The 230,686-nt window shown below is 58.6% G+C and carries 191 protein-coding genes and 2 pseudogenes (2 of these 193 running past the window's edge); 105 read left to right on the forward strand and 88 right to left on the reverse strand.

Features of this window, described 5'->3' with window-relative positions:
• The 5 genes in view from JSY17_RS01500 to glgA are tightly spaced (at most 17 nt apart) and all read right to left on the reverse strand, a layout consistent with a single transcriptional unit that may run on beyond the window.
• Positions 1 to 311, reverse strand: the 5' portion of a protein-coding gene (locus tag JSY17_RS01500; RefSeq protein ID WP_117187123.1) for a DUF2934 domain-containing protein. 46 nt of this gene lie to the left of the window's left edge; only the first 311 of its 357 coding nucleotides appear in the window; the start codon lies at positions 309 to 311; the stop codon falls past the left edge of the window.
• Between the two features lie 17 nt (positions 312 to 328).
• Complete coding sequence (locus JSY17_RS01505; RefSeq protein ID WP_206401186.1) at positions 329 to 3,112, reverse strand: malto-oligosyltrehalose synthase; 2,784 nt, start codon at positions 3,110 to 3,112, stop codon at positions 329 to 331.
• Positions 3,109 to 5,187: a 4-alpha-glucanotransferase gene (gene malQ, locus JSY17_RS01510; protein ID WP_206401187.1), complete on the reverse strand. Its 2,079-nt coding sequence runs from the start codon at positions 5,185 to 5,187 to the stop codon at positions 3,109 to 3,111. The genes JSY17_RS01505 and malQ overlap by 4 nt, the downstream gene beginning before the upstream one ends.
• Entirely contained in the window at positions 5,177 to 6,994 is a 1,818-nt protein-coding gene (treZ, locus tag JSY17_RS01515) for a malto-oligosyltrehalose trehalohydrolase (protein WP_206401189.1), read from the reverse strand. The genes malQ and treZ overlap by 11 nt, the downstream gene beginning before the upstream one ends.
• Before the next feature lie 17 nt (positions 6,995 to 7,011).
• Positions 7,012 to 8,604 carry a glycogen synthase GlgA gene (glgA, locus tag JSY17_RS01520; protein WP_117180872.1) on the reverse strand — a complete coding sequence of 531 codons (1,593 nt, stop codon included), beginning with the start codon at positions 8,602 to 8,604 and terminating at the stop codon, positions 7,012 to 7,014.
• 601 nt (positions 8,605 to 9,205) lie between these two features.
• Here glgA and JSY17_RS01525 point away from each other — a divergent pair.
• Positions 9,206 to 9,697, forward strand: coding sequence for a GNAT family N-acetyltransferase (locus tag JSY17_RS01525; RefSeq protein WP_117180871.1), 492 nt, complete (start codon positions 9,206 to 9,208; stop codon positions 9,695 to 9,697).
• Positions 9,698 to 9,763: 66 nt separating this feature from the next.
• Here JSY17_RS01525 and JSY17_RS01530 read toward each other — a convergent pair whose 3' ends face one another.
• Positions 9,764 to 9,937 carry a DUF6026 family protein gene (locus JSY17_RS01530; protein ID WP_038399824.1) on the reverse strand — a complete coding sequence of 58 codons (174 nt, stop codon included), beginning with the start codon at positions 9,935 to 9,937 and terminating at the stop codon, positions 9,764 to 9,766.
• A 318-nt stretch (positions 9,938 to 10,255) separates the two neighbouring features.
• Here JSY17_RS01530 and gnd point away from each other — a divergent pair, with 318 nt between their 5' ends.
• The 4 genes from gnd to JSY17_RS01550 are packed head-to-tail and all read left to right on the forward strand — an operon-like array spanning position 10,256 to position 15,445.
• Entirely contained in the window at positions 10,256 to 11,230 is a 975-nt protein-coding gene (gnd, locus tag JSY17_RS01535) for a phosphogluconate dehydrogenase (NAD(+)-dependent, decarboxylating) (RefSeq protein ID WP_206401191.1), read from the forward strand.
• Entirely contained in the window at positions 11,230 to 12,762 is a 1,533-nt protein-coding gene (gene zwf / locus JSY17_RS01540; RefSeq protein ID WP_206401193.1) for a glucose-6-phosphate dehydrogenase, read from the forward strand. Before gnd ends, zwf begins: the two co-directional genes overlap by 1 nt.
• Positions 12,755 to 13,573, forward strand: a complete 819-nt coding sequence (locus JSY17_RS01545) for an HAD family hydrolase (protein ID WP_206401200.1) — start codon at positions 12,755 to 12,757, stop codon at positions 13,571 to 13,573. The genes zwf and JSY17_RS01545 overlap by 8 nt, the downstream gene beginning before the upstream one ends.
• A gap of 48 nt (positions 13,574 to 13,621) precedes the next feature.
• Positions 13,622 to 15,445: a glycoside hydrolase family 15 protein gene (locus JSY17_RS01550; RefSeq protein ID WP_206401201.1), complete on the forward strand. Its 1,824-nt coding sequence runs from the start codon at positions 13,622 to 13,624 to the stop codon at positions 15,443 to 15,445.
• A 357-nt stretch (positions 15,446 to 15,802) separates the two neighbouring features.
• Here JSY17_RS01550 and JSY17_RS01555 read toward each other — a convergent pair whose 3' ends face one another.
• Together JSY17_RS01555 and JSY17_RS01560 are read right to left on the reverse strand one after the other, a co-directional pair.
• A complete protein-coding gene (locus JSY17_RS01555; protein ID WP_117165149.1) occupies positions 15,803 to 15,982 on the reverse strand; it encodes a hypothetical protein in 180 nt (59 codons plus the stop codon).
• A 15-nt stretch (positions 15,983 to 15,997) separates the two neighbouring features.
• Positions 15,998 to 16,303, reverse strand: coding sequence for a DUF1883 domain-containing protein (locus JSY17_RS01560; RefSeq protein WP_117165192.1), 306 nt, complete (start codon positions 16,301 to 16,303; stop codon positions 15,998 to 16,000).
• Positions 16,304 to 16,475: 172 nt separating this feature from the next.
• Between JSY17_RS01560 and JSY17_RS01565 the strand changes: the two genes are divergently transcribed.
• Positions 16,476 to 16,826 (forward strand): hypothetical protein, encoded by a 351-nt coding sequence (locus JSY17_RS01565; RefSeq protein ID WP_117180866.1) that lies wholly within the window; start codon positions 16,476 to 16,478, stop codon positions 16,824 to 16,826.
• A gap of 7 nt (positions 16,827 to 16,833) precedes the next feature.
• Here the strand turns inward: JSY17_RS01565 and JSY17_RS01570 are convergent, their stop codons facing one another.
• Positions 16,834 to 17,115, reverse strand: a complete 282-nt coding sequence (locus tag JSY17_RS01570) for a hypothetical protein (protein ID WP_025259914.1) — start codon at positions 17,113 to 17,115, stop codon at positions 16,834 to 16,836.
• A 185-nt stretch (positions 17,116 to 17,300) separates the two neighbouring features.
• On the opposite strand from JSY17_RS01570, the gene JSY17_RS01575 reads away from it, so the two are divergent.
• The 6 genes from JSY17_RS01575 to JSY17_RS01600 all read left to right on the forward strand — a co-directional run bounded on the left by JSY17_RS01575 (position 17,301) and on the right by JSY17_RS01600 (position 24,157).
• Positions 17,301 to 18,662 (forward strand): UDP-glucose dehydrogenase family protein, encoded by a 1,362-nt coding sequence (locus JSY17_RS01575; protein ID WP_206401202.1) that lies wholly within the window; start codon positions 17,301 to 17,303, stop codon positions 18,660 to 18,662.
• A gap of 44 nt (positions 18,663 to 18,706) precedes the next feature.
• Entirely contained in the window at positions 18,707 to 19,546 is an 840-nt protein-coding gene (galU, locus tag JSY17_RS01580; protein WP_025259916.1) for a UTP--glucose-1-phosphate uridylyltransferase GalU, read from the forward strand.
• A gap of 102 nt (positions 19,547 to 19,648) precedes the next feature.
• On the forward strand, positions 19,649 to 21,013 hold the full coding sequence (gene gorA, locus JSY17_RS01585) for a glutathione-disulfide reductase (protein ID WP_117165146.1): 1,365 nt from the start codon (positions 19,649 to 19,651) through the stop codon (positions 21,011 to 21,013).
• 190 nt (positions 21,014 to 21,203) lie between these two features.
• Positions 21,204 to 22,022, forward strand: a complete 819-nt coding sequence (locus JSY17_RS01590; RefSeq protein ID WP_117180863.1) for a class II aldolase/adducin family protein — start codon at positions 21,204 to 21,206, stop codon at positions 22,020 to 22,022.
• Between the two features lie 101 nt (positions 22,023 to 22,123).
• Positions 22,124 to 23,032, forward strand: a complete 909-nt coding sequence (glsB, locus tag JSY17_RS01595) for a glutaminase B (protein ID WP_117165144.1) — start codon at positions 22,124 to 22,126, stop codon at positions 23,030 to 23,032.
• Positions 23,033 to 23,083: 51 nt separating this feature from the next.
• Positions 23,084 to 24,157, forward strand: coding sequence for a DUF1615 domain-containing protein (locus tag JSY17_RS01600; RefSeq protein ID WP_117180862.1), 1,074 nt, complete (start codon positions 23,084 to 23,086; stop codon positions 24,155 to 24,157).
• A gap of 5 nt (positions 24,158 to 24,162) precedes the next feature.
• On the opposite strand, the gene JSY17_RS01605 is transcribed toward JSY17_RS01600, so the two are convergent.
• Positions 24,163 to 24,594, reverse strand: a complete 432-nt coding sequence (locus tag JSY17_RS01605) for a DUF1810 domain-containing protein (protein ID WP_206401403.1) — start codon at positions 24,592 to 24,594, stop codon at positions 24,163 to 24,165.
• An 89-nt stretch (positions 24,595 to 24,683) separates the two neighbouring features.
• Between JSY17_RS01605 and JSY17_RS01610 the strand changes: the two genes are divergently transcribed.
• The 3 genes from JSY17_RS01610 to JSY17_RS01620 all read left to right on the forward strand — a co-directional run bounded on the left by JSY17_RS01610 (position 24,684) and on the right by JSY17_RS01620 (position 30,391).
• On the forward strand, positions 24,684 to 26,495 hold the full coding sequence (locus tag JSY17_RS01610; RefSeq protein WP_206401203.1) for an ABC transporter ATP-binding protein: 1,812 nt from the start codon (positions 24,684 to 24,686) through the stop codon (positions 26,493 to 26,495).
• Between the two features lie 135 nt (positions 26,496 to 26,630).
• On the forward strand, positions 26,631 to 27,668 hold the full coding sequence (locus JSY17_RS01615) for an NADP(H)-dependent aldo-keto reductase (RefSeq protein WP_206401205.1): 1,038 nt from the start codon (positions 26,631 to 26,633) through the stop codon (positions 27,666 to 27,668).
• Positions 27,669 to 28,003: 335 nt separating this feature from the next.
• On the forward strand, positions 28,004 to 30,391 hold the full coding sequence (locus tag JSY17_RS01620) for a TonB-dependent receptor plug domain-containing protein (protein WP_206401206.1): 2,388 nt from the start codon (positions 28,004 to 28,006) through the stop codon (positions 30,389 to 30,391).
• Between the two features lie 95 nt (positions 30,392 to 30,486).
• Here JSY17_RS01620 and JSY17_RS01625 read toward each other — a convergent pair whose 3' ends face one another.
• Positions 30,487 to 31,515 (reverse strand): ABC transporter substrate-binding protein, encoded by a 1,029-nt coding sequence (locus JSY17_RS01625; protein ID WP_117180857.1) that lies wholly within the window; start codon positions 31,513 to 31,515, stop codon positions 30,487 to 30,489.
• Between the two features lie 145 nt (positions 31,516 to 31,660).
• Complete coding sequence (locus JSY17_RS01630; RefSeq protein ID WP_206401210.1) at positions 31,661 to 32,668, reverse strand: DNA-binding protein; 1,008 nt, start codon at positions 32,666 to 32,668, stop codon at positions 31,661 to 31,663.
• 176 nt (positions 32,669 to 32,844) lie between these two features.
• Between JSY17_RS01630 and JSY17_RS01635 the strand changes: the two genes are divergently transcribed.
• From JSY17_RS01635 to ahpF, 3 genes are all read left to right on the forward strand, one after another.
• The gene (locus JSY17_RS01635) at positions 32,845 to 33,804 is read left to right on the forward strand and encodes a site-specific integrase (RefSeq protein WP_206401211.1); all 960 of its coding nucleotides are present in this window, start codon (positions 32,845 to 32,847) and stop codon (positions 33,802 to 33,804) included.
• Between the two features lie 101 nt (positions 33,805 to 33,905).
• Positions 33,906 to 34,469 carry an alkyl hydroperoxide reductase subunit C gene (gene ahpC, locus JSY17_RS01640; protein WP_025259928.1) on the forward strand — a complete coding sequence of 188 codons (564 nt, stop codon included), beginning with the start codon at positions 33,906 to 33,908 and terminating at the stop codon, positions 34,467 to 34,469.
• Between the two features lie 124 nt (positions 34,470 to 34,593).
• The gene (gene ahpF / locus JSY17_RS01645) at positions 34,594 to 36,156 is read left to right on the forward strand and encodes an alkyl hydroperoxide reductase subunit F (RefSeq protein ID WP_206401212.1); all 1,563 of its coding nucleotides are present in this window, start codon (positions 34,594 to 34,596) and stop codon (positions 36,154 to 36,156) included.
• Between the two features lie 80 nt (positions 36,157 to 36,236).
• On the opposite strand, the gene gloA is transcribed toward ahpF, so the two are convergent.
• Positions 36,237 to 36,758, reverse strand: coding sequence for a lactoylglutathione lyase (gloA, locus tag JSY17_RS01650; protein WP_117180853.1), 522 nt, complete (start codon positions 36,756 to 36,758; stop codon positions 36,237 to 36,239).
• A 155-nt stretch (positions 36,759 to 36,913) separates the two neighbouring features.
• On the opposite strand from gloA, the gene JSY17_RS01655 reads away from it, so the two are divergent.
• Positions 36,914 to 37,456, forward strand: a complete 543-nt coding sequence (locus JSY17_RS01655; RefSeq protein WP_117165133.1) for a DUF4946 domain-containing protein — start codon at positions 36,914 to 36,916, stop codon at positions 37,454 to 37,456.
• 582 nt (positions 37,457 to 38,038) lie between these two features.
• Here the strand turns inward: JSY17_RS01655 and JSY17_RS01660 are convergent.
• The 15 genes and pseudogenes from JSY17_RS01660 to JSY17_RS01725 all read right to left on the reverse strand — a co-directional run bounded on the left by JSY17_RS01660 (position 38,039) and on the right by JSY17_RS01725 (position 56,730).
• Positions 38,039 to 38,404, reverse strand: a complete 366-nt coding sequence (locus tag JSY17_RS01660; RefSeq protein WP_117180852.1) for a histone-like nucleoid-structuring protein, MvaT/MvaU family — start codon at positions 38,402 to 38,404, stop codon at positions 38,039 to 38,041.
• 407 nt (positions 38,405 to 38,811) lie between these two features.
• Positions 38,812 to 39,912, reverse strand: a complete 1,101-nt coding sequence (locus tag JSY17_RS01665; RefSeq protein WP_200998242.1) for a tetratricopeptide repeat protein — start codon at positions 39,910 to 39,912, stop codon at positions 38,812 to 38,814.
• A gap of 142 nt (positions 39,913 to 40,054) precedes the next feature.
• The gene (locus JSY17_RS01670) at positions 40,055 to 41,452 is read right to left on the reverse strand and encodes an efflux transporter outer membrane subunit (RefSeq protein WP_122371281.1); all 1,398 of its coding nucleotides are present in this window, start codon (positions 41,450 to 41,452) and stop codon (positions 40,055 to 40,057) included.
• Positions 41,452 to 44,643: an efflux RND transporter permease subunit gene (locus JSY17_RS01675; RefSeq protein WP_117187137.1), complete on the reverse strand. Its 3,192-nt coding sequence runs from the start codon at positions 44,641 to 44,643 to the stop codon at positions 41,452 to 41,454. Before JSY17_RS01675 ends, JSY17_RS01670 begins: the two co-directional genes overlap by 1 nt.
• Before the next feature lie 12 nt (positions 44,644 to 44,655).
• Positions 44,656 to 45,897: a multidrug efflux RND transporter periplasmic adaptor subunit MexE gene (gene mexE / locus JSY17_RS01680; protein ID WP_117165128.1), complete on the reverse strand. Its 1,242-nt coding sequence runs from the start codon at positions 45,895 to 45,897 to the stop codon at positions 44,656 to 44,658.
• A 300-nt stretch (positions 45,898 to 46,197) separates the two neighbouring features.
• Positions 46,198 to 46,965, reverse strand: coding sequence for a methyl-accepting chemotaxis protein (locus JSY17_RS25940; protein ID WP_404823282.1), 768 nt, complete (start codon positions 46,963 to 46,965; stop codon positions 46,198 to 46,200).
• 90 nt (positions 46,966 to 47,055) lie between these two features.
• Positions 47,056 to 48,138, reverse strand: a pseudogene (locus JSY17_RS25945) (HAMP domain-containing protein); the annotation flags it as partial.
• 151 nt (positions 48,139 to 48,289) lie between these two features.
• Positions 48,290 to 49,084, reverse strand: coding sequence for an IclR family transcriptional regulator (locus JSY17_RS01690; protein ID WP_206401213.1), 795 nt, complete (start codon positions 49,082 to 49,084; stop codon positions 48,290 to 48,292).
• A 6-nt stretch (positions 49,085 to 49,090) separates the two neighbouring features.
• Positions 49,091 to 49,642, reverse strand: a complete 552-nt coding sequence (locus JSY17_RS01695) for a sarcosine oxidase subunit gamma (protein WP_206401214.1) — start codon at positions 49,640 to 49,642, stop codon at positions 49,091 to 49,093.
• A 2-nt stretch (positions 49,643 to 49,644) separates the two neighbouring features.
• Entirely contained in the window at positions 49,645 to 52,551 is a 2,907-nt protein-coding gene (locus tag JSY17_RS01700; RefSeq protein WP_206401215.1) for a 2Fe-2S iron-sulfur cluster-binding protein, read from the reverse strand.
• Positions 52,548 to 52,853 (reverse strand): sarcosine oxidase subunit delta, encoded by a 306-nt coding sequence (locus tag JSY17_RS01705; protein WP_117180845.1) that lies wholly within the window; start codon positions 52,851 to 52,853, stop codon positions 52,548 to 52,550. Before JSY17_RS01705 ends, JSY17_RS01700 begins: the two co-directional genes overlap by 4 nt.
• A 13-nt stretch (positions 52,854 to 52,866) precedes the next feature.
• Positions 52,867 to 54,108: an FAD-dependent oxidoreductase gene (locus JSY17_RS01710; protein ID WP_206401216.1), complete on the reverse strand. Its 1,242-nt coding sequence runs from the start codon at positions 54,106 to 54,108 to the stop codon at positions 52,867 to 52,869.
• Positions 54,090 to 54,995 (reverse strand): bifunctional methylenetetrahydrofolate dehydrogenase/methenyltetrahydrofolate cyclohydrolase FolD, encoded by a 906-nt coding sequence (gene folD / locus JSY17_RS01715; RefSeq protein ID WP_206401217.1) that lies wholly within the window; start codon positions 54,993 to 54,995, stop codon positions 54,090 to 54,092. The genes JSY17_RS01710 and folD overlap by 19 nt, the downstream gene beginning before the upstream one ends.
• Positions 54,992 to 55,858, reverse strand: coding sequence for a formyltetrahydrofolate deformylase (purU, locus tag JSY17_RS01720; RefSeq protein ID WP_206401221.1), 867 nt, complete (start codon positions 55,856 to 55,858; stop codon positions 54,992 to 54,994). Before purU ends, folD begins: the two co-directional genes overlap by 4 nt.
• Before the next feature lie 266 nt (positions 55,859 to 56,124).
• Positions 56,125 to 56,730 (reverse strand): helix-turn-helix domain-containing protein, encoded by a 606-nt coding sequence (locus JSY17_RS01725; protein WP_025259943.1) that lies wholly within the window; start codon positions 56,728 to 56,730, stop codon positions 56,125 to 56,127.
• A 287-nt stretch (positions 56,731 to 57,017) separates the two neighbouring features.
• Here JSY17_RS01725 and glnT point away from each other — a divergent pair, with 287 nt between their 5' ends.
• The 5 genes from glnT (at position 57,018) to JSY17_RS01750 (ending at position 62,899) form a co-directional block, all read left to right on the forward strand.
• Positions 57,018 to 58,352, forward strand: coding sequence for a type III glutamate--ammonia ligase (gene glnT, locus JSY17_RS01730; RefSeq protein WP_122371291.1), 1,335 nt, complete (start codon positions 57,018 to 57,020; stop codon positions 58,350 to 58,352).
• 135 nt (positions 58,353 to 58,487) lie between these two features.
• Positions 58,488 to 59,393, forward strand: a complete 906-nt coding sequence (locus JSY17_RS01735) for a class II glutamine amidotransferase (RefSeq protein WP_206401223.1) — start codon at positions 58,488 to 58,490, stop codon at positions 59,391 to 59,393.
• Positions 59,394 to 59,404: 11 nt separating this feature from the next.
• The gene (locus JSY17_RS01740; protein ID WP_117165116.1) at positions 59,405 to 60,088 is read left to right on the forward strand and encodes a GltB/FmdC/FwdC-like GXGXG domain-containing protein; all 684 of its coding nucleotides are present in this window, start codon (positions 59,405 to 59,407) and stop codon (positions 60,086 to 60,088) included.
• 15 nt (positions 60,089 to 60,103) lie between these two features.
• Positions 60,104 to 61,426, forward strand: coding sequence for an FMN-binding glutamate synthase family protein (locus JSY17_RS01745; protein ID WP_117165115.1), 1,323 nt, complete (start codon positions 60,104 to 60,106; stop codon positions 61,424 to 61,426).
• Positions 61,427 to 61,573: 147 nt separating this feature from the next.
• Positions 61,574 to 62,899, forward strand: coding sequence for an ammonium transporter (locus JSY17_RS01750; protein WP_206401224.1), 1,326 nt, complete (start codon positions 61,574 to 61,576; stop codon positions 62,897 to 62,899).
• Positions 62,900 to 63,026: 127 nt separating this feature from the next.
• Here the strand turns inward: JSY17_RS01750 and JSY17_RS01755 are convergent, their stop codons facing one another.
• On the reverse strand, positions 63,027 to 64,064 hold the full coding sequence (locus JSY17_RS01755; RefSeq protein ID WP_117180838.1) for an LLM class flavin-dependent oxidoreductase: 1,038 nt from the start codon (positions 64,062 to 64,064) through the stop codon (positions 63,027 to 63,029).
• Between the two features lie 668 nt (positions 64,065 to 64,732).
• On the opposite strand from JSY17_RS01755, the gene norR reads away from it, so the two are divergent.
• The 3 genes from norR to JSY17_RS01770 all read left to right on the forward strand — a co-directional run bounded on the left by norR (position 64,733) and on the right by JSY17_RS01770 (position 68,202).
• Complete coding sequence (gene norR / locus JSY17_RS01760; RefSeq protein WP_206401226.1) at positions 64,733 to 66,283, forward strand: nitric oxide reductase transcriptional regulator NorR; 1,551 nt, start codon at positions 64,733 to 64,735, stop codon at positions 66,281 to 66,283.
• A 125-nt stretch (positions 66,284 to 66,408) separates the two neighbouring features.
• Entirely contained in the window at positions 66,409 to 66,633 is a 225-nt protein-coding gene (locus tag JSY17_RS01765) for a DUF6555 family protein (protein WP_117180836.1), read from the forward strand.
• A gap of 96 nt (positions 66,634 to 66,729) precedes the next feature.
• The gene (locus JSY17_RS01770; RefSeq protein ID WP_206401227.1) at positions 66,730 to 68,202 is read left to right on the forward strand and encodes an MFS transporter; all 1,473 of its coding nucleotides are present in this window, start codon (positions 66,730 to 66,732) and stop codon (positions 68,200 to 68,202) included.
• On the opposite strand, the gene JSY17_RS01775 is transcribed toward JSY17_RS01770, so the two are convergent.
• The 6 genes from JSY17_RS01775 to JSY17_RS01800 form a co-directional block, all read right to left on the reverse strand.
• Positions 68,174 to 68,392, reverse strand: a complete 219-nt coding sequence (locus JSY17_RS01775) for a hypothetical protein (RefSeq protein ID WP_117165110.1) — start codon at positions 68,390 to 68,392, stop codon at positions 68,174 to 68,176. The two genes, JSY17_RS01770 and JSY17_RS01775, sit on opposite strands and share 29 nt — an antisense overlap.
• 112 nt (positions 68,393 to 68,504) lie before the next feature.
• Positions 68,505 to 68,699, reverse strand: a complete 195-nt coding sequence (locus tag JSY17_RS01780; protein ID WP_206401228.1) for a hypothetical protein — start codon at positions 68,697 to 68,699, stop codon at positions 68,505 to 68,507.
• A 70-nt stretch (positions 68,700 to 68,769) separates the two neighbouring features.
• Complete coding sequence (locus JSY17_RS01785; RefSeq protein WP_122371304.1) at positions 68,770 to 69,243, reverse strand: DUF3828 domain-containing protein; 474 nt, start codon at positions 69,241 to 69,243, stop codon at positions 68,770 to 68,772.
• A 189-nt stretch (positions 69,244 to 69,432) separates the two neighbouring features.
• On the reverse strand, positions 69,433 to 69,729 hold the full coding sequence (locus JSY17_RS01790; RefSeq protein ID WP_206401230.1) for an RcnB family protein: 297 nt from the start codon (positions 69,727 to 69,729) through the stop codon (positions 69,433 to 69,435).
• Positions 69,730 to 69,800: 71 nt separating this feature from the next.
• Entirely contained in the window at positions 69,801 to 70,100 is a 300-nt protein-coding gene (locus tag JSY17_RS01795; RefSeq protein WP_117180832.1) for an RcnB family protein, read from the reverse strand.
• 97 nt (positions 70,101 to 70,197) lie between these two features.
• Positions 70,198 to 71,055 carry an SDR family oxidoreductase gene (locus JSY17_RS01800; RefSeq protein ID WP_206401231.1) on the reverse strand — a complete coding sequence of 286 codons (858 nt, stop codon included), beginning with the start codon at positions 71,053 to 71,055 and terminating at the stop codon, positions 70,198 to 70,200.
• Between the two features lie 96 nt (positions 71,056 to 71,151).
• Here JSY17_RS01800 and JSY17_RS01805 point away from each other — a divergent pair, with 96 nt between their 5' ends.
• On the forward strand, positions 71,152 to 71,574 hold the full coding sequence (locus JSY17_RS01805; RefSeq protein WP_117180830.1) for a winged helix-turn-helix transcriptional regulator: 423 nt from the start codon (positions 71,152 to 71,154) through the stop codon (positions 71,572 to 71,574).
• A 134-nt stretch (positions 71,575 to 71,708) separates the two neighbouring features.
• Complete coding sequence (mrdA, locus tag JSY17_RS01810; protein WP_117180829.1) at positions 71,709 to 73,598, forward strand: penicillin-binding protein 2; 1,890 nt, start codon at positions 71,709 to 71,711, stop codon at positions 73,596 to 73,598.
• Positions 73,599 to 73,603: 5 nt separating this feature from the next.
• On the opposite strand, the gene JSY17_RS01815 is transcribed toward mrdA, so the two are convergent.
• A complete protein-coding gene (locus JSY17_RS01815) occupies positions 73,604 to 74,866 on the reverse strand; it encodes an MFS transporter (RefSeq protein WP_206401232.1) in 1,263 nt (420 codons plus the stop codon).
• 204 nt (positions 74,867 to 75,070) lie between these two features.
• On the opposite strand from JSY17_RS01815, the gene JSY17_RS01820 reads away from it, so the two are divergent.
• The 9 genes and pseudogenes from JSY17_RS01820 (at position 75,071) to JSY17_RS01855 (ending at position 95,659) form a co-directional block, all read left to right on the forward strand.
• Positions 75,071 to 75,991, forward strand: coding sequence for a LysR substrate-binding domain-containing protein (locus tag JSY17_RS01820; RefSeq protein ID WP_117165101.1), 921 nt, complete (start codon positions 75,071 to 75,073; stop codon positions 75,989 to 75,991).
• A gap of 117 nt (positions 75,992 to 76,108) precedes the next feature.
• Entirely contained in the window at positions 76,109 to 76,723 is a 615-nt protein-coding gene (locus JSY17_RS01825) for an antibiotic biosynthesis monooxygenase (RefSeq protein WP_206401234.1), read from the forward strand.
• A 145-nt stretch (positions 76,724 to 76,868) separates the two neighbouring features.
• On the forward strand, positions 76,869 to 78,707 hold the full coding sequence (locus JSY17_RS01830) for an amidohydrolase (RefSeq protein ID WP_117181018.1): 1,839 nt from the start codon (positions 76,869 to 76,871) through the stop codon (positions 78,705 to 78,707).
• Between the two features lie 45 nt (positions 78,708 to 78,752).
• The gene (gene ycaC / locus JSY17_RS01835; protein ID WP_200998258.1) at positions 78,753 to 79,376 is read left to right on the forward strand and encodes an isochorismate family cysteine hydrolase YcaC; all 624 of its coding nucleotides are present in this window, start codon (positions 78,753 to 78,755) and stop codon (positions 79,374 to 79,376) included.
• A gap of 517 nt (positions 79,377 to 79,893) precedes the next feature.
• Positions 79,894 to 80,214, forward strand: a complete 321-nt coding sequence (locus tag JSY17_RS01840; RefSeq protein WP_122371302.1) for a hypothetical protein — start codon at positions 79,894 to 79,896, stop codon at positions 80,212 to 80,214.
• 459 nt (positions 80,215 to 80,673) lie between these two features.
• Complete coding sequence (locus tag JSY17_RS01845; RefSeq protein ID WP_206401236.1) at positions 80,674 to 94,332, forward strand: two-partner secretion domain-containing protein; 13,659 nt, start codon at positions 80,674 to 80,676, stop codon at positions 94,330 to 94,332.
• Positions 94,319 to 94,561 carry a hypothetical protein gene (locus tag JSY17_RS01850; RefSeq protein ID WP_206401238.1) on the forward strand — a complete coding sequence of 81 codons (243 nt, stop codon included), beginning with the start codon at positions 94,319 to 94,321 and terminating at the stop codon, positions 94,559 to 94,561. The genes JSY17_RS01845 and JSY17_RS01850 overlap by 14 nt, the downstream gene beginning before the upstream one ends.
• A gap of 423 nt (positions 94,562 to 94,984) precedes the next feature.
• A pseudogene (locus JSY17_RS25560) lies at positions 94,985 to 95,336 on the forward strand (IS5 family transposase); the annotation flags it as partial.
• A gap of 113 nt (positions 95,337 to 95,449) precedes the next feature.
• On the forward strand, positions 95,450 to 95,659 hold the full coding sequence (locus JSY17_RS01855; protein WP_206401240.1) for a hypothetical protein: 210 nt from the start codon (positions 95,450 to 95,452) through the stop codon (positions 95,657 to 95,659).
• Positions 95,660 to 95,802: 143 nt separating this feature from the next.
• Here JSY17_RS01855 and JSY17_RS01860 read toward each other — a convergent pair whose 3' ends face one another.
• On the reverse strand, positions 95,803 to 96,372 hold the full coding sequence (locus tag JSY17_RS01860) for a GNAT family N-acetyltransferase (protein WP_206401246.1): 570 nt from the start codon (positions 96,370 to 96,372) through the stop codon (positions 95,803 to 95,805).
• Positions 96,373 to 96,560: 188 nt separating this feature from the next.
• On the opposite strand from JSY17_RS01860, the gene JSY17_RS01865 reads away from it, so the two are divergent.
• From JSY17_RS01865 to JSY17_RS01910, 10 genes are all read left to right on the forward strand, one after another.
• Positions 96,561 to 97,511, forward strand: a complete 951-nt coding sequence (locus JSY17_RS01865) for a LysR family transcriptional regulator (protein ID WP_117181017.1) — start codon at positions 96,561 to 96,563, stop codon at positions 97,509 to 97,511.
• 212 nt (positions 97,512 to 97,723) lie between these two features.
• Entirely contained in the window at positions 97,724 to 99,184 is a 1,461-nt protein-coding gene (locus JSY17_RS01870; protein ID WP_206401247.1) for an FAD-dependent oxidoreductase, read from the forward strand.
• Positions 99,181 to 100,155 (forward strand): ABC transporter permease, encoded by a 975-nt coding sequence (locus tag JSY17_RS01875; protein ID WP_206401248.1) that lies wholly within the window; start codon positions 99,181 to 99,183, stop codon positions 100,153 to 100,155. The genes JSY17_RS01870 and JSY17_RS01875 overlap by 4 nt, the downstream gene beginning before the upstream one ends.
• Positions 100,152 to 101,057: an ABC transporter permease gene (locus JSY17_RS01880; RefSeq protein ID WP_206401249.1), complete on the forward strand. Its 906-nt coding sequence runs from the start codon at positions 100,152 to 100,154 to the stop codon at positions 101,055 to 101,057. Before JSY17_RS01875 ends, JSY17_RS01880 begins: the two co-directional genes overlap by 4 nt.
• Positions 101,054 to 102,052, forward strand: a complete 999-nt coding sequence (locus JSY17_RS01885; RefSeq protein ID WP_206401250.1) for an ABC transporter ATP-binding protein — start codon at positions 101,054 to 101,056, stop codon at positions 102,050 to 102,052. Before JSY17_RS01880 ends, JSY17_RS01885 begins: the two co-directional genes overlap by 4 nt.
• The gene (locus tag JSY17_RS01890; RefSeq protein ID WP_206401252.1) at positions 102,042 to 103,049 is read left to right on the forward strand and encodes an ABC transporter ATP-binding protein; all 1,008 of its coding nucleotides are present in this window, start codon (positions 102,042 to 102,044) and stop codon (positions 103,047 to 103,049) included. Before JSY17_RS01885 ends, JSY17_RS01890 begins: the two co-directional genes overlap by 11 nt.
• Before the next feature lie 58 nt (positions 103,050 to 103,107).
• Complete coding sequence (locus JSY17_RS01895; protein ID WP_206401255.1) at positions 103,108 to 104,673, forward strand: ABC transporter substrate-binding protein; 1,566 nt, start codon at positions 103,108 to 103,110, stop codon at positions 104,671 to 104,673.
• Positions 104,674 to 104,795: 122 nt separating this feature from the next.
• Positions 104,796 to 105,320, forward strand: coding sequence for a CMD domain-containing protein (locus JSY17_RS01900; protein WP_206401257.1), 525 nt, complete (start codon positions 104,796 to 104,798; stop codon positions 105,318 to 105,320).
• Complete coding sequence (locus tag JSY17_RS01905) at positions 105,317 to 105,904, forward strand: peroxidase-related enzyme (RefSeq protein WP_117180817.1); 588 nt, start codon at positions 105,317 to 105,319, stop codon at positions 105,902 to 105,904. Before JSY17_RS01900 ends, JSY17_RS01905 begins: the two co-directional genes overlap by 4 nt.
• Before the next feature lie 189 nt (positions 105,905 to 106,093).
• Positions 106,094 to 106,603, forward strand: a complete 510-nt coding sequence (locus JSY17_RS01910) for a chalcone isomerase family protein (RefSeq protein WP_122371189.1) — start codon at positions 106,094 to 106,096, stop codon at positions 106,601 to 106,603.
• Between the two features lie 4 nt (positions 106,604 to 106,607).
• Here JSY17_RS01910 and JSY17_RS01915 read toward each other — a convergent pair whose 3' ends face one another.
• The 11 genes from JSY17_RS01915 to JSY17_RS01965 form a co-directional block, all read right to left on the reverse strand.
• Positions 106,608 to 108,152 (reverse strand): diflavin oxidoreductase, encoded by a 1,545-nt coding sequence (locus JSY17_RS01915; RefSeq protein WP_206401258.1) that lies wholly within the window; start codon positions 108,150 to 108,152, stop codon positions 106,608 to 106,610.
• 6 nt (positions 108,153 to 108,158) lie between these two features.
• Entirely contained in the window at positions 108,159 to 108,581 is a 423-nt protein-coding gene (locus tag JSY17_RS01920) for a PAS domain-containing protein (protein WP_117167697.1), read from the reverse strand.
• Positions 108,582 to 108,735: 154 nt separating this feature from the next.
• Entirely contained in the window at positions 108,736 to 109,734 is a 999-nt protein-coding gene (moaA, locus tag JSY17_RS01925; protein ID WP_206401259.1) for a GTP 3',8-cyclase MoaA, read from the reverse strand.
• Between the two features lie 89 nt (positions 109,735 to 109,823).
• Complete coding sequence (locus tag JSY17_RS01930; RefSeq protein ID WP_122371185.1) at positions 109,824 to 111,176, reverse strand: cation:proton antiporter; 1,353 nt, start codon at positions 111,174 to 111,176, stop codon at positions 109,824 to 109,826.
• 146 nt (positions 111,177 to 111,322) lie between these two features.
• Complete coding sequence (locus JSY17_RS01935; RefSeq protein WP_117180812.1) at positions 111,323 to 112,375, reverse strand: ABC transporter substrate-binding protein; 1,053 nt, start codon at positions 112,373 to 112,375, stop codon at positions 111,323 to 111,325.
• Entirely contained in the window at positions 112,372 to 113,556 is a 1,185-nt protein-coding gene (locus JSY17_RS01940; protein WP_206401260.1) for an NAD(P)/FAD-dependent oxidoreductase, read from the reverse strand. The genes JSY17_RS01935 and JSY17_RS01940 overlap by 4 nt, the downstream gene beginning before the upstream one ends.
• Complete coding sequence (locus JSY17_RS01945; RefSeq protein WP_206401261.1) at positions 113,553 to 114,932, reverse strand: FAD/NAD(P)-dependent oxidoreductase; 1,380 nt, start codon at positions 114,930 to 114,932, stop codon at positions 113,553 to 113,555. Before JSY17_RS01945 ends, JSY17_RS01940 begins: the two co-directional genes overlap by 4 nt.
• Positions 114,929 to 115,219, reverse strand: coding sequence for a (2Fe-2S)-binding protein (locus tag JSY17_RS01950; RefSeq protein WP_206401262.1), 291 nt, complete (start codon positions 115,217 to 115,219; stop codon positions 114,929 to 114,931). The genes JSY17_RS01945 and JSY17_RS01950 overlap by 4 nt, the downstream gene beginning before the upstream one ends.
• Before the next feature lie 24 nt (positions 115,220 to 115,243).
• On the reverse strand, positions 115,244 to 116,038 hold the full coding sequence (locus JSY17_RS01955; RefSeq protein ID WP_117167690.1) for an ABC transporter permease: 795 nt from the start codon (positions 116,036 to 116,038) through the stop codon (positions 115,244 to 115,246).
• Positions 116,039 to 116,041: 3 nt separating this feature from the next.
• Positions 116,042 to 116,914: an ABC transporter permease gene (locus JSY17_RS01960; protein WP_206401263.1), complete on the reverse strand. Its 873-nt coding sequence runs from the start codon at positions 116,912 to 116,914 to the stop codon at positions 116,042 to 116,044.
• The gene (locus JSY17_RS01965) at positions 116,911 to 117,939 is read right to left on the reverse strand and encodes an ABC transporter ATP-binding protein (RefSeq protein WP_206401264.1); all 1,029 of its coding nucleotides are present in this window, start codon (positions 117,937 to 117,939) and stop codon (positions 116,911 to 116,913) included. Before JSY17_RS01965 ends, JSY17_RS01960 begins: the two co-directional genes overlap by 4 nt.
• Before the next feature lie 245 nt (positions 117,940 to 118,184).
• Between JSY17_RS01965 and JSY17_RS01970 the strand changes: the two genes are divergently transcribed.
• A complete protein-coding gene (locus tag JSY17_RS01970; RefSeq protein WP_117180805.1) occupies positions 118,185 to 119,018 on the forward strand; it encodes an IclR family transcriptional regulator in 834 nt (277 codons plus the stop codon).
• A 92-nt stretch (positions 119,019 to 119,110) separates the two neighbouring features.
• The gene (locus JSY17_RS01975) at positions 119,111 to 119,491 is read left to right on the forward strand and encodes a RidA family protein (RefSeq protein ID WP_206401265.1); all 381 of its coding nucleotides are present in this window, start codon (positions 119,111 to 119,113) and stop codon (positions 119,489 to 119,491) included.
• An 80-nt stretch (positions 119,492 to 119,571) separates the two neighbouring features.
• Here JSY17_RS01975 and JSY17_RS01980 read toward each other — a convergent pair whose 3' ends face one another.
• From JSY17_RS01980 to JSY17_RS01995, 4 genes are all read right to left on the reverse strand, one after another.
• Positions 119,572 to 120,765, reverse strand: a complete 1,194-nt coding sequence (locus JSY17_RS01980) for an HD-GYP domain-containing protein (RefSeq protein WP_206401266.1) — start codon at positions 120,763 to 120,765, stop codon at positions 119,572 to 119,574.
• A 70-nt stretch (positions 120,766 to 120,835) separates the two neighbouring features.
• Positions 120,836 to 122,509, reverse strand: a complete 1,674-nt coding sequence (locus JSY17_RS01985) for a methyl-accepting chemotaxis protein (RefSeq protein ID WP_408636073.1) — start codon at positions 122,507 to 122,509, stop codon at positions 120,836 to 120,838.
• A 237-nt stretch (positions 122,510 to 122,746) separates the two neighbouring features.
• Positions 122,747 to 124,114, reverse strand: a complete 1,368-nt coding sequence (locus JSY17_RS01990) for a heavy metal sensor histidine kinase (protein ID WP_206401269.1) — start codon at positions 124,112 to 124,114, stop codon at positions 122,747 to 122,749.
• The gene (locus JSY17_RS01995; RefSeq protein ID WP_206401270.1) at positions 124,111 to 124,785 is read right to left on the reverse strand and encodes a heavy metal response regulator transcription factor; all 675 of its coding nucleotides are present in this window, start codon (positions 124,783 to 124,785) and stop codon (positions 124,111 to 124,113) included. Before JSY17_RS01995 ends, JSY17_RS01990 begins: the two co-directional genes overlap by 4 nt.
• A 315-nt stretch (positions 124,786 to 125,100) precedes the next feature.
• Between JSY17_RS01995 and JSY17_RS02000 the strand changes: the two genes are divergently transcribed.
• The 5 genes from JSY17_RS02000 (at position 125,101) to JSY17_RS02020 (ending at position 131,821) form a co-directional block, all read left to right on the forward strand.
• A complete protein-coding gene (locus JSY17_RS02000) occupies positions 125,101 to 126,336 on the forward strand; it encodes a TolC family protein (protein ID WP_206401271.1) in 1,236 nt (411 codons plus the stop codon).
• A gap of 39 nt (positions 126,337 to 126,375) precedes the next feature.
• Positions 126,376 to 127,704 carry an efflux RND transporter periplasmic adaptor subunit gene (locus tag JSY17_RS02005; protein WP_206401272.1) on the forward strand — a complete coding sequence of 443 codons (1,329 nt, stop codon included), beginning with the start codon at positions 126,376 to 126,378 and terminating at the stop codon, positions 127,702 to 127,704.
• A gap of 24 nt (positions 127,705 to 127,728) precedes the next feature.
• Complete coding sequence (locus JSY17_RS02010; protein ID WP_206401273.1) at positions 127,729 to 130,863, forward strand: CusA/CzcA family heavy metal efflux RND transporter; 3,135 nt, start codon at positions 127,729 to 127,731, stop codon at positions 130,861 to 130,863.
• A gap of 153 nt (positions 130,864 to 131,016) precedes the next feature.
• Positions 131,017 to 131,346 (forward strand): DUF2790 domain-containing protein, encoded by a 330-nt coding sequence (locus tag JSY17_RS02015; protein WP_206401274.1) that lies wholly within the window; start codon positions 131,017 to 131,019, stop codon positions 131,344 to 131,346.
• A gap of 142 nt (positions 131,347 to 131,488) precedes the next feature.
• A complete protein-coding gene (locus JSY17_RS02020) occupies positions 131,489 to 131,821 on the forward strand; it encodes a DUF2790 domain-containing protein (protein WP_117187152.1) in 333 nt (110 codons plus the stop codon).
• Positions 131,822 to 131,882: 61 nt separating this feature from the next.
• Here the strand turns inward: JSY17_RS02020 and JSY17_RS02025 are convergent, their stop codons facing one another.
• From JSY17_RS02025 to JSY17_RS02045, 5 genes are all read right to left on the reverse strand, one after another.
• A complete protein-coding gene (locus tag JSY17_RS02025) occupies positions 131,883 to 132,845 on the reverse strand; it encodes a class I SAM-dependent methyltransferase (RefSeq protein ID WP_122371765.1) in 963 nt (320 codons plus the stop codon).
• 79 nt (positions 132,846 to 132,924) lie between these two features.
• Positions 132,925 to 133,629: a YoaK family protein gene (locus tag JSY17_RS02030; RefSeq protein WP_200998582.1), complete on the reverse strand. Its 705-nt coding sequence runs from the start codon at positions 133,627 to 133,629 to the stop codon at positions 132,925 to 132,927.
• Positions 133,630 to 133,671: 42 nt separating this feature from the next.
• Positions 133,672 to 133,899: a hypothetical protein gene (locus JSY17_RS02035; RefSeq protein WP_117180793.1), complete on the reverse strand. Its 228-nt coding sequence runs from the start codon at positions 133,897 to 133,899 to the stop codon at positions 133,672 to 133,674.
• Positions 133,900 to 134,024: 125 nt separating this feature from the next.
• Positions 134,025 to 134,366 (reverse strand): FKBP-type peptidyl-prolyl cis-trans isomerase, encoded by a 342-nt coding sequence (locus JSY17_RS02040; protein WP_117180792.1) that lies wholly within the window; start codon positions 134,364 to 134,366, stop codon positions 134,025 to 134,027.
• 121 nt (positions 134,367 to 134,487) lie between these two features.
• Positions 134,488 to 134,769 carry a hypothetical protein gene (locus JSY17_RS02045; RefSeq protein ID WP_117167672.1) on the reverse strand — a complete coding sequence of 94 codons (282 nt, stop codon included), beginning with the start codon at positions 134,767 to 134,769 and terminating at the stop codon, positions 134,488 to 134,490.
• Between the two features lie 643 nt (positions 134,770 to 135,412).
• Here JSY17_RS02045 and JSY17_RS02050 point away from each other — a divergent pair.
• Together JSY17_RS02050 and JSY17_RS02055 are read left to right on the forward strand one after the other, a co-directional pair.
• Positions 135,413 to 136,978 (forward strand): TerC family protein, encoded by a 1,566-nt coding sequence (locus tag JSY17_RS02050; protein ID WP_117167671.1) that lies wholly within the window; start codon positions 135,413 to 135,415, stop codon positions 136,976 to 136,978.
• Between the two features lie 161 nt (positions 136,979 to 137,139).
• Entirely contained in the window at positions 137,140 to 137,412 is a 273-nt protein-coding gene (locus tag JSY17_RS02055; RefSeq protein ID WP_117167670.1) for a hypothetical protein, read from the forward strand.
• A 5-nt stretch (positions 137,413 to 137,417) separates the two neighbouring features.
• Here the strand turns inward: JSY17_RS02055 and JSY17_RS02060 are convergent, their stop codons facing one another.
• The 3 genes from JSY17_RS02060 to JSY17_RS02070 all read right to left on the reverse strand — a co-directional run bounded on the left by JSY17_RS02060 (position 137,418) and on the right by JSY17_RS02070 (position 140,688).
• A complete protein-coding gene (locus JSY17_RS02060) occupies positions 137,418 to 137,993 on the reverse strand; it encodes a GNAT family N-acetyltransferase (RefSeq protein ID WP_122370695.1) in 576 nt (191 codons plus the stop codon).
• A gap of 85 nt (positions 137,994 to 138,078) precedes the next feature.
• On the reverse strand, positions 138,079 to 140,091 hold the full coding sequence (tssI, locus tag JSY17_RS02065; RefSeq protein WP_206401404.1) for a type VI secretion system Vgr family protein: 2,013 nt from the start codon (positions 140,089 to 140,091) through the stop codon (positions 138,079 to 138,081).
• 81 nt (positions 140,092 to 140,172) lie between these two features.
• Entirely contained in the window at positions 140,173 to 140,688 is a 516-nt protein-coding gene (locus JSY17_RS02070) for an Hcp family type VI secretion system effector (protein ID WP_122370710.1), read from the reverse strand.
• A gap of 546 nt (positions 140,689 to 141,234) precedes the next feature.
• On the opposite strand from JSY17_RS02070, the gene tssA reads away from it, so the two are divergent.
• The 13 genes from tssA to tssM all read left to right on the forward strand — a co-directional run bounded on the left by tssA (position 141,235) and on the right by tssM (position 159,345).
• Complete coding sequence (gene tssA, locus JSY17_RS02075; RefSeq protein ID WP_206401275.1) at positions 141,235 to 142,782, forward strand: type VI secretion system protein TssA; 1,548 nt, start codon at positions 141,235 to 141,237, stop codon at positions 142,780 to 142,782.
• Positions 142,783 to 142,815: 33 nt separating this feature from the next.
• Positions 142,816 to 143,322 (forward strand): type VI secretion system contractile sheath small subunit, encoded by a 507-nt coding sequence (gene tssB / locus JSY17_RS02080; RefSeq protein WP_117187157.1) that lies wholly within the window; start codon positions 142,816 to 142,818, stop codon positions 143,320 to 143,322.
• A gap of 26 nt (positions 143,323 to 143,348) precedes the next feature.
• Positions 143,349 to 144,824, forward strand: coding sequence for a type VI secretion system contractile sheath large subunit (gene tssC / locus JSY17_RS02085; protein WP_117180787.1), 1,476 nt, complete (start codon positions 143,349 to 143,351; stop codon positions 144,822 to 144,824).
• A gap of 27 nt (positions 144,825 to 144,851) precedes the next feature.
• On the forward strand, positions 144,852 to 145,259 hold the full coding sequence (gene tssE / locus JSY17_RS02090; RefSeq protein ID WP_206401278.1) for a type VI secretion system baseplate subunit TssE: 408 nt from the start codon (positions 144,852 to 144,854) through the stop codon (positions 145,257 to 145,259).
• Between the two features lie 126 nt (positions 145,260 to 145,385).
• A complete protein-coding gene (gene tssF, locus JSY17_RS02095) occupies positions 145,386 to 147,173 on the forward strand; it encodes a type VI secretion system baseplate subunit TssF (RefSeq protein ID WP_206401284.1) in 1,788 nt (595 codons plus the stop codon).
• The gene (tssG, locus tag JSY17_RS02100; RefSeq protein WP_206401291.1) at positions 147,137 to 148,138 is read left to right on the forward strand and encodes a type VI secretion system baseplate subunit TssG; all 1,002 of its coding nucleotides are present in this window, start codon (positions 147,137 to 147,139) and stop codon (positions 148,136 to 148,138) included. The genes tssF and tssG overlap by 37 nt, the downstream gene beginning before the upstream one ends.
• A 6-nt stretch (positions 148,139 to 148,144) precedes the next feature.
• Complete coding sequence (tssH, locus tag JSY17_RS02105; RefSeq protein WP_206401406.1) at positions 148,145 to 150,724, forward strand: type VI secretion system ATPase TssH; 2,580 nt, start codon at positions 148,145 to 148,147, stop codon at positions 150,722 to 150,724.
• On the forward strand, positions 150,724 to 152,229 hold the full coding sequence (locus JSY17_RS02110; RefSeq protein ID WP_206401409.1) for a sigma-54 interaction domain-containing protein: 1,506 nt from the start codon (positions 150,724 to 150,726) through the stop codon (positions 152,227 to 152,229). Before tssH ends, JSY17_RS02110 begins: the two co-directional genes overlap by 1 nt.
• A gap of 206 nt (positions 152,230 to 152,435) precedes the next feature.
• A complete protein-coding gene (locus tag JSY17_RS02115) occupies positions 152,436 to 153,146 on the forward strand; it encodes a type VI secretion system-associated FHA domain protein (RefSeq protein WP_206401292.1) in 711 nt (236 codons plus the stop codon).
• Positions 153,146 to 153,646: a type VI secretion system lipoprotein TssJ gene (tssJ, locus tag JSY17_RS02120; protein WP_206401412.1), complete on the forward strand. Its 501-nt coding sequence runs from the start codon at positions 153,146 to 153,148 to the stop codon at positions 153,644 to 153,646. Before JSY17_RS02115 ends, tssJ begins: the two co-directional genes overlap by 1 nt.
• On the forward strand, positions 153,639 to 154,973 hold the full coding sequence (gene tssK / locus JSY17_RS02125) for a type VI secretion system baseplate subunit TssK (protein WP_206401296.1): 1,335 nt from the start codon (positions 153,639 to 153,641) through the stop codon (positions 154,971 to 154,973). The genes tssJ and tssK overlap by 8 nt, the downstream gene beginning before the upstream one ends.
• Positions 154,974 to 154,975: 2 nt before the next feature.
• Positions 154,976 to 155,848: a type IVB secretion system protein IcmH/DotU gene (gene icmH / locus JSY17_RS02130; RefSeq protein ID WP_206401299.1), complete on the forward strand. Its 873-nt coding sequence runs from the start codon at positions 154,976 to 154,978 to the stop codon at positions 155,846 to 155,848.
• A complete protein-coding gene (gene tssM, locus JSY17_RS02135; protein WP_206401304.1) occupies positions 155,848 to 159,345 on the forward strand; it encodes a type VI secretion system membrane subunit TssM in 3,498 nt (1,165 codons plus the stop codon). The genes icmH and tssM overlap by 1 nt, the downstream gene beginning before the upstream one ends.
• Here tssM and JSY17_RS02140 read toward each other — a convergent pair.
• The gene (locus tag JSY17_RS02140) at positions 159,313 to 160,272 is read right to left on the reverse strand and encodes a LysR family transcriptional regulator (RefSeq protein WP_117180777.1); all 960 of its coding nucleotides are present in this window, start codon (positions 160,270 to 160,272) and stop codon (positions 159,313 to 159,315) included. The two genes, tssM and JSY17_RS02140, sit on opposite strands and share 33 nt — an antisense overlap.
• Positions 160,273 to 160,375: 103 nt before the next feature.
• Here JSY17_RS02140 and JSY17_RS02145 point away from each other — a divergent pair, with 103 nt between their 5' ends.
• The gene (locus tag JSY17_RS02145; protein ID WP_117187167.1) at positions 160,376 to 161,578 is read left to right on the forward strand and encodes an aspartate aminotransferase family protein; all 1,203 of its coding nucleotides are present in this window, start codon (positions 160,376 to 160,378) and stop codon (positions 161,576 to 161,578) included.
• A 127-nt stretch (positions 161,579 to 161,705) separates the two neighbouring features.
• Positions 161,706 to 162,236 (forward strand): DUF4174 domain-containing protein, encoded by a 531-nt coding sequence (locus JSY17_RS02150; protein ID WP_117167653.1) that lies wholly within the window; start codon positions 161,706 to 161,708, stop codon positions 162,234 to 162,236.
• Between the two features lie 58 nt (positions 162,237 to 162,294).
• Here the strand turns inward: JSY17_RS02150 and JSY17_RS02155 are convergent, their stop codons facing one another.
• Positions 162,295 to 162,735, reverse strand: coding sequence for a CBS domain-containing protein (locus JSY17_RS02155; RefSeq protein WP_117167652.1), 441 nt, complete (start codon positions 162,733 to 162,735; stop codon positions 162,295 to 162,297).
• Between the two features lie 222 nt (positions 162,736 to 162,957).
• Between JSY17_RS02155 and JSY17_RS02160 the strand changes: the two genes are divergently transcribed.
• Positions 162,958 to 165,321, forward strand: a complete 2,364-nt coding sequence (locus tag JSY17_RS02160) for a DNA polymerase II (RefSeq protein ID WP_201014450.1) — start codon at positions 162,958 to 162,960, stop codon at positions 165,319 to 165,321.
• On the opposite strand, the gene JSY17_RS02165 is transcribed toward JSY17_RS02160, so the two are convergent.
• From JSY17_RS02165 to JSY17_RS02180, 4 genes are all read right to left on the reverse strand, one after another.
• Positions 165,318 to 166,145 carry an NAD-dependent protein deacetylase gene (locus tag JSY17_RS02165; RefSeq protein ID WP_206401305.1) on the reverse strand — a complete coding sequence of 276 codons (828 nt, stop codon included), beginning with the start codon at positions 166,143 to 166,145 and terminating at the stop codon, positions 165,318 to 165,320. The two genes, JSY17_RS02160 and JSY17_RS02165, sit on opposite strands and share 4 nt — an antisense overlap.
• Positions 166,146 to 166,258: 113 nt before the next feature.
• A complete protein-coding gene (locus JSY17_RS02170; protein ID WP_117187170.1) occupies positions 166,259 to 167,092 on the reverse strand; it encodes a TIGR03915 family putative DNA repair protein in 834 nt (277 codons plus the stop codon).
• On the reverse strand, positions 167,089 to 168,309 hold the full coding sequence (locus JSY17_RS02175; RefSeq protein WP_117167648.1) for a putative DNA modification/repair radical SAM protein: 1,221 nt from the start codon (positions 168,307 to 168,309) through the stop codon (positions 167,089 to 167,091). The genes JSY17_RS02170 and JSY17_RS02175 overlap by 4 nt, the downstream gene beginning before the upstream one ends.
• Before the next feature lie 69 nt (positions 168,310 to 168,378).
• Entirely contained in the window at positions 168,379 to 169,251 is an 873-nt protein-coding gene (locus JSY17_RS02180; RefSeq protein WP_117181013.1) for a LysR substrate-binding domain-containing protein, read from the reverse strand.
• Between the two features lie 247 nt (positions 169,252 to 169,498).
• Between JSY17_RS02180 and JSY17_RS02185 the strand changes: the two genes are divergently transcribed.
• The 13 genes from JSY17_RS02185 to JSY17_RS02240 all read left to right on the forward strand — a co-directional run bounded on the left by JSY17_RS02185 (position 169,499) and on the right by JSY17_RS02240 (position 182,506).
• A complete protein-coding gene (locus tag JSY17_RS02185) occupies positions 169,499 to 170,338 on the forward strand; it encodes a transporter substrate-binding domain-containing protein (protein WP_408636076.1) in 840 nt (279 codons plus the stop codon).
• 56 nt (positions 170,339 to 170,394) lie between these two features.
• On the forward strand, positions 170,395 to 171,234 hold the full coding sequence (locus JSY17_RS02190; RefSeq protein WP_117180770.1) for a transporter substrate-binding domain-containing protein: 840 nt from the start codon (positions 170,395 to 170,397) through the stop codon (positions 171,232 to 171,234).
• The gene (locus JSY17_RS02195) at positions 171,231 to 172,652 is read left to right on the forward strand and encodes an FAD-binding oxidoreductase (protein WP_206401306.1); all 1,422 of its coding nucleotides are present in this window, start codon (positions 171,231 to 171,233) and stop codon (positions 172,650 to 172,652) included. Before JSY17_RS02190 ends, JSY17_RS02195 begins: the two co-directional genes overlap by 4 nt.
• Positions 172,649 to 173,866 (forward strand): aminotransferase class I/II-fold pyridoxal phosphate-dependent enzyme, encoded by a 1,218-nt coding sequence (locus JSY17_RS02200; RefSeq protein WP_206401308.1) that lies wholly within the window; start codon positions 172,649 to 172,651, stop codon positions 173,864 to 173,866. The genes JSY17_RS02195 and JSY17_RS02200 overlap by 4 nt, the downstream gene beginning before the upstream one ends.
• Positions 173,863 to 174,597, forward strand: a complete 735-nt coding sequence (locus tag JSY17_RS02205; RefSeq protein WP_117167642.1) for an amino acid ABC transporter permease — start codon at positions 173,863 to 173,865, stop codon at positions 174,595 to 174,597. The genes JSY17_RS02200 and JSY17_RS02205 overlap by 4 nt, the downstream gene beginning before the upstream one ends.
• The gene (locus JSY17_RS02210; RefSeq protein ID WP_206401309.1) at positions 174,587 to 175,375 is read left to right on the forward strand and encodes an amino acid ABC transporter permease; all 789 of its coding nucleotides are present in this window, start codon (positions 174,587 to 174,589) and stop codon (positions 175,373 to 175,375) included. Before JSY17_RS02205 ends, JSY17_RS02210 begins: the two co-directional genes overlap by 11 nt.
• Positions 175,362 to 176,198 carry an amino acid ABC transporter ATP-binding protein gene (locus JSY17_RS02215; RefSeq protein ID WP_200978782.1) on the forward strand — a complete coding sequence of 279 codons (837 nt, stop codon included), beginning with the start codon at positions 175,362 to 175,364 and terminating at the stop codon, positions 176,196 to 176,198. The genes JSY17_RS02210 and JSY17_RS02215 overlap by 14 nt, the downstream gene beginning before the upstream one ends.
• Before the next feature lie 140 nt (positions 176,199 to 176,338).
• The gene (locus JSY17_RS02220) at positions 176,339 to 176,932 is read left to right on the forward strand and encodes a cysteine dioxygenase family protein (RefSeq protein WP_117180764.1); all 594 of its coding nucleotides are present in this window, start codon (positions 176,339 to 176,341) and stop codon (positions 176,930 to 176,932) included.
• Positions 176,933 to 176,974: 42 nt separating this feature from the next.
• Entirely contained in the window at positions 176,975 to 179,734 is a 2,760-nt protein-coding gene (gene metC, locus JSY17_RS02225; RefSeq protein ID WP_206401313.1) for a cystathionine beta-lyase, read from the forward strand.
• A gap of 122 nt (positions 179,735 to 179,856) precedes the next feature.
• A complete protein-coding gene (locus JSY17_RS25825; protein WP_260409093.1) occupies positions 179,857 to 179,988 on the forward strand; it encodes a hypothetical protein in 132 nt (43 codons plus the stop codon).
• Positions 179,985 to 180,734 carry a zinc ABC transporter ATP-binding protein AztA gene (gene aztA / locus JSY17_RS02230; RefSeq protein WP_206401315.1) on the forward strand — a complete coding sequence of 250 codons (750 nt, stop codon included), beginning with the start codon at positions 179,985 to 179,987 and terminating at the stop codon, positions 180,732 to 180,734. The genes JSY17_RS25825 and aztA overlap by 4 nt, the downstream gene beginning before the upstream one ends.
• On the forward strand, positions 180,731 to 181,600 hold the full coding sequence (locus tag JSY17_RS02235) for a metal ABC transporter permease (RefSeq protein ID WP_206401317.1): 870 nt from the start codon (positions 180,731 to 180,733) through the stop codon (positions 181,598 to 181,600). Before aztA ends, JSY17_RS02235 begins: the two co-directional genes overlap by 4 nt.
• Before the next feature lie 12 nt (positions 181,601 to 181,612).
• Positions 181,613 to 182,506, forward strand: coding sequence for a metal ABC transporter substrate-binding protein (locus tag JSY17_RS02240; protein WP_117180760.1), 894 nt, complete (start codon positions 181,613 to 181,615; stop codon positions 182,504 to 182,506).
• A 48-nt stretch (positions 182,507 to 182,554) separates the two neighbouring features.
• Here the strand turns inward: JSY17_RS02240 and JSY17_RS02245 are convergent, their stop codons facing one another.
• Positions 182,555 to 183,703, reverse strand: a complete 1,149-nt coding sequence (locus JSY17_RS02245; RefSeq protein WP_200998601.1) for an aldose epimerase family protein — start codon at positions 183,701 to 183,703, stop codon at positions 182,555 to 182,557.
• A gap of 210 nt (positions 183,704 to 183,913) precedes the next feature.
• On the opposite strand from JSY17_RS02245, the gene JSY17_RS02250 reads away from it, so the two are divergent.
• From JSY17_RS02250 to JSY17_RS02285, 8 genes are all read left to right on the forward strand, one after another.
• On the forward strand, positions 183,914 to 184,786 hold the full coding sequence (locus JSY17_RS02250; RefSeq protein WP_117180758.1) for an SMP-30/gluconolactonase/LRE family protein: 873 nt from the start codon (positions 183,914 to 183,916) through the stop codon (positions 184,784 to 184,786).
• A 29-nt stretch (positions 184,787 to 184,815) separates the two neighbouring features.
• Entirely contained in the window at positions 184,816 to 185,634 is an 819-nt protein-coding gene (locus JSY17_RS02255) for an SDR family oxidoreductase (RefSeq protein WP_201014459.1), read from the forward strand.
• A gap of 123 nt (positions 185,635 to 185,757) precedes the next feature.
• Positions 185,758 to 186,762 (forward strand): substrate-binding domain-containing protein, encoded by a 1,005-nt coding sequence (locus JSY17_RS02260; RefSeq protein ID WP_117167631.1) that lies wholly within the window; start codon positions 185,758 to 185,760, stop codon positions 186,760 to 186,762.
• A gap of 51 nt (positions 186,763 to 186,813) precedes the next feature.
• Positions 186,814 to 188,340 carry an L-arabinose ABC transporter ATP-binding protein AraG gene (gene araG / locus JSY17_RS02265; protein WP_206401319.1) on the forward strand — a complete coding sequence of 509 codons (1,527 nt, stop codon included), beginning with the start codon at positions 186,814 to 186,816 and terminating at the stop codon, positions 188,338 to 188,340.
• 41 nt (positions 188,341 to 188,381) lie between these two features.
• Positions 188,382 to 189,347 carry an L-arabinose ABC transporter permease AraH gene (araH, locus tag JSY17_RS02270; RefSeq protein ID WP_162880495.1) on the forward strand — a complete coding sequence of 322 codons (966 nt, stop codon included), beginning with the start codon at positions 188,382 to 188,384 and terminating at the stop codon, positions 189,345 to 189,347.
• Positions 189,348 to 189,529: 182 nt separating this feature from the next.
• A complete protein-coding gene (locus JSY17_RS02275; protein ID WP_206401321.1) occupies positions 189,530 to 190,051 on the forward strand; it encodes a sigma-70 family RNA polymerase sigma factor in 522 nt (173 codons plus the stop codon).
• Positions 190,048 to 191,022, forward strand: a complete 975-nt coding sequence (locus tag JSY17_RS02280; protein WP_206401323.1) for a FecR domain-containing protein — start codon at positions 190,048 to 190,050, stop codon at positions 191,020 to 191,022. The genes JSY17_RS02275 and JSY17_RS02280 overlap by 4 nt, the downstream gene beginning before the upstream one ends.
• 65 nt (positions 191,023 to 191,087) lie before the next feature.
• Positions 191,088 to 193,523, forward strand: coding sequence for a TonB-dependent receptor (locus JSY17_RS02285; RefSeq protein ID WP_117180752.1), 2,436 nt, complete (start codon positions 191,088 to 191,090; stop codon positions 193,521 to 193,523).
• Positions 193,524 to 193,576: 53 nt separating this feature from the next.
• Here JSY17_RS02285 and JSY17_RS02290 read toward each other — a convergent pair whose 3' ends face one another.
• The 5 genes from JSY17_RS02290 to JSY17_RS02310 all read right to left on the reverse strand — a co-directional run bounded on the left by JSY17_RS02290 (position 193,577) and on the right by JSY17_RS02310 (position 197,827).
• A complete protein-coding gene (locus JSY17_RS02290) occupies positions 193,577 to 194,014 on the reverse strand; it encodes a helix-turn-helix domain-containing protein (protein WP_117180751.1) in 438 nt (145 codons plus the stop codon).
• A 301-nt stretch (positions 194,015 to 194,315) separates the two neighbouring features.
• On the reverse strand, positions 194,316 to 194,939 hold the full coding sequence (locus JSY17_RS02295) for a PqiC family protein (protein WP_206401324.1): 624 nt from the start codon (positions 194,937 to 194,939) through the stop codon (positions 194,316 to 194,318).
• Positions 194,936 to 196,612, reverse strand: a complete 1,677-nt coding sequence (locus tag JSY17_RS02300; RefSeq protein ID WP_117181012.1) for a PqiB family protein — start codon at positions 196,610 to 196,612, stop codon at positions 194,936 to 194,938. The genes JSY17_RS02295 and JSY17_RS02300 overlap by 4 nt, the downstream gene beginning before the upstream one ends.
• Positions 196,605 to 197,219 carry a paraquat-inducible protein A gene (locus JSY17_RS02305; protein ID WP_206401326.1) on the reverse strand — a complete coding sequence of 205 codons (615 nt, stop codon included), beginning with the start codon at positions 197,217 to 197,219 and terminating at the stop codon, positions 196,605 to 196,607. The genes JSY17_RS02300 and JSY17_RS02305 overlap by 8 nt, the downstream gene beginning before the upstream one ends.
• The gene (locus JSY17_RS02310; protein ID WP_404823071.1) at positions 197,216 to 197,827 is read right to left on the reverse strand and encodes a paraquat-inducible protein A; all 612 of its coding nucleotides are present in this window, start codon (positions 197,825 to 197,827) and stop codon (positions 197,216 to 197,218) included. Before JSY17_RS02310 ends, JSY17_RS02305 begins: the two co-directional genes overlap by 4 nt.
• A gap of 401 nt (positions 197,828 to 198,228) precedes the next feature.
• Here JSY17_RS02310 and JSY17_RS02315 point away from each other — a divergent pair, with 401 nt between their 5' ends.
• Positions 198,229 to 198,585 (forward strand): hypothetical protein, encoded by a 357-nt coding sequence (locus tag JSY17_RS02315; protein WP_117187182.1) that lies wholly within the window; start codon positions 198,229 to 198,231, stop codon positions 198,583 to 198,585.
• 47 nt (positions 198,586 to 198,632) lie between these two features.
• On the opposite strand, the gene JSY17_RS02320 is transcribed toward JSY17_RS02315, so the two are convergent.
• Positions 198,633 to 198,950, reverse strand: a complete 318-nt coding sequence (locus JSY17_RS02320; RefSeq protein ID WP_025260067.1) for a DUF883 family protein — start codon at positions 198,948 to 198,950, stop codon at positions 198,633 to 198,635.
• Between the two features lie 226 nt (positions 198,951 to 199,176).
• Between JSY17_RS02320 and JSY17_RS02325 the strand changes: the two genes are divergently transcribed.
• Positions 199,177 to 199,431 carry a hypothetical protein gene (locus JSY17_RS02325; protein WP_095068040.1) on the forward strand — a complete coding sequence of 85 codons (255 nt, stop codon included), beginning with the start codon at positions 199,177 to 199,179 and terminating at the stop codon, positions 199,429 to 199,431.
• A 2-nt stretch (positions 199,432 to 199,433) separates the two neighbouring features.
• Here JSY17_RS02325 and JSY17_RS02330 read toward each other — a convergent pair whose 3' ends face one another.
• Entirely contained in the window at positions 199,434 to 200,339 is a 906-nt protein-coding gene (locus JSY17_RS02330; RefSeq protein WP_117180748.1) for a LysR family transcriptional regulator, read from the reverse strand.
• Positions 200,340 to 200,422: 83 nt separating this feature from the next.
• Here JSY17_RS02330 and JSY17_RS02335 point away from each other — a divergent pair, with 83 nt between their 5' ends.
• Complete coding sequence (locus JSY17_RS02335; protein ID WP_117180747.1) at positions 200,423 to 201,349, forward strand: carbon-nitrogen hydrolase family protein; 927 nt, start codon at positions 200,423 to 200,425, stop codon at positions 201,347 to 201,349.
• Between the two features lie 3 nt (positions 201,350 to 201,352).
• Here JSY17_RS02335 and JSY17_RS02340 read toward each other — a convergent pair whose 3' ends face one another.
• The gene (locus tag JSY17_RS02340) at positions 201,353 to 201,832 is read right to left on the reverse strand and encodes an LEA type 2 family protein (protein WP_206401328.1); all 480 of its coding nucleotides are present in this window, start codon (positions 201,830 to 201,832) and stop codon (positions 201,353 to 201,355) included.
• Between the two features lie 151 nt (positions 201,833 to 201,983).
• Here JSY17_RS02340 and JSY17_RS02345 point away from each other — a divergent pair, with 151 nt between their 5' ends.
• Both JSY17_RS02345 and JSY17_RS02350 read left to right on the forward strand, forming a co-directional pair.
• On the forward strand, positions 201,984 to 203,189 hold the full coding sequence (locus tag JSY17_RS02345; protein ID WP_206401331.1) for an acetyl-CoA C-acyltransferase: 1,206 nt from the start codon (positions 201,984 to 201,986) through the stop codon (positions 203,187 to 203,189).
• Between the two features lie 52 nt (positions 203,190 to 203,241).
• A complete protein-coding gene (locus JSY17_RS02350) occupies positions 203,242 to 204,015 on the forward strand; it encodes an enoyl-CoA hydratase (protein ID WP_201012423.1) in 774 nt (257 codons plus the stop codon).
• Here the strand turns inward: JSY17_RS02350 and JSY17_RS02355 are convergent.
• Positions 204,002 to 205,930, reverse strand: coding sequence for a type VI secretion system Vgr family protein (locus JSY17_RS02355; protein WP_232849226.1), 1,929 nt, complete (start codon positions 205,928 to 205,930; stop codon positions 204,002 to 204,004). The two genes, JSY17_RS02350 and JSY17_RS02355, sit on opposite strands and share 14 nt — an antisense overlap.
• A 332-nt stretch (positions 205,931 to 206,262) precedes the next feature.
• On the opposite strand from JSY17_RS02355, the gene JSY17_RS02360 reads away from it, so the two are divergent.
• Positions 206,263 to 206,967 (forward strand): YebC/PmpR family DNA-binding transcriptional regulator, encoded by a 705-nt coding sequence (locus tag JSY17_RS02360; RefSeq protein WP_117167612.1) that lies wholly within the window; start codon positions 206,263 to 206,265, stop codon positions 206,965 to 206,967.
• A 19-nt stretch (positions 206,968 to 206,986) separates the two neighbouring features.
• Here JSY17_RS02360 and JSY17_RS02365 read toward each other — a convergent pair whose 3' ends face one another.
• From JSY17_RS02365 to JSY17_RS02410, 10 genes are all read right to left on the reverse strand, one after another.
• Positions 206,987 to 208,291 (reverse strand): leucine-rich repeat-containing protein kinase family protein, encoded by a 1,305-nt coding sequence (locus tag JSY17_RS02365; RefSeq protein WP_206401335.1) that lies wholly within the window; start codon positions 208,289 to 208,291, stop codon positions 206,987 to 206,989.
• Between the two features lie 49 nt (positions 208,292 to 208,340).
• A complete protein-coding gene (locus JSY17_RS02370) occupies positions 208,341 to 209,477 on the reverse strand; it encodes a M14 family metallopeptidase (protein WP_206401337.1) in 1,137 nt (378 codons plus the stop codon).
• Between the two features lie 77 nt (positions 209,478 to 209,554).
• A complete protein-coding gene (locus JSY17_RS02375; protein ID WP_206401339.1) occupies positions 209,555 to 210,100 on the reverse strand; it encodes a DUF4880 domain-containing protein in 546 nt (181 codons plus the stop codon).
• A gap of 456 nt (positions 210,101 to 210,556) precedes the next feature.
• Positions 210,557 to 212,521, reverse strand: a complete 1,965-nt coding sequence (locus JSY17_RS02380) for an acetyl/propionyl/methylcrotonyl-CoA carboxylase subunit alpha (RefSeq protein ID WP_206401341.1) — start codon at positions 212,519 to 212,521, stop codon at positions 210,557 to 210,559.
• Positions 212,518 to 213,339 carry a gamma-carboxygeranoyl-CoA hydratase gene (locus JSY17_RS02385; RefSeq protein WP_206401343.1) on the reverse strand — a complete coding sequence of 274 codons (822 nt, stop codon included), beginning with the start codon at positions 213,337 to 213,339 and terminating at the stop codon, positions 212,518 to 212,520. Before JSY17_RS02385 ends, JSY17_RS02380 begins: the two co-directional genes overlap by 4 nt.
• Positions 213,340 to 213,353: 14 nt before the next feature.
• Positions 213,354 to 214,961 (reverse strand): carboxyl transferase domain-containing protein, encoded by a 1,608-nt coding sequence (locus JSY17_RS02390; protein ID WP_206401345.1) that lies wholly within the window; start codon positions 214,959 to 214,961, stop codon positions 213,354 to 213,356.
• 15 nt (positions 214,962 to 214,976) lie between these two features.
• Positions 214,977 to 216,140 (reverse strand): isovaleryl-CoA dehydrogenase, encoded by a 1,164-nt coding sequence (locus tag JSY17_RS02395; RefSeq protein WP_117180737.1) that lies wholly within the window; start codon positions 216,138 to 216,140, stop codon positions 214,977 to 214,979.
• Positions 216,141 to 216,850: 710 nt separating this feature from the next.
• Positions 216,851 to 217,750, reverse strand: a complete 900-nt coding sequence (locus JSY17_RS02400; protein ID WP_201012430.1) for a hydroxymethylglutaryl-CoA lyase — start codon at positions 217,748 to 217,750, stop codon at positions 216,851 to 216,853.
• A 41-nt stretch (positions 217,751 to 217,791) separates the two neighbouring features.
• Complete coding sequence (locus JSY17_RS02405) at positions 217,792 to 218,181, reverse strand: MerR family transcriptional regulator (protein ID WP_201012431.1); 390 nt, start codon at positions 218,179 to 218,181, stop codon at positions 217,792 to 217,794.
• A 145-nt stretch (positions 218,182 to 218,326) separates the two neighbouring features.
• Positions 218,327 to 219,265, reverse strand: a complete 939-nt coding sequence (locus tag JSY17_RS02410) for a LysR family transcriptional regulator (RefSeq protein WP_117187191.1) — start codon at positions 219,263 to 219,265, stop codon at positions 218,327 to 218,329.
• Positions 219,266 to 219,433: 168 nt separating this feature from the next.
• Between JSY17_RS02410 and JSY17_RS02415 the strand changes: the two genes are divergently transcribed.
• The gene (locus JSY17_RS02415) at positions 219,434 to 220,645 is read left to right on the forward strand and encodes an acyl-CoA dehydrogenase (protein WP_201012432.1); all 1,212 of its coding nucleotides are present in this window, start codon (positions 219,434 to 219,436) and stop codon (positions 220,643 to 220,645) included.
• Positions 220,646 to 220,663: 18 nt separating this feature from the next.
• Here JSY17_RS02415 and JSY17_RS02420 read toward each other — a convergent pair whose 3' ends face one another.
• Together JSY17_RS02420 and xthA are read right to left on the reverse strand one after the other, a co-directional pair.
• Complete coding sequence (locus JSY17_RS02420; RefSeq protein ID WP_206401347.1) at positions 220,664 to 222,007, reverse strand: substrate-binding domain-containing protein; 1,344 nt, start codon at positions 222,005 to 222,007, stop codon at positions 220,664 to 220,666.
• Positions 222,008 to 222,137: 130 nt separating this feature from the next.
• Positions 222,138 to 222,950 (reverse strand): exodeoxyribonuclease III, encoded by an 813-nt coding sequence (xthA, locus tag JSY17_RS02425; RefSeq protein ID WP_206401349.1) that lies wholly within the window; start codon positions 222,948 to 222,950, stop codon positions 222,138 to 222,140.
• A 279-nt stretch (positions 222,951 to 223,229) separates the two neighbouring features.
• On the opposite strand from xthA, the gene JSY17_RS02430 reads away from it, so the two are divergent.
• The 4 genes from JSY17_RS02430 to JSY17_RS02445 form a co-directional block, all read left to right on the forward strand.
• Positions 223,230 to 224,954, forward strand: coding sequence for an autotransporter assembly complex protein TamA (locus tag JSY17_RS02430; RefSeq protein ID WP_122372550.1), 1,725 nt, complete (start codon positions 223,230 to 223,232; stop codon positions 224,952 to 224,954).
• A gap of 5 nt (positions 224,955 to 224,959) precedes the next feature.
• A complete protein-coding gene (locus tag JSY17_RS02435) occupies positions 224,960 to 228,640 on the forward strand; it encodes a translocation/assembly module TamB domain-containing protein (RefSeq protein WP_206401414.1) in 3,681 nt (1,226 codons plus the stop codon).
• Between the two features lie 109 nt (positions 228,641 to 228,749).
• Positions 228,750 to 229,250 (forward strand): thiol peroxidase, encoded by a 501-nt coding sequence (tpx, locus tag JSY17_RS02440; RefSeq protein WP_117180729.1) that lies wholly within the window; start codon positions 228,750 to 228,752, stop codon positions 229,248 to 229,250.
• Positions 229,251 to 229,400: 150 nt separating this feature from the next.
• Positions 229,401 to 230,686: the 5' portion of an MdtA/MuxA family multidrug efflux RND transporter periplasmic adaptor subunit gene (locus JSY17_RS02445; protein ID WP_206401351.1), read on the forward strand. 31 nt of this gene lie beyond the right edge of the window; the window shows 1,286 of its 1,317 coding nt (coding positions 1-1,286); its start codon is at positions 229,401 to 229,403; its stop codon lies off the right edge, out of view.

Raw genomic sequence — 230,686 nt, forward strand, 5'->3', positions numbered from 1 at the left:
GGCTGTTCTGCCTGGGTAGGGGTGGATTTGGGTTTGGCAGCGGGCTTTGGCTTGGGCGCTGCTGCCGGTTTGGCTGCCGGGGCTGCCTTGGGGGCCGGTTTGGAAGGCGCAGTCTTTGGTGTGGCTGCATCTACCTTTGGCAGTTTGGGCTTGTTGGCCTTGCTGGCACTGGTTTTATCCGGCGCCAGTGCTTCGGCTTCAGCCAGTTTGCGGGCCATTTCCCAATGGCGGTGCTCATGCCCAACAGGCTTCCCTTCCGATTCCCATATCTGATATGCAAATTCGCGGATTCTTTTTTCGTCGGCACTCATCTCGACACTCCCAGGTATTACATAGTTTGAATAAGCAGGTTTACAGAAAATTCCTTGAGCGCTGCACTGAGCTGTATTTCCCTGTCATTTATAACTACGACGTCAGAAAAGAGGCCCTTCCAGTCTGGATGTGAATCAGCGAACGGCAGAATGATTCGTGTATCGCCCCAATTGGCAGCATTAATGAATGGAGTTTGCGCAGTGCCCAATAGTTCACTGCATGTGCGTGGAACAACAACGATGGCGCGCTCGCCCTCCCATACACGAGCGAAAGCCACTACATGCTCTGCATGACTGCCCGTCACTTCCAGGGGCAAGTACTCCCCGTGACTGAACAGCTCTGAATGTCCGGCGCGCAGATTCAGCACCTGCGCGATCAGCGCCTGCTTGACTCTGCCGTCCTGCCAGGTGTCCAGCAATTCACAGGCCTGCATGGACTCGGCCAGGGCCCGCTCGCGGGCCTTGTAGTCCACCGGGCGACGGTTGTCCGGGTCCACCAGACTGAAGTCCCAGAACTCGGTGCCCTGATACAGATCCGGCACGCCGGGGGCGGTCAGGCGCAGCAGAGTCTGTGCCAGGCTGTTGAGTGCCCCGGCGACTGCAATACGGTTGGCGGTGGCCCCCAGGGACTGACGCAACGCCTGAGCTTCGGGGGCCAGCAGCAGGCGTTGCAGGAATTCCCGGCAGGCACTTTCGTAGGCCTGATTGGGCGCGCCCCAGCTACTTTGCAGCTTGGCTTCGCGCAAGGCTTTTTCCTGCCAGTGAACCATGCGCCGTGCATAAGTTTCGTGGGCTTCTTCGCCTTCAAGATCCAGCGGCCAACTGCCCAGCAGAGCCTGATAGAGCATCAGCTCATCACCTGCGCTGATGGCCGGTTCTTCGCCCTTGAGCGGTACCGCCAATTGCCGCCAGCGTTCCACCTGCTCGGCATACCAGCCTGCGCATTCACTGAGCACGGCCAGTCGTGTACGGGTGTCTTCGCCACGTTTGTGGTCGTGGGTCGCGGTCGCCAGCAGGTTGTCGGGGAATTTTTCACGACGCTGCTGACAGGCCTGATGGAAGGCTTCCACCGGCGCACTGAAGTGCTGAGGATGAAATCCCACGTCGTTGCGCGACAGCAGCACCGCTGAGCGGTAGAACGCAGTGTCTTCCACGGACTTGGCGGCCACGGGGGAGGTGAGTTGCTGAAAGCGCACGCAGGCCTTGCGCTGCAGATCACGCCGAGGTCCGCGTGGCAGCTTGCGCCAGGGTTCGCCACCCAGCCAGCGTTGCAGGTAATCCAGCACCGGCCAGTCGCCTTCGTTGAGGCTGGTGCGTGCGCCCTGCATGGCCTGCTGGAAGAAGCGATCGTCTTCTACCGAGCGTCCGCACGCGCTGATGTAGGTGCGGTAGATCGGGAAATTCACCACCAGCGCCAGTAACGCACGGCGAATGGCACCCAGCGTCAGGTCGCGACTCATCAGGTCGCTGCGTGCCACCTGTAGCAGCGCCTGGGCAAGATTCTCGAAATCCCCGGCCAGAGTGCCATGCAGCACCAGATCACGGGCCTGCAGGACTTCCTGATCGAAGTCGGCAGTGCGCTCCGTCAGCCGGTTCCAGAGCTCGGCCAAGGGTGCCTGACCCTTGGGGTCGTGCTGTAGCAGAGACACCTGATTCATGAACTCGTAACCGGTGGTGCCGTCCACGCTCCAGTCGTCGCGCAGCGGCTCATCGGGGCCGAGGATTTTCTCGACGAAAATCGGCAGGTGTTCCAGTTGCGCATGGGCCGGGCGCTGTTTGAGCAGCCCTTGCACCCGGCGATGGAGTTTGCGGCCATAGCCGCGCGGGTCGGCAAGCCCGTCGATATGGTCGATGCGCAGGCCGTCTACCAGACCCTCTTCGATCAACTGGAAAATCTTGCCGTGGGTGGCCTCGAAAACCACGGGCCGCTCGACCCGCAGGCCGCCCAGTTCATTGATGTCGAAAAAGCGCCGCCAGTTGATGTCATCGGCAGCGGTTCGCCAGCTTGCCAGCCGGTAATGTTGACGCTCCAGCAAGTGATGCAAGCGCTCGAAGCCTGCGCTTTCTCTTGAATCGAACAGGGCGATGCCTTGCTCGATGGCTGCAAGAATTTCCGGAGTCCTGGCCAGTTCCGCCAGCTCGGCCTTGGCCTGCCGGGCGCGTTCGTAGGCCTGAGGATACTGATTCAGTGCGCCGAAGCGCTGGCCCAATTCGGTCAGTTGCGGATGCCCGCTGGCCTGCAGCAATGGGCCGTAGCTGGTAGGCGTGACGGGAAAGTGATGCTGGTAGTGTTCGATATGAAACGAGCCGTGCTGCGCATCGAAACGCAACGGGATCTCACCGGCCTGCAACACCGCACCATAGTCACTGCTCAGGAAAGGCAGCAGCAACTGGCCTTCCAGCAGCGGGTCGGGGGAATTCCACTGAATATCGAAGAAGCTGGCATAAGGGCTGCCGCGTCCCCATTCCAGCAGATCGAGCCACCAGGGATTGTCCGCGCCCCCGACGGCCATGTGATTGGAAACGATATCGAGGATCAGACCCATGCCATGGGCGCGCAGGGCTGTCATCAGACGACGCAGCGCCGGTTCGCCCCCTAGTTGCGGATTGATGATCGTCGGGTCGACCACGTCGTAGCCATGCATGGAATCGGCACGAGCCTTGAGCAGTGGTGAGGCGTAGATATGGCTGATACCCAGACTGGCAAAGTAGGGCACCAATGGCACGGCGTCGTCGAGGGTGAAGTCCTTGTGGAACTGCAGGCGCTGGGTAGCGCGCAAGGGTTGCAGGGTTATGCTCATCGGTCACGCTCCGCAGCTTGCAGCCGGGATTGGGACAGCAGTTCCAGTCGTCGTGCAGCGTCTTCGTTGTCGAGCAGGGTGGCGCTTTCTGCATTGAAGCGCCGCCGCCAGTTAGGATGGCTGTCGATGGTGCCGGGCAGGTTGGCCTGTTCATGAACGCCCAGTGCATCTTCCATCGGCAGGAGTACCAGGGGGGCACGGGTGTGGCCCAGATAACGGATGCTGGCATCGATGATCCGGGTGAAGTCCTCGGTATCGGAGGGCAGGTTGTCGTTGTTCTGGCTCAGGGCACGGCGCAGGCCATCGTATTCGCGAGTACGTTCCTCACGCCAGTGGCGCTCGCTCTGTTCGTCGAGATGACCCAGGCGCGAATGCCATTCGATGTCCAGTTCGCTCAGCCAGCCGGTCAGGGTGGGCAGGTCATGGGTGCTGGTGGTCGCCAGTGCTTCGTCCGACCAGTCGAGGATAGGTTTGAAATGGCCGTTGTTCTGCTCGAACAGCAAGACGCGCATGCCCAGAATCGCCCGGGCCGACAGTTTTTCATGCAGCCCTTCGGGCACCGTACCCAGATCCTCTCCGAGCACGATTGCCTTGTGCCGCCAGGACTCCAGACTTAGCAGGCGCAGCATGTCGTCCAGCGGATAGTTGAGGTAGGCACCTTCGCTGGGTGGCGAGCCCAATGGCACGACCCACAGGCGTTGCAGGCCCATCACGTGGTCGATCCGCAGGCCGCCGGCATGGGCGAAGTTGGCTCGCAGCATCTCGATGAAGGCCCGGAAACCATTGCGTTTCAGCCCTTCGGGAGAGAAGGCCGAGATGCCCCAGCTCTGTCCCGAGCGATTGAGAATATCCGGTGGCGCGCCAACGGTCAGGGCCGACAGCAGCTCGTCCTGGCGACTCCAGGCCTGACTGCCGGCCCCGTCGGCACCCACTGCCAGGTCTGCAATCAGACCGACGCGCATGCCGCTGCTGCGCGCTGCAACCTGCGCACGTTCCAGGCTGCGTGCGATCAGCCACTGCGCAAAGGCATGAAAGCTGATCAGCGGGCCATGGGCGGCGGCGAACAGGGCAATGGCTTCACTGCGCGGCTCTTTCAGTTCGTCCGGCCATTCATGCCAGTTGTCACTGATGCCCATGTTCTGGCTCTCGGCGCGCAGCGCTTCGAAGCGGCAATGGTTTTCCAGTGCTTCGCCGCCGGCATGGCGGAAGCTGTTGAAGTCCTCGTAGAGAGGATGCGCCCCGGTACTGAAGGCCTCATAGAGTTTATGAAGGGCTTTCCACTTGACGCTGGCGGCAGCGGGCCAGTCGATCAGTGGCATATCTTCCAGACGCTTGAATTCATCGCTGACACCGGCGTCTTCAATGGCCTGACGCCAGGCGCGTTCGCCAAGGATCATGCCCGGCGAAGCGTAAAGGCTGTTGAGGAACAGGCGGCTGGAGGGCGAATACGGGCTGTAGCGCTGCGGGTCGCTGGCGAACATGGCGTGGATTGGGCTGATCGCCAGGGCATCGGCACCCCTTTCGCCAGCCGAACGCACCAGTGCTTCAAGCGCCTGGGTGTCGCCGAATCCGCCATCGCCTTCACGACGCAGACTGTAAAGCTGAACAGTCAGGCCCCAGGTGCGGGGTTTCCGGGCATCGGTGGCCATGGCCATGCTGAAACAGGTCTGTGGTGCGACAGCGATGGTCAGGTGCTGTCCGGCTATATCCAGTTGCTGATAGCCGACCGTTGCCAGGGCTGGCAGTTCGGCGTTGGAGGTGAGCCTGGCGGCCAGTCGCGAGCCGTCTTCCAGATGCAGGACGAACGGTGTCTCGGGCTCGAACCACTCCGACAGGTCCAGATTGCTGCCATGATCCACTGTCAGCAGTGGCGGGGCACTGGCACCGTGGCGGGCGGTCTGCAACTGCAACAGACTGGCATCGATGGCTTCGCTGCTGTCGGTGCGATAGCCGAGTGCTTCAAGAACCTTTCGCAAGACCTGGGGGCTGACTGTCTGCGGGCGTGCGTTGGCATCGACCCAGTGCACCGACAAGCCTGCTTCACTGGCAAGTCTCTCCAATTGCTCATTGCTCATCCTGTTCCTCCAGAACATCACTTGCTGTCAGGCTGACAATGGCCGTGTAAGGATTGAGGGTGCCCTGTGGGGAAAGTTCTACAGGATGTGACTGAGTGGTAAAGAGAATCGTAGCGCGGTCCTGCCCGGGCGCCACTACCGGGTGCTTGCCGAGATTCAGATCGATGCGCAGGACATTGCCGTCGCCCATGCGCCAGCGTGCACTCACGGCACCATCGCCTAGCACTTCGCAGCCCAATGGGCGTGTGCCCGGCAGGCGCGGAACGATCTCGCGATGACGGATGCCCAGCAACTGTTTATAGAGCAGCAGCCAGCTTCGGTGCTCGTTGCCCTGATCGTCTTTGGCCTCGATGGCATTCAGGTCGGGACGTGAGGCTGTAAAGGTCTGCGGGTCGTTGGGGTCGGGGATGTGCTTGCGGCGTTCTTCATCGGCAAAGGCTGCAAAAGCGGCGAACTCTTTGCGTCGGCCTTCGCGAACGGCGTCGGCCAGTTCGCCATGGTGGCTGGTGAAAAACAGAAAAGGCTCTTTCGCTCCCCATTCATCGCCCATGAACATCAGCGGGATCATCGGTGACAACAGCAGCAGCGCGGTCGCCGCCTTGAGCGCAGGGGCAGGGCAGAGCCGGTTCAGCCGCTCGCCCAGAGCGCGATTGCCGATCTGGTCGTGATTCTGCAGGAAGAGGACGAAAGCGCCGGGCTCAAGGTGTCCGCTGGGCTCGCCCCGGTTATGGCCATGCTGGGTCGCTTCGCCCTGGTAGACGAAACCTTCGCTCAGCAGGCGCGCCAGCTTCTGGGTCGGCTGCTGGGCGAAATCCGCATAATAGGCATCGGTTTCTCCGGTCAGCAGAACATGCAGCGTGTTATGCCCGTCATCGTTCCATTGGGCATCGAAGCCTTGTTCCAGCAGTCTTGCCTGATTGAATTCGTTTTCCAGGTTCAGCCAGACGTGCCGATCCTTGCCGATCTGCTGGCGCACTCGCCGGGCAAACTCTGGCAGAAAGGTGTCGTCCTTGATGGCGTGCACGGCATCCAGACGCAACCCGTCGAAACGATAGTCGAGCAGCCACATCAAGGCATTATTGATGAAGAAGTCGCGAACCTGCTGGCGACGAAAATCGATGGCATCGCCCCAGGGCGTTTTCACATCGCTGCGAAAGAAACTTTTGGCGTAGCTGCCCAGATAATTGCCGTCCGGGCCGAAATGGTTGTAGACCACATCGAGAATCACCATCAGGCCATGACCATGGGCCGTGTCTATCAGGTGCTTGAGTTGATCCGGGGTGCCGTAGGATGACTGGGGAGCATAAGGCAGTACGCCGTCGTATCCCCAGTTGCGATCACCGGGGAACTGCGCAAGCGGCATCAACTCGATGGCGGTGATACCCAGTTCTGCAAGGCGTGCCAGGTGAGTCTCTACTTCGGCATAGCCGCCCAGTGCGCCCACATGAATTTCCTGGATGACGGCTTCATGCCAGGGGCGGCCCTGCCAGTGGCTGTGTTGCCACTGATAGGCCTGATGGTCGATCACGATGCTCCGGGAGTGAACATCATCGACCTGAGCGCGGGAGGCCGGGTCCGGCACCTCCAGATCCCTGTCGATTCTGTAGCGGTAGCGGGTGCCCGCCGAGCAGCGAGCCTCCACGGCAAACCAGCCATCCTGTTGTGCTTCCATGTCCAGCGAGCGGCCATCATCCAGTTCGACACTTACATCCTGAGCATCCGGTGCCCAAAGGGTGAACCGGGTATGTTCGGGGTTCAACAAAACGGCGCCGTGGCACCCGCTATCCTCTGTTGTCCGCACAGGCATCCAGTAACCCCTTCTCCTCAATAGTAAGTCGACACACCTGCATTCTTTTTCAACAGGTCCTGATAGAGCTCGGCATAGGGTTCCACCGCCTGTTGCCAGTTGAACGGTGCCGCCATGGCCCGGCAGCGCATGGCATTGAGCAGCGCAGTGTTGTCGAACACCTTGAAGGCACGATTCAGGGCTTCGGTGTAGCTCTCTATGGTGGAGTCATTGAACAGAAAACCGGTCACGCCGTCTTCAATCGTGTCCGCCAGGCCACCGGTATTGCGGGCAACCGGCAGTGAGCCGAAACGCTGGGCGTACATCTGGCTCAGACCGCAAGGCTCGTAGCGGGACGGCATCAACAGAAAGTCGCTTCCGGCGAACATGCGACGGGCATCGGTTTCATTGAAGCCGATACGTACACTGATGCGGCCCGGGAAACGTGCTGCCAGGACGCGCATGGCTTCCTCTTCTTCCGGCTCGCCACGACCGATGATCGCGATCTGTCCGCCTTTATTGACGATGTGCTCGGCCACGCCAATGGTCAGGTCCAGACCCTTCTGATACACCAGCCGGGAAACCACGGCGAACAGCGGGCCGGTGGAAGGTTCAAGTTCGAACAGTTCACGAACGTAGTCGGCGTTGATTTCCTTGCGCAGCCATTCGTTGGGGGCGAAATGACAGATCAGGTGCTCGTCGGTGCTGGCATCCCAGCTGGCATCGATCCCGTTGGGAATACCGCTGAGCTGGCCTTTGTCTGCCTTGCTTTGCAGAAAACCCTCCAGGCCGCAGCCGAAGTCGGCAGTGGTGATTTCTTTTGCATAGGTCGCGCTGACGGTCGTGATATGGCTGGCGTAGGCCATGCCGGCCTTGATGAACGACAGCTTGCCGTAGAACTCCATGCCGTCGCTGCTCAAGGCTTCGTCCGGAATGCCCAGCTCACGACTCGAACCTGTACTGACGGTGCCTTGATAGGCCAGGTTGTGAATGGTGAAAATGCTTGGCGTAGTCTGCCCGCGCCAGCGCATATAGGCTGGAGCCAGACCGGCAGGCCAGTCGTGGGCATGCACCAGCTCCGGGCTCCACTGGCTTTTTACTGCGCCAGCGGCGAAATCGGCTGCTGCCAGACCCAGTCGGGCGAAGCGGATGTGGTTGTCGGACCAGTCGCGACCGTTGGCATCCCCATAAGGCGTGCCTTCACGTTCGTACAGTTCGGGGCAGATCAGTACATAAATGACCAGCCCGTCCTTCATGTCCATGCGACCGATCTTGCAGGCTGGCAGGGCGGCATAGCCTCCCAGCTCACTGATCACATGGATCGGATTGCCGCTGTTGAGCACTTGTGGGTAGCCGGGGATCAGTACGCGCACATCATGCAGGTGACGCATGGCACGCGGCAGGGCAGCAGAGACGTCGCCCAGGCCGCCGGTTTTTACCAGATCGGCCAGTTCCGAGGTCACGAACAGCACTTTGCGTCTGTTGACCGGGGAGATCATGGGCTGTGCGGTTGAAGTGGGTAACTGAAGCTGAGGAACAGTGGTTGTAGCAAATGATGGTAGATGAGTCAGCTCGTTGGCCAGCTGATTAAAACTCTCTCCCTTCTGGGTTTTGACCGCGGCGCTAATCATCGTTTTCTCCCATTCAACACAGTGTTGGTGCGGCATTGGCGTTTTATGAGCCATTTCCTATGGCTGGCGTTATTGCACTACGCAAGATCAGTACCTGTTTCATCTCTTGCGCGGTGATGGGGCATTGCAAGAAGGGCCAATGCTTATTGGTCAGCCAATAGCATAGGCGCTCTAAGCAGATGACCCGGGCGTTTTGGAGAAGTTTCGACTTTTTTACGGGGAAATGTCTGGCATGGGCGTCAGGCGTAGATAACGCACAGGCTTTGGGAGCCCGCAGAGGCAGGGGTGCGTCTTTATGGTGCGGATTGCAGAGGGAAAAAAACCCTGATGACCGGTCGTCGGATAGCTGAGTTGAGGGTGCAGAGTCGGAAGAATTCCGTTACAGGTACCATTGTTTTGCGCGTTTTTCCTGCAGTGAACAGGTTGTATGCCTCTTCTGAGTGCATCAGGCGTTTTATCTTTGGGCGTCCGAGGAAATTTCCTACGTTTGGGCTGGAACATTTAGGGGGTATGCACGATAGAATCTGCCCCTCTTTGGCTTGCCTTTCTGCGTGCTCGCCTGATGGAATCAAATTGTGTTGTCGTATTGAAGAGGTTGGAAATGGAAGCCCCAGAGGTGTTGGTACTACAAGCGAGCTATACCAATCCGGTGCATGCCGAAGCGATTGGGTTCGTCTTGAATCACTATGCCGAGGATGTCATGGGCGGTGGCGAGTCATTGTCGGTCGATACACGTCAGCAACTGGCCATTGAGCTGGCCAAGCGGCCTCATGCCTTCAGTGTGCTGGCTTTTATCGCCGGTGAGCCGGTAGGGCTGGTCAACTGCTTCGAAGGGTTTTCGACTTTCGCCTGTCGCCCGCTGGTCAATATTCACGATGTAGTCGTGCTTGCCCAATACCGGGGACGGGGCATCTGCCAGAAAATGCTCGCCAAGGTCGAAGAGATCGCCCGTCAGCGTGGTTGCTGCAAGCTGACGCTCGAAGTGCTGGAAGGTAATGCGGCGGCGCAGGCCGTCTATGCAAGGCAGGGATTCGGCAGCTATGAGCTGGATCCGCAAATGGGACGTGCGATGTTCTGGCAGAAAACGCTTTAAGCTACGCTCATTGCGGGCAAGCCGGATATCAGGCTTGCCACTGAGCGTTGAGGCGGGGTGTGCAGATCAGGCTTGCAGGGCTGTGCCAGGAGCGGCCAGCTGTGCTTGCTGCAGAAGCAGGCTCAAGTGAGCTACCTTGCTGAGCAACTGTTCACGTTCTTCTTTGAGCGCGCGCAGTTCGTCGCGACGGATAGTGACGTACAGGGTTTGTGGTGCAAGTGCTGGTAGTACAGTGCCCATTGCTCACCTCGCAAATGGCGGATTCAACGTCGGAAAGACCTCTGCATTGACAATCGTTCCCTGAATCGCCACTGCTTGTCTCTCTATCGGCTCCGATTTTGATTTCTTTTGCGGAAAATTGGAACTTTTTTATTTTTAATTGTCGCGAACCTTTCGCGTTAACGACAAAATGCAGTATCGGGTGGATGAAAATGCCGCTGCCCCCACCTTGGGGAACCGATGCCAGAGCTTTCTTGACTAACCAGCACGTATCACTGAATCACGTGCTGTAATCGAGAATGCAAGGCACCTTTTTACAGATTTGAGGAGCACCTTTTCATGCAACTTGGGATTGTTGGACTGGGCCGCATGGGCGGCAATATTGCACGGCGACTGATGCTCGATGGCCACAGCACTGTGGTCTATGACCGCGATGAAGCCTCTCGCAATGCCCTGGCCAACGAAGGTTCGACGGCTGCCGATGATCTCGCGTCACTGGTGGCGGCGCTCGAAAAACCACGTGCTGTGTGGGTAATGCTCCCGGCCGGTGCTCCGACCGAAGACACCATCCAGGTGCTGAGCGAATTGCTCGAAGCCGATGACGTCATCATCGATGGCGGCAACACCTTCTACAAGGACGACATTCGCCGTGCCAAGGAACTGAGCGAAAAAGGTCTGCACTACATCGATGTCGGCACCTCCGGCGGTGTCTGGGGGCTGGAGCGGGGCTACTGCATGATGATCGGTGGCGAAAGCGCCATCGTCGAGCGCCTGGACCCGCTGTTCGCCACCCTGGCTCCGGGCTATGGCTCCATCGAGCGCACCAGGGACCGCAAATCCAGCGATGACCGTGCCGAGCGTGGCTACATCCACTCGGGCCCGGCCGGTTCCGGTCATTTCGTGAAGATGATCCATAACGGCATCGAGTACGGGATGATGCAGGCCTTTGCCGAGGGCTTCGATCTGCTCAAGCAGAAGAATTCCGAGCATCTGCCGTCCGAGCAGCGTTTCGACCTCAATACTGCCGACATCGCCGAAGTCTGGCGTCGTGGCAGCGTGGTTTCGTCCTGGCTGCTGGATCTGACCGCCGATGCCCTGGCCACTGACCCGAATCTGGATGCGTTCTCCGGTTCCGTAGCCGACAGTGGCGAAGGCCGCTGGACCATCGAGGCAGCCATCGAGCAGGCGGTACCGGTTCCGGTATTGTCCAGCGCGCTCTTTGCCCGTTTCCGTTCGCGTCAGACCAGTTCTTACGCAGACAAGATGCTTTCCGCCATGCGCTTCGGGTTCGGTGGTCACAAGGAGCCCAAGTAATGGGCCTGTCACGCGGCAAGGCCGCACACAAGGCTGAGGTTGCTCCTGCTACGACACTGTTTCTGTTCGGTGCTCACGGTGACCTGGTAAAGCGTTTGTTGATGCCGGCGCTCTACAACCTGGCGCGTGACGGACTGTTGGACGAGGGGCTGCATATTGTCGGTGTGGATCACAATGCGGTCAGTGACACCGACTTCGCCCTCAAGCTGGAAAACTTCATTCGCCAGGAGGCCGCCAGCAAGGTCTCCGAGGCGGGTGGAGAAGCCCTGGACCCTGAGCTCTGGGGCAGGCTGGCCAAGCGCATCAGCTATGTGCAAGGCGACTTTCTCGATGATTCGACCTATCAGGACATCGCCAGCAAGATCGAAGGCAGCGGCACGGCCAATGCCGTTTTCTATCTTGCCACGGCACCGCGCTTCTTCAGTGAAGTGGTTTCACGACTCGGTTCCTCGGGCCTGCTGACGGAAGCCGAAGGCAGTTTCCGCCGGGTGGTGATTGAAAAACCGTTCGGTTCGGATCTGGCCAGTGCGGTTGAACTCAATGCCTGTCTGCTCAAGGTCATGAGCGAAAAGCAGATTTATCGCATCGACCATTATCTGGGCAAGGAAACGGTACAGAACATTCTGGTCACCCGTTTCTCCAACGCCTTTTTCGAATCGTTCTGGAACAACCATTACATCGATCACATACAGATAACGGCGGCCGAAACCGTGGGTGTCGAGACTCGCGGCAGCTTTTATGAAAACACCGGGGCGCTGCGCGACATGGTGCCCAATCACCTGTTCCAGTTGCTGGCCATGGTTGCCATGGAGCCTCCGGCTGCGTTCGGCGCCGATGCGGTGCGGGGCGAGAAGGCCAAGGTCATCGGTGCAATCCGCCCATGGAGCAGGGAAGAGGCGCTGAGCAACTCGGTACGCGGCCAGTATACCAAGGGCCGCTCGGGTGATCGCGAGGTTGTCGGTTATCGCGAGGAGGAGCGTGTCGCTGCCGACAGCACGACCGAAACCTATGTGGCCCTCAAGGTGCTGGTGGATAACTGGCGTTGGGTCGGGGTGCCGTTCTATCTGCGCACCGGCAAACGCATGAGCTCCCGTGATACCGAAATCGCCATCTGCTTCAAGCCGGCGCCCTATGCCCAGTTCCGGGATACTGAGGTCGATCGGCTCAAGCCCAATTATCTGCGGATCCAGATTCAGCCCAATGAGGGCGTCTGGTTCGATCTGTTTGCCAAGCGTCCGGGGCCGACCCTGGACATGGAAGACATCGAACTGGGTTTTGCTTACAAGGACTTTTTCGAGATGCAGCCATCGACCGGCTACGAAACCCTGATCTACGACTGCCTTACGGGCGATCAGACGCTGTTCCAGCGTGCCGACAATATCGAGAATGGCTGGCGCGCCGTGCAGCCGTTTCTGGATGCCTGGGCCGACAAGCCCGAGGTGCAGTTTTACAAGGCCGGTGAAGACGGTCCCGAAGCTGCGAAAGATCTGCTGGCCCGTGACGGTCGCGAGTGGCGCCAGATTGATGACTGATCGTTCGCAGTCACTTATCCGTTTCCTGTTGTCCGATATCGATGGCACCTTGTTGCGCCCCGATCACAGCCTCACTCCGGCCACTGTCGATGCAGTGGGGCGGTTACGCGATGCCGGAATTCACTTCACCCTGGCCAGCAGTCGTCCGCCGCGGGCCATGGTGCAGATCATCGAAGCCTTGGGTGTCGACCTGCCGACAGTCTCTTTCAACGGCGGCACCATTACTCATCCCGATGGCAGCCTGCTGGCGGCCTATCGGATCGAGCCGGCCGCTGCGCGCACGTGCCTGGAGCTGTTTGCCACTGAAGAGGTTGCGATCTGGGTCTTTGCCGACAACCAATGGTTGTTGCTCGACCCCGATAGCGCCTATGTCGATCATGAGCGTCATGCGCTGGGTTATGAACCGTTGCTGGTGGACAGCTTCGAGCCTTATCTGGATCGTATCGACAAGATCGTGGCCTCCAGCACTGACTTCAACTTGCTCGAAACCCTGGAAAACCGGCTCAATCCCTTGATTGAGGGGCAGGCCCTGGCCGCGCGTTCGCAATCTTATTATCTCGATGTCACGGCTTTGGCAGCCAACAAGGGCACGGCTCTGGCGACGCTTGCCGAGTATCTGGGTGTCGAGCTTGTGAACACCGCCGCCATTGGCGATGGGGGCAACGATGTCGCCATGTTCCAGTTGGCCGGGCTCTCCATTGCCATGGGCCAGGCAGATCCCGCTGTACAGGGGCAGGCCTATGTCGTTACCGAAAGCAATCTTCAGGACGGCGTGGCGCAAGCTATCGACCGTTACATCCTGCCGCGCTGAGGTCTGCTGTTCCCGGCGCGGTTTCACGATAGGGACGGACATTCTCGAATGGCTGCACTGATTGAAGACTACGCATTGCTGGGTAATTGCCGGACCGCCGCTCTGGTTGCCCGGAACGGTTCACTGGACTGGCTGTGTTTTCCGCGTTTCGATGCGCCGGCCTGTTTCGCGGCCTTGCTGGGCGACAGCGATAATGGCCGCTGGAAGATCGCTCCGGCAGAGGAGGTCACCTCTGTCGAGCGCAGTTATCGCGACGGGACCCTGATTCTGGAAACCCTGTTCCGGACCGCCAACGGCAGTGCGCTGCTGATCGATTTCATGCCCATGGGGGCTGACAACCAGGTGGTGCGGATCGTGGTCGGCCTCGAAGGACGTGTCGGGTTCAGCATGGACCTCGCCATTCGCTTCGATTACGGCAGTTCGGTGCCCTGGGTCGAGAAAAAAGACCCGCACACCCTGACGGCGGTTGCCGGACCCGAGATGCTGGTATTGCGCAGCCCGGTTCCTCTGCAGCCCCATGACCACCATACCGGCAGTGACTTCCATGTGGCGGCTGGGGAGCGCAAGGTCTTTACCTTGTCTCATCAGCCTTCATATGAACCGATCCTTCCCGAAACCGATGCCGGGCAGGCGATGCTTCGCACGGAGGCTTTCTGGCGAGCATTTTCCGATCGCTGTCCTGATGTCGGGCCATGGACCGCTCAGGTCAAGCGTTCGCTGATTACCCTCAAGGCCATGACCTACCAGCCTACGGGCGGTATCGTCGCCGCAGTGACGACTTCGCTGCCCGAGCAGTTGGGTGGCGAACGTAATTGGGATTACCGGTATTGCTGGTTGCGCGATGCGACCATGACGTTGCTGGCATTCATGAACCTGGGCTATTTCGAGGAAGCGACGGAGTGGCGTGACTGGCTGTTGCGCTCGGTGGCGGGTAATCCCGAGCAGATACAGATCATGTATGGGCTGGGCGGTGAGCGGCGGCTGCAGGAGTATGAACTGCCCTGGCTGAGCGGTTACAAGGGGTCGCAACCCGTGCGCATCGGCAACGGTGCCGCAACCCAGATGCAACTGGATGTCTACGGCGAAGTGGCCGACGCCATGATCCAGGCCCTCAAGGGCGGAATGCCGCGACATCCGCGCAGCATTGCCATTTCCAAGGTGGTGATGCCGTTTCTGGAAACGGTCTGGCATTTGCCGGATGCGGGCATCTGGGAGATTCGTTCCGAGCCCCGACACTTTACTCATTCCAAGGTCATGGCCTGGGTGGCTTTCGACCGCAATGCCACACAGATTGCCCATGCGGCGATCAATGACGAAGACCGGGCGCTGGCGCAGCACTATCGGGACGTGGCGGATCGCATTCACGCCGATGTCTGCCTCAATGGCTTCAATGAGCAACTGGGCTGTTTCGTACAGACTTATGGCGCTACCGAGATGGATGCCAGTCTGCTACAGATTGCCCTGACCGGGTTTCTGCCTGCCACCGACCCTCGGGTGGTCGCCACGGTGGACAGGATCGAGCGCACACTGATGCAGGACGGTCTGCTGCTGCGTTATGACAATGAGCGCAGCGTCGACGGCCTGTCGGGAACCGAAGGGACTTTCCTGGTGTGTTCGTTCTGGCTTGCCGATGTCTATGTCCTGCAGGGACGCAAGCGCGAAGCCCGGGAGCTGTTCGACCGCTTGTGCGGTCTGTGCAATGACGTGGGATTGCTGGCCGAGCAATACGAGCCCAAAGGCAGGCATATGCTGGGTAATTTCCCCCAGGCATTCAGCCATATCGGCATCATCAATACCGCGCTGAACCTGCATCGTGCGGAGTGTCCGCTCAAGTCGCGTGCTTCGGCTGGCTTTGAAAGCCTTCCGGGGTAGTTGCTGGTTCGCGAATGAATTCGCTCTGTCCTAGGCTTTGTACGAAATGTATCTGCGCTCGATGATGCTGCGTTAAAAACAGGCTCGGAATGCTCATTTACACCAGTAAAGTCGGGCGCGACTCCGACCGTTCCTCGCCTGTTTTTGCCTTGCCTCACCTTCGCTCGAAAACATTTCGTACAGAGCCTGGCCAAGTATTGTGGTGTCTCTGGTGCAGCGCTGGTAAATGAAGTCGCCAGCAAGCTGCCTCCCACAATCCTCTGACGGACTTGTAAATAGAGCCAATTCATTCGTGAAAATGCAGTGAAAGATGAATCTGGTCGGCTGGCAATCGATCCCGCAGGCAGACTGCTAGGGTTAAAGAGCCTTGCTGACTTTCACGTCGGTGATCTGGTCATCGCTCTGACTGTGCATCTTTTCCAGTGCAGCCCTGGCTTCTTCTACCGAAGCCGATTGCAGTTGGGCGAATTCGAAGCGGCGTTCGCCATTGAGCTTGTAGCTGACGGCGTATTTGGTCGTGCTGGCAGGGTTGTTCACATTGGCTCCTTGGGATCAGCTCAGGCGAGAGGTCGAGCGACGGACGATCTTGATCGAGTGGGTAAATTGCGGCTTGCGACCGGGATTCGCACTCGGTTTGCGGCCAGTGGTATCGATGGTGATATTCCAGTAGCCGGTACTGGGCGCTGCGATCTTGGCCGGGAATTTGTCGAAGGCGCCGCCATGGTAGGTATGGCGTCCGCCGTTCTTGAAGCTGCGAAAGTTGGCATCGTTCATCAGGCGAATATTGCACGTCTGCGAGCATTCGATGACTACCAGATCGTCCTCGTTCAAGTGCTCACGCTGGTGTACGAATTTCATGGGTGTCTCCGAAATCAGTGGCTTTTTCTGAAAAAATCAAAACGATAGCATGCGAGGCGTGCCATTTGCCGTTGTTTGGGCGTCAATTGCGCTCTTTCTGGTAAAAAGTGTCCCGGTCGGGATCTAATTGCGCCAGTGCTTGTCGTAGCACCTTTAAATTGGAGGGGATTGTATGAAACTGGCCGTTGTAGTCATGGCTTTGGCGATAAGCGGATGTGCGACCGTTGCCGATATCGAGCATTCGCCTGCGACCCTGAACGTGATTTCCGGCAAGACGCCTCAGCAATATGCCGACTGTTTCGCCGGCAAGATCAGCGAGAGTCGCAAGCCCCCGGTCATCGAACCTCATCGTGACGGCCTGCGCCTGATCGTTGCGCAAAGTTTCAGCAATGACCCGGCAGCAGTGATTTACGTCGAGAACCGCTCCGGTGGCAGCACGATCAAGGTCCATGAACGTCTTTCCAATCTGCCTTTGCGTTTCAAGGATGTGCGCAACGCTGCCGAGGCCTGCATTTCAGGCTGATCGCCGTTTATTTGCACACCACCAGTACGCTGCGGCTCTTGTAGTTGCCCACGTCCAGGCCCAGGGTTTTCTCGCTTTCGGCCGGGCGGGGAGTGCCATCGGTGCCGACGATCTCGTAGCCGGTGCCCGCGCAGGATGCATCGGCCTTTTCATAGCAACTGGCCCATGACATCGCTTCACCCGAGCAATCGATGCTCAGGCCTTGCTTGCCATTCTTCAGGTAGGTGTTGGAGGCGGTGGCGCAGCCAGTCAGGCCCAGTACAGCAATAATGGACAGAACTCTGATCATGTTTTTCGCTTCAAGGTAAGGCCGGGGGGAAGGTTTGCAATACGAGGGTTGGACTGATCGGCGGTGCCATCGTTCCGCCATGTGAGCCATGATAATTCTTCTGTCATGTGTCTGTCGTCATGTCATCACGGTGCTGCAATCGGTTTGCGTTGCAATCGTCGCAAATCCGAATGGAGAGGCGACTCATGCGACTGTGCATAATCGGTGCCGGGTACGTGGGGCTGGTAACGGCAGCCTGCTTTGCCGAAATGGGCAATCAGGTGCTGTGTGTCGAAACCCGTCTGCAGAGAATTGCCGCCTTGCGGCGCGGTGAGTGCCCGATTTACGAGCCGGGTCTCGAGCTCATGCTCAAGGAGCATCAGGCCAGTGGGTTGCTCAGGTTTACTTCGAGCCTGGAAGAGGGCGTACGGCAGGCCGATATCATTTTCATTGCCGTGGGTACGCCCGGTAACGAAGACGGCGCGGTGGATCTGTCCCATGTGCTGAAAGTCGCCGATCAGTTGGGCCAATGCCTGAATCGGGCTTGTCTGGTGGTCAACAAGTCAACCGTGCCGGTGGGCACTGCCGAAACGTTGCTTCTGCGCATCAACGGACATCTGTCGCGACGTGGCCTGACCGCTCGCGTGAGGGTGGCGAGCAACCCCGAGTTTCTCAAGGAAGGTGCTGCCATCGAGGATTTCATGAGGCCCGACCGGGTGATTCTGGGATGTGCCGAACCTGAGTCCGCGCAACTGCTGCAACGCTTGTACGGACCGTTTCTGCGCAACCGCGAGCGCGCTCTGGTCATGGACATACGTGCCGCCGAGTTCAGCAAATACGCCGCCAATGCATTCCTGGCGACCAGGATTTCCTTCATCAACGAAATGGCTGGCCTGTGTGCTCATCTGGATGTCGACATCGAACAGGTGCGGCGCGGTATCGGCAGTGACAGACGAATCGGTACGCATTTCATCTACGCCGGTTGCGGCTATGGTGGTTCGTGCTTTCCCAAGGATGTGCAGGCCCTGATTCGCACAGCCGAGCAGCAGGGTTTCGAGCCACAGATCCTGCGTGCCGTACAGCAGCGCAATGCTATCCAGAAAACCGTGTTGTTCCAGGCCTTGCTCCAGCATTTCGGCGGTTACCTGCAGGGGCGGGTGGTTGCCTTGTGGGGTCTGGCCTTCAAGCCCGGCACCGATGACATCCGGGAAGCGCCAAGCCTGGTGCTGATCGATGCCTTGCTGGCGGCCGGTGCCAAAGTCCAGGCCACGGACCCGGCGGCCATGGGACCGGTGGCCGAATATTATTGCGGCGCAGTGCAAAGTGGTCAGCTACGCTTGAGCGAGTCGCTGTACAGCTGTGTCGAAGGCGCAGATGCAGTGGTTCTGCTGACCGAATGGAAGCAGTTTCGTCAGCCGGATTTCATCCGCGTACGGGGCCTGATGCGCATGCCCGTGCTTTTCGATGGGCGCAATATCTATGATTTTGCGGAACTATCTGCGCATGGATTCCTCTACCATGGCATCGGACGGCCAGTGGCGGGGCATTGTAAGGTGACCGCCGCCTGATTAGACTGCGCCGCTAACACCAACAGCCCTTACCAAGGACTTTTATGATCAAGAAATGCTTGTTCCCAGCAGCCGGTTACGGCACTCGCTTTTTGCCAGCGACCAAGGCCATGCCCAAGGAAATGCTGCCGGTGGTCAACAAGCCACTGATCCAATACGGTGTGGAAGAAGCGCTCGCCGCTGGTTTGAATGAGATCTCCATCGTCACCGGTCGCGGTAAACGTGCGCTGGAAGACCATTTCGATATCAGCTACGAGCTGGAACACCAGATCAAGGGTACGGATAAAGAGAAGTACCTGGTCGGTATTCGCAAACTGATCGACGAGTGCAGCTTCTCCTACACTCGCCAGACCGAAATGAAAGGCCTGGGTCACGCGATCCTCAGCGGTCGTCCTCTGATCGGCAAGGAAGCGTTCGCCGTTGTTCTGGCGGACGACCTGTGTGTGAACCTCGATGGCGACGGCGTGCTGGCCCAGATGGTCAAGTTGCACAACCATTACGGCTGCTCGATCATCGCGATCCAGGAAGTCGATCCTCAGGAAACCAACAAGTACGGTGTGATTGCCGGTGACGAAATCAAGCCGGGCCTGTTCCGTGTCACCGACATGGTCGAGAAGCCAAAGCCTGAAGATGCTCCATCGAACATGGCGATCATCGGCCGTTACATTCTGACGCCGGACATTTTCGAGAAGATCGAACAGACTGCTCCAGGCAAAGGTGGCGAGATCCAGATCACCGACGCCCTGATGAAGCAGGCTGCCGAAGGCAACGTGCTGGCCTACAAGTTCAAGGGCCAGCGTTTCGACTGCGGTGGTGCTGAAGGCTATATCGAAGCAACCAATTTCTGCTTCGAGCACTTCTACAAAACGGGCAAGGCTTACTGAGTCACGCTCGCACGCTTCAAGACAAGGCCACCTTCGGGTGGCCTTGTCGTTTTCTGACTGACCGTTTAGCGGTTATGCTGGCCCATCGCTAAGGAGACAGTAATGGCTTACGACTTCGATCTTTTTGTAATTGGTGCCGGTTCCGGCGGTGTAAGGGCGGCGCGTTTTGCCGCCGGTTTCGGCGCGCGAGTGGCCGTTGCCGAGAGTCGCTATCTGGGAGGCACCTGCGTCAATGTGGGCTGTGTGCCCAAGAAGCTTCTGGTGTACGGCGCGCATTACTCCGAAGACTTCGAGCAGGCCAAAGGCTTTGGCTGGTCGCTTGGCGAGGCACAATTCGACTGGGCTACGCTGATTGCCAACAAGGACCGCGAAATCAACCGTCTCAATGGCATCTACCGCAATCTGCTGGTCAACAGCGGCGTTACGCTGCTGGAAGGCCATGCCCGGATCACAGGGCCGCAGCGCGTCGAGATCAACGGCCAGAGTTACAGTGCCGAACGCATTCTGATTGCAACCGGTGGCTGGCCTCAGGTACCTGACGTGCCGGGCCGCGAGCATGCCATCACTTCCAATGAGGCCTTTTATCTCAAGGAACTGCCCAAGCGCGTGACGGTGGTCGGCGGTGGCTATATTGCCGTCGAGTTCGCCTCGATCTTCAACGGTCTGGGGGCCGACACTACGCTGCTCTATCGCGGCGACCTGTTCCTGCGCGGCTTCGATGGCGGTGTGCGCACTCACTTGCATGAAGAGCTGGTCAAGCGAGACATGAATATCCGCTTCAACAGCGATATCCAGCGCATCGAAAAGCAGGCCGATGGCAGCCTGTTGCTGACCCTCAAGGATGGCAGCACTCAGGAGACGGACTGCGTGTTCTATGCCACGGGGCGTCGTCCGATGCTCGACAACCTCGGGCTGGAAAGTGTCGACATCAAGCTGGACGAGCGGGGCTACATTGAAGTCGATGAGCATTATCAGAGCAGCGAGCCTTCGATCCTCGCCATTGGCGATGTGATCGGAGGTGTGCAATTGACGCCGGTGGCACTGGCCGAAGGCATGGCCGTTGCCCGCCGCCTGTTCAAGCCGGAACAATACCGTCCGGTGGATTACAACCATATTCCGACGGCGGTCTTCAGCCTGCCGAATATTGGTACTGTCGGCCTGACCGAAGAAGACGCCATCAAGGCCGGACATCAGGTGCAGATTTTCGAGAGCCGTTTCCGTCCGATGAAACTGACCCTGACGGATGTGCAGGAGAAGACCTTCATGAAACTGGTGGTCGATGCCCAGACCGACCGCGTATTGGGTTGCCACATGGTAGGGCCGGATGCCGGCGAGATCGTCCAGAGCCTGGCAATCGCTTTGAAGGCTGGCGCGACCAAACAGATCTTCGACGACACCATTGGCGTACACCCCACTGCCGCGGAAGAGTTTGTGACGATGAGGGCGCCGGTAGCGCGGGCGCTGTAGCTCCTCTTGCAGCTTGAAGCTTGTAGCTTGACGCCCGCTACAAGCCGCAAGCTTTAAGTTGCAAGCTATGTCACGGCGGCCTTAATATTTGTTTTTTTCATAATTAGCTTATAAGAAAATGTAATTTTTAATGGTTTTGTTATGCGCTTAGTCTTGTCTGACAGGTTTCAAGTCATTCAGGAGCAATACCATGAGCAACGTCAGCGCTTTGCCAGTCCAGCAGGGGACTCCAGGCCCGGAAAAGTCAGGAAGTGTTCGGGATCGGGTTTCGCCTGAGGAGTGGGAAGTGCGGGTCAAGCTGGCGGCGGCTTATCGTCTGGCAGCCCTCAAGCGCTGGACCGATCATATCTACACCCATTTCTCCGCCCGGGTTCCAGGCCCGGACGAGCATTTTCTGATCAACGCCTTCGGCCTGTTGTTCGATGAAATCACGGCCTCGAATCTGGTCAAGGTCGATCTCAATGGCACCATCGTCGACGACCCGACAGGGCTCGGCATCAACTACGCCGGTTATGTGATTCACAGCGCAATCCATGGCGCACGCCCCGATCTTCAGGCAGTGCTGCATACCCATACCCGCGACGGCATTGCGGTGTCTGCGCAGAAGGACGGGCTGTTGCTGATTTCCCAGCACTCGCTGGCTTTCTCGGGGCGAGTGGCTTATCACGGTTATGAAGGGATTGCCTTGAACCTGGACGAGCGTGAGCGGCTGGTGGCTGACCTGGGTGACAAGAGTGTGATGATCCTGCGCAACCATGGCTTGCTGACGGCCGGGGTGAGTGTCGAGCATGCCTTCCAGCAACTGCACTCCCTGGAGTACGCCTGCAATATCCAGATCGCTGCCCAGGCTGCGGGCAATGCGCAACTGATCTTCCCGCCTGCCGAGGTGATTGCCACCGTCGAGAATCAGGCCAAGGCCATCAAGGATGGTAACGGGCCGGGTGTGGCCAGGCACTGGAATGCGCTTATCCGTCAGCTTGAGCGCACCGATACCGACTACAAGACCTGATTTCTTGTGCTGACTGCAAATCACGGGACATTGCCCTTGTTGGGTGATGCTCGTTTTCAATTGTTGGTGTAGTGTGCGCACCCAAAACAAGGGGCGCATGCATGCAAAACCTGCTGAACGAAATTCTTGATGAAGTCAGACCCTTGCTCGGCCAGGGCAAGGTCGCCAATTACATTCCAGCGCTGGGTGAAGTTCGCCCCGATCAATTGGGTATCGCGGTCTATAGCAACAGCGGCGAAGTGTTTCATGCCGGTGATGCAGCCACGCCGTTTTCGATCCAGAGTATTTCCAAGGTCTTCAGTCTGGTTCAGGCCATCGGACATTCCGGCGAGGATATCTGGAAGCGTCTTGGGCACGAGCCTTCCGGTCAGCCCTTCAACTCTCTGGTCCAGCTGGAGTTCGAGCGGGGCAGGCCGCGCAACCCGTTCATCAATGCCGGGGCGCTGGTGATCTGCGATATCAATCAGTCGCGCTTCGCTGCTCCTGCGCTGTCGATGCGGGACTTCGTGCGACGTCTGTGCGGCAACCCGACCATCATCTCCGATACCAAGGTTGCGGAATCCGAATATCAGCACCGTTCCCGCAATGCTGCGGCGGCCTATCTGATGAAGTCCTTCGACAACTTCAATGGCGACGTCGAAGACGTTCTGCGCAGTTATTTCCACCATTGTGCCCTGAGCATGAACTGCATCGATCTGGCGCGGGCCTTCGGTTTTCTGGCCAATCAGGGTTTCTGCACCCACAGTGGCGAGCAGATTCTGACGGCACGCCAGGCCACGCAACTCAACTCGATCATGGCCACCAGCGGTCTTTACGACGAGGCCGGCAACTTTGCCTACCGGGTCGGCCTGCCGGGCAAGAGTGGCGTGGGCGGCGGTATTGTTGCGGTGGTGCCGGGACGTTTTTCTGTCTGTGTCTGGTCCCCGGAATTGAACGCGGCGGGCAATTCGCTGGTCGGTATGGCTGCGCTGGAAAAACTGAGTGCGAGGATTGAGTGGTCTGTGTTCTAGACCTGTATCGAGAGAGGTAAGCCATTGAAGGGAATGAAGTCTGGAACGCTCATGATGAGCCTTGCACTGGCGCTTGCCGGATGCAGCAGCCAGCGGGTTCAAGAACCGGAATTGAGCCCCGATCAGGCGCGGGCGAAGATCGTGCGCCTGATGCCGCCCAAGACTCCGGATCGTCAGGCATGGGCTGGCGATATCTATGCCGCGTTCGTGGCACAGAGAATCGATCTGACTACCGAGAATCTGTGTTCCGTGCTGGCGGTGACCGAGCAGGAGTCCACTTATCAGGTCGATCCGACCGTGCCGGGAATGGCGAAGATCGCCCGTGCCGAGATCGACCGACGTGCCTCGCGGCTGCATATCCCTGCTGCGCTGGTCAACGCTGCCCTGCGGATCCGCTCGCCCAGTGGCAAATCCTATGGAGCGCGGCTGGAGGCGGCTCGTACCGAGAAGGAACTGAGCGCCATTTTCGATGACTTCATCGGCATGGTGCCGCTGGGGCAGACCCTGTTCGGCAATTTCAATCCGGTGCGTACCGGCGGGCCGATGCAGGTCAGCATTGCCTTTGCCGAAAAACAGGCGGCCAATTATCCCTATCCGGTCGATGGTTCGATCCGCCGTGAGGTCTTTACCCGTCGCGGTGGCATGTATTTCGGTATCGCCCATCTGCTCGGCTATCCAGCGAGCTACACGCAGTCGATCTATCGTTTCGCGGATTTCAATGCCGGCTGGTATGCCAGCCGCAATGCGGCTTTCCAGAATGCGGTCAGCCTTGCCACCGGGATCGAGCTGGCACTGGATGGCGACCTGATTCGCTACGATTCGACGTCGCCGGGCTCGACGGAACTGGCAGTCCGCACCCTGGGCGCTCGTCTGGACATGAGCAATTCGGCCATCTGGAATCAGCTCAAGCAGGGTGACACGTTCGAGTTCGAGGAAACCCGGCTTTACACCCGAGTCTTCGAACTGGCGCAAAAAACTCAGGGCAAGCCGCTGCCGCGTGCCGTACTGCCCGGCATTGTCCTGAAAAGTCCGAAGATTACCCGCAAACTGACAACGGCCTGGTTTGCCGAGCGTGTCGATGAGCGACGCGAGCGCTGTATCCAGCGCTCTTCGACAGGCATTTGAAGATTTCAGGGAAAGGCTTGCAGTTTCTCCAGAGTGATGGCGTCCGGTTCACCATCGAAGAAGGTGTCCAGCACTTCCTTGAACAATGGGTGTTCCGGGGCTGCGGCTGCAAACAGGGTCATGCTCGAATGCAGCTTGAGATCATCCGGGGAGCCGAAAATCTGTCGAGCCGACCGCTGCACCTGAGGTGCGATGGTTTTTGCACACAGCTCCAGACGCGGCCCCAGCAGTGGGTGTCGCAAATAAGCCCGGGCTTCATCGAGGCCGCTGATGGCATAGCGCTGCGCCATGGCGCTACGTCCCAGGCCCTTGATCTGCGGAAATACAAACCACATCCAGTGGCTGCGCTTTCTGCCGGCTTCCAGTTCGGCCAGTGCCTGGCGGAAAACCGGCTCCTGAGCGTTGACGAAGCGTTGCAGGTCGTAAGCGTCGTCCATCATGTGCCTCTTTTTCACGTGGGGCCGGGGTCGTTTTGTTATATCAGGCCTGCTCTCAATTCATTGCTGTTTCAAGAGTTCCTGCGCGCATGTCCTTTGTCCCTCGTTTGACTTCCTTCCTGCAGCAGGCAATCCGCGCCATGCAGCTAGTCTGGACCACTTCACGAATCTTGTCCCTCGGGTTGGTGCTGGCGACCCTGATTGCCGGTCTGCTGCCTGCGCTGGCCGCCTGGCTGGGGCAGCGCATCGTCGATTCGGTACTGGCTGCCATCGAACTCAATACGGCCACCGGCGATGCGCCGCTGTGGCCGGTCTTGCGTTATGTCTTGCTTGAGGCGGGCGTGCTGGCGTTATTGGCCGCCGCTCAACGGGCGTTATCGGTTCAGCAGGCCTTGTTGCGGGTACAGCTCGGGCAGAAGGTCAACACCCTGATTCTGGAGAAGGCCCAGACTCTTTCGCTGCTGCAGTTCGAGGATTCGGAGTTCTACGACAAGCTGGTGCGGGTCCGGCGTGAGGCGTCGGTGAGGCCGCTGGCGTTGGTCACCAAATCCCTGGGGCTGATGCAGAACCTGATTGCCCTGATGGGTTTCGCTGTGCTGCTGGTGCATTTTTCACCCTGGGCGCTGTTGATTCTGGTGCTGGGTGCATTGCCGGTGTTCTTTGCCGAAGCGCATTTTTCGGGCAATGCCTTTCGGCTGTTTGCCCGTCGCGCTCCGGAAACACGCCAGCAGAATTACATCGAGGCGCTGCTCTCCAACGAGGTTCATATCAAGGAGGTCAAGCTGTTCGGTTTTGCGCCGCTGCTGCTCAAGCGCTACCGGGATACTTTCGAGCGTCTGTATGCCGAAGACCGACAATTGACCATACGCCGCGATGGCTGGGGTTTCCTGCTGGGATTACTGGGTACTGCGGCCTTTTACCTGACGTATGCCTGGGTGATTGTCGATGCCGTACACGGGCGTATCACGCTTGGGCAAATGACCATGTATCTGGTGCTGTTCAAACAGGGGCAGAGCGCAGTGAGCAGCAGCCTGATGGCCATCAGCGGTTTGTACGAGGATGGCCTGTATCTGGCGGATCTTTATGAATATCTGGGACAGCCGGTTCAGGCACGGTCCGGCAGGCTGACCCAAGGCGTTGCACCCGGCGATGGCCTGCGTTTCGAAGCGGTGAGCTTCAGCTATCCAGGTTCCAGCCAGCCGGCACTGGAAAATATCGATCTGCATCTGGCACCCGGTCGCAGCGTGGCTCTGGTGGGGGCCAATGGTTCGGGCAAGACTACGCTGATCAAGCTGCTGACTCGTCTTTATCGGCCGGATCGCGGGCGCATCCTGCTCGATGGCAGCGATCTGCAGGAGTGGGACGAAGACGCCTTGCGTACCCGTATCGGAGTGATCTTTCAGGATTTCATCCGCTATCAGTTCCTGGTGGGTGAGAACCTTGGCGTAGGGGATATCACGGCCTTCGATGACGAGAGCCGCTGGAAGGAGGCGGCTGCCCAGGGCATGGCGGCATCTTTCATTGCACAGCTCGACAAGGGCTATGCCACCCAGTTGGGTCGCTGGTTCAAGGGTGGCCAGGAGCTGTCCGGCGGGCAATGGCAGAAGATTGCCTTGTCCCGCGCCTACATGCGGCGCGATGCCGATATCCTGATTCTCGATGAGCCGACGGCTGCGCTGGATGCGGCAGCGGAAGCCGCGGTATTCGACCGTTTTCGCGAGTACGCCAAAGGGCGCATGACGCTGTTGATCTCCCATCGTTTTTCCAGCGTGCGCAACGCTGAACATATCGTGGTACTCGAGCATGGGCGGGTGCTGGAGCGTGGCGATCACGACAGCTTGATGGCTGCCGGTGGCCACTACGCAAGGCTGTTCGATCTGCAGGCCCAGGGTTATCGCTAAGCGCTCTGGCACGCAGGTGTTGACTGGCGGACACCAACAAAACACTTGCAGCTGTTGGCTTGAGGGCGTTTTATAGGGCCTCTTTGCCAAGCGCAGGAACGCGCTCGTTTTTATCTGAACCAGACGGAGACATCGATGCAATTTCGTTCATTGGGCAAGACCGATATTTCGGTCAGCGCCATCGCGCTGGGCACCATGACCTGGGGCGAGCAAAACACCCAGGCCCAGGCTTTCGAGCAGATCCAGCTGGCCAAGAAGGCTGGCGTCAACTTCATCGACACCGCCGAAATGTACCCGGTGCCGCCACGCGGGGAAACCTATACCAAGACCGAAAGCATCATCGGCGAATACTTCAAGAAGTACGGTGATCGCAAGGATTGGGTACTGGCCAGCAAGGTGGCAGGCCCTGGCCGCATGGAGCATATCCGCAATGGCAACCCGCGCCTGGATCGCGCCAATATCACCGCCGCGCTGGAGGCCAGCCTCAAGCGTCTGAACACCGACTATCTGGATCTGTACCAACTGCACTGGCCGGACCGCAAGACCAATTTCTTCGGTGTGCTGGGTTATCAGCATGACCCGGACGACTCGGCGGTCGAGATCGGGGAAACCCTGGCGGTGCTGAACGATCTGGTCAAGGCCGGCAAGATCCGTCATTTCGGTCTGTCCAACGAAACCCCGTGGGGCACTCAGCGTTTCCTGCACCTGGCCGAAACCCATGGCCTGCCGCGTGCCGTTTCCATCCAGAACCCGTACAACCTGCTTAACCGCAGCTTCGAAATCGGCCTGGCGGAAATCGCCATTCGCGAGCAGATCGGTCTGCTGGCCTATTCGCCACTGGCGTTCGGTGTGCTTGCTGGCAAATACCTCGACGGCGCACGTCCGGCCGATGGTCGTCTGACCTTGTTCGAGCGTTTCCAGCGTTACAACAATCCGCAGGCCGAGCGCGCTACCGCGCAATACGTGGCACTGGCTCGCCAGCACGGTCTGGACCCGGCACAAATGGCCCTGGCCTATGTGACCAGCCGTCCGTTCGTGACCAGCAACATCATTGGTGCCACCACGCTTGAGCAACTGGCCGTCAATCTGGCGAGCATCGATGTCTCGCTGTCCGATGAGGTCGTTGCCGGTATCGAAGCGATTCATGTCGGCCAGCCCAACCCGGCTCCATAAAATACAGCCCCCCTCCCAATCTTTGGCAGGGGGGGCTTGCCCGCGACTGGCGGCTGAAATCGACGCCGATCAAGTCGCGGAAATCTCCCCGTTTTGGTGCGCAAATCCCTGTTCGCGAATGAGTTCGCTCCTGTCTTGTGCGTGTGCAAACGCATTTGTAGCTTCTTATGCATTAATGGTATTTAAAAACTTACCATTAATGGCATTAAGCTATAAGCCATCGGACAACCGGAGAACCTAATTACATATCGATGAACGCTACCGTCCGCCGCACGGATCGCTCGTTGTTACCCGGGTAGAGAGGCCTGGGGTCAGGGATTTAAAAGGGGAGCGGTATGGGGAGTTTCAAACGACACTTGCTGGGGACGGCCATTTTGTCAGCCAATTTGCTGACTGCCGGAACCTGGAGCGCCGCAGCACTGGCCGAGGAGGCCAAGGAAGAGAGCAAGACGCTCGATACCGTCATCGTGACCGGTACCCGGGCTCAGGAGCGCACCGCCAGCGCTTCGTTGTCACCCATTGATGTCATTTCCGGCGACAGCCTGCGCAATTCCGGCTCTGGAGAGCTGGGTGCGGTACTGGCCCGTCTGATTCCTTCGATCAACTTTCCGCGCCCCAGTCTGGTGGATGGCGCTGAACTGACACGTCCTGCGCAATTGCGTGGCCTGTCGCCCGATCAGGTGCTGGTGCTGGTCAATGGCAAGCGCCGTCACACTTCGGCCTTCGTCAATCTCGGGGGCGCGGTCGGACGTGGTTCGGCACCAGCGGACCTGAACGCCATTCCGCTGTCGGCCATCGATCATATCGAAGTGCTGCGCGACGGTGCGTCGGCGCGTTATGGCTCGGATGCTATCGCCGGGGTCATCAACGTCATTCTCAAGGAAGGCGACCATGGCGGTTCGATTTCCACACAGTACGGTCAGTACAAGAAGGGCGATGGCATCAAGCGCAATATTTCGGGTAACACCGGTTTTGCCCTGGGCAGCAATGGTTTCCTCAACCTTTCCGGTGAGGGGGCAAACAACGACTACACCGACCGTGCCGGTAATGACTTTCGCGCTGCAAGCATCGGTTCTGCCACTTATGGCCAGCATGTATTCCGTCAGGGTGAACCGGAAACCGAGGAAGGCAAGATCCAGTTCAACGGTGGCTACAGCTTCAGCGATGCTGCCGAGTTCTACAGCTTTGGTGGCTACAGCAAGCGTCGCGGCGAAACGGCGGCGTTCTATCGGGCCAGCAACGCCTCGAACAACATCCCGGCCATTTATCCCAATGGTTACCTGCCGCTGATTCACGGCACTCTGGAAGATACTTCTCTGGTCGCGGGCTTGCGTGGCGAGCTTGCCAATAACTGGCATTACGATCTGTCTGCCAACTATGGCAAGAACTCCTACGAGTTGCGCACCAAGACCATCAACACTTCTCTGGGGCTGGCCACTCCGCGCTCGTTCTACAACGGCACGCTGACCAACGACCAGAAGCAGCTCAGCCTGGACCTGTCCCGTGAGTTCAGTGCGGCGTGGTTGCCGTATCCGGTGTCGGTGGCGTTCGGTGCCGAGTATCTGCATCAGGGCTACCAGATCGAGGCGGGCCAGGCCGAGTCCTACTTCCAGACCGGCAGCTCGGGGCTTGGCGGTTTCCGTGCGGCGGATGCGGGCAGCTATTCGCGACACAACTTTGCCCAGTATCTGGACCTGGAAACCAACATCACCGAGAAACTCGGCGTTTCGGCTGCCGTACGTCGCGAGGATTACAGCGACTTCGGTTCCAATACCAGCGGTTCGGTTTCGGCGCGTTATGATTTCACGCCGCAGATCGCCTTGCGCGGCAGTGTTTCGACAGGGTTCCGCGCGCCGTCGTTGGCTCAGCAGAACTTTACCTATACCTCGTCGCAACTGATCGGCAACACCATCCAGGAGGCGGGGACGTTCCCGGCCAGCAGCAATGTGGCGCAACTTCTGGGTGCCGAGGATCTCAAGGCCGAGAAGTCCCGCAACTACAGCCTGGGTCTGGTGCTCAAGCCGCTGGACAACCTGACCGTGACGGCGGATGTCTACCGTATCGATATCCGTGACCGTATCTCGCTGTCATCCAACCTGGTGCTCAACAACGCTGCAACCAGCTATCTGCAGGCCAATGGCATCACTGACATCAACTACACCAGTGTCCGTTACTTCACCAATGCCACCGACACCAGCACCGATGGCGTCGATCTGGTTGCCAACTACCGCTATCAGTTCGATAACGGTGTGGATTGGAACAGCACCCTGGGCTACAACTACAACCACACCAAGGTTACCAGCGTAAAAGCCAACCCGGCGGTGCTGGATCAGTTGGGTGTCAACCTGGTGCGTGTAGATCGTCGCGAGCGCATCGGCCTGCTGGGTGATACCACGCCGGAGCACAAGCTCACCCTGGCCAACGATTTCACGATCGGCAACTGGACGCTGCACTCCAACCTGGTGCGTTACGGCGAGTTCACCAGCTATCAGGCTGCTGAAGTCAACGACCAGACGTTCAAGGCGGCCTGGCTGCTGGATCTGGCCGTGGATTACAAACTCAAGAACTGGGTCTTCACCGTGGGCGGCGACAACGTTACCGATGAATACCCCGAGAAGCTGAACGAGTTCGCGTCCAGTGGCGGCAACCTGGCTTACAGCACGTTTTCACCTTATGGGTATAGCGGCGCGTTTTACTACGCACGTGCCACCTACAACTGGTAATGCTTGGGTTGTAAAAAAACGCTCCCGCTTATGGCGGGAGCGTTTTTTTGTAAGGGGGTTACCCCTGTCGGGCGACAGGGGTGAGGTGATGGCTTTCAGCTACCCTGCAGCGGTTTGGCATCCTGGAAGAAGTAGTCTTTCCAGGATTCTGGCTTGTTCTTGATCGCACCGACGCGGTACAGGAACTCGGCCAGCGGATAGGTATTTTTCGGGGTGATGGTGAACTGGAATTCCGGTTTGTCGATGATCTGCAGCAGTTCGGCACGATCGATCTTTGCCTTGGTGACGCGGATGTAGGTGTCTGCCGCAGCGCCGATGTCCTTGCGCACGAACTCTTCGGCTTCCGACAGGGCTTCAATGAATGCCTTGTAGGTCTTCGGGTTTTCCTTACGGAATTTCTCGGTGGCGAACAGCACGGTCGGTGAGTTTGGTCCCAGCAGGTCGTAGGTGTTGAGCACAACATGCACGCCAGGATTTTTCAGCTCCTGTTCCTGAAAGGGCGGATTGGAGAAATGCCCGGTCAGCTCGGTGCCACCGGCGATCAGACTGGCAGCAGCGTCCGGATGCGGCAGGCTGACGGTGTATTTGTCGAGGCGGGCGTATTCCTTGTCACCCCATTGTTTGGCGGCTGCATATTGCAGGTAGCGCGACTGTACGGAAACGCTCACGGCCGGCACGGCAATGCGGTCCTTCTCCGTGAAGTCGGCGATGGTCTTGACCTTGGGATTGTTGCTGACCAGGTAATACGGGAAGTTGCCCAGCGAAGCGACGGCCTTGACGTTCTGTCTGTCTTTTGTGCGGTCCCAGATGGTCAGCAGCGGGCCGACACCGGCACCTGCGATATCGATGGAGCCTGACAGCAAGGCATCGTTCACTGCCGAGCCGCCCGAGAGCTGGGTCCAGTCGACCTTGATTTCCAGGCCTTCTTCCTTGCCATGTTTCTCGATCAGGTTCTGGTCGCGGACAACATTGAGCAGCAGATAGACGATACCGAACTGTTCGGCAATCCGTATTTCACCTTCGGCCTGCGCGGTGGCAGGCATGATCAGTGCGCCGGACATCAGTGCAGCACCCAGGCCGATGGCGGTTGCCAGGCGAGACAGGCGTTTCGTGGGTTTTTGCATACAGGGCTCCAGCTTCCAGGGATCTATTCGGATGTGGAGTGAGCTTATCTGCATAAAAAATCTTAATTAAATAACATTTAAGAATAATTATATGATGAATAAATAGTGGCTATTTATAATCGCCACTCAGGTCGGGCGCCGCTTTTCATTGGTCCGGCTGGGCCTTGCCCGAAGCCTTTTTCGGCTTTGGTTTTTCGGTGGGCTCGCGCAGGTGTTCCAGTGCCGCTTCCTTCTTTATCAGCAGCAATTCCAGCATGCGATTCTGTTGGCGAGTGTCCGTCAGGTTCTGCTTGAGTTCGATGTTTTCGTCCTGGGCGGTGCGCAGGCGTTCTTCGAGCAGGGCGCATTGTGTCTGGGAATGCTGGTGCTGTTCGCTGGTGCTGGCAGCTTGTTGAGTGGCCCGGCTCAGCAGGTCCTTGTGATCGTTCAGCTCTCTTGCCACGTTGCGACTTTCTGTCAGCAGTCTTTCGTTGTCACGGTTCAAGCGAGTGATTTCCTCCTGACGCATGGTCAGGCTTTGCTGAGCCTGGCGCAGTTCCATCTGGACCTGTTGAAGCTGGCCTTCATGGCGTTGTTGCTCGCGGGTGCGCTGCTCCATGATCGAGTTGCGATAGTGCTCCAGTGCTTCCCGGGCGTGCCGGTGTTTTTCTTCCAGTGAATGAATCTGCCCGTCCTTGTCTTGCAGGCGTGCTTCCAGGTCGCTGTTGGCCTGCAGCAGTCTGGCATTTTCCGTCTGCTCGGTTTGCAGTGTCTGTTGAGTGTGGAGCAGGGCGGCGCTCTGTTGCTCGAAAGCATCGGTCTGGCGCATCAGTCTCTCTTGCAGTTCGTCGATTCGTTGCTGTGCGGTCGTGATGTCCTGCTGCAGGGCTTTGCGGCTGGCGTCGTGCTCGTCGCGGGCCAGGTCGATACGTTCTTGAGCCTGTTCCTGCAGGCGCTGGGCAAGCCTGCTTACCAGATCCGTCAGTTCATCGTTGATGGCAGGAGGCGTGGTGTCGGTTTCATCCAGCTCTCTGAGATAGCGATGGATAGTGGTTTTCGAGCCGGTATTGCCCATTTCGACCCGTACAGCATCGATGCTGGGGTTTTCCCCGCGAGAGAGCAGGGCAAGCCGTGCCTTGTTCACCAGCGCCTTGTTTACACCGCCGCGGGCCATACTGCCTCCTACGATTTCGTACTGTGGTATGTATCCTGTAATTACATACTATATGAGATTGCCTTGAGGCGTTGAATTTGTAATCAATTAACCCGTGATATTGGCGTATTATCCCGTGTCATAAGCCTGTCTGGCCTGCAAGGGCGACATGCGCAGTACACAAGGGGAGAAGGGCCATGAATGACGTTGATCGCTATATCGAAGCTGCGACCCGGGATAACACCCGGCGCAGCTACCGAGCGGCCATCGAGCATTTCGAGGTGACCTGGGGCGGGTTTCTGCCCGCCACCAGCGAGAGTGTGGCTCGCTATCTGGCGGCCTATGCCGCGACGCTGTCGGTCAATACCCTGAAGCTGCGCATGTCGGCATTGGCGCAGTGGCATAACAGCCAGGGTTTTGCCGACCCGACCAAGTCCGCGATGGTGCGCAAGGTGCTCAAGGGCATACGTGCGCTGCATCCCGCTCAGGAGAAACAGGCCGAGCCTTTGCAATTGCAGGATCTGGAGCGCGTAGTCGCCTGGCTTGAGGCAGAGGCGAGGGAAGCGCTGATGCGACACGATCAGGCGCACCTGTTGCGCTGTCGTCGCGATGCGGCGCTGATCCTGCTGGGTTTCTGGCGAGGGTTTCGCAGTGACGAGCTGTGTCGCCTGCAAGTCGAGGATATCAAGGCGGTTCCCGAATCGGGGATCAGTCTCTATCTGCCGCGCAGTAAAGGGGATCGGGATAATATCGGCAAGACCTACCAGACCCCGGCCCTGCAACGGCTGTGTCCTGTGCAGGCTTACATCGAATGGGTCAATTGCTCGGCGCTTGCAAGCGGCCCGGTATTCCGTGCCATCGACCGCTGGGGCAATCTGAGCGAGGAGGGCCTGCATGCCAACAGTGTCATTCCCTTGCTGCGTCAGGCCTTCGAACGCGCAGGAATCACCGCCGATCAATACACCAGCCACTCGTTGCGCCGCGGGTTTGCCACCTGGGCACATCGCAGCGGATGGGACCTCAAGTCGCTCATGGCTTACGTGGGGTGGCGGGACATGAAGTCTGCGATGCGTTACATTGAGCCGGTTCCGTTCAGCGGTCCTTCCGGGGACGTGAACGACTTGAAGGTTTCTTCTATTAATAAGCTTCGCCGATAGGCAAAACTAATAAGCGACATCAGGTTTGCCAATGAGCCTTTGTCATCAATCGTGCGTAAGCTTCACTCCATCGAATTCACAACCCATCAGGAGATTCACCGATGCCTATTATCAACAGCCAAGTAAAACCGTTCAAAGCCACCGCATTCAAGAACGGTGCTTTCGTCGACGTTTCGGAAGCTGACTTCAAAGGTAAATGGTCTGTCGTATTCTTCTACCCAGCCGACTTCACCTTTGTCTGCCCAACCGAGCTGGAAGACCTGGCTGACAACTACGCTGAGTTCCAGAAACTGGGCGTTGAGATCTACAGCGTTTCCACCGACACCCACTTTGCCCACGCTGCATGGCACAACACTTCGCCAGCAATCGGCAAAATCCAGTACACCATGATCGGCGACCCTACTCTGCAGATCTCCCGCAACTTCGACGTGCTGATCGAAGAAGCCGGTCTGGCTGACCGCGGTACTTTCGTGGTCAACCCTGAAGGCCAGATCAAGATCGTTGAGCTGAACGATGGCGGCGTTGGCCGTGACGCTTCCGAGCTGCTGCGCAAGATCAAGGCTGCTCAGTACGTTGCTGCTCACCCGGGCGAAGTCTGCCCTGCCAAGTGGAAAGAAGGCGAGGCCACTCTGGCTCCGTCCCTGGACCTGGTCGGCAAGATCTGAGTCGTATGAAACGGCTAGGGGCTTTGAGCTCTTGAGCAAGTAAACCGCATCGCCCCAAAAAACGCCCGGGCGGTCATCGCCTGGGCGTTGTTTTTTCTACCTTCGTAAAATAGGAAGTCGCCACATGTTGGACGCCAATCTTAAAGCCCAGTTGAAATCCTACCTGGAGCGGGTTACTCGCCCCATCGAGATCGTTGCGTCCCTTGATGACGGCGCCAAATCCCAGGAAATGCTGGCTCTGCTGAACGATGTGCTCAGTGTTTCCAAAGACATTACTCTGCAAGACAACGGCACCGATGCACGCAAGCCATCGTTCTCGTTGAACAGCCCTGGCCAGAATATCAGCCTGAGTTTTGCCGGTATTCCCATGGGACACGAATTCACCTCGCTGGTCCTGGCGTTGCTGCAAACCGGCGGCTACCCACCCAAGGTCAGCGCGGAAACCATCGAACAGGTTCGCGCCCTGCAAGGCGAGTTCCATTTCGAGACTTATTTCTCGCAGTCTTGCCAGAACTGCCCGGACGTCGTTCAGGCCCTGAACCTGATGGCAGTCCTCAATCCGAGCATCAAGCATGTCGCCATCGACGGTGCGCTGTTCCAGGATGAAGTGACCGAACGCAAGATCATGTCGGTGCCGAGCATCTACCTCAATGGCGAACTGTTCGGCCAGGGCCGCATGGGCCTGGAAGAAATCCTCGCCAAGATCGACACCGGTGCCAGTGCCCGCCAGGCTGAAAAGCTCAATGCCAAGGACGCTTTCGACGTTCTGGTCGTCGGCGGTGGTCCTGCCGGCTCGGCAGCTGCCGTTTATGCCGCACGCAAAGGCATTCGTACCGGTGTGGCGGCCGAGCGCTTCGGCGGTCAGGTGCTGGACACCATGGCCATCGAGAACTTCATCTCGGTCCAGCATACCGAAGGCCCGAAACTGGCCGTTGCGCTCGAAGAGCACGTCAAGCAATACAACGTCGACATCATGAACCTGCAACGTGCCGACAAACTGATCCCCGGCAAGGCCGGCGAGTTGCATGAAGTGAAGTTCGCCAGTGGTGCGAGCCTCAAGGCCAAGACCGTGATTCTGGCCACCGGTGCCCGCTGGAGGGAGATGAATGTCCCAGGCGAGCAGCAATACCGCAACAAGGGCGTTGCCTACTGCCCGCACTGCGACGGCCCGCTGTTCAAAGGCAAGCGTGTTGCGGTAATCGGTGGTGGCAACTCGGGTGTGGAAGCAGCCATTGACCTGGCGGGTATCGTGTCCCACGTGACCCTGCTGGAATTCGATGTACAGTTGCGTGCCGACGCAGTCCTGCAGCGCAAGCTGAACAGCCTGCCGAACGTCACTGTGATTACCAGCGCCCAGACCACTGAAGTGACCGGCGACGAGCAGAAGGTCAACGGCCTGCGCTACAAGAACCGTGTGAACGGTGAAGAAGTGACCATCGAACTGGAAGGTATCTTCGTGCAGATCGGCCTGCTGCCTAACAGTGAATGGCTCAAGGGTACCGTCGAGTTGTCGCCACGTGGCGAGATCGTGGTCGATGCACGGGGCGAGACTTCGGTTCCGGGTATCTTCGGTGCCGGTGACGTAACGGTTGCTCCTTACAAGCAGATCATCATCGCCCTGGGCGAGGGTGCCAAGGCTTCCCTGAGCGCCTTCGATCACCTGATCCGTACGTCTGCTCCGGCCTGATTGAAGCTGGCAGAACAAAAAGCCCCATGAGCGATCATGGGGCTTTTCAGTATCTGCCGTGCTATCGGTGCAGGAGGGATTTACAGCGGCGTTGGCTGGATGATTTCCACCCAGTAGCCATCCGGGTCCTTGATGAAGGCCAGGTTGTTCATGCGCCCATCGGCCAGGCGTTTCTGGAAGTCCACGCCAAGCTTTTCAAAGCGTTCGCAGGCGGCATGCACGTCCGGCACGGATACGCAGATATGCCCGAAGCCGCGCGGGTCGCTGTTGCCGCTGTGGTAGGAGAAAGCCGGATCGTTTTCGGTGCCGTGGTTGTGCGTCAGTTCCAGGATGCCCGGGATGGATTTCATCCACTCGTGGCGAGCCTTGTCGTCGGCAGGGATCTGGGACTTGTCGACCAGTGCCAGGAAGTACAGGCTGAACTCGGCTTCCGGGAAGTCGCGCTTTTCTACCAGGCTGAAACCCAGTACGCGGGTGTAGAAATCCAGCGAGGCAGTCACGTCCTTGACGCGCAGCATGGTGTGGTTGAACACGAAGCGCTGGGTGGCCGCTTCGGGTTCGGCGGTCACGCCAGGGAAGGTGTTGAGTTCTTGCAGGCTCATGGGGATCTCCAACAGAGTGTTCAAAAAAATTGCCAGATGATACGGGGCAGGGCGGCCGCTGCCAAACCTTGCGCGGATCAAAAGTGCTTCGCCCCTTGCTCGTGGCGGGCGACAGGCTCAGAATTTCCAGTTTCCTGTACTGAGTAGCTTCGATCATGACTTTCTTGCCATGCAGAGCCTTGTTCATCAGCCTGTGCCTGTCTGCGGCAGGTGCGCATGCCGCCGATGCAATGATCATCTGGCCGGCGGGTTGGGAGGTGGAATCGCTGCCGGCAGCAGACCCCGCCACTCAACCGTCCGTGCAAGTCAGACAACGTGCAGTGAAAAACGATCAGGCCGGTAATCCGAGTATGGTGATGGAGCTGACCCAGTCACGTCTGGTGCCTGGCCATGAGGTCAATGTTCAGGCTGTTTTGCTGGAAATGCGCAAGTCGATCCAGATCAATTTTGCCCGCAGCGGCATGCAGAGCGTTTGCACCCATGTGCGTGAAGGGCAGCTCAGTGTGATTCCTTCGATGGAAACCACCTGCACCGTCACTCAGAACGGCGTGCATGTGCTGACCCAGACCCTGGTGGCGGCGGCGAACAAGGAGATGGCGTGGTCGCTGTCCTATGCCGGATCGGTCGATGGCTATGCGGCCAACAAGGATGAAGTCCTGCGTATCAGGGAGAGTCTGAAGCTGGATTCGGCCCCTTAGGCCATGGGATTTTCCTGCAGGCAAAAAGAAGCCCGCCGAAGCGGGCATGGGGCGCTATTCCTTTAGCGGTCTTCATCTTGTAAGAAGACGTGTGAAAAAAATGTGAAGTCCTGACTTGATGTTTATTGCTCCTGGGTACGAGGGAGGCAAATCATCCGGGCAGGTCCTGTGACTTTGTCGGACGTTTTTACCGCTCGTCAAAAAGTTAGCGTCTTCGTATAGCGGCTACTGAAAAAATATTGACGATGACTCTTCGGTGAAGCGGATGTGTTGTCATGCTAGCAATGTGCTTTACATCGAGTAACAAATCTTCACCAGGCTGTCGGGATGCTGAATGAGGCGACGTATGTTCAAGTTGCAGCAGTGAGCATTATGTTGGATAGCAGGGAAATTTTATTGGCGTCATTATTTTTGCGTGAAGACGGTATGCGGTATGTCGGTGGCGTTATATGCACTTCATGCTGAAGTGTGAGGTGTCTATATGAATCATGCATACTCGTGCATTCATATATATGAGTTCTGTTGAGAGAGGGCAATAAAAAGCCCTGCAGATGCAGGGCCTGGTTTGACGAGAAAGTACGATCAGGCACGCAGCCAGGAATCGACAGTCTCGACGCCGTATTGCTCTTTCCAGGCTTTGAGGCCGCGATGGTTGCCGCCTTTGGTTTCAATCAGCTCGCCTGTGTGCGGGTTCTGATAGACCTTTACAACCCGTGCACGGCGGCGTTTTGGGCCGGGAGCCGGGGTAACCAGGGAAGTGGAACTGACAGGATCGAGAATGGCAATGATGTCGCGCAGGCTTTTGCCGTAGCTGCTCATCAGATCCTGAAGTTTCTGTTCGAATTCAATCTCCTTTTTCAGTCCGGCGTCATTCTTCAGGGATTCCAGCTGTGCAAGCTGTTCTTGAAGGGCTTTCTCTGCTGCGCGGAACTCGGCAAGTCTGGACAAATAAAATACTCCAACGGTGTAGTGGCTGTTGATAGCCCGATAAAGCGATATGACAAAAACGTTAGGCCGACTCGCTCGTTTGGTTCCTACCCGGCTCCGGCATTTTTCAATGATGAAACTAAGCGTTCCGCCATGCATGCCGGTGGAGTGGGTAGTTATAATCAGTTGCCTGTAAATAATGCACGTTTTTTACGAGTTAGAAAATAGTATTCTTGAAAATGATTAAATGAAATTGCTTTCATCAGTTGGCGGTTTCTATCACTGCTTGTGTTATCGGGCGAAGCACGTTGTAAGTTATTTCCGATATTAGGTTTGGAGTGAGAGATGTCTGAAACATGTCGGATCAGGTTAAAAAAAGACGCGAAATGCTTACTTTCGGGCAGGTGCAGCGCCTGTCTGTCAGGCGCCTAGAGTCCCTGCTGCAATGCCGGATCATCAGGATTCTGCTGTTCCAGCTCCGCCAGCAAGACCTGCACGTTCTGCAGTTGGCCGTTTTCTTTCCAGTACTGGATCAACAGGATTCGAGCCCGTCGGTTGGCAGGCTGGTTCTGGAGTATCTGTACCAGCTGCTTCTGTGCGGCTTCCAGTTGGTCAAGGTCATGCAAGGCTACCGCCAGGTCATAGCGGTAATCATTGTTCCCCGGTTCAAGTTCTGCCGCTTTTGCCAGGCTGAGCAGTGCGTACTCGCTCTGTCCATGATGCAGCAGCCACATACCCAGTGCGTGTTGCAGCAGGGAAGACTCCGGGTTGCGTTCCAGTAACTTCGCAAACAGGCTGCGGGCCTGATCTGCCTGACCTTTCCTGTCCAGAAGTTCGATATGTGCCAGGGCGGCTTCGATGTTGTCCGGGTCCAGGGCAATGGCACTCTTGAGAGCTGAAAGCGCAGGCTCCAGATCTCCGGTCTGCAGATAGAGCTTTGCCAGTTGCAACTGGTTCTGTGCACTCTGGGGCTGGTTTTTCAAGGCTTCCTGGTAGGTTTCGGCGCTTTGTTGCAGAACGGCGAAATACAGGCCCAGATCATCCGCAGACAATCCCAGCAAGGCGCGGGTGGCGCTGAATCTCACGGATTGTTCGGCATCTTCCAGCAATGGGCCGAGCAACAGGCTGCGCTTGTTATCAGGGATCAGCTGCACACTGGCTTCGATGGCCGCCTGACGTACTTCGGGCGACGGGTCCTTGAGGCCGTTATTAAGTAACTTGAGTGCCTGAGGGCTGGGATAATTGCCCAGTTCGGCCAGCAGGGCCATACGGTGGGTGGGGGAAAGGTCCGTACGCGCCAGTTGCTGATAAAGCATGCGCGCTGCGCCAGGTTTGCCATCGTGGGCCTGTTGCATGGCTTGGGCGTAGGTGTGATTCAGTTTGGCGGCGGGTTGGGCAGGGGGGCTGCGCCATGACCACACGACCAATGACAGCACCAGCAGTATTATCAGTGCAGCCGCGATACCGACCAGCTTGCGGCGTCGGGTGCCAGGGTGAGGCGATGAGCCCTGTAAAGGCATTTTGGGCATACCGGGTTCCAGTTCCAGACGGCATGAAGCTTCGGGCAGTGACTGGCTGCTGTCAAACCTCAATCGTGTATAGCCTGCAAATACGGGACGGAAAAAAGCCCCGCGTTCAGGGAACGCAGGGCTTTCATGGCTTGCCAGGCGATCAGGCCTGGGGTTGCCAGCCACCACCCAACGCCTTGTAGATGGCCACGATTCCTCGATAGGTCTCGATTTCTGCCTGAGCCTGGGAGTCTTCGGCTGCCAGACGTTCCCGCTCGGCATCCAGCAGAACCAGGAAGTCTGCCGTGCCTTCGCGATACTGAATGGATGCCAGCCTCGCTGCGGCACGACTCGATTCACTCTGGCGAATCAGCGCCAGCAGGCGTTGCTGGCGTTTGTCGTAGTCGCTGAAAGCGTTTTCCGATTCTTCGAGGGCCAGCAGGACTTGCTGTTCATAGTTGGCCAGCGCGCCTTCGGCATCGGCATCGGCGCTGCGGATCCGGGCGCGGACGCTACCCAGATCGAAAGCCGCCCAGGTGATGTTGGGCCCCAGGGCCCAGGCCCTGGCAGCCGACGAGCCTATCTGCGAGCCGCGTCCGGCAGTAAAGCCCAGAAAGCCGCTCAGGCTGACCCGTGGAAACAGATCGGCAGTGGCCACTCCGATACGCGCGGTGGAGGCAGCCAATTGCCGTTCGGCGGCACGGATATCGGGGCGTTGACGCAAGACCTGCGCCGGATCGCCAATCGGCAAGGCCTTGGCGATAGCGGGCAGTTTTGCCGGGCTCAGATCCACGCTGAGACTTTCAGGCCGTTCGCCCAGCAAGGTCGCGATGCGGTTGCGCTGACGCACCTGCTCGGCCTGCAATTGCGGCACGCTGGCTTCGACAGCGGCGAGGCGGGCGTCGGCGCGTACCACGTCCAGTTCGTTGCCGACGCCGGCATCGCGCAGCTGGGTGGTCACGCCTCGGGAGTCCTGCTGGTTCTTCAGGTTGTCCCGGGCGATGGCCTCACGCAGTTGAGCGCCGCGCAATTGGCCGTAGGCATCGACCACTTCGGCAATCAGTGTGACCTGAAGCTGATAGAGATCGGCTTCGGCGGCTTGCTGATCGGCTTCGCTGGCTTCCAGTTGCCGTTGAATGCGCCCGAACAGGTCCAGCTCCCAGGCCATGTCCAGACCCAGATCGTAGCGCTCGGTATTGACCCGGCGCTCGGTGGTGCCCGGTTGCTGACCTTTGCCCAGATCGCTGCTGGCACGGCTGGTGATCACCGGCATGGCATCATTGCTGACGTCATCGCGAATCGCCCGTGCCGATTTCAGGCGGGCAAAGGCGACGCGCAGGTCACGGTTGCCTTCCAGGGAGCGGCTGACCAGCGTGTTCAGGGTCGGGTCTTCGAACTGCTGCCACCACAGGGTATCCACTTTGCTGCGGTCATGGTTGACCAGGGCTGCCGAGGCGATTTTTGCCGGAGCCGTCTCGGGTACCTTGTAGTCCGGGCCGACGGCGCAAGCCGTCAGCGCCAGAACCAGCAGGCTCGGAGCGAAGAGTTTAAGCGCGCTCATCAATGCATCTCCGCAGACAAGGTGTTCAGTTTCTGTGCCCTGGCTGCCTTGCGGGCATCCTGGCGTTCGACATGGTTACGGATCAGCACATAGAAGACCGGCGTCAACAGCAGGCCGAAGAAGGTCACCCCGAGCATCCCGGAGAACACCGCCACGCCCATGGCATGACGCATCTCGGCACCGGCACCGCTGGACAGCACCAGTGGCACCACACCCATGATGAAGGCGAAGGACGTCATCAGGATCGGACGCAGACGCAGGCGGCAGGCTTCCAGTACCGCATCCAGAGGGCTCAGGCCTTCTTCCTGCTTATCCTTGGCGAACTCGACGATCAGAATCGCGTTCTTGCACGCCAGGCCTACCAGCACGATCAGTCCGATCTGGGTAAAGATGTTGTTGTCGCTACCGGCAAGGATGACCCCGGCAATGGCCGACAGCAGTGTCATCGGTACGATCAGGATCACGGCCAGCGGCAGGCTCCAGCTTTCGTATTGAGCCGCCAGTACCAGGAAGGCCAGCAGCACACAGAGCGGGAAGACAAAGAGCGCGGTATTGCCCGAAAGAATCTGCTGGTACGTCAGGTCAGTCCACTCGTAGACCATGCCGTTGGGCAGTTCTTCCTTGAGCAGTTTCTCGATGGCCGCCTGGGCTTGTCCGGAGCTGTAGCCAGGGGCTGCGGCACCGTTGATTTCCGCGGTGATGAAGCCGTTGTAGTGCATCACACGGTCGGGTCCTGCGGTGTCGCTGATCTTGACGAAAGTCGCCAGCGGGATCATTTCACCCAGATTGTTGCGCACCTTGAGTTGCCCGATCTGGTCCGACTCCTGACGGAACTGCTGTTCGGCCTGAACGTTGACCTGATAGGTACGGCCAAAACGGTTGAAGTCGTTGGCGTACAGCGAGCCGAGATAAACCTGCAGGGTGTCGAAGATATCGCTGATGGCAACGCCGTGTGTCTTGGCTTTTTCGCGGTCGATGGCGGCATCGACCTGCGGCACGTTCACGGTGTAGCTGGTGAACAGACCTGCCAGTTCCGGCACGCTGCGGCTTTTGGCGATGACGTTCTGGGTTTCCTTGTACAGCTCGTCATAACCCAGGTTGCCACGGTCTTCGACCTGCAGACGGAAGCCGCCGATGGTGCCCAGTCCTTGTACCGGCGGTGGCGGGAAGATCGCCATGTAAGCATCCTGAATGGAGGCGAACTTGCCGTTCAGCGCGCCCGCGATGGCATTGGCCGACTGGCTCGGGTCCTTGCGCTGGTCGAAGTCCTTGAGGGCAACGAACACCACGCCGTTGTTGGGGCTGTTGGTGAAGCCGTTGATCGACAGGCCCGGGAAGGCGATGGCGTTTTCCACGCCTGGCTGTTGCAGCGCCAGATCGGACATGCGCTTGATGACATCTTCGGTGCGATCCAGGCTGGCAGCGTCCGGCAACTGAGCGAAGGCGACCAGATACTGTTTGTCCTGGCTTGGTACGAAACCGGTCGGCGTGCTGGAAAAGCCCATCCAGGTCATGACCATCAGGCCAGCGTAAACCAGCAGTGCGATGCCGCTGCTGCGGATGACACGGGCGACTGTGCCGACATAGCCATGGCTGGCCTTCTCGAAGAAACGGTTGAAGGGACGGAACAGCCAGCCACCGAGTATCCGGTCCAGAAACAGCGAGAATCGGTCTTTTGGCGCACCATGAGCCTTGAGCAGTACCGCGGCCAGAGCCGGCGACAGGGTCAGGGAGTTGAAGGCCGAGATCACGGTCGAGATGGCAATGGTCAGAGCGAACTGCTTGTAGAACTGACCTGTCAGCCCGGAAATGAACGCCGCCGGTACGAAGACCGCACACAGCACCAGTGCCGTGGCGATGATCGGCCCCGTCACTTCACCCATGGCCTTGTGGGTTGCCTCCATGGGCGACAGTCCCAGTTCGATATTACGCTCGACGTTTTCCACCACGACGATGGCGTCATCGACCACGATCCCGATGGCCAGTACCAACCCGAACAACGACAGGGCGTTGAGGGAGAAACCGAACATGTGCATGACCGCGAATGTACCGATCAGCGAAACCGGAACGGCAACCAGCGGGATGATCGAGGCGCGCCAGGTCTGCAGGAACAGGATCACCACCAGAACGACCAGGATAAGGGCTTCGAACAGGGTGTGGATCACCGCCTCGATGGAGCCGCGCACGAAAATGGTCGGGTCATAGACGATGCTGTAGTCCATGCCTTCGGGGAAGCCCTTTTTCAGCTCGGCCATTTTGCTGCGCACGTCATTCGAGATATCGATGGCGTTGGAGCCCGGGCGCTGGAAGATCGGCAGGGCTACCGCCGGCTTGTTGTTGAGCAGCGAGCGCAGTGCGTACTGATTGGAGCCCAGTTCCACGCGGGCGACATCCCTGAGGCGAGTGATTTCACCATCGGCGCCTGCGCGAATGACGACGTTCTCGAATTCCTCTTCAGTGACCAGACGGCCCTGAGTGTTGATCGACATCTGGAAGCTGGTCGCGCTCGGGGAGGGCGGCGCACCCAGCTGGCCTGCCGCAACCTGGCGGTTCTGTTCGCGAATGGCGTTGACCACATCGGTGGCGGTCAGATTGCGTGAAGCGGTCTTGTTCGGGTCCAGCCAGACACGCAGCGAGTAGTCGCCCATGCCGAACAGTTGCACGTCACCGACGCCGCCCAGTCGTGCCAGTTCATCCTTGATGTTGAGCACGGCATAGTTGGACAGATACAGCATGTCGTAGCGGTTGTCCGGGGAGGTCAAGTGCACGACCATGGTCAGGTCGGGAGACGCCTTGTCCACAGTAATACCGATACGGGTCACTTCCTCGGGCAGCTTGGGTTCGGTACGGGTCACACGGTTCTGCACCTGCACCTGCGCGTTGTCCAGGTCAGTGCCCAGCGCGAAGGTAATGGTCAGGGTCAGCTTGCCGTCGGCCGTCGACTGCGAAGACATGTAGAGCATGTTCTCGACGCCGGTAATGGCCTGTTCCAGTGGCGAAGCAACGGTTTCACCGATGACCTTGGGGTTGGCACCGGGGAAGTTGGCACGTACCACGACAGTGGGCGGAACCACCTCAGGGTATTCACTGATCGGCAACTGGAACAGCGAGATGGCACCGGCGATCAGGATCAGCAGTGACAGCACCGCCGCGAAGATCGGCCGCGTGATAAAGAATTTGGAGAAGTTCATCGGACGAGTCCCTTAGCCGCGAGGCGCAGTTGCGCTGGCGATTTTGACGGCCGCCTTGGGCGCCACTTGTGACAGATTGCTGGCTTCGAGGGCCTGGCGTTGTTTGAGCAGTGCAGCCAGTGTTTCGCTGGAGGCCATTGGTGTCACTTCAGGATCTACAGGCTGGCCCGGACGAACGCGCTGCAAGCCTTTGACGATGATGGTGTCGTCCTTGGCAAGGCCGCTACGCACGATGCGCAGACCTTCCACCTTTGGACCCAGCTCGACGAAGCGGTAGGTCGGCTTGTTGTCCTTGTCCATCACCAGCACGAATTTCTTGCCCAGATCGGTGCCCACGGCTTCGTCGTTGATCAACACGGCCGAATAGGTGCCGCTGCCCACCAGCTTGAGGCGGGCGTACAGGCCTGGAGTGAAGCTGCCGTCGGTGTTGTCGAACACGGCGCGACCGCGAATGGTGCCGGTCCTCGGGTTGACCTGGTTGTCGACGAAGTTCATCTGGCCCAGGTGAGGATTACCGGTTTCGTTGGACAGTCCCAGATAGACCGGAGTGGTCTGGCCGCGCTGCCCCTTGCGTGCGAGTTCTGTGTACTTGAGGAAGACGCGCTCGTCGGCATCGAAGTAGGCGTAGACCTTGTCGGTGGAAACCACGCTGGTCAGAGGCGTGACATCGGCCGTCACGATGTTGCCGGCGGTGATTTCGGCACGGCTGACGCGCCCGCTGATGGGCGCAGTGACGCGGGTGAAGCTCAGGTTGAGCCTGGCCACGTCCAGTTGTGCCTGAATGGCGGCGACGCCAGCTTTTGCCTCCTGGGCCGAGGTGGTGCGCGAGTCGGCCAGTTCGGCGGAAATCGCATTATTGGTGCGCAGACGCTCACCGCGTTCTGCTTCGTTTTCACTGCGGTTGGCTACGGCGCGAGCCTGTTGCAGTTGGGCTTCGAGGCGGCGTACTTCGGCCTGGAAAGGGCGTGGGTCGATCTGAAACAGCAGGTCGCCTTTCTTGACCAGTGAGCCATCGGTAAAGGCTACCTGATCGATCTGCCCGGAAACCCGTGGACGAACTTCGACGGTTTCCGGCGCTTCGAGGCGACCGGTGAACTCATCCCATTCGTTGATCGGCTGTTCCAGGACTTTGGCGACGCTGACTTTGGCCGCTGCTGGAGCCATGGTGGCCTCTGGTGCGCGTCCACAGGCACTTATCAGGATCAGGGCCAGGGCGGTGAGGGGATAGCGCAGGTGGGAGAGAGACTGAGACATGGAAAATCCGCCGATAGTGTGAGATGGACGGATTCTGTTGCGGGGAGGTTCTATTAACGAATCGAATAAACCGAAGGTTATTATCAGCAGGAATGATAAATGGAACCTTTGCCTCTTTCTGGGTTCGTTCCATTCGTTGCCGTATCAAATACCCAAGGGACCATTGAGCCTTGGCAGCGGCAGTGCAGCGTGTAAATTACGACCTGCGTATCAGGTCTGCAAGCTCATCCAGATCGATGTGTCCTGCCGCGGCCAAGCGGTGTTCGACACACCGCTTGGCCGCGCAGAAGGTTACCGCTATCAGGTCTTGAACTTGCGCACCAGGGCATCCAGCTCGTTGGAGAGGGTTGCCAGGCTGTGGGAGTCATTGCGGGCCGAGTCGGAGAGGTCGGCAATCAGTTGCGCATCGCCATGGATCTGGCTGATATGGCGGTTGATGTCTTCTGCCACCTGATGCTGTTCTTCGGCTGCCGTTGCGATCTGGGTGTTCATGTCGCGGATCACGTCCACCGATTCGCGGATCTGCCCGAAGCTGCTGCGAGCCTGACCGATCTTGGTGACCGATTGCTGCGAGACATCCAGACTGGCGTGCATCTGTTGTGCCACGGAGGCGGTGCGTCTGGCCAGGTTGCCCAACAGGGTATCGATCTCTGCCGTCGAGTCGGCCGTGCGTTTGGCCAGGGCGCGAACTTCGTCGGCCACGACCGCAAAGCCACGGCCCTGTTCGCCAGCACGCGCCGCTTCGATGGCGGCGTTGAGCGCCAGCAGGTTGGTCTGTTCGGCAATGGAGCGAATGGTGTCGAGGATCGACTGAATGTCGTTGCTGTCTTTTTCCAGCTCCGACATGTCCTTGGCCGAACGGGCGATTTCCGAGCTCAGCTTGTCGACGCTGCTTACCGCGTCGTCGATCTGCCGCTGGCCTTCGCGGGCCTGCTGTTGACCGTTGTCGGCCGATTCCGCGGCCTGGCTGCAGGAGCGGGCGACTTCGTTGGCGGTGGCAACCATTTCATGGAATGCCGTGGATACCATATCCACCGCTTCACGCTGACGACCTGCCGCTTCGGCCATGTCGTTGGAGACACGGGTAGAGCTCTGCGACGTGTCGAGGATCTTGTGTGCGGCCTGTCCGATATGCTGGATCAGGTTGCGGATTGCAGTCAGGAACTGGTTGAACCAGCCAGCCAGTTGAGCCGTTTCGTCCTTGCCGCGTACCGCCAGGGTTTGTGTCAGATCGCCTTCGCCCTGGGCAATGCCTTCAAGGCCGCTGGATACGCTATGGATCGGACGCACGATCACGCTGGCGAAGCTGGCACCGACGATAGCGAAGACAATCGCCAGTACGGCAGCGATGATGCCGATCATCCAGGTCAGGCGAGTGGCCGAGGCCATGACTTCATCCTGTTTGATCAGGCCGATGAAGTTCCAGCCCAGCTCTGGCGACGGATAAACGTTGGCCATGTAGCGCTCACCGTTGAGCTGTACTTCAACCAGGCCTTTTTCGGTCTTGGCCAGTTGCGCGAAGCCATCACCCTGTTCACCGAGCTTCTTGAAGTTATGCTCCGGCTGCTTGGGGTCGACCAGCACGTTGCCGTTCTTTTCCATCAGGATCAGATAGCCGCTTTCGCCCAGCTTGATTTCCTTGACGATGCTGGTCAGTTGCTTGAGCGATACGTCGATGTTCACCACGCCGCCCGGATTGCCCAGGGTGTTGGGAATCGCTCGTACGGTACTTACCAGAACGGCGTCGTCATTGGCCCAGTAGTAGGCATCGCTGCGTACGGTCTTGCCCGGGTTGGCCATGGCGGTCTTGTACCAAGGACGAACGCGCGGGTCGTAGTTGCTCATCTTCGGATCTTCCGGCGTCATCACGTAGCTGCCGTTGATCAGGCCATAGGAGACGTAGGAATAAGCCGGAAAGCTCTTGGCGATGCTGGCGAAGAATGCAGTGGTCTGCTTGTCGTTTTCCGACTGTGCAGTAGGGGCGGCACCGGTGTAGTTTCGCAGGTCATCGCCGGCACCGGCGATCAGCGGATGCGAGGCGATGTAGTTGACGTTCTGGGTGATGTTCTCGAAGAACAGTTGCATGGCGTTGTCGATCTGACGAATTTCGCGACTGCTGCTGTTCACGAAGTTATCAGTCGCATTGTTGCGCAGGTTCACGATAACGATAATTGCAACGACGACGATGGGCAGACATGCAATGACTGCAAAGGCCCACGTCAGTTTCTGTTTGATATTCATCCATGCTCCAGATTTTTTTGTAAATCGTTATCTGACGACAGCACGCACAAGTGGAACCCAGGCTAAAAGCGAGTCGTAAGTCCTGCCTTATGGCATACCGAGAATTTCGGCAATCCTCAGAGAATCTTTAGCAAGCGCAATGCCATCGTTCTCATGAGAAATTCATGTCACTTTTATGACCGAGTTCGCGGCTGATGGTGGCGCTGCACTCCAGCAACAAGACCTGAAAACGCTCTTTCGCACCTTCAGGGTCCATGACCGCATCGGGGCCGGAGAGGTTGATGGCGGCGCTGACCTGACCCTTGTGATCCTTGATCGAAGTGGCAATCGCTGTCGAATAATCGGAGCGGTGCAGCACCCAGCCACGCTCCCGATCGCTCTGGATCAGGGATTGCAGCTCGGGCAATGTGCGCGGGGCAGGGGATGGGTAATCGTCCAGCCGGATGTGCTGATAGAGTGCACCCAGCTCTGCTTCGCTCAACGCGGTCAGCAGCATGCGCCCCATTGCGGTGCAGTGGCAGGCGATCCGGGTGCCTACCGGGATATTCACCGACAGGCGTTGCGCCGCGAAGGCGCGATACAGGTACAGGCTGTCGGTCTGTTCGCGAATGCTCAGGTGGCATGACAGCGAAGTGCGGTCACGCAACTCGTTCAGATGCGGCATGGCGACTTCGACGATATCGCGGCTGGCCAGGTAGCTGAAACCGTCGCTGATGACCCTGGCGCCCAGCTCGTACTGGCTGTTGACCTTGTTCAGGTAACCCATATGGGTGAGGGTGAAGAGGATTCTGTAGACAGCCGAAGTGCTGACTTCCAGGCGTTCGGCGATCTCATTGATGCCGAGCGAGCGCGTCCTTGCGTCGAACATGCCCAGCACGCTCAGGCCCCTGGCGAGGGCCGGAACAATGTAGTCGGTGTCCTTGTTATGGGGGGCAATGGTTTTCATGGATGTTCAGCCATTGAACTCGTGCATGGCATCCAGCACTGCGTCCTTGAAATACTCCAGCGAAGCCCGGTCGCAGAGGATCTGGAAGCAGGGCGTCGTGTCCAGGCCCGTGTTGATCACGATCACATTGATACGCGCCGCCGATGTCTGGGCCACCGCGCCCTGGCCGAAGGCCTGCGTGCGCAGATCGACACCACAGAGCTTGGCCATCACTTGCGCAATGCAGGCACCGCTCAGTTGCAGCCAGGCATGACTGTCCTGACGCGGCAGCAGGTAGTTGGCGCTGTGGTCCAGCTCCCAGCGCGCTTCTTCATCGGAAATGCGTTCGCCCTGATCGCGGAGGCTGCCCAGAATCAGGTATTCGGTCTGCGACAGGCGTGCGACATGGCTGCCGTCCGCCTGGGTGGCTGCCCGGTTGGGGGTATCCGGCAACGTGAAACCACGGGCCTGCAGGTACTCGGCACTCTGCGTTCCGCGAAAGCCCACGCGTGGGGTATCGGTCAGGTCCACCAGCGTGCACAGCTGGACAGGGGGATTTTCGATAGTGAGGCTGGACATGATCAAAGCTCCTGGCGCTGGTTTTCAGGATCGAAGAAAGGCAGTTTCACCACGGTGGCCTGGACCACGACGCCGTCCTCGACCCGGATCGGGATCTGTTGGCCGGGTGTGCTCTGATCAAAGGCGGCGTAAGCCAGGCCAATGATCTTGTCCAGGGTCCGGGAGTACTCGCAGGAGGTTACGTTGCCGCTGATGTCCGGCCCCTTGAGCACCAGATGGCCTTCCAGTGGTTGCGGGCTGGCCTTGGGCAGAGTGAAGCCCACCAGCTTGCGGGTCTGCGGTTGTGCTTCGAGGATGTCCACCGAGCGTCGGCCGACAAAGAACGGCTTGGTACGGCTGACTGCCCAGCCCATGTCGATTTCGCTCGGGTGGGTCATGCCGTCGGTGTCCTGGCTGATGATCACATGGCCTTTTTCCAGACGCAGCAGGCGCTGGGTTTCGACCCCGAAAGGACGAATGTCGTATGCCTTGCCTGCTTCGATCAGGGCGTCCCAGAGTTGCAGGGCATGGCGCGCCGGAACGTGGATTTCATAACCCAGTTCACCCACGAAACCTACCCGCAACAGACGGGCCTTGATCCCGGCTACAGTACCTTGGCGCACCGCCAGGTACGGGAAACCTTCGGCCGAAAGATCCAGGTCGGAGCAGACTTTTTCCAGGACCTTGCGTGAGTCCGGCCCGGCCACGTTGACCGCTGAAATCGCCGCGGTGACGTTGGCGATATCAACGTTCAGGCGCCACTGAGCGTTCCACTTGAGCATCTGCTGGTAGATACGATCCACACCGCTGGTGGTAGCGGTGACGTAGAAATGATTGTCGGCGAAACGCGCACAGACACCGTCGTCGATGACCACGCCATGTTCGTTGGTCATCAAGGCATAACGCGAACGGCCCACCGGTTGCTTGAGAAAGGCGAAGGTGTACATGCGATTGAGCAGTTCGGCAGCGTCCGGGCCGCGCACATCCAGCCCGCCGAGTGTCGAGACGTCGATGATGCCGACTTTGGTGCGTACATGCAGCGCTTCGGTCTGCATGCATCTCTCACGCTCGCCTGGCTTGCCGTAGTAAGCGGGACGCTGCCAGATGCCTGCGGGCATCATCTTTGCCCCTGCTTCCAGGTGTCTTTTGTGCATCGGCGTCTGCCGGTACGGGTCGAAGGCTCGCCCTGCAACGTGGGCCAGTTTCTCGGCTTCGAAAGGCGGACGGGCAGTGGTGACACCGGTTTCGCTGATACTGCGTTGGGTCGAAGACGCGACCAGGCGGGCCGTCGGCAGCGCCGAATGCCTGCCTTGTGACGGCCCCATGCCGACCGTGGAATAGCGCTTGACCAGTTGCACGTCGCGGTAGCCGATGCGCGTGGCGTTGATGATGTCGCGCACTTGCAGGTCTTCGTCGAAGTCGACGAAATCCTTGCCCTTGGGATGAGGAAAGATAGGCCAGGCAAAGTTGACGCGGGCTTCGCTGCGCAGAGGCTGCGGGCTGGTGCCGGGTTCCAGGCCCAGTGCGGCAAGCACTTCGGCGCTGGCATGGATGGCATCGGCCAGCACATTGTCCAGCGCATGATAACCATGCACCGAACCGGCTACGCCGAGATTTTTCGGCAGGCCGCTCAGGGTGAATTCCGACAGTTGATCGTCATAGCTCAACTTGCCGCCCGCCTGACACAGCAACTGATAGACCGGCATATAGCCACCGGACATGCACAGCAGATCGCATTGGACGGTCAGGCCGCTACTGGCGACCTGACCCTGGCCGGTGATCCTGCGCAGGTCCGCACCGCTCACATGGCGCATGCCTTTTTCATGCAGCGCCTCATAAACGGTTGTGCCAGGGTGGCAAGCAATACCGCGTTTTTCCAGCGCATCGAGAAGGGCTCTGTCTGCCGGGTTGGCGCGCATGTCGGCCACCGCAACCACTTCCACGCCCTGATCATGCAGATCCAGCGCGGCCAGATAACCGTCATCGTTACCGGTCAGGATCACGGCGCGTTTGCCGGGCTTGACGGCATACAGCTTCATCAGGCGCTGGGCTGCACTGGTCAGCATCACGCCGGGCAAATCGTTATTGCGGAAAATCACCGGTTGGTCGAACGAGCCGCTGCACACCAGGCAGTGGCTCGCCCGCACTTTGTACATGCGCTTGCCCTGAATGACCGGCAGGTAGTTGTCGGTGAACCAGCCGTTGCAGGTCGCTTGCTTGAGCACGCGAATATTGGCGTGACCTTCCACGGCATCGAGCAGATCGCGCCGCAGTTTTTCGCCACGCTGGCCTTCGATATCGAAGCGGGCATAGGTCAACGAGCCACCGAGAATCGGCTGCTGTTCGATCAGCAGGACTTTGGCACCGGCATTGGCGGCAGTCAGTGCCGCCTGCAGGCCAGCCGGTCCTGCGCCGATAATGGCCAGGTCGGTGAACAGATAAGCCTTGTCGTAATACTCGGGCCGGAATTCAAGGTCCAGCACACCCAGCCCGGCTTTCTTGCGGATGATCGGCTCCCAGACTTTCCACATGCCCCTGGGCTTGTAGAACGAACGGTAATAGAAGCCTACCGGCATGAATTTCGAGAATTTGCCCAGATACGCGTCCTTGTCGTTGTCCAGCGAACCGTTGAAATTCTGGCCGGTCGCCTGCAGGCCGGCTTCAAGTGCATGGGTATCGGCCAGCACGTTGGGTTCGTGGGGTAACTGGATCAGCGTATTGGCGTCTTGCCCGGCCATGGTCAGCGGGCCACGCGGGCGGTGGTACTTGAACGAGCGTGATAGCAGGAAACGACCGTTGGCGAGCAGGGCGCTGGCGATGCTGTCGCCTTGCAGGCCCTGATAGGACTTGCCGTCAAAGCTGAATGTCAGCGGCTGATTGCGATCGATCAACAGGCCCATGGGGGCCGGCAGGCGGGTCAGGGTGCTCATCCTGCGATCTCCTTGGACGGGGCCGGTATGAAATCGACGCGGGCGGTAAAGATTTCCCGTGGGTCGAAGGTGCGGATGATTTCGTCGCTGGCGGTATGGCGCTCGGCCAGAAACCAGTAGCTGGACGGGTTGTGCATCCACCATTCGCGTACCACGCCCAGGGTGTCCTCGCTGTTGAACACGTAATCGGCCCATTCGGCATCGCTGCAGGCCTGCGGATCGGGCATGAGCTTGAACTCGCCGCCGTAGGTGAATTCGCTGATATTGCGTGGCCCGTTGAGCGGGCATGTCATGACTTTCATGTATCGCTCTCCGTCAGTGGCTGGCCGCTGTCGCGCCCATTTCGTTGACTTGCCGGAAGGTCGAAAAACGTTCCAGGCCAAAGGGTCTGATCAGTTCCGGCACCTTGCCGCCGCTGGCCACCAGTTCCGCCATGGTCTTGCCGCAGATGGGCGTGGCCTTGAAACCCCAGGTGCCCCAGCCTGCATCCAGGTAATAATTTTTTACCGGTGAAAGACCCATGATCGGGCTGTAGTCCGGGGTCATGTCGGTGATCCCGGCCCACTGACGCATCAACTTGGCATTGGCCAGGAACGGGAACATCTCGATGGCGTGGGCCAGCAAGCTTTCCTTGAGGTCCAGAGTGGAGCGGGTGTTGAACAGCGGGTAAGGATCGGAGCCGCCGCCAAACACCACTTCGCCGCGGCTGGTCTGCTGCACGTAGCAATGCAGAGCCGACGAACTCACCAACGGGTCGAGGAAGGGTTTGAACGGTTGGGTCACCATGGCTTGCAGCGGGAAGGTCTGGATCGGCGAGCGAATCCCGGCCTTTTTCATCAGTTGCGAACTCATGCCTGCTACTGCCTGCACTGCGCAGCCGCATTTGACGGTGCCGCGATTGGTTTTCACGGCTGTGATGGTGCCGTTTTCGATGACCAGCTCCTGAACCTCGGTGAGCTGATGGATCTCCACGCCACGCTTGGCTGCCTGCTTGGCATAACCCCAGGCCACGGCGTCATGCCGGGCGGTGGCGCCGTCGATGTGCCACAGACCGGCGATTACCGGCAGATGGCCCGGATCGAGGTTGAGGCTCGGTACCAGTTCACGGATCTGCTGGCGGTCGATCATCTCGGTACGGCCGCCGAAGTGCTTGTTGACCTCGGCACGCTGGCGGAACGAACGTACCGTTGCGTCGGTATGGGCCAGGGTCAGTTGCCCGCGATGGGAGTACATGATGTTGAAGTCGAATTCGTTGGACAGGCCTTCAAACATCCGCACCGATTCGGCATAGAAACGCACGCCTTCGCTGGTGAGATAGTTGGAGCGAATCACTGCTGTATTGCGTGCGGTATTGCCGCCGCCCAGGTAGCCTTTTTCCAGTACGGCGATATTAGTGATGCCGTGATACCGGGACAGGTAATAGGCGGTGGACAGGGCATGACCGCCACCGCCGATGATCACCACGTCATAAGAGGGCTTGAGTTCCCTGGGGGCGGGCAGATCCACCTCGACCGGATACTCCGAGCTGAGCCCGTACTTCAATAGATTGAAAGGCATACGGCCTCCGATTGGCTGCGTTGCGCTTGAGCCTGCTGACGGGCAGCGGTCACGGTATTTTTCATGAGAAAGGCAATGGTCATGGGGCCGACCCCACCCGGTACGGGAGTAATGGCCGAGACTCTGGACAGCGCGCTGTCGAAATCCACATCGCCGACCAGACGGCTGCGGTCGTTGTCCTGGATGCGGTTGATGCCGACGTCGATCACCACGGCGCCGTGCTTGAGCCAGCTGGCATCGATCATTCGCGGGCGACCGACGGCGGCGACCACGATATCGGCCAGTTGACACAGGGCCTTGGCGTCGAGGCTGCGCGAATGCACGACCGTAACCGAGCAGTGAGCCTGGAGCAGCAGGGCGGCCATGGGTTTGCCGACGATATTGGAGCGGCCGATCACCACCGCATGCTTGCCGGTGAGGTCACCGCAGGTCTCTTCCAGCAACTGCATGCAGCCACTGGGCGTGCAGGGTGTCAGCACATTACGGCCCTGACTCAGTCCGCCGACGTTTTCACTGTGAAAACCGTCCACGTCCTTGCACGGATCGATGGCCTCCAAGGCCAGGGTTTCTTCTATCTGGGAGGGCAGCGGCAGTTGCAGCAGGATGCCGTTGACCTTCGGGTCGGCATTCAATTCGGCGATCAGCGCCAGCAAGCGTGCCTGCGAGCTGTCCGCAGGCAGTCGGTATTCCAGCGACTGAATACCGGCTTCCTCGGCACGCAGGATCTTGTTGCGCACATAGACCTGACTGGCCGGATCGTCACCCACCAGAATCACCGCCAATGCCGGCTCGATGCCTTCGGTCTTGAGTCGCTGGACATCGGTTTTGACCTGCCGCAGCACTCGGCCCGCCGCCGCCTTGCCATCAATCAGTTTTGAAGTGCTCACCGGAAGATCACCGTTCTGTCCGTGTTGAGGAACACCCGGTGTTCCAGGTGGTATTTCACCGCTCTGGACAGCGCAATGGTTTCGGTATTACGGCCAGCGGCTACCAGATCGTCAGGCAGATAGACGTGATCCACACGTTGTACTTCCTGCTCGATGATCGGCCCTTCGTCCAGGTCGCTGGTGACGTAATGCGCGGTTGCACCGATCAGCTTCACGCCACGCTCGTAGGCCTGGTGATAAGGCTTGGCACCCTTGAAACCGGGCAGAAAGGAGTGATGGATATTGATTGCCCGGCCCGAAAGTTGCTGGCACAGATCATCGGAAAGGATCTGCATGTAGCGGGCGAGCACCACCAGTTCGGTGCAGGTTTCATCGACCACTTTCATCAGCGCCGCTTCCTGCTGGGCCTTGGTTTCCCGGGTGACCGGCAGATAGATGAAGCGAATGCCCTCGCGCTCGGCCATCGGACGCAGGTCCAGGTGGTTGGAAACGATGGCAGTGATGGTCATGTCCATCTCGCCTTTGTGATAGCGATACAGAAGGTCGGTCAGGCAATGATCGAACTTGCTGACCATCAGCAGAACGCGCATGGGTTGGCGTGTGTCGTGCAGTTCCCACTGCATGGAAAAGTCGCTGGCGACGGCATCGAAGCCATCCTTGAGCTGCTGGATATCGCCTTGATGGCCATCGTTGAAACGAAACACGGCGCGCATGAAGAACCTGCCGCTGAACTCATCATCGAACTGGGCCATTTCACCGATGTAGCACTGGTTGCCCGCCAGATAGGAAGTCACCGCCGCGACAATGCCGGAAGTCGCCGGGCAACTGATCTTGAGGATGAAATGGTTCTTTTCGTGTTGCATGGCTTGTCCTCTGGAAAGTGGCGGCAGCTCAGCGCAGGGCGAAAGATTCAGGGGTAAAGATTATTTTTGCGGACGAATAAAAATTCCTGACAGGAATTAAATATTCGCGATTGGCGTTTTATAGGCGAAAGGGTTTGCAGCGTCCAGAGGTTTCTTGAAACTTTTTTTACTGAGGAGAAATTTTGTGTGGGAGGTTCGCGAATGAATTCGCTTACACCGATCCAGGTGGGCGCCAATTCATTCGCGAAAAAACATCAGGCGGCAGATCACTCGCCCTGCGCACCATAGTTCATGATCGACAGCAGGCGGATCGGCACTTGCACCAGTTGTTCCGGCCCATGAGGAATCTCGCCGTCGAAGGTCAGGCTGTCTCCGGCCTCCATGCGATACACCTGATTGCCATGGCGATAGATCAGCTCACCTTCCAGCAGATGCAGGAATTCGGTGCCGGGGTGGGAGAAGGTCGGGAACTCTTCGCTGGCGTCGTCCATGGTGACCATGTACGCCTCGAAACTCTTCTTCGGCCCTCGGGTATGGTTGAGCAGGTGGTAGGTGTGGCCTTTCTCGGTTCCGCGCCTGACCACTTCCAGTCCTTCATCGGCCTTGACCAGCAATGCGCTGCTGCCTTGCTGGTCGTACTGGCTGAACAGTTTGGACATGGGCATGCCCAGGACGTCGCACAGACGACTGAGGTTATCCAGGCTGGTGGAAACCTGAGCATTCTCGATCTTGCTCAGCATGCCCTGGCTGATCCCTGCGATACGGGCTACATCGGCCAGCTTCAACTCCTGAGCCTGACGCTGGCGCTTGATCTGGATACCCAGGTATTGCTCCAGTTTCAGCTTGGGCTGTGGTTCGTTCGGCATATTCATCGGCTTTGCACGGTTTCCGCTCAATAATTTTTATTTCGCACCATGAATGTGCGATATCCATCTCTCCGCAGGCAGTGGCGGCGGATTATTCCCTGAAGGAAACCGAGTTTCCCATATATACAGAGGAAATTCCGCCTTTCGCTGAATTCGACTTTTGGTATACCAGGCTGGCAAGCGCTTTGCATTCCTATTGGGAAATTAACTTTCCTGATCGGAATAACCGTTCCGGCAGGAAGTGAACAGCGGTCCTCACCTCAACGTTTTGCTTTCGCCAGGAGACAAGTCTCATGTTGCCAACAGAAACACAGCGTCTGATCGAGGAGCATGGCATCAAGTATGTGCTGGCTCAGTTCGTGGATATCCATGGCTCCTCCAAGACCAAATCGGTTCCTGTCTCGGGCCTGGAGATGGTGATCGAAGATGGCGCCGGTTTTGCCGGTTTCGCCATCTGTGGCATGGGCATGGAGCCCCATGGTCCGGATTTCATGGCCAAGGGCGATCTCTCTTCGCTGACGCCGGTGCCGTGGCAGCCGGGTTATGGCCGGGTAGTGTGCATCGGTCACGTCGAAGGCAAGCCCTGGCCTTATGACAGCCGTTACGTGCTGCAACAGCAGGTCGAGCGCCTCAGCCAGCGAGGCTGGACCCTCAATACCGGCCTGGAGCCAGAGTTCAGCCTGTTCAAGCGCGATGCGGCAGGCACTCTGCAACTGGTGGATAACAGCGATAGCCTCGACAAGCCGTGTTATGACTACAAAGGCCTGTCACGTTCCCGGGAGTTTCTCGAGCGCCTGACCGAAGCCTTGCAGCCCGTAGGTTTCGACATCTACCAGATCGACCACGAAGACGCCAACGGCCAGTTCGAGATCAATTACACCTACAGCGATGCCATGGAGTCTGCGGACCGTTTCACCTTTTTCCGCATGGCCGCCGGCGAGATCGCCAATGACATGGGCATGATCTGCTCGTTCATGCCCAAGCCCGATCCCAAGCGCGCCGGTAACGGCATGCACTTCCACCTCTCGATCAGCAGCGCGACCAACAAGAACATGTTCCATGACGCCAGCGATCCGAGCGGCATGGGCCTGTCGAAGATGGCTTATCACTTTGCCGCCGGTCTTCTGGCCCATGGCCCGGCGCTGTGTGCCTTCGCGGCACCGACGGTCAATTCCTACAAGCGTCTGGTGGTAGGCAATTCACTGTCCGGCGCGACCTGGGCACCGGCCTTTATCGCCTTTGGCGCCAACAACCGTTCGGCCATGGTGCGCGTGCCTTATGGCCGCCTCGAATTCCGTCTGCCGGATGCCGGCTGCAACCCTTATCTGGTTAGCGCCGCGATCATCGCAGCAGGTCTGGACGGGATTGATCGCAAGCTGGAGGTCGATCAGGTCTGCAATGAAAACCTCTACAAGCTGAGCCTGGAAGAGATCGCTGCGCGGGGCATCAAGACCCTGCCGCAGTCTCTCAAGGAAGCCTGCGACGCCCTGGAAGCCGACCCGTTGTTCGCCGAAGTGCTGGGTAACGAAATCGTCGGCGAATTCATCAGGCTCAAGCGCATGGAGTGGGTGGAATACAGCCGCCATGTCAGCGACTGGGAAGTGAAACGGTATACGGAGTTCTTTTGAACTCAGCTGCAGGTTTTTAGCTGCAAGCTGCAAGAAAAAGCAGTTTGGAGTGAATACAGAATTTGTCATCCACGCAGTCAGCTTGCCGCTTAGAGCTTGCCGCTTGCCACTGCCGAACAACGTGAGGCTGCCTTTATGTGCGGAATTGTTGGTTTGTATCTGAAAAATCCGGCGCTGGAATCCCGGCTTGGCAAACTCTTCGAGCCGATGCTCGAAGCCATGACCGACCGCGGGCCGGACAGCGCGGGGTTTGCCATTTATGGAGATGAAGTGACCGATGGCTGGGTCAAGCTGACCTTGCAGGCCACCACCGAAGGGTACGACTTCAAGGCGCTGATCGCGGCGCTGGAAGGCCGGCTCGGTGCGTCTCTGGACTGGTTCCAGAATGCGAGCGCCGTGGTGCTGAAGATCCAGGCTGAGGAAGCTGTCGTGCGTGCGGCACTGGGCGAGCTGGCTCCGAGCGTGCGCATCATGAGCGCGGGCAAGAGCATCGAAATCCTCAAGGGCATGGGCTTGCCGAAAGAGATTTCCGAGCGTTTTGGTCTGGGCAACATGAAAGGCAGCCACATCATCGGTCATACGCGCATGGCCACTGAAAGTGCCGTGACCATGGAAGGCAGCCACCCGTTTTCCACTGGCGCGGACCTGTGCCTGGTGCACAACGGCTCGCTGTCCAACCACTTTCGTCTGCGCCAGGAGCTGCGCCGTGAAGGGATCAACTTCGACACCGAGAACGACACTGAAGTCGCTGCCGGTTACCTGGCCTGGCGCCTGCAACAGGGCGATTCGCTGAAGACCGCGCTGGACAGTTCGCTTGAAGCACTGGATGGCTTCTTCACCTTTGCCATCGGCACCCGCAACGGTTTTGCCGTGATTCGCGACCCGATTGCCTGCAAGCCGGCGATCCTCGCCGAGACCGACGATTACGTCGCCATGGCTTCGGAGTATCAGGCGCTGTCGAGCCTGCCGGGAATCGAGAAGGCCAAAGTCTGGGAACCTGTTCCCGCCACCATGTACATCTGGGAACGCGAGTCGGCTTAAGGAGCACGCACATGAAAACCATCGATCTTTCCACTGCCAGCGTGCGTGAGCTCAATCAGGCGCTGCACGACCAAGTCAGACAACTCGAAGAACGCGAGTGGGTCGTCACCCATCCCAATGGCGCGCACAACCTGGCGGTCGGCGTCAACGAAGCGGTGTCCGTGGATATCCAGGGGCACGCCGGTTACTACTGCGCGGGGATGAACCAGAAGGCCTCGATCACCGTGCACGGCAACGTCGGCGTCGGGTGCGCCGAAAACATGATGTCGGGCTATGTGCGGGTCAAGGGCAGCGCCTCACAAGCCGCGGGCGCGACGGCTCATGGCGGCTTGCTGGTCATCGAAGGTGATGCCGGTGCCCGTTGTGGCATTTCCATGAAAGGGATCGACATCGTGGTCGGCGGCAGCATCGGCCACATGAGCTGCTTCATGGGCCAGGCCGGTCGGCTGGTGGTGTGTGGCGATGCGGGCGATGCCCTGGGCGACTCGCTGTACGAAACGAAGATTTTCGTCAAAGGCAGCGTGGAGTCGCTGGGTTCCGACTGCATCGAGAAGGAGATGCGGCCGGAGCATCTGGAAGAGCTGCAAGAGCTGCTCAATCGTGCCGGCTTCAATGAAAAGGCCGCCGATTTCAAACGCTACGGCTCGGCCCGTCAGCTCTACAACTTCAAAGTCGATAACGCCTCCGCGTACTGATCCAGGAGCATCATCATGAGTGACAAAGCAACTCCAGTCCTGCGCGAATCCGCGACTTTCGACCGCCTGACCATTCAGGAAATCCAGCGTGCCGCTGAAACCGGTATCTATGACATTCGCGGCGGCGGCACCAAGCGCAAGCTCCCGCATTTCGATGACCTGCTGCTGCTCGGTGCCAGTGTTTCCCGCTACCCGCTGGAAGGTTATCGCGAGAAGTGCGGCACCGATGTCATCCTCGGCAATCGCTTCGCCAAGAAGCCGATCCACCTGAAGATTCCGGTGACCATCGCGGGCATGAGCTTTGGTGCCTTATCGGCCAATGCCAAGGAAGCACTGGGTCGTGGTGCGACCATCGCGGGCACCAGCACCACCACCGGCGACGGCGGCATGACCCCGGAAGAGCGCGGTCAGTCCCAGCACCTGGTTTACCAATACCTGCCATCGCGTTACGGCATGAACCCGGATGATCTGCGCAAGGCCGATGCCATCGAGATCGTCCTGGGGCAGGGCGCCAAACCGGGTGGTGGCGGCATGCTGCTGGGCATGAAAGTCACCGAGCGTGTTGCGGGTATGCGGACGCTGCCCATCGGTGTCGATCAGCGTTCGGCCTGTCGTCACCCGGACTGGACCGGCCCGGACGATCTGGCGATCAAGATTGCCGAGATCCGTGAAATCACCGACTGGGAAAAACCGATCTACGTGAAGATCGGTGCGAGCCGCCCGTATTACGACGTCAAGCTGGCGGTCAAGGCCGGTGCCGATGTGATTGTGCTCGATGGCATGCAGGGCGGAACGGCGGCGACTCAGGAAGTGTTCATCGAACACGTGGGTATCCCGATTCTGCCTGCCATTCCGCAGGCCGTTCAGGCTTTGCAGGAAATGGGCATGCATCGCAAGGTGCAACTGATCGTGTCCGGAGGCATCCGTAACGGTGCCGACGTGGCCAAGGCCATGGCGCTGGGTGCCGATGCGGTTGCCATTGGTACGGCGGCGCTGATTGCCCTGGGCGATAACCATCCGAGACTGGACGAGGAACTGAAGAAGATCGGTTCGGCCGCCGGTTTCTATGATGACTGGCAAAACGGTCGCGACCCGGCAGGTATCACGACCCAGGACCCGGAACTGTCCAAACGTCTGGATCCGGTCGAGGGTGGGCGTCGGCTGGCAAACTACTTGCGTGTCCTGGTGCTGGAAGCCCAGACCATGGCCCGCGCCTGCGGCAAGTCGCACCTGCATAACCTCGATCCCGAGGATCTGGTGGCGCTGACGGTGGAGTCTGCCGCCATGGCGCGAGTGCCATTGGCCGGAACCAGCTGGATTCCGGGTCAGCAGTACTGATTGGCCTGCAGGAGTGCGCTTGCCCACGACGGCTTGGTCGCGGGCAAGCGCGCTCCTGCATCTATAACAGAGGCCGCAAAGGCCCGCAGTCTCCAACCATTCTGCTTTCTGCCCGGCACTTTCCCTTCATTTGCAGGAGCTTTGAACATGGTTAATCGTCTACCCGAAAAATCTCTTCTGGCTTTACTGACGCTCGCCTCCTGTGTGCCTCTGGCGCAGGCGGCAGACACTCCCACGCTGAACACCGGCAGTACCGCCTGGATGATCACCGCCGCCGTGCTGGTGCTGTTCATGTGTCTGCCCGGTCTTGCGCTGTTTTATGGCGGTCTGGTGCGGGCCAAGAACATGCTTTCGCTGTTTACCCAGTGTTTCGGTATTGCGGGGCTGGTGGGGGTGTTGTGGATCATCTATGGCTACAGCATGGTGGTCGACACCAGCAACATGGTTGAAGGCGAGGTTACCTTCAACAGTTTTGTCGGCGGTCTGAGCCGGGTCTTTCTGGCGGGCATGACACCGGACAGTCTGGTGGGCGAGATTCCCGAAGGCGTATTCGTGACCTTTCAGATGACTTTCGCAATCATTACCCCAGCCCTGATCGCAGGTGCTTTTGCCGAGCGCATGAAATTCTCGGCAGCGCTGCTGTTCATGGCGATCTGGTTCACTCTGGTCTACGCGCCGGTGGCGCACATGGTCTGGGGCGGAGCAGGGGCCTTGATGCATAACTGGGGCGTGCTGGATTTCGCGGGTGGCACGGCCGTGCACATCAATGCCGGCGTTGCGGCACTGGCGGCCTGTCTCGTACTGGGCAAGCGCAAGGGCTATCAGAATACGCCGATGCCTGCGCACAACCTGAGCCTGACCATGGTCGGTGCGGCGATGCTGTGGGTCGGCTGGTTCGGTTTCAACATCGGTTCAGGCGGCGGCCTGAGCGGCACCTCGGGCATTGTCATGCTCAACACTCAGGTAGGCGCGTGCGCCGGTATTCTGGGCTGGATGTTTACCGAGTGGTTCAAGGTCGGCAAGCCCAGCGCACTGGGCCTGGCCAGTGGCGCATTGGCCGGTCTGGTGGGCATTACTCCGGCTTGCGCCTATGTCGGTGTCGGCGGAGCCCTGGCAATCGGCTTGCTGTGTGGCGTGTTCTGCTACCTGAGTGTGACCGTTCTGAAGAAGCGCCTGGGCTATGACGACAGCCTGGACGTATTCGGCCTGCACGGTGTGGGCGGCATGATCGGCGCGGTGTTGACCGGTGTGTTCTGTGTGCCGTCGATGGGTGGCCTGATGCCGGATGTGAGCATGGGCGCGCAGGTCATCGCACAGATCAAGGGTGTGCTGTTCACCACGGTTTATTGCTTCGTGGTCAGTTGGGGAATTCTCAAGCTCGTCAATGCCCTGATCGGCCTGCGTGCCCATGAGTCGGTGGAAGAGATGGGGTTGGATCTGGCCGAGCACAATGAACGTGCCTATAACCATTGAACGAAGTTGAGGCAGGAGCGGATTCATTCGCAAAGCATTTCGCAGATAAATCCGCTCTTATCAAACAAGACGAAACTGATGTGTCATGGTAGGAGCGCCCAGGGCAAGCGCGCTCCTGCGGACGGCTTCAACGAAACGCTGGCACTACGTGCTTGATGAACAGTTCCAGCGATTTCTTCTTCTCGGCGTGTGACAGGCTGTTGTCACACCAGAAGCTGAACTCGTCGACCCCGAGCTCCTGGTAGTAGCGGATGCGCGGGATGATTTCTTCCGGAGTGCCGATCATGGTGTTCTTGCGGATGTTTTCCAGCTCGAACTCCGGGCGCTCCTTGAATTTCTCTTCCGGGCTTGGTGCCAGGAAGCCATTGACCGGTGTCTGTTTGTTGCCGAACCAGGCATCGAAGGTGCGATAGAACTTCGAGATCGCGGTTGCGCCGACTTTCCAGCCTTCGGGATCGTCTGCGGTATGGACGTGGGTGTGACGCAGGACCATCAGTTGCGGGCGAGGGACGCTTGGGTTGTTATCCAGTGCGGCCTGGAACTTGTTCTTCAGGTCCAGGACTTCTTCGTCGCCTTTCATCAGCGGCGTGACCATGACGTTGCAGCCGTTCTGCACCGCAAAGTTGTGAGAGTCCGGGTCGCGGGCAGCGATCCACATCGGCGGCGTCTTGACCGGTTTCGGCACACTGGTGGAGGTAGGGAATTTCCAGATATCGCCGTCGTGTGCATAGTCGCCTTGCCACAGGGCCTTGACCACCGGAACCATCTCGCGCAAAGCCTTGCCACCTTCCGATGCGGGCATGCCACCGGCCATGCGATCGAACTCGACCTGATAGGCACCGCGAGCCAGGCCCACTTCCATGCGCCCATTGCTGATGACATCCAGCAGCGCGCATTCGCCAGCGACCCGCAACGGGTGCCAGAACGGAGCAATGATAGTGCCTGCACCCAGATGGATAGTGCTGGTTCTGGCGGCGAGATAGGCCAGCAGCGGCATGGGGCTTGGAGAAATGGTGTATTCCATTGCATGGTGTTCGCCGATCCAGACGGTACTGAATCCGCCTTTTTCGGCCAGCAGCGTCAGTTCGGTCAGGTCCTCGAACAACTGACGATGGCTGACTTGCTCATCCCAGCGTTCCATGTGCACGAACAACGAAAATTTCATGACACTCACCTCGGTTCAATCGTGGTGCCCCAGCAGGCTGGAGCCGATATTTTCTGGTATGCCGCAAGGCTGTGTGGTGATGTAGCTTAGCCGTGTGGTGGGGGGAAGCGCGTTTTGTCTGATGGTATACCGTAATACTTTATGTGCAAGTATTTTTTTGGTGAGCAAGAAATCACCGCCAGACTGCCGTTGCGTCGGGCACAGCCAATGGTGCTGGCGGCTGTAGCCGACGATCAGGATTTGTTTCGTGGAGTCACTCGTTCCAGAAACAGGAAAACAGCGAAAGTGGCAAAGCAACTCCTGATTTAATGAAACGCCGTTCAAGATCCATAACTAAAATCGGAACTAGCAAGGTTTCGTCCTTCAAGGACGGGGGCATTGAGAATATTTTGTTCATGTTTGTGAACACTATGGAACGAAAGTGAACGGATACCACTTCAACAAAATTAAAGTGTCCGGGCCTTTATCGTCATCGTGCCGGTGTCAGAGAGTTCGCGGGTAAAACAGGCTTTGCAAATCCATCGATCTGCTTCATTTGATTAACAGTTGTACGTTGCACGAGACGTTAGTTGTAAATGAACGGAGCGTCCCGTTAAGGAATATAAATGTCGCATTGTCGCTGTATGAAGTCATAATGACTCGTTTTCGGTGATGATCCAGGAATCGTAATGCCCAATCTCTTGCTGTCGGCACTGGTGCCTCTGGTGGCCGACCTCACCCGCGAGCTGCCTCAAGAAGAGCGTTACCGACGCCTGCTGCATGCCTTGCGGCAATGGCTGCCTTGCGATGCCGTGGCCTTGCTCAGGCTTGAGGACGATGTATTGATCCCGCTGGCGGTCGATGGCTTGAGCCCTGACACGCTGGGACGCCGGTTCCGGGTACAGGAGCATCCCCGGCTCAGGATTCTGCTGGAAAGCCAGGGGCCGGTGCGTTTCTCCATGGATTGCGACCTGCCTGACCCTTATGACGGTCTGGTGGAAGGGCATGGCCAACTGGAGGTCCATGACTGCCTGGGATGCGCGCTGTATTTTCAGGACAAGCCCTGGGGGCTTATCACGCTGGATTCGCTGGATCCTTCCAGTTTCGGCAGTGTCGACCTGGAGAACCTGCAGGCCTTTGCCAGCCTTGCTGCCGCAACGGTCATGGCCAGTGACCGGATCAGCCAGTTGGGCCGCAGCTATGAAGAGCAGCGACAACTGGCCGAGGTCTACAAGCGGGCAGCAGGCGGACGCGCCCCCCGTGAGCTGATCGGCCAGAGTGCCGTGCACAAGCGTATGCAGCAGGAAATCCAGCTGGTCGGCAACAGCCCGCTGACGGTGCTGGTCACCGGCGAAACCGGGGTCGGCAAGGAGCTGGTTGCCGAGTCGATCCACCTGCATTCCTCCAGGGCGCACAAGCCCTTGATCAGCCTCAACTGTGCGGCCTTGCCTGAAACCCTGGTGGAGAGCGAGCTGTTCGGGCACGTCAAGGGTGCGTTCTCCGGCGCGGTCAATGGCCGTAGCGGCAAGTTCGAGCTGGCTGACGGAGGCACGCTTTTTCTGGATGAGGTCGGCGAGTTGCCGCTGCCTGTGCAGTCAAAATTGCTGCGCGTACTGCAGAGCGGCCAGTTGCAGCGGGTGGGCTCGGATCACGAGCATCATGTGGATGTGCGCATCATCGCAGCCACCAACCGGGATCTGGCCGAGGAAGTCCGATCAGGGCGTTTTCGCGCCGATCTCTATCATCGGCTGAGCGTCTATCCCCTGCATGTGCCGCCTCTGCGCGAGCGGGGGCGCGATGTGTTGCTGCTGGCCGGTTTCTTTCTGGAAGAAAACCGCATGCGCATGGGCTTGCGCAGTCTGCGACTCAACGCCGAGGCCCAGAAGCTGCTGCTTGCCCATACATGGCCCGGCAATGTGCGTGAACTGGAACACTTGATCAGCCGTGCGGTTCTCAAGGCCTTGTCCTCCCACCCGGACAGGCCGCGTATCCTGACCATCGAAGCCCATGCCCTGGGGCTCGATGATCAAGTGCCAGCCACACCGATGCTTAATGTGCCGAACGCTGGTCTGGCGATTGCCGCAGGGCAGGGCCTCAAGGAGGCTGTGGACGCTTATCAGCGCGCATTGATTGTCGACGCTCTGGAGCGGCATCAAGGCAAATGGGCCGAGGTGGCGAGGGAATTATCGGTGGACCGGGCTAACTTGAGTCGTCTTGGCAAACGTTTGGGAGTTCGCTGAATATTGTCCTGATGTCAGACGATATTGGCTCACTGGTCGCCTGTTATTAAAAAAGAATGAATTTTTTGGCGCGGTGTTGTGTCATCTCTAGTCCATAGTCACAACACAAGAGGTATAGCCTAATAATGGCACTGCCCAAGCACTACCGCATCGATTACTTATTAAACGGAACGTTCAAAAGTTTTTATATTCGTGCCGATAATATGGACAACGCCGAGGCCTGGCACTACGCAAGTGTTGACGCCGGTCTGGCTCGTATTCCCAAATACCGACTGGAGAAAGTACCCCGTGTAACGAAACCACATGCTGAACATTTTGGTATTACCAATGTGGAGTGGGTAAAAGCCTGATAACCCGCTTAGTTGACGTTAATGCTGCATCGGGCCGGTTCCGAACCAGCCTGATGCGCTCCTTCCGACTCCTGAATTTCTTGAGTGAAGCCGGTCATGAAGAGCACTGAGCCATTCCAGCAAGGGCGTGTCTTCGAAACGGATCTGCCTGCGCGACTGGATCGGCTGCCGTGGGGCCGTTTTCATACTCTGCTGGTCATGGCTCTGGGGATCACCTGGCTGCTTGACGGTCTGGAAGTGACCCTGGCCGGCTCCGTGGCGGGCGCTCTGAAAGACAGCCCGGTTCTCAACCTCTCCAACAGCGATATCGGCCTGGCAGGTGCGGTGTATATCGCTGGTGCGGTGCTGGGGGCGTTGTTCTTCGGCTGGCTGACCGATCGTCTCGGGCGTCGCAAGCTGTTTTTCATCACGCTGCTGCTGTATGTGGGGGCCACAGCCGCCACGGCGTTTTCATTCAACCTGTGGAGCTTCCTGCTGTTTCGCTTTTTGACCGGCATGGGCATTGGCGGTGAATACACTGCCATCAATTCGACCATTCAGGAGTTCACTCCCGCGCGCTACCGGGGCTGGGTAGACCTGAGTATCAACGGGACGTTCTGGCTGGGCGCAGCCCTGGGGGCGGGTGGTTCGATTCTGTTGCTGGACCCGCAGTGGCTGGGCGGTGAACTGGGCTGGCGGCTGTGTTTCGGCATCGGTGCCGTTCTCGGGCTGTTGATCCTGCTGATGCGCCTCTGGTTGCCGGAAAGCCCGCGCTGGCTGCTGATTCATGACCGGCCGGAGGAGGCCAGACACATCGTCGAGCAGATCGAAGCCGATATGCGTCGTCAGGGGCATGTGTTGTCCGAGCCGCAAGGCCCACCGCTGCGTCTGCAGGCCCGCGATCACACGCCGCTGGGGGAGATTGCCCGGACCCTGCTGGTGACTTTCCGTCAGCGCTCACTGGTCGGGATGACCCTGTTGACGGCCCAGGCCTTTTTCTACAACGCGATTTTCTTTACCTACGCTCTGGTGCTTACCGAGTTCTATGGCGTCCCGTCAGCACAGGTGGGTTGGTATGTGTTGCCCCTGGCGCTGGGTAATTTCTGCGGGCCACTGCTGCTGGGACGACTGTTCGATGTCATCGGGCGGCGGATCATGATCAGCTTCACCTACGCGATTGCCGGTGTGTTGCTGACCATCAGTGGCTATCTGTTCGCACAGGGGCTGCTGGATGTCAGGCAGCAGGCCATTGCCTGGATGGTGATCTTCTTTTTTGCTTCGGCCGCTGCCAGCTCTGCCTATCTGACGGTGTCGGAAACCTTCCCGCTGGAAATTCGTGCCCTGGCCATTGCGGTGTTCTATGCCTTTGGCACAGGCCTGGGAGGCATTATCGGCCCGACACTGTTCGGCCAGTTGATCGAAACCCGGAACCGCGACAATGTGCTGATCGGTTATCTGATCGGGGCTGGCCTGATGATGATCGCCGCTCTGGTACAGGCCATCTGGGGCGCGGCAGCCGAGCGCAAATCGCTGGAGGAGGTTGCCCGACCTTTGTCTCAGGTCAGGGAGCGGTCTGATCGATCAGCCTGACGACGCCACGCAAATCCTGGACCGAAGCCTGCAAGCCTTCGATCTTGGCGCTGACTTCCTGCATTTCGGTCGGGCGGAAGGTGTGCTGCAGGTACATGACATGGCCTGCCAGGTTCCTTGACACCTGCTCCAGATCGTTCGCTGTCCTTTGCAAATACTCCTGAATGTCTTTCAGTGGTTCGATTTGCACCAGCGTTTACTCCGGCAGTTGCGTGCCAATGGTTTGATTGAGCCCTGTCCTTTGGATTGTGATCTTTATATCGGCAATGATGGCACTGTGCTTGAGTTTATTTTCCGAAAACTTACGGCTCGTCGGATTCCGAATACGAATCCAGCAATTGAGCCAGTGCACGGGTGCGCTCCAGGCCGCTGGTGGTAGACATGATCTGCGCGACGGCTTCAATGGCGCCTGCCTTGGCTGCGGCGCGCTCGGCATCGGTGTTATTGGGCGTGGCGTCCTGCGCGGCTTCAATAATCGATTGCTCAAAGGTGTTCATGGTTCTCGCTCTTTGGGGGCAAATGTCTTTGATACCGATAGCGGGCCGTTATTTCAAGTCGCAGTCCGACTCAGTCTCCCTCGTAGGGGAAATCCTGCAGGGTCTGTACCAGCGACACGTCGTCCGGTCCCTGGAGGTTGTCCAGCACCCAGCATTGGCCCCCCGGATTCCTGGCCAGCAGCAGACGAGTGCTCTGGGTGCTCGCGCCCAGCGGATAAACCATCTCGACCACTGCCTGTTTATCGGAGCTGGACACCAGCTTCCACTCGGTCGCCTGGATCACCTCGTTATCCTGGGTTCCGGTCCAAGGATCGGCGCTGATCGCACACTGATCGCCAGGCTGCTGGCAACTCCAGTCCTTCTTCAGCAAGGCCAGCAGGTTCTTGGACAGATACTCCGGTCCACCTTTGCCACTGATATAGAAATCATGGTGATTGGTGTAGATCCAGCGTGCCGTATCGACCGGAGTACCCGCAGGGCAGGCGGCCTGAACGGCGCTGGAAAATACACAGGCGGCAAGAACGATGGCAAGAGATCTGGACATGGAGCGAGACTCGGCAAATGGGTAGTCGATGAAGATGTAACGCTGATGACACACATTTGGAGGCCAAGCGCGGGAAAAAGCAATATTTTTGGCTGCTCAGAGAGGGCAGAGGGCGGAGCTACCAGGTCAAGCCTTCATATCCTTCCCGGTCAAAGGCCCTCAAGCCTGAGGGCCTTTGTTCTGACCGTTTCATCTCGGTGCTTCGACAATCTCCAGAATCTTGCCGGTGCTGATCTGCACATGTACGTATTTATCCTGGATGCGTACCCACTGGCTATTGGTGCCTGGCGACTTGAGGCCCTTGTCTTTCCAGTCGCTCATGGCGGCCTTGGAACTCTGGAATCGTTGTGGCACCAGTGAGCCGACATCCAGTTCCTGGTAGGTGGTGCTGGGTGCTTCTACCTGTTGTGCCGCCTGGGCGGGCAGGGTAGTGATGGCGAAGCAGCCCAGCAGTGCCATGCAGGCGATCGATGATTTGCTGTTCATGTCGGGATCCCGATCCGTTGAATGGTGGTTTTATGCACCGGGAGCTTTCACATTGCAAATCATTCGACAGGTTACTTCTTCGAGACAGGAACGATATCGACGATCTGCCCATTGGTGATCTGCACGCGGACATATTTGTCATTGATCCGCACCCACTGGCTCTCTTTGGCGGGTTCGGCAAGGCCTTTGCTTTTCCAGTCGGTGATGGCGGCTTCGGTACGCTGGAATTTCTGCGGTGCCCGTGAGCCCAGCTCCAGCTCATGCATGTTGTCTGCGGACTCTTCGACTTTCTGCTCCGCCTGTACAGGCAGGGTGGTCAAGGAAAAGCAGCCCAGCAGGGTCATGCAGGCGATCAACGATTTGCTGTTCATGTCAGACTCCCAGTCTATTGATCAATGGCTTTATGCCGGTTGCATAGACTGGGACCCTGGTCACTGCAAAACATTCGATTGGATATGATGTCCTTGATTATCCAGCCAGTGCAGCGGCAATGCTCACCGACACCGGTGTGGTGGCGCGGCCTATCAGAGTACTGAGCTGGTGGCTGTCATCGTAAAGCGCGCCTCTGGATGCGCCGCTGTCGGAGTCGGCCAGCAGATGGGCAATCGGCTGTGGCAAACCGGCTTTTTCCAGTGCACCTTGATAATCGGCCTGCGGGAGGTTTACGTAAGGCAGGCTTTTCCCGCTCTGCTGCGATACCTGCGCGGCGAAGTCGGTCAGGGTGTAGGACTCATCGCCCGCCAGTTCGTAGATGCGACCTGCCTGGTTCTCGCTTGAAGTCAGGACCACTGCGGCCGCTTCTGCATAGTCCTGGCGGGCTGCCGAACTGATGCGGCCATCGCCCGCGCAGCCATAGACCGAACCGAGGCCCAGGGCGGCAGGGATGCCTGCGGTGTAGTTTTCGTGGTACCAGCCGTTGCGCAGAATAACGCTGGGTACACCGCTGTCGCGCAATGCGCTTTCGGTTTCGATGTGTTCTTGTGCCAGACCCAATACAGACGTATCGGCATGAAGAACGCTGGTGTAGGCTAGCAATTTGACATCGGCACGTTTGGCGGCGTCGATCACGGCCTGGTGCTGGGGCAGGCGTTGGCCCACTTCGCTGGACGAAATCAGCAGCACCTTCTGTGCGCCAGTCAGCGCACCGTCGAGGGTAGAAGGCTGCGAGTAGTCCGCATGGCGGATCTGCACGCCCAGCGCGGCGAGGTCGGCCGCTTTTTCCGGGCTGCGCACGGCTGCGACGATTTGTGAAGACGGAACGCGCTTGAGCAGTTGTTCAATGACGAGGCGGCCAAGCTGGCCGGTAGCACCTGTGACGACGATCATGAGTGGGACCTTTATGCTCATTGAATTGAATTGAAGTGAAAGGCCAGCATAATCTTCAAGCTAACCTTTCGTAAGTACTAACAAAAAGGTAGGTATATGAGCCATCTCTTGAGTGGGCCCGGATCAAACTCCGAAATATCGAGCACTGCCGCAGGGCGTCAGGGGGAACTCATGGCCGCCGAGTGTCCATCACGCAGTGTGCTCAGCCATGTGTGCAGCCGCTGGGGGGTACTGGTTCTGGTGGTGCTGCGCGATGGCACGCATCGCTTCAGCGAGATCCGCCGCAAGATCGGAGGCGTCAGCGAAAAAATGCTCGCTCAGACCCTGCAGAATCTGGAATACGATGGCTTTGTCGATCGCAAGTCACTGCCGGTGGTGCCGCCTCATGTCGAATATCGCCTTACTCCCATGGGGGAAGAAATAGCCCTGCAGGTCGAGACCATGGCCCGCTGGATAGAAGGCAACATGCCTCGCATCATGCAGGCCCGTGAAGTGTCCGGTGAACCGTTGCTGGAGTAGTTTTTTCATGGGGCGTCCTGCTTCCTCTCGGCAGACAATCCCCTGCAACCCTCAACTTCTTGGTATCGTGCGCGCCGAAATATTTACTTACATATATCGCCCGCGTCGTTTGTCATTACCGAGAAGCTGTAGAAATGCCCAATCCCATTCCTCTGAAGGATCATGAAAAAGAGAGCAGTCTGGTCAATTTGCGTGTAGTGGCCTGTGCGTTGCTGGTCGTTGCCTTGAGCGGTTGCCTGATCGCTCGCATGTACTTTCTGCAGGTCGTCGAGTTCGACTATCACTCCACTATCTCCGAAAACAATCGGGTGCATGTACTGCCGATTCCGCCCGAGCGCGGTTTGATCTATGACCGCAATGGTGTAGTGCTGGCCGATAACCGGCCCAGCTTCAATCTGACCCTGACCCGCGAGCGCGCCAACGACTGGCACAAGGTCATCGACGAGTTGATGAGCATCCTGTCGCTGCCCGACGAGGACCGTATCCTTTTCGAGAAAGAGCTCAAGCAGGTCCGTCACCCGTTTGAACCCGCCACCTTGCTCTACGAATTGACCGAAGAGCAGATCGCCTTGCTGGCGGTCAACCAGTTCCGTTTGCCGGGCGTCGATGTCGCGCCGCAGTTCATCCGCCACTATCCCCTGGGCGCACATTTTGCCCATTCCATCGGCTATGTCGGGCGGATCAACGAGAAAGAATCCAAGCAACTGGACACCGATTACCGTGGCACCCAGTCCATAGGCAAGACCGGCATCGAGCGCTTCTACGAGTCCGAATTGCATGGGCATGTGGGCTATGAGGAAGTCGAGACCAATGCCCAGGGCCGCGTATTGCGGGTGCTCAAACACACCGATCCGACTCCGGGCAAGAACATCACCCTGAGTCTGGATGTGCATTTACAGGAAGCAGCCGAGAAGGCTCTGGGTGATCGCCGTGGTTCGGTGGTGGCGCTGGATCCGGCCACGGGTGAAGTGCTGGCGATGGTCAGTAAACCCAGCTTCGACCCCAACCTGTTCGTGACCGGTATCAGCTTCAAGCAATATGCAGCGCTGCGCGATTCCATCGACCGGCCATTGTTCAACCGGGTATTGCGCGGCCTGTATGCGCCCGGTTCGACGGTCAAGCCCGAAGTGGCAATTGCCGGGCTCGATACGGGTGTGGTCAATGCCTCGACCCGGGTATTCGATCCGGGGTATTTCCAGTTGCCGGATTTCGACCACAAGTACCGCAACTGGAACCATAGCGGCGATGGCTGGGTGGACATGGACACCGCGATCATGCGTTCCAACGATACCTATTTCTACACCCTGGCCCACAAGCTGGGCATCGACCGCCTGCATGACTACATGGCCATGTTCGGCCTGGGCCAGAAAGTCTCGCTGGATATGTTCGAAGAGTCTGCAGGCCTGATGCCTTCGCGGGAGTGGAAGCGGGCGACGCGGCGTCAGGCCTGGTTCCCCGGCGAGACGGTGATTCTGGGCATTGGCCAGGGCTATATGCAGGTCACGCCGCTGCAACTGGCTCAGGCGACGTCACTGATTGCCAGCAAGGGTGTCTGGCATCGTCCGCACCTGGCGGTCGAGGTGGGTGATGTGGCGCCGGTGGATGAACATCCGATGCCCAATATTGTGCTGCATGATCCAAATGAGTGGAATCAGGTCAATCAAGGCATGCAAATGGTTATGCATGACCCGCGTGGTATTGCCCGTGACGCGGCCAAGGGCGTGCAGTATCACATCGCTGGCAAGAGCGGCACCGCGCAGGTGGTGGCGATCAAGCAGGGCGAGCGTTACGACCGGCTCAAGACGCTGGAGCGCAACCGGGACAACGCATTGTTCGTCGGCTTTGCCCCGGCCGAGCATCCGAAAATCGTCGTTTCCGTCATGATCGAGAACGGCGAGGCGGGCGGCCGGGTGGCCGGGCCTGTGGTCAGGGAAGTGCTCGATGCCTGGTTGCTGGACGATTCCGGCAAGCTCAAGCCGCAATACGCAGCGCCGAGCAAGCCTGAAGGTCCTCCGCATGCTTGAGGATGTCATTTGCCCCGAGGGCCGGTTTCTCTGAGGAAAACTGCCAGTACGATGGCAAGCACGATGCCGGCCAGCAGGTAGTCGCCTGCCTGCTGGAAGACCTTAAGGCTCATGTCGCCCCCTGCGGCGATTCGGCTCAGCAGGTGGCCGAATACCGGTGTCAGCAAGGCGCTGAAGGTAAACACCAGGAAGTTGATTGCGCCGGTTGCGCTGCCTTTCACGTTGTCCGGGTTGACCTCCTTGATGATGGTGTAGGGAATCATCGCAGCTCCCGAACCAATACCCAGCAGCAGGCCGAACAGGTAAGGCGGGGCGATGCCGGCGGGCAGATACAGAATCGCGCTACACGACACCAGCATCAGCAAGGCTCCGCCGATCATGACCGGCTTGCGCCGCCCCAGACGGTCCGAAACATAGCCCAGCAACGGACAGCCGATCACCCAGCCCAGCGGCACCATACTGCTGCGATTCACCGCTTCGGCATAGCCGATGGACAAGCCTTCGCGCAGGAATGGAACACCCCAGATCATGTCGCCGATGGTGGTCGGCAGAAACAGCAGGCCGGCGCTGAAACCACAGAGATAGGACTGAGGGTTGCTCAGCACCTGTCTGTAGGGCGTGAGCAGCGAACCTGCCGAACCACTGCTGTTGAGCGGCCTTGGATCATGGCCTTTGGGCGTCGCGATCAGCACCAGAAACGCAACCACAGCCAGGCAGGCTGCCGAAATGAACCAGAACTGCTCCCAAAGGATAGTGCCGTGAATCAGTGGCCCGACTCCGAATTGCCCGGCAAAACCGCCCAGCATGCCGAAGCATTGGGTAAACCCCACGGCGGTTGCCAGATAGCGCGACGGAAAACCATGCGTGGCCAGATAGACCGCCCCGATAAAGGAACAGGCCGAGCCGGCACCTTGCAGCAGGCGTCCGATCTGCGCGGCCTGTAATTCGCCCAGGCCGAACAGAGCAGCACCCAGGGCAACCATCAGGATGCCCAGCGGAATCACATACTTGGCACCGAGCCGATCCAGCGCAGCGCCCGCAATGATCGAGAAGACCGAGTAGGTGTAGTAATAGAGTCCGATCAGGGCACCGATTGCCACCACATCCTGGCCGAATGCCTGAGTCAGCTCCGGCATCATCACGCCGGGCGCAGAGCGCAGCGAATACTGAATGAAGTAGAACAGGACACAGAACAGCCAGGCAATGACAAAGCCTGCATGCAGCCGCTCGGAACCTGTGGACAGGGTTGGGGATGAGATGGAGGGCATAGGGTGAATGACTCGCTTACAGCATCTGGAGACTCCACACCATAGACCGACCTGGCGGGCATGACCTTGCAGCAGGTCAATAAAAACGCGGTAACACCTGAAACAGAGCGATTTCTTTCCGATAAAGGCACAGACGTACAAGGCTTGTAAGGGCCGCTCATGCCTACTGTGGAGTCTGCATCTGGCAGCCTCTGGAAACTTCACATGAATCGCAATGACCTGCGCCGCGTCGATCTGAATCTGTTGGTGATTTTTGAAGCCTTGATGTTTGAGCGCAACCTCACCCGGGTTGCCGAGAAGCTGTTTATCGGTCAGCCGGCGGTCAGTGCCGCGCTGGGGCGTTTGCGCGATCTGTTCGATGATCAATTGTTGCTGCGCAATGGCCGGGCCATGGAGCCTACGGCCAGAGCCCTGGATATCCTCAAGGAAATCCGGCCTGCACTGGATACCATTTCCGGTGCGGTCAGCCGGGCCAAGGAATTCGATCCTGCCACCAGCACCGATGTCTTTCGCATCGGGCTGTCCGATGATGCCGAGTTCGGCCTGTTACCACCGTTACTCAAGCAGCTTCGCGAAGAGGCCCCCGGCATCATTGTGGTCATTCGCCGGGCCAATTACCTGCTGCTGCCTGCCTTGCTGGCCTCAGGGGAAATTTCGGTGGGTGTCAGCTACACGGTGGATCTGCCTGCCAACGCCAAGCGCAGGAAATTGCGCGAAATCGGTTGCAAGGTGATTCGTGGCGATGCCCGTCCGGGTGCCTTGAGCCTGGATGAATACTGTGAACGGCAGCATGCGATGGTGTCGTTTTCCGGTGACCTGAGTGGCAATATCGATCTTGACCTGGCCCGCGTAGGACGTGCCCGCAAGGTGGTATTGGCCGTTCCCCAGTTCAATGGCTTGCGCGCCTTGCTGGCCGGCACCGAATTGATTGCCACTGTCCCGGATTACGCGGCCTGTGCGCTGGTGGAAGGCAGTGCATTGCGCGCCGAAGATCCGCCATTCCCCATAGTGCCCGCCGAATTGTCGATGGTCTGGAGCGGTGTCCATGACAACGATCCGGCCGAGCGCTGGCTGCGTTCGCGTATTGCTCACTACATGTCAGCGCCGCTGGATGTGAATGCCTGAGGTGCAAGACAGCACATACATTCAATTTCTGGCCTGTAATCAACGGCACTATCTCCCTCGGTCAAGCGCATCGTCTGGCCTGGAGATTTTCATTCGGTGTTTACGGAGCTGCCGGCCATGTCCGATCCCATTCGTCTCGACACACAAGCACGTGTTCTGAACAGCACAGTCTTCAATGAAGTCGTCACCCTGGTCATCAAGCACCGGATCAAGGCCGGACAAGAGCCTGCTTATGAGGCCTGGCTGCGCCGCATCGTCACCATTGCCGGGGGGTATCCCGGACATTTGGGCGTGGATGTAATCCGCAGCAAGTCCGGCGGTTTGCATCTGTTTACCTGTGTCCTGCGTTTCCATTCCACCGAAGCCATGCAGAGCTGGCTGGAATCCGATGAGCGCAAGCAACTGGTCCAGGAGGCTGCGCCTATGCTTGCCGATGGCGACCAGACGCAGGTCAATCCGCACAACGAGTTCTGGTTCAACCCGGTGGCGGATGAGGCTGGACCTCCACCTCGCTGGAAGCAGGCGTGCGTGACCTTTCTGGTCATCCTGCCGCTGAGTCTGTTGATTCCTCTGCTGTGGAAGCCGGTCTTTGCCCTCAGTCCATGGCTGTCGGGCTATCTCGTCAGCAATGCGCTGGTGACGGTAACCATCGTTCTGTTGGTGGTTTATCTATTGATGCCTGCGGCCACACGCCTTTTTGCATCCTGGCTGAAGGCTCCACAAGGAAAGTGAACCCATGAGTGATGACAAAACCGATTTGCAGCGCAGGCGCTTCATTGCCAAAGGCTCATTGCTGAGCGCCGCTGCGGCGATCCTGCCTGCCTTGCCATTCTCCGGTTATGCCGGTGCTTCCCAAACTTTTGCCAAAGGTGCTGCGATGAATGTCGAACTGATTCTCTTCAATGGTCAATTTCACACGGTCGATCGTGAAAAGCCAAAGGCCAGTGCCGTAGCGATCAGTGGCGGGCGGTTTGTCGCAGTGGGAACGGATGCTGAAGTGATGGCGTTGCGCGGCAGCGCCACTCAGGTCATCGACCTGAAACAGCGCACGGTGATTCCCGGTCTGAACGACTCACACCTGCATCTGATCCGCGGTGGTCTCAATTACAACCTGGAGCTGCGCTGGGAAGGCGTTCCGTCCCTGGCCGATGCCTTGCGCATGCTCAAGGAACAGGCCGACCGCACGCCGACCCCGCAGTGGGTGCGGGTAGTGGGTGGCTGGAATGAGTTCCAGTTTGCCGAAAAGCGTATGCCGACTCTTGAAGAACTCAATCAGGCGGCACCCGATACCCCGGTATTTGTGCTGCACCTCTATGATCGCGCCTTGCTCAACCGCGCCGCCTTGCGCGTGGCAGGCTACACCCGCGATACCCCCAATCCGCCCGGAGGCGAGATCGTTCGGGATTCCCAGGGCAATCCCACCGGCATGCTGGTGGCCAAACCCAATGCGATGATCCTGTATTCGACCCTGGCCAAGGGGCCGAAACTGCCGCTGGAGTATCAGGTCAACTCGACCCGACAGTTCATGCGCGAACTCAACCGGCTAGGCGTCACCAGTGCCATCGATGCAGGTGGCGGCTTCCAGAACTATCCCGATGATTACGCGGTGATCGAGCAACTGGCCCGCGAAAAGCAGCTTACGGTGCGTATTTCCTACAACCTGTTCACCCAGAAGCCCAAGGAAGAACTGGCCGACTTCAAGAACTGGACCAGCTCGGTCACTCTGCATCAGGGTGACGATTTCCTGCGGCATAACGGGGCAGGGGAGATGCTCACGTTCTCGGCAGCCGACTTCGAGGATTTCCTTGAACCTCGCCCGGATCTGCCGCCTGGCATGGAGCAGGACCTTGAGCCTGTGGTACGGCATCTGGTCGAGCATCGCTGGCCGTTCCGGTTACATGCGACCTATGACGAATCCATCAGCCGGATGCTGGATGTCTTCGAGAAGGTCAACCGCGATATCCCGTTCAATGGCCTGCCGTGGTTCTTCGATCACTGTGAAACCATTACCCCAAGGAATATCGAGCGGGTCAGGGCACTGGGCGGTGGCATTGCGATTCAGGACCGCATGGCGTTCCAGGGCGAATACTTCGTCGACCGCTACGGTGCCAAGGCTGCCGAAATGACCCCGCCGATCAAGCGCATGCTCTCCGAAGGCGTGCCGGTCGGGGCCGGCACCGACGCTACACGGGTTTCCAGCTACAACCCCTGGACATCGCTGTACTGGATGGTCAGCGGGCGCACGGTCGGCGGGCTTGAGCTGTATCCCGAAGGCCTGTCTCGTGAAACCGCGCTTGAACTCTTCACCCACGGCAGCGCCTGGTTCTCGTCCGAACAAGGCAAGAAGGGGCAGATCAAGGTCGGTCAACTCGCGGATCTGGTCGCCTTGTCGGCGGACTACTTCAGTGTCGAGGAAGAGTCCATCAAGTGGATCGAGTCGGTGCTGACGGTCGTCGATGGCAAGGTTGTCTTCGGCTCCGGTGATTTCGAAAAACTGGCACCTGTGAGCCTGCCTGTGCTGCCGGACTGGTCGCCGGTCGCAAAAGTCGCAGGGCACTGGCGACCGGCTTCACCGGTACTGGCCCAGGTTCACCAGTGCAGCGGCCCTTGTGCCGTGCATTCCCATAGCCACGAACGCGCGCGTCTTTCCAGCGTGCCGGTCAGCGACTTCCAGGGTTTCTGGGGCGCGTTTGGCTGTTCGTGCTTTGCGTTCTGATTGTTCCACCCTTGCATGCAACGATAAAAAACCGAGGAGTCAACCATGAGCACCCCGTACAAACGCTTGAACAAAGATGACGCAGCGGTTCTGCTGGTCGATCACCAGACTGGCCTGATTTCTCTGGTCCAGGACTTTTCGCCCAACGAATTCAAGAACAATGTCCTGGCTCTGGGCGATGTGGCCAAGTTCTTCAACCTGCCGACCATCCTCACCACCAGCTTCGAGCAAGGCCCCAACGGTCCGCTGGTGCCGGAACTCAAGGAAATGTTCCCGGACGCCCCTTACATTCCACGTCCTGGCCAGATCAATGCCTGGGACAACGAAGATTTCGTCAAGGCCGTCAAGGCGACCGGTCGCAAGCAGTTGATCATCGCGGGTGTGGTGACCGATGTGTGCGTGGCATTCCCGACCCTCTGCGCTCTGGCCGAAGGTTTTGAGGTGTTCGTGGTGACCGATTCTTCCGGCACTTTCAATGAAACGGTCCAGCAAGCCGCGTGGGCGCGCATGACTGCCGCGGGTGCACAACTGGTCAACTGGTTCTCGGTTGCCTGCGAACTTCAGATCGACTGGCGCAATGACATGGAAGGTCTGGCCAATCTGCTGTCCCAGCGCATCCCGAACTACCGCAACCTGATCAACAGCTACACCGCTTTCACCGCCCGCTGAAACCGGCAGCCCCTCTACGTCGGCAGTGACCAGACAGTCACTGTCGACGCACCTTTTGCAGATTCAAAAAGATTATGTAGTGATCAAAAATAATCACTACATAAATGTTGACGCCTGCCTTTTCCTTTTGCATTATGCAGCTGTCTCCCTGATCGGGAGCGCTGAAAACGATGTACTGAACAGGCTCGGCAAGCCGTCGAGATGTTCCCCGGATGCAGGCTGCCCACAAGGCAGATTGATGAAGCTGACCCGGCATGGCCCGTCCGAAAGGGCGAGCAGCTGGCGAAACGTCCTCATGATACTTGTGGCAGACCTTGTAACGGTCGCCAGCCAGGTCTTTGGCTTTCGCTACGCTCTCCTTCCGTGACGCTTCCCTGTTGTAGTGGCTTTATCTCAAGGCTACCTGCATGTCCTACGGCTCGGGTTGCAAGACGTGAACATGACTCACTGTCTTATCCGACAGGCAGTTTTATATATCAATGGTCTTAAACAGGTTAACGAGCGAAGGAGCATCAACATGAATATCAACAATCATCCAACTATTGATGAGCTGGCTCGTCTGTTTGCAGCACGCAAAGATACTTTGGACAGCCATATCCTCTGGATCGAAAACTCGGGTGAAGTGCATATCGACCCCATGTCGCCCTGCACGGCAGAGGGCGAATTCCAGGAAAAACACCCTGAAATGCTTGCTTGCCTGAAGATGTTCCGCAGAGGGCAGGGCTATGTCGGCAAGAAAGCCGCCGCCGATAAAGAGTTCATGAAGGGCCTGTTGCAGAATCTGAAAGATGAATGGCAGCAAGCAAAAAAACAACAGCGTTTTGTTCGGGTTGCCTGACTGCAATAAACACACATGATTATTAAAAGTGCCCTCTCATTGAGGGCACTTTTTTAATGGCGTCATTAGTCTTTAAAAGAAAGATCCAGTTATTTCTGTCACTGAAAAACCTCCTGCAGCCCCATACTTTCTTGCCGCTTGCCGCTTGCCGCTTGCCGCTTGCCGCTTGCCCGCGTAACAAACCCGACACACGGTGGATACAAAAAATTGACGTCATAATGATGTCAATCTACAATCGCGCCGAATTTGATATCAATATGATATTGCAGGGATGTGCGTCGTGTATCTATCCGCTCAAGGACGGCTCTGCCAGTCCTTCTCGCTGCCACTTCTCTGGTTTCCCCGGCCGTTTCCGCTCCCGCCTCCAGTGAGCAGAACCTGATCTGTCGATCAGTTTTCGCCTCGAACTGCTTTTAAAAATCTTTCCAGACTTTCTGATCCCCGCAGGAATACTTCCGCATGGACGCCAAGCACCTCGCCTTCCTGGCCCGTCAACCGTCGGCCCGTGTCCAACCGCGTGAGCGCTTCTGTGGCCTGCCCAAACGCGGCATTGCGCTGATCCTGGCTCATGCGATGTTCTGGCAGCCAATGTGGGCGCAGGCCGATGGCGTGGTGGTCAGTGGTTCGGGGACCGGCCTGGGGCAGGCGGGCAATGGCGTGCCGATCGTCAATATCGCGACCCCCAATGCCGGCGGGCTGTCGCACAACCAGTTCCAGCAGTACAACGTCGACGCCCAGGGCCTGATCCTCAACAACATCGCCCAGCAGACCGGTGCGACCCAGTTGGGCGGGATCATCGTCGGCAACCCGAACCTGAACAACGGGGTGGCGGCGCAGGTCATCCTCAACGAAGTGGTGGGCGCCAACGCCAGCCAGCTCAAGGGCTACACCGAAGTGGCCGGGCAGGCGGCGCGGGTGATCGTGGCCAACCCCTATGGCATCACCTGTAATGGCTGCGGTTTTCTCAACACCCCGCAGGTGACCCTGACCACCGGCAAGCCGGTGCTGGACGGCAACGGCAACCTGACGCACTTCAATGTCCAGAACGGCAGCGTGGCCATCGAAGGACTGGGGCTGAACGCCGATAACGTTGATCAGTTCGACATCATCACCCGCAGCGCGAAGCTCAACGCCGAGCTGCACGCGAAAAGGCTCAACGTCATCGCCGGACGCAATGATGTCGACGCCAGGACCCTCACTGCCACGGCGCTGGCGGACGACGGCAGCGCCAAACCTGAACTGGCCATCGACAGCTCGGCGCTGGGCGGCATGTACGTCGGGGCCGTGAAACTGGTCGGCACCGAGGCGGGTGTCGGGGTGCGGCTGGCCAGCAATGTGGCGGCCAGTGCCGGGGATATCCAGATCGATGCCAATGGCCACCTGAGCCTGACCCAGGCGGCTGCCAGCGGCGCGGTCACGGTCAAGGCTGCCAGCGTCGAGGCCAACGGGCCGCTGTATGCGGGTTCCTCGCTGACGGTGACCACGCCGGGCGATCTGGCCATTCAGCAGAATGTCGCCGCGCGCGATGTCGTCACCTTGTCCAGCGGCGGGCAACTGACCAACACCGCGATCATCGAAGCGGGCGTCAATGCCGACACCGGCCGCAATGCCACGGGCGATGTGGTGCTCTCGGCGGACAACCTGACCAACACCGGCAGCGTGGTGGCCAGCCGCGCCCTGCAGGCGAATGCCACCCGGACGTTGACCAACCAGGGCGGGACCCTGAGCGGGCAGGCCAGTACCCGGGTCACGGCCACGACCCTCGATAACCATCAGTCGGGGCGCATCCTGAGCCAGGGCGGCAGCGTGGACATCACCAGCAGCCAGGTCGCGAACCAGGGGGGACGGATCGCCAGCAGCGGTGCTTTGACCCTGACCGCCGACACCGTGAACAACAATCAGGGCGTCGTGCGCAGTGAGGGCACTCTGAGCCTGGACAGCGGTTCGCTGGCCAACACCGCGGGCAGCGTGACCAGCAAAGGTGCCGCGACCCTGACCGTCACCGACGCAGTGGTCAACCAGGGCGGCGAAGTGCTGAGCGATGCTGCGCTGACCCTCAACAGCGGCACGCTGGACAACAGCCGCAGCGGACGCATCGCTGGCAAAGGCGTGACGGTCACCACCGGTGCCTTCGACAACCACCTGGACGGTCGCCTGACCAGCACCGAGGCCTTGCGCCTGACGGCGGCGCAGGTCAATAACAGCGAAGCGGGGCGCATCGCCAGTGCCATGGCGTTGACCGCCGTGGTTACCGGGCTGGATCAACATGCGGATGGTCGCCTGTACAGCAGCAGCGACGTCAGCCTGGACCTGAGCCGTGGTCACCTCAATAACCAGGACGGCCTGATCACCGCCCCCGGCCAGTTGCTGCTCAAGAACTTCGGCACGGTCGATAACCAGCGCGGCGAAATCTCAAGCGCCCAGGGCTTTACCCTGGCGGCGACGTCGCTGGACAACACCGACGGCACGGTATTGAGCGATCAGGCGTTGATCATGCGCATCGACCAGGTGCTGACCAACCTGCGCGGTCGGGTGTCCGGCACGGGGCTCGAGCTGGAAGCCACGACCCTGACCAACACCCTCGGCGAACTCTCCAGCAAGGGCACACTGACCGCCACGCTCGGCGAGTTCGACAACAGTGCCAAAGGGCGTCTGCTGGCTAACGGTACGCTGCTGCTGACCGCCGATGCCTTGACCAACACCGGCGGCAGTGTCACCAGCAAAGGTGCCGCGACCCTGACCGTCACCGACGCGCTGGTCAACCAGGGCGGCGAAGTGCTCAGCGATGCGGGGTTGACCCTCAACAGCGGCACGCTGGACAACAGCCGCAGCGGGCGGATTGCCGGTAAAGGCGTGACCGTCACCACCGGCGCGTTCGACAACCACCTCGATGGTCGCCTGACCAGCACTGCCGCGATGACCCTGACCGCCGCGCAGGTGAATAACAGCGAAGCCGGACGTATCGCCAGTGCCATGGCCCTGACCGCCGTGGTTACGGGACTGGATCAGCACGCCGACGGTCGCCTGTACGGCAACGGCGACGTCAGCCTGGACCTGAGCCGTGGCCACCTCAATAACCAGGACGGCCTGATCACCGCCCCCGGCCAGTTGCTGCTCAAGAACTTCGGCACGGTCGATAACCAGCGCGGCGAAATCTCCAGCGCCAAAGGCTTTACCCTGGCGGCGACGTCGCTGGACAACACCGACGGCACGGTATTGAGCGATCAGGCCTTGATCGTGCGCATCGACCAACTGCTGACCAACCTGCGCGGCCTGGTGTCCGGCAAAGGCGTTGACCTCACGGCCGACACCCTGAACAACACCCTTGGCGAGGTGAGCAGCGAGGCGGCCCTGAAGCTGGACGTCACCGGCGACCTCAGCAACCGCCAGGGCCTGCTGAGCAGCGCGGGGGCCACCAGCCTCGAGGCCCGGAGCCTGGACAACGCCGAAGGCCAGGTCCAGGCCGACGAGGTACTGACCGTCCGTCTGGCCCAGGCGCTGAGCAACCAGGCCGGGACCCTGGGCGCGGGGCTGGGCCTGAACCTGCGGGCCGCGAGCCTGGACAACCGCCTGGCCGGGGCCGTGCTGACCGATGGTCAATTGGATATCACCCTGACCGGCACCCTGGACAACCGCAGCGGTGGCCAGGTGCAGGCCAAGGGCATACTGACCCTGACCAGTCAGACCCTGAACAACCAGGGCGGCCGTGTGGTGGGGCAGGACCTGCTGACCGTGAACAGCGACAGCGCGCTCAACCGCGGCGGGGTGATCCGCGCCGACAAGCTGATGACGCTGTTGATCGGTGACCTCGATAACAACCAGATTGGCCTGAGCGCCGCGCAGAAGGGCGTGATCACCGGCCAGGCCGGGCTGAGCTTTATCGGCACCCGACTGAATAACCAGAACGGCCTGCTCACGGCCGTGGGCGGGATGACGCTGGAGGCCGACACGGTCCTCAACGGCGCGGGCCGCATCGCCAGCCAGAGCGACCTGACGGCCACCGTCGACACCGTGACCCAGCAGGGCGGCGAACTGGTGGCCCAGGGCACCCTGACCCTGACCGGCCAGCGCCTGGATAACCGGGCCGGTGGTCTGGTGGGCGCCACAAAAGCGCTGAAACTCGAAGTCGACGACCTCGACAACCGGGCCGGTGAAGTGTCCAGTCAGGTGGGCGTGGAACTGATCGGTGATGCACTCGACAACCGCGACGGCGGCAAGGTACTGGCCGGCACCGCGCTGCAACTGCTTGTCGAGCGGGTGATCAACGAGAACAAGGGCCTGCTGTTCGGCCAGACCCTGAGCCTGACCGGCCAGCGCCTGGACAACGCCGGTGGCACCCTGGGCAGCCAGCAGGCCCAGACGCTGACCTTGAGCGGTGCCCTGGACAACCGCGGCGGCCTGCTCAACAGCGAAGCGGCGCTGACGGTCAAGGCCGCCTCGCTGGACAACACCGGCGGCACGCTGTCCAGCGCCGAGGCGCTCAAGGTCAGCACCGACGGTGCGCTGATCAACCAGACAGGCTCGATCACCACCGACACGACCCTGACCCTGGTCAGCGACAGCCTGGACAACCGCCAGAAAGGCCTGCTGTCCGGGCAGGGCGCGACCCGCGTCACCACCGGGGCCTTCGACAACAGCCAGGGCGGGCAACTGACCGGCGGCGACACCCTGGAACTGATCGCCGGCGACGTCATCAACCAGAGCGCGGGGCGCATCGCCAGTGCCCTGGCCCTGACCGCCAGCGTCACCAGCCTCGAGCAGCAGGGCGGCGAACTGTTCAGCCAGACCACCCTGAGCCTGGACCTCAATAAAGGCCAACTGAACAACCAGGGCGGGCTGATCAACAGCCCCGGTGCGCTGCTGCTGAAAAACCTCAAGGCCGTGGACAACCGGGGCGGGGAAATCTCCAGTGCCCAGGCCTTTACCCTCATGGCCCAGTCATTGGACAACAGCGGCGGCAAGCTGCTCGGCAGCCAGGCGCTGACCCTGGACCTGGTCGCGTTCTTCAGGAACCTCAAGGGCAGCGTGTCGGCCACCGGGCTGACGATCGACAGCGACAGCCTGAGCAACGACGAAGGCCTGATCAGCAGCCGGGCGGGGATGACCCTGACCGTGGACCAGGCCCTGAGCAACGTCAAGGGCACGGTGATCGCCGATGGCGACCTGGACGTCAGCGCCGCAACCGCTAACAACACCCTGGGCCAGATCACCAGCCAGAAAGCCCTGACCGCGGTGATCGGCAACCTGCAACAGCAGGGCGGGCAACTGTCGGCACTGGGGGCTCTGAGCCTGACCGGCACCACCCTGAACAACAGCGCCCAGGGCTGGGTCGGTGCCGGCGAAGCCCTGACCCTGACCGTCGATGACATCGACAACCAGGGCGGCGAGATCTCCACGCAACACGGCATCACCCTGAGCGGCGACACGCTGACCAACAGCGGTGGGCAGATCCTCGCGCAGCAGGCGCTGACCCTCGACGTCGCGAACATCACCAACCACGCCCAGGGCGTGCTCTCCGGCAAGACCGGCCTGACCCTGACCGGTGCTTCGCTGGACAACAGCGGCGGGGTAATGAGCGGCCTGCAAGGGCTGGTCATCGACCTGTCCGGCGCACTAAACAACAGCACCGGTGCGATTGGCAGCGAAGGTCTTCTGAGCATCGAGGCGGGCAGCCTGACCAACACGGCGGGCAGCGTCTCCAGTGCCGGTCAACTGACCCTCGACATCGCCGGTGCCCTCGGCAACCAGGGCGGCGAACTGGTCACCGACGACACCCTCACCCTGACCAGCAGCGGCCTGGACAACCTGCAAGGCACCATCAGCGCCAAGGGCCGGGTGATGATCGACACCGGCGACCTGGACAACAGCCAGAAGGGCCGGATCAGCAGTGGCGAGCGGCTGGACCTGACCGCCGCGCAACTGACCAACCGCGACGGTGGCCGCATCGGCAGCCAGCAGGCGCTGGTGGCCAGCGTCAGCGGCCTTGACCAACAGAAGGGCAGCCTGTTCAGCAACACCTCCCTGAGCCTGGACGTGAACCAGGGCCTGCTGGACAACCAGGGCGGCCTGATCACTGCGCCCGGCGCGCTGCTGCTGAAAAACCTCAAGACCGTGCTCAACCAGGGCGGCGAAATCTCCAGCACCCAGGCCTTTACCCTGACGGCACAGAGCCTGGACAACAGCGGCGGCTCGCTGCTGAGCAACCAGCTGCTGACCCTGCGCATCGATCAGGCCCTGAACAACGTCAAGGGCCTGATCGCTGCGGCGGGCGTCGATGTCACGGCGGCCAGCCTGGACAACACCGGTGGCACCCTGACCAGCCGCAACGCCCTGGACCTGACCGTCACCGGCCGGCTCACCAACCGCGACAAGGGCCTGATCAATGCCGCCGAGACGTTGAAAATCACCTCGGGTGACCTCAATAACCGGGGCGGGCAACTGCTGGGCGGCGGCGCGCTGACCCTCACCAGTGCGGCCCTCGACACCGGTGCCCAGGGCCTGATCAACAGCCAGGGCACCCTGACTGTCACCGCCGACAGCCTGAGCGCCGACAGCGGTGGCGAAGTCTCGGCCCTGGGCAGCCTGACCCTGGTCCTCGACGCCCTGTCGCTCAACGCCAGCCGCCTGATCGGCAATGCCGCGCTGAGCCTGGACCTCAAGGGGGCCGACCTCACCAACCGCGACGGCCTGATCAGCGCCACCGGTCCCTTGACCCTCAGCCGGGTACGGGACGTCAACAACCAGGGCGGGGAAATCTCCAGTGCCCAGAGCTTCACCCTGACCGCCCGGACCCTGGACAACAGCGGCGGCCAACTGATCAGCAACGCCCTGCTGACCCTCCAGGCCGACAGCCTGCTCAACCAGAGCGGCCTGATCTCCGGCTGGCAAGGACTGGACGTGACCGCCACGTCCCTGGACAACCGCAGCAACGGCACCCTGTCCAGCCGCCTCGGCGCAGTGGACGTGGACCTCGGCGTCGCGCTGCTCAACAGTGGCAATGGCGCCCTGGTCAGCCAGACCGCCCTGACCGTGACCGCCGACCGCCTCGACAACCGCGGCGGCATCCTCTCCAGCGGCACCGGGCAGACCCTGACCGTCACCGGCCTGCTGGACAACAGCCAGAAAGGCCTGATCGACAGCGGGGCCGACCTGATCGTCACGGCCAACGCCCTCGACAACAGCGCCGGCACGCTCACCAGCCCGGGCAAGGTCACCCTCGACCTGCTCGGTGCCCTGACCAACACCGGCGGCCAGCTCGCCAGCGGCGGAGACTGGCTGCTCAAGCGCAGCAGCGCCGTGCATAACCAGGGCGGTCAACTGGTCAGCCAGCGTCTGATGACCCTCAACACCGGCCTGCTGGACACCAGCAACCGCGGCACCGTGGCGGCCAACGGCACGCTGCTGATCACCGCCAGCGGCCAGGTCCTCAATAACGCCGACGGCCTGATCTACAGCCAGAACGGCGACGTGACCCTCAAGGCCGCCAGCCTCGACAACACCGCCGGTGCCGTGCAGGGCCAGAACGCCCTGAGCGTCGAAGTCACCGGTGCGGTCGACAACCAGAAGGGCCGCCTGATCGCCCAGAACGGCGACCTGTCCGTCGAAGGCGCGAGCCTCGACAGCCGCGGCGGGCTGCTGTCCAGCCTCAAGGGCCTGCTGACCACGCAGATCACCGGCGTGCTGAGAAACGGCTACGCCCCCAACACCACCCAAGGCGGCGTGATCCAGGCCCAGCGCCTGAGCCTGATCGCGCTGGGCGGCTTCGACAACTACGGCGGCCGCGTCTCGGCCAGCACCGGCGAAGCCCTGCTCACCACCGCCAACCTCGACAACCGCAACGGCGGCATCTACGCCAAAGGCCTGGTGCGGGTCATCGGCCAGGACCTGGACAACAGCGGCGACAACGACGGCCAGATCGCCGGGGGCCAGGTCGACCTGCAACTGACCGGCGCCCTGAACAACCGCCTGGGCATCATCGAAAGCGACAGCCGCCTGGCGATCAAGGCCGCCAGCCTCGACAACCGGACCGGGCAGATCCGCTCCCTCGGCACCAGTGACGCTGCCGACTTCCAGATCGGCACCCTGTTCGACAACCGCAACGGCACCGTGGAAGTCGCCAACAGCAACCTGATCCTCAACGCCGCCAGCTTCCTCAACGCCAACGGCAACCTGCTGCATGCCGGCGCGGGCACCTTCGACATCTCCACCGCCAACCTGACCCAGGCCGGCGGTAACCTCGTGACTCGCGGTGGCCTGACCATCACCGCGGATAACTGGACCAACAGCAGCGTGATCCAGGCCGGCCGGCTGACGGTCAATGTCGGCACCCTCAACCAGACCGCGAGCGGCCAGTTGCTGGCGTCGAGTGCGTTGGTGGGCACGGGTGGGAGCTGGACCAATGAGGGGGTGATTGCCAGTGACGGGACGCTGAGCCTGAACCTGAGCGGGGGGTATGGGGGAGGTGGGCGTACCAGCAGCCTGGGTACCCTGGGCCTGACCGCCAGTCAACTGGCGCTGACCAGTGCCGCGAGCCTTACGGGCGGCGCACGCACCGAACTCAATATCACCGGTCTGGCCAGCAACTATGGGCGTATCACGTCGGCAGCCGATCTGATCGTCAATGCCGGGAGTGTGAACAACTACGGCACCTTGGGTGCCACGCAAAACCTTACCTTCAACACCGCGAGCCTGCTCAACAGCCAGGGGCTGATCTTCAGCGGTGGGGATATGCAGACCAATGTGGGGAGTTTGACCAACCTGAAGGGCGACTTCTATGCGTTGAATAACCTGATCATCAAAGGGTATGGCGTTGAACGGGCCAGTCAGGTCTCGAATATCTCGGGTTCGATGGAGAGTGGCGGCAACTTTGCGATCAGCGCGACGGCGTTTGAGAACCGCACGGAAGGTTCGGATAGCCAGCAGGCTTCTACTGCGGGTCGGACTTTGGTGAAGGGGATTATAGGGATCAAATGTTACGACTGTTATACAGGCAATATAGTTGATTACGTTGTGAGGGAATACTTTGAAGGGGGGCAGGATGCTGATGTTACAGCTTCTTCTATTTTGGTTTCCGGAAAAGGTTTTAACTTTTTTGGAGGGGGGTTTTTAAATAGCAAAAGTACAATAAGTGCGGTGGGTGATGTTGTCATTAGCGCTGATAATGTAAGGAATGTCGGGGCGGTTGGCGGTTCTGTAGTGCGTACACGTATTTACGCCATGGAAGATAGATGGCGATTCTCAGATGCAAGATATTATAATCAGCGCAATAATCCTGATTTTCCTAATATTTACTATATGAATGAGGTTGGTGAGTTTAGATTAGGGGTGGTTGTTGCTTATTATGTTGGGATGTTTAATAGGCCGTATGAGTTTGACGTAGAAGATGCAGTGACATCTCAGTATGTAGGTAGCATTCCTGTACCTTTCTATACTGGAACTCCTAATGGTGAGTTGGCCGTGTCGTTGTATGACCGAAATAACCTTATCGAGGTGCCTGAATCAATCACGCGCTTAGAGCTGCTCAGTGATGTAGAGGAAATTTTGGATGGCGGTAGCAGCGGCCGAAGCGCTGTCATCCAGTCAGGCGGTAATGTCTCTATCACCGCTACACAAAACTTGCAAAATAGTGTCATTCGCCAGGATTATGTAGTCGGTGGCGGCACCAGTAAAGTTCAAGGCACCAGCCCCTCCGGTACAGGCACAGCGATCATTCGTGTCAACGCCCAACTTCCCCCCGATCTGTCCCAGCAACAAGTCAATCCACTCACCCTGCCAGGCTTCAGCCTGCCCACCAGCCAGAACGGTCTGTTCCGCCTGAGTGCCCAGACCGGCAGTAATGTCGCTGCGACTCAAACCACTGGCGCGCCACAAAACTGGACGCTCGGCAGTGCCAGCGTTTCGGTCTCCCAACGCGAGCAGACCGTTTCCGATACTCAGGGCAGAACCCTTCAGTTCGGGACCGCCGGGCAGGTTTCGACCGCCACTCGCCAACTGGCCAATGTAGTCCGTCAGAACTCGGGGTTGAGCGCCAATGCTTCTGCCTTTGATTCCAGCGCTCCAGCCGACTCGGCAAACAGCCTGCAATTGATCGCCCACAGCTCCGGTTCGCCAGGGGCGACTCAGGTTGCCGACGTGACGCAAGTTCAGGCCAGCAACCATAACGGCGTTCCCTTGCCGGTGCCGGTAAATGGTCTGGCGACAGCGGTTCCTGTGATTGCTTCTACTGCCTCAAACACCGCCGCTACTCCGACTCAGGTCGCCCGTGTTCAGGCCTTGCCCGGCAATACTGCACCGCGCAATCCACATAACTACATGATCGAAACCAACCCGGCCCTGACCGATCTGCGCCAGTTCATGAGTTCGGACTACCTGCTGGCCAGCCTAGGCTACGACCCGGAGACCAGCGCCAAGCGTCTCGGGGATGGCCTGTATGAACAGCGTCTCGTCCAGCAAGCCATCGTGGCCCGTACCGGTCAGGCATTTCTGGCCGGGCAGACCTCCAACGAGACTCAGCTCAAGTACCTGATGAACAACGCCATCGCCAGCAAGGAGCAACTGAACCTGAAGATCGGTGTGACCTTGAGCCCTCCACAAGTGGCGGCCCTGACCCACGACATCGTGTGGCTCGAAGAGCATGAGGTCAATGGCGAGAAAGTCTTGGTACCGGTGCTGTACCTGGCCCAGGCCAATAACCGCCTCGCTCCGAACGGTGCATTGATTGCCGGTAACGACGTCACGCTGACGGCGGGAGGTAATCTCGATAACGTCGGAACCTTGCGGGCCACCAATAACCTGTCGGCAACGGCGGGCAACGATCTGGTCAACGTCGGCCTGATCGAGGCGGGTAATCGTCTTGACCTGTTGGCGGGTAACGACCTGTTCAACAAGGCCGGAGGCATTCTCTATGGCCGTGATGTGACGCTGACCGCTACCCGTGGCGATGTTATCAATGAGCGGACCGTCATTCGCGATCAACGCAGCACGGGTGGGATTCAGGACTTTGTTGAGGATGTCGCCCGTATCGAGTCTGCCAACGATCTTGTTGTGACGGCCGGGCGCGATGTGATGAATATTGGCAGCACTCTGCAGGTTGGTGGTGACCTCAGCCTGATTGCCGCTCGTGACATGAGTATCGTCGCGGCACAAATGGAAAAAGCACGAACGCTCAGCTTGAACAACACTCGGTCCAGCATCACGCAACTGGGCTCCAGCGTCAGCGTTGGTCGTGACCTGATTGCCCTGTCGGGACGCGATATCAATGTTGTAGCCAGCGACATCGACGCCAAGCGCGACATCGCCATGGCCGCGACCGAGAACATGACCATCAGCTCGGCGGCAGACGAAACCCATTCCCTGTCCAGAAGCAAGAAACTCACCGTCCAGACCGACCATGTCAAACAGGTCTCCGCCGACCTGAATGCCGGCGGCAGCATTGCCCTGAACGCCGGTCAGGACCTGGCCGTCATCTCCAGCCGCATCACCGCAGGTAAAAACGCCAACCTGTCGGCAGGCGAAAACCTCAGCCTCCTGGCCGCACAGGACAGTGACTACTACCTCTACGACAAGAAGAGCAAAGGCAGTTGGGGGAAAAAGAAAACCAAGCGGGATGAAGTGACCGATATCCGCAATGTCGGCAGCGAAATCACCAGCGGCGGTGACCTGACGCTGGAGAGCGGTGGCGACCAGTTGTACCAGGTGGCCAAGCTCACCAGTGGCAATGACCTGACGATTGAAAGCGGTGGTGGCATCACCTTTGAGGGGGTGAAGGACCTGCATCAGGAGAGCCATACCAAGAGCAGTAGCAGCCTGGCCTGGACCTCGATGAAGGGGAAAGGCAGAACCGACGAAACCCTGCGCCAGACAGAAATGGTGGCCAAAGGTGAGCTTGCGATCCGCGCTGTGGAAGGTTTGAAGATCGACATCAAGCAGGTTGACCAACAAACCGTCAGCCAGACCATTGATGCCATGGTCCAGGCCGACCCTCAACTGGCCTGGCTGAAAGAAGCCGAGAAGCGTGGGGATGTGGACTGGCGTCAGGTGAAGGAGCTGCATGACTCCTTCAAGTACAACAACTCCAGTCTTGGTCAGGGCGCGATGTTGGCGATCATGATCATCATTACGGTAGTAACGGCCGGAGCTGGAACTTTTGCTGCAGCAGGAACTGCTGCTGGTTCTGCTGCAAGTGGGGCTGCGACTGCAGCTGGTTTTTCTACTACGACAGCTTTAACTATCGGGACGGCTGCCCATGCGGCTGCGGTGGCAAGTTTGACTTCTCTTACATCGCAGGCAGCCATTAGCACGATTAACAACAAAGGTAACCTTGGAGCTGCGTTCAAGAGCACAGTCAGCAGCGATAGTTTGAAAGGGGCTTTAATCTCAGGGCTTACTGCTGGTTTCACAGCAGGTGTTATCGACCCTAACTTGAGTGGCACAAGCAAACCATTCAATAACCTTACTAAAGGCTTTGATCTGTCGAGCCTCAAGGACATTGGCGGCTTTGTAGTTAACGCCGGTGCACAAGGACTGGCTACGGGGGTAATCAATACAGCCATTAATGGTGGAAGTCTGGGCGATAACCTGACCAAGGCGCTTGTTTCCCAGGCTGGAAACGTAGCCGCAGCGGTTGGTTTTTATCAGATAGGAAGCATAGCTAACGAAAATTACGCAAAAGCATTCTTGAAGAATGATACGCAGGGAATGGCGCTCTGGGCAGAAGGCGGAATGGGGCGTACCGCATTGCATGCCATGATGGGGGGCGCAATTTCCTCGGCGACCGGTGGTGATTTCGCGACGGGAGCGGTTGCGGCAGGTGCCAGCCAGGCCATGGCAGGCGTATTAAATAATGCATTCAAGGATATTCCGGAGTTTCGTGAGGCGGCATCAAAAATTGTGGGTTTGACCGCAGCGGGTCTGGCCGGAGGCGATGTCGAACAAGCTGCCTGGGTTGCTGGAATGGCAGATCAATACAACCGCCAGTTGCATCCTCACGAAGAAAAATGGCTTAAAGATAACGCCAAAAAGTTTGCTGAAACTTTAGGTATCACTGAGCAGGAGGCTATGGAGCGCCTAAGTCGGCAAGCCCTAAAGGATGTAGATTATCTATGGCGGGCTCAACTTGCTGATGGGGATGACCATGCTGCGAAAGTTTTTCTATCATCAGCAGGACAAACGTTTGTCAATGATTTGGGTGTGCCCCAAGCTCTTTTTTCTACGAATGGCCAGCAATTGTTCAGGCCGGAGATGTTTGCGGATACAGCCGATCGCACGTTTTATCGGCAGTTTGTACAGAGCGGTATCAGCCGTGAGTTGAGTTCCGGTCTGCTCAAGGAAATGAAGGATTCCGGTATCGATTTGAAGGGCGAGTCCATCGATCTGCTGAAGGCCTCCATCGATCATCCATCTGTCGTTGTGAGTGGATTATGGGAGGGGATTAAAGGGCTTCCTGAAAGTATCGTCGATAGCTTCAAGGAAAATGGGAATGCTATTGGCGAAGGCGCTGCTGTTGCACTCAACGATGACCTCAGTGACAAGCTCAATGCTCTATATGGCGTTGATGTGTCAGCTGCCCAGCAGGCCTTGCTGCTGATTCGTACAGTCAGCGCGGTAACGGGGGCGGGGGCGGTTGGCAAAACTGGCGCCAAACTCACCGAGGAGGTTGCAGAAGCTATTGGTTCCAAGCTGGACGAGATGCTTAATAAGGCTGTGATCCTGAGGAATATTGCGGATAGTCAGGCTGCGCGGGCTAGTTCAAACTTCGGGCAGTTCAGCAAGGCAGAGGGGCAGCTTCAAGAGATACTTGGTATTTGGCCACCAAATAGTGGCGGATACTCTCCTGTCCTCAATGTGACGCTTGATGTAGGAATGCAGGTTGACCGTTTTGGGTATCCGGGAGGTAATTATATTTCTCCATTGGGTGCCTCTTTTGGTGAGCGTGCGCTACCCTCTTCGTATGAGGCCACTAAGCCGTATTTTCAATATGAAGTTATTCAGCCTATTCCTGGGGTTACACAGGCGAAAGTGTTACCATGGTTTGGTCAGCCAGGAATGGGTACGCAGTTTCAGCTTCCGAATTCTATTCAATGGTATCTGGATAATGGGTTTTTAAATGAAAAGAAATAAGTTGCTGTGTGAGCTTTCTGCTATTGGTGTTAACGAAAGCAGTTACTCTTTGGGTGAGATTCGAGGTGGTGATTGTGTTTGTGTCGTCTCAGAGAATACTGGATGGAAAGTTTATTACGTGGAGCGTGATAAACCTGTTGAGCTTGCTGTGCTTGATAGTGAAGAGGAAGCGTATGATTTTGTATATGTGACTTTCTGCAAGTGGCTTGGTATAAATACGGTTGTGTAGGGGTTATAGATAAAGATTTAAGGCTCAATTTTTTATGGGGTTCTCAGTTTTTTAATGGTGTGGGGGTGTCGGCGGTTACGGTGGCGCTGTTCGGGCCACTGATGTTTACAACATCTCCGGTTCAATGGAGAGCGGCGGCGCATTCGCCCTCAATGCCGATCTGTTCCAGAATCGTACAGAGGTGACTCTGGCGTCCAGTAGGCGCAAGTTAGTGTCGGGTTTTATCGCCGCTATGTGTAATGACTGCACAGGGGGAGAGCACGTTCTTACGCTGGCTGTTCGTGAGAACTACGAAAGTGTTGAGGATGATATAAGTGCCTCAGCACTGCTTAGGCTCTGTATGAAAACCTTTGAAACCCCGTCGCAGCCTTTGGTGGCCTGATTTTCCGTAGAGTTCTCGCCTTTTAAGCGAGGGATTCTGCCATGCCCAAGCGATACGAACTTTCCGACGCAGATTGGGAACTAGTCGCTGATCTTTTTACTGCTCATCGTCGCACTGGGCGCCCAAGAGCCGAGGATCGCTTGATACTCAATGGCGTGTGGTGGGGGCTTTGCTCGGGGGACAGCCTGGAGGGACATGCCTGAGCGGTTCGGGCCATGATCGAAGGTCTATCAGCGCTTTCGAGATTGGCGCAACCAAGGCACCTTCAACAAAATGCTCAAACGCTTGCACGTCAAGCTCAATGTCCCAGGACTGATTGACTTGAACACCTGGTGCATCGACTCAACAGCCGTTAGGGCCACCCGAGCCTCTTCTGGGGCAGGTCAAAAAGGGTGGCGCTTGATGTGATAATGTCGGTGGAGGTTTTTCGGAATCCTAAAGCACTCGGTGAAGGTGTCTGAGTATTTTTGTGGAAGAGAAATTTTTTAATATTTGGAGGTGTTGCTGTGGAAAAGATTAGTTGCTCGCATGATTTGGCGAGTGTTAGCCTCAATCGAGAAGAACTGTTGGTTCTAAACTCGGCTTTAAATGAGATATGTAACGGGATAGAAATGTTTGAGTTTGAAGCGCGAATCGGTGCGGATTGTGAGTTTGTTGTTAGCTTGCTTAAAAGTGTTGGTTTTTTGCTCGATGATATGGATCGTCAAGCGAGCTGATTGTAATCATCGTGTGGTATATCGGTGCCAGCCTTGTGCTAGTGTTTTTTTTCAGACTATTTGAACTTCCCGCTTACGGCTCGATAGGGGCAAAAAAACCTGTTATTTAAGAGCAGCCTGAATATGCGATATGACGAAAACCCTCACAACCCCACCTTATAAACAACCTGCCCCCGCTCCAACGGATCCGGATGGCACTCAACCCCCAATGACCGCGCCAAATTGAACATCCTCGCATTCTTAACCGAATCTATCGAAAACATTCTATAAAACCCGTTCAACCGCGCAGCATTCATAAGGTGTTGCATCAGCAACTTGCCCAGTCCGAGGTCTTGCCATTTGTCGGCAACCACCACGGCGCATTCGCAGCAGTAGTCGCCTTCTGTCGCGGCGTAGTGGCTCAGGCCTATTTCACTCAGTTGGTTGTTGTCTTCCATGACCAGGGCGACATAGGTCATGCGCTGTTGGTAGTCGGTGTCCATGATCTGGTCGAGAGCCAGCGGGGCGGGTTCGTTGTTGGGGGAGAGGAAGCGGAAGTGCTGTGTCTGTGGCGACAGGCGTGTGAGGAATTCGAATGCTCGTTGCCGGTCGTCTTCCTGAATCGGTCTGATCAGCAGGTGGGTGCCGTCGTTCAATTCTTCGACCCAGTGGATGAAGCGCAGGTCAGGGGTGTATGGATTGTCGCTGATCGGGTCGCTGGTGACGGTGTTCATGTCTATCCCCTGGAGGCCGTGCGTCGATTGAGCCAGGCTGTTTGCCTATCTTTTACGCTTTGGCACCTTCGGGTCATGATCCAGATCAATACTTCTGTTTGCCCTGTCTGCGTGTAGACTGCCTGCCGTTTGTTCATCGCAGGCTTCGCCTGATGGACGTTTCCACTTCATTGATTCAAGGCGTGCATATGGATCTGCGGCAACTCGAGGCTTTTGCGGCTGTCATGTCGGCGGGTAGTGTGACGGCGGCGGGAAAGATGCTGGGGCGTTCGCAGCCTTCGGTGACGCGTGCCATCCAGGAGCTGGAGCAGGAACTGGGTTTTGCCTTGTTCGAGCGCAGTGGCCCTAAGGTCACGCCCTCGCAGAAGGCGTTCATGATGTACGCCGAGGTGGAGAGTGCGCTGCTGGGTATTCGCAATATCCGCCAGCGCGCGCAGCATATTGCGCTGGACGAGAACCGGCAGATCAAGTTGGTGGCGATACCGGCACTGGCGGCGGGGCTTTTGCCGCTGGCCTTGTCCCGTTTGCCGGAGGATCTGCGCCCGCAGCATATCCAGTTGCACAGCATGTCCCCTGAAAACGTCGTGCAGGCGGTGCTTTCCAAGACCATGGATCTGGGCGCAGTCAGTCTGCCGCTGGAGCATCGCGGACTGGATATTCACTGGATCGGTGAGTCGCCTTGTGTGGCGGTGCTGGCTGCGGATTCTCCTCTGGCGCGGTTCGATGTCTTACCGATGCAGGTGCTGGCCAGTCAGACGCTGATTACCATGTCCAATCCGTATCGTTTTCGACGCCGTATCGACAAGGCTTTTCAGGATATCGGCGGTGCTGTGCCGCACATGCTCGATACCAATACTTCGCTGATTGCCATGCAGATGGCGCGGGTGGGGCTGGGTGTGGCGCTGGTCGATCCTTTCACTGCGCTGGGCGTGCCTGTAGAAGGCGTGGTCGTGCGACCGATGGAATGCAATATCCCGTTCTTTTTCGGTCTGGTTTCGGCGTTCGCCAGCCCGTTGTCCGATGTGGCACAGGCGCTGGTGACGGAGCTTGCTGCATCGGCTCAGGCCTTGCTGCCTTCGGTGATCATGCATGCTCCAGGCGAGCATGACGCCCTGTTACAGAGCATTTACGCCGGTTGAGGCCATGCCGCGAGCGTCGGGCTTATCTGCCTTTTTGATTTCTTATCGTTTTAAGCTATATCAATATTCATTTTTTGCCGTTGTAGTAATAAATATCAGCTTTTAGTATTCGTTTTTTGAATTCATAAGCCTCATGAATTCAATAATTGTGAGTTTGGAGCGTTTTTTGTATGGATTCGCTCTATCCATGATCTTCAGCACGAGTACTGAAAATGTCCGATACAAACGCACCGATTGGCCTTGCCGCCTTGCAGGCCCGTCTCAAGCAGGATCTGGAGTGGCTGGATCTGCCAGCCTCACCCTGGGTCAAGCCGCGTTTGCATGAGGATGCCCCGGTACTGGATGTCGCGATCATCGGTGGCGGAATGGCCGGGCTGGCACTGGCGGCCGAGCTGCGTCATCTGGGTGTGATGACGACGATTTTCGATCAGTCCCCAACCGGTTTCGAAGGCCCGTGGGCGACCACGGCGCGCATGGAAACCCTGCGTTCGCCCAAGCAACTGACCGGTCCGGCGCTGGGTTTGCCGGCCCTGACATTCCGCGCCTGGTTCGAGGCACAGTTCGGGCTTGAGGCCTGGAATGCGCTGGACAAGATTCCGCGTCTGCAATGGGCGGATTACCTGCGCTGGTATCGCAAGGTGCTGGATCTGGATGTGCGCAATGAGCACCGCGTCAGCCGGGTTCAGCCTCGCGCCGATGGTCTGGTCGAACTGGATATCGTCAGTCCTGGCCACAATCGGCACTATGTGGCCCGGCATGTGGTGCTGGCGACCGGGCGTGATGGCCTGGGAGGCCCCTGGGTGCCGGATTTTGCTCATGAGCTGCCTCGTCATGTATGGGCGCACTCGGCCGATGGTTTGCAGGATGACTGGTTTGTCGGCAAGCGGGTGGCCGTGATCGGTGGTGGTGCTTCGGCCATGGACAGTGCCGCCACGGCGCTGGAGGCGGGCGCGCAGAAGGTTGATCTGCTGATCCGCCGTGCAGAGTTGCCACGTATCAACAAGGGCAAGGGCGCGGGCAATCCGGGGATGACCCACGGTTACTGGCGTTTGCCGGACAGCTGGAAATGGCGCATCCGCCGCTACCTCAATGCTCAGCAAGTGCCGCCGCCTCGTGGCAGCACACAGCGTGTTTCCCGTTCTCCTGACTCGCGATTTCTGCTCAACAGCCCGATTGTTTCGGTCCGGCAGAACGAGTCCGGCACGCTGGTGGTGCATACGCCCAATGCGAGGCTGGAGTACGACTTTCTGGTGTTCGCCACAGGTTTTCGAACCGACTTCAAGCTGCGTCCCGAGTTCTCTTCTTTCGCCAGACACATTCAGGTCTGGAGCGACCGCTTCGAGGCGCCCGAGGATGAGTTCGATGCCGAACTGGGTTCCTTGCCGGATCTGGGGACCTGTTTCGAGTTTCAGCAGAAAACCCCGGGCGCGTGTCCGGGGATCGAGAAGATTCACTGCTTCAATTACCCGGCAGCCCTGAGTTACGGGGCGGTATCCGGGGATATTCCGGCTATCAGCGAAGGTGCCAAGCGTCTGGCCCATGGTCTGGCAGGGCAGTTATTCAACGAGGACATCGATTTGCATTTTGCCGCCATGCAAAGTTACGACGAGCCCGAATTGCTGGGTGACGAATGGGTGGCCGGTGCGCCCACAGCCCAAGAGTTGCTCGAATGATCGGCTGGGCTGTGCGGCGTCTGGTGCAGTCGCTGCTGGTCGTGTTGCTGATGACACTGGTGGTGTTCATCGGCCTGAATGCCATCGGCAATCCGATGGATATTCTGGTGGGTGAGGACCTGAATCAGGCCGAGCGCCTGGCGGCCATCGCGCACCTTGGGCTGGACAAGCCGCTGTGGCAGCAATATCTGCTGTTCCTCAAGGGTTCGGCAAGCGGCAATCTCGGTCAGAGCTTTGTCTATCACGAAGACGCCATGCGCCTGATCCTGCAACGCCTGCCTGCCACGTTCGAACTGGCGTTCTGTGCCTTGTTCCTGGCGGTGTTGCTGGGTGTGCCGCTGGGCATGTTTGCGGGCACCTATCCCGATCACCCGGTATCGCGGGTGATGATGGCCACCAGCATTGTGGGCTTCTCGCTGCCAGCGTTCTGGGTGGCGCTGATGATGATCATGCTGTTCTCGATCCATCTGGGCTGGCTGCCAGCCAGCGGGCGCGGGGAGACTCGCGAGTTTCTCGGCGTGCAATGGTCGTTCCTGACGCTCGATGGCCTGCAACACCTGATTCTGCCGGCGCTCAATCTGGCGCTGTTCAAGATATCTCTGGTGCTGCGTCTGACCCGTGCCGGCGTGCGGGAAGTCTTGCCGCAGGAGTTCGTCAAGTTTGCCCGTGCCAAGGGCCTGTCGCCGATGCGGGTAATGTGCATGCACGTGATGCGCAACACCATGATCCCGCTGGTGACGGTGCTGGCAATGGAGTTGGGGTCGACCATCGCCTATGCCGTGGTGACCGAAAGTATCTTTGCCTGGCCGGGTGCCGGAAAGCTGATCCTGGACAGCATCAATATGCTGGATCGCCCGGTTGTCGTGGCTTATCTGATGGTGGTGGTCGTGATCTTCGTGGTGCTCAATCTGATCGTCGATGCGTTGTATTACCTGCTTGATCCGCGTGTGCGCATCGAGGCTGGCCGATGAGTCAGGTACAGGTGGCACGCCTGCAAGTGCAATCGCCATGGCATCTGGGTGCTGTGGAATTTTCCCGCTCCTATACGGCCATGTTCGGTCTGCTGGTGCTGTTGCTGATCATGCTGATGGCGGTGCTGGCACCCTGGATAGCGTTTCAGAATCCCTATGACCTGATGCAGCTCAATGTGCTGGATGCGCGCCTGCCACCGGGCAGTGAAAACCTCGACGGTGGTTACACCTATTGGCTGGGCACCGACGGACAAGGGCGGGATCTGCTGTCGGCCATTATCTACGGGTTGCGTATCAGCCTGTGGGTCGGGATCGGTTCTGCACTGATTGCCGCTGCCGTCGGCACATTGCTGGGCTTGCTGTCGGCCTATGTCGGGGGATGGCTCGATGCCTTGCTGATGCGTCTGGTGGATCTGCTGCTGTCTTTCCCGGTGATCCTCATGGCGTTGATGATTCTGGCCTGGCTGGGCAAGGGCGTCGGCAATGTGATGCTGACGCTGGTGCTGCTCGAATGGGCCTATTACGCCCGTACTGCACGGGGCCAGGCCTTGACCGAAAGCCGTCGCGAGTACGTCGATGCGGCCAAGGGGCAGGGGATAGGTTCATGGCGGATCGTCGTGCGACATATCCTGCCCAATTGCCTGCCGCCGCTGATCGTGATCGGTGCCTTGCAGATTGCCAGGGGCATCACGCTGGAGGCGACCCTGTCGTTTCTCGGGCTGGGTGTACCGATTACCGAACCATCGCTGGGGCTGCTGATTGCCAACGGCTTCCAGTACATGCTCAGCAACGAATACTGGATCAGTTTCTTTCCGGGGCTGGCGCTGTTGATCACCATTGTGGCCATCAATCTGGTGGGTGACCGTCTGCGTGATGTCCTGAACCCGAGGTTGCAACGATGAGCGTGCCCGAAGTTTCCCTGGCACAACCGACTCTGGATGTGCGCAACCTCTGTACGTCGTTCGATACCCGGGCGGGTGTCCTGCCTGCTGTTCGCGATGTTTCCCTGCGCCTGCAACCGGGGCGGATTCTCGGGCTGGTGGGCGAGTCGGGTTCCGGCAAGTCGGTGACCGGTTTCTCCATTCTCGGGCTGGTCGATGCGCCGGGACGTATCAGCGGTGGTGAGGTGGTGTTTCAAGGGCGCGACCTGACGAAGCTGAGCGCTTCGCAGTTGCGCAGCCTGCAGGGCAATCGCATTGCGATGATCTTTCAGGACCCGATGATGACCCTCAATCCGGTCCTGCGCATCGACACGCAAATGATCGAAGCCGTGCAGGCCCATCGCTCCCTGGGGCGACGCGAGGCGCGGCAGCATGCCAGCGATACCCTGGCGCTGATGGGGATTCCCAGCCCGGACGAGCGTCTGAGTGCCTATCCGCATCAGCTTTCCGGCGGCATGCGCCAGCGAGTGGCGATCGCCATTGCGCTGTTGCACGCACCGGACCTGATTATCGCCGACGAGCCGACCACAGCGCTGGATGTAACCATTCAGGCGCAGATTCTCAGCGAAGTGCAAAAGCTTGTGCGTCAGCAAGGAACCTCCCTGATCTGGATTACCCATGACCTGTCGGTGGTGGCCGGTCTGGCCGATGACATCGCGGTGATGTACGCCGGGCGTATTGTCGAGCAAGGACCGGTATCGGCGGTGCTTGACCGTCCGCAGCATCCTTATACCCAGGGCCTGATCGACAGCCTTCCAAGTCGTAACAAGCGCGGCCAGCGTCTGCGGCAGATTCCCGGCATGGCGCCGGATCTGTTGTCCATGCCTGCCGGATGCGCCTTTGCTGCACGTTGCTCACGAGCGAGCAGTCAGTGCGAGCAGGAGCCACAAAGTCGCGAAATCGAAGCGGGTCGTCTGGTCCGTTGTTTTCACCCGGGAGCTGCCGATGAGTATTAACCAGACGCCCATCGTCGAATTGAGCCAGGTCAGTAAAACCTTCGGTAAGCGCAATAACGACAGCACCTTGAGTCAGTGGCTGCAACGCATGAAGTGGTCCAGGCCATCAGCCGTGACACATGCGGTGGATCGGGTCGACTTGCGGATCAACCGTGGCGAAGTCGTGGGGCTGGTGGGTGAGTCCGGTTGCGGCAAGTCAACGCTGGGCCGCATGGTCGCCGGGTTGTTGCCGGTGTCTTCGGGGACAGCCTGCATCGATGGCAAGCGTCTTGAGGACCTGACGGCCGAAGAGCGTCTGGCGGCGCGGTTGAAGATCCAGATGATTTTCCAGGACCCGTCTTCCAGCCTCAATCCGCGCCTGCGGGTCGACCGGATTGTCGGGGAGGGCGCCTTGCTGCATGGCCTGACCGACAAGGCCGGGTTCGACGATTATGTCAGCGCCCAATTGCAGCGTGCCGGGCTGAGTCCACAACTGCGCCAGCGTTATCCGCATCAGTTCAGCGGCGGCCAGCGTCAGCGCATCGGCATTGCCCGGGCATTGGCGGTACAGCCGCAGCTTCTGGTGTGCGACGAGTCGGTGGCGGCGCTGGACGTGTCGATTCAGGCGCAGATCCTCAACCTGTTCATGGACCTGCGCGATGAGCTGGGGCTGACCTATCTGTTCATCAGTCACGATCTCGGCGTGGTTGAACACCTCTGTGACCGCGTGGTGGTGATGTATCTGGGACGGGTGGTGGAGAGTGCCAGTGTCGATGACCTGTTTGCACGAGCCAATCATCCCTATACCCAGGCCCTGCTGGCACAGATTCCGCGCTTCGATGTCCGCAGTGCCCGTTATGACGCGATAAAAGGGGAAATCCCCAGCCCGCTGAACCCGCCTGCCGGGTGTCATTTCCATCCTCGCTGTCCGCATGCCACGGCGCGCTGCCGCGAGGAAGTTCCAACGCTCAGGGAGGTCGCACCCGGCCACCTGAGCGCCTGTCACCTCAATGAATAGCACCGAACGAGCGCCGCAATGGCTGGCGCTCATTGCCATTACGCACAAGGAATAGCCCATGAAACCACTTGTCCGTTCACTGTTGGCCTCGGCCCTGATTCTGGCCGCCGGCAGCGCAGCGGCGCAGAGCCTGCTTATCGGTTATGCCGATCCGGTCTCCTCGCTTGACCCGCAATTGAACAACTATGCCGGTGACCGCTCGGTTGCTCTGCATGCCTTCGAGTCGCTGGTCAATCGGCGTGACGACAAGACCCTGCCGGGTCTGGCGCAAAGCTGGAAAGTCCTGGACGACAAGACCTGGGAGTTCAACCTGCGCAAGGACGTCAAATGGCAGGACGGCAAGCCCCTGACTGCCGATGACTTCGTGTTCTCCTTCGAGCGCGCCCGCAAGGTGCCGGGCAGCGTGGCGTCCTATGCGGGGGCCATGCGCACGGTGGAGTCGGTCACCGCCAAGGACGATCACACCCTGATCATCAAGACCATCACCCCCAATGCCAACCTGCTGCCGGACGTGGATTCGATCTATATCGTCAGCCGCCACGTGGGTGCCGAGGCGCAAAGTGCCGACTACAACAGCGGCAAGGCGATGGTCGGCACCGGACCTTATCGCTTTGTGTCCTTCGTACCGGGCGACCGCACGATCTTCGAACGCAATACCGGCTACTGGGGGCCGAAACCTCTGTGGGATACCGTGGATTATCGCTTCATCTCCAACGCCGCGAGCCGCACCGCGGCTTTGCTGGCCGGTGACGTGGACGTGATCGACAAGGTGTCGCCGACCGATGTGGAGCGCCTGAAGAAAAGCCCGAATGTCAGTGTCTTCGCCTATCCGGGCCTGCGTGCCTTGCTGATTCAGCCAAGCTTCCGGGAAGGCCCCAACGAGTTCATTCGTGACAATGCCGGCAAGCCGCTGCCCGAGAACCCGTTGCGTGATGTGCGGGTACGCAAGGCCTTGAACCTGGCCATCAACCGCCAGGCGATTGTCGAGCGCATCATGCAGGGCACGGTGACCGAGGCCAATCAGTGGATGCCGGCCAAGACCTTCGGCTACAACCCTGAGCTGAAGAACATCCCTTATGACCCGAAACAGGCCAAGGAACTGCTGGCTCAGGCGGGCTTCCCGGAAGGCTTCCAGTTGACCGTACACGTACCGGGCGACCGTTACCCGCAAGCGCCGGAAACCATGCAGGCCGTGGCGCAGTTCTGGTCGCGCATTGGCGTCAAGGTGCAACTGGAAGTACTGCCATGGGCCGTTTACGCAGGCAAGGCCAACAAGAATGAATTTGCGATCAGCGTGGTTGCCTGGGGCAACGGTACTGGCGAAGCCGCCTATGCGCTGACCAACATCCTGACCACGGTGGACAGCGTCAAAGGTCGCGGTGCATCCAACTGGGGCCATTACAGCAACCCGCTGGTGGATCAGGCGCTGGTCGATGCCACCTCCGAGTTCGACGATACCAGGCGCCGGGCGATCCTGGAGCAGTCTGCCAAGGTTGTGGCCGACGATGTCGGCATCATTCCGCTGTTCCATTACCAGAACATCTGGGCGGCGCGCAAAGGCCTGAAAGTGGAGCCACTGGTCAGTGACCGGACAGCCGCGAGCATGGTGACCGAACAGCCTTGAGATAGAGGGGCCTTGACCGCGACAGCGCCAAGGCCCCTCACACAAGTAACAAGTATGTAGGACCGGATTTATCCGGGAAGGCAGTCATTCATGAAGCTGCATTTTGTTTGATGGGATTGAATATGACCTCAACCATAGAGCCAGGCCTCGATGTCCTGGATACCCTGCTGGGCATTGGGCCTGAAACCGGTCTGTACAAGGTGCGCCATGCCCGCGACAAAGTCGTGGCTGCGACTCAGGGCAGTCATGAGCTGTTTTTCGACCCGGCGCTGCAAGACAATCTGTCCCTCGCCGAGCGTTTGCTGGTGGCGTATTACGCCAGCCATCTGACACCAAACGCCTTGCTGAAGGGTTACTACCTGGAGCAGTTGCAGGCGCTGGATGTCGATCCGGTACTGGTGGCCGCGATTGATTCCAGTGCTCTTGAAACGCTGAGCGATGCGCGCCTGTCAGCGATTCTGGGTTTCACCCGCACCCTGATCGAATCACCGGTCGAAGGCGATCGTGCCGCCGTGCAGGTCTTGCAGGCCGCAGGCCTCTCGTCCTCTGAAATCGTGGTGCTGGCGCAGTTGATTGCGTTTCTGTCTTATCAGGTACGTCTGGCAGCCGGCCTTGGGGCCTTGTCGGCTTTGGGAGAAGCACAATGAGTGAGCCCATTCGCAGTAACGGTTTTACCAACGAAGTATTGGGCTGGAAGGCCTGGTTGCCTGCCGTGCAACTGGACAGCGCCACGCCGGAGCAACTGGCGGTGCTGGAAGAAAGCCATCCGCAGGCCAAGACGTCGGATTACTACCTGACGCTGGTTCACCAGCCACAGATCCTGCGTCAGCGTTCCGTTGCGTTCAACGCGATCATGTATGCACCGGGCGGTTTGTCCCGGGCGGAACGGGAACTGGCCAGTACCGTGGTGTCTAGAATCAATCAGTGTGTGTATTGTGCTTCCGTGCATGCCCAGCGTTTCGAGCAATTGGCCAAGCGCAATGAGGTGATTGCGCAGATATTTGCCGATCCACAGACAGCGGGCACTACCGAACGGGAAAAGGCCATTGTTCGCTTTGCCATTGATCTGACACTGGACCCGGCCGCCCTGGGTGCCGAACATATCAGACCGTTGCGTGAGCAGGGGCTCGACGATGGACAGGTGCTGGATCTGATCCACGCCATCTCCATTTTTGCCTGGGCCAACCGGTTGATGCTCAACCTGGGGGAGCCGGTTTATCCTGCTGTGTGAAAAATTGTTTCATTTCTGATAAAAAATATTGTCCGAGTGTTGTACAAAATTACCGCTGTAGTATAGCTTTTACAGCAGAGCCAGCCGGTATGGCGCTGACATTGCCGTTTTACGGTATAGACCACACCGCTGGCTCTTCCTGTCTTTCTACCTGTGGGCTTCGGCCCCCAGGCACCACAGAGGCTTCACATGATCGCGCCGCGCTGGTTGTGGCTGGTGCTTATGCTCAGCGGCAGCGCATTTGCCGATTGGCGTGAAGCATTGCCCGATTCTCGTGTCGTCGGTTCCGGCGACCTCAGTCTGTTTGGATTCCGCATCTATTCGGCTCGTCTGTGGAGTCCGGCAAAGCCGTTTGTGGCAGATGCCCCCATGGCGCTGGAACTCACTTATCATCGTGCCATCGACCGGGAAGACCTGGTCGAGGCCAGCATCGATGAAATCCAGCGTATTTCCGGATCTGCCGTCAGCGATCAGCAATTGTCCGTGTGGCGTCAGCAGATGCAGCAGTCTTTCGTCGATGTCCAGCCGGGCATGAAAATCACCGGGGTTTACCTGCCGGGACGTGAAGCTCGCTTCTATGTCGGCCCCAGGCTGCAGCATGTGGTCCAGGATAGCGAATTCGCCAAAGCGTTCTTTGCCATCTGGCTGGACCCCAAGACCCGTAACCCCGATCTGCGTGAGCAACTGCTGGGTAAATGAGGGCTCAGTAAAGCTCCTTGTGAATGCGCCCCTGATTGACCAGTTGCCTGACAAACGCTTCGGCTGTTTCGATATCGAGACGACCTGCCGAGCGAGCAATGCTGACCAGTGCTTCATCGATGGAACGCTCCAGATTGGCCTTGTTGCCACACAGATACACATGCGCGCCCTGGCTCAGTAAATCCCAGATGACATGGCCATGCTCTCTCAGGGCATCCTGTACGTAGTAGCGGACTTCATTGTCACGTGAGAAGGCCGTGAGCACCTGATCCAGCACACCTTGAGCCTGCCAGTGTTCGATCCGCTCCTTGTAGAGAAAATCCGAAGCCTGATGCCGGTCGCCGAAAACCAGGCAGGTTTTCGGGATTGTGTTCTGGTTTTCCAGCTGCTCCAGCAAGCCGATCAGGGGCGCGATGCCTGTCCCGGTGCCGATCATGATCAAGGGATGGCTCACTCCATCCGGCAGATGAAAGCGAGGGTTGCTGCGCACAAAGATATTCACGGCCTTGGGTTGCCCGGTGAGAAAGCCGGTGGCGGTTCCTTTTCGCTCACGACCAGCGAGGCTGTAAGCCACCTCCCTGATGCACAGGTCCACGTAATCGGGATTGCCGTGAGAAGCAATCGAATAGGCTCTGGGTAAATTGTCGGGCAGCCACTGGGCAAGTTCCCTGGCGGTGAAACAGCCGGGCTCGCAGAAGTCATCGAGCACATCCAGAATGTCCCTGCCGTGCAGGTAGTCTTCCAGTTGCCTGCGGTTGCTGATTTTCAGCAGGGTTTTCAGCGCTTCGTTACCGCTCGCCTTGGCGATATCTCTCAAGGCCTGTTTGCCGATCTGACGCAATTCCTTGCCTGCCAGCCATTCGCATGCCTGTTGGTCATCGAACCAGCGGGCAAGGGCGTCAAGCTGTTCGGGCGCGTTTTCGGCCAGCACGTACAGATTGTCTCCGGCACGGTAATTGATGCCGCTGCCCCGGATATCGAACCTGATGTGGTGCGCATAAGGCGCTGTCTGATTCAGGTGACGCTGCTCGGTGATTCTGGCCGGATAAGCTGCATTTTCGCCGTAGGCGACAACTTGCAGATGCAAGGCGCTGCCTGCCTGGCTGTCGCCCTGCAGCACCCGCTCGAGAACACTGGACCAGGTCGCAAAGAACCCCTCGAAATCGGCATCCGCATCGACCCGGTTGATCGTCGACGTTGCGTTCCTGCTCGACAGAAGAGTGTCCAGTGTCTTGGTAAATCCACAGAAGGTCGGGTAGGCGGTGTCGCCCAGTCCGAAGATGGCGTAGCGCAGACCGGCAAGATCGCTGGCCTGGGTCGCCTGCTCAAGGAACCGCTCGGCGTTGGCCGGCGGTTCTCCGTCGCCGAACGAGCTCGAGACGATCAGCAGCAGGTCGCGTGAGGTCATCTGCGCCAGGTCCAGGCTGTTGAGTTCCCGGACTTGTGGCTCATGGCCTTGCAGACAGGGCAATGACTCCAGACGCTGCGCCAGCCCGCGGGCATTGCCCGATTCGGAGCCGTAACCGATAAAGACTCGTTCGACGTTCATGGCTGATTACCGGTCGTAGTATTCGTCGAACTGTTCCTTGGAGAACTCCAGCGCCTCGAAGTCGCCCATCAGGTCGTTGATGACGCGGCGGATGCTGATGTACTCGATAATGTTGCCTTGCTCGTCGAACACCGGTTGCACGGTGGTATCGACCACATACAGGCCGCCGGTCTTGGCGACGTTGGGAATGACGCCGGTCCAGATTTCGCCTTTCTTGATGGTGTCCCACATGGCTTTGTAGGTGCTTTTCGGGACGGCGGGGTGGCGCACGATGCTGTGGGGCTGACCGACCAGCTCTTCACGCTCGTAGCCTGTCAGCTTGCAGAACAGATCGTTGACGTAAGTGATATTGCCTTGCAGGTCGGTGGTGGAAATGACCATGACCTTGTCGAGAGCATCCAGAACCTTGGTGTTGATCGGGCTTTGCATCGTGAGTCTCCAGAAGAGAGAGTGGTGATCTTTCCTCTGGTATTTCAACTTCCATGCCAAACAAAAAGCCCAATAAAACCGGGGGTTCTATCGGGCTTGTGTCTTTATGACCTGTTGCTGTGTGGAGTCAAAATGACAGCGGTAGTCTTATTGACTAGCCACCTGTCATGTTCATGAAGCGCACCACCTGCACGCTGTCATCGAGCGTGAAGTTATGGCTCCAGGGCTTGAGCTGCATGGCATCGATTATGGCCTTTTCCAGCTTGTGGGGCTGGCCGGGGTTGGCTCGCAGCACGGCCTTGAGGTCAACCGAATGCTCATTGCCCAGGCACAACAGCAACCGCCCTTCAACTGTCAGGCGCACGCGGTTGCAGGTGCCGCAGAAGTTATGACTATGCGGGGAAATGAAGCCGATGCGAATGTCAGGGGCTTCGGCCAGGCGCCAGTAGCGCGACGGGCCTTGGGTCGAGTCGGTGGACGACACCAGTGTGTAGCGTTCGGCGATGCGCTCGCGCACCTGATCGCTGGAATAGAACGACTCGGCGCGGCTGTGTTCGCTGATGATGCCCAGGGGCATTTCCTCGATAAAGGAAACGTCCAGCTTGCGGTCGATGGCAAAGGCCAGCAGGTCGTTGATCTCATGATCGTTGCGGCCTTGCATCACCACGCAATTGAGCTTGGTGTGGGTGAAGCCGGCAGCATTGGCGGCGTCGATGCCGGCAATGACCTTGTTCAGATCGCCGGTGCGTGTCATTTCCCGGAAACGTTGCGGGTCCAGACTGTCGAGACTGATGTTGAGGCGCGTCACCCCGGCGTCGAACAGCGGCCTGGCCAGTTTGTCCAGTTGCGAGCCATTGGTGGTCATGCACAGTTCCCGCAGGCCGGGCAGGGCGGCGATGCGCTTGCACAGGTCGACAATACCGGCACGCACCAGCGGTTCGCCACCGGTCAGACGGATCTTGCGGGTGCCCAGGGCAACGAAGCGTTCGGCAACCTGATGGATTTCTTCCAGGGACAGGATCTGCTGGCGAGGCAGGAATGTCATCTCTTCGGCCATGCAGTACACGCAACGAAAATCGCACCGGTCGGTTACCGACATGCGCAGATAATCGACCTTGCGTGCAAAACGGTCCATCAGGACGGGATCTGACATCTCACCTTCTCAATATGCTGTAGCCGTAAGCTTGCTGAGTCCTATTGCCGCAGTCCAATCGCTTGTGATGATGACATGATCGACTGGATCTATGGCGTCTTGCCAGCGCTTGCCGAGTGGCGTTCGTAATGCTCCAGCAGAGGCTGGATGCTAATGCCATGCAGCAGGATACTCAATGCAACGACTGACAGCGTCATCCCTATGGCGGTATGGACTGCATCTTGCGGCAAACCGTGAGTCAAGGCAAAACACAGGTAGTAGAGACTGCCGATTCCACGTATGCCGAACCAACTGACCAGCGCCTTCTGACGCCGGTCCAGCAGGCGTCTGCCCACCAGCAGCCAGACGCTGGCCGGACGAATGATGCAGAACAGGGCCAGGCCAAGACCAACGGCCCGCCAGTCCCAGTACAACGCCAGCGCCGCCCCCAGCAGAGTAATCAACAGCACTTCCATGGAACGTTCGATCAGACTGCCGAATGCCAGCATATCGCCCATCATGATTCCGGCAGCCAACTGCGATTCGGTCAGGTCCTCGGCCTCGGCCACTGTGGCCTTTTCCTGACTGGCTGTCATATGGCCGATCACCGGTTGAGCGATGTGCTCCGAGGGAACGTGCGACTGAGTGATACGCGCTTCCGCCTGCCTCAGGCCGAACCCGGCCGCGAATACCGAGAGAAAACCAAAGGCTCCTGCACTTTCCGCAGCTATATAAGACAGGGCAATCAGGGCCAGCGCCAGAAAGTCATTGGGGGAGGTGGTGCTGTCCGAGTTTCTGATCCGCAGGAAAATCATCAGATGCCCGACACCACGGCCCATGCCATAGCCGATCAACATGCCGGCCGGCACACCCCAGACCAGACTCTTCAATGCCCAGTGCTGAATCCATCCGGCTTCCAGCCCGCCATTGTTCATATACAGCAAGGCAAAGATCACGAACGGGAACGCCGTGCCATCGTTCATGCCTGCTTCGCCGGAAAGCCCGAAACGCAGGCGATCCTGATCCTGGGCATTGGTCACTTGAACCAGCCCGGCCAGCACGGGATCGGTGGGCGAAAGCATGGCCCCCAGCAACAGCGAAAGACCCCATGACAGGCCGAGCAGGTAATGCGCCGCCAGACAGGTGCCAGCAATGGTGGCAAGCATCACCGGCCCGGCCAGCCAATAGGCCGAATGCCAGGCCCTGCTGTGCAGCGGCAGACGCAGCTTGATCCCGGTGTTGAACAACGAAAACAGCACCGCGACCTCGGTCAGGCGCTCCAGCCAGTGTCTGGCCTCCTGAACGTCCAGTTTCAGGATCTCCAGCCCCATCGGTCCGATCACGAAGCCGAATGCCAGACATACCGCCGAGGTCGTGACCGGCAGCCAGCGCAGAAAGGATGACGTCAGTGCCAGCAGCATCAACAGCGCACCGAGCACCGTCATGCAGATTGTGAAACTCATGTCGCCATGACCCTATAGCCTCAATCCTTGAAGGAGAGCTTATGGTTGTGACTGTGGGGCGGCGGGTTAGTTGAGGAAATCGCAGGAGGGATTCGCGAATGGATGCTGAAGCGAGAGGCCGCAAGCCACCTCCCGCTTCAGTGGCTTCAGCGTTCTATGCTGCGACTCCAGCGGGCATTCCACTCAGGGCGAATCTGGTTGACCTGATCCCAGTCGATGGTCACTGCGGTTTCCAGGTATTTCTTCATGGCCTGGACCTGGTCGCGGGTCTTGTCCGTGGTCGGCGTATTGGGGTTGGACGGGATCTGGTCACCAAGCTCAAGGGCTGGAGCCTGAGCTTCTGGAGTCAGCAGGAAGGCCGCCAGCTTCTGGGTCAGTTCCGGCTGATTGTTTTTGGCAATTGCACATTCCGCGACGTTCAGTACCACGGCTCCTTCCCTGGGTTGTGCGTACTCCACGGGGACACCCTTGATTTTCAGGGCTGTGACCTGGGTCGGTGTCAGGGGAAAGAGAGCCGCCTCGTCGGTCTGCACCATCTCGGAGATTTTTGCCGAACTGGCGATGTATTCCAGCACGTTGGGACCAATGGTTTTCGGCCATGCCTTGAAGCCGGGCTCGACGTTGCTTTCGTTGCCGCCCTGGATACGGTTGAACATCAGAAAGCCATGCAGGCCAAAGGTCGAGGAAGCCAGGGACTGGAACACAACCTTGTCCTTGAAGCGCCTGTCGGCCAGGTCCATCCAGGACGTGGGGGCGCTCCAGCCTTTTTCCTTGAACATGCGGGTGTTGTAGGCAAGGCCTGTCACTCCCAGGCTCACGGCGGCAGCCTGATCCTTGATTCTGGCCTGAGGCGGCAGTTCGGCCAATGGTGCGCTGGGTTGCAACGGGTCGCACAACCCCATGGAAATGGCGCGATACATGATGCCGTCATCAAGGAACATCAGATGCATCTGCGGATTGTCCTTGCTGGCCTGAACCTTGGCCAGGATGTCCGAAGACGTGCCGGGAACGATCACAACCTTGACGTTGTTGGCCTTCTCGAAAGCCGGCAGTACATGATCGGCATACAGGCGCTCCATGGTTCCGCCGTTCATGCCCAGGTACAGCGTCGTTTCGGCCTGTACAGCCGATGAAGCGAGCAGGGCGGCGAGTGGCAGGCACGACAAGCCTGAGAGTGCGATACGTTTGGCAATCTTCATTTGGGCGACCTTCCTCTGTGTATTGGAATGACGTTGCTGACAGGTACGGGGGTAATGGCTGGCGTTTCCGGCGTCTGGAAGCGACCAATCGAAAAGGCGTCGATGGAAATCGATGAGCGGCCCTGGCAGACCCACTCGGCCAGGGCTTCTCCTGCTGCCGGACCAATCTGAAAGCCCGCTCCGGCAAAACCGAAACCGTGCAGCAGGCCGGGTTGGCGCAGGCTGGGGCCGAGCACCGGCTCACGGTCGGGCAGATAGCCTTCGGTGCCGCTCCAGGTGCGAATGGCGTGTGCGCCAGCCAGTGGCGGATAGAGTTCGACCGCGTTGCGCAGGATGTCGAGAATCGCTGCCTGCCCGGGTCGGGCGCGCAACGGGTCCTGGGCGAATCCCTGACCTCCGCCCAGAATGCAATTGCCTCTGGCCACCTGCCTTGCATAGATACCGCCACCCTCGACCCCGGTGCTGACATCCATGAACATGGGCAGCGGTTCGGTCACCAGCATGGCGGGATGTCCCGAGTACATGGGCACCGGCTCACCGAATTGCGCAGCCAGCGTGCCTGCCCATGCGCCGGCGCAATTGAGCAGCCACGGAGCACGCAGGTGCAGGCCATTGGCAGTGCGGACGATAAACGCCTGACCGTCATGTTCCACGTCGATGACCTGAGCCTGTTCGAAAATCTGCGCGCCGGCCTTCTGCGCCGCACGGGCGAAGGCCGGCGATACCAGGCGCGGGTTGGCGTGCCCGTCGTCAGGGCACAGTGAAGCACCGACCGCGACATCGCCGGCCCAGGGGTAACGAGCCTGCAACTGCGCGCGATCAAGCAGTTGCAGGCCCAGACCAAAGGCTCGGCTGGCTTGCTCGTAGGCGCGCAAGGCATTCATGTCCTGTTCGTTGCGGGCCAGTTTCAGGTGCCCGGAACGCACGTATTCACCGTTATTTCCGATCAGTTCGCGCAGGCTGCCCCATATCTGGTGGGCCCGCTGTGACAGCGGTAGTTGGGACAAGGGTCGTCCCTGGCGTCTGACGCCACCGTAATTGACCCCACTGGAGTGCGAGCCGCAGAAATCACGTTCCAGCAAGGCAACCCGCTTGCCTTTGAGTGCCAGCATCAGGGCGGCAGAGGCACCGACGATGCCACCGCCAATGATCAATGCATCGGTTTCCATCAGGCGGCTCATGTTTCAGTCTCCAGGCCGAACGGCAGGGGTTTGATCGGTGCCTGGCCGCGCAGTCGACCAATGTCGTCCAGCCTGCGATGGCTTTCCCGGGCAATGATTTCCGCAGCAGCCATGCCACACATGCGGCCCTGGCAACGTCCCATGCCGACCCTGCACATGGCCTTGACCCGATTGATCTCCCAGTGGCCTTCTTGCACTGTGACCCGGATCTCGCCTGCGCTGATTTCTTCGCAGCGACAGATGACGGTTTCATCGGGCACTCTGGCGGCCCACTCGACAGGGAACGGGAAGGCCGTTTCCAGCCCCTGGCGAAAGCGCTCGATCTTCTGCAGCCTGCTTTGCAGGGTTGAAATCCGGTTACGGTCGATGTGATGTCCGCTGTCTTCAAGCAGGCTCAGGGCTGCCAGCTCACCGGTCATCTGTGCCGCATCGGCGCCCATGATTGCGGCACCGTCGCCCGCCAGATAAACGCCTGCCACATTGCTGCGTCCCGCATCGTCGCGGTTCGGCAGCCAGGCCCGGTTCAACGGGTTCCAGGCGAATGTGCAGCCGAGCATATCCGCCAGTTGGGTTTCGCTGCGCAAGGCATGGGCAAAGGCCACGGCGTCGCATGCCAACTGCTTTTGCTGGCCCTTGTGTTGCCAGCGCACGCCACTGACGCGCTTGTCACCTTCGATACGCTCCAGCGTCGCGTCCTGATGTACGGCAATCCCATGAGCTGTCAGCCATGAGCGGTAATAAAGGCCTTTGGCAAGGGTTGCCGGTTGATGCAGCAAGGCTGGCAAGGCTCGGCATTGGGCGGAGAAGGGCGCGCTATCGAGCACGGCCACGACGCTGGCACCTGCTTTTGCGTATTGATAGGCCACCAGATAAAGCAGAGGACCACTGCCCGCCAGCACAACGTTTTCGCCGATGGCGCAGCCCTGATACTTCAGAGCGATTTGTGCTGCGCCCAGGCTGTAGACGCCCGGCAGTGTCCAGCCCGGAACGGGAAGGATGCGATCCGTTGCACCGGTGGCGACAATCACTCGAGAGAAGTCGATATGCCCGGCACGACCTTGACTCAGCGTATCGAGCCGCCCATTTTCGGCGTTCCAGACCAATGTCTGGGCGCGGTAGTCGATGCTGCCAGCCAGATCGTCCATGGCTTTATGCACTGCAATCGCCTTGCCCGCTTCAAAGCCGTACAGATCCTTGGGCGAACGCTTGAAGTTTTCCGGCTGGCGGCGATAAATCTGCCCGCCACCGCGCAGGCCTTCGTCGATCAGACAGGGTTTTACACCATGTTCGACCAGGGTTTGCGCGGCCCGGATTCCGGCCGGGCCAGCGCCGATGATGACAACCTTTCCAAGTTCGGTTGCGGTGTCTGCACTCATGACTGACACCCCGGTTCGCGACTGACCATCTGACCGGCTTGCAGCAAGGTCGAACAGGCCCGGACCCGTTGCCCGCCTTCCAGGCGCACCCAGCATTCCTGACAGGCGCCCATCATGCAGAACCCGGCGCGGGGCTGGGCGCTGAAATCGCTGCCGCGCAGATGCTCGCTCGCCGTCAGTACGGCGGTCAGCAAGGTATCACCTTGCAACCCGCTGGCAGGTTGGCCATCGAGGGTAAAGGACAGGACCGGACGGTCGAGTTCGACCAGTCGTTTCAGCAATGCCATTGAGTATGCGCTCCGGGCCTGAGGTTAGTGTTTGCCGACCAGCACGCGATCCAGGCCATAGACTCGGTCGAGCAGAATCATGGTGGCGGCGGTCAGCGCGATGACCAGCGCCGAGACGGCGGCCATCATCGGGTCGATGGATTCGGTGGCGTAGACATACATGCGCACCGGCAGGGTCTGGGTAGCCGGTGAGGTGACGAAGATCGACAGGGTCACTTCGTCGAAGCTGTTGATGAATGCCAGCAGCCAGCCTCCGGCGACCCCGGGCAGGATCATCGGCAGGGTGATCTGGCGAAACAGCGTGAAGCGGCTTGCACCCAATGACTCCGCAGCCTGTTCGGCGCTGCGGTCGATACCGATGGCGGCGGCGATCACCAGTCGCAACACATAAGGCGTGATCACCACCACATGGGCCAGGATCAGCCAGGTGAAGCTGCCATTGACCCCCAGCAGCGCAAACAGTCGCAGCATGGCCACACCCAGCACCAGATGCGGAATGATGATCGGCGACAGGAACAGCGCATTGAGGAAGTTGCGCCCGGCAAACTCATGGCGGGTGATTGCCAGCGCTGCAGGCACTGCAATCAGGGTGGCCAGCGTGGCAGAAACGAAGGCCAGCATCAGGCTGTTATAGAACGAGTCGATGAAGTCTGCCCGCTCGAAAACCGCCTTGAACCAGCGAAGTGAAAAGTCAGTGGTGGGCAGGCTCAGGGTGTTTTCCGGGGTAAAGGCCACCAGGCAGACCACCACCAGTGGCGCGAGCATGAACACCACGACCAGCGCATGAAACGACAGGGCCAGAGGACCGTTCTTGGACATGGATCATTCCCCCAGGGATTTTTTATAACGGCCTTCGATCATGCGATTCCACGACAGCATGATCAGCAGGTTGACCAGTAGCAGCGCCACCGCAATGGTCGCGCCCATGGGCCAGTTCAGCTCCGAGAGGTACTGGTCGTAGATCACCGTGGCGACCATTTTCAGGCGTCGCCCACCCAGCAGGCCGGGGATCGCGAAGGAACTGGCGGCCAGTCCGAAGACAATCAGGGTCCCGGACAGCACGCCTGGCATGACCTGCGGTAAAACCACCAGGCGCATGACTTTGGCCTGGCTTGCGCCCAGCGACAGAGCGGCCTGTTCGGCAGCCGGATCGAGCTTCTGCAGCGAGGTCCAGACCGGAATGATCATGAACGGCAGCATCACATGCACTAGAGCGATAATGACGGCGAACGGCGTATAGAGCAGCTTGACCGGGCGTCCGCCCATGGCCTGGATCATCTGATTGATCAAACCGTCGGCCCCCAGCAGCAGGCTCCAGCCAAAGGCCCGGACTACCACCGAGATCAGCAGAGGAGTGAGGATCAGAATCAGGAAGATTGAGCGCCAGGGCGTACCCATGCGGCTGAGAATGTAGGCTTCCGGTACACCGATCAGCACGCAGAGCAGGGTGACCAGCGCACTGATCCAGAAGGTGCGCAGAAAGATTTCATAGAAGTAAGAGTCCGTCAGGACCGCGATGTAATTGGCCAGTGTGTAGCTATCGCCTTTGACCCCGACTTCGTAGTCGAAGACGTTGAACGACAGCACCAGTGTCAAGCCCAGAGGCAGAATCAGCAGGCCGATGAACAGCGCCAGTGCGGGCGCTGACAGCCAATAGCCACGCCCGCCCTGACGTATTTCCTTCAGCGGACTCATGGGCGGACCTCATCGGTATCGAGCACGCGCAGCAGTTCGGTCTGCCAGTCCATGCCAACGGCTGAACCTTCCGGCAGCGGCGGCTGGCCATCGTTGCGGCGCACAACGGTCAGTTCGCCAATCCCGGTCTCAATGCGGTACAGCCATTGGCTGCCAAGAAAGTAACGGGTGACGATCCGGCCTTGCAGGCGGCCTGTGCCGGGGGCTGTCAGGTCGATCTTTTCCGGGCGCAGGCTCAGGGTCAGGGCACCCTCACCGGCAGCCACCCGGACCTGCGGCAAACCGCTTTCATCCAGATCCCCAGATAGCATGTTGGCCTTGCCGACGAAGCCGGAAATGAAGCGCGTGCGTGGGTGTTCGTAGAGTTTGTAAGGCTCGTCGATCTGAGTAATACGCCCGGCCTGCATGACGACTACACGATCACTGATGGACAACGCTTCGGCCTGATCGTGGGTGACCATCAGCGTGGTGATCCCGACTTCATTCTGGATGCGCCGAATCTCGAACTGCATTTCCTCGCGCAGGTTGGCGTCCAGGTTGGACAGCGGTTCATCGAGCAACAGCACGGGAGGTTCGATGACCAGCGCCCGGGCCAGTGCGACGCGCTGACGTTGCCCGCCCGACAGCTCGCGAGGATAGCGAGCGGCATGCTGATTGAGGCGGACCAGTTCCAGTACCCGGCTTACTCGCCGCTGGATATCCGCCGCGGGCACTTTGCGCATGCGCAGACCAAAGGCGACATTGTCGGCAACGCTCATGTGCGGGAACAGCGCGTAGCTCTGGAACACCACGCCCAGGCCTCGGCTGCTGGGCTTGGCGTGGGTGATATCGCGGCCGTCCAGCACAATGCTTCCGGCGCTGACTTCGACAAAGCCCGCGATCATCTGCAGGGTGGTGGTCTTGCCGCAGCCTGAGGGGCCAAGCAGTGAAACGAACTCGCCTTTTTCTACTGCCAGGTGGGTAGCGATAACGGCATCGATGGAGCCGTAGCGTTTTGATAGTCCTTCAAGCTGGAGAAATGCCATGTCTGCTTGCACCTTGTTCTACGTGCGCGCCGAGGCACGCGTTTATCGTGGGCAGATGCGAAGTGAGATCATGCAGTTGCGTGGACGTGGTGCTCGCTCTGTGTCGGCTACCGATGATTGTTCAAATCGCCCTTGTGGACTGAGAGTAGGACGAAGGCTAGGATGCACTCAATGAAGAATTTCACTGAATAACATCTTTTTTTGAATTTATTCATTTAATGAATTTAAAGATTGGAAAATGGACAATGAATTCCACTGATCGGAATGAAGATTCAAAAGAAGTCGGTACAGGCGCTGTTTCCCGACTGTTTGCCGTGCTGCGTTGTCTGGGCGAATGTCCTGAAGGTGGTGAGCGGGTCACGCAACTGGCTCAGCAGGTCGGCCTTTCCCAGCCCACGACTCATCGCTTGTTGCGCAGCCTCATGGATGAAGGAATGGTCGAGCAGGACGTGCTCAGCAAACGTTATCGCTTGAGCATCGAGTTCTTCGCCCTGGCGGCCAAGGCCGGTAATGCCGGCAATCTGCGCGATCTGGTACGGCCAGGGTTGTTGAGGCTGTCGGCGTCTCTGGGGGATTCACTGTTTCTGCTGGCGCGCAGCGGTTTTGATGCCATCTGCCTGGACCGCAGCGAAGGGCCGTATCCCATCCGCACCTTCACGGGCGATATCGGCGGGCGTGTCGCGTTGGGCGTGGGGCAGGGCAGTCTGGCGATTCTGGCCTTCCTGCCAGAGGAGGAGCGCGACACCGTCATTCGCTACAACCTGCCGCGACTCAAGGATTTCCATCTGTACGATGAAGTCTTCCTGCGTTCGGAAGTCGAAAATGTCAGGCGTCAGGGATATGCCGCCCGTAATACCGGGGCCTTGCCCGGGATGGCAGGACTTGCCGTTCCCATCCTCGACCGCACTGGCCGCGCAGTTGCAGCGTTAAGCGTGGCGACCATCAGCGACCGGCTGGGGCCGGACCGTCTCATGACTGTTGTCGAACTGCTCAAGCGCGAAGCCAGTGCCATCACCGCAAAAATCAACCCGTTTGATCCGTCCCTGAGGCGGCCTAGTCAAGTGTTCGGGCTGGGGTAGAGTCTCCATGCCGTTTTTTGAAGTGTGTAAACTGCAGCGCGAAAAGGCGCGACACCACGCGCCAGACTTTACTACCCGATCAAGAGATCCCCATGGCCAACCAGGACATTACCTTCATCCCCGATCCCGATCCGACTTCCATTTCTTCCGACGTTGCCGGTTTTGGTGGCTTGCTGGTTTCCACCCAGATTCCTACCCGCGCTGATGGCAGTCTGGAGCTGGGCGGTATCGTCGAGCAAAGCGAGTGCACCTTGCAGGCACTCAAAGTGGCGCTGGAGCGTGCAGGCAGTTCCATGGACCGCGTGTTGCACCTGACCATCTACCTTACCGACATGGCCGACCGTGCTGCATTCAATGAGGTTTACCAGCGTTTCTTCGCCAAGCCCTGGCCAGTGCGTGCCGCTGTCGGCGTGGCAGCTCTGGCGGTCGAAGGCATGCGTGTGGAAGTGACCGCGATGGCCGCCAAGGCATAACGCCTGCAGGAACGAATCATTCGCGAGACGTCATTCATACGGGGCTCTCGCGAATGAATTCGCTCCTGCGCGTCAAGGATTCAATGCGCCACGCTCTCGGGCACTCCGGCCCACAAATGGTCCAGGTCCTTGAGACCCCAGGTTTTGGCACATTCGCGGCTGATGATCCTGTCTTGTCCGACCAGGGTAGAGAGGTCTATCAGGGTGTGGGCGATGGGCATCTTGAACAGTGCGGAATAGAACACTTTGACCTTGGGCGTCAGCAGTGAGGTCTTGTTCTGTTCCATGACGATGCCCAGGTTGCCACTTTCCAGGCGTACCAGTGAGCCTACCGGGTAGATGCCGACGCATTTGACGAAGGCCTGGAATATTTTCTCGTCGAAATGCCCGGTCCATTCGGCCATTCTGCTGATGGATTCTGCGGGGCTCCAGCAGGCCTTGTAGGGGCGATCGGAGGTAATGGCGTCGTAGACGTCGCAGATGGCGCCCATCCGGGCAAACAGACTGATCTGTGAGCCGGCGAGTCGGTCGGGGTAGCCGCTGCCATCGAAGCGTTCATGGTGATGCAGACAGACATCCAGCACCCTGGGGCTGAAGTGCTTGCTTTCACCCAGCAACTGGCAGCCGATTTCCGGGTGCTTGCGCACGATTGCAAATTCTTCGTCGTTGAGTTTGCCGGGCTTGCCGAGAATGGCCGCGGGTATCGCCAGCTTGCCGACATCATGCAGCAGACCAGCCATGCCTGCCTCTTTGACCAGGCTTTCAGGCAATGCCAGTTGGCGGGCCAGAGCAATCATCAATCCGCCCACCGCGACCGAATGCATGTAGGTGTATTCGTCCGCCGTTTTCAGGCGGGCCAGGCTGAGCAGGGCATCGGGATGGCGGGCCAGGGAGTCGGAAATATCGTCGATCAGCTCACCCATGTCTTCCAGCTCTGCAATCCTGCCCATGCGGACATCGCTGAAGATTCTGACAACTGCGGCTTTGGAGCGAGTGCAAAGCTCCCGTGCGTAACCGATCTCTTCTTCCAGTGCGCAAGTCTGATTGTGGTTAACGGTCGTGCAGGTCTCGGAGGTGGCGGCTGGTTGTATATCAAGCCCCCGGCTGCCATCGATCCATAGCTGTGTGATGCTGGATTCACGTATGCGTTGCAGATCGCTTTCATGCTTGAGCAGAAAGCTGCTGGTCCAGAATGAGTGGTCGGCACGCAAGTCGCACAGTTCGTGTACATACATGCCGAGGCGAAGCTCGGTGACGGGAATGTGTTTGAGCACGATAAATACCTGCTTTGGCTTGATCGTGAATCAGCAGAACATTCATCCCTGGACAGTTCGTACGAGTTCGTTAGACGGAGAACCGGGAAACCAGTCGGTTCAGATCGACAGCCAGCCTCGAAAGCTCCTGGCTGGCGGTTGAGGTCTGATCGGCAGCCGAAGAACTCTGCACCGAAAGATCCCTGATGCTGACCAGGTTCTGATCGACGGATCGCGCCACATGGGCCTGTTCTTCGGAGGCTGTGGCGATCAGCAGGTTGCGTTCGTTGATCTGGGAAATGGCGGTGGTTATTTCCTTTATCGCGGATCCGGATTCCTGGGCGATCAGCAAGGTTGCGTCGGCTTCTTCACTGCTCTGCTTCATGGACTGCACGGCCAGGGTCGAGTCTTTCTGGATGCCCTGGATCATCTGCTCGATTTCCTGAGTCGAGGATTGAGTACGGTGAGCCAGTGCCCGGACTTCGTCGGCAACCACTGCAAAGCCGCGACCCTGTTCACCGGCGCGAGCGGCTTCGATGGCCGCATTGAGCGCCAGCAGGTTGGTCTGTTCGGCAATGGCGCGGATGACGTCCAGGACCTTGGTGATGTTCTGCGCCTGATTGGCCAGCCCTTCGACCTCCGTACTGGTACGGTCGACGGTAGAACTGAGCTTTTCGAGTGCGTTTATGGTCTTGCTGACGCATTCCTGGCCGGTCTTGGCCGAGCGTTCCGAAGCCTGGGTGGATTCCGAGGCCGATACCGCATTGCGCGCAACCTCCTCGATGGCGGCCGTCATCTCATTGACGGCAGTGGCCGCCTGCTCGGTTTCCATGGACTGACGCTGGATGCCATTGGTCGACTCCTGAGTGATCGAACTCATTTCCTCTGCCGCCGAAGCCAGAAGGCCGGAGGAGTCGGAGATGTGCTGGATGGTACTTTTCAGGCTGGCGAGCATGGCTGCCGTTGCACTTTGCAATTCGGTCAGTTCATCGGCACCGGTAATTTCCACCTGGGTACGCAAATCACCTTCGGCAATACGTTTAGTGGTTTCAAGCAGAGCCTTGACCGGGCGGGCAACACTGCGGGTAAACACGGTCGCGACCAGTACTGTCAGGATAACGGCGATAACAATAAAGGCGATGGTGACTTTCAAGCCGTTTTCATAGGCATGGTTGGCCGTGTCGCTCGACTTTTCCGCTACTTTGACATTGACCTCTATCAAGGCCTCTATAGATGATTGCAATGCCTTGGCCTGTGGGCTGCTGGTGTCGCGGATAAAGACAAAGAGTTCGTTGTTGGTCTTGGTCTTGCTGAGTTCCATCAACTCATCGATCTTCGAGGTATAGGCCTGAACATTGGCTTTGACCTGACGATAAACCTGTTCTTCTGCATCGCTCGATACCATGGGGGCATAGCTGTCGGTCACCTGAATCAAGGCGTTTTTCAGGCCCTTCAACTTGTCGATGGAGGCGCTGCCCTGTCTTTCCTCGTCCATCACGAATCGCCTGGCATCCAGGCGGTAGAGCAGGCCAGCGCTTTCGATCCTGCCTGCCTGCCTTACGCTGGGCAGCAGGTCGGTCTGAAACTTGCTCACGGCATCATGCAGGCTGTTCATCTTGTAGATGACAGTTGTCCCCAAGCCTATAAGAAGCAGGCAGATAATGCCGAAACTGAGAAAGGCGCGGGTATTCAACCGAATGTTTCTTGTTTTCATTTTTGGATCCTCTTTGCTCACTATAGAGCAGCAGCCAGCAACGTGCTGCATGGCAACGTGATATCACTGTAGATGCTGTAGTGTGAAAAAAATATAGTGAGAACAGAAAACTTTTATTGCATAAATCCATTATCAATTGAATCTATTAATTCAAGTTTTCCTGAATCCAGACGCGAGGGAGCGATAGAGAGTTCGAGGTTAACTGTCTATCGCTTTGGAGGGTTATAAAGTTTCATTTTAAAGTAAATGGTAATACTTAATACTTCGTCATTTATTTGCCGTCAATAATTAAACGGTTTGTTCTGTGGCGGGAAATATCATATTGAAGCGGGTATAAGTACCCGGTGTACTTTGCACGGTTACATGGCCTTCATGCAGGCTCATGATGGAACGCACGATTGCCAGCCCCAGCCCGGTGCCACCCTGATGCCGCGAACGACTGGCATGCACTCTGTAAAAACGGTCGAACAGGCGTGGCAGGTGCTCGGCCTCGATGCCTTCTCCGGTGTTGCCGACGCTGAGTGAAACCTGGCCCTGTTGCTGTTCAAGGCTGATGCTGATCGTACTGCCTTCAGGGCTGTGCCTGATGGCATTGGAAAGCAGATTCGAGATGGCGCGCTGGATCATCAGGCGTTCGCCATTGATCCGGGCACGACCTGTCACCTGCAGGGCAATGTTCTTTTCCTCGGCTGACAAGGCAAAGAGTTCCACGACCTTGCTCACTTCTTCATCCAGATCGATCCGGCTGAAGACGATGGGGGCCAACGGCTGGCTGACGCTGGCCAGAAACAGCATCTGAGACACCATGCGTGACATGCGCTCCAGCTCTTCGGTACAGGATTCAAGCACCAGCTTGTATTCGGCGGGCGGTCTTTCCCGGGAGAGCGTCACCTGGGCCTTGCCCATCAGGTTGTTCATGGGCGAGCGAAGTTCATGGGCCAGATCGTCCGAGAACTGGGTCAACTGCTGAACATCGCTGTCCAGGCGATGCAGCATGAAGTTGATTGCATGGGCCAGATTGCTCAGTTCATCGGGCAGGTCGCTGGTCTTGACCCGATGCGTCAGATCCCGGGCCGAGATCATCTGCGCCACCTTGCGAAAGGCCCGCAACGGCTTGAGACCGCGATGCACCACCCACCAGGCGACTGCGCCAACCAGCAGCAGAATCAGCGGCAAGGCGATCAGGGTCGAGGTCATGTAAGAGTGCAGCAAGGCAATATCGCTTTGCCGATCGAGCGACAGCAGCACGGTGACTTGCTGCCTGTCGCGCAATGTCACCAGCCTTGAGGCTATCAGCACCTTGCCGGTGTCCGGGCTGTTGGCGTTCATGGCCAGAATCTGTTCTGCCGTCGCAGGGCCCATGCTGAACAGCACATGTGTCGGCTCGGCCGGATCGATGATCGCCAGACTGAAATCGTCATGGCCCATGATCTGGTCACGCAGATTATGGGGGTTGAGCATGATATCTGCGCTGCTGGCCGTCTCGGTCAGGCTGTGCTCGATCTGCTTGAGCTTTTCTTCAAGGCTGTTGCTGGCCCGCAGATCCAGTTGGCGCGAGATGGCCAGCGAGGCCAGCGTCGCCATGACGATCACCAGAATGGCGCACATCAGGCTGACGGTCAGCCCCAGTTGCATGGACAGCCGCGTGGGTTTCATTCCCGGGACTCCAGCACGTAACCCACGCCGCGCAAGGTATGAATCAGCTTGTTGTCGAACGGATCATCGATCTTGGCTCGCAGGCGCCTGATGGAAACCTCTACCACGTTGGTGTCGCAATCGAAGTTCATGTCCCATACCAGAGAAATGATCTGGGTACGCGACAGAACCTCGCCGCTGTGGCGCATCAACAAATGCAGGAGTGCGAACTCCTTGGTGGTCAGGTCAATGCGCTGCTTGTCCCGGAATGCCCGGTGGCGACCCTGATCGAGTTCCAGATCGGCCACTTGCAGCACCTGAGGCACATTGGCCTGCTCGCTACGGCGCATCAGGGTGCGAATCCGGGCCAGCAGTTCGGGAAACTCAAACGGCTTGACCAGATAGTCGTCGGCTCCCGATTCCAGGCCCTTTATCTTTTCGTCGAGACGGCCGCGTGCGGTGACGATCATGACCCGTGTATTACTGGTCTTGCGAAGTTGTGCCAGGACATCCCAGCCATCCATGCCCGGCAGATTGATGTCCAGAATGACCACGTCATAGATCTGTTGCTGGGCCAGGCAAAGGCCGTCGATACCCGTAGTGGCAACATCGACTACATAACCGCTTTCGGTCAGGCCCTGGTGCATGTATTCGGCAGTTTTCGGCTCGTCCTCGACCACAAGGATTCGCATGGTTGAATATCCTGTTTGAATGAAATCAGTAGATGCTGGAGCAGAAGGGATTCTGAAGTCTGTAGCGACTACAGAGTCAATGCTGATGTGGTGCCTACTCTAAGGCCAAAGCGCCGCGTTTTTTTCAGATAACGAAATTGTAATTTTCCAGCAACCCCGCCGATAACTGCCATTCCCTAAAGTCCCTGCGTCAATCCCGGCAGCTCGTGCTGTCCGGTGCAATCGCCTTTCAGGCGCGGATTCATGCAAGTGGGGAAGTACGACGTGCGCGGCTATCGAATCTTGAACGGCTCACCGGGCAGTAGGCCCGGCAGAATGAAAATCGGCTTTGCCTGTGTGCTGTTCCTGGCGGTTTTCAGCCAGAGCGCGACGGCGATACAAACACAGTCCATCACGCTGTCCGACGCTCTGGACACGGCCTTTTCCCTGAACCCGGATCTGGCTGCCGCTCGCAGGGAAATCGATATCGCGCTTGGGGAACGCCAGCAGGCCGGGTTGATACCCAATCCCGAGCTGTCCTGGGAGATGGAAGACACCCGCAAGGCTACCAGCACCACAACCATCGCCATCAGTCAGGCGCTGGAGCTGGGTGGGAAGCGGGGCGCTCGGGTCGATGTCGCCAGTCGGGCTCAGGATGTCGCTGCGCTTGAACTTGAACAACGTGGCAATGCCTTGCGTAGCGAGGTGACTCAGGCCTTTTACGCGGCGTTGCGCGCCCAGGCAGGACTGGATCTTGCGCTGGAGTCCCAGGCACTGGCCGAGCGAGGGCTCAAGGTTGCCGAGGGCCGGATCCAGGCTGGCAAGTCCTCGCCTGTAGAAGCCACCCGGGCTCAGGTGCAACTGGCCGAAACCCGTCTGCAGGTGCGCCAGGCGCAGATCGCCAAATCGGCTGCCTGGCGCGAGCTGTCTCAGATCATGGGCCAGTCGCAGACCTCTTTCGAGCGTCTGTACTCCCCGAACCTGTCGCCGGGCAAGGCACCTCACGGGCCAACTCTGCTGAACGAAATCAAGCAGACCGCCGAGCTGCGTCTGGCCGAAACCCGTATAGCACTGGGCGAGGCGCAACTGGGTTCACAGAAGGCGCAACGTATTCCTGACCTCACCGTGAGTGTGGGCAGCCAATACAGCCGTGAAGACCGTGAGCGGGTCAATGTGGTCGGTTTTTCCGTGCCGATTCCATTGTTCGACCGCAATCAGGGCAATGTCCTGGCCGCCGCGCGGCGTGCCGATCAATCCCGTGACCTGCGCAATTCCGTGGAGTTGAAGCTGCGCACCCAGACGCAACTGGCGGTCGATCAATGGGACACCGCGGCCCAGGAGGCCGAGTCGTTCACCAGAGTCATCCTGCCTGCCGCCCAGCAGGCCGTCGACACCGCAACCCGCGGCTTCGAAATGGGCAAGTTCGGTTTCCTGGAAGTGCTCGATGCACAGCGCACCCTGATTGCTGCACGCAGCCAGTACCTGGAGTCGTTGGCCCGTGCGGCTGATGCACGGGTCGTCATCGAACGCATTTACGGCGACTCGGGCCGTTTCCTCACTCAACTTAAATAGCCAGCGGTGGCCAGCGACAATGGCCCGTCAGGAGTCTTCATGAATAACAAACGCAACATTGCCGCTGCGGCGGCAGTGGTGGTTCTCATTGGCCTGGGCAGTCTGACCCTGGGTGGCGGTCAGTCTTTCTCCAATGCCTCCTCCGAACACGCCCATGACGATGAAAAGGAATCCTCTCACGGCCAGGAAAAAGGCCATGAAGGGGAAAGCCATGACGATCACGGGGATGAGCCAAAAGGCAAAGCGGCCGAAAAGGACGAGCATGGCGATGAAGGCCATGGAGAAAAAGGTCATGGAGAGGAGGGCCATGGAGAAAAAGGTCATGGAGAGGAGGGCCATGAAGAAGGCGCGCTGGAATTGAGCGAGGCCCAGATCAAGGCGGCAGGCATTGAGCTGGGCGTTGCCGCCTCTCGCCGGATGAGTACCTCCATCTCGTTCCCCGGTGAAATCCGTTTCGATGAAGATCGCACGTCACATGTGGTGCCAAGAGTCAGCGGTGTGGTGGAGGAGGTAAAAGCCGATCTTGGCCAGCAGGTCAGAAAGGGCCAGGTCCTGGCGGTGATTGCCAGTCAGCAGGTCTCGGAACAGCGCAGTGAGCTGAGTGCGGCGCAGCGTCGGGTTGAACTGGCCCGTCTGACATTCCAGCGCGAGAAAAAACTCTGGGAAGACAAGATATCGGCCGAGCAGGATTACCAGCAGGCACGTCAGGCCTTGCAGGAGGCGGAAATCGCCCTGAGCAATGCCCGGCAGAAAGTCAGTGCCATGGGCGCGGCAGGGAAGGCCACCGGCAATCGTTACGAACTCGTTGCGCCTTTCGATTCTGTGGTCGTTGAAAAGCATCTGGGGCTTGGTGAAGTGGTCAGCGAGAGCAGTAATGTTTTCACGCTCTCGGATCTGTCCCGGGTCTGGGCCACTTTTGGCGTGACGCCCAAGGATCTGGACAAGGTGATTGTCGGGCGCAATGTCAGAGTCAGTTCGCCGGACATGAATGCTGAAGTCGAGGGCCAGGTGAGCTATGTCGGCAACCTGCTGGGTGAGCAGAGCAGGGCCGCGACGGTGCGGGTGAAACTCGCGAATCCTCAGGGCGCCTGGCGTCCCGGACTGTTTGTCTCGATTGCGGTGGCGGCTCACACCAGCGAGGTCGCGGTCAGCATTCCCGAAGAAGCGATCCAGGCCGTTGAAGACAAGCCTTCGGTCTTTGTGCGTACGCCACAGGGGTTCCAGGTCCAGCCTGTGACGCTCGGGCGCAGCGACAGCGGCTATGTGGAAGTGCTCAAGGGGCTGGCAGTCGATACGCAAGTCGCAACTGCCGGCAGTTTCGTCCTCAAGTCGGAGCTGGGCAAGGGCTCGGCCGAGCATGCCCATTGATCCGCTACGCACGAGAACTCTTCCATGTTTGAACGCCTGATTCAATTTGCCATAGAGCAGCGCATTGTCGTCATGCTGGCGGTCCTGCTGATGGTGGGGCTCGGCATTGCCAGCTACCAGAAGCTGCCCATCGATGCGGTGCCCGATATCACCAACGTCCAGGTGCAGATCAATACCGCTGCACCGGGTTTTTCTCCGCTGGAAACCGAGCAACGCATTACCTTTGCCATCGAAACCGCCATGGCCGGATTGCCGGGCCTGAAGCAGACCCGCTCGCTGTCGCGCTCCGGGTTGTCTCAGGTCACGGTGATTTTCGAGGATGGCACCGACCTGTTTTTCGCCCGCCAACAGGTCAGCGAGCGTTTGCAGACTGCCAGGGAGCAGTTGCCTGAGAATATCGATGCCATGATGGGGCCTGTCTCCACCGGTCTCGGGGAAATATTCCTCTGGACGGTGGAGGCCAGGGAGGGGGCGCTGAAAGAGGATGGCACGCCTTATACGCCTACTGACCTGCGGGTCATTCAGGACTGGATCATCAAACCACAACTGCGCAATGTGCCGGGTGTCGCCGAGATCAATACCATTGGCGGCTTTGCCAAGCAGTACCAGATCGCGCCCGATCCGAAAAAGCTGGCCGCCTACAAGTTGACGCTCAACGACCTGATCGTGGCCCTTGAGCGCAACAACGCCAACGTCGGCGCTGGTTACATCGAGCGTGGTGGCGAGCAACTGGTGATTCGCGCGCCGGGGCAACTGGCCAATGAACTCGATATCGCCAATATCGTGATTGCCAATGTGCAGGGCACGCCGATCCGGGTGAGCCATGTCGCCGATGTGGTGATCGGCAAGGAGCTGCGTTCCGGTGCTGCAACCGAGAACGGCCGTGAAGTCGTGCTGGGCACGGTCTTCATGCTGATCGGCGAGAACAGTCGCAGCGTCTCTCAGGCGGTAGCCGCGAAGCTGACCGAGATCAATCGTTCGTTGCCCAAGGGCGTCGTGGCGGTTACGGTTTATGACCGTACCAATCTGGTCGAGAAGGCCATTGCCACGGTCAAGAAGAACCTGATCGAGGGCGCGATTCTGGTCATCGCCGTCCTGTTCCTGTTTCTGGGCAACATTCGTGCGGCCCTGATCACCGCCATGGTCATTCCATTGGCCATGCTCTTTACCTTCACCGGTATGTTTGCCAACAAGGTCAGTGCCAACCTGATGAGTCTGGGGGCGCTGGACTTCGGCATTATTGTCGATGGCGCGGTGGTCATCGTTGAAAACTCGATTCGCAGGCTGGCTCATGCCCAGCAGCGCCATGGCCGCATGCTGACCCGCTCCGAACGTTTCCATGAAGTCTTTGCCGCTGCACGTGAGGCACGGCGACCGCTGATCTTCGGTCAGTTGATCATCATGGTCGTGTACCTGCCGATCTTTGCCCTGACAGGTGTCGAAGGCAAGATGTTCCACCCGATGGCTTTTACTGTAGTCATTGCCCTGCTGGGGGCGATGATTCTGTCCGTGACTTTTGTGCCCGCCGCCATTGCCATGTTCGTCACCGGCAAGGTGAAGGAAGAGGAAGGCGTGGTCATGCGTACGGCCCGGCAGCGTTATGCACCGGTTCTGGACTGGGTGCTTGGCCACCGTACCCTGGCGTTCGGCATGGCGTTTGCGGTTATCGCCGTCTCTGGTGTCGCTGCCAGCCGAATGGGCAGTGAGTTCATCCCCAGCCTGAGTGAAGGTGACTTCGCCTTGCAGGCCTTGCGTGTTCCGGGCACCAGCCTGACCCAGTCGGTGGACATGCAACAGCGTCTCGAGAAAGCCATCATCGAACGCATGCCGGAAGTAGAGCGCGTGTTCGCCCGGACAGGGACTGCGGAAATCGCCGCCGACCCGATGCCGCCGAATATTTCCGATAGCTATGTGATGCTCAAGCCTGCCGACCAATGGCCTGATCCGAAGAAGTCCCGAGAGACACTGATTGCCGAATTGCAGGCCGCCGCTGCCAGCGTGCCGGGCAGTAACTACGAGCTGTCCCAGCCGATTCAGTTGCGCTTCAACGAGCTGATTTCAGGCGTGCGCAGCGATGTGGCGGTGAAAGTGTTTGGCGATGATATGGACGTGCTCAATCAGACGGCCAACAGGATTGCCGCAACGCTGCAGAAGGTCAGTGGCGCCTCGGAGGTCAAGGTCGAACAGACTACCGGCCTGCCGGTGCTGACGATCAATATCGATCGCGACAAGGCTGCCCGTTATGGCTTGAACATGGGCGATGTACAGGATGCCATTGCCATTGCTGTCGGTGGGCGTCAGGCCGGTACGTTGTATGACGGGGATCGCCGTTTCGACATGGTAGTGCGCTTGTCCGAAAAGCTGCGCACCGATGTGAACGGGCTCTCGAACCTGCTGATTCCCGTTCCGGCAAGCCCGGTCAGCGGCAATTCACAGATCGGCTTCATTCCCTTGTCTCAGGTGGCGAGCCTGGATCTGATCCTTGGGCCTAATCAGATCAGTCGCGAGAACGGCAAACGGCTGGTCATCGTCAGCGCCAACGTACGGGGCAGGGATCTTGGCTCGTTCGTGGAAGAGGCCGGGCAATCCATTGGTGAGCAGGTGACGATCCCGCCGGGGTACTGGACCAGTTGGGGCGGGCAGTTCGAGCAGCTTCAATCGGCGGCCCAGCGTCTGAAAATCGTGGTGCCTGTAGCGTTGCTGATGGTGCTGGCGTTGCTGTTCATGATGTTCAACAACCTCAGGGACGGCTTGCTGGTCTTTACCGGCATTCCCTTTGCCTTGACGGGCGGTATTCTGGCGCTATGGCTGCGTGACATCCCCTTGTCGATTTCTGCCGGGGTCGGATTCATTGCTCTGTCCGGTGTTGCAGTCCTGAACGGTCTGGTGATGATTGCCTTCATTCGTAACCTTCGGGAAGAGGGCTTCAGTCTGGCCAAAGCCATCCATGAAGGTGCTTTGACAAGGTTGCGTCCGGTGTTGATGACCGCGCTGGTTGCCTCTCTGGGCTTTATCCCCATGGCCCTGGCCACAGGTACGGGTGCTGAGGTGCAAAGGCCTCTGGCTACCGTCGTGATCGGCGGAATACTGTCGTCGACCATTTTGACCTTGCTGGTTTTGCCAGCCCTCTATCAGTGGGCTTATCGTCGAGAAGAATAAGCAGGCAAGTTGCTAGAAAGGCTCATGGCGGGTGACTGTCATGAGCTTTTTTATGTAGGGTTTATAGAGTGATTACAGAATGGTAATGCTCACGTAACGTTCTCGAAAGTGTCTGATTGCTACAGTGAGTCATCACTCAAGAGGAATCGGAAGATGAATGTTATCAAACTGTCTGTTCTTGCTTTTGCACTTGCCTCGCCACTGACTTCATATGCTTTCAGCTCTGCGGATCTTCAAGGTGAAGAGCGGAGCAGGGTGCATCAACTCAAGGTCGAGGACTATGCAGCCAAGGCACAAAAGACAGTTCCGAAAATTCAGAACTATGCCTACGGCATGAAACTGGACATTGCCAAGGTGGTCGTTAAAACGCCAGCGCCCAAGACCTGCGGTATCAACTCCAAAATGATGACGTATGAAGACTCCCAGGGCGAGCTGAATACGTTGCGCTACAAGGTTTTGAGCGATTGTGCCGGCAAGAACTGATGGTCACGTACTGGTCTGAAAACCACGTTTTTACAGAGGAAAACAAACAGAAACAATTGGCGCTTAAAAGTATGCCGGATGGCATATTTTCGTCGAGTGACTGTATTGCTACATTGAGTTTCAATTAAACAGGAGACGATAGATGAAAGCTTTAAAGTTGTCCGTTCTTGCCTTTGCACTTGTTTCGCCACTGACTTCGTATGCGTTCAGTACAACGGACTTGCGGGACAGTGAAGAGCGCAGTAAAGCACACCAGGCCAAGGTCGAGGAATATGCGGCCAAGACACAGAAGCCCGTTCCTGTCATACAGAACTATGCCTACGGAATGAAGCTGGATGTTGCCAAGGTCGTGATCAAGACCCCGGCGCCTGGCGATTGCGGGATCAACTATAAGTTCATGACTTATGAAGACTCGCAAGGCGATCTCAATACACTGAGTTACAAGGCAATAACTGAGTGTGCTGGTAGAAACTGATGTCTGTAGACCAATAAGCGGCTGGTGCATATGCGCCAGCCGCTTATTGCATTCCTGGCGGCTACGCCCATCCGGCCCGGGGCTCACCGTCAGCCTTGAATACCAGAGCTTTCAAGCCGCCCTCGATACTGGCATCGGGAAATTCGGGTGGATTTTCCAGGCGTTGCTCGAAGCGCAATTCCGGGGCTTCAACCGCTGTGTGCCGGATCAGAAAATCCGTGCCGACAGCCGGATCGTTCATACAGGCCAGCACCGTTCCATCCTCGGTCAGCAGTTCCGGCAAGCGACGCAGAACCCGTTGATAATCCTTGTCGAGCATGAAGCTGCCTTTCTGGAATGACGGCGGGTCGATGATCACCAGATCATAAGGGCCCGAGCGCGTGACCTTGGCCCATGACTTGAACAGATCGTGGCCCAGAAAGCTGACCCTGCTCAGATCATGGCCATTGAGCCGATGATTCTCCCTGCCACGGTTCAATGCTGCCTTGGCCATGTCCAGATTCACCACATGATCGGCACCGCCGGCAATGGCAGCGACCGAAAAGCCACAGGTATAGGCGAAAAGATTGAGCACTCGCTTGCCCTTGGCCTGGGAACGAACCCATTCGCGGCCATAACGCATGTCCAGAAACAGACCGCTGTTCTGTTTCTTGCCGAAATCCACCTTGTAGCGCAGTTCGTTCTCGGTGATGACCCATTCGTCCATCAACTCGCCCAGAAGGCATTGCATGGTGCTTTGTGGCAGATAGCGATGTTGCAGCAACAGCGTATGGGCCTGGCTCTGTTGCCATTGAGGGGAGTGCGTCAGTTCCAGCAGCAGTCGGGTCAGTGCCTCCAGCTCTGATTCCAGTGGCTCCCGAAACAGGGAGACCAGCACCACACCCTGCATCCAGTCGACGGTAATGTGTTCAAGCCCCGGCCACACTCTGCCGCGTCCATGAAACAGGCGACGGGTTTCATCGGGCACGCTGCTCAAGGCATCGAGTACGTGCTGTTGCAGGGTGGCAAGCGCATCAGGGGTCATGACAAGGGTCGGCAGTGAAAGGGCGCGTATGGTAAACGCATTTCAAGCGACGCTGAAATGGAATAGCAATGCAGTTGCGTCAGCGTGGCATATAGCGGCGTTGCCAGCGATGGGGGATCTTCAGTGATACAACCCCCAGCAAGGCTGAGAGTACGCCGCTGACCAGCAGCGCGTTGAGAGCCATGTGTCGTTCAAGCACGGCACCGATGACGGCCCCGATGAACATGCCTGCCCAGGGGACAAGTTGAATCCGCCAGCCATCTCGGCGCTCACCGAGCATCCGGCGCCCCAGGCCACGTCCGAAACGTGACAGCGCACCGGTCACGTAGGTCAGGCCAACGGGAAGGCCATTGACCTGTTCGACAGCGGCATTGAGCATGCCCATGGCCAGAATGGCCCAGACAAGTGCCAGAATATGCGTATCCATCGGCCAGGCCGCAGCAGCACAGAGTAATGTCGCGACGCTGAGCAGCAAGGGCAGGGCGCGTCTGCCACCCAGACGGGCAACGATGACGCCCAGGGCATTGCCTGCAATAAAGACCACAATTGCCAGTATCAGGCGGGTGGTGGTCCCCGAGTCCCCGTCACTGATGGCAACGGCCAGGCGAGTGGTGTTGCCACTCATGAATGAAACGAAATCCCCGGTGGCCATGAAGCCTATTGCGTCGGTCATGCCGGCCAGTACTGACAGGCTGGCCGCCAATGTCATACCGACCCTGCCACGCCATTTCTGCATGCTCAGGTGTCGGGAGCTGGTGTTGATCTTGGTGGCAGTTGGCAACATGGATGACTCTCTGGAGCAGACCGTGCGTTGCGAGGGGCGTGTTCACTGCGGTTTGGTGCGTACGATCCTTTTCGCCTTGACCTCGTCCGCATAAGCCTTGAGCTGGTCGGCATCGCCGTAGAGCCGATTGACCAACTGCAGAATGGCGGTCACATCGACATCTTTCATGTCAGAGGCGAGCTTGAGAATTTCATCTGCCGTTTTTTCGAGATTGGAGGCCGTGCCCTTCAGGTGCCGCTTCAGCTCCTGGGTCGGCTTATTGAGAGCCATATATGTTCCTGTCAGATAAATGTATGAACTCCATGCCCAGAGAATGGCTTTTTCTACGGTAACAAGCAATCCGCGGGCGGTATCTGACAGTCATGAAGGAAAGGCAGGCAGTCCGTTGCCGGTGATCAATCGTCGCGGGTCAGGACTTCCAGCAGTTCTATTTCAAACGTCAGATTGGAGCCGGGCTGGATATGAGCGCCCATCTTTCTGTCGCCGTAGCCAAGGTGAGCCGGGACGAAGAGCTTGCGTTTACCGCCCACCTTCATTCCCATCAGGCCCAGGTCCCAGCCTTTGATGACCCGGCCGGTCCCAATCACGCACTGGAATGGCTTGCCGCGTTCATGTGATGAGTCGAAGACGGTGCCATCGTCCAGAACGCCAGTGTAATGGGTCGTGATCAAGGCTCCTTTGACCGCTTCCTTGCCGTCCCCGATATGCAGGTCGGTAATCTCCAGTTCGTTGCTCATGGTGTGATTGTCCTGTGGTGGTCGGGGCTGCTTTCTCGCAGAAAAGCCCTTGGGTGGCAAGTTGCGCAAACGAAAACGGGGAAGTTTTCACTTCCCCGTCCGGTAGTTGCAGAGCGTGGCATCACAGATTCTGTGTGCTGATCACCATGGCCTGGGCGATATTGGCCTTCTGCTCTTCGGTAAAGTGATCCCAGACGTTGACCTTGGCGTAGTAGCCAAGCCCTGCCAGGCAATACAGGCTCAAGGTGAGCACGATGAAGATCGAGATGAAGGTCCAGCGGCCTTGCTCGTCTTCACGGTTGAAATCACGGGAGTAGGGGGTGTCTGCAGAGCGGCGGGACGCAAGCACCGAGGAAAGACGTTTGAACCATTGGAACAGATGAATCACAACAAGCCGCAGCATTGGAAATAGCCTCAATATCGGAAAACGGAGCTGGATTTACGGCTCAGTGGGCCGCAAAGCAAAAGCTGAAAACGCAAAAAGCCCGTCGGGGACGGGCTTTCTTTTTATAAGTCTGTTCAAGTCATGTGGGATTTCGCGACAACCCAGGCTGGTTGTCCATGTTCGATTTCGCACTCGCTTGACGATATTCCAACATTTTAAGACAAATGGAGAGCAGCAGCTACCGTCTGGTCGCCGTCCTCAGACAACTGGTCGCCTTTAGGCGTGCGACATAGTGTCGCTGCCGGGAGCTTGTCCATGATTCAAGTCAATCTTTGTAATACTTATTCGACGGGTGAAATATCTTTTTCTATTGTAGGATCTCATCCCGCATTAATTTTCAGGATCATATGAATACCCCTCAGGAGCCTCCTGGTCGCTCTGCTTCATCTACACCCTCTATCTGCTCGCGTGCCCACGCCTCGTTATCGAGTGGATCACTTCATTCAAGCACTGGTTTCTTCACTCTCTTGCAGGGTGTTCGCCCCGTCAGCCTTTTGCCCACCGGATTTACCGAGCCAAGCCCGGTAACGCTGCGTAGTGCATGCTTGATTCTGCCGATGACATCCTCCCGCTACTTTTTGCACGAGACTGAATGATTCCTATGGAATGGATTACTGACCCCACGGCATGGCTTGGCCTGCTTACCCTGATTGTGCTGGAACTGGTGCTGGGTATCGACAACCTGGTGTTCATTGCCATCCTGGCCGACAAGTTGCCTCCCGAGCAGCGTGACAAGGCTCGGGTGATCGGTCTGTCCCTGGCGCTGATCATGCGACTTGGCCTGCTGGCGAGCATCTCCTGGATGGTGACGCTGACCGAGCCGCTGTTCGAGATCTTCGGCCACAGCTTCTCCGGACGTGACCTGATCATGTTGTTCGGTGGTGTGTTCCTGCTGTTCAAGGCCACGATGGAGTTGCATGAGCGACTTGAAGGCCATGTCAGCCAGCGTGCCGGTAATGCCACCTATGCCATGTTCTGGCCTATCGTGGCGCAGATCGTGGTGCTGGATGCAGTGTTCTCGCTGGATGCCGTGATCACTGCGGTCGGTATGGTCGAACAGCTGTCGGTCATGATGATTGCCGTGATTTTCTCCATCGGCCTGATGCTGGTTGCCAGCAAACCGCTGACCAAGTTCGTCAACAGCCACCCGACTGTCATCATGCTGTGTCTGGGCTTCCTGATGATGATCGGTTTCAGCCTGACTGCAGAAGGCCTGGGTTTCCATATACCCAAAGGCTATCTGTATGCCGCCATTGGCTTCTCGATCCTGATCGAGGTGTTCAACCAGATTGCTCGCAAGCGCAGCAAGAAGTCTGCTCATGGTCATCTGCCGCGTCGTGAGCGCGCAGCCCATGCGGTGATGCGTCTGCTGGGCGGACGCAAGCTGGAGGCCGGTGAAGTTGACGAGGAAATCATCGAGATGGTCGAGGGCGAAGGCACCGAGCCGGTCTTTGACCGTCGCGAGCGGGTCATGATCAGCGGGGTCCTGCAACTGGCCGAGCGCCCGGTGCGTACTGCCATGACGCCGCGGACCGAGGTCGACTACATCGATATCGGTGACGATGCAGAGAAAATCCGCCTCAAGCTGATGCACTCGTCATATTCCAGATTGCCGTTGATCGGCGAGGCTGGCATTGATGAGCCGTTAGGCTTCGTGCACAAGAAGGAGCTGCTGAAGGAAATCCTGGCGGGTAACGAACCGGACCTGCGCCTGATGAGCCGCAAGGCGATCAACCTGCTGGATAACTTCACGATCCTCAATGCTCTGGAACAGATGCGCAAAGAGTCGACTCACATCGCATTCGTGGTCAATGAGTTCGGCGACTTCATCGGTGTCCTGAGCATGACCGATATTCTGGAATCCATCGCCGGTCAACTGCCCGATGCCAGTGAAGTGGAAGGGCCGGATATCGTGCCGCAGGGTGAGGACTTCCTGGTTTCGGGTGCCTTGAACCTGAGCCTGATCCGTGAACGGACCGGTTTTCAGGCCAAGGCCACCGATGACTACCAGACGCTGGCCGGTCTGGTCATGAGTCTTCTGGATCGTTTGCCGGTGATCGGTGACAACCTTGACTGGCAAGGCTGGCAACTCAAGGTTGTCGGTGTCGAGGAGCGCCGTGTGACACGGGTTCTGCTGCAAAGGCAGCCTGATGCGCAAACCTCTTAAACGTCTATGAACGCTGGGCAGGGCGGGCTTTTAACCCGCTCTGTCCACGTTTTGCTGTCGGTGGTCAGGCAAGCCTGCACGGTCAGCGATGCTTGGTCTATCCTGCCTCATTCCCTGTGGTTTCAACCTGCAGTCAACCACGTCCACAAACGGAGACTGCCATGGCCACTGCCTTTCTGTTCAATCCCAACCTGACCTATGACGTCGTTTCTACCCGCAAGGCCTACCCGATCTGGCGTATTCGGGAACGCAAGGTCTATGCCTATCTGGAGCATGATCCACGCCGCGACTGGAGCGGCGAGATCGGCACCCTGAGCCTGGGAACCCCGCAGCGTCTGGTTGATCATGACGGGCAAACCATCGCCTATATCGTCGGTGCCGAGGTGCGCGATACCAAGGGGCGAAGGTTTTCCCTTAACGAAGTCAAGGACTGAGCAGGCTAGCGGCGTTTGGGGCGGGACACCACGGATTCGATATTCTTGCGTCCGATCAGCTTTGGCTGTGCAGGTTCCTGGGCTTGCGGCTCATCGATCAGCCATTTGAACATCACCAGACAATCCACCAGTCCCAACTGCCGATGGCGATAGGCGCGTGGCAAGCGCCCTACGGTTGCGAAGCCGAGTTTGCTCCACAAGGCAACCGCCGCCTCATTGGTGGACACCACCGAATTGAACTGCATGGCCAGGAAGCCGCTTTCACGGGCCAGTTGCTGGGAGTGCTCGCACATCAGGCGGGCCACGCCACGTCCGCGTGCGGCTTCGGTCACCATGTAGCCGCAATTGCTGACATGGCTTCCGGGCCCAGCGGCGTTGGCCTTGAGGCAATAACTGCCCAGCAACTGACCATCCTCTTCTGCGACCAGCGTATGCAAGGGCAATTCCATCCACAGAGCGCGCGCCTGTTCCCGAGTCAGTGCCGGATCATAGGCATAGGTTTCCTGTGCCACCACGACAGCCTGAAACGTGGGCCAGAAAATATCGAAGTCGTCGCGGGTCATGGGGCGAATCTGAATCATAAGGGTCCTTGCAAGGGCATACAGCATGTGGCTCGCCAGTATCAGGCGGGTAGATTTTGCCTGAGCCCCAGACTGTTTTGCACCCTTATGATTCCTGGCATACCTCGCAACGCGCAGCCCGCTTGCGATTCAGTGCCAGAAATTGCGGTTGTGCCAGCAGTTGTCCAGGCTTGTCTGTATCTGCCGTTTGCAAGGAGCCCGGTAACAAGGGGGTTGCAGGCGTTCCAATGCCGGGACAGGCCGCTTCATTGGTCCTGACCAGCGGCCCGTTGATGCTCACGCCGCTGTGATCGAGCTTGATAAAGCTGCCGCCGACCTTGAGGGTCAGTTCCATGCCCGCATCGATCACCAGCTTGTCGCCGGACTTGATGTGGATTTCCTCACCGGCTTCGACCAGTTGTGCCACGCCGACCTTGATGTGCTGGACCTGCGCAATGCTCAGGTGATCGTTCGCCCTGACCTCGACCTTGCGGTCGGCATTGACGGTGCAGTGCTGCTCGGCCCTGAATTCGCTGTAGCTGTTGGCCTCGACCCGGTCGTGACGCTCATGGCCGACATGGATCTTCTGATCATGACCAATGCTCTGGTCCCAGTTGCGCTGGGCGTGGATGAAGATCTGTTCCTGATCCTTGCGGTCTTCGATGCGCAGCTCGTTGGAGCCTCCGCCGCCGGGGCTGCTCAAGGTCTTGAACACGCTGCGGGTGCGGTGTTCGGGCAAGGTGTAGGGCGGGACGTTTTCGGCGTGGTACAGGCAGCCGGTCACCAAGGGCTGATCGGGATCGCCTTCCAGAAAGGTCACCAGCACTTCCATGCCGACCCGTGGCAGGGCGACAGCGCCATAGCGGTTGCCCGCCCAACCGGACGAGACCCGCAACCAGCAACTGCTGCTGGCATCCTGCTGGCCTTCACGGTCCCAGTGGAACTGCACCTTGATCCGGCCATGCCGGTCGCAATGGATGTCCTGATCCTGCGGCCCGGTGACCATGGCCGTCTGGCTGCCGGCAATGCGGGGTTTGGGATGGCGCAGGGGCGGGCGGTAGAAGGCATCCCACGGCGTACCCCGGAAGATGTTGCGATAGCCCTGCCAGGCAGGCTGTGGTTCATGGCCAGCGGCTTCTTCCAGCACCTGCGGCTGGCGGCCTTCGTGGCGTACTTCGGTCAGCAGCCAGAGTTGATTCCAGCTGGTCTGCGGGTGCCCGGTCAGGTCGAGAAAGTGACCGCTGAGCAGGGCGGGCTGGTTGCTCTGGCCTTCGGCAAGGCGGTAATCATGGCGATGGCGCTCCAGGGCGCGTCTGGTCAGCAGGCTGCCGCGCTCCCGGTCGGTGAAGCGGCCGGGGTAATCGTAATCCTCGAGGTCCGGGAGGATCGCTTGATCCTGTGTACTTTCCAGGGCTACGCGGGGTTTCTGAAAGTCATAGTCCCGCCGCGTGGTGCGGGTGCTGCGGGTTTCCAGGCGCACATTGAAGCGGTTGACCAGCGGCTCGTCGGGGAGCATTCCGCTGTCTTGTCGGTAGCTCAGGGACGTAAGTCTGGGAAAGACAGTCTGATCGTCGCCAAACACCAGCTTGTGCATCGTGCGGCTGTGCTGAAAGTGGTAGTGCAGGCCTTCCTCTTCACAGAGGCGCTGGATGAAATGCAGGTCCGACTCGTCGTACTGCACGCAGTATTCGCGTTTGGGGTAGGGCAGGCCGAGCTGGAAGTGATAGCGGTCGGCAAGGATGCCGTGATCCTGCAGGATTCGGGCAATGATCTGCGGCAGGGATTGCTGCTGGAAGATGCGTTGATTGATGCGGTGGTTCAGGTGCGCCAGGTGCGGTCGCAGGGTCATGGCGTAGTGGGTCAGCCGCTTGCGTGAATCCCCTTGGGCGATACGGTCGATCAGGCCATGCACGCCAATGCCGTCAGGGCCGAACTGCAGAAAGGCCGGGCGATTGATCAGGCTGTCCAGGTCCTGCGCCGGATCTTCGCTGACCAGTTGCAGCTCAAAGGCAAAGGGCTGGCTGATGGCTTCTGTGCCGGTAAAGGCCAGTACCTGAAAGTCGTGTTTGACGTCTTGCAGGTGCAGGCTGAAATGCGTCTGATGGGCGGATGCGGACATCATGTATTACTCCATGTCTGAATGAGCACCAACGTGAGCCCTGTCGATTCTTTTGAATCGACAGGGTGAGTATCTTCAGAGTCAGGCTATGACTGGAGCACGCAAATCGTCAGACCCGGAGCTTTTGGCTTTCAGATGGTTCCACGTTATCTTGCGATAGGTGAAGTGGACGTCTTGCAAGTGGGCATGGCCCGCATTGGACGAATCCTGGTTGTTGAGCATGTAGTCTTTGATTTCCACGATGACGGCATCTACCAGGGTGGTGGTGTAATAATGCTCTAGCACGCCGTCGGCAATCCGGTACCAATGTATTTCTACTTCGGGAAGATTTTCGCCGCCAGCCAATGCTGCCTGCAACATCGGGGAAGATTTGTCGAATATCTTGGTAATGCACAGAGGTTTATGAATACGTGTACCCGCAGGTTGACTTAACTGCAGATCACACGGAACCGTGACCACATGGCTGACGGCCTGGACCATGATCTGATTTTCATGCTCCTTCTTATAGATGTTCCCGATTGATTCAAACGTAGAGGCTTTCTCAGTAATCAGACCTTGTCTTGAGCCTTTGATGGACATGTAAACAGGTGTAGCCATTGACTTTCTCCTTGCAAAAAATAAGTGTCCGACAGCGTATTTCGCCGATGGAACGATCTGGCTAATACCAAGAAATATGCCAGTTTCTGTTTTTTCTTTTAAAACAGTAGGTTGGCTTTTTGCTAGTTGCTGGCGCAGATGTTTTCAATGCCCGAACTGCGCAAGATTTTGCGCATTTGCGCAATTTAATGTGTGCCCATTCTCAATGCGTTTATTTCTGGGGGATTCAGGGTTTTATTGAGCGATTTATTTGCACTGTGCTGTGCAGGATTTTGCGCATGATGGCTTTATTGCAAGGGGGGCATGAGTTTTTCTCAGGATGTCGGCTGTTCTGAATAGCGGTAATGCATATGTAGTGGTTGTTGTAGTGCCTTTCTCTTCGTGTCTGTAGGAAAATTCCTAAAGTTTAAGGTGTACGTCTTTCTTGCTTGTTAAAGGGTTTGTTCAGGGCTAGTGTGCGCCTCGTGATTTTGCAGCCTGTCTGCGGGTTTTTTAAGTTTGTGTGTTTGCGATTCGACAAGTGGTTTCAGGGATGAAGGTTGATTGATGAGTTATCAGGACAAGCTTTCCATTCATTATCTTGAACTTGTCAATCATCCTGTTTCCGAGCAGTGCCCAGAAGGTGAAGATATTCGCTTTTCAAGCGAATTTGAGGCTGTTGAGGGGGAACTGAGCAAGGTGTATGCCATGCAGGGGAGTGTTCAGGTCGACTGGTTGAAAGTTCGTGAACTCAGTGAACATATTCTGCGTGAGTGCTCAAAGGATCTTCGTGTTGCGGTCTGGTTGACCTGGGCTTTGTATCAATGTGAATCATTTCCCGGCTTGTTGGCGGGGATTAACTTGCTTCATCATTTATGCACGCATCGCTGGCAGGTCCTTTATCCCCGCAAGTTGCGAACCCGAACGGCTGCATTTGACTGGTTGGTGCCAAGGCTTGAACAGGTACTTGTCGAGAACGTATCCGTTACTACTCAGCTACCGCTGTTTCAAAAGCTGGTTGAAAGGCTTGAAGAGCTGGACAGCTTGCTGGCGAGTTGCCTGGGTGATGAGGCTCCGCTGCTGTTACCTGTCCGCCGCAGGCTTGCCGTTATGGTGCAGCGTGCAGTCGAAAGCAAAGCCGATACAGAGAATCTGGTTGTTCAGGTAAAGCAGGTTGCTGCCAGGATCTTTAAAAGTGATGTCACCATTGAAAATGAAAAAGATGCATATAAAGCATTAAAGATACAGCAGGAAAGTGCGCAGAAACTATGTGCCTGGTGGTTGCGTCAGAAAGCTACGGATGTCCGTGCCTTGCGTCTGAGTCGTACGGTGTTCTGGTTGTCCGTCGACAAAGTACCTGATTGCAATGTCATGCAAATAACGGCATTGCATGGTTTGTCCGCCGATAAGTTGAATGCCTATGCCGAGCGTTTTCAGCAAGGACATTATGCGGATCTGGTCGTTGATGTCGAAGCCAGCCTTGCGCAGACGCCTTTCTGGTTGGATGGGCAGCGGCTGGTATGGGAGTGTTTACGGGCGTTGAGAGCAGAGTCGGCAATGCGGGAGGTTGAAATCCTTCTTGCGCTGTTTCTGGAGCGTCTTCCAGGAGTCTGCGACCTGAAATTCCAGGATGGATCACCCTTTGCCGATGATGATACGCATAATTGGATAAATGAGCAGGTCATGCCTCATCTTCAGGTTGAAACTGTTGATGATGCCCCTGAAGAAAGTGTTGTTCAGCCTGAGTGGGATGTCGTGCTTGAAGAGGCGTTATCGATTTTGCGCGGCGATGGCCTGAAGTCCGCTGTTCAGATGCTCAAACAGAAGTTGCAGAGTGCTCAGAGTCAGCGAGAGCGCTTTTATTGGCAGTTTGCTCTGGCGAAGCTCTGTTATTCGGCCAGGAAGTATGAACTCGCCAGAAGTCAGCTGGAAATAATGGATCAATATTTACAGGATTCAGGATTTCACGCATGGGAACCTGAGCTTTCCCTGAAAGTTTTGCACACATTGAATAGCTGCTATGAGTGCTTGCCACAAAACAACGTGGTAAGAGAGCGCAAGGATGAAATATATCGCAGGCTTTGTCACCTCGATCTCGAGGTGTTACTTGAGTAAGCCTTGAAGGCTATAACGGTAAGGGAAAAACGTATGGCAAGAGAAGGCTCTGTCGCGCCGAAGGAACGTATAAATGTCACCTTCAAACCTGCTATTGGAGGCGCAAGGGAAGAGATTGAACTTCCTTTGAAACTGTTGGTGCTGGGTGATTTTACACAGCGTTCCGATGAGCGAAAACTGGAAGATCGTAAAGCGATAAGCATCGATAAAAACAATTTCGATGCCGTGCTGGAAAAACAGGAATTGACACTTTCCTTGAATGTGCCCAACCGCCTTCAAGAATCCGACGGCCACGAAGAGTTGGGGGTCGATATCCGTGTCCGTTCACTCAAGGACTTCAATCCGGCCAGTCTGGTAGAACAGGTTCCCGAACTGAAAAAGCTCATGGAACTGCGGGATGCCCTTATGGCACTCAAGGGACCTTTGGGAAATGTGCCTGCCTTTCGCAAGGCGATTGAAAGTGTGCTTGCCGATGCCGAATCCCGTAATCGTGTATTGGGTGAGTTGGGGCTGGATATTGCTGCCTCGGAAAACGCCTGAGTTTTACGTATAAGGAAATCAATCTAATGAGTGCTGAAGCGCTACGGTCAGAAAACGACAACGCTGTAGAGTATGGGATTCTTGACCGGATTATCGCCGAAACAAGACTGGTCCCCGGTGACGAGGCTTATGATATTGCCAAGCGGGGAGTGGCGGCTTTCATAGAGGAACTTCTGAAGCCACACAACAGCCAGGAACCCGTGAAAAAGGCATTGGTTGATCGTATGATCGCTGAGATCGATACACGGCTTAGCCAGCAAATGGATGAGATTCTGCACCACAAGGACTTTCAGGCGCTGGAAGCTTCATGGCGCGGTCTTCAATTGCTGGTCGATCGCACGGATTTTCGTGAAAATATCAAAATCGAAATATTGAATGTATCCCGACAAGACTTGCTGGATGATTTTGAAGATTCGCCAGAGGTCATGCAGTCAGGCCTTTATAAGCATGTCTACACCGCTGAATATGGGCAGTTCGGTGGCAATCCGGTTGGTGCAATCATCGCCAACTACTTTTTTTCGCCAAGTTCGCCTGACGTGAAAACCCTGCAATATGTGTCGAGTGTTGCCTGTATGGCCCATGCGCCATTCATTGCTGCTGCCGGTCCCGGTTTCTTTGGCCTTGAGCAATTTACAGGCTTGCCTGATCTGAAGGATCTCAAAGACCACTTCGATGGCCCGCAATTCGCCAAGTGGCAAAGTTTTCGCCAGCAGGAAGACGCTCGCTACTGTGCCCTGACCGTGCCGCGGTTTCTGCTGCGTACCCCTTATGACCCGCAAGAGAACCCGGTCAAGACGTTTGTCTACAGGGAAAACGTTTCCGGCAGCCATGAGCATTACTTATGGGGCAATACGGCCTACGCATTTGCCACCCGCCTGACTGACAGTTTCGCCAGGTTCCGCTGGTGTCCGAACATCATCGGCCCTCAGAGTGGCGGTGCTGTCGAGGATCTGCCGCTGCACCATTTCCAGAGCATGGGTGAGATCGAAACCAAGATACCTACCGAGGTGCTGGTTTCCGATCGTCGTGAGTACGAGCTTGCCGAAGAGGGCTTCATTGCACTGACCATGCGCAAGGGAAGTGATAACGCAGCCTTTTTCTCCGCCAGCTCTGTGCAGAAACCCAGGTTTTTCGGTATCGGTGCCGAAGGGAAGACGGCCGAGTTGAACTACAGACTGGGCACTCAGCTTCCCTACATGATGATCGTCAACCGCCTGGCGCATTACCTCAAAGTGTTACAGCGTGAACAGCTTGGCTCCTGGAAAGAGCGTACCGATCTTGAGCTTGAACTGAACAAGTGGATTGGTCAGTACGTGGCCGATCAGGAAAACCCGAGCGCTGATGTGCGTGGCAGTCGTCCATTGCGTGCTGCGCAGATTACCGTCAGTGATGTTGAAGGTGAGCCGGGTTGGTACCGGGTCAGCCTGAATGTGCGCCCTCACTTCAAATACATGGGCGCGGATTTTACGCTTTCCCTGGTCGGCAAGCTGGACAAGGAGTAACCGGATGCACGTTGCAGGCGCTCGGACATGAATCCTTACGGTAGCCTTTTCGAGCGCCTTGGCGGTGAAACCAGGAGCCGTAACGGTTTGAGTCGCGAAGAGTGCGTCATCGCTTCGGTGGCCGCTCATCTTGCGAAGATGCTCGGCACCCGGGCGGGAAGCGTGCAGACAAAGCCTGATTATGGGCTGCCGGATTTGAATGACATGCGCATGAGCCTGCATGACACTCATGCCCGGTCTCGCTCGGCTATCGAGGCTCTCATCAGAACCTGTGAGCCTCGGTTGTCCGAAGTGCGTGTGATATCCCTGCCGCCAGAGGATGGAAAGTTGAAATTGCGATTTTCCATTGAAGGTTTTCTGCTTGTGGAAAACGTGAAACGTGCTGTCTGTTTTACTGCAAGTCTGGGTGGTGGCGGGAAAGTCGATATAAGTTAAGTGTCAGTCAACTTCCAATCGGGTGTGCTCATGTTGCAGGGCATATGTTGATGGAGTATGTGCGGCTGGATTCAGGTCATGTTTTGTATGTGGGTGCTTTTCAGGCACTAATCAGGTGGATAACGCTTGTCTTTTAATACCTATTACCAGAGTGAATTGACGGCCTTGCGTCAATTGGGAAATCGCTTTGCCGAGCGTCATCCTGCACTGGCACCTTTTCTGGGGCAGGCCGGACAGGATCCGGATGTTGAACGGCTGCTGGAGGGCTTTGCATTTCTGACCGGTCGGTTGCGACAAAAGCTGGATGACGAGTTACCTGAACTTACTCATTCATTGATGCAATTATTGTGGCCGAATTATATGCGACCATTTCCAGCGGTCAGCATGTTGCAGTTCGAACCTCTGGAGTATTCGGGAGCCGGTGTGGTAGTTGCCCGTGGAACTCCTGTGGAAAGTATCCCGGTCGAAGGATCCGTCTGTCACTTCCGTACCTGCTACGAAACGGCTGTATTGCCGCTGCGGCTGAGTGCACTGAGTTACTCGGCAAATGGCAGCGGTGTATTGCTCGGTCTGCGTCTTGAAATCAATGGTGACGGGCATATGGGCGCTCTTGAACTGAGTCGGTTGCGCCTGCATTTTGCCGGAGAGCCTTACATCAGTCAGATGTTGTATCTGGGGGTGATGCGTAATCTCGAAAAGATCAGTCTGATACCACTGGATGCGGATGGTAATTCTTTTGTGATAGCGGGTAATGACAGAGTATCTTTCAATCTACCTGTCGATAGAGTGCGGCCGGTGGGGTTTGCAGAGGAGGAGGCTCTTGTTCCTTATCCGCTGAACACTTTCCGGGGGTATCGTTATCTGCAGGAATATTTTGTATTCAAAGAGAAATATCTGTTTGTTGATGTGTTGGGCCTTGATGTAATAAATTCGCTTGCGCCGGAAATCATGGAGAAGGTGCGGGGCGTAGAGTTATCCTTTGAGATTGTAAAGAGTGATATTCAGCGCCTGCGACCGACCTTGCAGAATATCAGGCTGTATTGCACACCTGTCGTGAATCTGTTCAAGCAGGATGCATTACCTATTCGTCTTGAAGGCACTCAGGACGAATACAGGGTGCTAGCGGGTGAGCAGGACTCAAGAACATGCGGGATCTTTTCGGTCGACAAGGTTACAGGCTGGCAGCCTGGAGGCCTGGGTTATCAGGAATTTGTGCTGTTTGAATCATTCGAGCACGACCCCAGTTTCGATGTTCAGTATCCAAGGCCTTATTACAGCATTCGTCAGCATCCTTCACCGCTGCATGATGGCCTGGATACATACTTGAGCTTCGATGGTCGTCAGACCAGTCAGCATGAAACCATTTCTGTGGAGTTGACCTGTACCCATCAGGATCTGCCCTTGCAGCTAGCCGTGGGCGGCATTTGCAGGCCTTGCGAGGAAACGCCCGATTTTCTGAAGTTCAGAAATATCACCCCGGCGACACGAAGCTTTGCTCCACCGCTTCATAAAGAGTTTCTGTGGCGGGTGATCAGCAATATGTCCTTGAATTATCTGTCGCTGAACAATGTCTCGGCGCTGAAATGCATTCTGGAAACATATGATTTTCCGCGTCATTACGATCAACAGGCAGAGCGAGTCAGCAAGCAGCTTTTAAATGGCCTCAAATCCATTCGTCATGAACCCGTCGACCATTTATATCGAGGTCTTCCTGTTCGCGGGTTGAAAACGGAATTGCTGATCGATACGCAAGGTTGTGCCGGAGAAGGAGGCCTGTTTGTCTTTGCCTCGGTACTTAACGAGTTTTTTGCTCTTTATGCCAGCCTCAACTCTTTTCATGAGTTGCATGTAAAGAGTACCCAGGGAGAAGTATACGAATGGACTCCACGAATGGGACTTCAGCCTCTGATCTGAAACGTCTGAGTCAGACAATACGCCGATACTCTCTGTTTCAGGCCATACCTCTGATTATCGAGCAACTACGGAAAGCCAATCCGGATATTGATGCGGAGAGTGTCCAGGACCTGCTGGAGTTTCAAGCCAACCCGGGCATGGGCTTTCCTGGTAGCGATATTGATTCCTTGCAATTTTTTGAAGAATACGGACAGCAACGGGCACGACTCACACTCAATCTCTCAAGTTTGTCTGGAAGCAGTTCACCGTTACCTGCTTTTTATAGTGAACAAGCGCTGGGCGACAGTATGTCAGCGAAAACCACCCGTTCGTTTCTGGATGTTTTTCATCATCGATTGCATCGACTTATTTTTCCGGTCTGGCGCAAATATCGTTATGACGCCAGTTTTACGAATGGGGCGCAGGACCCGTTTTCAAGTCAGCTTTTTGCACTGATAGGTCTGGCGGGTGAGGAAGTTCGCAGTACTGAAGAACTCAACTGGAAACGTTTGTTTCCCTATCTCGGCTTATTGAGTTTGCGTGCTCACTCAGCGGCGTTGATAGAGTCTGTTCTGCGTTATTACTTCAAACATGCCAGCCTGTTTATTGAACAATGTATGGAACGTTCGGTTGTTATTGTGGAACGACAACGCAGTTTTCTGGGGAGGCTCAATAGCCGCCTCGGTGAAGATGGAGTACTGGGTGAGCGGGTCTGTGATCGGGGCGGCAAGTTTCGTATTCATATCAGGCAACTTGGCTGGGATCGTTTTCACGAATTCCTGCCCATCGGTTCCGGCTTTGGATCTCTTGCGGCACTGGTGCGTTTTACCTTGCGTGACCAACTGGATTACGACATTCGCCTGGAGTTGCGCCAGGACGAAATCAGAGAGCTGCGTATTGGCAATTCGAACTGTTGCCATCTGGGCTGGAGCAGTTGGCTCGGACATGAACAGGCCGATGGCCTCGTCACTCTGAATAGTCATTAAGGACAGATATCGATGATCAATGTAGACCTGCAACAACTTGTCAATGCGCTGGATGCCGTCACCCGCAGAGACCTTGAAGGAACGGCCGAGCGTTGTGTGGCAAGAGGCGGGAGCCAGATTCTTGTGGAGGATCTGCTGCTGGCCCTGCTCGAGCGTCCAGACGGTATGCTGTCCCGTGCCTTGCAGGACGCCGATGTAGAGCCGGGAAGTCTGGTTGCAATCCTGCAGCCGAGCATGGAACACAGTTGTTCCCGCAACCCGGTATTTGCCCCGGAACTGGTGCAGTGGCTTCAGGATGCGTTACTGGTCGCCAATCTGGAATTGGGCCAGAGTCAGATCGGGCAGGCGGCCTTGATCCTGGCGCTGTTGCGTAATCCGGTCCGCTGCGCCGGCAGCCGCTATCAGCCATTGCTGGCGAAGATAAATATCGACCGTCTGCGTGATTTCGCGCTTGGTGAGCAGACTGCCTCTGCCCACATCCCTCTGGAAAGAGGCGAATCCCTGTTGGCCCGTTTCACCCATAACCTGACTCGCCAGGCCCGCGACGGCAAGCTCGATCCGGTTCTGTGTCGTGATCCCGAGATCCGGCAGATGGTCGACATTCTGGCGCGTCGGCGCAAGAACAATCCGATTGTGGTCGGGGAGGCGGGTGTCGGCAAGACCGCAATTGTGGAAGGGCTGGCGCTGCAAATTGTCCGGGGCGAAGTCCCGCAGCCCTTGCAGGGTGTCGAGCTGTTGTCGCTGGACATGGGCTTGCTGCAGGCCGGAGCAAGCCTGAAGGGAGAGTTTGAACGTCGTCTCAAGGGCATCATCGATGAGGTGAAGTCTTCGCCCGAGCCCATCATCCTGTTTATCGATGAAGCTCATACCCTGATCGGTGCCGGAGCCCAGGCGGGTAGTTCCGATGCGGCGAATCTGCTGAAACCTGCCTTGGCGCGGGGTGAACTGCGGACCATCGCGGCAACCACCTGGGCAGAGTACAAGAGGTATTTCGAGAAAGACCCGGCCCTGTCGCGGCGTTTTCAGCCGGTACAGTTGCATGAGCCTTCGGTGGAGGAGGCCATCACCATCCTGCGTGGTCTGGCACCGGTCTATGAAAAGAGTCACGGCGTCTATCTGCGTGACGATGCGGTTGTTGCGGCTGCCCGGTTATCGGCACGTTACCTGTCCGGGCGGCAGTTGCCGGACAAGGCGGTCGATGTTCTGGACACGGCCTGTGCCCGTGTTCGGATCAGCCTCGCAGCGGCTCCCGAAAGCCTGGAGCGGGTGCGTGCCGGTTTGGCGCAAGGGCAGCGCCAGATCGATGCTCTGAGACGCGACGCAGATGCAGGTTTAGCGGTCGATGCGTGTCTGTTGTATACGCTGCAGGCCCGGATGGCACAGGCGAGCGAGGAAGAGGCCGAGCTGGAGCGGCTTTGGCATCAGCAACGAGAGGATGCTGAACATCTGCTCCGATTGCGGCAGCAACTGGCTGATGCGCGCCTGGGGCACGAAGGCGTGCCCGAATCAGTTGAGCATGAACTGCAAGTCATTCATCAGCGTCTGTCCCGGAGTCAGTCAAGCCATCGACTGGTCAGTTTCGAGGTCTGCCCCCGTCTGGTCGCCGAGGTGATCAGTGCCTGGACAGGCGTTCCGCTTTCCCAACTGGCTGGCGAATACTGCGACAAGGTGGCCGATTTCGCCTCGGGCCTGCGTGCCTGGATCCGCGGACAGGAGCAGGCCATTGAGGCCCTGGATCGCTCCATGCGTGCCGTTGCTGCGGGTCTGAACAAGCCCGATGCGCCTGTCGGAGTCTTTCTGCTGACAGGTCCCAGTGGTGTCGGCAAGACAGAAACCGCTCTGGCGCTCGCTGATCTGCTTTATGGCGGCGAGCGTTTTCTGATCACGATAAACATGTCCGAATTCCAGGAGAAACATACGGTTTCCCGGTTGATCGGCGCGCCGCCCGGTTACGTCGGTTACGGTGAAGGTGGAATGCTGACCGAGGCTGTCCGGCAAAAGCCGTATTCGGTGGTTTTACTGGATGAAGTGGAAAAGGCCGATCCCGATGTGTTGAATCTCTTCTATCAGATCTTCGACAAGGGCGTGGTCAATGACGGAGAGGGAAGGGAGATCAGCTTCCGCAACACATTGATCCTGATGACCTCCAATCTGGGCAGCGACTCTATCGCGGCGCTGTGTCGGAACGGCCAGCGGCCCGAAGCGCATGAACTGGACAGGATTATCCGTCCGGCACTCAGTGCCCACTTCAAGCCGGCGTTGCTGGCACGGATGCAAGTGGTGCCTTATTACCCGGTCAATGAGCTGCTGATGCGCGAGCTGATCGAACTCAAGCTTCGTCGTCTGGGGGAGCGTCTCTCATCCCGGCTGTTGGTCTTCAGTCATTGCCAGGCGCTGGTCACTTACCTGGCGGAGCGTTGCGCGCAAAGTGACAGTGGCGCACGACTGGTGGATTCCCTGCTTGACCTGCACGTGATGCCGCTGATCGCAGACCGGGTGCTCGATGCCATGGCCCGGGGTGAAAGGCTCGAAACCGTGCATGCCACGCTTGACGCCACCGGCACCGTCATTTGCGAGTGCGCATGATGTTCAGCTCAATCGAAGAACCCTTGGGCTATGCCCGCAGACTCTGTGCTCAATACACTCGTCTTGCGCATTTTTCCGACAGCGAGATGCTGTTGCAGGGGATGGCTCTTGCCGCCGCCGAACTGAGTGAGTGCGAGCTGGGCCGCTTATATCTGCTCGATGCCACGCATACCCGTCTGCACTTGTGTGCCGAGTCGCTGGAAGGTGTGACTGTTCCCGTAAGCCCTGCAAGTCTTGAATTGGATTGCAAGGCTGAGCAGCTATTGCAGTTCTGTCTCAGCCAGAACCAGGTTGTCAGTGTGAGCGAGCTCGGTGCCGGGATCTATGACACCGGTTTTTTACCGACTCATGAAAAAGGCTGGAAATCGTTGCTGTGCGTGCCTCTGTTGGATCAACGGCAGAGCGTCGTCGGTCTGCTGCTGTGCGCCGGTCTGAATCGCAGAGTGCTCGATGGTTTTGCCGAGTCTCTGGGCGAGCTCGGGTCATTTGTACTTTCGCAGCTGCGCTTGCTGAAGCGTCTGCGACCTTTCAGCAGCCCCCTCGAAGTGAAGCCTTCCCGGGCACGGTATGGCCTTATCGGCCAGAGCGAAGTCATGCATCAGACCTGTCACTTGATCGGCAAGGTGCTGCACAGCTCATACACGGTCTTGCTGACCGGTGAGACGGGTACAGGCAAGGAGGTAGTGGCTCGTGCCATTCACGATCATGGCCCTCGTCGTTCCAGGCCTTTTGTCGTGCAGAACTGTACGGCCTTCCCGGAGGGACTTCTGGAAAGCGAGTTGTTCGGGTATTGCAGAGGTGCATTTACCGGTGCTGACCGTGACCGCGCGGGGCTGTTCGACACCGCCAACGGTGGCACGTTATTGCTGGACGAGATTGGTGATATGCCGCTGTCCTTGCAGGCAAAGCTGTTGCGGGTCTTGCAGGAAGGAGAGATACGCCCTCTGGGTTCGAGTGAAACCCGCAAGGTCGATGTTCGAATCATTGCGGCAACCCACCGCAATCTCCAGGCCCTGGTCGCCGAAGGGTTATTCAGGGAAGACCTTTATTATCGGCTTGCCCAGTTTCCCATCGAGTTACCCCCTTTGCGTCATCGTGAAGGCGACATCGCAGAACTGGCACGGCATTTTGCCGACAAGGCCTGTCAGCTTCTTGATCGTGCACCTGTGCAATGGTCCGAGGTGGCGCTTCTGCTGCTGTGCCGACGCAACTTCCCCGGCAATGTCCGTGAACTGAAAGGGCTTGTAGAGCGTGCTGTTCTGTTATGTGAAGGGGACGAACTGTTGCCTGAACACTTTTCCTTCGATGTGAAACTGTTGATTCGTGATACCACGCTTAATCTGCGAGAGCGTCTTGAGCAAGTCGAGCGCTGTGTACTGCTTGATTCCTTGAGAAAGAGTGGTGGCAATCGCAGTCTGGCAGCGCGTGAATTGGGATTGGCACGTCGTACTCTGCTTTATCGCATGTCTCACTTGAATATCGGGCGTGACGAGCTGCATGCCTGATCGATAAGTAAAACATTATCCGTTATATCCATTCTCATGGAGGAATTTATGAGTCTTCGCTATTGGCTGCCTGCTGTTTTTGTTCTTGTGTTTCTGATCTTTCTGACGGGATGTGGCGGTCACTACAAGTTTTCTGATGACGAGTATCGAACGTTGGGTGACCCCGATTCAATAAGGCGTGGCAAGTAACTGCAAGAGAAGTAGTGATGGAAACTTTCTTTGATGAGAGGAATGCCCTGTTGGACCCAGGTGCAGTCATGGATCATGCCTGCGTAGATACCGAGTGCCTTCTGCTGCCTGCGTTAATTGACATGCCGCCTGCCGAGCCTTGCCGGGGCGAACCGGAAGTGCTCACGGAAGACTTCTGGAAAGCATTTGGCGAGGCGCTGGGTATCAATCTCGATCACCTCGATTCGGCGGCTCGCAAGGCTCTTGCGTTAAATACCGCACGATTATTCAGGCAATGTGTTGGCGGTCTGAAGAGAAATCTGAGTACCTGCCGTGAATTGAAAAGTGAGTTGCAGCTGGCACCGGAAAGTATTGATCCATTTGAACAGTTCGATATCAGTACGGCCATTGATGGTCTGCTGTATGGAAAGTTAAAAGTGTCGTCACTTGTTCAGGCGTTTCGAGACTTGCAGGCTCATCAAGTTGCCATGCTTGATGCCAGTCGTACTTTGGCGCGAGCCACATTTGAATACTTCTCGCCGCAACAACTGACCTGGCAATTTGAGCGAGATGGCGCTCTTTCATCATTGCCAACGGCGGGGCGTCGTTGGCGTGCCTATGTGCGCCATTACCAATCTCTGGAACAAGAGCATGCATGGGAGGAGCGTCTGCTGCTTCGCAACTTTGTTCATGCCTATGAAGAACAGATTCAACTGATAAACACCCTCTACCTGGACGTCCAAGGATGATGCTTATGTTTTGCTTCAAGAGTTCGATCATGTTGCCCGTGCTGCTGGCACTTGGCAGTTGTTCGGCATTGTCGCCTTACTCGACCCAGACCCGCTTGAGTCTGCAAGTGACGGCCAATGACGGCCTCAATCCCGATATCAATGGTCGATCCTCTCCGGTCGTCTTGCGTCTGATGGAGCTGAAGCATCCGGTTGCGTTCGAGAACATGGACTTTTTCAGTCTCTATGGACGGGCCAGAGAATCCTTGAGTCAGGATCTGGTGGCCAGTGAGGAACTCGAGTTACTGCCAGGACAGCACATCTTTCTCAAGTTGAAGACCGGGAAGGACAGCCAGTATGTCGGGGTTCTGGCTGCTTATCGAAACCTTCCTGAAGTCCGGTGGCGCCATGTCATTCCATTGACGACACAGGGCCATACCCGGGTCGAGCTGACACTCGATGACGCCGGTATTCACCGCAGCGATGATTATCAGCCAGGGCGCATGACCAGCCATGAATGAGCACAAAGTCATCTGGCGCGAAGGCATGTTGTTGCGTCCACAGCACTTTCAGCATAACGACCGTTACTACGCTCATCAGATGAAAGTCCGCACCCGGTTGGCCGGTGCCTATCTGTGGGGCTTCACAGAGTTGATGATAAATCCGCAGTTCCTGACTTCCGGACAGATTGTGATCGCCCAGGCGTCGGGCGTTCTTCCTGATGGCAGCATTTTCGATCTTCGGGACAGCGATCAACCCCTGGCCCTGGATATACCGCCCAACATCATGGACACGCCGGTCTATCTGGCATTGCCGCTGGTGACCGGGAATTGCATGGAAGCGCGGGGGCCGGAACTGCCGGATGCTCTGGCCCGTTATATCACCTATACCCGCAGGGTTTCGGACTCCAATGCCGGTGACGGAAACACTGCGGAGATTGTCTGCGCGCGTCCTGACTTTCGCCTGCTGGCGGGTGAGCCGCAAAGTGAGCAGACCTATGTGACGCTCAAGGTGTGTCATGTCCTGTCGGCTTCACCTGACAAGGCCATCACGCTGGCTCCTGACTTCATCCCGACATTCGTCAATGCCCGTCGCTCTGCCTATCTGGTCTCATGCCTCAAGGAAGTGGTGGGCTTGCTGGAGTATCGTGGCGATGCGATTGCCAGGCGCGTTCGTGCAAGCGGAGAGGTCGGTGGCGCGCAAGTCGGTGACTTCATGATGCTGCAACTGATCAATCGCACCGAACTGCTGCTCAGGCATTACCTGAATATCGAGGGGGTTCATCCCGAAGAGCTGTATCGCGTGCTGCTGGGCATGCTGGGCGACCTGGCCACGTTCGGCAGCGACAGCAGACGCCCTGCATTGAGCAGCATTTATCGGCACAGCAATCAGGGTGCGACGTTCAGGGCCTTGATGACCGAGATCCGGCAAGTGTTGTCGATGGTGCTCGAACAGCATGCAATCGAACTGGAGCTGCAGGCTCGTCAGTATGGCGTTCTGGTATCCCCGCGTGTGGATCAGCAATTGCTGGGGGCGGCGTCCTTCGTTCTGGCGGCCAGTGCGCATTGTGATACGGAAGAGCTGCGTCATCGCCTGCCTTCACATCTCAAGGTGGGGTCCGTAGAGAGCATTCGCGAACTGGTCAATCTGCATCTGCCAGGGATCAGGCTCAGACCACTGCCGGTCGCTCCCCGGCAGATACCGTTCCACTCGAACAAGACCTATTTCATTCTCGAACTCAACGCACAGGAACAAGCGCGGGTAGAAAACTCCGGTGGCTTTGCTTTCCATGTTTCAGGTGAGTTTGACGGGCTCGATCTGAAATTCTGGGCCATCAGGAACTCATGAACATGCGCATTGATATGGAACACGACCACGACGCCAAGGTGGTTCATCAGCAGGATACTGGCCATGGCAGTTTCACCGACTTTGCCAGACCGCCAGCTTTCGAGCAGCTTGAAGAGCGCTTGATCTACACCGCACGCCTGGCTCCGGCAGAAACCTTCAGCATCAACATCAACCCGCTGGTAGCGGCAGCGAGTGATCTGCTGGCGCAGATGGTCAAGCTGGCAGGCACTGCAAGTGAAGAGGCGGATGAGCTTCATTCACTGAACCACCGGCTTGCCCGGGGCATCAAGGTTTTCGAGGCACGAGCACGGCAGGACGGCATAGAGAGCGATCAACTGCTGGCTGCCCGTTATGTGCTGTGTACGGTGCTTGATGAAACCGTACTGAGCACCTCCTGGGGCGCTGAATGGTCAACGATGAGCCTGTTGAGCCATTTTCACCAGGAAACCGTTGGCGGCGAAAAGTTCTTTCAGTTGCTGGAGCGCCTGTCGAGCAATCCAGCCCGGCATTTACCCATGCTTGAGTTGATGTATCTGTGCCTGTCTCTGGGGTTTGAAGGTAAATACCGCGTGATGAAGCGCGGCAATATCGAGCTGGAAGGGATTCGTGACGGCCTTTACCGGCAGATCCGGCAGTTGCGTGGGGATGTCTGCGCCGAACTGTCGCCGCACTGGCATGGGGTGCAGACCCGACAGGGTTCGAGCCTTCGCACGGCACCCTGGTGGCTGCTCGGGTTGTTCACCTTCGTGAGTCTGGCCGTGATGTATTCAGGATTCGCCTGGGTGCTGGCCGAGCAGCGCGAGACGGTGCTCAAACCGTATCGCCAGATCCATTCCGAAGTACTCGAGTCCCCGCTTGTAAACAGAGACATGTAATGAAAAACCTCTTCAAGAAACTGGCAGCCCTGTTGTTCAGGACATGGGTCTGGACACTGCTGTCGGTGTTATCTGTAGCACTGTGCATATGGTTCGCGGGGCCGCTGCTGGCCGTGGCCGATCACAAGTTCTGGGAAAGTCCCACCTCCCGTCTCCTGTCCGTGAGCCTGTTGTTTCTGCTGTGGGGGCTGGGCATGGTCTTCGTCAGTTGGCGCAGCGCGGCGGCCAGGAAGCAACAGGAGTCCGACACCGCAGGTCAGGAGTCTCTTCGTCAGCAGGCCCTGATTGAAAAGGAGCACAAGGAATTATCCGGTCGCTTCAAGGACGCCTTGCGTGTCATCAGACTTTCCAGTCTGTATGGCGGCGATGGAGAGCATTTGCCCTGGTACCTGTTGATTGGTCCCGCCGGGAGTGGCAAGACCAGCCTGCTGGACTTTTCCGGTCTGGACTTCCCGCTCAACAAGGCCGAGCGCAAGTTGACTCGCGATATGCGCGGTACGGCCAGCAGTGATTGGTACTTTGCCGATCAGGCGGTGCTCATCGATACACCGGGGCGCTATCTGGAGCAGGGGCAGTCGCCAGTCAATGCCGGCGCCTGGCTGACGCTGTTGGGGCTGTTGCGTACTCGGCGCCGTACCTGTCCCGTCAACGGTGTGCTGGTGACATTACCCGTCGAGATTCTGTCCGGTAGCGATGAGGTCCGCCTGGAAGCGATCGCCGAAGCGGTGCGCAGCCGTCTGGATGAGTTGCATCGCCAGTTGCGGGTCGATGTACCGGTGTATCTGGTGCTGACCAAGGCTGACATGCTGACGGGGTTCGACGAGTTTTTCGAGCATTTGTCCAGAGAAGAGAGCGAACAGGTTCTGGGTGCGACGTTCGACAAGGATCAGCGCGGCAGTGATCCCGATGTGCTCCGCCAGGAATTCGAAACGCTGCTGCGACGCCTTGGCAGCCAGATCATCATGCGCATTCACCAGGAGCATGACCCGCAGCGTCGTGGGCGCATACTCGGATTTCCCGATCAGCTTGGGCTGATCGGGGATCGACTGGGACTGTTTGCCGAAATGGCTTTTGCGGGCAGTCGCTATCAGCGTGCCACGCAATTGCGGGGTTTTTATTTGACCCGTGCGCCTCATCTGCTCCCGGGCGTTCAGCAGATCAGTGCAGAGGAGGGTGAGCCTGCACCGGTCAACAGCAGGGCATTGCCAGGCATGCATACCGGGCGTCCGCGCTTCATTCGTCAGTTGTTGAGTCGGGTGATCTTTCCCGAAGCGGCTCTGGCCATGATGGACAAGGGCGAGCGCCAGCGGATGAACTGGATTCGACGCGGCGCGTATTGCGCGGCCCTGATGCTGTTGGTGCTGTTCGGCGCGCTCTGGGCAAACGGTTTCAGCGCCAATCATGAGCGTCTGGAAAGTATCCGTCATCTGGCTCAGCAATGGACCCGGCAACGTTCGGAGATGAATGCCCAGGCCGATACCCTGGCGATACTCAAGTCCCTGAACCTCAGCCATGAAGCCACACGGGTCTTTCCCGGCAGGGAAGAAGTCGCGCTGTATGAGCGCAGCGGCCTTTATCAGGGGGAAACAAGCAATCAGGTACTTTTGAGTGCCTATCAGGCGGAACTGCAAAACCGGTTGTTACCCCGCGTAGCCCGTACACTGGAAGCGCAGATACAGGCCAGCATGAAGGATCGGGAACAACTGCTGAGCAGTTTGCGAGCCTACCTGATGCTGCATTTGCCAGAACGCCGCGATCAAGCCTGGCTGCGGGACTGGATAGCTGCTGACTGGGCGTTGCGCTATGCAGGCCTGCCCCGGGAACAGAGCGAACTCAATGGTCATCTGGAGCGCCTGCTCCGGCAACCTTTCACTTACCCCGTCAACGATGCACTGGTGGCGCAGGCTCGTCAGGTGCTGCGCAGTGAGTCACTGGCCTCTATCGTCTATCGGATCTTGCGCGAGCAGGCGCGCAGCCTGGCGGACTATCGTCTGGCTCAACATATCGGCACCCAGGCCAGTCTGCTGGTCGGTACGCAATACCCGATCCCCGGTTTTTACACCCGGCGAGGCTACCAGCAGTTCTTTGTGACTCAGGGCGTTGGTGCGGTCAATGAGATCCTGCGTGACAACTGGGTGCTGGGCGAGGGTACAGGCCTGAGCGGCATGGAAATGCGCAGTCTGATGGTCGAGCTGGAGCAGTTGTACTTTCTCGATTACGCCAATCACTGGAGCGAAGCGGTCGGTCAGGTTGCATTGCAACCCTTTGAAGGCCCTCTGCATGGCGCGACTCAGGCAGCCGGCATGACAGCAGCCAATTCGCCGTTACTGCAACTGCTGACACAAGTGCGCGATAACACGCTGTTTCCGAGCGTTGCCGAAAATCTGGAAAAGGTTACGGCAGTTGATCCTTCGGGGGCGCTGAACGCGGTGGCGTCTGCGGCAACCGATCAGACAGCGTCTCTGGTTCCCGGGCTGCCGGATACGGCGAAGAAGGCATTGCAGCGACGCTTCGAACCCTTGCATCGTCTGCTGGACGAACACAACGGCCCGGCTGCGGAACTGCTGGCGGTCATGCAGCCTTTGAACGAACTGCAACTGCAACTCGCCACTCTGGGGCGATCCGGCCAGCCTGAGCTGATGGCTTTCGAGATGGCCAGAATCCGCATGACGGGGCAGCGGGATGCGTTGAGCAACCTGCGCCATGCATCCACCCTGTTGCCTCAGCCTGTTGGCGGATGGTTCAACGCACTGGCTGAAGACACCTGGTCATGGCTTCTGGGGAGCGCCTATCGATATATCAACCAGCGCTACCGGAATGAGCTGTACAGCTTCTATGAGCAATCTCTTGAAAAACGCTATCCGTTTCATGCCCATGGCAGCAGCGATGTGGCCCTCAACGACTTTCGGGAGTTCTTCAAGGCCCAGGGCCTGGCCGAGCGTTTTTTCGACAGCTACATGAAGCCTTTTGTCAGTGGCGATCCGGGGCATTATCGTCTGCGCACCATTGATGGTTCGGGCTTGCCAGTCAGCCGCGCCTATCTCGATCAGATGGCCCGCGTGCACACCATTCGCAAGAGCTTCTTTGCGCAGAATTCCGAGGAGCCGCTGGTGCAGTTCAAGCTGGAACCCTACACGCTGGACCCGGCCGTGAGCCGTGCCGAGTTTCGCCTTGGCAATCAGGTGATGGAGTACCGCCATGGTCCGATCGTGCCGGTTTCGTTCAGATGGCCGACCGATGCGGATGACGGTCGTGCCAGTCTGGTACTCGAACGAATGGCCGAGCGGCCTATCGGTATCGAGCAAAGTAGCGGGCCATGGTCACTGTTCCGTCTGCTCGACCTGATGCAGACCGAATACCTGCAGGGCCGCGATGTGCTGGTACTCAAGGCCGATGCAGGAGGGTTGCGGGCCAATTACCTGTTACTTGCCCAGCGGGCGCCCAACCCCTTCGATGTTGCGCCATTACGCAGATTCCGGATGCCGGCACAGCTTTGAGACCATCTCTTGTTCAGGCACCTGTTTGCCCCAGCGCTCCATGGTGAAGTCGACAAAGCTGCGCAACTTGGGCAACTGGTAGCGATCCGGGGAGTAGATCAGATGCATGGGCCTGCTGGGCAAATGATAGTCGGGCAATAGCGCAATCAGCCGACCATCGCGCAGGTCCTGCTGTACAAAGGCATCGGGCAACATGACGATGCCAGCCCCAGCCCTGGCGGTCCGGTACAGCGCTGATGAACTGTTCATCACCATCGGGCCGCTTATCTCCACGGTGACTTCACCGTCCGGTCCGGTCAGGCGCCAATGTTTTTCCACACCGCTCCAGTCATCCCCGGCCGGGTAGGCAAAGGCCAGACAGTCGTGCAGTTGCAGATCTTCAGGGCGCAGGGGCATGCCACGACGGGCCAGGTAATCCGGTGAAGCGCAAATGGTCAGTGTGTAGTCCTGCAAGGGCCTTGCAATCAGGCGGGAGTTTTCCGGCACGTTGCCCATTCTGATAGCCGCATCGAAACCGTTATCGAGCAAGTCCAGTCGCTGGTTGGTCAGAACCAGATCCAGCTTGACCTTGGGAAACTGCAGCGAGAATTCGCATAGGGACGGAGCCAGCACTTCCGAACCGAATGTCAGTGGCGCGGTAATGCGCAGGATGCCAGAGGGTTCGCCCTGAGCCTGCTCGGCCAGTCGCTCGGACGCGGCCACCAGCCCCAGCACTTCCAGGCAGCGCTCGTAATAGGCGCTACCGAACTCGGTCAGGCGCTGACGCCGGGTGGTGCGCTTGAGCAGGCTTACACCCAGGCGTTGTTCCAGGGCTCGCAGATGGTTGCCGACCATGGTCGTGGAGATCGAGCACTCCTGAGCTGCGCCGGTCATGCTGCCAGCTTCCACGACTTTTACGTACACCGACATTGCCTGGAACAAATCCATTATCAAGTCCAAGTTTAAAATGATTGAAGTGTTGCGCTGTTTATCCAGCTCTGGTGGCTAACGATACTGCAAAAACCGTCTGACCACTCTGGAGCTTTACACCATGACCGCCGATTGCCTGATGACTACTTACAAGCCGCTGGACCTGAATCTTGTCCGTGGCCTTGGCACCCGTCTGTGGGATCAGGCAGGCCGCGAGTATCTGGATGCCGTGGCTGGTGTTGCGGTGACCAATGTCGGGCATTCCCATCCCTTGCTGGTCGCGGCCATCACCGAACAGGCGGGGTTACTGTTGCATACCTCCAATCTGTACAGCATTGATTGGCAGCAACGATTGGCGCATAAGCTGACCCGGCTGTCGGGTCTGGAGCGTGCGTTTTTCAACAATTCCGGGGCGGAGGCCAACGAAACGGCACTCAAGCTCGCCCGCTTGCATGGCTGGCACAAAGGCATTGACCAGCCATTGGTCGTCGTCATGGAAAACGCCTTTCACGGACGCACGCTGGGCACCTTGTCTGCCAGTGACGGGCCGGCAGTGCGGTTGGGTTTCAGTAACTTGCCGGGCGATTTCATCAAGGTCGCGTTCGGGGATCTGACGGCGTTCGACCGGGTATGTGAAAGTCATGGCCATCGTATCGCGGCCGTGCTGGTCGAGCCCGTGCAGGGCGAGGGCGGTGTGCAGGTTGCCCCGCTGGGCTATCTGAAAGCCTTGCGTGAGCGGTGCACACGGCGCAACTGGTTGCTGATGCTCGATGAAATCCAGACGGGTATGGGGCGTACCGGGCAATGGTTTGCCTTTCAGCACGAAGGTATCGTGCCTGATGTCATGACTCTGGCCAAAGGCCTGGGTAACGGCATTCCCATCGGTGCCTGCCTGGCGAAAGGTGCGGCTGCCAGACTTTTTACCCCAGGCAGCCATGGCAGTACGTTTGGCGGTAATCCACTGGCCTGTCGCGCTGCCTGTACCGTCATCGACATCATCGAACAGCAGGATCTTGTGCAGAATGCCCGGCAACAAGGGCAGCACTTGCTGGAGCGATTGCGCGAAGAGTTGGGCAGTCATCCTCAGGTACTGGCAATCCGTGGTTCGGGACTGATGATTGGTATCGAATTGCAACAAGCCATTGCTGACCTGACCTTCGTTGCAGCCAGTCAGCAGGGCTTGTTGATCAATGTGACGAGAAGCAAGACCATTCGTCTCTTGCCGCCGTTGATCCTTGATGGCGCGGAGGTCGAAATGATCGTGCAAGGCCTCGTCAGGACGTTGGATAGTGTCGGTTGCAGGGCTGTCCAGGGCTGTGCCTGAAGCAACGGATCGAGGGAAAGGCAAATAGTGGACTATACCGTGAGGATGCAGATGCGGTAGAACAACGCTGGGAATTACGAGTCTCTACGCGTAATGCTTACCCCCATGGATTTGAAAGGAGCCCACCATGCTTATCCGGTCCCTGACCCTCGCCACCTTGCTGATCGCTGCCGGGCCGTCCTTTGCGGCCGACAGCGATGCACCGCTGGCGCAGGAGCGCGGCAAGACACGTCCGTTGATCATCATTGCTCCCAGCTCGGTCGACCCCACCCTGATCAGCCTGAAAAAGGCTCTTGATGAACCCGCCAATCGCGAGGCATTCGCCCAGCGCAATATGGTCCTGTATACCGTGGTCAACACCATTGGTGAGCGTAACGGCAAGACCATGGATGCCCAGTCCACCATGGCTTTGATCCGTGAACTCAAGCTGGGGGCCGGCGTGCAGACCAAGGTCATTCTGGTGGGCAAGGACGGTGAGAAGAAGATCGAAAAAGCCGGAGCCATCGATCCCAAGGAAATCTTCGCCACGATCGATCAGATGCCGATGCGCGAGCGTGAAGCCGCAGCACCTCCACCCGAGCCGGAAGCCAAGGCACCTGTCGAAAAGGCTGCAAAGCCCGGCAAGGCGGGTGCCCAGGGCAAGACTCTGGATGACTGATGTGGCAAGAGGGTGGAGCTGCGCTGTCAGCTCCACTCGCTGTTTACTACGCTGAAACTCAATCCCCGCGAATGTACTGCTCCAGTTGCTGGATAAGGCTGGCCTGTTCTGCGATGGCTTCCTTGACCAGGTCCCCGATGGACAACAGCCCCAGCAGTTGCCCGTCTTCTACCACTGGCAGGTGACGCAGGTGGTTGTCGGTCATGATGTTCATACAGGTTTCCACACTCTGATGCGAGTCGACGGTGATCACCTTGCTGCTCATGATGGCACTGACCGGCGTGCCGACTGACGAACGTCCCTTGAGAATCACCTTGCGCGCGTAGTCACGCTCGCTGACCACCCCGACAACCACACCGCCTGCTACAACCGGCAATGCCCCGATATTCTTGTCGGCCATCAGCCTGAGTGCATCGAGCACCATCTGATCGGGACCGATGGTGTGCACTTGCTGGTGTTGTTCGGATTTGAGCTTCAGCAACTGGGCAACGGTTTTCATGGGGCGCTCCGTGGATGAGGACCTGAATGATTGTAGCCCCCCCGGAGAGGGCACTACAGAATCACGGGATCGGAGAGTTCAGGCAAGTATTTGTTAAAGCATGAAAGGTTGAAGCAGGCTTATCCGCGAAGACCCTAAACCATCCTTCGCGAATGAATTCGCTCAGTCCCGGGGCACGAAGGGTAGAATCAGTTTCTGAAACACTTTCCCGAGGTCAGCACGTTGGATTTACAGCAGGGCTTTATCCTGAGTCGTCACTGGCGTGATACGCCAGCCGGGACTGAAGTCGACTTCTGGCTGGCCACCGATCATGGCCCCAGACATATCCGCCTGCCTTGCCAGCCTTCCGTCGCTTTCGTTCCCGCCGAGCAGGGCGAGCGTGCCAGGGCGTTGCTGCGCGGTGAGCGTGGCGTCGAGCTGCGTCCGCTGGCGCTCTGTGATTTCCGGCACCGCCCGGTGCTGGGCGTCTATTGCCAGCAGCATCGGCAATTGATGAACATCGAGAAACTGTTGCGCAAGGGCAATGTGGATGTCTATGAAGCCGACATCCGTCCTCCTGAACGCTATCTGATGGAGCGCTTCATTACGGCGCCCGTGCTGTTCGGCGGGACGCCTGACGAGCAGGGCGTTCTGTGCAATGCCCAGATCAAGCCAGACCCCGATTATCGGCCACAGTTGAAACTGGTTTCGCTGGATATCGAAACCACCTCCCGTGGCGAGCTGTATTCGATTGCCCTGGAGGGTTGCGGGCAGCGTCAGGTCTACATGCTGGGCCCGGCCAATGGTGGCAATGAGACTCTGGATTTCCAGCTCGAGTATTGCGACACCCGTGCGCAGTTGCTGGAGAGGCTGAACCAGTGGCTGGCCCTGCATGATCCGGATGCGATCATTGGCTGGAATGTGGTGCAGTTCGACCTGCGGGTCCTGCATGAACATGCCAAGCGCTTGCAGGTCCCCTTGATGCTGGGGCGTGGGAACGAACCCATGGGCTGGCGCGAGCATGGCAATCGCGACAATCATTACTTTGCCGATATCAGCGGACGCCTGGTGATCGACGGTATCGAAGCGCTGCGTTCGGCAACCTGGAGCTTTCCTTCGTTCAGCCTTGAAAACGTCTCACAGACCCTGCTGGGCGAAGGCAAGGCCATTGATACGCCGTATCAGCGCATGGATGAAATCAACCGCATGTTCGCCGAGGACAAACCGGCGCTGGCCCGCTACAACATCAAGGACTGTGAGCTGGTGACGCGGATTTTTGCCAAGACCCAATTGCTGACTTTCCTGCTGGAGCGCGCAACGGTCACAGGTTTGCCGGCCGACCGCAGTGGTGGTTCGGTTGCTGCGTTCTGTCATCTGTATATCCCGCTGATGCATCGCCAGGGCTTTGTCGCCCCCAATCTTGGCGAGCGCCTGCCGGAAGCCAGCCCCGGCGGCTTTGTCATGGACTCCCAGCCAGGCCTGTATGAGTCCGTGCTGGTGCTGGACTACAAGAGTCTGTATCCGTCGATTATCCGCTCCTTCCTGATCGATCCCGTAGGGCTGATCGAAGGCATGCGTCAGCCGGATGACGAGCATTCCGTGCCGGGTTTTCGCGGTGCACGCTTTTCCCGCACCCGGCATAGCCTGCCTTCCATCGTCGAACGGGTCTGGCGTGGCCGCGAAACCGCCAAGCGCGAACACAATGCGCCGCTGTCCCAGGCGTTGAAGATCATCATGAACGCCTTCTACGGTGTGCTGGGGTCGAGTGGCTGCCGCTTTTTCGACCCACGCCTGGCGTCGTCGATCACCATGCGTGGCCACGAAATCATGCTCAAGACCCGTGAGCTGATCCAGGCCCAGGGGTATACGGTCATCTACGGCGACACCGACTCAACCTTTGTCTGGCTGGGGCATGCCCATGAGCAGGAAGAGGCGACGAATATCGGGCGGGAGCTGGTCCGGCACGTCAACCAGTGGTGGAGTGAACATCTGCACAACCAATACGGATTGCACAGTGCTCTTGAGCTGCAGTTTGAAACGCATTTCCGCCGCTTTCTGATGCCGACCATCCGCGGCGCAGAGGAGGGCAGTAAGAAGCGTTACGCGGGGCTGGTCACCCGCGCCGATGGCAGCGATGAAATGGTCTACAAGGGGCTGGAAACCGTACGCACCGACTGGTCACCACTGGCGCAGCAGTTCCAGCAGGAGCTGTATCTGCGAATCTTCAAGCGCCAGCCTTATCAGGATTACGTACGCGACTATGTGCGGCGCACCCTGGCAGGCGAACTCGATGATCTGCTGATCTATCGCAAGCGGCTGCGGCGCAAGCTGGACGACTACCAGCGTAACGTCCCGCCCCACGTGCGTGCCGCGCGCCTTGCCGATGAGTACAACGACCGCCAGGGCCGACCGCGCCAGTATCAGAATGGGGGATGGATCAGCTATGTGATCAGTGTTGCCGGGCCGGAGCCTCTGGAGGTTCGTAGGGTGCCCATCGATTATGACCATTACGTCACCCGCCAACTGCAACCCGTGGCTGACGCTATCCTGCCGTTTGTCGATGACGATTTCAGTACCTTGATTGGTGGTCAGTTGGGGTTGTTCTAGCCCAGGCGCTCCACCAGTGCTGGCAATACCTGCTCGCATGACGCCTCGATCTTCAGATCGAGCAAGTCATCTGCACGGGTCTTGCCCTGATTGATGGCTATGATGGGTTTGCCTTGTTCGGCCATGGCCTTGCACAGGCGAAAGGCCGACCAGGCCATCAACGAGGTGCCGACCACCAGCAGGCCTTGCGCCTGTTCGACGCTTTGCGTGGCTTTGGCGGCCGTTTCGGCTGCAACGTTTTCACCAAAGAACACCACATCCGGCTTCAGTCGCTGACCTTCGCAGTTCGGGCAGTGGGGGACCTGGAAGTCTGACTCGAAAGACGAATCCAGCAAGGTATCGCCATCGGGCGCCTGTATGGCGTCGATGCCCGAGAGGTAAGGATTCTGCCGGACCATGACCTCCTGGATCGCTGCCCGGTCGCTGCGCTGCTGGCAATCGAGGCATAGCACCCGATGCAAACTGCCATGCAGTTCGATCACGTCATGGCTGCCCGCCTGATCATGAAGTGCATCGACGTTCTGGGTGATAAGCCCACTGATATGTCCGCTGGCCTGCAAGCTGGCCAACGCCCGGTGCGCGGCATTGGGTTCCGCCTGGCGGATACGCGGCCAGCCGAGCATGGCTCGCGCCCAGTAACGCTGGCGCGCGCTGTGGGCCTTGAGGAACTCCTGATACATCATCGGCTGCTTGCCACGCCGCACGCCGTCCCTGTCGCGATAGTCGGGTATGCCCGACGCCGTGCTGATGCCTGCGCCGGTCAGGACAAGGAGTGGCTTGTCGGTCAGGGTCTGAAGCAGATCGTGGATCAGGTTGTCCAGCATCGTCGCACCTCTAAAGGAGGGTTCAGGTCGAGACATTACCACCAATTGCGTGGGGGAGAAGATCACTTGTGGGAGGCAGCTTGCTGGCGACAGTAGCCTTGACGGATCTGCATCTACCGTCCAATCCTTTTACCCGGTCTTGCCCCGATATCGCTGGCCTGGCCGTCCCGTTGCTTGCCGGTTCTGGCCTGGGTGATGAGGGCGGGGATCAGCGGGCCTTCTGGCAGGGTTTTCCAGAAGCGTGAAGGCATATGACCTTGCATGACTTTGGGGTTCAGACGCGCCGGGTTGAAGATGTGGCTGTAATAGGTCAGCCACAGGTCGCCATGGGGATCGTCTACCTGACGGGCCATTTTCTGCCAGACGTCGGGGCAGCGTCGTTCGTGGATCAGTTGCGTGCCATCGTAATAAACCCCGTCCCTTGGGGTAGCGATCATCCAGCGGTGCTGGCCCATGCGGCCGATAAAGTGCTGGCTGGCACTTTGCAGAATGTCGTGGGCCGGTTCATGCCAGGCCACGTATTCGGGTTGCAGCAGGTCAGATGCCTCGCTTGAGGCGGGAAGCGCTACAAAGCGCAGGAAGGCATGCAGATGATGCGCTTCGCGGCCGATGGTCTTGAGGCGTCGATGCAGCTCACTGCCCAGCCGGTCGCCTGCCAGCATGGCGGTGCGGTCGCCATGACTCACCCGCCAGAGCACTTCATACAACAGGCTCCAGCGTTGATCGCCGCGATAACAGGCGGCGTTTTGCAACAGTTTCAACAGCTCCAGCGGAACCCGCGCCTGAAAAGGCCCGGGCTCCTGCGGGATATCTTCGTCGCTGGAGAACAGGTCGGTATCGTTGCCAGCCTTCCAGCTGACCCGGCTGGGATCGATTTCATGGCTCAGCAGCCAGCGTGCCTGCTGACGCCAGGTATCGAACAGGTCATCGCAATCCAGACAGATCATCCCCAGAGCCCCAGTTGCTGCGGTTGTGGTCTGTCGCGCAATTGATAATGCAACTGCTCGCTGCTGCTCTCGGCCTGGGAAGGGTGGTAGTCGCTGGTGATGATGAACGGCTTGGCCTTGGCCAGTACGCACCGCAGGCGGGTCAGGTCTTCGTAGCGAATGCGCCGCTGCCTGCGCAGCTCGACCAGTCGCTGGGTGGTGCGGATGCCGATGCCGGGGATGCGGGCGATCAGGGCCGGTTCGGCGTTGTTCAGGTCCAGTGGAAAGACCGCCCGGTTGCTCAAGGCCCAGGCCAGCTTGGGGTCGATGTCCAGTGCCAGATCGCCCGGTCCGCTCAACAGTTCGTTGGCCGTGAAGCCGTAGCCGCGCAGCAGGAAGTCGGCCTGATAGAGGCGATGCTCGCGCAGCAGTGGCGGCGCGGCCAGCGGTACGCTGTTCGGGCTGTTGGGGATCGGGCTGAATGCCGAGTAATAGACCCGGCGCAACTTGAAGTTGCTGTAGAGCGACTGGGCGCTGTGCAGGATGGTGCTGTCATCGGTGGTATCGGCCCCCACGATCATCTGGGTACTTTGTCCGGCGGGTGCAAAACGCGGGGCACGGGGTTCGTTGAGCACGGTCTGCTCGCCGGTATGGATGGTGTTCATGGCCTGCTTGATCGACACCACGTTCTTTTCAGGTGCCAGGGTCTGCAGGCTGGCATCGGTGGGCAATTCGATGTTCACGCTCAGGCGGTCGGCATAGCGCCCGGCCTGTTCGATCAGTGCCGGATCGGCGTCAGGAATGGTCTTGAGATGGATATAGCCGCGAAACTCGTGTTTTTCCCGCAGCAGCCGGGCGACTTGTACCAGTTGTTCCATGGTGTAGTCGGCGGAGCGGATGATGCCGGAGCTCAGGAACAATCCGCTGACGCAGTTGCGTCGATAGAAATCCAGGGTCAGGGTAACGACTTCTTCCGGGCTGAAACGGGCACGAGGCACATCGCTGGAGCGACGGTTGACGCAGTACTGGCAGTCATACAGACAGAAGTTGGTCAGCAGGATTTTCAGCAGCGAGACACAGCGACCATCCGGCGTGAAGCTGTGACAAATGCCCATGCCGGTGGTCGAGCCAAGCCCGGTCTTGCCTTGCGAACTGCGCTTGGGCGCGCCACTGCTGGCGCACGACGCGTCGTATTTGGCAGCGTCTGCCAGAATGCTGAGCTTGTCGATGAGCTGCATGAGAAAATACCGATACTGTTTTTATATACAGTATCCGGTTGGTCGCCTTACTACAAGCTCGGATTTTGCCTACAACCCCTGGCTGGCCCGTATCAGTTCATAGGCCTTGCGGGCCAGAGGATTCACGGTGTTGGGCCGAATCCACAGGTGATAGGTCACGTCGGGCAGACGCGGCAGTCCATCGTTTTCACCCAATACGCGCATGTCCGGTCCGAGCATTTCCATGCTGCGCGCCGTTACGCCAAGACCTGCGCGAGTGGCGGCCTTGATGCCGATCAGGTTGGACGCCAGATACGCCTGTCGCCACGGAATATTGGCCGCTTCCAGGGCTTGCAGGGCATAGCGCCGATAAATGCTCGGTTCATCCACCAGAATCAGCGGTAGCGGTTCGTCCGGCACATGAATGTATTGCGCGGAGCAGATCCACCACACCGGCGAAGTGCGCAGGGCAAAGCCTTCCAGGGTCGGGTCTTCACGGGTCGAGATCACCATGTCCACTTTACCGCGGTGCAAGTCATCCATCAGGAACGGGCTGCGGCCCACATCGATTTCCAGGCGCAGGCGCGGAGCCGAGCGGGCGATGTGGCTTAGCAGCGGTGGCAGGATGGTGTCGGCGATGTCATGGGGCGAACCGATGCGCAGCACACCGCTCAGGCTGCTCTCGCGCAACGAGTTCAGGGCGTCGTCATTGAGGGACAGCATCTGCCGTGCGTGGCGCAGCAGTTGCCGACCCGGTTCGGTCAGTTGCTTCTGGCGACCTTGCTTCTGAAACAGACTGACACCCACTTGCTGTTCCAGGCGCTGCATGTGCTGGGTGACCGAGGACTGGGTGCGCGACAGCCGCTGGCCTGCTTCGGCAAAACTGTGATGATCGACCACCGCGACAAAGGTGCGCAGCAGTTCCAGATCGAGAGTCGAGGTAGGGCTTGAAGGATCGGGCATGGTGTTCTGCGCTGAATTCATATCAGGGGTTCAGGTAAATACATTACGTAATTTTATGTTTTAAGGGGTGGCTTTTCTGGTGATTTTATTTTCTGCCAATGAATACTGGGTTTTTCATGAGGGGAGATGAGGGTGCGCATGGAAAGTTATAACCATATTTGATATTTGAATTTCCGTTAACAGGCAACGATCCGTAATGTCCCGACATCGCATCGGGGAACTCCGATCATTTGTCTGGGGAATTTACATGCCGACTTGCTCATCCGTTTCACGTCTCTTCCCGGCCATGCTGGGGCTGTTTGCCGGTCTGGCTGTCAGTGGCGCTGCCATGGCCGATGCAACTCTGGACAAGATCCAGGAGCGTCATCGTCTGGTGGTGGGTGTGCTGTTGCCCGGCGGGCCTTTCGGTTCCATCGACCCGGAAACCCGCAAACCCAAGGGCGCGAACGTGGATCTGGCTGAAGACCTGGGACGTCGTCTGGGCGTCGAGGTTGAGCTGGTATCGGTATTGACCGCCAACCGCGTGCAATTCCTGCAACAGGGCAAGGTCGATCTGCTGATCGCCAACATGGAGTGGGCCCCGGAGCGCGGGCAGATCCTCGGTTCGGTGCCGACACCTTTTTACAAGGTCGGTGGCACTGCCGTGGTACTCAAGGACAGCAAGATCACTCGTTGGGAGGATCTCAAGGACCAGCCGGTCTGCACGTCCCAAGGCAGCAGCTATATCAAGCCGCTGACCGACTTCGGTGCCCAGCTCAAGGCTTTCAAGAGCTCTGCCGAGTCCTTGCTGGCCCTGCGTGGCAATAACTGCGTTGCGGCCGTGCACGACGCCACGCTGATCAATCCGCTGCTGGCCAGCAACGAAGAGTGGAAGGGCTACCGCGCCATTCTTCCGGAACTGAACCCGGCACCTTCGGTGATCTGGACTCGCCTGGGCGAAACCGACACTCAGGCGCGTCTGGACAGCATCGTGCAGGACTGGCATCGCACCGGTTGGCTGATCGAAGTCGAAAAGCGCCACAACATCACGCCTGCATCCCCCGCACTGGTCGAGCTGCATGAGCAGTTCAAGGCCAAGGGTGCCTGATCTTCTCCCATTTTCATGCCGACGCTCCTGGCGTCGGCCCTTCAAGGACGGCTCCCATGAGCAGATTTTTTAAAGCCAGAACGCTGAGCGCACTGGGGTTGATCCTGTGTGCCGGGCTGGCCAGTGCCGACGCGACCCTGGACAAGATTCAGGAGCGCCACAAGATCAGTATCGGTGTGATCCTCAGCGGCCCTCCGTTCGGCACCATCGATCCCAAGACCGGTGAACATCAAGGCTACAACGTCGAATTGTCCAGGGAAATCGCCAAACGCCTGAACGTGGAGCTGGAAACCGTCTCGGTGCTGGCTCCCAACCGCGTGCAGTTCCTGCAGCAGGGCAAGGTCGATCTGTTGATCGCCAATATGCAGTTGACTGAAGAGCGTGCGCAGATTCTCGACTACGTGCCTACGCCTTACGAGGAAGTTGGCGGCGCAGCGCTGATTCGCAAGGGCGCGGGCATCAGCAAATGGGAAGACCTCAAGGGCAAACCGGTCTGTGTGTCCCAGGGCAGTAACTTCATCAAGCCGTTGCAGGAAGTCTACGGCGCGCAGATCAAGGCATTTCGCAGCCAGTCCGAATCGCTGCTGTCGTTGCGAGGCAATGGCTGCGTAGCGGCAGTGCATGTCAGCCCGACCATGCACACCCTGCTGGCCGATGCCGAATGGTCCGGTTTCGAGATTCCTCTGGCCACGGACCTGATCCCGTCCAAATCGGTGATCTGGGTGCGCAAGGGCGAGAAAGACACTCAGGCCCGCCTGGACGCGATTGTCCGTGACTGGCATCGCAGTGGCTGGCTGATCGAGCTGGGTAACCGTACCGGCATGGCTCCTTCCCAGGCTTTGCATGACCTGCATGAGCAATACCGGAACGCTGCACCGCTGGCTGTCACGCCATGAGTGACGGGCTGTTCCAGGCATTGCAGCAGTTGCTGGGTGCCAGTCATGTGCAGACCGGCGAGCAGGCCAGCGAGCGCCTGACCGACAGACAGGGTCGCTATGTCGGACAAGTGGCGGCGGTCGTGCGTCCGGCGAATACCGAAGAGGTTGCCGCGGTGGTGCGTTTGTGTGTCGCCCATGCTGCACCCGTGGTGGTGCAGGGCGGTAACACCGGGCTGATGGGCGCTGCAACCCCGGATGCCAGCGGCAAGGCGGTTCTGTTGCTGCTGGAACGCATGAACCGTGTGCGCGAGATCGATACCGACAACGACACTCTGACTGTCGAAGCCGGTTGCATCCTGCAAAACCTTCAGGACCAGGCTCGCAAGGCCGACCGCCTGTTCCCGTTGAGTCTGGGGGCGCAAGGCAGTTGCACCATTGGCGGCAATCTGGGCACCAATGCCGGTGGCAACGCCGTGCTGCGCTACGGCAATACCCGCGAACTGACCCTGGGACTTGAAGTGGTCACGGCCCAGGGCGAAATCTGGGAAGGACTGCGTGGTCTGCGCAAGGACAATACCGGCTATGACCTGCGCGATCTGTTCATCGGCAGTGAAGGCACGCTGGGCATTATCACGGCTGCGACCCTGAAGCTGTTCCCGCTGCCGAAGGCCCGGCTCACCGCATTTCTGGCCTTCGAGTCGCTGGCCCAGGCAGTACGTTTCCTGTCCCACGCCCGTGCCGGGTTCGGGGCAAGCCTGACCGCATTCGAGCTGCTTTCGGCCGATTGCCTGACCTTGCTGCGCGAGCAGTTTCCCCAGGGGCCGCAACCCTTTGGCGATACCGCTTATCCCTGGTTCGCCTTGCTGGAGCTGTCCGACAACCACAGTGAAAACCATGCACGGCAGAGTTTTGAAGAGGTGTTGAGCGATGCCTTTGAAGTCGATCTGCTCAGCGATGCCCTGATTGCCGAAAGTCTGGCCCAGAGTCAGGCGCTGTGGCAGTTGCGCGAGAACATGAGCGATGCCCAGCGGCGTGCCGGGCGCAATATGAAACACGATATCTCGGTGCCGATTTCCCGTGTCGTGGAGTTCGTGACCCGGACCGATGCCTTGTTGCAGCGGCACTTTCCCGGGGTACGCAACTTCACGTTTGGTCATCTGGGCGATGGCAACCTGCACTACAACGTCGCGCATCCGTTGGGTTCCACTGTCGAGGCGCATATGGCCCGTTACGCCGAACTGAGCGAGCTGGTGCACGACAGCGCCCACGCCCATGGCGGCTCGATCAGTGCCGAACACGGCATCGGCCAGCGCAAGCTGGACATGCTGTCCCGTTATAAAAGCCCCGTGGAACTGGATCTGATGCGCCGCATCAAGCAGGCACTGGACCCGCACAACCTGCTCAATCCGGGCAAGGTACTGGAGGCCCGAGCATGAGCATCGGTCTGTCAAAGCGCGTGCAGCGCGTCTCGCTGTCGGCCAACGCTGCCGCCAAGTCCCGGGCTACCGCCTTGCGCGATGCCGGGGTAGATATTCTCGACCTGACGACCGGCGAGCCGGATTTCGATACCCCCGAACACATCAAGCAGGCAGCCTTCGAAGCCATTGCCGCCGGTGCCACCAAATACACGCCGACTCCCGGTGTACGGGCCTTGCGCGAGGCGGTGCAAGCCAAGTTGCAACGCGAAAATGCTCTGGACTATCCCCTGGCTTCCATCGTGATTGCCAACGGGGCCAAGCAGATCATCTTCAATGCCTTCGCCGCGACCCTGGATGACGGCGACGAAGTGCTGGTGCCGGTGCCGTACTGGCCATCATTCCCGGACAGCGTGCGTTTCAACGGCGGCGAGCCGGTATTCATCGAATGCGGCCTGGAGCAGGGCTGCAAGCTGACTCCCGAGCAACTGGAGCGTCATATCGGCGAGCGCACGCGCTGGCTGATTCTCAACGGACCGGGCAATCCCAGTGGTGCGGTGTACAGCGAAGCGGAACTGTCGGCGCTGGCTGATGTTCTTCGTCGTCATCCGCACGTGCTGGTGTTGCTGGACGAGCTGTACGAACACATTCGCTTCGACGGGCAACCGGCCCAGAGCCTGCTCAACGTCGCACCGGACTTGCAGCCGCGCTGCCTGCTGGTGGGCGGTGTTTCCAAGACGTATGCCATGACCGGCTGGCGGGTCGGCTTCGGGGCCGGACCGCAGGAACTGACTACGGCCATGACCGTGGTGCAATCGCAATCGACCTCCGGCGCATCATCGGTGGGGCAGGCTGCGGCCCTGGCGGCATTCGAAGGTGGGCTGGGGTTTCTGCCGCAACACGTGGCGGCGTACCGGCAGCGCCGCGACTTGCTGGTTGAAACCCTGAGCAGCGTCGATGGCCTTGAGGTGCTGGTGCCCCAGGGTGGCTTCTTTGTCTTCGTGCGTTGCGCCGGGCTGCTGGGGCGCTATCGCCCGGATGGGCAGCGCCTGGAAAACGATGCCGATGTGGTGGCCTGGCTGCTGGAGTCCGGTGTGGCGGGTGTCGCAGGCAGCGCTTACGGCCTGTCGCCGTGGTTTCGCCTGTCGATTGCCACGGCCACTGCCACCGTGATCGAAGCCGGACAGCGTATTGCACGTGCCTGTGGGCAGTTGAGCGCGGGAGAGGCGTCATGAACCACTGGCTGGAATCCTTTGTACAGTGGACGGCCGGGTTTGGCCTGAACTACGCCTTTGTGCTGGATGCCTATCAGCGGGGCACGATGGTGGATGGCGCGCTGACCACCTTGCTGCTGTGCCTGCTGACGATCATTGGCAGCCTGCTTGTCGGTGTTGCACTGGCCGCCATGCTGACCTCGGGCAAGTCCTGGCTGCGTGCGCCTGCCAGAGTCTTTATCGAAGTCACCCGCAACACGCCGACCCTGGTGCAGTTGTATTGCGCCTTTCTGGTACTGAACATGCTGTTGACCCAGGCCATCGGCACGGCCAATCCGCTGACGCCTTTTGCCTGGGTAGTGATCGTGATCTCCCTGCACAAGGGCGCTTTCCATGCCGAAGCCTTGAGGGCCGGTATCGAAGCGGTTCCTTCCGTGACGCTGGAAGCCGCCAGTTCCCTGGCCTTCAACAGTCGTCAGTTGCTGTGGAACGTGCAGTTGCCACTGGCTCTGCGTTTTGCCTTGCCGTCGCTGATCAATAACCTGATCGATCTGGTGAAGATGACGGCCGTGGCTTCGGCCATTGCGGTGGGGGATATCACCTATGCGGCGATCATGATCTGGACCCAGAGCGATAACGTGCTGGAACTGATGATTCTGATCCTGAGCTTTTTCGGTTTGCTCAGCTTTGTCGTCAACTGTGCAGGGCGCGCCCTGGAATCTCGCCTGAGGATGCCCGGTTATGGCCATTGATTCATCGGTTGCCGCGCCCGTCGCGTGGCCGCGTCGTCATTTGCTGGCGTTGATCCTGCTGGCTGGGGCGGTTGCCTGGCTGATTTTCGGTGCGCCGGACAGCCCGGTATTCCTGGCCTTGATACAGTGGTCGCCGGCCCTGGCCACGGGCTTTGGCCAGAACATTCTGATCAGTCTGGTCGCGATTGGGCTGGGCACGGTGTTCGGGCTGCTGGTCGGCGCTCTGGGGATGTCGCCTTTCTGGCTGTTGCGTCTGCCAGCGCGGATCTGGATACAGATCTTTCGCAATGCGCCCTGGCTGGTGCTGATCTATTTCACCACCTACGTGTTCCCGTTCGAGATCAGGATCGGCGGTACCTATATCTCGTTTCCCGACTGGGTGAAGGTCACCATCGGTCTGGCTTTGCCGGCCAGCGCCAATGTCGCGGAAATCTTCCGGGGGGCCGTGGCGTCGATCCCCAGCACCCAATGGGAGGCCGCACGTTCGCTGGCATTCACTCGCGGGCAGATCTTCACTTCGATCATCCTGCCGCAGTGCTTCAAACGCATGCTGCCGCCCTGGATGAACCTCTATGCCGTCATCACCATGGGCACGGCCCTGGCTTCGCTGGTGGGTGTGCATGACGTGATCGATACCGCGCAGATTGCCAGCAACACCGTCAACCAGACCGGCTTCACCGTGATCATCTATTGCAGCCTGCTGGTGTTGTTCTTTGCCTATTGCTACCCGATTTCCCGCCTGACCCAACGCCTGGAGCGACGTTATGCCTTCTATTGAATCCGGGGCCGAGCCTCTGGTCAGTCTGCGCGACCTGCACCTGTCATTTGGCAGCAATCTGGTGCTCAAGGGCATCGATCTGGAGGTGCAGCGCGGCCAGGCAGTATCGATCATCGGGCCGTCCGGCTCGGGTAAATCGACCATTCTGCGCTGTATTACCGGGTTGTTGCAGACCCAGCGCGGCACCATTCGTGTGGGAAACACCGAGGTTCATGCCCTGACCCGCGAAGCCGAGCGGATCGAACTGCGCAAGCGCGTGGGTTTTGTATTCCAGCAGTACAACCTGTTTCCGCATCTGTCGGTGCTGGAAAATCTGGTGATCGCCCCGCGCAAGGTGCTGGGGATCGAGCGTGCCGAAGCCGAGAAACAGGCGCGGGCCTTGCTGGCCAAGGTGCGTATGGAGCACAAGGCCGATGCCTATCCGGGGCAGTTGTCCGGTGGCCAGCAGCAACGCGTGGCGATTGCCCGTGCCCTGACCATGCGCCCGGAACTGATTCTGTTCGATGAAGTGACCTCGGCCCTGGACCCGGAAACGGTCGGTGAAGTGCTGACCGTGATCCGCGAACTGACCGAAGAGGGCATGACCTGCGTGCTGGTGACCCATGAAATGCGTTTCGCCGAAGAAATCAGCGACGTGGTGTATTTCACCGAGAACGGCCTGATCGTCGAGCACGGCAGCGCCGAGCAGATCTTCCAGCGCCCGAACAGCGAGCGAACACGCGAGTTCTTGCGCCATGCGCTGGGTGATTCCGGGCGTCGTCCGCCGGTGTCTGCCGACCCGTTTGCCCTGAGCAATATCAGCCGTTACAGCCTGTCCGTATAACTAAAAAACCACCGCTGTAGGAGCGCGCTTGCCCGCGATGACGTGTGTGAACTCAACACATTTCTATCGTCTGCACCACTGTCGTCGCGGGCAAGCGCGCTCCTACGTTTACCGTCCTGAGTACCACCGGGAGTTAACTGATGAGCAACGCAAACCGAGCCCAAGTGATCGAAGACTTTCTTCAGCAGATCCGTGTCATCAACCAGCGCGGCGTAGACCGCGAGGCCTTGAAGGAAATCATCGTGCTGCTGGAAGACCTGGCAGGCCGTCATGACCTGTTCAATTTCAGCGCGTTTCCTGCGCCGGTGCCGGGGCAGGGCGAAACAGCCTTCCGCTATCGCCTGAACGACGATGGCGAAACTCCGACCCTGTACATGAACTCGCTGCTGCCGGGCAAAAGCACCTTGCCCCATAACCATGAAACCTGGGCGGTGATCGTTGCCGTGCAAGGCCAGGAGATCAATTACGTCTGGGCGCGTACCGACGATGGCAGTGACCCGGCGTTCGCTCGTCTGGAACTGGAAAAGGAAGTCATCGTCCAGCCAGGCACGCCTATCGGTTTCCTGGGCGAAGACCTGCATGGCATCAAGGTCACGGGTGAGGAACCGACCTTGCATTTCCACCTGTATGGCCGTCCGCTGGAATCGCTCAATGGGCGTTTCGGGGTCAACGAAGAAGGCCGTGTCTTGAACTACAACGCTTCACAGATGGCACCGTCGATTCAGGCCTATTGATCGTCGGCACAGCTTCCCCTTTCACTTTTGATGAGCCACCCCATGAGCCAGACCACCACCGCGGCCCAACTACAACAATGGCTGTTCGACGGGCAGGAAATTGCCCTGTTCGACCTGCGTGAGCATGGCCAGTACGGCGAAGCCCATCTGTTCCATGGGGTCACGCTGCCCTATAGCCGCCTGGAACTGGATATCCGCCGCCTGGCTCCCAACCCTGGCGTGCGGCTGGTGATCTATGACCAGGATGGCGGCGATATCGCCGCACGGGCCGCCGCGCGTCTGGAAGCACTCGGCTATCGTCAGGTGCATATTCTGGAAGGCGGTGCCGATGGCTGGCAGGCCGCAGGTCTGCAACTGTTTGCGGGAGTGCATGTGCCGTCCAAGGCGTTTGGCGAGCTGGTGGAAGAGGCTCGTCATACGCCACATATCAGCGCCACCGAACTGGCGCAGCGCCAGGCCCAGGGTGAATCTCTGGTGGTGCTGGATGGCAGGCCGTTCGACGAATACCGCAAGATGACCATTCCAGGTTCCGTATGTTGTCCCAATGGCGAGCTGGGTTATCGGCTGCCGGAGCTGGTCCGCGACGAACATACGCCGATCGTCGTCAATTGTGCCGGACGTACCCGCAGCATCATCGGAGCGCAGACGCTGATCGATCTCGGGGTCAAGAACCCGGTCTATGCCCTGGAAAACGGAACCCAGGGCTGGTATCTGGCCGATCTGCAACTGGAACATGGCAGCACCCGGCGTTACCCGGATGCCGTATCGCCCGAATCGCTGGCCCGGCAACGGGATGCCGCCCAGGCCCTGGCCGAGCGGGCAGGGGTGCAGACGGTCAGTGCCGAACAGGTTACCCGTTGGGCTGCAGACAGCGGGCGCAGCCTGTTTCTGTGCGATGTGCGGACTGCCGAGGAGTTTGCGGCAGGCTCTCTGGCCGGTGCGCAACATACGCCGGGCGGCCAGTTGATTCAGGCCACGGACCTGTACATCGGCGTGCGTCAGGCGCGGCTGGTGCTGCTGGACGACGAAGGCATTCGTGCGCCGATTGTCGCCAGTTGGCTCAGGCAACTGGGGCACGATGCCTGTGTGCTGGAGGCTGGCGTGAGCAGTGGTTTGTCGTTGCCTGTCGCTGAAGCGGAGGTGTGGCCGGACTTGCCGGGCATCAATGTGCAAGGGCTGGCCGATGCCTTGAAGGATAACGCCGTGGCGCTCGTCGACCTGCGTTCGAGCACAGCTTTTCGCAAAGGCCATATCGAAGGTTCGCGCTGGTCGATCCGTCCGCTGCTGGCTGCTGCCGTCGCCGATGAGTCCCGACCGCTGGTGCTGATTGCCGATGATCCGGCTCTGGCACAACTGGCGGTAAACGAGTTGCCGCAGGCGCAACGTCGGCAGGTGCGTCTGCTGGACGGCGGGATCAAGGCCTGGCAAGCCGCCGGGCTGGCGCTGCATGAAGACAGCGCCAGTCTGGCGGACGAGCAGTGCATCGACTTTCTGTTCTTCACTCACGACCGGCATTCCGGCAACAAGGACGCTGCCCGGCAGTACCTGGCCTGGGAAATCGGTCTGCTGGGGCAGATGACCGAGCAGGAAATTGCCAGTCTCAAGCCGTTAACCGCAAAAAAGCCTGAGCGCCCGTCACACGATCCTCTGGTCAGGACCCGGCTAGTTCATGCCGGGCGGACGGCCAAGGGCAGTGGCGTGCGCGGGGTGAATGTACCGGTTTCACGCATGAGCACCGTGCTGTTCGACAGCCTCGGGCAGATGCGTGATATTCGAAAGCGTCGCGATACCGAGCGTCTGTTGAGCTATGGAGCGCGGGGCAACCCGACGGGGTTTGCGCTGGAAGACCTGGTGACAGAGCTGGAGGGCGGCTATCGCACCCGCTTGTTCAGCACGGGCCTTGCAGCGGTGGCGCAGACTTTTCTGGCTTATCTGCGTCCCGGCGATCATGTCCTGATAACCGATGCCGTGTATTCCCCGGTGCGGCGTGTGGCCCGTGACTTCCTTGAGCCTTTCGGCATTCAGGTCAGCTATTTCAGGGCCGACGGCCAGGGGCTGGAGGCGCAACTGCAGGCCAATACCCGCATGGTCTACACCGAAGTGCCGGGCTCTTTGCTTTATGAACTCTGCGATTTGCCAGCCATTGCCGCGCTGTGCAGACCGCGAAACATTCTCCTGGCGGTGGACAACACCTGGGGTTCGGCCTACCTCTATCGCCCGCTGGCGTTGGGAGCGGACATTTCCATCATGGCCTTGACCAAGTACCTGTGCGGTCATAGCGATGTGGTGATGGGCAGCGTCTGCACCCGCGAGGAAGTCTGGCAACCACTGGGCAGCATGAGCGACACCTTCGGCTGCGCGGTCAGCCCCGATGATGCTTATCTGATCCTGCGCGGTGCTCGCACCCTGGCCTCACGCATGGAAACCCACGAACGTCAGGCACTTGAAGTCGCCCACTGGCTGAAAGAGCAACCGCAGGTCCGGCGTGTTTTCCATCCGGCCTTGCCGGACCATCCCGGCCACGCTCTGTGGAAGCGCGACTTCACCGGCAGCAACGGCTTGCTGTCCTTTGAGTTCGAATCTTCGGATCCGGGCCAACTGGAGCGTTTTATCGGCGCCCTGCAACTGTTCGGCCTCGGCGCTTCATGGGGCGGTTACGAAAGCCTGATCACCGTGGCCAACGTCAGTGACCGCGACAATGAAGCTGACAGGCTGCTCAACCCGGTGGTGCGCCTGCATATCGGGTTGGAGGATGTGGGGGCGTTGATCGAGGATTTGCAAAGGGGGTTGGGGGAAGTTTGAAAGCCGCAAGCTTCAAGCCGCAAGTCAAAAGCTTGTAGCTTGTAGCCTTATAAATGTTATTTCATAACAAAATTCGCTCTCCCTATGTAATACTGTAACGAATCGTTGCAGGTTACCCATCCGTGAAAGCTCCCCGCGCTCCCTCTGTCGCAGGTTCCGTTCTGGCTCAATCGGCCTTGAAGCGGGTCCTGCTGGCTCTCTGTATCTTGCTGCTGTTATGGCTGGCCATCGCCTGGTCGGTGGCCATTCCATGAGCGCGGCCATTGCTCTGGATAATCTGACTGTCGCCTACGAACGCCGTCCGGCGGTTCATCACATCAGTGGTCGTTTCGAGGCTGGCAGCCTGACCGCTATCGTCGGTCCCAATGGTGCGGGCAAGTCCACGCTGATCAAGACCATTGCCGGGACCATGAAGCCAGCCGCAGGGCATGTGGATCGCGGCCGCCTGGCGACTCGCACGCTGGGGTATCTGCCCCAGGCGGTCGAGATCGACCGCAGTTTTCCCTTGAGTGTGGCCGATACCGTGGCCATGGGCGCCTGGCGCAGCATCGGTCCGTTTCGTGGCCTGACTCGCAACCATGCCCGGCTCACCCAGGATGCGCTGAAAACCGTAGGCCTGGAGGGGTTCGAGGGGCGCAGCATTGGTTCTCTGTCCTCCGGGCAGTTCCAGCGGGTGCTGTTTGCACGGCTGTTATTGCAGGACGCCTCAGTGATTCTGCTGGACGAACCCTTCACCGCCATCGATGCCCGCACCACCCGAGACCTGCTGGAGCTGGTGCGGGTCTGGCATGGTCAGGGGCGTACGGTCATCGCGGTATTGCACGATATCGATCAGGTTCGTCAGCACTTTCCGCAAACCCTGTTGATGGCCCGCGAGGCGATTGCCTGGGGGGCGACAGCCGAGGTATTGAGCGTTGCCAACCTGCGGCGGGCGCGCAATATGGCGGAGTTCTGGAGTGCCGATGCCCAGGTCTGCGACAGCGATGGTGAGCGTTCATGATGCTGTATGCCACGCTGATCGAGCCTTTTGTCGAATTCGGCTTCATGCGCCGGGCTCTGGTGGCCTGTCTCGCCCTGGGCGTCGGTTCGGGTCCTGTAGGTGTATTGCTGATGCTGCGGCGCATGAGTCTGGTGGGGGATGCCATGAGCCATGCGGTCTTGCCGGGCGCGGCACTGGGCTTCATGGTGGCAGGGCTGTCGCTGCCTGCCATGGGGATTGGCGGCCTGATTGCCGGGCTGGCCGTGGCTTTGCTGTCGGGACTGGTCAGCCGCCTGACCGCCTTGCGCGAAGATGCCAGCTTTGCCAGTTTCTATCTCACTTCCCTGGCTGCAGGCGTCTTGATTGTCTCCATGCACGGCTCCAGCGTCGATCTGCTGCATGTGCTGTTCGGCACCATTCTGGCCATTGATAACAGCGCCATCTATATGGTCGGCGGCATTGCGTCATTCACCCTGATTCTGCTGGCGGCGATCTATCGTCCGCTGGTGCTCGAATGTTTCGACCCGGGATTCCTGCGCGCCGTTGGCGGTATGGGTTCGTTGTACCACGTGTTGTTTCTGCTGCTGGTCGTGCTGAATCTGGTGGCAGGCTTTCAGGCGCTCGGCACCCTGATGGCGGTGGGCATGATGATGCTGCCCGCCACGGCTGCACGGTTCTGGGCCAGCTCGCTGAGCGCCCTGATGCTGATTTCGACGCTATTGGCGACCGTTTCGGGGTTGATTGGCCTGATTGTGTCCTATCACCTTGGCGTGGCTTCGGGGCCGGCCATCGTTCTGACCGCCAGTGTCTTTTATGGTTTTTCCCTGCTGTTCGGCCGCACGGGCATCTTGCGTCGGCTGTTTCCCAAACCTCACCTGGCCAACTGAAAAGGGCATGTCATGAAACGATTGATGATGTTGAGCTCGATGGCAGCGATTGTGCTGTCGGCGTTTGCAAGTCTGGCCCAGGCCAAGCCTCTGGAGGCAGTGGCTTCATTTACGGTGATTGCCGACATGGTCAGCAATGTCGGCGGCGACCGGGTTCATGTGACCTCGCTGATCGGCCCCAATGGCGACCCTCATGTCTACGAGCCTACTCCACGTGATGCCCAGGCCCTGAAGAGCGCTGACCTTACTTTCGTCAGCGGCCTGCATCTGGAAGGCTGGATGGATCGCCTGATCAAGGCGTCCGGTTACAAGGGGCAGCCGGTTGTGCTGTCCGATGGCATCAAGACCCGTTACATGCAGGAAGACGGCAAGCTCATCACCGATCCTCATGCCTGGAACAGTGCAGCCAACGGGGTGATCTATGTGCGCAATATCATTGCCGCGCTCAAGAAGGCCGACCCTGAAGGTGCCAGCGTCTACGAGGCCAATGGCCAACGCTATATCGTGCAATTGCAGCAACTGGACCTTTACGCCCGTGAGCAGGTCCAGTCGGTGCCCGAATCGAAACGCAAGATCCTCACCTCGCATGATGCGTTCGGTTATTTCGGCGATGCCTATGGCGTGACTTTCCTGTCGCCCTTGGGTTTCTCTACCGAGTCGGAAGCTTCGGCGGCAGATGTCGCGAAGCTGATCCGCCAGATCAAGAGCGAGCACGTGACGGCCTATTTCTTCGAGAACTCCGGTGATCCGCGGCTGGTCAAGCAGATTGCCGATGCCAGCGGAGCGCAACCGGGCGGTGAGCTGTACGTTGAAGCCCTGTCGCCGCCGGATGGTCCGGCGGCCAGTTATGTGCAGATGTTCCGCTATAACGTCGACAAGCTGACGGCGGCTATGAAGGGCAAATAAGCGTGATGCAGTCGCCGGCAAGCCGCCTCCCACCAATAGAAACAGGTTTCAATGATTCAGGAACTTGAAGATGGTGGTCTGGGTATAAACCTTTCCCGGGTCCAGTCGAGTGCTGGGGAAGGCGGGCTGGTTGGGGGCATCGGGATAGTGCTGGGTTTCCAGGGTGAAGGCACCCCAGTGCGGATAGACCTTGCCTGCCTTGCCATGGATGCTGCCATCCAGGAAGTTGCCGGTATACAACTGCACGCCCGGTTCGGTGGTGAACAGTTGCAGGTGACGACCTGACTGCGGATCGCTGACTTCTGCCGCAAGCTTGCTGACGTCGCCCTTGGTGTCCAGCACCCAGTTGAAGTCAAACCCGCCTTGTCCGGGTTCGGCGTATTTGAGCTGTTGATGGTCGGCCTTGATGTTTTTGCCGATAGCCGTGGGCTTGAGGAAGTCCATGGGTGTACCGGCCACCGGGGCCAGCTCGCCGGTAGGGATCAGCTTGTCGTTGACCGGTGTGTAACGCGAGGCGTGAAGGGTGGCCACCTGCTGGAGAATATCGCCGTTGCCCGCGCCGGCCAGATTGAAATAGCTGTGGTTGGTCAGGTTCAGCACCGTAGGTTTGTCGGTGGTGGCGCGATAGTCGATCTTCAGCTCGTTTCGGTCGTTGAGGCTGTAGATGACTTCTGTCAGCAGCGCGCCGGGAAAGCCCATCTCGCCATCGGGCGACAGATAACTCAGCTTCACGCCGACCGAGCCGTCGGCCTTGATGCTTTCGGCTTTCCAGATACGCTTGTCGAAACCCTGATTGCCGCCATGCAGTGCATTGGTCTTGTCGTTGAGCGGGACGCGGTAGGTCTTGTCGTCCAGCTTGAAGGTGCCGCCTGCCAGACGGTTGCCGAAACGACCGATGGTCGCGCCGAAATACACGGTGCCGTTGGCCTGATAACCCTGCACGTCATCGAAGCCCAGAACGATATCTTCGACCTTGCCGTTCCTGTCCGGCACCTTGAGCGCTTGCAGGGTAGCGCCATAGGTAATGATGCTGGCCTGCAGCCCGTGACTGTTTTGCAGGGTGTACTTCTCGATGGGCGTACCATCGGGCAGTTTGCCGAAGAGGCTTTGTTCAGCGGAGAGTGCGGCGGCTTGTGCGGTCAGGGTGGTGATCATCAGTGACAGTCCAAGGCTGCTGAGAAGAGCGTGCTTTTTCATCTGTTCTACTCACTTTTATTGTTGTTGTGAAAGGAGAAGGTGCTGCAACGCATCACTGGATTCTGCTGTCAGACAGCAAATTGGTAAGACTATTTGATCGGTTTTAATCCGATGCAAGGATTTATAGACGATAAAAAGCCGCTTGAAAAATAAATCGTAATACTATTTAGTAGAGGCAGTTCCTAAGAAAAATAAAAAAGGACACCGTCCATGCAATGGCAGCCGCTATCCGAGCACCGTTTCAAACTGGCTGAAGGCCCTTTCTGGGACCTTGAGCAGCAAGCCTTGTACTGGGTCGACATCGCCGGGCGTCTGGCCTGCAGACTGGTCCAGGGTCAATACAGCCAATGGCGTCTGCCCGAAGCGGTTTCCGCCTTCATCCCCACCGACAAGGGCGATGCTCTGGTGACCCTGGCCAGCGGCGTATACCGCTTGAACCTCGAGTCGCCCAGAACCTCCATTTCATTGCTGTGCGTAGCCGATCCGGTGGCCGGCAACCGCGCCAACGAATCCCGCTGCGACGCTCAGGGCCGCCTGTGGCTGGGCAGCATGCAGAACAATCTGGACGACGAAGGCGGCGACTTGCCGTTGGTACGCCGTTCCGGTGGGTTGTTTCGTGTAGACCCGAATGCAAGGGTCACGCACCTGCTGGACAGGCAGGGCATCGTCAACACCCTGTTGTGGAATGCCCAGGGCACAGTGCTCTACAGCGCCGACAGCCTCGATGGCGTCATCTATCAATACCCGATTCTGGCCGACGAGAGCCTGGGCGAGCGTGAGGTCTGGGCACATGAGCATCCTCGTGGCGTTCCGGACGGCTCGGCCATGGATGCCGAAGGATACGTCTGGAATGCCCGCTGGGGCGGAAGCTGCCTGATCCGCTTTGCCCCCGATGGCTGTGTCGACCGCATCGTCGACCTGCCTGTCAGCCATCCCACCAGTTGCGTATTTGGCGGTCCCGACCTGTCTACGCTCTACGTCACCAGCGCCGCCCCGGCCGATGCCCATGGTCAGTTCGATGGTGCGCTGCTCAAGGCTGACGTGGGCGTTGCCGGGCAGGTTTGCCGACGTTTTGCCGGCTGAATTTTCATTGCATCCAAGGAGAGTTGAACATGGCGATACCTTTGTCGTTACCCCCGGTTCCCGAGCCGGTTCGCGGTGAACGCCTCAAAGGCAAGGTAGTGCTGGTGACCGGCGCTGCCCAGGGGATTGGCGAAGCCATCGTGGCGTGCTTCCAGGCGCAGCAGGCCAGGCTGATCATCAGCGACGTGCAGGGCGATAAGGTCGAACAGGTGGCGGCCAAATGGCGCGGGCAGGGTGCCGAGGTCCACGCACTCAAGGTGGATGTCACGCAACAGGACCAGTGGCGCAGCATGGTGGATCTGGCGATCGAACATTTTGGCCGGGTCGATGTGCTGATCAACTGCGCCGGGGTCAATGTATTCCGCGACCCGCTGGAAATGAGCGACGAAGACTGGAAGCGCTGCTTCGCCATCGATCTGGATGGTGCCTGGTATGGCTGCCGCAGTGTCTTGCCGAAAATGCTGGAGCAGGGCGCGGGCAACATCATCAATATCGCCTCGACCCATTCAAGCAACATCATTCCCGGTTGCTTTCCCTATCCGGTCGCCAAACATGGCCTGTTGGGCCTGACACGCGCCCTGGGTATCGAATACGCGCCCAAGGGCATTCGCGTCAACGCCATCGCGCCGGGCTATATCGAAACCCAGCTCAATGTCGATTACTGGAACGGCTTCGATGATCCGCAGGCCGAGCGGCAGCGCGCCTTCGACCTGCATCCGCCCAAGCGTATCGGCCAGCCCATCGAAGTGGCCATGACCGCGCTGTTCCTGGCCACCGATGAGGCCCCGTTCATCAACGCCAGTTGCATCATGATCGATGGCGGGCGCTCGGTGCTTTATCACGAGTGACACTCGGTTATATTGTCGTTTTTGGCAATATGGTATGACTATTTGGCTGGTCAGGGTTCGCAGAACCCGAAACCGCCATATCGCTGGACGCTGTAGCTATTCAATAACAATAAGGAGTTAGCTATGTTGAGTCGCCACGGGATTCGCTCCCTATGCTGCGCCGCCGTCACCACCGCCATTCTCGGGATGAGTGGCATCATCCACGCTGCCGAAGAAGTGAAAATCGGCTTTCTGGTCAAACAACCCGAAGAACCCTGGTTCCAGACCGAATGGGCCTTTGCCGACAAGGCGGGCAAGGAGCACGGTTTCACGGTGCTCAAGATTGCCGTGCCCGATGGCGAGAAAACCCTGGCAGCCATCGACAGCCTGGCAGCCAACGGTGCCAAGGGCTTTGTCATCTGTCCGCCGGACGTCTCACTCGGCCCTGCGATTGTCGCCAAGGCCAAGGCTTTGGGGCTGAAGGTCATGGCGGTGGATGATCGTTTCGTCGATGCCAAGGGCAACTTCATGGAGGACGTGCCGTATCTGGGCATGGCTGCCTTCGAGGTTGGCCAGAAGCAGGGCGAGGCCATGGCAGCCGAGGCGAAAAACCGCAATTGGGACTGGAAAGAAACCTACGCCATCATCAACACCTACAACGAGCTGGATACCGGCAAGAAGCGCACCGACGGTTCGGTGGACTCGCTGAAAAAGGCCGGACTGCCGGAAAGCCATATCCTCTTCACCGCCCAGAAGACCCTTGATGTGCCGGGCAGTATGGATGCCACCAACTCGGCACTGCCGAAACTGCCAGGCAACGCCAAGAACCTGATCATCGGCGGCATGAACGACAACACCGTGCTGGGTGGGGTGCGTGCCACGGCCACCAATGGCTTCAAACCGGCCAATGTGATCGGTATCGGCATCAATGGCACTGACGCCATCGATGAACTGAAGAAGAAGGAAAGCGGTTTCTTCGGCTCGATGCTGCCAAGCCCGGACAAGGAAGGCTATGACACCGCCTACCAGATGTTCAAATGGGTCACCACCGGCGAAGAGCCTCCCAAGTACACCGCCATGGACGACGTGACGCTCATTACGCGAGCCAACTTCCAGGAAGTGCTGACCAAGATCGGTCTTTGGAAGTGAGTTCAAGGGGGCCTGATCTCAGGCCCCTTCGCGAGTGAAGAGGACGGATTCATGCAGCAGGCAATCGAGCAACAGCAATCGGCCGGTGGCGCCTTGCGCTTCAATGGCATCGGCAAGGTCTTTCCCGGTGTCAAGGCGCTGTCGGACATCAGCTTTCAGGCGCATCCGGGCAGCGTGCATGCCTTGATGGGCGAAAACGGGGCGGGCAAGTCCACGTTGCTGAAAATACTGGGCGGCTCCTATCAGCCCAACAGCGGCACCTTGCAGATCGGTGAGAATACCCACCAGTTCAGATCCACCGCAGACAGCATTGCGGCGGGTGTCGCAGTGATTCACCAGGAGCTGCATCTGGTGCCGGAAATGACCGTGGCAGAGAACCTGCTGCTGGGGCATATGCCGAACCGGCTGGGGATGATCAATCGTCGGCTCATGCTGCGTCAGGCCACGGAACTGCTCAAGGGGCTTGCCGACGAAATCGATCCGGGCATGCGCCTGGGAGACTTGTCTCTCGGGCTGCGGCAACTGGTGGAAATTGCCAAGGCCATGTCGCGCAATGCCCATGTCATTGCTTTCGATGAGCCTACCAGCAGCCTTTCGGCGCGGGAGATCGACCGCCTGATGGCGATCATTGCCAGGTTGCGCGATGAGGGCAGGGTGATTCTTTACGTGTCACATCGCATGGAAGAAATCTTCCGCATCTGCGATGCCGTGACGGTATTCAAGGACGGGCGTTTCGTGCGTACCTTCGAGGACATGGCGCAGCTTGACCATGACCGGTTGGTGACCTGCATGGTCGGCCGCGATATTCAGGACATCTACAATTATCGGCCCCGTGAGCATCAAGGCCCCAGTCTGCGAGTCACGGGCCTGCTCGGGCCAGGGTTGCAGGAGCCGGTGAGCTTCGCCGTCGAGAAGGGCGAAGTGTTGGGCTTTTTCGGACTGGTGGGGGCGGGGCGTACCGAGTTGTTTCGACTGCTGTCCGGCATGACCCGCAGCAAGGCAGGTTCGCTGCAACTGGACGGCAAGCCGCTGACCCTCAAATCCCCGCGAGACGCCATTGCTGCAGGCATATTGCTTTGCCCGGAAGATCGCAAGAAAGAAGGCATCGTGCCGCTTTCCAGTGTCGCCGAGAACATCAATATCGGTGCCCGGCCACGGCATGTGAACCTGGGTTGTCTGCTGCAGGGACGCTGGGAGCGGGAGAACGCCGAAACCCAGATTCGGGCGATGAACGTCAAGACGCCTTCGCCGGATCAGCAGATTGTCTTTCTCTCCGGTGGCAACCAGCAAAAGGCGATTCTCGGTCGCTGGCTGTCGATGCCGATGAAAGTCCTGCTGCTGGACGAGCCGACCCGAGGCATCGATATCGGTGCCAAATCCGAGATTTACCAGATCATCCATAACCTGGCGGCACAAGGTATCGCAGTGATTGTGGTGTCCAGCGACCTGATGGAAGTCATGGGTATCTCCGACCGCATTCTGGTCATGAGCGAAGGTGCGATCACCGGCGAACTCAACCGCGACGAGGCCGATGAGTCGCGACTTCTACAACTGGCGTTACCCCGCTCACGGGGCTGAACCTTTGGTCTGCGACCATGAACAATAAAAAAGAGGTGCGTATGTCTACCGAAACCAGCCTGCGGGCTCCCCGTCAGGGCGTGAATATGCGCCGCTTTCTCGATGAATGGGTCATGTTGCTGGCCGCGCTGGGCATTTTCATGCTGTGTGCGGTGTTCATCGATAACTTCCTGTCGCCCCTGAACATGCGCGGGCTGGGCCTGGCGATTTCCACGGTGGGCATTGCTGCCTGCACCATGCTGTATTGCCTGGCTTCCGGGCACTTCGACCTGTCGGTCGGCTCGGTACTGGCCTGTGCCGGCGTGATTGCCGGGATCGTGATTCGCGACACCGACAGCGTATTCCTGGGAGTGAGCGCTGCCCTGGCCATGGGCCTGCTGGTGGGGCTGATCAACGGCATCGTCATCGCCAAACTGCGTATCAATGCGCTGATCACGACGCTGGCGACCATGCAGATCGTTCGCGGGCTGGCGTATATCTTTTCCAACGGCAAGGCGGTAGGGGTTTCCAACGAGGATTTCTTCGTCTTCGGTAATGGCCAGTTCTATGGCGTGCCGGTGCCGATCCTGATCACCATCGTCTGCTTTATCTTCTTTGGCTGGCTGCTCAACTACACCACCTATGGCCGTAACACCATGGCTATCGGCGGTAATCAGGAGGCGGCCTTGCTGGCGGGCGTGCATGTCGACCGGACCAAGATCATCATCTTTGCCGTACATGGCCTGATTGGTGCCCTGGCCGGTGTCGTGCTGGCGTCACGCATGACCTCCGGGCAACCCATGATCGGCCAGGGCTTCGAACTGACGGTCATATCGGCCTGTGTACTCGGCGGTGTATCGCTCAGTGGCGGTATCGGCATGATCCGTCACGTCATCGCCGGGGTGCTGATTCTGGCGATCATCGAGAATGCGATGAACCTCAAGAACATCGACACCTTCTACCAGTACGTCATTCGCGGCACCATCCTGCTGCTGGCAGTGATTATCGACAGGTTGAAGCGGCGCTGAATCACTTGCACGTGTGAGAGGGGCCTTGGCCGCGACGACCAACTGACAGTTCAGTGCATTTCAGATGTCGCGGCCAAGGCCCCTCCCACGGATTGAACTGGTCCCAAGAAACAGGTTGGCTACCTCTCATTAAATAAATAGAATGATTCTCATTTTAAGTCGCTGTCATGAGTGGCCTTTGAATGAGTGATGCAGCAGGGCCATCGGGTGTGCAGCCTGGCCTGGACAATTTCTATCGTGATCATCGTAGCTGGCTGGAAAACTGGCTGCGGTCCCGTCTGGGCAATGCCTGGGATGCGGCCGATCTGAGTCAGGATACGTTCTTGCGGGTCATGGCTACCTGGCAGAGCGAATCACTGACCAATCTGCGTGAGCCGCGTGCCTATCTGGTGACCGTGGGCAAGCGGCTGCTGATCAATCACTACAAGCGTCGCAGTCTTGAGCAGGCTTATCTGCAGGCTTTGGCAACACTGCCCGAAGAGTGCGTTCCGTCTCCCGAACAACGCTGGATTCTGCTGCAGACCCTGCAGGCCCTGGATGAATTGCTCGACGATTTGCCGATGATGGTGCGTCGCGCGTTTCTCTGGTCGCAGCTTGAAGGCCTGAGCTATGCGCAGATCGCCCTTCGGCTGGAGGTGTCCGAGCGCACTGTGAAACGCTACATGGCACAGGCTTATGCCCATTGCCTGATGGCCGAATCATGAATGACCGCGCAAGTGACGAGCAGGCCCGGCAGGTGGCTCACGCGGCAGCCTGTTGGCTGGCGTTGCTGGAGTCCGGAACGGCCAGTGCCCAGGAGCACGAACAACTGAAGCGCTGGCGTGAGCAGTGCCCAAGCCACGAAAAGGTCTGGCAACGGGCACAGGGCCTGCGCCAGCGCTTTGCCGAACTGCCGCCCGAACTGGCCATGGCCAGCCTCGACCGGGCAGATCTCAAGCGAGACGAGCCGTCGCGTCGGGCGATGCTCAAGCATGCACTGGTCATTGCAGCACTGATTCCCACCGGCTGGATGATCAGCAGTCAGTTGCCCGTGAGAGCCTGGCGTGCCGATCTGCGCACTGCAACCGGCGAACGCAAGACCTTGCGCTTGCCCGATGGCAGCCAGTTGCAGCTCAATACTGCCAGTGCCGTGAATCTGGATTTCCGGGACGGTCGACGCCAGTTGTTGCTGATCGAAGGCGAAGTTGCCTTGAGCATGGCAGGCAATGCCCCGGCTGTGACGGTCAAGACCCGCTTGGGCCAGATCATCGCCAACGGTGCCGAACTCTGCATTCGTCAGGACGAGCACCGTTGCCGGGTTTCCGTTATGAGTGGCAGCGTGGATCTGCTGTCGATGCAGGGCGCAACCTTGCGCCTCAAGGAGGGTGAGCGGGCGGCCCTGAATGCCATGGGGGTTACGCCGGTCGAGCACTTCGATGCCCGACAACCGGACTGGCGCCAGGGCGTATTGACTGTCGAAAACCGGCCGCTGGGCAGTTTCCTGGCCGAACTGAGTCGCTACCGGCCCGGGATTCTGCGCTGGGAGCCCGAGCTGGAAACCTTGAGAGTCACCGGATCGTTCCGGCTGGACGATACCGACCGCATCCTGGATCTGCTGGCGGCCAGCCTGCCTGTGCAGGTGCATTCACGTACCCGTTACTGGGTCACGCTTGCCCCTCGAAAAATTTCCGTCTGATGCTGTCCCTTTTTTTGCCGTCGCTTGTCATCCCTCTCAAGTGAACACAAAAAGAGAGTGCTCCAATGCCCGTAGTTTTCTTGCGTCGCCTGCGCCTTGCCCGTTTCGGCATGGCCCCGCTGCTGCATATGAGTTGTCAGGCTGGCGTGGTGCTCGGCCTGAGTGCCGCGCCGCTATTGGTGGCTTCGGTCCAGGCCGAAGAGTCGGTGCGTCGCAGTTATCAGATTCCGGCCGGCAGCCTGAGCGCGGCCTTGACCCGTTTTGCCGCGCTGTCCGGCGTCAGTCTTTCGGTTGACCCGGCGCTGGTGGCGGGGCGTAACAGCAAAGGTCTGAATGGCGAATACCCCGTAGACGAAGGTTTCGGGCTTCTGCTGCAAGGCTCCGGTTTGCAACTGCAACCGTTGGGTAATCAGTCCTACACGCTGGTGCCTGCACCTGTGGCAGAGAACGGTTCCATGGTATTGCCCAATACGTCCATCGACGGCAGTCGGCTGGACGGGCAGGGCGATATTTATGCCGGTGGCCAGGTCGCCCGCAGCGGTTCCCAGGGCATGCTGGGCGATCGTGATTTCATGGAGACGCCATTCAACCAGACGTCCTATACCAGCACCACGATCAAGAACCAGCAGGCACGTACTCTTGGCGATATGGTGGCCAGCGACCCGTCGGTGCGTACCACCAACCCGGCAGGCGGACGTTTCGAGCAATTCTCGATTCGCGGTTTCAGCCTGTTCAACAGTGATGTGTCGTTTGGCGGGTTGTATGGCGTGCTGCCGACTTACTCCATCGACATGGAAATGGTCGAACGGGTCGATATTCTCAAAGGGCCGGGTGCGTTATTGGGCGGCATCGTGCCGCGCGGCAGCGTGGGCGGCAATATCAATATCGAGCCCAAGCGGGCCGGCAGCGAACCGCTGACCGAGTTCACCGGCAGCTTCGCCTCGGCCGGGCAGTTTGGCGGGCATGTGGATATCGGTCGCCGTTTTGGCGAAAACCAGCGCTTCGGCGTGCGTTACAACGGGGTACGGCAGTCCGGCGATACCGAGTGGGATCACCAGAAGGTCGAGCGTGAAGCCTCGGTCGTCGGGCTGGACTGGCGTGAAGACCGGATGCGCATGTCGCTGGATCTCGGCGAGCAGGAGCGCTATGCCGATGCGCCCATCGAGCGGGTCGAAGTGGCAGCCGGTATCGCCATGCCCAGAGCCAGGGATATTCGTCGCAATTTCGCCCAGCCCTGGACGTATTCCCACTCCAAGGATTCCTTCGGCGCGCTGCGCGGCGAGTTCGATCTCAGTGATTCGGTGATGGTCTATGCCGCAGCCGGTGCCCGCAAAGGCAACTATGACTTCCTGCGTCATACCGTTCCGGTCACCACCAGCAGTGGCAACTTTACCGTGACCCCGCGTACCTTCCGGCGTGACGAAGAGGTCAAGACCTTCACGGTCGGTGCCCGTAGCTGGTTCAATACCGGCCCGGTAGGGCATACGCTGAACATCAGCCTCAATCGTTTCGATTTCGAGTTCGATAACGCAGGCGAGCGTTATCAGCCTCGCACCAGCAATCTCTACAACCCGGTCGTTCTGCCTTATCCGGGCACGCCGAACCGTTTCGATACCTCGACTCATACCGAGAACCTGTTTACCAGTGTCGCGCTGGCCGACACCCTGAGCTTTTTCGATGACCGGGTACTGTTGACGCTGGGGGCACGCCTGCAACGGGTTGAGGTGGACAGTTATTCCAATGGCGCTCTGGGGCAGCGCTATGACGAGCGCGCCACTTCTCCGGCCATGGGGCTGGTGATCAAGGCCACCGATTCGATCTCGCTGTACGCCAACTATATGGAGGGCCTGAGCCAGGGCGAAACCGCGCCCACCACGGCCACCAATAGCGATGAAGTATTTGCACCGTACAAGTCCAAACAGACGGAAGTCGGCGTTAAATATGACCATGGCACTTTTGGCACCAGCCTGAGCGTATTCCGCATAGAACAGCCTGCCTATATCACCGATGCCCAGGGCAACTTCAAACCCGATGGCGAATTACGCAATCAGGGAGTCGAGCTGAACATGTTCGGTGAGCCTTTGTCGGGTGTGCGGCTGCTCGGTGGCGTCATGTTGCTCGACAGTGAGCAGACCAAAACCGCGCTGGGTACTTTCGATGGCAATCGCGGCACCGGCTCGCCCGAGGTCAATGCCAATATGGGAGTGGAATGGGATATCAATCGCCTGCCAGGTCTGACCCTGACCGCCCGCGCCATTCATACGGGATCGCAATATCTGGATGCAGCCAATAATCAGAAAATCGATTCATGGGAACGTTATGACGTCGGTGGTCGTTATGCTTTCAAGTTGGGCGACAATCCGGTCACGTTACGCGCTTCTGTAGAAAACGTGCTGGACAAGACCTATTGGGCCTCGGCGGCAACCTCATCTGACAGTGCCGCAGGTCTGACGCTATCGACACCGAGGACTTATCTGGTGTCGGCAACGGTCGGGTTTTAAACCGGTTACGACGGCATTCTGTTTCAACCGAATGCCGTTTTGCTTTCAGGAGGTCAACTCAACTTCGAACTCACGTAGATCAGGCGTACAGCCGCTACGGTAATGGCTTCCGCTTCTGCCTTGATGTTATCCAGTTGCGACTTGATCGTTGCATTTTCATGGGACTCAAGTAGTCGAGCCATGTGGTAAATGTTCTGCGTGACTTCATGCAGATTTTTATGCAATCGCGATACGACACGGCTCAGCCGTTCGGAGCTGTCATGGATCTCCAGGCTCTGGAGAGGGCGCTCAAGGCTGAATCCCGTGACGACATAGGTTACATCGATGCCAGCGTCCGATATCCGTGCCAGATAATCGGCTCTGGGAGAGCGTATACCGTTCTCGTAATTACTCTGGGCATTGGTTTCAACGCCTCCGATGGCGCCGAGTGCGCTTTGTGAGAGTTTGAGTCTTATTCGTTCTCTTTTGAGTCGGGGGCCAATTCCGGGCATGTCGGTGGTCCTCTTTAAAAGCGCCTGTTCAAGACCTGGGCAGAACTGTAAGGGATCTGGAAAGGGGCATAGTGGCGTGCAGATAGGTTCGCAACAGCGCATCAATACTTAACTGCAAGGAGCTGCTAAATATCATTTTCACAACTCTTGGAGTGTAATGGCGTTATGAAGGCTTTGGAACTTTTTTATACCGATTTGTACTTTTGTATATGAGTTCTGATCGGAAATGTTCGCAGGATCATGCTTGTTACAAAATTGAAATAATTGAAAAGGCCCCTGTTACGGGGCCTTCCAGTCGCTTTCAGAGGCAGCGTGAGGTGGGATGCTGCACCCAGTTCTGTGCGGTGCTGGCAATTTTCTTCGACAGTTTCTCGACGGCCTTCTGATGGGCAAGGATCAGGTTCTCCATGCCCAGTCCTGCCGACTCGCGGATCACGCTGCTGCAGGTCAGGTTGAGACGCTTGCTGCCCGAGCTTGCACCTGCATTGCGCAGGCTCAGGCTCCAGACCACATCGATCAGCGCATAATTTCCGGGTGCGGACTCGAAACGCCTGACATCGGTGCGCAATGAAAGGACCGGCAGAGCGCTGTCCTTTGGCAGTCCGGCCATGTCGCGGCTACCGAAGCGGCGCTCCAGCTGCGCGGTCAGGGCATCGTGGAATTCGTCGCCCAAAGGCGAGCCCCAGCGCTCGGTATCCAGAATTTCCAGGCTGCCATCGCCCTGACGCACGACCAGAGGAGGCTGGTCCACCTGCACGGGCATCAGCACCGGCAGCATCTCGAACTGGAACGGCGCGGGCTGTGCGCTTGGCGCGCTGGCGGAGTCCATGGGCGCGATCAGCGTGTAGTAACGGGTCGGTGTCGAGGAACAGGCTCCGAGGCCCAGCGCAGCAGCCAATACCAACAGTTTAAGGCGCAAGGTCATTGTTTTGGCTCCAGATCGATTGCACGGGACGAAGACGGCGCTTTGTATGAGGCTGGAGCTGCGTCGCCGCTGCGACCGCGAATCAGCGCTTCAGGATGACGGCTCAGGAAGTCGGTCAATACCCGTACCGAGCGGGCAGTGCGCTGCACTTCTTCCATGGCCTGGGTCAGTTGCTGACGACCTGGAGAGTCTTCACCCAGCGTGTCGTTGGCGCTGCTCAGGGTTTTTTCCGCCTGCTGCAAGGTGCCGCGCATTTGCGGCAAGACGCTGCCATTGACCTGCTTGAGGGTCTTCTGCAGTTCGGTCAGGTTGCCATTGAGGTTGGTGGCCAGTTCATCGATCGGCACTTTGCTGAGCTTGTCGACGAATGCCTGCAACTGCTCCTGCAGCTTGTCGAAGTTACCCGGTACGGTAGGAATCTCGAGAGGTCTGGCCTTGGGGTTGAAGGTTACCTTCGGCGCCTTTGGATCGAACTCCATCGCAATGTACAACTGCCCGGTCAACAGGTTGCCGGTGCGAGCCTGTGCCCGCAGCCCGTTATTGACGAAGGCATTGAGAATTCTGGCCGACTGTTCTTCTTCGTCGCCGCTACCGCCCAACTGGCGCAGTTTGGATTCGGCAGCGCCCAGGCGGTTGGGGTAGATAACGGCGCCGACAATGCTCGGGAAGGTCCCGGTTTTCGGGTCGTAATCCAGATCCACCGACACCACCTTGCCGATGTTCACGCCCAGGAAGTCCACCGGGGAATTGACGGCCAGACCGCGCAGCGACTGGTTGAAACGCATGCGGATGTAGCGTGGTTCGCCGTCAGGCGGGGCCAGGGCCGTGGCCTGGTCATCGAAGATCTTGAACTCGGCGTTCTCGTCGGCGGGCTTCGATTCCGGGCTCCAGTTCGGCTCGCGGAATGCGATACCGCCGGACAGGATCGAAGTCAGCGACTGGGTATTGATCTTGAGGCCCGCAGTACCGACGCTCACGTCCACGCCGCTGGCATTCCAGAAGCGTGTGTCGGTGGTGATGTACTGATCGTTCGGGGAATTGATGAAAATCTGGACGTCGACACCCTTGCCATCCTGGGACAACTCGTAGGCCACCACCTGACCGACCTGAATGCGGCGGTAATAGACCGGAGAGCCGATGTCCAGAGAGCCCAGGTCGTCGGTGTGCAGGGTGAAGCGCTTGCCTTTTTCGCCGAATGTCACCGGAGGAGGGGTTTCAAGGCCGGTGAAGTCGTTCTTGGTTTCCTGCGAGTTGCCCGCATCGGCACCAATGAATGCGCCCGACAGCAAGGTGTCGACACCGGATACGCCATGGGCTCCGATACGTGGTCGCACGACCCAGAACTGGCTGTCGACCCGGGTGAAAGGCGTGGCCGTGTTATTGAGGTCGACCTTTGCCAGGACATGAGTACGGTCTTCGCTCAGGGTGATGTCCGTTACCATGCCGATCACCACGTTCTTGTACTTGACCTGAGTCTTGTTGGCTTCCAGGCCTTCGGCAGTCTGGAAGCTGATGGTGATGCGCGGGCCTATGTTCATCCAGTCATGGAAGGCCATGGACAGGCCGATCAGACCGGCAACGATCGGCACCAGCCAGATCAGTGACACGCGCATGCGACGCTGCTTGACCTCGGGACGAAGTAGCGGCGAAGGGGGGGCGGTATTCTCAGACATCTTCAACCTCTGCGTCCCAGATAAGCCGGGGATCGAAACTCATGGCGGCGAACATCGTCATCACCACTACCAGACCAAAAAACAGGATGCCGATCATCGGCTCGATGGTGCTCAGTTCACGGAACTGGACAAGGGAGGCCACCAGCGCAACCACCAGCACATCGAGCATCGACCAATAGCCGATCAGCTCGATAAAACGATAAAGCCGCGCACGCTCCAGCATTGCCCAGCGACTGCGTCGCTGACAGGTGACCAGAAGCATGCCCAGCACCAGGAACTTGATGCAGGGCACCACGACGCTGGCAATGAAAATCAGCAGGGCAATATCCCATGACCCGCTTTTGAAGAACTCGATCACACCGCTCATGATGGTGTTCTGGCTGCTGTTGCCCAGCATGATGGTGTACATCACGGGCAGCACATTGGCCGGCACGTAAAAAATCAGTCCGGCAATCAGGAACGCCCAGGTCCGGACAATGCTGTTGGGCTTGCGTCGATGTACGGGCGAATCGCAGCGCGGGCAGTGGTGGACATCTTCCGGGCAGGCGTAGCCGCAGGTATGGCACAGACACAAGCGCTGTTCATGGGCGAAAGGAATGCCGTTCATCCTGGCTGGACTCCCAGTTCATCCCACAGGCGGCGGATATCCTTGTTGGCGATCAGCAGGATCAGCACCATCAGCATTGCCATGGCCCACAAGCCAAGACCGGGATGCACATCGAGCATCCCCGAGAGCTTGATGATGGCGACCAGAATCCCGAGCATGCACACTTCCAGCATGCTCCAGGGGCGCAAATGCTCCAGTGCACGCATGCAGGTCTTGAAGCCAGGGGCAATGACGCCGCGATGAGCGTGCAGCAGCACCCAGAAGAGCAGGGCGATCTGCAACAGCGGAGCAAGGATGATCGACAGCCCGGCCACCAGGGCAATGATGGTGATACGTCCCTGTGCCAGGGCTTCCACCGACTCCCAGAGGGTCACCTGGTTGGTCAGGCCTTTCATGCTGATACTGATCACCGGAAAGAAATTGGCGAACAGAAACAGCAGTGCGGCGGCAATGGTCAGAGCCAGCAACTGCTCGATGGTCAGGCGATGGCCCCGGCCCAGCAGCGCCTTGCAGCGCAGGCAATGCGCCGATTCGCCGGCCTTCAGGGGCGTGGCTTCATACAGCGAGTCGCAGTGCTCGCAGATGATCAGGTCCGACAGAGGTTTCATGGAATGCACAGTGGTCATCGACGCCGTTGATGCAGGATTTGCCGGGTTGAAAAAAAACGAGGACGGGAAGATACCTCGTTAATGGCATTACGGCATATTTTTCTGTGTAAACAACTGTTCTGTGTAAGTAGCAAGGTTGAAGCATTGACCACGGCCATGGATTGTCGTTCCCATATCATTGCGCCATTAGCCGGTAATTGTCCGGTTGTTTGCAGGGCTGCATGAAGAAACATTTCATTACACGATGGCAAGTGGTGCCCGGCCTCATGCCCGGTCTGCCCTGTAGCGCCGGACAGTGTATCAATACCTGTCCAAACGCCCTGCGTCACCTCGACACAGCGGCTCATGCCCCGGTCCAGTAGTGCTAGACTCGCGCCACTTCAGACAAGGAGCAGACTTACGTGCGCAAGACGGTAATGATAATGGCAGCGCTGACGCTGGTGCTGGCCGGATGCGATGCAGGAAACTCTCGGCCATCGGCCCGCGACAAGGCTGAGCCGGTGTCTCAGGCTCCGCAGGCGGCCACGCCGCAGTGGTTCATTCAGATGAACTCCAGAGAGGCAGTCAGCGATATCAGTGCCTGGTTGCTTGAGCGGGGGTATGCGCCGGTCGTGGTCACGATCGACGGCAAGCAGCAATTGTTGATTGGCCCGTTCCAGAGCCCGGAACTGGCAGAAGAGCAGCGCGTCGGCCTGCTGGCCAAGGTTGCCAAATCCCATCGTTTGGCTGCGCCCGTGGTCATCGAGCGCAATCAGTAATCTGTCCGGGCTGCGCTGCCAGCGTGGACTGGCAGCGCAGCCATGCATCAACGACGTCCCAGCAGCAAGCCCACTACCAGACCGAATCCGGCAGAAATGGCCACGGTCTGCCATGGGTGCCCGCCGATGTAGGTTTCAGTAGCTTCGACCACCGGTTTGGTGCGTTCGCGTACGCTGGATACCGAATCCAGGGCCTGCCTGAGCTTCAGGCTCAATTGCGCGCGCAGGGTCTCCGCTTCTTCGCCAACCAGTGCGGCGCTGTCCTTGAGCAGTTTGTCTGATTCTTCGATCAGAGCCTGCAATTCGCTGAATGCCTGGTCTTTGATCTGATCGGCAGTGTTTTGCGCAGCGGTTTTACGAGCCATGATGTTTTCCTTTCAGTTGATGGCAGTGTTCCTCAATGGAGTCTTGAGTGTTGCGGAAAGTTGCAATTGCACAAGTATCCGACCTTCAACCCGCTTCCATTCGTTCCTCCGGTATAAGTCGCGAAGGGCAGATGAACAGCGCGCCGTTCCTGCGAAGCCAGCGGCAGTTTTTGGCCGACGGGTGTAAGATGCAGGCGTTTTTAGTCGTAGGTAGTAGGTGAACGTTATGAGTTTCAATCTGGCCAACCGGTCTCTTCCCGAACGTGCTGCCATCGAGGATGAAAAGTCCCGTCTGTTTGAACTCTGGCAGAGCAATCTGGGCAAGGCCAAGGGTGACGCGGCCCGGCTGATGGGGGAGAAAGCCAAGCGCAAGGGCAAGTGGTCGGAATGGGTTCGCTCCGAACTGGACGCCATGAGCCCGCCGGAGTACGCCAACATGGTTCGCAGTGAAGTGAACCGGCTCATGGCCGCCGCCAGGTAATTTCAGAACAGCCCGATAATGGCTTCACGCACGGCGTCCACCGCCGGGTCCGGCTGGGAGCCGGTGCGCCAGCCCAGCTCTATCGGATAACGCGGCATGGTCAAGGGGCAGGGCAACAGGACAAGGTCGGTCAGTTGCGCAATCGCCTGCGCAGCGTGCGTAGGGATGGTGGATAATGCCTGTGTGCCCTTGAGCAGATAAGGCAATGCCGCGAAATGCGTGGTCGATGCACAGACCCGGCGGTTCAGGCCCAGACTGGCCAGCCCCTCATCGACCATGCCGATCAGCCCACCGGATGAAATCAGGATCTGCTCGCGCTCGATGAACTCCTGAATGCTCAGTTGCGTCTGGCCAGGTTCCAGGCTGGCCGGATCAACCAGGCACGAATAATCGCCTTCCCCCAATACCCTGCGGGTCAGCAGACGATTGGCGAAACCTCCCGAGGCAATCGCCAGGTCGATGGTGCGGTCCAGCAGGGCTGTCGCGACGATCTGGCTGTGGGTCTGCCGGAATATCAGCCGCAACCTCGGAGCCCGGATACCGACCGCTGTCATCAGGCGCTGGCCCAGAGCCATTTCAAAGTCATCCGACAGACCGATGACCACCGAGCGTCCTTCGTAATTTCCCGGGGCCGTTGTCACCATCGCCAGGCTCTGTCGGCATTTGTTCAGGGCTTCGCTGACCACGGGCTTGAGCTGGTCGGCCCGCAGGGTCGGGGCCAGACCGCGTCCGGTGCGCACGAACAATTGATCGCCATACAGTTCTCGCAGACGCCGCAAGGCCGCACTGATGGCTGACTGAGTCACGCCCAGGCGCAAGGCTGCCCGGCTGGCGCTGGACTCATCGTGCAATGCTTCAAAGACTTTGAGCAGATTGAGATCGATCGTACTGATATTCATGGTATTCATATCATTAAGCACTGAGATGGGCTTTATCAATGTTGGGCGTCCGGTCGAGAATTGGCAACATTCATCGCCAACGGAGACTCGCCATGTCCAGATCCATCGTTGCAGCCTTGCAGATCGGCGCCTTGCCGGGTGGCAAGGCAGACACCCTTGACCTGATCCTTTCCTACGAGCAGGCCATCATCGATTCCGGTGCCCGGGTGGTGGTCATGCCGGAAGCGCTGCTCGGGGGATATCCCAAGGGCGAAACCTTTGGCACTCAACTGGGCTACCGTCTGCCTCAGGGGCGTGAGGCCTTTGCCCGTTACTTCGAGAACGCCATCGATGTACCAGGCGATGAAACCCGTGTGCTGGAACAACTCTCGGCCCGCACAGGGGCCAGTCTGGTACTGGGCGTTATCGAGCGCTCCGGCAGCAGTCTCTATTGCACAGTGCTGTTGTTCGAGCCTGAAGGCGGGTTGGTCGCCAGACACCGCAAGTTGATGCCGACCGGTACTGAACGGCTTATCTGGGGCAAGGGCGATGGCTCGACCCTGTCTGTGGTCCCGAGCCGTGCCGGGCGTCTGGGGACAGCCGTATGCTGGGAAAATCACATGCCGTTGCTGCGTACCGCGATGTATGCCAAGGGGGTGGAGATCTGGTGTGCTCCGACGGTGGACGAGCGTGAAATATGGCAATGCTCGATGCGCCATATTGCCCATGAAGGCCGGATGTTCGTGATCAGCGCCTGTCAGGTGCAGCCATCCCCGCAAGCGCTGGGTATCGATGTTGCCAACTGGCCTGCCGAGCGTCCGCTGATCAATGGGGGCAGCGTGATTGTCGGGCCGATGGGCGATGTGCTGGCCGGTCCGCTGATTGCTGAAGCGGGGTTGCTGGTGGCTGAAATCGATGTCGATGAACTGGTCAAGGCACGTTATGACTTCGATGTGGTGGGGCATTACTCACGCCCGGATGTCTTCGAGCTGGTGGTGGATGAGCGCTCCAAGCCCGGTGTGCGCTTCATCACGGATTGAGTGCTACCAGTCGCCAGTGGTGGGCTGCGGCAGGCTCAGGGTGCCGCTGTCCCTGAAGCGCACGGTGCCGAATACACCACCTGCCAGCTTGCCGCGCAGGGTGTAGGGCAGGTTGTCCAGACGTTGAGTCTGGGTCAGCCCTACAGCCTGGCGCAGCGCCGAAAAAGCCGAAATGCTCACCGGCACGACCAGAACGGTTTCGGAGAACCGCCCGATGCTGCCTCGCTGGTCACTGACACCCGAGGCCAGCAATTTGCCATTGACTTCCAGATCCAGCGCCACGCCGTTGTAGTCGATGGCTGTTTCATTGGGATTCTGCAGGCGCAGCTTGACTGCCATGCGTATTTCCAGACCCTGACCGGGCAAGGGCTCTATCCCCACCACATTGATATTGACCGGGTCGCGGCTGGCAAACAGCGCGCAGCCGCTCAAGGCCAGAATCATCAGGCCGACGAGCAGGCTGCGCAGTGTGGGTGATGGCATTCTCTGGGCCTCCCAAAAAAGGCAGTGTTTGCAATAGTGGCTCAGACCGCAGGCTCTGCCGGAGATTCTGCTGCTGCGACCTTTGTCTGGCAATCTACAAAAATCGATGATTTCTGCTATTCCAATAACAACAGCATTCTGGAAATCTGCCATGTCCATCGAGAACAAGACACCGCCTCACGATCCAGTCGTCATCGTCAGTGCCGCCCGTACACCAATGGGCGGTTTTCAAGGAGATCTGAAAAGCCTCACCGCGCCGCAACTGGGTTCGGCGGCCATTCGTGCGGCTGTGGAGCGGGCGGGTATCGATCCGCAGGACATCGAAGAAGTCCTGTTTGGTTGTGTGTTGCCGGCCGGGCTCGGACAGGCGCCGGCGCGTCAGGCGGCATTGGGGGCGGGGTTGAGCGCTTCGGCCCTGTGCACCACCGTCAACAAGATGTGCGGCTCCGGCATGCAGACCGCCATTCTGGCTCATGACCTGCTGCTGGCCGGCAGTGCCAGCGTGGTTATCGCAGGCGGCATGGAAAGCATGTCCAATGCGCCTTACCTGCTGGATCGCGCCCGCAGTGGTTACCGGATGGGTCATGGGCGGGTCCTGGACCATATGTTTTTCGATGGGCTTGAAGATGCCTACGAGCCAGGCCGGTTGATGGGCACCTATGCCGAGGATTGCGCCCAGATGAACGGCTTCAGCCGCGAGGCGCAGGATGCCTTTGCCATGGCTTCCCTGACGCGCGCTCAGGAAGCCATCGCCGAAGGTCATTTCGATGCCGAGATCGTGCCTTTGCAGGTGACGGTGGGCAAGGAACAGCGAGTGATCAGTCACGACGAGCAGCCACCCAAGGCGCGACTGGAAAAGATTCCGCTTCTGAAGCCTGCCTTCCGTGACGAGGGAACCGTGACCGCGGCCAACTCCAGTTCCATCTCCGACGGTGCTGCAGCCCTGTTGCTGATGCGTCACTCCGAAGCGCAACGCCGTGGTCTGACCCCACTGGCGAAGATTCATGCCCATGCCGCTTTTGCCGATGTTCCCGGCCTGTTTCCCACCGCACCCATAGGGGCGATTACCCGTTTATTGGGCAAGACCGGCTGGTCGGTGGATGATGTGGACCTGTTTGAAATCAATGAAGCCTTTGCCGTGGTGCCACTGGCGGCCATGAGCCGTCTCGAACTGCATCACGACAAGGTCAATATCAGCGGCGGCGCCTGCGCCCTGGGGCATCCGGTGGGGGCCTCGGGGACGCGGATTATCGTCACCTTGCTCTCGGCATTGCGCCGTAAACAGCTCAAGCGTGGTGTGGCTGCAATCTGCATCGGTGGTGGTGAAGCCACTGCCATGGCTGTGGAGTTGATGTAGGGGTGAATGAACTCGCCTCTCCAAGTTGATTGTTAATAGTGGATTTATATCAATGAGTTACGAGACAGTATCAAGAGAGGTTAGAGGTAAGGTCGGTCTGATTACCTTGAACCGTCCTCAGGCGCTCAATGCCCTGAATGCTCAACTGATCGATGAATTGAATCAGATTCTGGATGAGTTTGAACGCAGCCCTGATATCGGTTGTATCGTGCTCACCGGTTCCAGCAAGGCATTTGCTGCGGGAGCCGATATCAAGGAAATGGCCGGGCTGACCTATCCGCAGATCTATCTCGATGATCTTTTCGCCCAAAGCGACCGGATTGCGGCGCGGCGCAAGCCGGTCATTGCCGCTGTGGCAGGGTTTGCTCTGGGCGGTGGCTGTGAACTGGCCCTGATGTGCGATTTCATTCTGGCAGCAGAAAACGCCCGGTTCGGTCAGCCGGAAATCAACCTGGGCGTATTGCCCGGCATGGGCGGCACCCAGCGCTTGACGCGAGCGGTGGGCAAGGCCAAGGCCATGGAAATGTGCCTGACCGGTCGTTTGATGGATGCCCGTGAAGCCGAGAGCGCAGGCCTTGTCGCACGGATTCTGCCCACCGAACAATTACTTGACGAGGCATTGGCGGTCGCTGCCGTGATTGCCGATAAATCCCTGCCGGTCGCGATGATGGTCAAGGAAAGCGTCAATCGTGCATTTGAAGTCAGCCTGGCCGAAGGCGTTCGCTTCGAGCGACGGGTTTTCCATGCCGTCTTTGCCAGCGAGGACCAGAAAGAAGGCATGCAGGCTTTCGTCGAGAAGCGGGCGGCCAGTTTCAAAGACCGCTGAGCATGAATGCCCGGCGCTGCTGCTCGGTCCAGTTCTGCTGGATGTAATCCTGCAGCCTGATGCACTGGCCGGGGTGGACCAGGCACAGGCTGCCGGGCGTCTTGTTGTAATGCGCCGCCAGTTGCTGCAATTGTTCCTGGCTCAGGCCCAGATAACCCCATTCATCGGTTTTGCCCTCGAACAGAAAGTCCGCGGGTTCGATGTGCGCCAGATGTTCCAGACCGGGCTTGGGCATACGCACGATGTACCAGGTGCGATTGGCCAGCGGTGCGCCCTGCAGGCCCGGCTTTTGCGTCAGGCGCAGATCGGTGAGCTTCAATGCGCTGGCATCCTGTTGTTCGGGGGGCGAAGCTTTCATGGTGCGCGGCCCGATGATGGAAATACCCTGGGCTGCGATCTGCAAGGCGCCCTGTGAACCATGCAGGATCAGGTCTTCACGGGTGTCGATGTGCAAGCGTTGCCCGCTGCCCAGGCGAATGCTCTCGGCCTCCGGGTCCAGTGGCGTGCCATCGAGCTGGATGCGTGGCTGGGGATTGATCTCGCTGCCGGGTAGCAGGCCACAGATCACCGGTCGGTCCGGGTCGTTGTTCAGATGACGGATCAATACCCTGGCCCCGGGCTGCACCTTGTCAAGGCCCGATTCGCCGGTCCGGGCAATCCGTGCCAGGGGCCAGCGGCGGGTATTGGACGCTGGCTGCGCCAGAGTCTGCCAGTCAAAGCGGATGGGCAGACGACCTTGTTCATCGATTTCGCCATAGTCCATCAGGGTTGCCGTCTGATAACCGCTGGCCATAGGCCTGTGCCGTTTCAGAGGTGGACGGAAGGGCATGGCCCAGGGGATGACCCGGAAAGTATTGCGATAGCCGTCATCGAGCTTGTCTGTGCCTGAGGACGAAGAGAGGTTGACGATGGCGGTGATGTCGTGAGGATCGAAGCCTTCCATGAGATGACGCTGCATGCCTGTATGCTGCACTTCGGTCAGCAGCCAGTGATCATTGAGTGTCGGTTCGGGGTGATCGAGCACCTGAATGACCTGGCCGCTGTGCAGGGCAGGTTGGCTACTGCCGCCGATGATGTGTCGTCGCTCGCAACGCAGACGTTCCAGTCTGCGGGCGCTGCGCTGTCGCTGAAAGGCTTCTTCATGGTTTTTTGGGCGTGAGGCGATGGACTCCTCGAAAGGCTGGTTGATGCCGGTATTGCCCACCGTGTCGGTGGGGGACAGTGCCGTCAGCGGAGCAGCACCATGCCGGTGTACGGTGTGACTGCTGTAGCCGGGTGATATCGACAGGCATTCGGTCAGATGGGTAATGACGGGTTGTGCAGAGGCTTGATCATCGTTTTTCCCGAAGCGCATGGGCTGCGGCTGTTCCGGAAAGCATGCCGGGTCATCGGAAAATACCAGTTGATGGCCGACAAGGCTGTGCTCGAAGCGAAAATGAATGCCTTCTTCTTCGCACAGGCGTTGCAGCAGGTGCAGGTCGCTTTCATCGTATTGCACGCATAGCGTGCGTGCCGGATACAGACCGATAGTCTCGAAACGGTAGGCATTTTCTTCGATGCCATGCTCCTCAAGCAGCCGGGCAATCAACTGAAGCGCGCTGAGGTCATGATAGGCCCGCCGTTGCTGGCGTTGAGCAAGCATCTGCAGGCGTGGCATCAGCCTGACCCGGTAATGACTGAGGCAAGTCCCCGCATATTGCTGGCTGACATGGACGATCTGGCCATGCACACCGGCACGCTCTGGCCCGAAATTCAGGAAGGCATCGCGTTTCAGGAGGCTGGCAAAGTCCAGGTGAGGGTCGCTGCAGATCAGATCGATGTCGAAACGATAGACTTCGTTCAAGGCGTCCAGGCCGGTAAAGCTGATGACATGCAGATCCATCTGGCAGTCGGCAATCGCCAGAAATATTGGCATTTGCGGGTCTTCGCACATTCGCGGGCTCTCTCACCATGAAGTTCAGGCTGCGAAGGGTACGAAATGAAAAGCCTCAAGGGCATCGTTGCAGGTTTTTTCAGAAAAGGACTACAAGGCAATGCGTGATCCTGGTAATTGCCATCAGGGAATTCCGATGTACACAGAACTGTTGTTCGATCTCGGGGGTTTCATCTGACGCTATCGCGTATAAAATGCGCCCGGCGTCTCAGGCGCGTCATTATCGGTAACCATTTTTTCAGCGCTTTGCCATTCCTGCGGCCTGCTTGCCTGCAAGCCAGGCGGCAAGGCGCAATCGGATCAAGAGAGCACACATGGGCGCACAGTGGAAGGTCAAGCATAAAGAAGCGGCAGCCAACGCCAAGGGGCGTGTTTTTGGCAAGCTGTCCAAGGAAATCATGATCGCTGCGCGCGCAGGTGCCGATCCGGACATGAACGCGCGTCTGCGTCTGGTGGTCGAGCAGGCGAAAAAGGCCTCGATGCCCCGTGAAACCCTGGAGCGCGCCATCAAGAAAGGCGCTGGCCTGCTGGGCGATAGCGTGACTTTCGAGCGTCTGACCTACGAAGGCTTTGCTCCGCATCGGGTGCCGGTGATCGTCGAATGCCTGACCGACAACATCAACCGTACCGTTTCGGAAATCCGCGTGCTGTTCCGCAAGGGACAACTGGGTGCCGCCGGTTCGGTTTCCTGGGATTTCCTCTATCAGGGCATGATCGAAGCCGTCCCGACTTCACCGGATGCCGATCCCGATGAGGCGGCCATCGAAGCCGGTGCCCAGGATTGCGAAGCGGGTGAAGAGGGCGCGACCCTGTTCCTGACCGAGCCTACCGACATGGACGCCGTGTGCAAGAAACTGCCCGAGTTCGGCTTTACCGTGCAGTCGGCGCAACTGGGCTACCGTCCGAAAAGCACCGTCGACGGCCTGAGCGACGAACAGATGGCCGAAGTCGAAGCTTTTCTGGAAGCCATCGACAGCCACGACGACGTGCAGAACGTTTATGTAGGTCTGGCGGGCTGATCCGTCTGCGTGGGCTGTTTCAGACAGCCCACGCTTGTAACTCCTGAAACACTTCTTGCAGTGCCGGTCGTTTCCCGACTTCGGCCTGTACGCAGCGCGCTTGCAGCCCCTGCAAACGCTCCATGAGTGGACCATCCTGCGGTCCTGATTCGCAACGTTCCAGCAATTCTCCCAGCAATATTCCGAAAGCCCGTGTCTCGATGCGCTCCAGCGCTACACCCTGGCCAGCCGAAGGGTGGAATGAAGCTGCTCCAAAATCCCCCAGCAGACTGTCGCCATTGCTGCGCAGCAGAATATTGTGGCCGTAAAGATCGCCATGGGTAATTCCGCAGGCATGCAGATGCGCCGTGACCGAGGCGATGGAGCGAGCCAGATTCAGCAACGTTTCGGGTGAGAAGCGCGTCTGGGGCGGGTAGATGTCTCTGCTGCAGGAGTCCAGGCTTGGCGGTCCGGCGAGATTCACGAAGTCCGGTGCAATCAGCTGCATTACCAGCCCCAGTTGCCCTTGGGGATGCCCGGTAATCTGCCCCGATACCTCGATCAGATTCGGATGATTGCCTGCTGCGATACAGGCCGCCATTTCATTGAGCGGCGATCCATCGCTGGTGACATCACCCTTGTAGAGCTTGATGGCAACCGTTTCGCTGTGATTCCCGTTCTGCCATGTGCCTTGCTGGATAATCCCGGAAGCGCCTTCACCCAGGCGCTGCTGAATGCTCAGTTGTTCCCAGGGAATCTGTCGGACGGATTGCTCTTCACGCTCGGGGCACAGCGGATTGCCCGCATAGGCCAGCCAAGCCAGGGCCGGCAGTCGCAACAGCCAGTCTGGCAGCTCGTTCAACCGGTTGGCGGCAATGCGGATCAGTTCCAGCTTGTGGCAGTTGGCAAGGCTGGCCGGAAGGCTCTGCAAGCGATTGCCCGCCAGCATCAGTTTTTGCAGTTCCGGGCGCTGTCCCAGCTCCTCGGGCAACGACGGGATCTGGTTGTCGGTCAGGATCAGCCAGCGCAGGCGAGGGGGCAGTGACTGCGCCGGGACATGGCTGATCCGGTTGGCCTTGAAGCCGACGATGCGCAATTGCTGGCACTGGCCAATGCATGCCGGTAGCTCGGTAAACAGATTGTCGGATACGAACAGCACTTGCAGGTGTTTGAGCCGCCACAGATCGTCGGGCAAGCGATCAAGCGCATTGCCACTGAGATTGAGCACTTGCAGCGAGTCGGCCAGGTCGAAGATTTCCCGTGGAAACTCTGTAAGGCCGCAAGACAGGTCAAGCCGGGTGATGCCAGCCAGCTTGCCGGCACGCAGGTCTGCGAGGGTGTGCATGAGTCGTTTCAGCCAATGAGGTAGGAGCCAATCGGGCGGAGTTGTGTGGTCAGCGCAGGATCGACACCATTTCCGAGGTCACGGTCAACACATCCCTGGCCAACTGGCCGGAACGCTTGCCTGACCAGCCGGTTCTTGCATCCGGGGCGTCGTCGTTATCCTTGAAGGGCATTTCCAGAGTCAGTGACAGACACTTGAAGCGTTCGCCAACGCTGTTGCAGGCCAGCTTCATGTTGGCCTGGCCGGGAGCGCTGCGCGGGTAGCCATACCGGGTCTGGAAGTCGACGGTGATTTCACTCAGACGGCGACGGAAGTGCTCTTCCAGTTGCTCTTGTTGCCGGGTGTAGCCTGGATTGCCTTCGCAGGCGGCGGTGAATACATAAGGTATCTCTTCATCGCCATGGACATCGATGAACATGTCCACGCCATGCTTTTCCATCTGCTGAAGAATGAAAAACACTTCCGGGCTTTGCTCTGTCGTGCTGTCCTGCCAGGCGCGGTTCAGATCGTTGCCCTGGGCGTTGGTGCGCAAGTGGCCATGAAACGCGCCGTCCGGGTTCACGTTGGGCACCAGGTACAGATCCGCCGTTTCCAGCAGTTTCTTGATGACTGGATCGTCCTGCTCCTGCAAACGTCCGATCAGGCCTTCCATGAACCACTCGGCCATATGTTCGCCGGGATGTTGCTGGGCAATCATCCAGATCTTGCGCTTGCCTTCGGCACCATCGCCCTTGCGCAGGAGTTGAATATCCCGGCCTTCGACGCTCTTGCCGGTTGCCAGCAGCTCGGCACCGGTCTTTTCCAGGGCCTGCTTGATCAGCCAGTCATGGCGCTCACGGCTGTAGGGCTCGAAATAGGCGAACCAGATCTGCGGCTCGCCGGGCTCAATACTGAAGTTCAGGGCTTTGCCATCGAAGCTCGAAGGCACACGAAACCAGTTCCGATGATCGTAGGAGGCTACGGCGTTGTAGCCGCTCCAGGCACGATTGAAAGTGGACTCGCTGGCATTGGTCAGGCTGAAAGCGTGTGGCTGACCGACGTTCAGGCCCTCGACCTTGAAGTGGAACCACTGAAAGTGAGTGCTTTGGGTGTCGGGCGCGATTGCCAGTTCGACACGGGCCGGATTGCTGGCATCGATGACTTGGATATTGCCGCTGTCGAAGTCGGCACGAATGGTGAGGGCCACGGTGTATTCCTGTGTACGTAAGGCTCGTACTTTACACCGATCGACCGTCTTTATGACGACCTGAATGCCATGAGCTTTCAGGAGAATGTTTCAGCCGTCATCACCAGGCCGCAGACGAATGCGGTGAACAGGCACCAGGCCATATAAGTGCGGCGCTTGCGGCGATGCCAGCCTGAACTGCCGAGCAGGGCGGCGGGGGCTTGCAGGCGACGCCACAGGCGTTCGCTGGTCTGGAAAGCTGCCAGGTGAGCCGGATCGGCGTCCAGCCAGTGACGAAACTCGATGCGCTGGCTGGCAGTGGTGGCCGGGCTTTGCAGGTGGACATACCAGCGGTTGGCCTGTTCCTGAGCCTGCTCACCGGGGAAGTCGGCTGGATTTTCTGCATGCTTGTAAGCGTGTTGCAGCACCCGGAACATGGTGCGCTCGACCTTTTCCAGATCGATTTCCAGAAATGTGGCGATTTCGGCATAGGCAACGCCATCGAGGCGGCTGAGCAGGAATATCTGCTGGCGGCGGCGAGAAAGCCTGCCCAGGCTGCGGCTCAATTCGACGGCCTGTGGGGTTGCGGGGGCATCGGGCTGCCGGGTGGGCAGATGCAACAGAGGAGAGAGCTGGCTACTCATGATGTATCGCTCGCTGATCTTCCATGGAAATCTTCCCTGTGAGGTGAGTGCTGTCATCCGTGACCAGGGTCAGGCTAGTGAATTCGAGAATCATTCTCAAGTGAAAAGTGACAACAATTACTATTTTTAATGAAAGGTGGAGCTAAAATTTATGACCCTGATCGATATTGTTTTGCTATGATCCGCGCCATTCAGATACATAAAGACTTCATTAGCCTGAAGCAGCGAAAAAAACCAAAAAAAGACCCGGCAAAAAGCCGGGTCAAAAACCGTGATTAGCCTGATGAGGAGATAATCCGGGAGTCGACCTAAGACTCCTGGGTTATCCGCCAGTCTCGCGACCAGCTGATGCAATAATAATCATTATCATTTGCAAGTCAAATGTTTTTCCTGCATCCATTGAAATAAATAATCTCCCTCTGCTCTGATACCGTCTTGTGCGAGCCGGATAGGGCATTACACGTCCTGCATCTCTACCAGCAATGTTCCTTCGCTGACCATTTCTCCTTCCTGACAGTGCAATGCCGCGACCACGCCTGCCTGTGCGGCGCGGATGCTGTGCTCCATTTTCATGGCCTCCAGCACCACCAGTTGTGTACCGGCTTCAACCTGCTGACCCGCTTGCACCAGCACGCGCACGATGCTGCCATTCATGGGGGCGGTAAAGCCGCCTTGCCGGGTTTCACTGGTGTTGGCGGCTGCGATGGGGTCCATGCGCCTGATGGCATGCATTTCACCTTCCCATTTGAGATACAGCGTTCCGTTCTGGCGGATGGCCAGATGCTGATGACGGATGCCATTGTTCTCCATGACCAGCCGCTCGCCGCTCCACTGCAACAGGGTTTCGCTGCTTCGGCGCAGGCGGACAACTTTCGTTTGCTCCTTGCACTGCAGGTGCAGATCGATCTGATCGGGCAGCCCGAAGCGCAGGCCTGTGTTCGAGCTCCATGGCGAGTGCAGGTCGTCCGGGCGGATACGCGATGGTTCGCTCTGGATAAAGGCTTCGGCGGCGGCCTGCCAGAACTCGTCGGTCAATTCGCTTGTGGCAGGTAGCAATTGTTCCTGATGGCGAGGGATGAAACCGGTATCCAGTTCGGCGGCAGCAAAGGCCGGATGGCCAATGATGCGTTGCAAAAAGGCCAGATTGGTTTTTACACCGCCCACTGCGAACTCATCGAGCATGGCCAGCAATCGCAGGCGTGCTTCTTCGCGGTTTTCGCCCCAGGCAATCAGTTTGCCCAGCATGGGATCGTAGAACGGCGAGATGCTGTCGCCCTCGCCGACACCGCTGTCGATCCGCCAGCCCGGACGGGGAAGGGGCTCGCGATAGAGATCGAGAGTGCCGGTGGCGGGCAGAAAGTCGTTTTCCGGGTCCTCGGCATACAGGCGTACTTCAATGGCGTGCCCGTTCAGGGGGACTTGCTCTTGAGTGATCGGCAGTGCCTCGCCGAGGGCGACCTTGATCTGCCACTGCACCAGATCCAGCCCGGTGATGTATTCGGTGACCGGGTGCTCGACCTGCAGGCGGGTGTTCATCTCCATGAAGAAAAACTCGCCACGGGAATCCAGCAGAAACTCCACGGTGCCTGCGCCTACATAACCGATGGCTTGCGCTGCGCGGACGGCGGCTTCGCCCATGGTCTGGCGCAATTGCGGGCTCAGGCCGGGGGCAGGGGCTTCTTCGACGACTTTCTGGTGGCGGCGTTGTATCGAGCAGTCCCGTTCATTGAGATAGAGGCAATGGCCATGCTGGTCGGCAAACACCTGAATCTCGATATGGCGCGGCCTGAGCAGGTACTTTTCCACCAGCATTCGCGAGTCGCCAAAGGAGGCCTGAGCCTCGCGCTGCCCCGAAGCCAGTGCTTCGGCAAGTTCGCTGGCGTTCTCTACGACTTTCATGCCCTTGCCGCCGCCACCTGCGCTGGCCTTGAGCAGAACGGGATAGCCGATGCGCTCGGCAGCGGCCATAAAGGTGTCGAGATCCTGGGCTGCGCCATGATAGCCGGGCACCAGCGGAACGCCGGCAGCCTCCATCAGGGATTTGGCAGCGGACTTGCTGCCCATGGCCTCGATGGCCGAGGCGGGCGGGCCGATAAAGATCAGCCCGGCGTTTTCGATGGCCCGGGCAAACTCGGCGCTCTCGGACAGAAAGCCGTAGCCGGGATGTATCGCCTGAGCGCCGCTGGAGTGGGCGGCAGCTATCAGCTTGTCGATCTGCAGATAACTTTCGGCTGCCTTGCTGCCCCCGAGGTCCACCCGAATGTCGGCTTCGCGGCTGTGGCGGGCTTCGCGGTCGATGGCGCTATGGACCGCAACGCTGGTCAGTCCGAGTTGCCTGGCGGTACGCATGATGCGGCAGGTGATTTCACCCCGGTTGGCAACCAGCAGTGTGGTCAGCACAGGCTTGTCCTGGGTGCTCATGATTGCGAGTCCTTTTGTCTGTCGGCAGAGGTCTGCCAGTACGGCTGGCGCTTTTCCAGAAAGGCCCGCAAACCTTCCTGGCCTTCGGCACTGGTGCGAATCCGGGCAATGGCGCTTTCGCAGTAACGGCGCAGGGATGGAGTCAGTTCCCCGCTGCCCACTTCCCGCAGCAAGTCTTTACTGGTGCGCATGGCATGGGGGCTGTTGAGCAGTAAATTGTCGATCCAGGCTCGGGTCTGGTTTTCCAGCTCATCGAGGGGGTAACACTCGGCAAGCAGGCCGATTTCACGGGCGCGTACACCATCGAAGCGCTCGGCAGTCAGGGTGTAGCGTCGCGCAGCACGTTCGCCGATGGCCTGGACCACGAACGGGCTGATCACCGCAGGTGCCAGACCAATTCTTGTTTCCGACAGACAGAATTGTGCTTCTTGGGCGCCGATTGCCATGTCGCAGCAACTGATCAGGCCCAGCGCGCCGCCAAACGCCGCGCCCTGGACCACGGCCAGCGTGGGGATTTTCAGTTTGGCCAGGTTGTACATCAGTTCGGCCAGTTCCCGGGCGTCGTCCAGGTTGGTGTTGTAATCCATATCCGCTGCCTGTTGCATCCAGCTCAGGTCGGCACCCGCGCTGAAATGCTTGCCATGCCCGCGAATCAGCAGGAAGCGAAGGCTGGCATTGGCTTGCACGGCGTCCAGGGCAAGAATCAGTTCGCGAATCATCTGTGCATTGAAGGCGTTGTTCTTTTCCGGGCGATTGAGCCAGAGGGTGGCGAAGCCGCGTGGATCTTCGATCAGGGTTACGGTTGCGAAGGACGTCATGCTCTATCCCCTGGTTACATGCGAAACAGGCCGAATGTGGTGGGTTCGATGGGCGCGTTGAGCGAGGCTGAAAGTGCCAGGGCCAGAATGTCGCGGGTCTGCGCCGGGTCGATGACGCCGTCATCCCACAGGCGGGCGCTGGAATAGTAGGGGTGGCCCTGATGTTCGTATTGATCGAGGATCGGCTGTTTCAACTCGGCCTGCTGCTGTTCGCTGAAGGCCTGGCCACTGCGCTCGGCCTGTTCGCGCTTGACCTGCACCAGAACGCCTGCCGCCTGTTCGCCGCCCATCACGCCGATCCGGGCATTGGGCCACATCCACAGGAAGCGTGGGTCATAGGCGCGGCCACACATGCCATAGTTCCCGGCCCCGAAGCTGCCGCCGATGATGACTGTGAACTTGGGCACTCTGGCGCATGCCACGGCGGTCACCAGCTTGGCTCCGTGCTTGGCGATGCCGCCGCTTTCGTATTTCTGGCCGACCATGAAGCCGGTGATGTTCTGCAGGAACAGCAGCGGGATACCACGCTGACAGGCCAGTTCGATGAAATGCGCGCCTTTCTGTGCCGCTTCGGCGAACAGAATCCCGTTATTGGCGAGGATTGCGACAGGATAGCCATGCAGCCGGGCAAAGCCGCAGACCAGTGTGGTGCCGAAAAGCGCCTTGAACTCGTCGAGTACCGAACCGTCCACCAGTCGCGCAATGACTTCGCGCACATCGAAGGGCTGCTTGGCTTCGGCGGGAATCACACCATATAACTCGTCGCTGGCATACAGAGGCGCAACGGGGGCGATGACATTCAGTTGGCCCTGCTTGCGCCAGTTGAGGTTGGCGATACTGCGGCGGGCCAGCGCCAAGGCATGTTCGTCATTCTCTGCATAGTGATCGGCCACCCCGGAAGTCCGGCAATGCACATCGGCACCCCCCAGGTCTTCGGCGCTGACCACTTCGCCGGTGGCAGCCTTCACCAGAGGCGGCCCGGCCAGAAAGATGGTGGCCTGCTGACGTACCATGATCGCTTCGTCGGCCATGGCTGGCACATAAGCACCGCCAGCGGTGCAGGAGCCCATGACCACAGCGATCTGCGGGATGCCCATGGCACTCATGTTGGCCTGATTGAAGAAGATGCGCCCGAAGTGTTCGCGATCCGGAAACACTTCATCCTGACGTGGCAGGTTGGCACCGCCCGAGTCCACCAGATAGATACAGGGCAGGCGGTTCTGCTGGGCGATGGCCTGGGCGCGCAGGTGCTTCTTGACGGTCAGCGGGTAGTAAGAGCCACCTTTGACCGTGGCATCGTTGGCCACAATCATGCATTCCACACCTTCGACTCGACCAATGCCGGCAATTACGCCCGCCGCCGGCACCTCTTCGTCATACACGGCATGGGCCGCGAGCTGACCTATTTCCAGAAATGGCGAACCGGGGTCCAGCAAACGATTGATGCGCTCGCGGGGCAGCAGCTTGCCTCGCGAGGTGTGGCGTTCCTGCGCCTTGCTGCCGCCCCCTTCATGAACCCTGGCCAGCAGGCGGCGCAGGTCATTGACCTGTTCCAGCAATGCGGCGTGGTTGCTGACGAATTCGGGAGAGCGCGTATTGATTTGGCTGTGCAGAATGGTCATGAAGCACTCCCAGGGTCAGCGGGTCTCGTTGAACAGTTCGCGACCGATCAGCATGCGCCGGATTTCACTGGTACCCGCTCCGATCTCGTACAGCTTGGCGTCACGCAGCAGGCGACCGGCCGGAAACTCGTTGATGTAGCCATTGCCGCCCAGAATCTGAATGGTATCCAGTGCCATCTGTGTGGCCCGTTCGGCGCTGTAGAGGATGATTCCGGCGGCATCCTTGCGGGTGGTTTCGCCGCGGTCGCAGGCCTGGGCAACGGCATACAGATAAGCGCGGCTGGCATTCATCTGGGTGTACATGTCAGCGACCTTGCCCTGGATGAGCTGAAACTCGCCAATGCTCTGGCCGAACTGTTTGCGCTCGTGGATATAGGGCAGCACCACATCCATGCAGGCCTGCATGATCCCGGTCGGGCCACCGGAGAGCACGACGCGCTCGTAATCCAGGCCGCTCATCAGGACTTTCACACCGCCATTGAGCGGTCCCAGCAGGTTTTCTTCCGGGACTTCGACATCATCGAAAAACAGCTCGCAGGTATTGGAGCCGCGCATGCCGAGCTTGTCGAACTTGTTGCTGCGGGTGAAACCTTTCCAGTCACGCTCGACAATAAAGGCGCTGATGCCATGGGCGGCCTTTTCCAGGTCGGTCTTGGCGTAGATCACATAGGTGTGGGCGTCCGGGCCGTTGGTGATCCAGGTCTTGCTGCCATTGAGTACGAAGCGGTCGCCACGACGATCTGCCCGAAGTTTCATGGACACCACGTCCGATCCGGCATTGGGTTCGCTCATGGCCAGTGCGCCGACATGTTCGCCACTGATCAGCCTGGGCAGGTAGCGGGCTTTCTGCTCCGGGTTGCCATTACGGTTGATCTGGTTGACGCACAGATTCGAGTGGGCACCGTAGGAGAGGGCGACCGAGGCCGACCCGCGGCTGATTTCTTCCATGGCGACCACGTGAGCCAGATAGCCAAGGCCTGCGCCGCCATATTCTTCGCTGACGGTGATGCCCAGAAGTCCCATGTCCCCGAACTTGCGCCACATGTCGGCCGGGAACAGGTTGTCTCTGTCGATCTGTGCGGCACGCGGGGAAAGTTCGGACGCGACAAAAGACTGGATCTGGTCGCGCAGCATGTCGATGGTTTCGCCCAGGGCGAAGTTCAGACTGGGGTAGATCATGAATAGCGCTCCAGTTTTATTCTTGGCGGATTGGCTATGACCTTTACGTTAACGTAAGTCTGTAATTGCCAAAGTGTCAATGTCGGAGGGCGAACAGGAGAAAGAGAGGGGGGCGATTATGGGAATGCCGGAAAGCACGAAGGGGAGCCTGGGCTCCCCTTCAAGGTTTCTTTGTATGCTCTTTTTTATTTTTCGGGAGGTCTTTTGTTGTTTTTGGCGACCAGGCCCTTCACATCTTTTTTGAGCGACCCCCATTCGGGATCAAGAGCAAACGTATTTTTTTGAGCGCTGATATCGCTTTTATCTTGTCGATCCAACCAGTTCCGGAGCTACCTGAAGGTAGTTTTATTGTTCTCTGCCTGGTTGCGAGTACCTCCGTTTTTGCGAAGGACGCTGAAAGCTATCCACTCCAAAAAAATCTGTTAGCTGCGCCTCTGTCCGTGTTGTTCTTGTTATGTCAGAGCCGATACGTATTGTTTTTATTGGATTGCTGCGTTTTGTTGTTCTTGTTGTTCAGGAGATATAGCAGAACCCGTGCCAGTTTTTGTGAAAGCCTTTGAAAGCAGGGCTTTGGCAGGATTCTGGTGGCTGGGGACCTGGCCCGTCAGTCACCGAATGTTTCCGTGTTACCCGTTTTCGCTGAACTCATGACGGTGAGGGTAACACTCTGTGACAAGTTGCCGCATCGGCTCGCCGACCAATGACCTTTCTCAGGTGGGCATACGGGCCATGGCCACTTTCGATCCGTTTCGGCGTTCCAGCACGGTACAGATGCGCTGGCCTGCAGCGATGAGAAGGTCCAGATCGATGCCGGTGTCGACGCCCAGGCCAACCAGCATATAGAGCACATCCTCCGTTGCGACATTGCCGCTGGCACCCTGGGCATAAGGGCAGCCGCCCAGTCCGGCGACCGAGCTGTCGAAGACTGCGATGCCTTCCAGCAGGCTGGCGTAGATATTGGCCAGCGCCTGACCGTAGGTGTCGTGAAAATGCCCGGCGAGTTTGCCCCGAGGAATCTGTCCGGCAACCACATTGAAAAGCTCGCGGGTTTCGGCGGGTGTGCCGATGCCGATGGTGTCGCCCAGGGAAACTTCGTAGCAGCCCATGGCGATCAACTCGTTGGCCACGGACGACACCTGTTGGGGTGAAACCTTGCCTTCGTACGGACACCCCAGCACGCACGACACATAACCTCGTACGCGGATGCCATGCAGATGCGCCGCCGCCATTACCGGCAGAAACCGCTCCAGACTTTCACTGATGGAGCAGTTGATATTGCGCCGGGAAAAGGCTTCGGAGGCTGAAGCAAATACCGCTACCTCCCGAACTCCAGCCGCCAGCGCATCTTCGAAACCTTTCAGATTGGGAGTGAGGGCCGAATAGGTAACGCCAGGCTGGTGATGAAGACGGGCAAAAACTTCGGCAGAACCGGCCATTTGCGGCACCCACTTGGGCGATACGAAACTGCCGGCCTCGATGTGTTTCAGTCCTGCGGCTGACAGGTCCTCGATCAGTTGCACCTTGTGCGGAATGCTCACTGGGCGTGCTTCATTTTGCAGGCCATCTCTGGGGCCGACTTCCACCAGACGAACGCGTTGAGGTAAGTGCATGGCGGTTGTACCTCATATTTTGTTGAGGTTTGTGTTTTATATCATTGATTTTTAAGAGATTTATCAAGAGCTGCTCGGCAGCGTTCTTCTGCGGTGTCCAGTTCCAGTTGCATCTGCCTGATGTCCAGAAGCTGTTGCTCCAACTGGCCACGGCGCTCTTCGATCTTGCCCAGCATGCTGTGTAACTGCTTCTGATTGTCGCCGTGAGGGTCGTACAGCTCGATCAGTTCCCGGCATTCGGCCAGAGAAAAGCCGATGCGTTTACCGCGCAGGATCAGCTTGAGGGTGACCTTGTCGCGAGGCGAGTAAATGCGCTCCAGGCCCCGTCTTTCAGGGGTGAGCATGCCTTGCTCCTCGTAAAAGCGAATGGCGCGGGTGGTGATATCCAGCTCGCGGGCGAGGTCGGAGATGCTGTAGGTCGGGCTGTTCATGGAGGCGCTCGGCGGGGGAACCTTTGGTTTAACCTAAGGCTGGCTTGACGTATACGTCAAGCCAGTGATGCTTCGGGCGGGCAGAGTTAAAGCTAGAACTAGCATTAATTTTTAATTAAATATTTATATTTATCAATATCTTGAGCTATGTAGTTAATTCTTTTTCTGCTCTTGTTTCCTGTGCCGTTACGCGCTGGCACAGCTCGATAAGCTGTTCGCGCATCCAGCGATTGGCCGGATCCTGATCGGTGCTTTCGTGCCAGTACAGATGGGTTTCCACTGCCGGGACATCGTTGACCGGCAACTGCGCATAGTGCAGGTCGTGACGCCGGGAAAAGCGCTCGGGTACGGTCATGACCATGTCGGTCTGTTGCAGCACCTGGGTCGCCATCAGGTAATGCTGGGAACGCAGGGCAATCTTGCGCTGGATTCCCATCTTGCCCAGTGCCAGGTCCACATGACCCAGGCCGCTGCGGCGACTGGAAATATGAATGTGGGCCTGTGCCAGATAGTCATCCAGGTTCAAGGCGGCCTTGCCTGCCAGAGGATGGCTCTTGCGCATGGCGCAGACGTATTTGTCTTCCATCAACTTGACGTGCCGCACCTGCGGGTCGGTGTTGAGAGGCGCATCGACGGCGAAGTCCAGACGTCCGGCAGCCAGCTCCTTGGTGGTTTCGCGCCGTTTGGACAGAAAGCTTTCGATGGTCACTGCCGGGGCCTGACGTCGCAGGCGCTGGAACAGCAGAGGCAGAATCACCGCTTCGGTCAGGTCGGTCATGCTGATACGGTAGTTCTTGCTGGCCTGCAGCGGATTGAAGATACGGCTTTCCTGCACGGACACTCGCAACAGTGACAAGGCATTGCGCACCGGGCCGATGATGTTCTGGGCCATGGGGGTGGGCACCATGCCTTGGGCCGTGCGCACGAACAGTGGATCGTTGAAGGTTTCCCGCAGTCGCGCCAGGGCGTTGGAAACCGCTGGCTGGGTAATGCCTACGATCTGGCCGGCTCGTGTCAGATTGGCTTCGGTGTAAATGGCGTCGAAGACAATGAAAAGATTGAGATCAACCTTGCTCAGGTTCATTGGAGGCGCCTCTCGTTGTTTTTGTCGGATCGCTGCTTATGCCGCAGCGTTGCTCGATCATATATTGGTTATGAATGTTTATATACGTCGAGAATAGATTAGATAAATGTCCGGGTGTTCTTTAGCATCCTTTCCATGACCTCCATTTCCTTGAGAAGGTAGCTGCCCATGGATTTTGCCTATTCCCCGAAAGTGCAGGAGCTGCGCGAGCGCGTCACTGCTTTCATGGACGCTTACGTCTATCCCGCCGAACCTGTGTTCGAGCGCCAGGTGGCGGAAGGTGACCGCTGGCAGCCCACGGCAATCATGGAAGAGCTCAAAGCCAGGGCCAGGGAGCAAGGCCTGTGGAATCTGTTTCTGCCCGAGTCGGAGCTGGGAGCCGGCCTGACCAATCTCGAGTACGCACCTCTGGCAGAGATCATGGGGCGTTCGCTGCTCGGGCCTGAGCCCTTCAACTGCTCGGCCCCGGACACCGGCAATATGGAAGTGCTGGTGCGTTACGCAACCGTGGAGCAGAAGCAGCAATGGCTGGAGCCTCTGCTGCGGGGCGAGATCCGGTCGGCCTTCGCCATGACCGAGCCTGACGTGGCGTCATCGGATGCAACCAATATGGCGGCCCGTGCCGAGCGTGATGGCGATGAATGGGTCATCAATGGTCGCAAATGGTGGACTTCCGGTGCCTGTGATCCGCGTTGCAGGATCCTGATTTTCATGGGCCTGACCAATCCCGACGGGCCTCGTCATCAGCAGCACTCCATGATTCTGGTCCCGGCGGACACGCCCGGCGTGAAGATCGTTCGGCCGCTGCCGGTGTTTGGCTATGACGATGCGCCTCACGGGCACGCCGAGGTGCTGTTCGAGAATGTCCGGGTACCTTATGACAATGTGCTTTTGGGCGAGGGGCGTGGTTTCGAAATTGCTCAGGGGCGTCTGGGGCCGGGGCGCATCCATCACTGCATGCGCTCGATCGGCATGGCGGAGCGGGCTTTGGAACTGATGTGTCAGCGGGCAGCCAGTCGTGTGGCATTCGGCAAACCCCTGGGCCTGCTGGGCGGCAATATCGACAAGATCGCGGATTCGCGCATGGAAATCGATATGGCGCGGCTGCTGACCCTCAAGGCCGCCTACATGATGGATACCGTAGGCAACAAGGTGGCCAGGAGCGAGATTGCCCAGATCAAGGTAGTGGCGCCCAACGTGGCTCTGAAAGTCATTGACCGGGCCATCCAGATACATGGCGGCGCTGGGGTTTCCGGTGATTTTCCACTGGCCTACATGTATGCCATGCAACGCACCCTGCGTCTTGCCGATGGCCCGGACGAAGTGCATCGTGCGGCCATCGGCAAGTTCGAGCTGGGTAAATACCTGCCGCAGAGGTGAGTGTGCCGGGTCGCGGATTCAGTTCACCCAGACTTCAACCCGCCGGTTCTTGATCCGGCCGTCGTCTGCATCGTTGCCCGCGACTGGCATTTCATCGCCAAAACCCAGTATTTCATGGAAGGTCACGCCACTTTTCTGCAATTCCCGGCGAACAGCCATGGCCCGCAGCCGGGAAAGCAGGGTGGCCCGTGCCGAATCGCTCTTGGCATCGCCAAAACCTACCAGCGTGACTTGCTGGTTGAGCTTTTGGTGGGTCTTGAGGTAATCCGTCACACGTCTTAAATCGAGCTGTGCCTTGTTATCCAGTCGAGCGCTGCCCTGAGCAAAGCGGAAGTTGACCGACAGGCGTTCGGCCTTGCGCGTCAATGCCTGATAGTCCTCGGGCATCTGAGCCGTTGCCTGCACTTTCATGGCCTGAACGGTCTGGGCCACAAAACCGGTGCGGGCCACGATGGCCTGGCCTTCGGCGCTTTGCGCAAAGTGCACCAGTGCCTGAGCCCAGTCATGGTTCGTCTTGGGCGGCACATACAGATACAGACGCCTCGAAAGCGGATAATCTTCGGTCGCAATCAGGCTGACAGTTGGCAGCATCGCTTTCGATTCGCCATCGGCAACCGCTACGGCCTTGGCATTACGTACATAGGGCAGGCCGATAAAGCCAATGCCATTGCGATCATTGCTGACCTCATCGGAAAGCTGTTCGCTGGACTCGAAGCGCTTCGCCTGGCGCGACAGGTTCTTGCCGTTGCGGGTCAGTACCAGTTCCTTGAAGGTTTCATAAGTGCCGGATTGCTCGTCGCGTGCATACAGATGAATCGCGCCGGCCGTGCCGCCCACCTCTTGCCAGTCCCGGACTTCCCCCGAGAAGATGCGCGCCAGTTCCAGAGTGCTGAGCTGGCGCAGCGGATTGCCCGGATGCAGGATGACCGCCACGCCATCGATGGCAATCACTTGCTCGCTCTCAGGGCTTTTCAGGTCGCCAAGTGCTTTGAGTTCTTGCGCTTCCTGATCCTTGATCGGTCGGGAAGAGGCGGCAATATCGGCGCTGCCTGTCTTGAGCGCGCTGAAGCCGGTGCCCGAGCCATGAGCCGCAATTTCCACGACCACAACCTGTCCGGTTGCCGCTGCGCCTGTCACGCGGGTTTCGTTGGGCTGGGTGCCGGGGAGTCTTTGCAGGGCTTGCAGCCCTTGCTGACGCATCAGGCCTTCGACCAATGCCGGGCCCAGTTGCGCATTGATAGTGTTGGAGCCCTGAATGCGCAAGGCGGTAGTGCCGTCTGCCGGAGCTGGCAGTGCAGCCTGGGTCATGCAGGGCAGGAGGGTGCAGGAAAGCGCCAGTGCGCAAAGCAGAGCGCGCAGCATCTGCGTCACCTTGAATGACTGAAAGTCCCGGGAGAATAAGACAGAAAGATTGCTGAAATATGACGCTTGATGAAGTGGACCGGGCCGACTCGCCTGCGCAATAACAGGCAAGTCGGCTTCGAAGCATTTATCAGCTCAATTCGAGCCAGACAGGCGCGTGATCCGAAGGTTTTTCCATGCCGCGCAATTCGTAGTCCACACCGGCGGCCTTGATGCGTGGTTGCAGGCCTGTGGAGGTCATGATCAGGTCGATGCGCAGCCCGCGCTTGGGGCTGTCTTCAAAGCCGCGGCTGCGGTAGTCGAACCAACTGAACTGATCGATCACTTCCGGGTGCAGATGGCGGAAGCTGTCCACCAGCCCCCAGTTCTTGAGGCGCTCCATCCACTCGCGCTCTTCCGGCAGAAAACTGCATTTGCCGGTTTTCAGCCAGCGTTTGGCATTGTCTGCGCCGATGCCGATATCGCAGTCCTGCGGGGAAATATTCACATCGCCCATGACGATCAGCGGCTGATCGTTGCTGAAGTGGCTTTCCAGCAGCGTCTGCAGGTCGTTGTAGAAGCGTTGCTTGGCGGGAAACTTGGTGGGGTGGTCGCGGCTTTCGCCCTGAGGGAAGTAACCGTTCATGATGGTGACCGGCTGGCCATTGCTGTCAGCGTAGGTGCCCCAGATGAAACGCTTCTGTGCTTCTTCGTCATCGCCTTCGAATCCCTTGTGCAGGGCCAGTGGCATATGGCGCGAGAGCAGTGCGACGCCGTAATGGCCTTTCTGGCCGTGGAAGTGGACGTGGTAGCCCAGTGCCTCGATCTCGGCCTGGGGAAACTGCTCGTCGCTGACTTTGGTTTCCTGCAGGCCAATCACGTCAGGCTGATGCTTTTCGATCAGCGCCGCCAGCTGATGCGGTCGGGCACGCAGACCGTTGATATTGAAAGAAACAATTTTCATAAAGCGGCAATCCTGAATTCATGCAAAGGAGCGATGCTAGCCGACCAGCCGATTTACGGCCAGCGTGCTGTCGGCTGCTACGCTGGATTGATGGCCGGAACTGTTCCGGCCGCACTTGTTCTCACCCTTGCGCAGCCATGGATGGAGAGGCCGTCCGAAGATGGGGTTTTCTGACCGTATATTCAGGTTTTCCTGCAGGTTATGACGTAAGGGATTGAAAGTTCGAATTATTCACAGGTTCAAGCAGAACCTGTCGATCGTGTTAGCATCCGTGACCATATGAAGTTTTTAACCCTGCTCAGCAGCGCGCTGCTGATGTCCATGAGTGCGGCGGCCCTGGCCCAAGCCCGTCTGGATGTCAGGATCAAGCCCGCGAATCCCGAACTCAAGGCCAACGTCGAAGGATATGTAGGCAGCCTTGGCGAGCGTGATGCCGAGGCCCTGAAACATTTCAGCCTGGGCGCCGAAGAGCAGGCACAGAAGGCGGCTCAGGCGCTTGGCTACTATCAGGCGCAGATCGACAGCCAGGTGACAGGCGATCAGGATCCGACGCTGGTCATCACCATTAATCCCGGTGAGCCGATCCGCCTGCGTAATGTGACGGTGCGCATCGACGGACCGGCGGCGTCCCTCAAGGCTTTTCAGGTTCCGAAAAGCCGTACGCTGGCTCCCGGTGCAGTGCTCAACCATGGTCACTATGAGGACGCCAAGCGCCTGATCCAGAATCAGGCCTCACGCTACGGCTTTTTCAGCGGTCGTTTTACCAGCCAGCGCCTGGCGGTGGACCCCCGTGCCGGAGTGGCGGATATCGATCTGGTTTATGACAGTGGCCCGCGTTACTCCCTGGGCAAAGTGGCGTTCAGCGGTGATACACCGCTCGATGACGACCTGCTCAAGCGCATGGTGCCGTTCAAGGAAAACACGCCTTATGACTCGCAACTGATCGCCGAACTCAATCAGGCCATGCAGTCCAGTGGCTATTTCGAGGGCGTGCGGGTGGATGCGGCTCCCGCTGCTGCCGTGGGGCAGGTCATTCCGGTGACCGTGCAACTGGAAACCCGCAAGCCACGCACCATGGGGCTGGGCCTTGGTTTCTCCACTGACGTCGGGCCACGTGGCAAGGCCAACTGGACACGCCACTGGGCCAATCCCGAAGGTCACAGCTACGGGTTTGAAACCGAGCTGTCGGCACCTCGGCAGAATGTGGGGCTGTGGTACGACATTCCGCTCGACCCGCCACTGACCGACAAGCTGCGTTTTGCCGGTGGTTATCAATATGAAGAAATCGCGGGCACCGACAGCCTCAGCAAGCTGCTCACCGTCGGCCCGGAATGGCACAGCAAGTTGCCCAGTGGCTGGGAGCGGGTGGTTTCTCTCAAATGGCAACGGGAAGAGTACCGGCTGGGTGATGACAGCGGCCTTAGCACTTTGCTGATGCCAGGTATCAGCTACTCGTTCCTGCAAAGCGACAATCGCATCGATCCGAGCCGGGGCTATCGGCTGCAGTTCGATGCACAGGTCGCCAAGGAAGGGGTGATGTCCGATGCCAACCTGTTCCATGGCAACGTGCTGCTCAAGGGCCTGACCACTGTTGCACAGAATCACCGCTTTCTCGGTCGCGTGCAGTTCGGTGGCAACCTGACCAATGGCTACAAGTCCATCCCGCCGTCCCTGCGCTTTTTTGCCGGGGGCGATCAAAGCGTTCGCGGTTACGACTATCAGACTCTGTCGCCGACCAACTCCGATGGCGACCGTATCGGCGGGCGCTATATGGTGGCGGGCAGTGTCGAGTATCAGTATTCGATTGCCGAAAAATGGCGTCTGGCGACTTTTGTCGATCAGGGCAACTCTTTCAACAACCTTGAGCTGCCGAGTCTGAAGACCGGCGTAGGCTTTGGGGTGCGCTGGGTTTCACCGGTCGGGCCATTGCGCCTTGATCTGGCCCGCGCGCTGGACGATGACGGCGGGATTCGTCTGCACTTCTCCATGGGACCGGAATTGTGAAGCGTCTGAACATCAAGCGTGGGGCGAAGATCGCGGGCCTGGGGCTGGTCACGTTCCTGCTGCTGGTGCTGCTGGGTATCTGGATGGCAGTGGCTACACAGAGCGGCAGTCAGTGGCTGCTGGCGCGAGTGCCGGGGTTGCAGGTAGACAATTTCAATGGCCGCCTGGGCGGGCAATGGCGTGCCGACACCGTGATCTGGCAGCAGGGCGAGGAACGAGTCGAAGTCAGTGCCGCGCAGTTCGACTGGTCGCCTGCCTGCCTCCTGAAGATGATGCTGTGCATCGATCAGTTGCATGCCGCTCAGGTGCGTATGCATTTCGCCGCCAGTGACGAACCTGCCAGCGAAGGCCCGGTCGTCTTGCCGCAATTGAAACTGCCGCTGGCGGTTCGCTTGAATGACGTGCAACTGGGTAGCCTGCAACTGGATGGCGTCGAGCAACTGAGTGATCTGAAACTGGCGGCGCACTGGACGGCTGATGGCCTGCAGATCGACTCGGCCCATTTGCAGCGCGACAGTCTGGTTCTCGATCTTGTCGGTCTGCTGAAGCCCGAGGGCGAGTGGCCGCTGACTGCCCAGGGCACCTTGCAGTTGCCGCCGCAGGACGGACAGCCATGGTCACTGGCGCTGGATCTCTCTGGCGAACTGCTCAAGACCTTGCAGCTCAAGGCCGACAGCAGCGGTTACCTGCAGGGGCGGTTGAGTGGCGAGCTGCAAGCGTTGGCCGAACATCTTCCAGCCAGAGTGAGCATCAGCTCCGAGCGCTTCAAGCCCAGTGCCGGATTGCCCGATACCTTGCAGCTTGAGCAGGTGTTGCTCAATGCCGAAGGCAACCTCGACAGCGGCTACCAGATTACCGGCACCGCAAGCCTGCCCGCCGAACAAGGCCCGGTCGCTCTGACACTGCAAGGCCGGGTCGATGCCAAAGGCGCGGATATCGCGGCGCTGCAATTGACCGCCAGTGAACGGCAGCATCTCACCCTTAACGGCCAGTTGAACTGGGAAAAAGCCTTCAAGGCCGATGCGAAAATCGACTGGCTGGACTTTCCGTGGCAGCGACTTTATCCGCTGGCGACCGAGCCTCAGGTCAGCCTGCGCAATTTCAAGGGCGAGATTTCCTATACCGACGGCCAGTATCTGGGCAATTTCAGTTCAGATCTGGATGGTCCGGCAGGTGCTTTCAGTCTTGGCAGTCCGTTCAGTGGCGATTTGCAGAAGGTGTACCTGCCGCAACTGGAGCTGGTTGCAGGGCAGGGCAAGGCCAGCGGCCACCTGAATCTGCAGTTCGCCGATGGCATCGGTTGGGACACCGCCCTGGATCTGGGGTCTCTCGATCCGTCCTATTGGGTTGCGGAGCTGCCGGGCACTCTGGCCGGGGCGTTGCGCAGCAAAGGGCAGTTGAAAGACGAAAAGCTGGAGCTCAATGCCGATCTGGATCTCAAGGGGCGCTTGCGTGGACAGCCCGCAGTGTTGCTGGTCAAGGCCGATGGCGCAGGTGAGCAATGGAACCTCGGTGCGCTGGAGATACGCCTGGGCGACAACCGGATCCAGGGGCGTGGCAGTTTGCAGCAGCGTATGGCGGGGCAGGTGGACCTCAATCTGCCTCGGCTTGGACAGCTATGGCCACGACTCCAGGGGCGGATCAATGGCAGGCTGGATCTTGCCGGAACACTCCAGGCTCCCCAGGGCCGTTTTGACCTGCAAGGCTCGCAACTGGCCCTGCAGGACAATCGTCTGCAAAACCTGACAGTGGTGGCGAAGCTCGATCAGGCTCAGCGGGCAACGGTCGATCTCAAGGGCAGCGGCATTCAGGCCGGTGACACGGCATTGGGAACCTTGACCGTCAACGGGCAGGGCACGCTCAAGAACCAGCAGATGAAACTCGATCTGCAGGGGCCGCTGCTGAAACTGGCGCTGGCACTGGAGGGCGTTCTGGAGCAGGGCAACTGGCGCGGTCGTCTGGCCAGTGGTGCCATTCAGAGCGGTGGGCAGGACTGGAAACTGCAGCAGCCGGCAAAACTTGAGCGTCTGGCCGACGGCAAGATCAACTTCGGTGCCCATTGCTGGGCTTCCGGGCAGGCAAGCCTGTGCGGCGAGGATCAGCGCCTGCTGCCTGAGCCACGGTTGCGTTATCACCTGAAGAATTTTCCCCTCGAAAGCCTGGCTCAGTGGCTGCCCAAGGACTTCGCCTGGAAAGGCGCGCTCAATGCCGATGTCCGACTCGATCTGCCTGCCTCCGGGCCTGACGGACAAATCACGGTCGACGCCAGCAACGGCACGCTGCGGGTCAGGGAAAAGGACCAGTGGCTGGACTTTCCTTATCGCAGCCTGAAACTCAGCAGCACCTTAAAACCACGCAGTATCGATTCACGCCTGGATTTCGATGGCGAGAAGCTGGGCCAGTTGTTGCTGACGGCACGAATCGACCCGTTATCGCGTAACAAGAGCCTGAGTGGCGACTTCAACCTGTCCGGTCTGGATGTTTCCGTAGCCCGGCCCTTTGTGCCCATGGTGCAGAAACTCAATGGTCGCCTGAGCGGCAGTGGTCGCTTGTCCGGTGGTCTGTTGGCTCCTCAGGTCAATGGCCGCATCAGCCTTGACGGCGGTGAGGTTTCCGGGCCTGAACTGCCCATGGAATTGCAGGATCTGAGAGTGCAGGCCCTGATTGCCGGGGAAAGCGTGCAACTCAATGGCGGCTGGAAGAGCGGTGCGACCGGGCAGGGCACCGTAAGCGGACAGGTGGCCTGGGGGCAGGCCCTGATGGTGGATATCAACCTCAAGGGCTCGCGTCTGCCGATCACGGTCGAGCCTTATGTTGCCGTGGAAGCGGCACCCGATCTGAAAATTTCCATGCACGATGATCGGCTGGGTATTTCCGGCAAGGTGCTGGTGCCCAAGGGGACGATTACGGTGCGCGAATTGCCGCCTTCGACTGTGAAGCTGTCGGGCGATACGGTCATTGTGGGCCAGCAGACCGAAGAGGGCGCGCCGCCGCTGGCCATGGCGATGGATATCGATGTCGAGGTCGGACAGGAAAAACTGGCGTTCAACGGCTTCGGGCTGACGGCCAATCTGGTCGGGCATGTGCACATTGGCGATAACCTCGATACCCGTGGCGAGCTGAACCTCAATGACGGACGTTACCGTGCCTATGGTCAGCGCCTGACCATCCGCAAGGCCCGTCTGCTGTTTGCCGGCCCCATCGATCAGCCTTATCTGGATATCGAAGCGATTCGTCAGACCGACGAGATCATCGCCGGTATCCGCCTGACCGGCAGTGCCGATCAGCCCACCACCGAAGTGTTTTCCGAGCCGGCCATGAGTCAGGAGCAGGCACTGTCCTATCTGGTGATGGGCAGACCGCTGGGCAATACCGGGGAAGACAGCAATATGGTTGCCCAGGCCGCTCTGGCGCTGGGCGTGGCGGGGAGTGCATCGACGACCGGCAAACTGGCCGATAACCTCGGAATCAAGGACTTCGAACTCGATACCACCGGGACCGGCAACAAGACCAATGTCGTGGCCAGCGGCAAGATCACCGAAAAGCTCAGCCTGCGTTATGGAGTGGGGGTGTTCGAGCCCGCCAATACCATCGCGCTGCGTTACATGTTGAGCAAAAGGGTGTACCTGGAAGCAGCCAGCGGTCTTGCCAGTTCGCTGGATATTTTCTATAAGCGGGATTTCTAGGGCGAAAGCTCTATTTCCTGGCTGTTTCGGAAATATCCGATCTAGGTAGTCTGACACTTTCGTGGTTAACTTCCGGCTCTTCAAAAACTCTGTAAAAGGACGTGGTTTCATGGCTCAAGTAACGCTCAAAGGCAACCCTGTACAAATCGCTGGCGATCTGCCGAAAACCGGCAGCGCTGCTCCGGCTTTCAAACTGGTCGGTGCCGGCCTTGCCGACGTGACCCTGGCCGACTTTGCTGGCAAGCGTAAAGTCCTGAACATCTTCCCAAGTGTCGACACTCCGACCTGCGCCACTTCCGTGCGCAAGTTCAACGCCCAGGCCAATGACGTCGACAACACCGTCGTACTGTGCATTTCCGCCGACCTGCCATTTGCCCAGGCTCGCTTCTGTGGCTCGGAAGGTCTTGAGAACGTCCAGAACCTGTCTTCCTTCCGCAGTGCCGATTTCGGCAAGAACTACGGCGTTGCAATCACCGACGGTCCTCTGGCCCAACTGACCGCTCGTGCCGTTGTCGTTCTGGACGAGAACAACACTGTATTGCACAGCGAGCTGGTTTCGGAAATCGCCGAAGAGCCTGACTATGCAGCGGCTCTGGCTGTATTGAAGTAATACCCTGCAACACTTCGACGGCCTGAATCCGTTCAGGCCGTTTTTTTATTTGTGCTTCAACCGTTTAACAAAAGTAAGCGCTTGGTAAAGGCGCTTTGCTTGTCACGCATCTGTGCTTATTGTTCAGCCTCCTGAAGAACCCCACCTGTAATGGTTGATTTATTCATGCAATCGTCTGGCCCCCGTAATTCCCGTCGCTGGTTGATCAGTCTGCTGGTCCTGTTGGTTATCGTCGGTTTGTGCTGGTGGTTCTGGCCTGCGTCATCCTCGTCCCACAAGGGGACCGAGACCGGCAAGGCACCGGCAGCGGGGAATGCAGGTAAAGTGGCGCGGCCAGGCTTCGGTGGTTCGGCGGCAGCGGTTCCGGTGCGGGTAGCCCCGGTGACCCAGGGCGACTTCCCCATCTATTACAAGGCGCTGGGCACGGTGACGGCCACCAACACCATCAATGTGCGCAGCCGGGTGGCGGGTGAGCTGGTCCGTATCCACTTCCAGGAAGGGCAGATGGTCAAGGCCGGCGACCTTTTGGCGGAAATCGATCCGCGTCCCTATCAGGTTGCGCTGCAACAGGCTGAAGGCACCCTGGCCACCAATCAGGCGCTATTGAAGAATGCCCAGCTCGATGTGCAGCGTTACCGTGGCCTGTTCGCCGAAGACAGCATCGCCAAGCAGACCCTGGACACTGCCGAATCCCTGGTCAACCAGTATCAGGGGACCATCAAGTCCAATCAGGCGGCTGTGGCGGATGCGAAGCTCAATCTGGACTTCACCCGTATCAAGGCTCCGATTGCCGGGCGTGTCGGCCTCAAGCAACTGGATGTTGGCAATCTGGTCGCAGCCAACGACACCACGGCACTGGTAGTGATTACCCAGACCCAGCCGATTTCAGTCAACTTCACCTTGCCGGAGAAAGACCTTTCGGCCGTCATCGCCCGTTATCGCAGCAGCGATAAATTGCCCGTGGAAGCCTGGGACCGTGGCGATCTCAAACTGCAGGCCACCGGTGTGCTTGCCAGCCTGGACAACCAGATCGATGTCACCACCGGGACCCTGAAATTCAAGGCCCGCTTTGAAAATCGCGATGAAGTGCTGTTCCCCAATCAGTTCGTGAATGTGCGTCTGCGTGCCGACACGCTCAAGCAGGCAGTGCTGGTGCCTACAGCCGCCGTGCAGTTCGGCACCAATGGCACCTTCGTCTATGCGCTGGATGGCGACAAGAAGGTCAGGATCAACCTGCTCAAGACCGGTCCGAGCGATGAAACCTCGACCGTAGTCCTCGAGGGGCTGGCCGCCGGTGCGCAGGTCGTGCTGGAGGGCACCGACCGTTTGCGCGACGGTGCCACCGTGGAAGTGGTCACTGACAGCAAGGACGTGCCATCCACTCCGGGCCAGCAGTTGCAGGGCAAGCCTGACAAGGCCACGGATAAATCGGCCTC

Source organism: Pseudomonas capsici, from assembly GCF_017165765.1.
Classification (GTDB): Bacteria; Pseudomonadota; Gammaproteobacteria; order Pseudomonadales; family Pseudomonadaceae; genus Aquipseudomonas; species Aquipseudomonas capsici.

Excerpts from the sequence above, each read along its gene's own strand:
- JSY17_RS01505 (WP_206401186.1), bottom strand. The coding sequence starts at position 3,112 with ATGAGCATAACCCTGCAACCCTTGCGCGCTACCCAGCGCCTGCAGTTC.
- malQ (WP_206401187.1), bottom strand. The coding sequence starts at position 5,187 with ATGAGCAATGAGCAATTGGAGAGACTTGCCAGTGAAGCAGGCTTGTCG.
- treZ (WP_206401189.1), bottom strand. The coding sequence starts at position 6,994 with ATGCCTGTGCGGACAACAGAGGATAGCGGGTGCCACGGCGCCGTTTTG.
- glgA (WP_117180872.1), bottom strand. The coding sequence starts at position 8,604 with ATGATTAGCGCCGCGGTCAAAACCCAGAAGGGAGAGAGTTTTAATCAG.
- JSY17_RS01525 (WP_117180871.1), top strand. The coding sequence starts at position 9,206 with ATGGAAGCCCCAGAGGTGTTGGTACTACAAGCGAGCTATACCAATCCG.
- JSY17_RS01530 (WP_038399824.1), bottom strand. The coding sequence starts at position 9,937 with ATGGGCACTGTACTACCAGCACTTGCACCACAAACCCTGTACGTCACT.
- gnd (WP_206401191.1), top strand. The coding sequence starts at position 10,256 with ATGCAACTTGGGATTGTTGGACTGGGCCGCATGGGCGGCAATATTGCA.
- zwf (WP_206401193.1), top strand. The coding sequence starts at position 11,230 with ATGGGCCTGTCACGCGGCAAGGCCGCACACAAGGCTGAGGTTGCTCCT.
- JSY17_RS01545 (WP_206401200.1), top strand. The coding sequence starts at position 12,755 with ATGACTGATCGTTCGCAGTCACTTATCCGTTTCCTGTTGTCCGATATC.
- JSY17_RS01550 (WP_206401201.1), top strand. The coding sequence starts at position 13,622 with ATGGCTGCACTGATTGAAGACTACGCATTGCTGGGTAATTGCCGGACC.
- JSY17_RS01560 (WP_117165192.1), bottom strand. The coding sequence starts at position 16,303 with ATGAAATTCGTACACCAGCGTGAGCACTTGAACGAGGACGATCTGGTA.
- JSY17_RS01565 (WP_117180866.1), top strand. The coding sequence starts at position 16,476 with ATGAAACTGGCCGTTGTAGTCATGGCTTTGGCGATAAGCGGATGTGCG.
- JSY17_RS01570 (WP_025259914.1), bottom strand. The coding sequence starts at position 17,115 with ATGATCAGAGTTCTGTCCATTATTGCTGTACTGGGCCTGACTGGCTGC.
- JSY17_RS01575 (WP_206401202.1), top strand. The coding sequence starts at position 17,301 with ATGCGACTGTGCATAATCGGTGCCGGGTACGTGGGGCTGGTAACGGCA.
- galU (WP_025259916.1), top strand. The coding sequence starts at position 18,707 with ATGATCAAGAAATGCTTGTTCCCAGCAGCCGGTTACGGCACTCGCTTT.
- gorA (WP_117165146.1), top strand. The coding sequence starts at position 19,649 with ATGGCTTACGACTTCGATCTTTTTGTAATTGGTGCCGGTTCCGGCGGT.
- JSY17_RS01590 (WP_117180863.1), top strand. The coding sequence starts at position 21,204 with ATGAGCAACGTCAGCGCTTTGCCAGTCCAGCAGGGGACTCCAGGCCCG.
- glsB (WP_117165144.1), top strand. The coding sequence starts at position 22,124 with ATGCAAAACCTGCTGAACGAAATTCTTGATGAAGTCAGACCCTTGCTC.
- JSY17_RS01600 (WP_117180862.1), top strand. The coding sequence starts at position 23,084 with ATGATGAGCCTTGCACTGGCGCTTGCCGGATGCAGCAGCCAGCGGGTT.
- JSY17_RS01605 (WP_206401403.1), bottom strand. The coding sequence starts at position 24,594 with ATGGACGACGCTTACGACCTGCAACGCTTCGTCAACGCTCAGGAGCCG.
- JSY17_RS01610 (WP_206401203.1), top strand. The coding sequence starts at position 24,684 with ATGTCCTTTGTCCCTCGTTTGACTTCCTTCCTGCAGCAGGCAATCCGC.
- JSY17_RS01615 (WP_206401205.1), top strand. The coding sequence starts at position 26,631 with ATGCAATTTCGTTCATTGGGCAAGACCGATATTTCGGTCAGCGCCATC.
- JSY17_RS01620 (WP_206401206.1), top strand. The coding sequence starts at position 28,004 with ATGGGGAGTTTCAAACGACACTTGCTGGGGACGGCCATTTTGTCAGCC.
- JSY17_RS01625 (WP_117180857.1), bottom strand. The coding sequence starts at position 31,515 with ATGCAAAAACCCACGAAACGCCTGTCTCGCCTGGCAACCGCCATCGGC.
- JSY17_RS01630 (WP_206401210.1), bottom strand. The coding sequence starts at position 32,668 with ATGGCCCGCGGCGGTGTAAACAAGGCGCTGGTGAACAAGGCACGGCTT.
- JSY17_RS01635 (WP_206401211.1), top strand. The coding sequence starts at position 32,845 with ATGAATGACGTTGATCGCTATATCGAAGCTGCGACCCGGGATAACACC.
- ahpC (WP_025259928.1), top strand. The coding sequence starts at position 33,906 with ATGCCTATTATCAACAGCCAAGTAAAACCGTTCAAAGCCACCGCATTC.
- ahpF (WP_206401212.1), top strand. The coding sequence starts at position 34,594 with ATGTTGGACGCCAATCTTAAAGCCCAGTTGAAATCCTACCTGGAGCGG.
- gloA (WP_117180853.1), bottom strand. The coding sequence starts at position 36,758 with ATGAGCCTGCAAGAACTCAACACCTTCCCTGGCGTGACCGCCGAACCC.
- JSY17_RS01655 (WP_117165133.1), top strand. The coding sequence starts at position 36,914 with ATGACTTTCTTGCCATGCAGAGCCTTGTTCATCAGCCTGTGCCTGTCT.
- JSY17_RS01665 (WP_200998242.1), bottom strand. The coding sequence starts at position 39,912 with ATGCCCAAAATGCCTTTACAGGGCTCATCGCCTCACCCTGGCACCCGA.
- JSY17_RS01670 (WP_122371281.1), bottom strand. The coding sequence starts at position 41,452 with ATGAGCGCGCTTAAACTCTTCGCTCCGAGCCTGCTGGTTCTGGCGCTG.
- JSY17_RS01675 (WP_117187137.1), bottom strand. The coding sequence starts at position 44,643 with ATGAACTTCTCCAAATTCTTTATCACGCGGCCGATCTTCGCGGCGGTG.
- mexE (WP_117165128.1), bottom strand. The coding sequence starts at position 45,897 with ATGTCTCAGTCTCTCTCCCACCTGCGCTATCCCCTCACCGCCCTGGCC.
- JSY17_RS25940 (WP_404823282.1), bottom strand. The coding sequence starts at position 46,965 with ATGGCCGAAGCGGCAGGTCGTCAGCGTGAAGCGGTGGATATGGTATCC.
- JSY17_RS01690 (WP_206401213.1), bottom strand. The coding sequence starts at position 49,084 with ATGAAAACCATTGCCCCCCATAACAAGGACACCGACTACATTGTTCCG.
- JSY17_RS01695 (WP_206401214.1), bottom strand. The coding sequence starts at position 49,642 with ATGTCCAGCCTCACTATCGAAAATCCCCCTGTCCAGCTGTGCACGCTG.
- JSY17_RS01700 (WP_206401215.1), bottom strand. The coding sequence starts at position 52,551 with ATGAGCACCCTGACCCGCCTGCCGGCCCCCATGGGCCTGTTGATCGAT.
- JSY17_RS01705 (WP_117180845.1), bottom strand. The coding sequence starts at position 52,853 with ATGAAAGTCATGACATGCCCGCTCAACGGGCCACGCAATATCAGCGAA.
- JSY17_RS01710 (WP_206401216.1), bottom strand. The coding sequence starts at position 54,108 with ATGCCTTTCAATCTATTGAAGTACGGGCTCAGCTCGGAGTATCCGGTC.
- purU (WP_206401221.1), bottom strand. The coding sequence starts at position 55,858 with ATGCAACACGAAAAGAACCATTTCATCCTCAAGATCAGTTGCCCGGCG.
- JSY17_RS01725 (WP_025259943.1), bottom strand. The coding sequence starts at position 56,730 with ATGAATATGCCGAACGAACCACAGCCCAAGCTGAAACTGGAGCAATAC.
- glnT (WP_122371291.1), top strand. The coding sequence starts at position 57,018 with ATGTTGCCAACAGAAACACAGCGTCTGATCGAGGAGCATGGCATCAAG.
- JSY17_RS01735 (WP_206401223.1), top strand. The coding sequence starts at position 58,488 with ATGTGCGGAATTGTTGGTTTGTATCTGAAAAATCCGGCGCTGGAATCC.
- JSY17_RS01740 (WP_117165116.1), top strand. The coding sequence starts at position 59,405 with ATGAAAACCATCGATCTTTCCACTGCCAGCGTGCGTGAGCTCAATCAG.
- JSY17_RS01745 (WP_117165115.1), top strand. The coding sequence starts at position 60,104 with ATGAGTGACAAAGCAACTCCAGTCCTGCGCGAATCCGCGACTTTCGAC.
- JSY17_RS01750 (WP_206401224.1), top strand. The coding sequence starts at position 61,574 with ATGGTTAATCGTCTACCCGAAAAATCTCTTCTGGCTTTACTGACGCTC.
- JSY17_RS01755 (WP_117180838.1), bottom strand. The coding sequence starts at position 64,064 with ATGAAATTTTCGTTGTTCGTGCACATGGAACGCTGGGATGAGCAAGTC.
- norR (WP_206401226.1), top strand. The coding sequence starts at position 64,733 with ATGCCCAATCTCTTGCTGTCGGCACTGGTGCCTCTGGTGGCCGACCTC.
- JSY17_RS01765 (WP_117180836.1), top strand. The coding sequence starts at position 66,409 with ATGGCACTGCCCAAGCACTACCGCATCGATTACTTATTAAACGGAACG.
- JSY17_RS01770 (WP_206401227.1), top strand. The coding sequence starts at position 66,730 with ATGAAGAGCACTGAGCCATTCCAGCAAGGGCGTGTCTTCGAAACGGAT.
- JSY17_RS01780 (WP_206401228.1), bottom strand. The coding sequence starts at position 68,699 with ATGAACACCTTTGAGCAATCGATTATTGAAGCCGCGCAGGACGCCACG.
- JSY17_RS01785 (WP_122371304.1), bottom strand. The coding sequence starts at position 69,243 with ATGTCCAGATCTCTTGCCATCGTTCTTGCCGCCTGTGTATTTTCCAGC.
- JSY17_RS01790 (WP_206401230.1), bottom strand. The coding sequence starts at position 69,729 with ATGAACAGCAAATCATCGATCGCCTGCATGGCACTGCTGGGCTGCTTC.
- JSY17_RS01795 (WP_117180832.1), bottom strand. The coding sequence starts at position 70,100 with ATGAACAGCAAATCGTTGATCGCCTGCATGACCCTGCTGGGCTGCTTT.
- JSY17_RS01800 (WP_206401231.1), bottom strand. The coding sequence starts at position 71,055 with ATGATCGTCGTCACAGGTGCTACCGGCCAGCTTGGCCGCCTCGTCATT.
- JSY17_RS01805 (WP_117180830.1), top strand. The coding sequence starts at position 71,152 with ATGAGCCATCTCTTGAGTGGGCCCGGATCAAACTCCGAAATATCGAGC.
- mrdA (WP_117180829.1), top strand. The coding sequence starts at position 71,709 with ATGCCCAATCCCATTCCTCTGAAGGATCATGAAAAAGAGAGCAGTCTG.
- JSY17_RS01815 (WP_206401232.1), bottom strand. The coding sequence starts at position 74,866 with ATGCCCTCCATCTCATCCCCAACCCTGTCCACAGGTTCCGAGCGGCTG.
- JSY17_RS01820 (WP_117165101.1), top strand. The coding sequence starts at position 75,071 with ATGAATCGCAATGACCTGCGCCGCGTCGATCTGAATCTGTTGGTGATT.
- JSY17_RS01825 (WP_206401234.1), top strand. The coding sequence starts at position 76,109 with ATGTCCGATCCCATTCGTCTCGACACACAAGCACGTGTTCTGAACAGC.
- JSY17_RS01830 (WP_117181018.1), top strand. The coding sequence starts at position 76,869 with ATGAATGTCGAACTGATTCTCTTCAATGGTCAATTTCACACGGTCGAT.
- ycaC (WP_200998258.1), top strand. The coding sequence starts at position 78,753 with ATGAGCACCCCGTACAAACGCTTGAACAAAGATGACGCAGCGGTTCTG.
- JSY17_RS01840 (WP_122371302.1), top strand. The coding sequence starts at position 79,894 with ATGAATATCAACAATCATCCAACTATTGATGAGCTGGCTCGTCTGTTT.
- JSY17_RS01845 (WP_206401236.1), top strand. The coding sequence starts at position 80,674 with ATGGACGCCAAGCACCTCGCCTTCCTGGCCCGTCAACCGTCGGCCCGT.
- JSY17_RS01850 (WP_206401238.1), top strand. The coding sequence starts at position 94,319 with ATGAAAAGAAATAAGTTGCTGTGTGAGCTTTCTGCTATTGGTGTTAAC.
- JSY17_RS01860 (WP_206401246.1), bottom strand. The coding sequence starts at position 96,372 with ATGAACACCGTCACCAGCGACCCGATCAGCGACAATCCATACACCCCT.
- JSY17_RS01865 (WP_117181017.1), top strand. The coding sequence starts at position 96,561 with ATGGATCTGCGGCAACTCGAGGCTTTTGCGGCTGTCATGTCGGCGGGT.
- JSY17_RS01870 (WP_206401247.1), top strand. The coding sequence starts at position 97,724 with ATGTCCGATACAAACGCACCGATTGGCCTTGCCGCCTTGCAGGCCCGT.
- JSY17_RS01875 (WP_206401248.1), top strand. The coding sequence starts at position 99,181 with ATGATCGGCTGGGCTGTGCGGCGTCTGGTGCAGTCGCTGCTGGTCGTG.
- JSY17_RS01880 (WP_206401249.1), top strand. The coding sequence starts at position 100,152 with ATGAGTCAGGTACAGGTGGCACGCCTGCAAGTGCAATCGCCATGGCAT.
- JSY17_RS01885 (WP_206401250.1), top strand. The coding sequence starts at position 101,054 with ATGAGCGTGCCCGAAGTTTCCCTGGCACAACCGACTCTGGATGTGCGC.
- JSY17_RS01890 (WP_206401252.1), top strand. The coding sequence starts at position 102,042 with ATGAGTATTAACCAGACGCCCATCGTCGAATTGAGCCAGGTCAGTAAA.
- JSY17_RS01895 (WP_206401255.1), top strand. The coding sequence starts at position 103,108 with ATGAAACCACTTGTCCGTTCACTGTTGGCCTCGGCCCTGATTCTGGCC.
- JSY17_RS01900 (WP_206401257.1), top strand. The coding sequence starts at position 104,796 with ATGACCTCAACCATAGAGCCAGGCCTCGATGTCCTGGATACCCTGCTG.
- JSY17_RS01905 (WP_117180817.1), top strand. The coding sequence starts at position 105,317 with ATGAGTGAGCCCATTCGCAGTAACGGTTTTACCAACGAAGTATTGGGC.
- JSY17_RS01910 (WP_122371189.1), top strand. The coding sequence starts at position 106,094 with ATGATCGCGCCGCGCTGGTTGTGGCTGGTGCTTATGCTCAGCGGCAGC.
- JSY17_RS01915 (WP_206401258.1), bottom strand. The coding sequence starts at position 108,152 with ATGAACGTCGAACGAGTCTTTATCGGTTACGGCTCCGAATCGGGCAAT.
- JSY17_RS01920 (WP_117167697.1), bottom strand. The coding sequence starts at position 108,581 with ATGCAAAGCCCGATCAACACCAAGGTTCTGGATGCTCTCGACAAGGTC.
- moaA (WP_206401259.1), bottom strand. The coding sequence starts at position 109,734 with ATGTCAGATCCCGTCCTGATGGACCGTTTTGCACGCAAGGTCGATTAT.
- JSY17_RS01930 (WP_122371185.1), bottom strand. The coding sequence starts at position 111,176 with ATGAGTTTCACAATCTGCATGACGGTGCTCGGTGCGCTGTTGATGCTG.
- JSY17_RS01935 (WP_117180812.1), bottom strand. The coding sequence starts at position 112,375 with ATGAAGATTGCCAAACGTATCGCACTCTCAGGCTTGTCGTGCCTGCCA.
- JSY17_RS01940 (WP_206401260.1), bottom strand. The coding sequence starts at position 113,556 with ATGAGCCGCCTGATGGAAACCGATGCATTGATCATTGGCGGTGGCATC.
- JSY17_RS01945 (WP_206401261.1), bottom strand. The coding sequence starts at position 114,932 with ATGAGTGCAGACACCGCAACCGAACTTGGAAAGGTTGTCATCATCGGC.
- JSY17_RS01950 (WP_206401262.1), bottom strand. The coding sequence starts at position 115,219 with ATGGCATTGCTGAAACGACTGGTCGAACTCGACCGTCCGGTCCTGTCC.
- JSY17_RS01955 (WP_117167690.1), bottom strand. The coding sequence starts at position 116,038 with ATGTCCAAGAACGGTCCTCTGGCCCTGTCGTTTCATGCGCTGGTCGTG.
- JSY17_RS01960 (WP_206401263.1), bottom strand. The coding sequence starts at position 116,914 with ATGAGTCCGCTGAAGGAAATACGTCAGGGCGGGCGTGGCTATTGGCTG.
- JSY17_RS01965 (WP_206401264.1), bottom strand. The coding sequence starts at position 117,939 with ATGGCATTTCTCCAGCTTGAAGGACTATCAAAACGCTACGGCTCCATC.
- JSY17_RS01970 (WP_117180805.1), top strand. The coding sequence starts at position 118,185 with ATGAATTCCACTGATCGGAATGAAGATTCAAAAGAAGTCGGTACAGGC.
- JSY17_RS01975 (WP_206401265.1), top strand. The coding sequence starts at position 119,111 with ATGGCCAACCAGGACATTACCTTCATCCCCGATCCCGATCCGACTTCC.
- JSY17_RS01985 (WP_408636073.1), bottom strand. The coding sequence starts at position 122,509 with ATGCAGCACGTTGCTGGCTGCTGCTCTATAGTGAGCAAAGAGGATCCA.
- JSY17_RS01990 (WP_206401269.1), bottom strand. The coding sequence starts at position 124,114 with ATGAAACCCACGCGGCTGTCCATGCAACTGGGGCTGACCGTCAGCCTG.
- JSY17_RS01995 (WP_206401270.1), bottom strand. The coding sequence starts at position 124,785 with ATGCGAATCCTTGTGGTCGAGGACGAGCCGAAAACTGCCGAATACATG.
- JSY17_RS02000 (WP_206401271.1), top strand. The coding sequence starts at position 125,101 with ATGAAAATCGGCTTTGCCTGTGTGCTGTTCCTGGCGGTTTTCAGCCAG.
- JSY17_RS02005 (WP_206401272.1), top strand. The coding sequence starts at position 126,376 with ATGAATAACAAACGCAACATTGCCGCTGCGGCGGCAGTGGTGGTTCTC.
- JSY17_RS02010 (WP_206401273.1), top strand. The coding sequence starts at position 127,729 with ATGTTTGAACGCCTGATTCAATTTGCCATAGAGCAGCGCATTGTCGTC.
- JSY17_RS02015 (WP_206401274.1), top strand. The coding sequence starts at position 131,017 with ATGAATGTTATCAAACTGTCTGTTCTTGCTTTTGCACTTGCCTCGCCA.
- JSY17_RS02020 (WP_117187152.1), top strand. The coding sequence starts at position 131,489 with ATGAAAGCTTTAAAGTTGTCCGTTCTTGCCTTTGCACTTGTTTCGCCA.
- JSY17_RS02025 (WP_122371765.1), bottom strand. The coding sequence starts at position 132,845 with ATGACCCCTGATGCGCTTGCCACCCTGCAACAGCACGTACTCGATGCC.
- JSY17_RS02030 (WP_200998582.1), bottom strand. The coding sequence starts at position 133,629 with ATGTTGCCAACTGCCACCAAGATCAACACCAGCTCCCGACACCTGAGC.
- JSY17_RS02035 (WP_117180793.1), bottom strand. The coding sequence starts at position 133,899 with ATGGCTCTCAATAAGCCGACCCAGGAGCTGAAGCGGCACCTGAAGGGC.
- JSY17_RS02040 (WP_117180792.1), bottom strand. The coding sequence starts at position 134,366 with ATGAGCAACGAACTGGAGATTACCGACCTGCATATCGGGGACGGCAAG.
- JSY17_RS02045 (WP_117167672.1), bottom strand. The coding sequence starts at position 134,769 with ATGCTGCGGCTTGTTGTGATTCATCTGTTCCAATGGTTCAAACGTCTT.
- JSY17_RS02050 (WP_117167671.1), top strand. The coding sequence starts at position 135,413 with ATGGAATGGATTACTGACCCCACGGCATGGCTTGGCCTGCTTACCCTG.
- JSY17_RS02055 (WP_117167670.1), top strand. The coding sequence starts at position 137,140 with ATGGCCACTGCCTTTCTGTTCAATCCCAACCTGACCTATGACGTCGTT.
- JSY17_RS02060 (WP_122370695.1), bottom strand. The coding sequence starts at position 137,993 with ATGATTCAGATTCGCCCCATGACCCGCGACGACTTCGATATTTTCTGG.
- tssI (WP_206401404.1), bottom strand. The coding sequence starts at position 140,091 with ATGTCCGCATCCGCCCATCAGACGCATTTCAGCCTGCACCTGCAAGAC.
- JSY17_RS02070 (WP_122370710.1), bottom strand. The coding sequence starts at position 140,688 with ATGGCTACACCTGTTTACATGTCCATCAAAGGCTCAAGACAAGGTCTG.
- tssA (WP_206401275.1), top strand. The coding sequence starts at position 141,235 with ATGAGTTATCAGGACAAGCTTTCCATTCATTATCTTGAACTTGTCAAT.
- tssB (WP_117187157.1), top strand. The coding sequence starts at position 142,816 with ATGGCAAGAGAAGGCTCTGTCGCGCCGAAGGAACGTATAAATGTCACC.
- tssC (WP_117180787.1), top strand. The coding sequence starts at position 143,349 with ATGAGTGCTGAAGCGCTACGGTCAGAAAACGACAACGCTGTAGAGTAT.
- tssE (WP_206401278.1), top strand. The coding sequence starts at position 144,852 with ATGAATCCTTACGGTAGCCTTTTCGAGCGCCTTGGCGGTGAAACCAGG.
- tssG (WP_206401291.1), top strand. The coding sequence starts at position 147,137 with ATGGACTCCACGAATGGGACTTCAGCCTCTGATCTGAAACGTCTGAGT.
- JSY17_RS02110 (WP_206401409.1), top strand. The coding sequence starts at position 150,724 with ATGTTCAGCTCAATCGAAGAACCCTTGGGCTATGCCCGCAGACTCTGT.
- JSY17_RS02115 (WP_206401292.1), top strand. The coding sequence starts at position 152,436 with ATGGAAACTTTCTTTGATGAGAGGAATGCCCTGTTGGACCCAGGTGCA.
- tssJ (WP_206401412.1), top strand. The coding sequence starts at position 153,146 with ATGCTTATGTTTTGCTTCAAGAGTTCGATCATGTTGCCCGTGCTGCTG.
- tssK (WP_206401296.1), top strand. The coding sequence starts at position 153,639 with ATGAATGAGCACAAAGTCATCTGGCGCGAAGGCATGTTGTTGCGTCCA.
- icmH (WP_206401299.1), top strand. The coding sequence starts at position 154,976 with ATGCGCATTGATATGGAACACGACCACGACGCCAAGGTGGTTCATCAG.
- tssM (WP_206401304.1), top strand. The coding sequence starts at position 155,848 with ATGAAAAACCTCTTCAAGAAACTGGCAGCCCTGTTGTTCAGGACATGG.
- JSY17_RS02140 (WP_117180777.1), bottom strand. The coding sequence starts at position 160,272 with ATGGATTTGTTCCAGGCAATGTCGGTGTACGTAAAAGTCGTGGAAGCT.
- JSY17_RS02145 (WP_117187167.1), top strand. The coding sequence starts at position 160,376 with ATGACCGCCGATTGCCTGATGACTACTTACAAGCCGCTGGACCTGAAT.
- JSY17_RS02150 (WP_117167653.1), top strand. The coding sequence starts at position 161,706 with ATGCTTATCCGGTCCCTGACCCTCGCCACCTTGCTGATCGCTGCCGGG.
- JSY17_RS02155 (WP_117167652.1), bottom strand. The coding sequence starts at position 162,735 with ATGAAAACCGTTGCCCAGTTGCTGAAGCTCAAATCCGAACAACACCAG.
- JSY17_RS02165 (WP_206401305.1), bottom strand. The coding sequence starts at position 166,145 with ATGCTGGACAACCTGATCCACGATCTGCTTCAGACCCTGACCGACAAG.
- JSY17_RS02170 (WP_117187170.1), bottom strand. The coding sequence starts at position 167,092 with ATGATCTGTCTGGATTGCGATGACCTGTTCGATACCTGGCGTCAGCAG.
- JSY17_RS02175 (WP_117167648.1), bottom strand. The coding sequence starts at position 168,309 with ATGCAGCTCATCGACAAGCTCAGCATTCTGGCAGACGCTGCCAAATAC.
- JSY17_RS02180 (WP_117181013.1), bottom strand. The coding sequence starts at position 169,251 with ATGCCCGATCCTTCAAGCCCTACCTCGACTCTCGATCTGGAACTGCTG.
- JSY17_RS02185 (WP_408636076.1), top strand. The coding sequence starts at position 169,499 with ATGCCGACTTGCTCATCCGTTTCACGTCTCTTCCCGGCCATGCTGGGG.
- JSY17_RS02190 (WP_117180770.1), top strand. The coding sequence starts at position 170,395 with ATGAGCAGATTTTTTAAAGCCAGAACGCTGAGCGCACTGGGGTTGATC.
- JSY17_RS02195 (WP_206401306.1), top strand. The coding sequence starts at position 171,231 with ATGAGTGACGGGCTGTTCCAGGCATTGCAGCAGTTGCTGGGTGCCAGT.
- JSY17_RS02200 (WP_206401308.1), top strand. The coding sequence starts at position 172,649 with ATGAGCATCGGTCTGTCAAAGCGCGTGCAGCGCGTCTCGCTGTCGGCC.
- JSY17_RS02205 (WP_117167642.1), top strand. The coding sequence starts at position 173,863 with ATGAACCACTGGCTGGAATCCTTTGTACAGTGGACGGCCGGGTTTGGC.
- JSY17_RS02210 (WP_206401309.1), top strand. The coding sequence starts at position 174,587 with ATGGCCATTGATTCATCGGTTGCCGCGCCCGTCGCGTGGCCGCGTCGT.
- JSY17_RS02215 (WP_200978782.1), top strand. The coding sequence starts at position 175,362 with ATGCCTTCTATTGAATCCGGGGCCGAGCCTCTGGTCAGTCTGCGCGAC.
- JSY17_RS02220 (WP_117180764.1), top strand. The coding sequence starts at position 176,339 with ATGAGCAACGCAAACCGAGCCCAAGTGATCGAAGACTTTCTTCAGCAG.
- metC (WP_206401313.1), top strand. The coding sequence starts at position 176,975 with ATGAGCCAGACCACCACCGCGGCCCAACTACAACAATGGCTGTTCGAC.
- aztA (WP_206401315.1), top strand. The coding sequence starts at position 179,985 with ATGAGCGCGGCCATTGCTCTGGATAATCTGACTGTCGCCTACGAACGC.
- JSY17_RS02235 (WP_206401317.1), top strand. The coding sequence starts at position 180,731 with ATGATGCTGTATGCCACGCTGATCGAGCCTTTTGTCGAATTCGGCTTC.
- JSY17_RS02240 (WP_117180760.1), top strand. The coding sequence starts at position 181,613 with ATGAAACGATTGATGATGTTGAGCTCGATGGCAGCGATTGTGCTGTCG.
- JSY17_RS02245 (WP_200998601.1), bottom strand. The coding sequence starts at position 183,703 with ATGAAAAAGCACGCTCTTCTCAGCAGCCTTGGACTGTCACTGATGATC.
- JSY17_RS02250 (WP_117180758.1), top strand. The coding sequence starts at position 183,914 with ATGCAATGGCAGCCGCTATCCGAGCACCGTTTCAAACTGGCTGAAGGC.
- JSY17_RS02255 (WP_201014459.1), top strand. The coding sequence starts at position 184,816 with ATGGCGATACCTTTGTCGTTACCCCCGGTTCCCGAGCCGGTTCGCGGT.
- JSY17_RS02260 (WP_117167631.1), top strand. The coding sequence starts at position 185,758 with ATGTTGAGTCGCCACGGGATTCGCTCCCTATGCTGCGCCGCCGTCACC.
- araG (WP_206401319.1), top strand. The coding sequence starts at position 186,814 with ATGCAGCAGGCAATCGAGCAACAGCAATCGGCCGGTGGCGCCTTGCGC.
- araH (WP_162880495.1), top strand. The coding sequence starts at position 188,382 with ATGTCTACCGAAACCAGCCTGCGGGCTCCCCGTCAGGGCGTGAATATG.
- JSY17_RS02275 (WP_206401321.1), top strand. The coding sequence starts at position 189,530 with ATGAGTGATGCAGCAGGGCCATCGGGTGTGCAGCCTGGCCTGGACAAT.
- JSY17_RS02280 (WP_206401323.1), top strand. The coding sequence starts at position 190,048 with ATGAATGACCGCGCAAGTGACGAGCAGGCCCGGCAGGTGGCTCACGCG.
- JSY17_RS02285 (WP_117180752.1), top strand. The coding sequence starts at position 191,088 with ATGCCCGTAGTTTTCTTGCGTCGCCTGCGCCTTGCCCGTTTCGGCATG.
- JSY17_RS02290 (WP_117180751.1), bottom strand. The coding sequence starts at position 194,014 with ATGCCCGGAATTGGCCCCCGACTCAAAAGAGAACGAATAAGACTCAAA.
- JSY17_RS02295 (WP_206401324.1), bottom strand. The coding sequence starts at position 194,939 with ATGACCTTGCGCCTTAAACTGTTGGTATTGGCTGCTGCGCTGGGCCTC.
- JSY17_RS02300 (WP_117181012.1), bottom strand. The coding sequence starts at position 196,612 with ATGTCTGAGAATACCGCCCCCCCTTCGCCGCTACTTCGTCCCGAGGTC.
- JSY17_RS02305 (WP_206401326.1), bottom strand. The coding sequence starts at position 197,219 with ATGAACGGCATTCCTTTCGCCCATGAACAGCGCTTGTGTCTGTGCCAT.
- JSY17_RS02310 (WP_404823071.1), bottom strand. The coding sequence starts at position 197,827 with ATGAAACCTCTGTCGGACCTGATCATCTGCGAGCACTGCGACTCGCTG.
- JSY17_RS02320 (WP_025260067.1), bottom strand. The coding sequence starts at position 198,950 with ATGGCTCGTAAAACCGCTGCGCAAAACACTGCCGATCAGATCAAAGAC.
- JSY17_RS02325 (WP_095068040.1), top strand. The coding sequence starts at position 199,177 with ATGAGTTTCAATCTGGCCAACCGGTCTCTTCCCGAACGTGCTGCCATC.
- JSY17_RS02330 (WP_117180748.1), bottom strand. The coding sequence starts at position 200,339 with ATGAATACCATGAATATCAGTACGATCGATCTCAATCTGCTCAAAGTC.
- JSY17_RS02335 (WP_117180747.1), top strand. The coding sequence starts at position 200,423 with ATGTCCAGATCCATCGTTGCAGCCTTGCAGATCGGCGCCTTGCCGGGT.
- JSY17_RS02340 (WP_206401328.1), bottom strand. The coding sequence starts at position 201,832 with ATGCCATCACCCACACTGCGCAGCCTGCTCGTCGGCCTGATGATTCTG.
- JSY17_RS02345 (WP_206401331.1), top strand. The coding sequence starts at position 201,984 with ATGTCCATCGAGAACAAGACACCGCCTCACGATCCAGTCGTCATCGTC.
- JSY17_RS02350 (WP_201012423.1), top strand. The coding sequence starts at position 203,242 with ATGAGTTACGAGACAGTATCAAGAGAGGTTAGAGGTAAGGTCGGTCTG.
- JSY17_RS02355 (WP_232849226.1), bottom strand. The coding sequence starts at position 205,930 with ATGCCAATATTTCTGGCGATTGCCGACTGCCAGATGGATCTGCATGTC.
- JSY17_RS02360 (WP_117167612.1), top strand. The coding sequence starts at position 206,263 with ATGGGCGCACAGTGGAAGGTCAAGCATAAAGAAGCGGCAGCCAACGCC.
- JSY17_RS02365 (WP_206401335.1), bottom strand. The coding sequence starts at position 208,291 with ATGCACACCCTCGCAGACCTGCGTGCCGGCAAGCTGGCTGGCATCACC.
- JSY17_RS02375 (WP_206401339.1), bottom strand. The coding sequence starts at position 210,100 with ATGAGTAGCCAGCTCTCTCCTCTGTTGCATCTGCCCACCCGGCAGCCC.
- JSY17_RS02380 (WP_206401341.1), bottom strand. The coding sequence starts at position 212,521 with ATGAGCACCCAGGACAAGCCTGTGCTGACCACACTGCTGGTTGCCAAC.
- JSY17_RS02385 (WP_206401343.1), bottom strand. The coding sequence starts at position 213,339 with ATGACGTCCTTCGCAACCGTAACCCTGATCGAAGATCCACGCGGCTTC.
- JSY17_RS02390 (WP_206401345.1), bottom strand. The coding sequence starts at position 214,961 with ATGACCATTCTGCACAGCCAAATCAATACGCGCTCTCCCGAATTCGTC.
- JSY17_RS02395 (WP_117180737.1), bottom strand. The coding sequence starts at position 216,140 with ATGATCTACCCCAGTCTGAACTTCGCCCTGGGCGAAACCATCGACATG.
- JSY17_RS02400 (WP_201012430.1), bottom strand. The coding sequence starts at position 217,750 with ATGCACTTACCTCAACGCGTTCGTCTGGTGGAAGTCGGCCCCAGAGAT.
- JSY17_RS02405 (WP_201012431.1), bottom strand. The coding sequence starts at position 218,181 with ATGAACAGCCCGACCTACAGCATCTCCGACCTCGCCCGCGAGCTGGAT.
- JSY17_RS02410 (WP_117187191.1), bottom strand. The coding sequence starts at position 219,265 with ATGAACCTGAGCAAGGTTGATCTCAATCTTTTCATTGTCTTCGACGCC.
- JSY17_RS02415 (WP_201012432.1), top strand. The coding sequence starts at position 219,434 with ATGGATTTTGCCTATTCCCCGAAAGTGCAGGAGCTGCGCGAGCGCGTC.
- JSY17_RS02420 (WP_206401347.1), bottom strand. The coding sequence starts at position 222,007 with ATGCTGCGCGCTCTGCTTTGCGCACTGGCGCTTTCCTGCACCCTCCTG.
- xthA (WP_206401349.1), bottom strand. The coding sequence starts at position 222,950 with ATGAAAATTGTTTCTTTCAATATCAACGGTCTGCGTGCCCGACCGCAT.
- JSY17_RS02430 (WP_122372550.1), top strand. The coding sequence starts at position 223,230 with ATGAAGTTTTTAACCCTGCTCAGCAGCGCGCTGCTGATGTCCATGAGT.
- tpx (WP_117180729.1), top strand. The coding sequence starts at position 228,750 with ATGGCTCAAGTAACGCTCAAAGGCAACCCTGTACAAATCGCTGGCGAT.